Source organism: Pseudonocardia halophobica, assembly GCF_050948485.1.
In the GTDB taxonomy this organism is placed as follows: Bacteria; Actinomycetota; Actinomycetes; order Mycobacteriales; family Pseudonocardiaceae; genus Pseudonocardia; species Pseudonocardia halophobica.
In genome coordinates this window covers 5162913-5390960 of record NZ_CP192046.1, presented here as the reverse complement: position 1 = coordinate 5390960, position 228048 = coordinate 5162913, and the positions used below count along the sequence as shown (strand labels likewise).

At 71.0% G+C, this 228048-nt stretch carries 207 protein-coding genes and 9 pseudogenes (2 of these 216 running past the window's edge); 111 read left to right on the top strand and 105 right to left on the bottom strand.

Going from position 1 to position 228048, the window contains the following annotated elements:
• The 3 genes in view from ACQP04_RS25565 to ACQP04_RS25555 are tightly spaced (at most 24 nt apart) and all read right to left on the bottom strand, a layout consistent with a single transcriptional unit that may run on beyond the window.
• Positions 1 to 211, bottom strand: partial view of a CaiB/BaiF CoA transferase family protein gene (locus ACQP04_RS25565; protein WP_433503106.1) — the beginning only. The gene continues 929 nt to the left of window position 1, outside the view; only the first 211 of its 1140 coding nucleotides appear in the window; it begins with the start codon at positions 209 to 211; its stop codon lies beyond the left edge, outside the window.
• A 24-nt stretch (positions 212 to 235) separates the two neighbouring features.
• A complete protein-coding gene (locus tag ACQP04_RS25560) occupies positions 236 to 430 on the bottom strand; it encodes a ferredoxin (protein WP_433503105.1) in 195 nt (64 codons plus the stop codon).
• On the bottom strand, positions 427 to 1692 hold the full coding sequence (locus tag ACQP04_RS25555; protein ID WP_433503104.1) for a cytochrome P450: 1266 nt from the start codon (positions 1690 to 1692) through the stop codon (positions 427 to 429). Before ACQP04_RS25555 ends, ACQP04_RS25560 begins: the two co-directional genes overlap by 4 nt.
• A gap of 162 nt (positions 1693 to 1854) precedes the next feature.
• Between ACQP04_RS25555 and ACQP04_RS25550 the strand changes: the two genes are divergently transcribed.
• Both ACQP04_RS25550 and ACQP04_RS25545 read left to right on the top strand, forming a co-directional pair.
• Positions 1855 to 3039 (top strand): LLM class flavin-dependent oxidoreductase, encoded by a 1185-nt coding sequence (locus ACQP04_RS25550; protein WP_433503103.1) that lies wholly within the window; start codon positions 1855 to 1857, stop codon positions 3037 to 3039.
• A gap of 40 nt (positions 3040 to 3079) precedes the next feature.
• Positions 3080 to 3937, top strand: a complete 858-nt coding sequence (locus tag ACQP04_RS25545) for a TetR family transcriptional regulator (protein WP_433503102.1) — start codon at positions 3080 to 3082, stop codon at positions 3935 to 3937.
• A gap of 28 nt (positions 3938 to 3965) precedes the next feature.
• On the opposite strand, the gene ACQP04_RS25540 is transcribed toward ACQP04_RS25545, so the two are convergent.
• Positions 3966 to 5051 carry an IS110 family transposase gene (locus ACQP04_RS25540; protein WP_433503101.1) on the bottom strand — a complete coding sequence of 362 codons (1086 nt, stop codon included), beginning with the start codon at positions 5049 to 5051 and terminating at the stop codon, positions 3966 to 3968.
• Between the two features lie 234 nt (positions 5052 to 5285).
• Positions 5286 to 6206, bottom strand: a complete 921-nt coding sequence (gene surE / locus ACQP04_RS25535; protein WP_433503100.1) for a 5'/3'-nucleotidase SurE — start codon at positions 6204 to 6206, stop codon at positions 5286 to 5288.
• A gap of 331 nt (positions 6207 to 6537) precedes the next feature.
• Between surE and ACQP04_RS25530 the strand changes: the two genes are divergently transcribed.
• A complete protein-coding gene (locus ACQP04_RS25530) occupies positions 6538 to 7908 on the top strand; it encodes an SLC13 family permease (protein WP_433503099.1) in 1371 nt (456 codons plus the stop codon).
• A gap of 10 nt (positions 7909 to 7918) precedes the next feature.
• Here ACQP04_RS25530 and ACQP04_RS25525 read toward each other — a convergent pair whose 3' ends face one another.
• From ACQP04_RS25525 to ACQP04_RS25510, 4 genes are read right to left on the bottom strand one after another with little or no spacing between them, the layout of a single operon-like run.
• On the bottom strand, positions 7919 to 9478 hold the full coding sequence (locus ACQP04_RS25525; protein WP_433503098.1) for a long-chain-fatty-acid--CoA ligase: 1560 nt from the start codon (positions 9476 to 9478) through the stop codon (positions 7919 to 7921).
• Between the two features lie 42 nt (positions 9479 to 9520).
• On the bottom strand, positions 9521 to 10306 hold the full coding sequence (locus tag ACQP04_RS25520) for an enoyl-CoA hydratase/isomerase family protein (protein WP_433503097.1): 786 nt from the start codon (positions 10304 to 10306) through the stop codon (positions 9521 to 9523).
• On the bottom strand, positions 10299 to 11447 hold the full coding sequence (locus ACQP04_RS25515; RefSeq protein WP_433503096.1) for an acyl-CoA dehydrogenase family protein: 1149 nt from the start codon (positions 11445 to 11447) through the stop codon (positions 10299 to 10301). The genes ACQP04_RS25520 and ACQP04_RS25515 overlap by 8 nt, the downstream gene beginning before the upstream one ends.
• A 5-nt stretch (positions 11448 to 11452) precedes the next feature.
• Positions 11453 to 13111, bottom strand: coding sequence for an AMP-binding protein (locus tag ACQP04_RS25510; protein ID WP_433503095.1), 1659 nt, complete (start codon positions 13109 to 13111; stop codon positions 11453 to 11455).
• A 106-nt stretch (positions 13112 to 13217) separates the two neighbouring features.
• Here ACQP04_RS25510 and ACQP04_RS25505 point away from each other — a divergent pair, with 106 nt between their 5' ends.
• On the top strand, positions 13218 to 14732 hold the full coding sequence (locus ACQP04_RS25505; RefSeq protein WP_433503094.1) for an AMP-binding protein: 1515 nt from the start codon (positions 13218 to 13220) through the stop codon (positions 14730 to 14732).
• Here the strand turns inward: ACQP04_RS25505 and ACQP04_RS25500 are convergent.
• From ACQP04_RS25500 to ACQP04_RS25475, 6 genes are all read right to left on the bottom strand, one after another.
• Positions 14681 to 15091, bottom strand: a complete 411-nt coding sequence (locus ACQP04_RS25500) for a limonene-1,2-epoxide hydrolase family protein (protein WP_433503093.1) — start codon at positions 15089 to 15091, stop codon at positions 14681 to 14683. The two genes, ACQP04_RS25505 and ACQP04_RS25500, sit on opposite strands and share 52 nt — an antisense overlap.
• A 95-nt stretch (positions 15092 to 15186) precedes the next feature.
• The gene (locus tag ACQP04_RS25495) at positions 15187 to 15762 is read right to left on the bottom strand and encodes a TetR/AcrR family transcriptional regulator (RefSeq protein ID WP_433503092.1); all 576 of its coding nucleotides are present in this window, start codon (positions 15760 to 15762) and stop codon (positions 15187 to 15189) included.
• Between the two features lie 48 nt (positions 15763 to 15810).
• On the bottom strand, positions 15811 to 16272 hold the full coding sequence (locus ACQP04_RS25490; RefSeq protein WP_433503091.1) for a MaoC/PaaZ C-terminal domain-containing protein: 462 nt from the start codon (positions 16270 to 16272) through the stop codon (positions 15811 to 15813).
• Positions 16269 to 16715 (bottom strand): FAS1-like dehydratase domain-containing protein, encoded by a 447-nt coding sequence (locus tag ACQP04_RS25485; RefSeq protein ID WP_433503090.1) that lies wholly within the window; start codon positions 16713 to 16715, stop codon positions 16269 to 16271. The genes ACQP04_RS25490 and ACQP04_RS25485 overlap by 4 nt, the downstream gene beginning before the upstream one ends.
• Positions 16712 to 18316, bottom strand: a complete 1605-nt coding sequence (locus ACQP04_RS25480) for a PEP/pyruvate-binding domain-containing protein (protein WP_433503089.1) — start codon at positions 18314 to 18316, stop codon at positions 16712 to 16714. Before ACQP04_RS25480 ends, ACQP04_RS25485 begins: the two co-directional genes overlap by 4 nt.
• Before the next feature lie 33 nt (positions 18317 to 18349).
• Positions 18350 to 20023, bottom strand: a complete 1674-nt coding sequence (locus ACQP04_RS25475) for an AMP-binding protein (protein ID WP_433503088.1) — start codon at positions 20021 to 20023, stop codon at positions 18350 to 18352.
• A 113-nt stretch (positions 20024 to 20136) separates the two neighbouring features.
• On the opposite strand from ACQP04_RS25475, the gene ACQP04_RS25470 reads away from it, so the two are divergent.
• Entirely contained in the window at positions 20137 to 20973 is an 837-nt protein-coding gene (locus tag ACQP04_RS25470) for a tyrosine-protein phosphatase (protein ID WP_433503087.1), read from the top strand.
• Here the strand turns inward: ACQP04_RS25470 and ACQP04_RS25465 are convergent.
• The gene (locus tag ACQP04_RS25465; RefSeq protein ID WP_433503086.1) at positions 20960 to 22039 is read right to left on the bottom strand and encodes an alcohol dehydrogenase catalytic domain-containing protein; all 1080 of its coding nucleotides are present in this window, start codon (positions 22037 to 22039) and stop codon (positions 20960 to 20962) included. The two genes, ACQP04_RS25470 and ACQP04_RS25465, sit on opposite strands and share 14 nt — an antisense overlap.
• Before the next feature lie 34 nt (positions 22040 to 22073).
• Positions 22074 to 23519, bottom strand: coding sequence for an aldehyde dehydrogenase family protein (locus ACQP04_RS25460; protein ID WP_433503085.1), 1446 nt, complete (start codon positions 23517 to 23519; stop codon positions 22074 to 22076).
• A 99-nt stretch (positions 23520 to 23618) separates the two neighbouring features.
• On the opposite strand from ACQP04_RS25460, the gene ACQP04_RS25455 reads away from it, so the two are divergent.
• The 10 genes from ACQP04_RS25455 (at position 23619) to ACQP04_RS25410 (ending at position 34078) form a co-directional block, all read left to right on the top strand.
• On the top strand, positions 23619 to 24020 hold the full coding sequence (locus ACQP04_RS25455) for a PEP-utilizing enzyme (RefSeq protein WP_433503084.1): 402 nt from the start codon (positions 23619 to 23621) through the stop codon (positions 24018 to 24020).
• 10 nt (positions 24021 to 24030) lie between these two features.
• Positions 24031 to 25347 (top strand): hypothetical protein, encoded by a 1317-nt coding sequence (locus ACQP04_RS25450; protein ID WP_433503083.1) that lies wholly within the window; start codon positions 24031 to 24033, stop codon positions 25345 to 25347.
• A complete protein-coding gene (locus ACQP04_RS25445) occupies positions 25344 to 26552 on the top strand; it encodes a cytochrome P450 (RefSeq protein WP_433503082.1) in 1209 nt (402 codons plus the stop codon). Before ACQP04_RS25450 ends, ACQP04_RS25445 begins: the two co-directional genes overlap by 4 nt.
• Positions 26549 to 26737 (top strand): ferredoxin, encoded by a 189-nt coding sequence (locus ACQP04_RS25440; protein WP_433503081.1) that lies wholly within the window; start codon positions 26549 to 26551, stop codon positions 26735 to 26737. The genes ACQP04_RS25445 and ACQP04_RS25440 overlap by 4 nt, the downstream gene beginning before the upstream one ends.
• Positions 26738 to 26774: 37 nt before the next feature.
• Entirely contained in the window at positions 26775 to 28085 is a 1311-nt protein-coding gene (locus tag ACQP04_RS25435; protein ID WP_433503080.1) for a hypothetical protein, read from the top strand.
• Between the two features lie 103 nt (positions 28086 to 28188).
• The gene (locus tag ACQP04_RS25430; protein WP_433503079.1) at positions 28189 to 29130 is read left to right on the top strand and encodes a DUF7064 domain-containing protein; all 942 of its coding nucleotides are present in this window, start codon (positions 28189 to 28191) and stop codon (positions 29128 to 29130) included.
• Between the two features lie 7 nt (positions 29131 to 29137).
• Positions 29138 to 30127, top strand: coding sequence for a DUF7064 domain-containing protein (locus tag ACQP04_RS25425; RefSeq protein ID WP_433503078.1), 990 nt, complete (start codon positions 29138 to 29140; stop codon positions 30125 to 30127).
• Positions 30128 to 30167: 40 nt separating this feature from the next.
• On the top strand, positions 30168 to 30791 hold the full coding sequence (locus ACQP04_RS25420; protein ID WP_433503077.1) for a MarR family transcriptional regulator: 624 nt from the start codon (positions 30168 to 30170) through the stop codon (positions 30789 to 30791).
• Positions 30792 to 30932: 141 nt separating this feature from the next.
• Positions 30933 to 32114 (top strand): acyl-CoA dehydrogenase family protein, encoded by a 1182-nt coding sequence (locus ACQP04_RS25415; protein WP_433503076.1) that lies wholly within the window; start codon positions 30933 to 30935, stop codon positions 32112 to 32114.
• A gap of 2 nt (positions 32115 to 32116) precedes the next feature.
• Entirely contained in the window at positions 32117 to 34078 is a 1962-nt protein-coding gene (locus ACQP04_RS25410) for an AMP-binding protein (RefSeq protein ID WP_433503075.1), read from the top strand.
• Between the two features lie 32 nt (positions 34079 to 34110).
• On the opposite strand, the gene ACQP04_RS25405 is transcribed toward ACQP04_RS25410, so the two are convergent.
• Entirely contained in the window at positions 34111 to 34863 is a 753-nt protein-coding gene (locus ACQP04_RS25405) for a FadR/GntR family transcriptional regulator (protein WP_433503074.1), read from the bottom strand.
• A gap of 100 nt (positions 34864 to 34963) precedes the next feature.
• On the opposite strand from ACQP04_RS25405, the gene ACQP04_RS25400 reads away from it, so the two are divergent.
• From ACQP04_RS25400 to ACQP04_RS25330, 15 genes are all read left to right on the top strand, one after another.
• Positions 34964 to 36049, top strand: coding sequence for an acyl-CoA dehydrogenase family protein (locus ACQP04_RS25400; protein ID WP_433503073.1), 1086 nt, complete (start codon positions 34964 to 34966; stop codon positions 36047 to 36049).
• A gap of 6 nt (positions 36050 to 36055) precedes the next feature.
• Positions 36056 to 36652, top strand: a complete 597-nt coding sequence (locus tag ACQP04_RS25395) for a histidine phosphatase family protein (RefSeq protein WP_433503072.1) — start codon at positions 36056 to 36058, stop codon at positions 36650 to 36652.
• Between the two features lie 107 nt (positions 36653 to 36759).
• Positions 36760 to 37926: an acyl-CoA dehydrogenase family protein gene (locus ACQP04_RS25390; protein ID WP_433503071.1), complete on the top strand. Its 1167-nt coding sequence runs from the start codon at positions 36760 to 36762 to the stop codon at positions 37924 to 37926.
• Between the two features lies 1 nt (position 37927).
• Positions 37928 to 38692 carry an SDR family NAD(P)-dependent oxidoreductase gene (locus ACQP04_RS25385; protein ID WP_433503070.1) on the top strand — a complete coding sequence of 255 codons (765 nt, stop codon included), beginning with the start codon at positions 37928 to 37930 and terminating at the stop codon, positions 38690 to 38692.
• Between the two features lies 1 nt (position 38693).
• Positions 38694 to 39866, top strand: a complete 1173-nt coding sequence (locus ACQP04_RS25380; RefSeq protein WP_433503069.1) for a thiolase family protein — start codon at positions 38694 to 38696, stop codon at positions 39864 to 39866.
• A 2-nt stretch (positions 39867 to 39868) separates the two neighbouring features.
• The gene (locus ACQP04_RS25375) at positions 39869 to 41083 is read left to right on the top strand and encodes an acetyl-CoA hydrolase/transferase family protein (protein WP_433503068.1); all 1215 of its coding nucleotides are present in this window, start codon (positions 39869 to 39871) and stop codon (positions 41081 to 41083) included.
• Complete coding sequence (locus ACQP04_RS25370) at positions 41080 to 41994, top strand: hydroxymethylglutaryl-CoA lyase (protein ID WP_433503067.1); 915 nt, start codon at positions 41080 to 41082, stop codon at positions 41992 to 41994. The genes ACQP04_RS25375 and ACQP04_RS25370 overlap by 4 nt, the downstream gene beginning before the upstream one ends.
• Positions 41995 to 42032: 38 nt before the next feature.
• Positions 42033 to 42791 (top strand): SDR family NAD(P)-dependent oxidoreductase, encoded by a 759-nt coding sequence (locus ACQP04_RS25365; RefSeq protein WP_433503066.1) that lies wholly within the window; start codon positions 42033 to 42035, stop codon positions 42789 to 42791.
• Complete coding sequence (gene menB, locus ACQP04_RS25360) at positions 42791 to 43645, top strand: 1,4-dihydroxy-2-naphthoyl-CoA synthase (protein WP_433503065.1); 855 nt, start codon at positions 42791 to 42793, stop codon at positions 43643 to 43645. The genes ACQP04_RS25365 and menB overlap by 1 nt, the downstream gene beginning before the upstream one ends.
• A gap of 14 nt (positions 43646 to 43659) precedes the next feature.
• Complete coding sequence (locus ACQP04_RS25355) at positions 43660 to 44430, top strand: enoyl-CoA hydratase-related protein (protein ID WP_433503064.1); 771 nt, start codon at positions 43660 to 43662, stop codon at positions 44428 to 44430.
• Between the two features lie 22 nt (positions 44431 to 44452).
• Positions 44453 to 45511 carry an LLM class flavin-dependent oxidoreductase gene (locus tag ACQP04_RS25350; RefSeq protein WP_433503063.1) on the top strand — a complete coding sequence of 353 codons (1059 nt, stop codon included), beginning with the start codon at positions 44453 to 44455 and terminating at the stop codon, positions 45509 to 45511.
• 44 nt (positions 45512 to 45555) lie between these two features.
• Positions 45556 to 46371 carry an enoyl-CoA hydratase/isomerase family protein gene (locus ACQP04_RS25345; RefSeq protein WP_433503062.1) on the top strand — a complete coding sequence of 272 codons (816 nt, stop codon included), beginning with the start codon at positions 45556 to 45558 and terminating at the stop codon, positions 46369 to 46371.
• Positions 46371 to 47195: an enoyl-CoA hydratase/isomerase family protein gene (locus ACQP04_RS25340; RefSeq protein ID WP_433503061.1), complete on the top strand. Its 825-nt coding sequence runs from the start codon at positions 46371 to 46373 to the stop codon at positions 47193 to 47195. The genes ACQP04_RS25345 and ACQP04_RS25340 overlap by 1 nt, the downstream gene beginning before the upstream one ends.
• 2 nt (positions 47196 to 47197) lie before the next feature.
• Complete coding sequence (locus ACQP04_RS25335) at positions 47198 to 48154, top strand: DUF7064 domain-containing protein (RefSeq protein ID WP_433503060.1); 957 nt, start codon at positions 47198 to 47200, stop codon at positions 48152 to 48154.
• A complete protein-coding gene (locus tag ACQP04_RS25330) occupies positions 48141 to 49148 on the top strand; it encodes a phosphotransferase family protein (RefSeq protein ID WP_433503059.1) in 1008 nt (335 codons plus the stop codon). The genes ACQP04_RS25335 and ACQP04_RS25330 overlap by 14 nt, the downstream gene beginning before the upstream one ends.
• Here the strand turns inward: ACQP04_RS25330 and ACQP04_RS25325 are convergent.
• Genes ACQP04_RS25325 through ACQP04_RS25310 form a run of 4 tightly spaced genes read right to left on the bottom strand, consistent with a single transcriptional unit; the run spans position 49138 to position 53750 of the window.
• The gene (locus tag ACQP04_RS25325; protein WP_433503058.1) at positions 49138 to 50871 is read right to left on the bottom strand and encodes a hypothetical protein; all 1734 of its coding nucleotides are present in this window, start codon (positions 50869 to 50871) and stop codon (positions 49138 to 49140) included. The two genes, ACQP04_RS25330 and ACQP04_RS25325, sit on opposite strands and share 11 nt — an antisense overlap.
• A 25-nt stretch (positions 50872 to 50896) precedes the next feature.
• Positions 50897 to 51799, bottom strand: a complete 903-nt coding sequence (locus ACQP04_RS25320) for an SDR family oxidoreductase (RefSeq protein WP_433503057.1) — start codon at positions 51797 to 51799, stop codon at positions 50897 to 50899.
• 12 nt (positions 51800 to 51811) lie between these two features.
• Positions 51812 to 52948 (bottom strand): acyl-CoA dehydrogenase family protein, encoded by a 1137-nt coding sequence (locus tag ACQP04_RS25315; RefSeq protein WP_433503056.1) that lies wholly within the window; start codon positions 52946 to 52948, stop codon positions 51812 to 51814.
• Position 52949: 1 nt separating this feature from the next.
• Entirely contained in the window at positions 52950 to 53750 is an 801-nt protein-coding gene (locus ACQP04_RS25310) for an enoyl-CoA hydratase-related protein (RefSeq protein ID WP_433503055.1), read from the bottom strand.
• Positions 53751 to 53972: 222 nt separating this feature from the next.
• Here ACQP04_RS25310 and ACQP04_RS25305 point away from each other — a divergent pair, with 222 nt between their 5' ends.
• Positions 53973 to 54962: a PDR/VanB family oxidoreductase gene (locus ACQP04_RS25305; protein ID WP_433503054.1), complete on the top strand. Its 990-nt coding sequence runs from the start codon at positions 53973 to 53975 to the stop codon at positions 54960 to 54962.
• The gene (locus ACQP04_RS25300) at positions 54959 to 55750 is read left to right on the top strand and encodes an enoyl-CoA hydratase/isomerase family protein (protein WP_433503053.1); all 792 of its coding nucleotides are present in this window, start codon (positions 54959 to 54961) and stop codon (positions 55748 to 55750) included. The genes ACQP04_RS25305 and ACQP04_RS25300 overlap by 4 nt, the downstream gene beginning before the upstream one ends.
• A gap of 48 nt (positions 55751 to 55798) precedes the next feature.
• On the opposite strand, the gene ACQP04_RS25295 is transcribed toward ACQP04_RS25300, so the two are convergent.
• Positions 55799 to 57088, bottom strand: coding sequence for an MFS transporter (locus tag ACQP04_RS25295; RefSeq protein WP_433503052.1), 1290 nt, complete (start codon positions 57086 to 57088; stop codon positions 55799 to 55801).
• 213 nt (positions 57089 to 57301) lie between these two features.
• Here ACQP04_RS25295 and ACQP04_RS25290 point away from each other — a divergent pair, with 213 nt between their 5' ends.
• Positions 57302 to 58615, top strand: coding sequence for an MFS transporter (locus tag ACQP04_RS25290; protein ID WP_433503051.1), 1314 nt, complete (start codon positions 57302 to 57304; stop codon positions 58613 to 58615).
• A gap of 65 nt (positions 58616 to 58680) precedes the next feature.
• Here the strand turns inward: ACQP04_RS25290 and ACQP04_RS25285 are convergent, their stop codons facing one another.
• Genes ACQP04_RS25285 through ACQP04_RS25270 form a run of 4 tightly spaced genes read right to left on the bottom strand, consistent with a single transcriptional unit; the run spans position 58681 to position 62885 of the window.
• Positions 58681 to 60045, bottom strand: coding sequence for an MFS transporter (locus ACQP04_RS25285; protein WP_433503050.1), 1365 nt, complete (start codon positions 60043 to 60045; stop codon positions 58681 to 58683).
• 38 nt (positions 60046 to 60083) lie between these two features.
• Positions 60084 to 60650 carry a hypothetical protein gene (locus ACQP04_RS25280; protein WP_433503049.1) on the bottom strand — a complete coding sequence of 189 codons (567 nt, stop codon included), beginning with the start codon at positions 60648 to 60650 and terminating at the stop codon, positions 60084 to 60086.
• 1 nt (position 60651) lies between these two features.
• Entirely contained in the window at positions 60652 to 61875 is a 1224-nt protein-coding gene (locus ACQP04_RS25275) for a phosphotransferase family protein (protein WP_433503048.1), read from the bottom strand.
• A 14-nt stretch (positions 61876 to 61889) separates the two neighbouring features.
• Complete coding sequence (locus ACQP04_RS25270; RefSeq protein WP_433503047.1) at positions 61890 to 62885, bottom strand: DUF7064 domain-containing protein; 996 nt, start codon at positions 62883 to 62885, stop codon at positions 61890 to 61892.
• A 121-nt stretch (positions 62886 to 63006) separates the two neighbouring features.
• Between ACQP04_RS25270 and ACQP04_RS25265 the strand changes: the two genes are divergently transcribed.
• Entirely contained in the window at positions 63007 to 64041 is a 1035-nt protein-coding gene (locus ACQP04_RS25265; protein ID WP_433503046.1) for an Lrp/AsnC family transcriptional regulator, read from the top strand.
• Positions 64042 to 64059: 18 nt separating this feature from the next.
• On the opposite strand, the gene ACQP04_RS25260 is transcribed toward ACQP04_RS25265, so the two are convergent.
• The 9 genes from ACQP04_RS25260 to ACQP04_RS25220 form a co-directional block, all read right to left on the bottom strand.
• Entirely contained in the window at positions 64060 to 64707 is a 648-nt protein-coding gene (locus ACQP04_RS25260) for a TetR/AcrR family transcriptional regulator (protein ID WP_433503045.1), read from the bottom strand.
• A 6-nt stretch (positions 64708 to 64713) separates the two neighbouring features.
• Positions 64714 to 65247: a TRAP transporter small permease gene (locus ACQP04_RS25255; RefSeq protein WP_433503044.1), complete on the bottom strand. Its 534-nt coding sequence runs from the start codon at positions 65245 to 65247 to the stop codon at positions 64714 to 64716.
• Positions 65244 to 66209 (bottom strand): zinc-dependent alcohol dehydrogenase, encoded by a 966-nt coding sequence (locus tag ACQP04_RS25250; RefSeq protein WP_433503043.1) that lies wholly within the window; start codon positions 66207 to 66209, stop codon positions 65244 to 65246. Before ACQP04_RS25250 ends, ACQP04_RS25255 begins: the two co-directional genes overlap by 4 nt.
• Before the next feature lie 62 nt (positions 66210 to 66271).
• Positions 66272 to 67486, bottom strand: a complete 1215-nt coding sequence (locus ACQP04_RS25245; RefSeq protein WP_433503042.1) for a CaiB/BaiF CoA transferase family protein — start codon at positions 67484 to 67486, stop codon at positions 66272 to 66274.
• 17 nt (positions 67487 to 67503) lie between these two features.
• Positions 67504 to 68919: a TRAP transporter large permease gene (locus ACQP04_RS25240; protein WP_433503041.1), complete on the bottom strand. Its 1416-nt coding sequence runs from the start codon at positions 68917 to 68919 to the stop codon at positions 67504 to 67506.
• Entirely contained in the window at positions 68916 to 70049 is a 1134-nt protein-coding gene (gene dctP / locus ACQP04_RS25235) for a TRAP transporter substrate-binding protein DctP (RefSeq protein WP_433503040.1), read from the bottom strand. Before dctP ends, ACQP04_RS25240 begins: the two co-directional genes overlap by 4 nt.
• A gap of 34 nt (positions 70050 to 70083) precedes the next feature.
• Complete coding sequence (locus ACQP04_RS25230; protein WP_433503039.1) at positions 70084 to 70917, bottom strand: phytanoyl-CoA dioxygenase family protein; 834 nt, start codon at positions 70915 to 70917, stop codon at positions 70084 to 70086.
• Between the two features lie 35 nt (positions 70918 to 70952).
• The gene (locus ACQP04_RS25225) at positions 70953 to 72128 is read right to left on the bottom strand and encodes an LLM class flavin-dependent oxidoreductase (protein ID WP_433503038.1); all 1176 of its coding nucleotides are present in this window, start codon (positions 72126 to 72128) and stop codon (positions 70953 to 70955) included.
• A gap of 40 nt (positions 72129 to 72168) precedes the next feature.
• Entirely contained in the window at positions 72169 to 72939 is a 771-nt protein-coding gene (locus tag ACQP04_RS25220) for a TetR/AcrR family transcriptional regulator (RefSeq protein WP_433503037.1), read from the bottom strand.
• A gap of 193 nt (positions 72940 to 73132) precedes the next feature.
• On the opposite strand from ACQP04_RS25220, the gene ACQP04_RS25215 reads away from it, so the two are divergent.
• From ACQP04_RS25215 to ACQP04_RS25205, 3 genes are read left to right on the top strand one after another with little or no spacing between them, the layout of a single operon-like run.
• On the top strand, positions 73133 to 74944 hold the full coding sequence (locus ACQP04_RS25215) for an acyclic terpene utilization AtuA family protein (protein WP_433503036.1): 1812 nt from the start codon (positions 73133 to 73135) through the stop codon (positions 74942 to 74944).
• Positions 74941 to 75705, top strand: a complete 765-nt coding sequence (locus ACQP04_RS25210) for an enoyl-CoA hydratase/isomerase family protein (protein WP_433503035.1) — start codon at positions 74941 to 74943, stop codon at positions 75703 to 75705. The genes ACQP04_RS25215 and ACQP04_RS25210 overlap by 4 nt, the downstream gene beginning before the upstream one ends.
• Before the next feature lie 50 nt (positions 75706 to 75755).
• Entirely contained in the window at positions 75756 to 76553 is a 798-nt protein-coding gene (locus tag ACQP04_RS25205; protein ID WP_433503034.1) for an enoyl-CoA hydratase/isomerase family protein, read from the top strand.
• 9 nt (positions 76554 to 76562) lie between these two features.
• Here the strand turns inward: ACQP04_RS25205 and ACQP04_RS25200 are convergent, their stop codons facing one another.
• The 10 genes from ACQP04_RS25200 to ACQP04_RS25155 all read right to left on the bottom strand — a co-directional run bounded on the left by ACQP04_RS25200 (position 76563) and on the right by ACQP04_RS25155 (position 87831).
• Positions 76563 to 77417, bottom strand: coding sequence for an MBL fold metallo-hydrolase (locus ACQP04_RS25200; RefSeq protein WP_433503033.1), 855 nt, complete (start codon positions 77415 to 77417; stop codon positions 76563 to 76565).
• Positions 77418 to 77436: 19 nt separating this feature from the next.
• The gene (locus ACQP04_RS25195) at positions 77437 to 78750 is read right to left on the bottom strand and encodes a CitMHS family transporter (RefSeq protein ID WP_433503032.1); all 1314 of its coding nucleotides are present in this window, start codon (positions 78748 to 78750) and stop codon (positions 77437 to 77439) included.
• Entirely contained in the window at positions 78747 to 79613 is an 867-nt protein-coding gene (locus ACQP04_RS25190) for an HpcH/HpaI aldolase/citrate lyase family protein (RefSeq protein ID WP_433503031.1), read from the bottom strand. The genes ACQP04_RS25195 and ACQP04_RS25190 overlap by 4 nt, the downstream gene beginning before the upstream one ends.
• Positions 79610 to 81535: an acetoacetate--CoA ligase gene (locus ACQP04_RS25185; protein WP_433503030.1), complete on the bottom strand. Its 1926-nt coding sequence runs from the start codon at positions 81533 to 81535 to the stop codon at positions 79610 to 79612. Before ACQP04_RS25185 ends, ACQP04_RS25190 begins: the two co-directional genes overlap by 4 nt.
• Positions 81535 to 82749, bottom strand: coding sequence for a CaiB/BaiF CoA transferase family protein (locus ACQP04_RS25180; protein WP_433503029.1), 1215 nt, complete (start codon positions 82747 to 82749; stop codon positions 81535 to 81537). Before ACQP04_RS25180 ends, ACQP04_RS25185 begins: the two co-directional genes overlap by 1 nt.
• Before the next feature lie 70 nt (positions 82750 to 82819).
• On the bottom strand, positions 82820 to 83536 hold the full coding sequence (locus ACQP04_RS25175) for an SDR family NAD(P)-dependent oxidoreductase (RefSeq protein WP_433503028.1): 717 nt from the start codon (positions 83534 to 83536) through the stop codon (positions 82820 to 82822).
• Between the two features lie 2 nt (positions 83537 to 83538).
• Positions 83539 to 84417: an alpha/beta hydrolase gene (locus tag ACQP04_RS25170; protein WP_433503027.1), complete on the bottom strand. Its 879-nt coding sequence runs from the start codon at positions 84415 to 84417 to the stop codon at positions 83539 to 83541.
• A gap of 76 nt (positions 84418 to 84493) precedes the next feature.
• Positions 84494 to 86131, bottom strand: a complete 1638-nt coding sequence (locus ACQP04_RS25165) for a flavin-containing monooxygenase (RefSeq protein WP_433503026.1) — start codon at positions 86129 to 86131, stop codon at positions 84494 to 84496.
• A 60-nt stretch (positions 86132 to 86191) separates the two neighbouring features.
• Positions 86192 to 86935, bottom strand: coding sequence for an SDR family NAD(P)-dependent oxidoreductase (locus tag ACQP04_RS25160; protein WP_433503025.1), 744 nt, complete (start codon positions 86933 to 86935; stop codon positions 86192 to 86194).
• Positions 86936 to 86988: 53 nt separating this feature from the next.
• Positions 86989 to 87831 (bottom strand): mycofactocin-coupled SDR family oxidoreductase, encoded by an 843-nt coding sequence (locus tag ACQP04_RS25155; protein WP_433503024.1) that lies wholly within the window; start codon positions 87829 to 87831, stop codon positions 86989 to 86991.
• Positions 87832 to 88040: 209 nt separating this feature from the next.
• On the opposite strand from ACQP04_RS25155, the gene ACQP04_RS25150 reads away from it, so the two are divergent.
• From ACQP04_RS25150 to ACQP04_RS25140, 3 genes are read left to right on the top strand one after another with little or no spacing between them, the layout of a single operon-like run.
• Positions 88041 to 89165, top strand: coding sequence for a sugar ABC transporter substrate-binding protein (locus ACQP04_RS25150; RefSeq protein ID WP_433503023.1), 1125 nt, complete (start codon positions 88041 to 88043; stop codon positions 89163 to 89165).
• The gene (locus tag ACQP04_RS25145; RefSeq protein ID WP_433503022.1) at positions 89162 to 90601 is read left to right on the top strand and encodes an ATP-binding cassette domain-containing protein; all 1440 of its coding nucleotides are present in this window, start codon (positions 89162 to 89164) and stop codon (positions 90599 to 90601) included. The genes ACQP04_RS25150 and ACQP04_RS25145 overlap by 4 nt, the downstream gene beginning before the upstream one ends.
• Positions 90598 to 91827 (top strand): ABC transporter permease, encoded by a 1230-nt coding sequence (locus ACQP04_RS25140; protein WP_433503021.1) that lies wholly within the window; start codon positions 90598 to 90600, stop codon positions 91825 to 91827. Before ACQP04_RS25145 ends, ACQP04_RS25140 begins: the two co-directional genes overlap by 4 nt.
• 117 nt (positions 91828 to 91944) lie before the next feature.
• Here the strand turns inward: ACQP04_RS25140 and ACQP04_RS25135 are convergent, their stop codons facing one another.
• The 4 genes from ACQP04_RS25135 to ACQP04_RS25120 are packed head-to-tail and all read right to left on the bottom strand — an operon-like array spanning position 91945 to position 97320.
• The gene (locus tag ACQP04_RS25135) at positions 91945 to 93078 is read right to left on the bottom strand and encodes an LLM class flavin-dependent oxidoreductase (protein WP_433503020.1); all 1134 of its coding nucleotides are present in this window, start codon (positions 93076 to 93078) and stop codon (positions 91945 to 91947) included.
• Positions 93079 to 93101: 23 nt separating this feature from the next.
• Positions 93102 to 94712, bottom strand: coding sequence for a flavin-containing monooxygenase (locus tag ACQP04_RS25130; RefSeq protein ID WP_433503019.1), 1611 nt, complete (start codon positions 94710 to 94712; stop codon positions 93102 to 93104).
• Complete coding sequence (locus ACQP04_RS25125) at positions 94709 to 95821, bottom strand: zinc-binding dehydrogenase (RefSeq protein WP_433503018.1); 1113 nt, start codon at positions 95819 to 95821, stop codon at positions 94709 to 94711. Before ACQP04_RS25125 ends, ACQP04_RS25130 begins: the two co-directional genes overlap by 4 nt.
• 2 nt (positions 95822 to 95823) lie before the next feature.
• Positions 95824 to 97320: an aldehyde dehydrogenase gene (locus ACQP04_RS25120; protein WP_433503017.1), complete on the bottom strand. Its 1497-nt coding sequence runs from the start codon at positions 97318 to 97320 to the stop codon at positions 95824 to 95826.
• A 134-nt stretch (positions 97321 to 97454) separates the two neighbouring features.
• Between ACQP04_RS25120 and ACQP04_RS25115 the strand changes: the two genes are divergently transcribed.
• The 6 genes from ACQP04_RS25115 to ACQP04_RS25090 all read left to right on the top strand — a co-directional run bounded on the left by ACQP04_RS25115 (position 97455) and on the right by ACQP04_RS25090 (position 103438).
• Positions 97455 to 98108 carry a response regulator transcription factor gene (locus ACQP04_RS25115; protein WP_433503016.1) on the top strand — a complete coding sequence of 218 codons (654 nt, stop codon included), beginning with the start codon at positions 97455 to 97457 and terminating at the stop codon, positions 98106 to 98108.
• A 3-nt stretch (positions 98109 to 98111) separates the two neighbouring features.
• Complete coding sequence (locus ACQP04_RS25110; RefSeq protein WP_433503015.1) at positions 98112 to 99953, top strand: GAF domain-containing sensor histidine kinase; 1842 nt, start codon at positions 98112 to 98114, stop codon at positions 99951 to 99953.
• Positions 99954 to 100057: 104 nt separating this feature from the next.
• Positions 100058 to 100435: a nuclear transport factor 2 family protein gene (locus tag ACQP04_RS25105; RefSeq protein WP_433503014.1), complete on the top strand. Its 378-nt coding sequence runs from the start codon at positions 100058 to 100060 to the stop codon at positions 100433 to 100435.
• A 148-nt stretch (positions 100436 to 100583) separates the two neighbouring features.
• Complete coding sequence (locus tag ACQP04_RS25100) at positions 100584 to 101729, top strand: LLM class flavin-dependent oxidoreductase (protein WP_433503013.1); 1146 nt, start codon at positions 100584 to 100586, stop codon at positions 101727 to 101729.
• Positions 101726 to 102580, top strand: a complete 855-nt coding sequence (locus tag ACQP04_RS25095; protein WP_433503012.1) for a mycofactocin-coupled SDR family oxidoreductase — start codon at positions 101726 to 101728, stop codon at positions 102578 to 102580. Before ACQP04_RS25100 ends, ACQP04_RS25095 begins: the two co-directional genes overlap by 4 nt.
• Positions 102581 to 102589: 9 nt before the next feature.
• Positions 102590 to 103438 (top strand): SDR family NAD(P)-dependent oxidoreductase, encoded by an 849-nt coding sequence (locus tag ACQP04_RS25090; protein WP_433503011.1) that lies wholly within the window; start codon positions 102590 to 102592, stop codon positions 103436 to 103438.
• A gap of 51 nt (positions 103439 to 103489) precedes the next feature.
• Here ACQP04_RS25090 and ACQP04_RS25085 read toward each other — a convergent pair whose 3' ends face one another.
• Complete coding sequence (locus ACQP04_RS25085) at positions 103490 to 103885, bottom strand: nuclear transport factor 2 family protein (RefSeq protein ID WP_433503010.1); 396 nt, start codon at positions 103883 to 103885, stop codon at positions 103490 to 103492.
• Between the two features lie 142 nt (positions 103886 to 104027).
• Here ACQP04_RS25085 and ACQP04_RS25080 point away from each other — a divergent pair, with 142 nt between their 5' ends.
• The 9 genes from ACQP04_RS25080 to ACQP04_RS25040 all read left to right on the top strand — a co-directional run bounded on the left by ACQP04_RS25080 (position 104028) and on the right by ACQP04_RS25040 (position 117500).
• A complete protein-coding gene (locus ACQP04_RS25080; RefSeq protein ID WP_433503009.1) occupies positions 104028 to 104702 on the top strand; it encodes a response regulator transcription factor in 675 nt (224 codons plus the stop codon).
• A gap of 55 nt (positions 104703 to 104757) precedes the next feature.
• On the top strand, positions 104758 to 106605 hold the full coding sequence (locus ACQP04_RS25075) for a GAF domain-containing sensor histidine kinase (RefSeq protein ID WP_433503008.1): 1848 nt from the start codon (positions 104758 to 104760) through the stop codon (positions 106603 to 106605).
• A gap of 102 nt (positions 106606 to 106707) precedes the next feature.
• The gene (locus ACQP04_RS25070) at positions 106708 to 107676 is read left to right on the top strand and encodes an alpha/beta hydrolase (protein WP_433503007.1); all 969 of its coding nucleotides are present in this window, start codon (positions 106708 to 106710) and stop codon (positions 107674 to 107676) included.
• Positions 107677 to 107725: 49 nt separating this feature from the next.
• The gene (locus ACQP04_RS25065; protein WP_433503006.1) at positions 107726 to 109225 is read left to right on the top strand and encodes an aldehyde dehydrogenase; all 1500 of its coding nucleotides are present in this window, start codon (positions 107726 to 107728) and stop codon (positions 109223 to 109225) included.
• 2 nt (positions 109226 to 109227) lie between these two features.
• The gene (locus tag ACQP04_RS25060; RefSeq protein ID WP_433503005.1) at positions 109228 to 110847 is read left to right on the top strand and encodes a flavin-containing monooxygenase; all 1620 of its coding nucleotides are present in this window, start codon (positions 109228 to 109230) and stop codon (positions 110845 to 110847) included.
• A 913-nt stretch (positions 110848 to 111760) separates the two neighbouring features.
• A complete protein-coding gene (locus ACQP04_RS25055; RefSeq protein ID WP_433503004.1) occupies positions 111761 to 112933 on the top strand; it encodes an ABC transporter substrate-binding protein in 1173 nt (390 codons plus the stop codon).
• Between the two features lie 15 nt (positions 112934 to 112948).
• Entirely contained in the window at positions 112949 to 113803 is an 855-nt protein-coding gene (locus ACQP04_RS25050; protein WP_433503003.1) for a branched-chain amino acid ABC transporter permease, read from the top strand.
• On the top strand, positions 113796 to 116333 hold the full coding sequence (locus ACQP04_RS25045) for a branched-chain amino acid ABC transporter ATP-binding protein/permease (protein WP_433503002.1): 2538 nt from the start codon (positions 113796 to 113798) through the stop codon (positions 116331 to 116333). Before ACQP04_RS25050 ends, ACQP04_RS25045 begins: the two co-directional genes overlap by 8 nt.
• A 51-nt stretch (positions 116334 to 116384) precedes the next feature.
• Positions 116385 to 117500 (top strand): NDMA-dependent alcohol dehydrogenase, encoded by a 1116-nt coding sequence (locus tag ACQP04_RS25040; protein WP_433503001.1) that lies wholly within the window; start codon positions 116385 to 116387, stop codon positions 117498 to 117500.
• Here the strand turns inward: ACQP04_RS25040 and ACQP04_RS25035 are convergent.
• Positions 117488 to 119353 carry a helix-turn-helix domain-containing protein gene (locus ACQP04_RS25035; protein ID WP_433503000.1) on the bottom strand — a complete coding sequence of 622 codons (1866 nt, stop codon included), beginning with the start codon at positions 119351 to 119353 and terminating at the stop codon, positions 117488 to 117490. The two genes, ACQP04_RS25040 and ACQP04_RS25035, sit on opposite strands and share 13 nt — an antisense overlap.
• A 121-nt stretch (positions 119354 to 119474) precedes the next feature.
• Between ACQP04_RS25035 and ACQP04_RS25030 the strand changes: the two genes are divergently transcribed.
• Positions 119475 to 120527: a hypothetical protein gene (locus ACQP04_RS25030; protein WP_433502999.1), complete on the top strand. Its 1053-nt coding sequence runs from the start codon at positions 119475 to 119477 to the stop codon at positions 120525 to 120527.
• 164 nt (positions 120528 to 120691) lie between these two features.
• On the opposite strand, the gene ACQP04_RS25025 is transcribed toward ACQP04_RS25030, so the two are convergent.
• A complete protein-coding gene (locus ACQP04_RS25025; protein WP_433502998.1) occupies positions 120692 to 121057 on the bottom strand; it encodes a hypothetical protein in 366 nt (121 codons plus the stop codon).
• A gap of 763 nt (positions 121058 to 121820) precedes the next feature.
• Here ACQP04_RS25025 and ACQP04_RS25020 point away from each other — a divergent pair.
• Positions 121821 to 122405 (top strand): amidohydrolase family protein, encoded by a 585-nt coding sequence (locus tag ACQP04_RS25020; protein ID WP_433508434.1) that lies wholly within the window; start codon positions 121821 to 121823, stop codon positions 122403 to 122405.
• An 18-nt stretch (positions 122406 to 122423) separates the two neighbouring features.
• On the top strand, positions 122424 to 123413 hold the full coding sequence (locus tag ACQP04_RS25015; protein ID WP_433502997.1) for an amidohydrolase family protein: 990 nt from the start codon (positions 122424 to 122426) through the stop codon (positions 123411 to 123413).
• A gap of 367 nt (positions 123414 to 123780) precedes the next feature.
• On the opposite strand, the gene ACQP04_RS25010 is transcribed toward ACQP04_RS25015, so the two are convergent.
• From ACQP04_RS25010 to ACQP04_RS25000, 3 genes are all read right to left on the bottom strand, one after another.
• Positions 123781 to 124998 carry a cytochrome P450 gene (locus ACQP04_RS25010; RefSeq protein WP_433502996.1) on the bottom strand — a complete coding sequence of 406 codons (1218 nt, stop codon included), beginning with the start codon at positions 124996 to 124998 and terminating at the stop codon, positions 123781 to 123783.
• A 67-nt stretch (positions 124999 to 125065) separates the two neighbouring features.
• A complete protein-coding gene (locus ACQP04_RS25005; protein ID WP_433502995.1) occupies positions 125066 to 125821 on the bottom strand; it encodes an SDR family NAD(P)-dependent oxidoreductase in 756 nt (251 codons plus the stop codon).
• A 41-nt stretch (positions 125822 to 125862) separates the two neighbouring features.
• Positions 125863 to 126735 carry an SDR family NAD(P)-dependent oxidoreductase gene (locus tag ACQP04_RS25000; RefSeq protein ID WP_433502994.1) on the bottom strand — a complete coding sequence of 291 codons (873 nt, stop codon included), beginning with the start codon at positions 126733 to 126735 and terminating at the stop codon, positions 125863 to 125865.
• A 224-nt stretch (positions 126736 to 126959) separates the two neighbouring features.
• Between ACQP04_RS25000 and ACQP04_RS24995 the strand changes: the two genes are divergently transcribed.
• The 6 genes from ACQP04_RS24995 to ACQP04_RS24970 all read left to right on the top strand — a co-directional run bounded on the left by ACQP04_RS24995 (position 126960) and on the right by ACQP04_RS24970 (position 130557).
• Positions 126960 to 127151: a hypothetical protein gene (locus ACQP04_RS24995; protein WP_433502993.1), complete on the top strand. Its 192-nt coding sequence runs from the start codon at positions 126960 to 126962 to the stop codon at positions 127149 to 127151.
• Between the two features lie 8 nt (positions 127152 to 127159).
• Positions 127160 to 127771 (top strand): hypothetical protein, encoded by a 612-nt coding sequence (locus ACQP04_RS24990; protein WP_433502992.1) that lies wholly within the window; start codon positions 127160 to 127162, stop codon positions 127769 to 127771.
• A 5-nt stretch (positions 127772 to 127776) separates the two neighbouring features.
• Positions 127777 to 127926, top strand: coding sequence for a hypothetical protein (locus tag ACQP04_RS24985; RefSeq protein WP_433502991.1), 150 nt, complete (start codon positions 127777 to 127779; stop codon positions 127924 to 127926).
• A gap of 6 nt (positions 127927 to 127932) precedes the next feature.
• Entirely contained in the window at positions 127933 to 128088 is a 156-nt protein-coding gene (locus ACQP04_RS24980) for a hypothetical protein (protein WP_433502990.1), read from the top strand.
• Positions 128089 to 128141: 53 nt separating this feature from the next.
• Positions 128142 to 129590 (top strand): aldehyde dehydrogenase family protein, encoded by a 1449-nt coding sequence (locus ACQP04_RS24975; RefSeq protein ID WP_433502989.1) that lies wholly within the window; start codon positions 128142 to 128144, stop codon positions 129588 to 129590.
• A 91-nt stretch (positions 129591 to 129681) separates the two neighbouring features.
• Positions 129682 to 130557 (top strand): MBL fold metallo-hydrolase, encoded by an 876-nt coding sequence (locus ACQP04_RS24970; RefSeq protein WP_433502988.1) that lies wholly within the window; start codon positions 129682 to 129684, stop codon positions 130555 to 130557.
• Between the two features lie 48 nt (positions 130558 to 130605).
• On the opposite strand, the gene ACQP04_RS24965 is transcribed toward ACQP04_RS24970, so the two are convergent.
• Complete coding sequence (locus ACQP04_RS24965; RefSeq protein WP_433502987.1) at positions 130606 to 131361, bottom strand: SDR family NAD(P)-dependent oxidoreductase; 756 nt, start codon at positions 131359 to 131361, stop codon at positions 130606 to 130608.
• A 213-nt stretch (positions 131362 to 131574) separates the two neighbouring features.
• Here ACQP04_RS24965 and ACQP04_RS24960 point away from each other — a divergent pair, with 213 nt between their 5' ends.
• The 5 genes from ACQP04_RS24960 to ACQP04_RS24940 all read left to right on the top strand — a co-directional run bounded on the left by ACQP04_RS24960 (position 131575) and on the right by ACQP04_RS24940 (position 136379).
• A complete protein-coding gene (locus tag ACQP04_RS24960) occupies positions 131575 to 132657 on the top strand; it encodes a zinc-dependent alcohol dehydrogenase (protein ID WP_433502986.1) in 1083 nt (360 codons plus the stop codon).
• Positions 132658 to 133071: 414 nt separating this feature from the next.
• Positions 133072 to 133674: an SDR family oxidoreductase gene (locus ACQP04_RS24955; protein ID WP_433502985.1), complete on the top strand. Its 603-nt coding sequence runs from the start codon at positions 133072 to 133074 to the stop codon at positions 133672 to 133674.
• Between the two features lie 362 nt (positions 133675 to 134036).
• Positions 134037 to 135290 carry a cytochrome P450 gene (locus tag ACQP04_RS24950; RefSeq protein ID WP_433502984.1) on the top strand — a complete coding sequence of 418 codons (1254 nt, stop codon included), beginning with the start codon at positions 134037 to 134039 and terminating at the stop codon, positions 135288 to 135290.
• 165 nt (positions 135291 to 135455) lie between these two features.
• On the top strand, positions 135456 to 135863 hold the full coding sequence (locus ACQP04_RS24945; RefSeq protein ID WP_433502983.1) for a Dabb family protein: 408 nt from the start codon (positions 135456 to 135458) through the stop codon (positions 135861 to 135863).
• Between the two features lie 33 nt (positions 135864 to 135896).
• Entirely contained in the window at positions 135897 to 136379 is a 483-nt protein-coding gene (locus ACQP04_RS24940) for a nuclear transport factor 2 family protein (protein WP_433502982.1), read from the top strand.
• 65 nt (positions 136380 to 136444) lie between these two features.
• On the opposite strand, the gene ACQP04_RS24935 is transcribed toward ACQP04_RS24940, so the two are convergent.
• On the bottom strand, positions 136445 to 137251 hold the full coding sequence (locus tag ACQP04_RS24935; protein WP_433502981.1) for a glutaredoxin family protein: 807 nt from the start codon (positions 137249 to 137251) through the stop codon (positions 136445 to 136447).
• Between the two features lie 302 nt (positions 137252 to 137553).
• Here ACQP04_RS24935 and trxB point away from each other — a divergent pair.
• A pseudogene (gene trxB, locus ACQP04_RS24930) lies at positions 137554 to 138536 on the top strand (thioredoxin-disulfide reductase).
• Positions 138537 to 138594: 58 nt separating this feature from the next.
• Here the strand turns inward: trxB and ACQP04_RS24925 are convergent.
• Positions 138595 to 139989, bottom strand: coding sequence for an MmgE/PrpD family protein (locus tag ACQP04_RS24925; RefSeq protein WP_433502980.1), 1395 nt, complete (start codon positions 139987 to 139989; stop codon positions 138595 to 138597).
• Positions 139990 to 140245: 256 nt separating this feature from the next.
• On the opposite strand from ACQP04_RS24925, the gene ACQP04_RS24920 reads away from it, so the two are divergent.
• The 3 genes from ACQP04_RS24920 (at position 140246) to ACQP04_RS24910 (ending at position 144259) form a co-directional block, all read left to right on the top strand.
• Positions 140246 to 141418: a sugar ABC transporter substrate-binding protein gene (locus ACQP04_RS24920; RefSeq protein WP_433502979.1), complete on the top strand. Its 1173-nt coding sequence runs from the start codon at positions 140246 to 140248 to the stop codon at positions 141416 to 141418.
• Positions 141419 to 141557: 139 nt separating this feature from the next.
• Positions 141558 to 143222, top strand: a complete 1665-nt coding sequence (locus ACQP04_RS24915) for a sugar ABC transporter ATP-binding protein (protein ID WP_433502978.1) — start codon at positions 141558 to 141560, stop codon at positions 143220 to 143222.
• Positions 143222 to 144259: an ABC transporter permease gene (locus tag ACQP04_RS24910; protein WP_433502977.1), complete on the top strand. Its 1038-nt coding sequence runs from the start codon at positions 143222 to 143224 to the stop codon at positions 144257 to 144259. Before ACQP04_RS24915 ends, ACQP04_RS24910 begins: the two co-directional genes overlap by 1 nt.
• A 619-nt stretch (positions 144260 to 144878) precedes the next feature.
• Here the strand turns inward: ACQP04_RS24910 and ACQP04_RS24905 are convergent.
• The 6 genes from ACQP04_RS24905 to ACQP04_RS24880 form a co-directional block, all read right to left on the bottom strand.
• Entirely contained in the window at positions 144879 to 145976 is a 1098-nt protein-coding gene (locus ACQP04_RS24905; RefSeq protein ID WP_433502976.1) for an ABC transporter substrate-binding protein, read from the bottom strand.
• A 212-nt stretch (positions 145977 to 146188) separates the two neighbouring features.
• Positions 146189 to 147064: a VOC family protein gene (locus ACQP04_RS24900; protein WP_433502975.1), complete on the bottom strand. Its 876-nt coding sequence runs from the start codon at positions 147062 to 147064 to the stop codon at positions 146189 to 146191.
• Positions 147065 to 147101: 37 nt separating this feature from the next.
• On the bottom strand, positions 147102 to 148070 hold the full coding sequence (locus ACQP04_RS24895) for a PDR/VanB family oxidoreductase (protein ID WP_433502974.1): 969 nt from the start codon (positions 148068 to 148070) through the stop codon (positions 147102 to 147104).
• Positions 148071 to 148137: 67 nt separating this feature from the next.
• Complete coding sequence (locus tag ACQP04_RS24890; protein WP_433502973.1) at positions 148138 to 148911, bottom strand: ABC transporter permease; 774 nt, start codon at positions 148909 to 148911, stop codon at positions 148138 to 148140.
• On the bottom strand, positions 148896 to 149738 hold the full coding sequence (locus ACQP04_RS24885; protein ID WP_433502972.1) for an ABC transporter permease: 843 nt from the start codon (positions 149736 to 149738) through the stop codon (positions 148896 to 148898). Before ACQP04_RS24885 ends, ACQP04_RS24890 begins: the two co-directional genes overlap by 16 nt.
• Complete coding sequence (locus ACQP04_RS24880) at positions 149728 to 150576, bottom strand: ABC transporter ATP-binding protein (protein ID WP_433502971.1); 849 nt, start codon at positions 150574 to 150576, stop codon at positions 149728 to 149730. The genes ACQP04_RS24885 and ACQP04_RS24880 overlap by 11 nt, the downstream gene beginning before the upstream one ends.
• Before the next feature lie 591 nt (positions 150577 to 151167).
• On the opposite strand from ACQP04_RS24880, the gene ACQP04_RS24875 reads away from it, so the two are divergent.
• Positions 151168 to 152406: a cytochrome P450 gene (locus ACQP04_RS24875; RefSeq protein WP_433502970.1), complete on the top strand. Its 1239-nt coding sequence runs from the start codon at positions 151168 to 151170 to the stop codon at positions 152404 to 152406.
• Between the two features lie 418 nt (positions 152407 to 152824).
• On the opposite strand, the gene ACQP04_RS24870 is transcribed toward ACQP04_RS24875, so the two are convergent.
• From ACQP04_RS24870 to ACQP04_RS24860, 3 genes and pseudogenes are all read right to left on the bottom strand, one after another.
• Positions 152825 to 153628: an NAD(P)-dependent oxidoreductase gene (locus ACQP04_RS24870; protein WP_433502969.1), complete on the bottom strand. Its 804-nt coding sequence runs from the start codon at positions 153626 to 153628 to the stop codon at positions 152825 to 152827.
• Positions 153629 to 153668: 40 nt separating this feature from the next.
• Positions 153669 to 154724, bottom strand: a complete 1056-nt coding sequence (locus tag ACQP04_RS24865; protein ID WP_433502968.1) for an alpha/beta fold hydrolase — start codon at positions 154722 to 154724, stop codon at positions 153669 to 153671.
• Positions 154725 to 154744: 20 nt separating this feature from the next.
• Positions 154745 to 155598, bottom strand: a pseudogene (locus ACQP04_RS24860) (SDR family NAD(P)-dependent oxidoreductase).
• Between the two features lie 370 nt (positions 155599 to 155968).
• Between ACQP04_RS24860 and ACQP04_RS24855 the strand changes: the two are divergent.
• The 5 genes and pseudogenes from ACQP04_RS24855 to ACQP04_RS24835 all read left to right on the top strand — a co-directional run.
• Positions 155969 to 156589: pseudogene (locus tag ACQP04_RS24855) on the top strand (SDR family NAD(P)-dependent oxidoreductase); the annotation flags it as partial.
• A 200-nt stretch (positions 156590 to 156789) separates the two neighbouring features.
• Positions 156790 to 158069: pseudogene (locus ACQP04_RS24850) on the top strand (carboxylesterase family protein).
• On the top strand, positions 158066 to 158209 hold the full coding sequence (locus ACQP04_RS24845; RefSeq protein ID WP_433502967.1) for a hypothetical protein: 144 nt from the start codon (positions 158066 to 158068) through the stop codon (positions 158207 to 158209). The pseudogene ACQP04_RS24850 and the gene ACQP04_RS24845 overlap by 4 nt, the downstream one beginning before the upstream one ends.
• Positions 158210 to 158349: 140 nt before the next feature.
• Positions 158350 to 158971, top strand: a pseudogene (locus ACQP04_RS24840) (MmgE/PrpD family protein); the annotation flags it as partial.
• Positions 158972 to 159064: 93 nt separating this feature from the next.
• Positions 159065 to 159643, top strand: a complete 579-nt coding sequence (locus ACQP04_RS24835) for a hypothetical protein (RefSeq protein ID WP_433508433.1) — start codon at positions 159065 to 159067, stop codon at positions 159641 to 159643.
• Here ACQP04_RS24835 and ACQP04_RS24830 read toward each other — a convergent pair.
• Positions 159612 to 160313, bottom strand: a complete 702-nt coding sequence (locus ACQP04_RS24830) for a TetR family transcriptional regulator (protein WP_433502966.1) — start codon at positions 160311 to 160313, stop codon at positions 159612 to 159614. The two genes, ACQP04_RS24835 and ACQP04_RS24830, sit on opposite strands and share 32 nt — an antisense overlap.
• 106 nt (positions 160314 to 160419) lie before the next feature.
• On the opposite strand from ACQP04_RS24830, the gene ACQP04_RS24825 reads away from it, so the two are divergent.
• Positions 160420 to 161244, top strand: coding sequence for an SDR family NAD(P)-dependent oxidoreductase (locus ACQP04_RS24825; RefSeq protein WP_433502965.1), 825 nt, complete (start codon positions 160420 to 160422; stop codon positions 161242 to 161244).
• 99 nt (positions 161245 to 161343) lie between these two features.
• Here ACQP04_RS24825 and ACQP04_RS24820 read toward each other — a convergent pair whose 3' ends face one another.
• From ACQP04_RS24820 to ACQP04_RS24805, 4 genes are all read right to left on the bottom strand, one after another.
• Positions 161344 to 162825: an MmgE/PrpD family protein gene (locus ACQP04_RS24820; RefSeq protein WP_433502964.1), complete on the bottom strand. Its 1482-nt coding sequence runs from the start codon at positions 162823 to 162825 to the stop codon at positions 161344 to 161346.
• Positions 162782 to 163582 (bottom strand): SDR family NAD(P)-dependent oxidoreductase, encoded by an 801-nt coding sequence (locus ACQP04_RS24815; protein WP_433502963.1) that lies wholly within the window; start codon positions 163580 to 163582, stop codon positions 162782 to 162784. The genes ACQP04_RS24820 and ACQP04_RS24815 overlap by 44 nt, the downstream gene beginning before the upstream one ends.
• A 138-nt stretch (positions 163583 to 163720) precedes the next feature.
• Positions 163721 to 164260, bottom strand: coding sequence for a MarR family transcriptional regulator (locus tag ACQP04_RS24810; RefSeq protein ID WP_433502962.1), 540 nt, complete (start codon positions 164258 to 164260; stop codon positions 163721 to 163723).
• Complete coding sequence (locus ACQP04_RS24805) at positions 164257 to 165084, bottom strand: TauD/TfdA dioxygenase family protein (RefSeq protein ID WP_433502906.1); 828 nt, start codon at positions 165082 to 165084, stop codon at positions 164257 to 164259. The genes ACQP04_RS24810 and ACQP04_RS24805 overlap by 4 nt, the downstream gene beginning before the upstream one ends.
• A 282-nt stretch (positions 165085 to 165366) precedes the next feature.
• Here ACQP04_RS24805 and ACQP04_RS24800 point away from each other — a divergent pair, with 282 nt between their 5' ends.
• From ACQP04_RS24800 to rutA, 10 genes are all read left to right on the top strand, one after another.
• Entirely contained in the window at positions 165367 to 166509 is a 1143-nt protein-coding gene (locus ACQP04_RS24800; RefSeq protein WP_433502961.1) for an acyl-CoA dehydrogenase family protein, read from the top strand.
• Between the two features lie 56 nt (positions 166510 to 166565).
• On the top strand, positions 166566 to 167471 hold the full coding sequence (locus tag ACQP04_RS24795) for an alpha/beta fold hydrolase (RefSeq protein ID WP_433502960.1): 906 nt from the start codon (positions 166566 to 166568) through the stop codon (positions 167469 to 167471).
• A complete protein-coding gene (locus ACQP04_RS24790) occupies positions 167471 to 167791 on the top strand; it encodes a Dabb family protein (protein WP_433502959.1) in 321 nt (106 codons plus the stop codon). The genes ACQP04_RS24795 and ACQP04_RS24790 overlap by 1 nt, the downstream gene beginning before the upstream one ends.
• Positions 167788 to 169245: an aldehyde dehydrogenase family protein gene (locus ACQP04_RS24785; protein ID WP_433502958.1), complete on the top strand. Its 1458-nt coding sequence runs from the start codon at positions 167788 to 167790 to the stop codon at positions 169243 to 169245. Before ACQP04_RS24790 ends, ACQP04_RS24785 begins: the two co-directional genes overlap by 4 nt.
• A 17-nt stretch (positions 169246 to 169262) precedes the next feature.
• A complete protein-coding gene (locus tag ACQP04_RS24780) occupies positions 169263 to 169760 on the top strand; it encodes a VOC family protein (protein ID WP_433502957.1) in 498 nt (165 codons plus the stop codon).
• On the top strand, positions 169757 to 170227 hold the full coding sequence (locus tag ACQP04_RS24775) for a VOC family protein (RefSeq protein WP_433502956.1): 471 nt from the start codon (positions 169757 to 169759) through the stop codon (positions 170225 to 170227). The genes ACQP04_RS24780 and ACQP04_RS24775 overlap by 4 nt, the downstream gene beginning before the upstream one ends.
• 203 nt (positions 170228 to 170430) lie before the next feature.
• Entirely contained in the window at positions 170431 to 171591 is a 1161-nt protein-coding gene (locus ACQP04_RS24770; protein ID WP_433502955.1) for a sugar ABC transporter substrate-binding protein, read from the top strand.
• A 40-nt stretch (positions 171592 to 171631) separates the two neighbouring features.
• A complete protein-coding gene (locus ACQP04_RS24765) occupies positions 171632 to 172756 on the top strand; it encodes an LLM class flavin-dependent oxidoreductase (protein WP_433502954.1) in 1125 nt (374 codons plus the stop codon).
• A 25-nt stretch (positions 172757 to 172781) separates the two neighbouring features.
• A complete protein-coding gene (locus ACQP04_RS24760; protein WP_433502953.1) occupies positions 172782 to 173177 on the top strand; it encodes a nuclear transport factor 2 family protein in 396 nt (131 codons plus the stop codon).
• 24 nt (positions 173178 to 173201) lie between these two features.
• Positions 173202 to 174428: a pyrimidine utilization protein A gene (gene rutA, locus ACQP04_RS24755; RefSeq protein ID WP_433502952.1), complete on the top strand. Its 1227-nt coding sequence runs from the start codon at positions 173202 to 173204 to the stop codon at positions 174426 to 174428.
• On the opposite strand, the gene ACQP04_RS24750 is transcribed toward rutA, so the two are convergent.
• The 3 genes from ACQP04_RS24750 to ACQP04_RS24740 form a co-directional block, all read right to left on the bottom strand.
• The gene (locus tag ACQP04_RS24750; protein WP_433502951.1) at positions 174311 to 174988 is read right to left on the bottom strand and encodes a cysteine hydrolase family protein; all 678 of its coding nucleotides are present in this window, start codon (positions 174986 to 174988) and stop codon (positions 174311 to 174313) included. The two genes, rutA and ACQP04_RS24750, sit on opposite strands and share 118 nt — an antisense overlap.
• On the bottom strand, positions 174985 to 176571 hold the full coding sequence (locus ACQP04_RS24745; protein WP_433502950.1) for a GMC family oxidoreductase: 1587 nt from the start codon (positions 176569 to 176571) through the stop codon (positions 174985 to 174987). Before ACQP04_RS24745 ends, ACQP04_RS24750 begins: the two co-directional genes overlap by 4 nt.
• Positions 176572 to 176655: 84 nt before the next feature.
• The gene (locus ACQP04_RS24740; RefSeq protein ID WP_433502949.1) at positions 176656 to 177738 is read right to left on the bottom strand and encodes an ABC transporter substrate-binding protein; all 1083 of its coding nucleotides are present in this window, start codon (positions 177736 to 177738) and stop codon (positions 176656 to 176658) included.
• A 533-nt stretch (positions 177739 to 178271) separates the two neighbouring features.
• Here ACQP04_RS24740 and ACQP04_RS24735 point away from each other — a divergent pair.
• On the top strand, positions 178272 to 179099 hold the full coding sequence (locus ACQP04_RS24735) for a TauD/TfdA dioxygenase family protein (protein ID WP_433502906.1): 828 nt from the start codon (positions 178272 to 178274) through the stop codon (positions 179097 to 179099).
• Positions 179100 to 179286: 187 nt separating this feature from the next.
• Entirely contained in the window at positions 179287 to 180024 is a 738-nt protein-coding gene (locus ACQP04_RS24730; RefSeq protein ID WP_433502948.1) for a FadR/GntR family transcriptional regulator, read from the top strand.
• A gap of 27 nt (positions 180025 to 180051) precedes the next feature.
• On the opposite strand, the gene ACQP04_RS24725 is transcribed toward ACQP04_RS24730, so the two are convergent.
• The 10 genes from ACQP04_RS24725 to ACQP04_RS24680 form a co-directional block, all read right to left on the bottom strand.
• A complete protein-coding gene (locus tag ACQP04_RS24725) occupies positions 180052 to 180540 on the bottom strand; it encodes a FadR/GntR family transcriptional regulator (protein ID WP_433502947.1) in 489 nt (162 codons plus the stop codon).
• A gap of 411 nt (positions 180541 to 180951) precedes the next feature.
• Entirely contained in the window at positions 180952 to 181737 is a 786-nt protein-coding gene (locus ACQP04_RS24720) for an SDR family NAD(P)-dependent oxidoreductase (RefSeq protein WP_433502946.1), read from the bottom strand.
• 40 nt (positions 181738 to 181777) lie between these two features.
• Positions 181778 to 182920: a CaiB/BaiF CoA transferase family protein gene (locus tag ACQP04_RS24715; protein WP_433502945.1), complete on the bottom strand. Its 1143-nt coding sequence runs from the start codon at positions 182918 to 182920 to the stop codon at positions 181778 to 181780.
• Between the two features lie 34 nt (positions 182921 to 182954).
• Positions 182955 to 183830 carry a VOC family protein gene (locus ACQP04_RS24710; RefSeq protein WP_433502944.1) on the bottom strand — a complete coding sequence of 292 codons (876 nt, stop codon included), beginning with the start codon at positions 183828 to 183830 and terminating at the stop codon, positions 182955 to 182957.
• A 59-nt stretch (positions 183831 to 183889) separates the two neighbouring features.
• Positions 183890 to 184855, bottom strand: coding sequence for a hypothetical protein (locus ACQP04_RS24705; protein ID WP_433502943.1), 966 nt, complete (start codon positions 184853 to 184855; stop codon positions 183890 to 183892).
• A gap of 112 nt (positions 184856 to 184967) precedes the next feature.
• Complete coding sequence (locus ACQP04_RS24700) at positions 184968 to 186215, bottom strand: cytochrome P450 (RefSeq protein ID WP_433502942.1); 1248 nt, start codon at positions 186213 to 186215, stop codon at positions 184968 to 184970.
• Between the two features lie 44 nt (positions 186216 to 186259).
• Positions 186260 to 187042: an SDR family NAD(P)-dependent oxidoreductase gene (locus ACQP04_RS24695; protein WP_433502941.1), complete on the bottom strand. Its 783-nt coding sequence runs from the start codon at positions 187040 to 187042 to the stop codon at positions 186260 to 186262.
• A gap of 29 nt (positions 187043 to 187071) precedes the next feature.
• Positions 187072 to 188040 (bottom strand): PDR/VanB family oxidoreductase, encoded by a 969-nt coding sequence (locus ACQP04_RS24690; protein WP_433502940.1) that lies wholly within the window; start codon positions 188038 to 188040, stop codon positions 187072 to 187074.
• Between the two features lie 141 nt (positions 188041 to 188181).
• A complete protein-coding gene (locus ACQP04_RS24685) occupies positions 188182 to 189357 on the bottom strand; it encodes a CapA family protein (RefSeq protein ID WP_433502939.1) in 1176 nt (391 codons plus the stop codon).
• A gap of 302 nt (positions 189358 to 189659) precedes the next feature.
• Positions 189660 to 190763 (bottom strand): ABC transporter substrate-binding protein, encoded by a 1104-nt coding sequence (locus ACQP04_RS24680; protein ID WP_433502938.1) that lies wholly within the window; start codon positions 190761 to 190763, stop codon positions 189660 to 189662.
• A 116-nt stretch (positions 190764 to 190879) separates the two neighbouring features.
• Between ACQP04_RS24680 and ACQP04_RS24675 the strand changes: the two genes are divergently transcribed.
• Positions 190880 to 193180 (top strand): xanthine dehydrogenase family protein molybdopterin-binding subunit, encoded by a 2301-nt coding sequence (locus ACQP04_RS24675; RefSeq protein WP_433502937.1) that lies wholly within the window; start codon positions 190880 to 190882, stop codon positions 193178 to 193180.
• Positions 193181 to 193241: 61 nt separating this feature from the next.
• Here the strand turns inward: ACQP04_RS24675 and ACQP04_RS24670 are convergent, their stop codons facing one another.
• Positions 193242 to 194342, bottom strand: a complete 1101-nt coding sequence (locus ACQP04_RS24670; RefSeq protein ID WP_433502936.1) for an ABC transporter substrate-binding protein — start codon at positions 194340 to 194342, stop codon at positions 193242 to 193244.
• A 438-nt stretch (positions 194343 to 194780) separates the two neighbouring features.
• A pseudogene (locus ACQP04_RS24665) lies at positions 194781 to 195725 on the bottom strand (NAD(P)-dependent oxidoreductase); the annotation flags it as partial.
• Positions 195726 to 195961: 236 nt separating this feature from the next.
• Here ACQP04_RS24665 and ACQP04_RS24660 point away from each other — a divergent pair.
• On the top strand, positions 195962 to 196789 hold the full coding sequence (locus ACQP04_RS24660) for a TauD/TfdA dioxygenase family protein (RefSeq protein WP_433502935.1): 828 nt from the start codon (positions 195962 to 195964) through the stop codon (positions 196787 to 196789).
• A 133-nt stretch (positions 196790 to 196922) separates the two neighbouring features.
• Positions 196923 to 197480, top strand: coding sequence for a cysteine hydrolase family protein (locus ACQP04_RS24655; protein WP_433502934.1), 558 nt, complete (start codon positions 196923 to 196925; stop codon positions 197478 to 197480).
• Positions 197481 to 197548: 68 nt separating this feature from the next.
• Here the strand turns inward: ACQP04_RS24655 and ACQP04_RS24650 are convergent, their stop codons facing one another.
• Positions 197549 to 198451 carry an SDR family NAD(P)-dependent oxidoreductase gene (locus ACQP04_RS24650; RefSeq protein WP_433502933.1) on the bottom strand — a complete coding sequence of 301 codons (903 nt, stop codon included), beginning with the start codon at positions 198449 to 198451 and terminating at the stop codon, positions 197549 to 197551.
• A gap of 381 nt (positions 198452 to 198832) precedes the next feature.
• Here ACQP04_RS24650 and ACQP04_RS24645 point away from each other — a divergent pair, with 381 nt between their 5' ends.
• Positions 198833 to 199000 (top strand): hypothetical protein, encoded by a 168-nt coding sequence (locus ACQP04_RS24645; RefSeq protein WP_433502932.1) that lies wholly within the window; start codon positions 198833 to 198835, stop codon positions 198998 to 199000.
• Between the two features lie 4 nt (positions 199001 to 199004).
• Here ACQP04_RS24645 and ACQP04_RS24640 read toward each other — a convergent pair whose 3' ends face one another.
• The 3 genes and pseudogenes from ACQP04_RS24640 to ACQP04_RS24630 form a co-directional block, all read right to left on the bottom strand.
• Positions 199005 to 200405 (bottom strand): MFS transporter, encoded by a 1401-nt coding sequence (locus ACQP04_RS24640; protein WP_433502931.1) that lies wholly within the window; start codon positions 200403 to 200405, stop codon positions 199005 to 199007.
• Between the two features lie 210 nt (positions 200406 to 200615).
• On the bottom strand, positions 200616 to 201293 hold the full coding sequence (locus tag ACQP04_RS24635) for an LLM class flavin-dependent oxidoreductase (RefSeq protein ID WP_433508432.1): 678 nt from the start codon (positions 201291 to 201293) through the stop codon (positions 200616 to 200618).
• A pseudogene (locus tag ACQP04_RS24630) lies at positions 201272 to 201577 on the bottom strand (LLM class flavin-dependent oxidoreductase); the annotation flags it as partial. The pseudogene ACQP04_RS24630 and the gene ACQP04_RS24635, both read right to left, overlap by 22 nt.
• 334 nt (positions 201578 to 201911) lie before the next feature.
• Here ACQP04_RS24630 and ACQP04_RS24625 point away from each other — a divergent pair.
• From ACQP04_RS24625 to ACQP04_RS24615, 3 genes are all read left to right on the top strand, one after another.
• Positions 201912 to 202535 carry an alcohol dehydrogenase catalytic domain-containing protein gene (locus ACQP04_RS24625; protein ID WP_433502930.1) on the top strand — a complete coding sequence of 208 codons (624 nt, stop codon included), beginning with the start codon at positions 201912 to 201914 and terminating at the stop codon, positions 202533 to 202535.
• Positions 202484 to 203032 carry a zinc-binding dehydrogenase gene (locus ACQP04_RS24620; protein WP_433502929.1) on the top strand — a complete coding sequence of 183 codons (549 nt, stop codon included), beginning with the start codon at positions 202484 to 202486 and terminating at the stop codon, positions 203030 to 203032. The genes ACQP04_RS24625 and ACQP04_RS24620 overlap by 52 nt, the downstream gene beginning before the upstream one ends.
• Before the next feature lie 121 nt (positions 203033 to 203153).
• Positions 203154 to 203468 carry a Dabb family protein gene (locus ACQP04_RS24615; protein WP_433502928.1) on the top strand — a complete coding sequence of 105 codons (315 nt, stop codon included), beginning with the start codon at positions 203154 to 203156 and terminating at the stop codon, positions 203466 to 203468.
• 172 nt (positions 203469 to 203640) lie between these two features.
• Here ACQP04_RS24615 and ACQP04_RS24610 read toward each other — a convergent pair whose 3' ends face one another.
• Complete coding sequence (locus ACQP04_RS24610; protein ID WP_433502927.1) at positions 203641 to 204456, bottom strand: mycofactocin-coupled SDR family oxidoreductase; 816 nt, start codon at positions 204454 to 204456, stop codon at positions 203641 to 203643.
• Between the two features lie 227 nt (positions 204457 to 204683).
• Here ACQP04_RS24610 and ACQP04_RS24605 point away from each other — a divergent pair, with 227 nt between their 5' ends.
• Positions 204684 to 205130 carry a nuclear transport factor 2 family protein gene (locus ACQP04_RS24605; RefSeq protein ID WP_433502926.1) on the top strand — a complete coding sequence of 149 codons (447 nt, stop codon included), beginning with the start codon at positions 204684 to 204686 and terminating at the stop codon, positions 205128 to 205130.
• A 202-nt stretch (positions 205131 to 205332) separates the two neighbouring features.
• Complete coding sequence (locus ACQP04_RS24600) at positions 205333 to 206202, top strand: MaoC/PaaZ C-terminal domain-containing protein (protein WP_433502925.1); 870 nt, start codon at positions 205333 to 205335, stop codon at positions 206200 to 206202.
• Positions 206203 to 206662: 460 nt separating this feature from the next.
• On the opposite strand, the gene ACQP04_RS24595 is transcribed toward ACQP04_RS24600, so the two are convergent.
• The 3 genes and pseudogenes from ACQP04_RS24595 to ACQP04_RS24585 all read right to left on the bottom strand — a co-directional run bounded on the left by ACQP04_RS24595 (position 206663) and on the right by ACQP04_RS24585 (position 207668).
• The gene (locus ACQP04_RS24595) at positions 206663 to 206869 is read right to left on the bottom strand and encodes a hypothetical protein (RefSeq protein ID WP_433508520.1); all 207 of its coding nucleotides are present in this window, start codon (positions 206867 to 206869) and stop codon (positions 206663 to 206665) included.
• Positions 206870 to 206952: 83 nt separating this feature from the next.
• A pseudogene (locus tag ACQP04_RS24590) lies at positions 206953 to 207465 on the bottom strand (DUF6282 family protein); the annotation flags it as partial.
• A gap of 23 nt (positions 207466 to 207488) precedes the next feature.
• Positions 207489 to 207668, bottom strand: coding sequence for a hypothetical protein (locus ACQP04_RS24585; RefSeq protein ID WP_433502924.1), 180 nt, complete (start codon positions 207666 to 207668; stop codon positions 207489 to 207491).
• Between the two features lie 103 nt (positions 207669 to 207771).
• On the opposite strand from ACQP04_RS24585, the gene ACQP04_RS24580 reads away from it, so the two are divergent.
• Positions 207772 to 208536 carry an SDR family NAD(P)-dependent oxidoreductase gene (locus tag ACQP04_RS24580; protein ID WP_433502923.1) on the top strand — a complete coding sequence of 255 codons (765 nt, stop codon included), beginning with the start codon at positions 207772 to 207774 and terminating at the stop codon, positions 208534 to 208536.
• A gap of 244 nt (positions 208537 to 208780) precedes the next feature.
• On the opposite strand, the pseudogene ACQP04_RS24575 reads toward ACQP04_RS24580, so the two are convergent.
• Positions 208781 to 209140: pseudogene (locus ACQP04_RS24575) on the bottom strand (transposase); the annotation flags it as partial.
• Between the two features lie 601 nt (positions 209141 to 209741).
• On the opposite strand from ACQP04_RS24575, the gene ACQP04_RS24570 reads away from it, so the two are divergent.
• The gene (locus tag ACQP04_RS24570) at positions 209742 to 210245 is read left to right on the top strand and encodes a nuclear transport factor 2 family protein (protein ID WP_433502922.1); all 504 of its coding nucleotides are present in this window, start codon (positions 209742 to 209744) and stop codon (positions 210243 to 210245) included.
• Positions 210246 to 210483: 238 nt separating this feature from the next.
• Here ACQP04_RS24570 and ACQP04_RS24565 read toward each other — a convergent pair whose 3' ends face one another.
• The 5 genes from ACQP04_RS24565 to ACQP04_RS24545 form a co-directional block, all read right to left on the bottom strand.
• Positions 210484 to 211311 carry an FAD binding domain-containing protein gene (locus tag ACQP04_RS24565; protein ID WP_433502921.1) on the bottom strand — a complete coding sequence of 276 codons (828 nt, stop codon included), beginning with the start codon at positions 211309 to 211311 and terminating at the stop codon, positions 210484 to 210486.
• On the bottom strand, positions 211308 to 211835 hold the full coding sequence (locus tag ACQP04_RS24560) for a (2Fe-2S)-binding protein (RefSeq protein ID WP_433502920.1): 528 nt from the start codon (positions 211833 to 211835) through the stop codon (positions 211308 to 211310). Before ACQP04_RS24560 ends, ACQP04_RS24565 begins: the two co-directional genes overlap by 4 nt.
• A gap of 3 nt (positions 211836 to 211838) precedes the next feature.
• A complete protein-coding gene (locus tag ACQP04_RS24555; RefSeq protein ID WP_433502919.1) occupies positions 211839 to 214154 on the bottom strand; it encodes a xanthine dehydrogenase family protein molybdopterin-binding subunit in 2316 nt (771 codons plus the stop codon).
• Between the two features lie 121 nt (positions 214155 to 214275).
• On the bottom strand, positions 214276 to 215658 hold the full coding sequence (locus ACQP04_RS24550) for an MmgE/PrpD family protein (protein WP_433502918.1): 1383 nt from the start codon (positions 215656 to 215658) through the stop codon (positions 214276 to 214278).
• Positions 215659 to 215803: 145 nt separating this feature from the next.
• Entirely contained in the window at positions 215804 to 216805 is a 1002-nt protein-coding gene (locus tag ACQP04_RS24545) for an LLM class flavin-dependent oxidoreductase (protein ID WP_433502917.1), read from the bottom strand.
• A 130-nt stretch (positions 216806 to 216935) separates the two neighbouring features.
• On the opposite strand from ACQP04_RS24545, the gene ACQP04_RS24540 reads away from it, so the two are divergent.
• Positions 216936 to 217739 (top strand): SDR family NAD(P)-dependent oxidoreductase, encoded by an 804-nt coding sequence (locus tag ACQP04_RS24540; protein ID WP_433502916.1) that lies wholly within the window; start codon positions 216936 to 216938, stop codon positions 217737 to 217739.
• 52 nt (positions 217740 to 217791) lie between these two features.
• Here the strand turns inward: ACQP04_RS24540 and ACQP04_RS24535 are convergent, their stop codons facing one another.
• A complete protein-coding gene (locus ACQP04_RS24535; protein WP_433502915.1) occupies positions 217792 to 218541 on the bottom strand; it encodes an IclR family transcriptional regulator in 750 nt (249 codons plus the stop codon).
• Between the two features lie 64 nt (positions 218542 to 218605).
• On the opposite strand from ACQP04_RS24535, the gene ACQP04_RS24530 reads away from it, so the two are divergent.
• The 3 genes from ACQP04_RS24530 to ACQP04_RS24520 are packed head-to-tail and all read left to right on the top strand — an operon-like array spanning position 218606 to position 221374.
• A complete protein-coding gene (locus ACQP04_RS24530) occupies positions 218606 to 219535 on the top strand; it encodes an acetaldehyde dehydrogenase (acetylating) (RefSeq protein ID WP_433502914.1) in 930 nt (309 codons plus the stop codon).
• Positions 219532 to 220566: a 4-hydroxy-2-oxovalerate aldolase gene (gene dmpG, locus ACQP04_RS24525; RefSeq protein WP_433502913.1), complete on the top strand. Its 1035-nt coding sequence runs from the start codon at positions 219532 to 219534 to the stop codon at positions 220564 to 220566. Before ACQP04_RS24530 ends, dmpG begins: the two co-directional genes overlap by 4 nt.
• Positions 220559 to 221374 (top strand): 2-keto-4-pentenoate hydratase, encoded by an 816-nt coding sequence (locus ACQP04_RS24520; protein WP_433502912.1) that lies wholly within the window; start codon positions 220559 to 220561, stop codon positions 221372 to 221374. The genes dmpG and ACQP04_RS24520 overlap by 8 nt, the downstream gene beginning before the upstream one ends.
• A gap of 67 nt (positions 221375 to 221441) precedes the next feature.
• On the opposite strand, the gene ACQP04_RS24515 is transcribed toward ACQP04_RS24520, so the two are convergent.
• Complete coding sequence (locus ACQP04_RS24515) at positions 221442 to 222899, bottom strand: MFS transporter (RefSeq protein WP_433502911.1); 1458 nt, start codon at positions 222897 to 222899, stop codon at positions 221442 to 221444.
• 184 nt (positions 222900 to 223083) lie between these two features.
• Here ACQP04_RS24515 and ACQP04_RS24510 point away from each other — a divergent pair, with 184 nt between their 5' ends.
• The 3 genes from ACQP04_RS24510 to ACQP04_RS24500 all read left to right on the top strand — a co-directional run bounded on the left by ACQP04_RS24510 (position 223084) and on the right by ACQP04_RS24500 (position 226357).
• The gene (locus tag ACQP04_RS24510; RefSeq protein ID WP_433502910.1) at positions 223084 to 223569 is read left to right on the top strand and encodes a MarR family winged helix-turn-helix transcriptional regulator; all 486 of its coding nucleotides are present in this window, start codon (positions 223084 to 223086) and stop codon (positions 223567 to 223569) included.
• Between the two features lie 20 nt (positions 223570 to 223589).
• Positions 223590 to 225056 (top strand): MFS transporter, encoded by a 1467-nt coding sequence (locus ACQP04_RS24505; protein WP_433502909.1) that lies wholly within the window; start codon positions 223590 to 223592, stop codon positions 225054 to 225056.
• A gap of 104 nt (positions 225057 to 225160) precedes the next feature.
• A complete protein-coding gene (locus ACQP04_RS24500; RefSeq protein ID WP_433502908.1) occupies positions 225161 to 226357 on the top strand; it encodes a cytochrome P450 in 1197 nt (398 codons plus the stop codon).
• Positions 226358 to 226462: 105 nt separating this feature from the next.
• Here ACQP04_RS24500 and ACQP04_RS24495 read toward each other — a convergent pair whose 3' ends face one another.
• Positions 226463 to 226930, bottom strand: a complete 468-nt coding sequence (locus ACQP04_RS24495) for a MarR family winged helix-turn-helix transcriptional regulator (protein WP_433502907.1) — start codon at positions 226928 to 226930, stop codon at positions 226463 to 226465.
• 831 nt (positions 226931 to 227761) lie between these two features.
• Here ACQP04_RS24495 and ACQP04_RS24490 point away from each other — a divergent pair.
• A protein-coding gene (locus tag ACQP04_RS24490) for a TauD/TfdA dioxygenase family protein (protein ID WP_433502906.1) crosses the window boundary here: on the top strand, positions 227762 to 228048 show its start. It continues 541 nt past the right edge of the window; 287 of the gene's 828 nt are visible here — the first part of the coding sequence; it begins with the start codon at positions 227762 to 227764; its stop codon lies off the right edge, out of view.

The window sequence follows — 228048 nt, the reverse complement described above, 5'->3', positions numbered from 1 at the left end:
CCGCGACGGACCGCTTGCCGCGGTCGTAGGCGATCCGGTGTGACCGCCGCCGGGGCGACCCGTCGTCCTCCCGGGAGGACTCGATCTTCACCACGTCCGCCCCGAGATCGGCCAGGATCGCCCCGGCGAACGCACCCGCGCGCCCGGTACCGATCTCGACCACGTGCACGCCCGCCAATGGCGCGGGCGTCCCGGTTCCGCTCGACCTCACTCTGTCGACCTCACTCTGTCGTCCTCACGTGGTCTGGATCGCGCCGTCCGGGCAGGAGCCGGCGCCGCGGAGCGCATCGGCCTCGAGCCCCGGTGGGACCTCGGCCTCCGCGCCCAGGATCGTGTTGTAGCCCTCGTCGTCCAGGGTGTAGACCCTGGGCGCGACTGCGGCGCACAGCCCGTGTCCGCAGCACAGAGCTGGGTCGACGACGAACCTCACTCCGCCGCCACCTCGCGCTCGCCGGGGGTGAAGACCAGCGGCAGGGTGTCCATGTTGCGTGCGACCCCGCTGTTGCTGAAGGTCGGCGCCTCGCCGGGGGCCACCCGTAGGTCCGGCATCCGGCGCAGCACCTCGGTCAGCGCGCAGCGCATCACCAGCCGTGCCACGTGTGCCCCGACGCAGCGGTGCGGCCCGTAGGAGAACGCCAGGTTCACCGGCACCCGCCGATCCAGGTCGACCACGGCCGGGTTGTCGGTGACCCGCGGGTCCCGGCACGCCGCGGCCTCCGACAGCATCACCAGGTCGCCCGCCGCGATCTTCTGACCGGCGATCTCGGTGTCCTTCGTCGCCGTGCGGCCCAGCGCGGTGACCGGCGCGTAGATCCGGATGACCTCCTCGACGACGTTCGCGTGCAGGTCCGGCTCGGCGGCGAGCCGCCGCACGTGGTCGGGGTGCGTCGCCAGGTGGTGGGCCAGGGAGGCCAGCGTGTGCGAGGTCGTGCCGATCCCGCCCGCCAGGAAGTCGATCATGGTGAACAGCTTGTGCTCGTACGGCGCGGGCTCGCTCTCGTCCGTCTCGACGCCCGCGAGCACGGCGTCCACGAAGTCGTTCTGTTCGGGGCCCTCGGCCCGCTCCTTGAGGTAGGCGTCGAGGAACCCGCCGATGACGCCCCAGGCCTCCCCGCGCCCCTCGCCGGGGCCGCGGATCGCGTCGTCCGTCGCCTTCTGGACCGGCGGGATCTGGTCGAACGGCACCCGCAGGAACGACCCGAAGAAGACCCGCGCGGGCAGCTGCGCCGCGAACTCGGCGACGAAGTCGCAGCTCCCGCGCTCGATGAACGAGTCGATCAGGAAGTTCGCGTGCTCGCGGATGCCCTCCTCGAGCGGGGCGATCGCCTTCGTGGAGAAGTACGGACCCAGCGCCTTGCGCCAGCGGGTGTGGTACGGCGGGTCGATCTGCAGCGGGTACAGCTTCATCCCGCCATCGCCCTCATTGCCGTGGGCGGGCTCGAACCCGCGGGTGGAGGTGAAGGTCTCGTGGTCGACCGCGCACCGCTTGAAGTCCTCGGCGCGGTTCACGACCCAGTACCCGCCGAACGCCTCGCTCCGCGCGACCGGGCACTTGTCCAGCACCGCCTCGAGCACCTCGTCGTAGTGCTCGGTGAACTCCGGGGAGTCCAGGTCGTAGTCGGTGAAGTGGTTGCGGCCGCCGATGACCCCCGGCGCGTCGTCCAGTGCTTGAACGTCCTGCTGCTGCGTCACTGCAGCCTCCTGAGGGATCCGAAAACCGTGCGAGCGCTCGCCCGCTCTGAGTGATCCAGAGACTTGCATCACCCACATGACCATGTCAAGGTCTGCGCTACACGAGCGGCGGTCTCGTGGTGTTCAGGATTTACGAACAACCTACTTCCCGTGGAGAAGTCAATGTCGTCACTCCGCTTCGGCACGTTCCTCGCCCCGCTGCATGCCACCGGCGAACACCCCGCGGTCGCCCTGCAGCGCGACCTCGAGCTCGTCGAGCACCTGGACCGCCTCGGCTACGACGAGGTCTGGATCGGGGAGCACCACTCGGCGGGCCACGAGATCGTGGGCACCCCCGAGATCTTCATCGCGGCCGCGGCCGAGCGGACGCGGCGGATCAGGCTGGGCACCGGCGTCACGTCCGTGCCCTACCACAACCCGCTGTGGGTGGCGGAGCGCATGGTGCTCCTCGACCACCTGACCCGCGGTCGGACCATGTTCGGCGCCGGGCCCGGATCCTTGCCGACCGACGGGGCGATGCTCGGGCTGACCCCGACCGACACCCGCGAGCTCCTCGAGGTGAACCTCGACATCATCCTGCGCCTGCTCGCCGGGGAGTCGGTCACCGAGCGCACCGCGACCCACAACCTGGTCGACGCGCGCCTGCAGTACGGACCCTTCACCCAGCCGTGCTTCGACATCACCGTGGCCGCGGTCGCGTCACCCACCGGTCCGCGCCTCGCCGGTCGGCACGGGGTCGGCCTCATGTCGATCGGTGCCACGTTGACCAAGGACGGGTTCGACGCGCTCGCCCACCACTGGAACGTCGTCGAGGAGCGCGCGGCGGCGCACGGACGGCCCGCACCGTCGCGCTCGTCGTGGCGGCTCGTCGGCGCGATGCACATCGCCGAGACCCGCGAGCAGGCGATCCGGGACGTCGAGTTCGGGATCGAGGAGTGGTTCCGCTACTTCCAGAAGGTCGCGGCGTTCCCGCAGATGGTGGTCGAGGGCGGGAACGTGCGCGAGATGATCGACTTCATCAACGAGGGTGGGTTCGGTGTGATCGGCACGCCGGAGGACGCCTGCCGCCAGGTCGAGCGGCTGGTCGCCCAGTCCGGCGGGTTCGGCGCGATGCTCCTGCAGGCGCACGACTGGGCCAACCCCGCGGCGACGCTGCGTTCCTACGAGCTGCTCGCGCAGCGGGTGTTCCCCCACTTCCAGGGCGGGCCCGCCACGTTCGCCGCGGCCACGACCGCAGCGAAGGAGCGGGCGATGGGCTCGCGCGACGAGCACTTCACCAAGCATGCGGACGCCATCGCGCACATGACCGAGAAGTACCAGAAGGAGGTCGTGGAGACCGGGGCCTGACGGCATCGCCACGGCGTGGCGTTCGGATATCGTGAACACCATGCCGCTGGACGTCGAGGACGCCGAGGTCGGCGGGCGGGTGCGGGCGGCCCGCTCGGCCGCGGGGATGAGCCTGCGCACGCTCGCGAAGGCCCTCGGGGTCAGCGTGGGGACGATGAGCCAGCTGGAGACCGGGCGCACCACGCTCTCGGTCGTCCGGCTCAACCGCATCGCGTCGCTGCTCGGGCGCACCGTGGACGACATCCTGTCGGGTCGGACCGCCGACCCGGTGCCCCCGCCGTACACCTCGGCCGCCTCCACGGACCGGGCCTGGCGCCGGTACGCCCCGCTGGACCTCGACCCCGTGCTGCGCGCCGCGATGACGGTGTTCCAACAGACGGGCTACCACGGGGCGACCGTCCGGGACGTGGCGCGCGAGTCCGGACTGTCCGTCTCGGGCATCTACCACTACCACGCCAGTAAGCAGGAGATGCTCCAGCGCATCCTCGACCTCGGCATGGAGGACCTGCTCTGGCGCTGCCGGGCGGCCGTGGACGCGGGCGCCGACGAGGTCGAACGGTTCGCGCTGCTCGTCGAGACGATGGCGCTGTTCCACACCCATCGCCGCGAGGTCGGCTTCCTCGCGGCGAGCGAGATGCGCAGTCTCGACGAGTCCGCCCGCGCGGACATGACCGTCCGCCGGGCCCTCCAGCAGCGGCTGGTCGACACCCAGGTGGCGGCCGGCGTGGAGAGCGGTCGCTTCGAGACCCCGTTCCCGCGCGAGGTCTCCCGGGCCGTCGTGACGATGTGCAAGTCCATCGCCGAGTGGTTCAACCCGGCGGGGGACCTGCGACCCGACGAGGTCGCCGCCCGGTACGTCCACTTTGGCCTAGAGATGGTGCGCTACACGGACCGCTGACCGGCGCTCCCGGATGCTCCTATGGATGTCAAGCGACGGCTGGGGCGTCGTGGGATGTGAGTAGTTCTTGGTAGATCTCTCGGGCGATGTAGCGCTTGAGGCAGCGGATGATCTCTTTCTTGGACATGCCCTCGGTGGTGCGGCGGTCGCGGTAGGCGCGGGTGCGTGGGTCCCACCGCAGTCGGCAGAGCACGATCCGGTAGAGCGCGGCGTTGGCTTGCCGGTCCCCGCCACGGTTGAGCCGGTGGCGGTGGGTGCGTCCGGAGGAGGCGGGCAGTGGTGCTGCCCCGCAGAGCATGGCGAACGCCGCCTCGGAGTCGAGCCGTTCGGGGTCCTCTCCTGCGGTGACCAGCAGCTGTCCGGCGACCTCGGTGCCGACCCCGTTCAACGCGACCAGGCCCGGGTTGATCGCGGCGACCAGCGGGCCCAGCAGTGCGTCGAGTTCGGCGATCTCGGCGGTGAGGCGTTGGTGGCGCTGAGCGAGGCTGCGCAGCGCGATCAGGGTCGCGGTGGCGGGGTCCTTGGCCCGGCTGTGGTCAGGGCGGCGAGTCGCGCAGTGGGTGATCAACCGACGGGTGGTCAGTCCGCGCAGTTCGGTGCGCAGTGTCTCCGGAGCCGTCACGACCAGCGATTTCATCTGGGTCTGTGCTTCGGCTCGGTTGCTGATGGCGCTGCGTCGAGCGACTCGCAGCGCGCGTAGTGCTTCCACCTGTCCGTCGCGGTGTTTCGGGGTGCCGGTAGCGCGTCCGGACAGCGCGGCGCGAGCGGCGGCCTCGGCGTCGACCGGGTCGGACTTGCCCTGCCAGCGGCGGGTCTTGCGGTCGGGGCGGTCGACCTCGACCACCTCGATCCCGGCGGCGTGCAGGTGGCGTGCCAGGCCTGCGCCGTAGACACCGGTGCCCTCGACCCCGACCCGTAGTAGCAGTCCGAAGCCCTGCAACCAGGCCAGCAGACTCCGATAGCCGCACGGCGTGGTCGGGAACTGGCGGTGGCCCAGTAGCCGACCCGCGGAGTCCAGCACCGCAGCGGTGTGGGTGTCTTTATGAGTGTCGATCCCACCGGTGACCTGCAGCTCCTGGGCGGAGCCCATCACAGAACGGGTGGGCTGTGTCATCGTGGTCACTGTCGTCCTGTCCTTTGAGCGTGCAGGGCGGCACGCACCAGCCGGGCTGGCGGACAAGACAGTGATGGGTGCCTGCTGGCACAGGCTCCTATGAGGTCACGACGCCGTCCGGTGCGTGCAAGCGAGTCCCGCAGTCAGCCGAACGACAGATCCAGTTCAGGACCCGAGGTCAGTCAGGGCTTGGGTCAGAACGACCGGCTGCGGGGCTCGCCTACATCCTCACTGTCAGGGCTGGACGCTGCCCGCGAGGCGGTCGGCCACGCCGAAGTCCGGGGACGGGGGCTCGGGGTCGGTGGCGAGGTCGGTGAGGGCGACCGACCCGGCGGCGACGGCGCCCGCGTCGTCGTCTGGGTCCGTGGAGGTGCCCTGGACGAGGGTGGGGGTGAGGACGCCTTTGGGGCCCGCGGTGTAGGACAGGTCGATCAGTGGCGTGTCCGACGTCGGCACCGACCGCACCTCGGCGGCCACGGCGCCCGCCGCGACCTTCGGGTAGTTGACGTTGAGGACCATCTCGTCCGGGAGGAGGGGGCCCTGGCCGCGGTCGGCGGCCAGCCGCCCGACGAGGCGCGCGGTGTAGTCCGCGGCGGCGGCGAACTGGGCGGGGTCGGCGTTCCCGCCCGTCGACGGCCCGCTGACCGCGATCGCCGGGACCCCGAACTCGACGGCGGTCATCGCGGCACCCACGGTGCCGGAGTGGATCGCCGACTCGCTCACGTTGTGGCCGCTGTTGATGCCGGAGACCACGAGGTCCGGTGGTGCGCTCGCCATCACCGAGCGCAGCCCGACGGCGGCCGCGTCGGCGGGCCTGCCGCCGACCGCCCACACGTCCTGGCCGTGGGCCGTCAGCGACAGCGTGCCCTTCAGGGTCAACGAGGCACCGGTGCCGCTCTGGTCGTCCGCGGGTGCGACCTCCACAACGGTGTGCCCGGCGCGCCGCAGTGCCTTGCGCACGGCCACGACCCCGGGTGCCGACCAGCCGTCGTCGTTGGTGAGGAGGATGCGCAGCGGGGCGGCCTGCTGCGTCACCGCCTGCGCGGCCGCAGGGCTCGTCGGCGAGGCGACCGGGCCCCCGCCCGCACCGCCGGCACACCCCGTCAGGCCCAGCACGAGCACCCCACCCACCGCCAGCAGACCGTTCCGGCCCATGATCGCCACCCTTCGCTCGGTCCGATGATCGGACCAGAACAAGGTGGCGTGGAGGTGAGGAACAGGTGGACCGTTGACGTCGAAGCCGGCCGGGGGCAGTGAGTGCGCACCGGCCTCGACCGAGCAATCGCTCGTCTGGTCCGCTGTCCAGACCCTTGCCTGGCCTGCTGTGACCATGTCAAAGTGGGAACGCGTGATGCACCTCCCCGGATCTGTTCAGCTCTGCTGAACACCGGGACGGAGGGTTCAAGTCGCAGATCTCGAAGGAGAGACATGGTCGACGAGTGCTCTGTGCCCCAGCGGCCCCGTCCGTTCGGGAGGGGCTGAGCGCATGACCTCCGTACACCTCGCCGCCGTCGGCACGTTGGTCCTGCTCATCGTCGTGGCCACCCTGTGGTCGGTGAACATGGGGGCGCTCGCCTTTCTCGCCGCCTTCGGGCTCGGCACCTTCGTGCTGGGCCTCGACGCCGGGGAGATCCTCGTCGGGTTCCCGGCGGAGCTGTTCGTGGTCCTGGTCGGGGTCACCTACCTGTTCTGCACGGCGCAGCGCAACGGCACGGTCGACTGGTTTCTGCACCATGTGGTCCGGGTGGTCGGTGGTCGCGCGGGCGCCATCCCGTGGGTCTTCTTCCTGCTGACGGCGGCGTTGTGCGTCTTCGGTGCCGCGGGTGCCGCGGTGGTGGCGATCCTGATGCCGATGGCCATGAGCTTCGCGACGACCTACCGGATCCGACCCCTGCTCATGGGGATCATGCTGGGGCTCGGCAACTCCGCGGGTGCCTTCTCCCCGATCGGGATCTTCGGGGTCATTGTGGGCGGGGTGGCCGAGCGGAACGCGATCGGCAACGACGAGTGGCTGCTGTTCGGCGCGGCGTTCGCGGCGAGTGCCGCGGCGGCGGTCGCCGCCTACGTGGCCCTCGGTGGCACCGAGCTGGCCTGGTCCGACGCATCGGCGGAGGGCGGCGAGGCCGTGCCGATCGGGCACCGGGGCGAACCGCGGGGCGGAGACGTGCCGGGCCCGGCGGGAGCGCCGTCGGCCGGCTCGCCCGCGGCCACGGGCTCCACCGCGACGCCCACCGCCGACCGCGCGACGGCCCACCCGACGTTCGGCCGTGAGCAGGCGTGCACGGTCGGCGGGTTCGGCGTCGTGCTCGTCGGCGCCCTCCTCCTCGGGCTCGACGTGGGTTTCCTCGCGCTGTCCGTGGCCGTCCTGCTGACCCTGCTGTTCCCGCGGACCGGTCGCTCGGCCGAGTCGGGGATCGCGTGGTCGGTCGTGTTCCTGATCGCCGGGGTGTCGACCTACGTGGGTCTGCTGTCGGAGGCGGGGACGATCTCCTGGCTCGGCGACACGGTCGCGTCGACGGGCTCGGCGCTGGTCGCGGCGCTGCTGGTGTGCGTGATCGGGGCGATCGTGTCGGCCTTCGCCTCGACGACGGGCATCCTGGGCGCACTGCTGCCGCTGGCCGTCCCGCTCATCGCCACGGGAGAGGTGGCCGCGGTGGGCCTGGTCGTCGCGCTGGCGATCTCCTCGTCGCTGGTCGATGTGTCGCCGTTCTCCACTGGCGGCGCGCTGGCGATCGCGAACACCCCGGAGCCCCAGCGCGCCGGGGTCTACCGGGGGCTCCTCCTGTTCGCGATCACGATGATGGTGGTCGGACCGCTGGTGACGTGGCTGGTGCTGGTGGTGCCCGGGGTCGGGTGACCCCGAGCCGTCAGATGCGGGTCTGCCGGCTGCGCCAGTGCGGCTCCCGCAGGACGTTCTTGCGGATCTTGCCGACGGGTGTGGTCGGCAGCGGCTCGGTACGGAACTCCACGCTGCGGGGGCACTTGTAGCCGCCGATCAGGCCGCGGCAGTGCCGGACGAGGTCCTCCTCGGTCGCCTCCGCACTGTCCTTGAGCACGACGACGGCGTGGACGGCCTCGCCCCACCGCTCGCTGGGGATGCCGATGACGGCGCACTCGCGGACGGCGGGATGCTCGTAGAGCGCCCGTTCGACGTCCGCGGAGTACACGTTCTCCCCGCCGCTGATGATCATGTCCTTGACCCGGTCGGCGACGTGCAGGTACCCGCGCTCGTCGAAGAAGCCCGCGTCCCCGCTGCGCAGCCAGCCCGCCCGCAGGACGTCGGCGTCGGCCTCGGGGTTGTCGAAGTAGCCGGTCATCACGTTGTCGCCGCGCAGCACGATCTCGCCGACCTCGCCGACGCCGGACTCGGTCCCGTCGGGCCGCAGGGTGCGGATATCCATGCCCGGGATCGCTCGGCCCGCCGAGCGCAGGGTGCCGTCCTCGCGGGCCAGCCCGTCCAGGTGGTCCTGCCAAGTGAGGGCGGTGGCGTAGCCCGCCGTCTCGGTCATCCCGTAGATCTGGTGGAACCGACAGCCCGGCACGAGCTCCATCGCGCGGCGCAGCACCGCCTCCGGCATCGGGGACCCGCCGTACACGCAGGTGTGCCAGGTCGACAGGTCGTACTCGGCCAGCTCGGGCTGGTGCAGCAGCATGTTGATCATCGTCGGCACGAGCACGCTGTTGGTGATCCGGTGTTCGGCGATCCCGCCGAGGAAGGCGAGCGGCTCGAACTTCGGGAGCACCACGTGGGTGCCCGCGGCGAGGGTGATGTACCAGGTCGGTCCGGCGCCCGCGAGGTGGAACATGCCGCCCACGTGTAGGAACCGCAGGTCGCGGGTGCTGGGCAGAATGGCGTGGAAGCACACCGACACCGACACGGCGTTGCGGTGGGACAGCGCGACGCCCTTGGACTGGGCCGTGGTGCCGGAGGTGTAGAAGACGACGTAGGTGTCGTCGCCGCGCCGGTCGGCGTCCGCCACGGGCTCGTGCGCGGCGACGAGCTCCTCGTAGGGGACCGTGCCGAGCGGGGTCGGGTCGTCGCCGATGTGGATGATCGTGGTGATCTCGGGGACGAGCTTCTGCAGCGCCCGGGCCTGCTCGAGGAAGTCGTCGTCCGCGAGGAGCACCGTGACCTTCGCCGCGCGCAGCGCGAAGGCGTTCTCCTCGGTGGCCCAGCGGATGTTCAGCGGGGCGAAGACCGCACCGGCCCACGGGATCGCGTAGAAGAGCTCGAAGAACCGGTCCGAGTTCATCGCCAGGGCGGCGACCCGGTCCCCGTTCCCGACGCCGAGCGCGCGGAGCGCTCCCGCGAAACGCGCGACCCGGTCCTCGGTCTCGCGCCAGGTGTGCCTGCGGTCGCCGCAGACCGTGGCGTCTCCGTCCGGGTTGATCCGGGCGGCGTGGCGGAGCATCTGGGTGGCTTGCACGACGTCCTCCGATTGGTCGGTTCGTGGCTGCTCGGTGGCCGCTCAGTGGCCGCGGAACTCGGGTGTGCGCCGGGCCGCGACCTCGGTGACGCCGGTCCAGGCGTCGTCGGTGCGGCACACCCGCGCCATCGCGCGCGCCTCCAGCTCCATCTGGGCCTCGATCGGCTGCTCCCAGGTGGACAGGAGGAGGTTCTTGATCTCGCCGAACGACGCGGTCGGGCCCGCGGCGAGCTCGACGGCCAGGTCCCGGGCCCGGGCGGTCAGGTCCTCGTCCGCCACGACCTCGGTGACGAGGCCGTGCGCGAGGGCCTCGTCGGCGCTCCAGGTCTGGTTGCGCATGAGGAACTCGGCCGTGCGGCGGACGCCGACCCGGCGGGGGAGGAAGGTCGACCCGCCGCCGTCGCAGAGCAGCCCGATGCCGGTGTAGGCGGCGTAGAACCGTGCGGACCGGGCGGCGAGGCAGAAGTCCGCGGCCGCGGACAGCGCGACCCCGCCGCCGACGACCAGCGCGTGCGCGGCGAGCACCATGGGCGCCCGCATCCGCGCGAACCGCGAGATCGCCGAGTGCAGCCCGACCGTCGCGTCCTTGATGAAGCGGGGGAGGGCCTCCCGGTCCCGGGTCATCGTCTTCAGGTCGGCGCCGACGGTGAAGTAGCGGCCCCGGGCGGTGATCAGGACCGCGCGGACCGCGGTGTTCTCGTCGCATTCCGTGGCCACCCGGCTCAGCGTGGTGCAGAAGTCCAAGTCGAAGGGGTTTCCGCGCTCGGGCTGGTCCAGCGTGACGTGCGCGATCCCGTCCGCGATGTCCAGCGCCACCGGCTCACCCATGTTCGGCCACCTTCTGTCGCGCGATGATCAGCTTCATGATCTGGGCCGTGCCGTCCCCGATCTGCAGTCCGAGCAGGTCCCGCAGCCGTTGCTCGAAGGGCAGGTCCGTGCGGGAGTAGGCGCCGTGCCCGTGGGTCAGCAGGCAGGAGCCCACGATGTCGTAGGCCAGCTTCGGCCCCCACCACTTGCACATCGCCGCCTCGGCGGTGTGCGGCAGCCCGCGGTCCTTGAGCCACAGCGTCTGCAGACACAGCAGCCGGGCCCCGGCGAGCTGGGTCTCTGCCTCGGCGAGTGGGAAGGACACCCCCTGGTGCTGCCACAGCGGACTGCCCATGCTGTGCCGCTCGGTGGTGTAGGCCCAGGTCTCGGCGAGCGACTTCCCGGCCACCGCGAGGCAGAGCAGCCCGAGCAGCGCCCGGCTGTAGTCGAAGCCCTGCATCACCTGGGCGAACCCCGCCCCCTCGGCGCCGAGCAGGTGGTCGGCGGGGATGCGGACGTCGTCGAAGTGCAGCGACCCGCGCCCGACGCTGCGGCCCCCGAGGTCGTCGAAGGCCGTGCGGGTCAGTCCCGCGGTGTCCAGCGGGACGAGGAAGGTGCTGATCCCGCGGGCGCGCGAGTCCGGGGTGCCCGTGCGCGCGAAGACGACGGAGAACGCCGCCTGGGTGGCGAAGCTGATCGAGGTCTTCTCGCCGTTGAGCACGTACTCGTCGCCGTCCCGACGGGCGCGCAGGGTCAGCGCCGCGGCGTCCGACCCGCCGCCCGGCTCCGTGAGCGCGATCGAGGGCAGGATCTCGCCACGCAGCAGCCGCTCGATCCACGGCTCGACGACGGACGGGCGGCCGTGCTCGCTCAGGATCTGGCAGATCAGCGACGCGTTGATCGTGACGTAGCCGATGTTCATGTCCTCGGCGCAGAGCGCCTCGACGACGAGGCCCGCGGTCAGGCAGTCCTGGCCGAGGCCGCCTAGCCGCTCGGGGAACTCGACGCCGAGGAAGCCGAGCTTGCCCATCTCGGCGAGGGTGGCGGGGTCGAGCGCGCCCTCGCGGTCGCGCCGGCGGTAGTGCGGCCCCAGGCGTTCCGCGGAATAGGTCCGGGCGGCCTCGACGAGGTCCCGCTGATGGTCAGTGAGTGCGAACTCCACCGGCGTCAGCTCTTCCGGGCCAGGTCACGGAGCAGGAACTTCTGCACCTTGCCGGTCGCCGTCATGGGCAACTCGTCGACGAGCAGGAGCCTCTCGGGCAGCTTTTGCATCGAGATGTCGCGTCCCTTGAGGAACGAGGTGATGTCCTCCAATGTCGGCTGCTCGCCGGGCTTGGGGACGACGACCGCGCAGGCCTTCTCGCCCAGCCGCTCGTCCGGGTAGGCGACCACTGCAACCTGGGCCACCGCGGGGTGCGCTGCGACGTATCCCTCGATCTCGGCGGCACTCAGGTTCGTGCCGCCGCGGATGATGATGTCCTTGAGCCGGCCGGAGACGCGCAGGTAGCCCTGGGGGTCGAACCGGCCGAGGTCGCCGGTGTGGTGCCAGCCTTCGCTGTCGATCGTGGCGGCGGTCCGCTCCGGGTCGCGCCAGTAGCCCAGGATGGCTCCGGGGCCCCAGTAGCAGATCTCGCCCTCCTCCCCGGTCGCGACCTCCCCGCCGTCCGCACCGACGAGCTTGATGCGGACCCCGTCGAGGGCCGGCGAGCCGTCGGAGCCGGCGCGACGTTCGAGCGGGTCGCCGGGGTGGCAGCAGGCGCCGGCCATGATCTCCGAGCAGCCGTAGAGGGGCATCAGGACGCCACCGTCGAAGGCCTTGTCGAACTCGAGGGCGAGGGCCTCGGGGATCGGTGCGCCGGCGCAGAGCCAGAACCGCATCGACGACAGGTCTCGCTGTGCGGTCCGCTGGGCGTCGAGAGCCATCCGGACGAAAGGAGTGGCGGTGGCGCTGGCGGTGCACCGGTACTGCTCTATGCGGCGCAACCCCTCGTTCGGCTCCCAGATGTCGAGCAGGTGCGTCTCGGCGCCGACGGCGAGCGGGCCGAGCACACCGACCACCAGTCCGGTCGCGTGCGCGACCGGTGACGGCATGAACATCACGTCCTCGGGCGTGGTCTGGAACACGTCGTGGGCGAGGCCGCGGGCCGAGTAGTCGAGGGTGTTCCAGGTGTGCACGCAGCCCTTGGCCGTGGACTCGGTGCCCGAGGTGTAGACGATCACGTGCGGGAGGTCGGGATCAGGGTGCGGTCCGAGCTCGGTCTGGTCGGTCGTGGTGGCGCAGGCCGCGTCGAACGCCAGTTCGCCCTCCTCGGCCGCAGCACGGGCGATCACGAGGGTGCCCAGCGCCGGGATCTCCTTCTGCAGGCTGCGGAACATTCCCGCGTGGTCGAACCCACGGAACTCGCCCGTGGTGATCGCTGCGACCGCGCCGGAGTTGCGGAGCACGTGTCCGACCTCGGTCTGGCGGTACACCGTCATGATCGGCACCAGGACCGCGCCGATCCGGGCGATCGCGAGGTACCCGACCACGAACTCGGCCCAGTTCGGCAACTGCATCGCGACCCGGTCACCGGGCCGCACGCCACGGCGCAACAGCGCCGCTGCCAGACCGTGCGCCCGCTCGCGCACGGTCGCGTAGTCGAGCTCGATGGTGCCGTCGGAGACGAAGCGCCGGGTCGGCATCGCGTCGGCCCAGCGGTCGAGCAGCGCCGCGGCCGAGCCGTCCTGCCACCATCCGCGCCCCCGGAAGAGCTGGATGGACTCGTCGTCGTAGCGGTCGTGGACCGTCAGGGTGGCGTGCTGGGCCTCGAGCTCGGGGCTGGCCATTGAATTCTCCGCTTCGTCACGAAACGTCCGCTGTGATCGGGGACACGAGCCTATACGGATCTGATCGGCCTTATCAATGGTCAGTCCAAAGAAGTACGGTGTCGGCGTGTACCCACCGATCCACGCGGCGTCGTCGCCGCACCGGCCGGCCTTCGTCATGGCGGACACCGGTGCGCAGGTGACATGGGCCGAGGTCGACCGGCGCAGCGCCGCCCTGGCCGGCTGGTTCCGCGACAGCGGGCTCCGGCGGGGGGACGTGGTCCTGGTGGCCATAGCCAACGACGTGCGGTGGGCCGAGATCATGTGGGCCTGCTGGCGCAGCGGGCTCGTCGTCGCGCCGGTCAACCCGCGGCTGGGCGCCGGCGAACTGCGGCCGATGATCGAGGACGCGGCACCGAAGGCCGTCATCGCCGGAGCCGGCACGGTCGAGGCCGTCCGGGCTGCGGGCGCCTCCGCCCTCACCCTCGTGGTGGAGGAGGACTACGACGGGGTCGCCGAAGCGCCGGCCCCCGGCGATCTGACCGAGACCATGGGTGGGCGTCTGCTGTTCAGCTCCGGCACCACCGGGCGGCCGAAGCCCTTCCGGGAGGAACCGCCCGGTGTCCATCCCGTGGACGTGCCGCTCCGGTACGCGGCGATGATGACCGACCTACGAGTGGTGCCCGGTCCAGGCCAGGCGCCGCCGATCCTGTTCAGCCCGGGGCCGGCCTACCACTCCGCGCCGATGGCCTTCCTGCAGGCGGTGCACCAGCTCGGCGGCACCGTCGTCACCACGACCCGCTTCGACGCCGAGGGCTCGCTCGCCGCGATAGAGCGGCACGGCATCACGCACAGTCTGTGGGTCCCGACGATGTTCGTGCGGATGCTGCGGCTGCCGGTGGAGGTCCGCGAGCGCTACGACCTCGCGACCCACCGGGTCGCGATCCACGGCGCCGCGCCCTGTCCGCCCGAGGTGAAGCGGGCCATGCTCGACTGGTGGGGACCGATCGTTCACGAGTACTACGGCTCCTCCGAGGGCTACGGCCGGACGTCGATCGGGCCGGAGGAGTGGCTCGCCCACCCGGGCTCGGTCGGCCTGCCCAAGGGTGGGACGGTGCGGATCACCGACGCCGAAGGGAAGGTCCTGCCTGCCGGGAGGACCGGACACGTGTGGCTCGGCCGCCCCGATGCCGTCGAACCCGAGCGCATCACCTCGGCGAGCCCCGGCTGGGGCTCGGCGGGCGACCTCGGACAGGTCGACGCCGACGGGTACCTGTACCTCACAGGCAGGCTCGGTCAGACCATCATCACCGGCGGCGTCAACGTGTACCCGCGGGAGGTCGAGGACCTGCTCGCGCTGCACCCCGCCGTCGCGGACGTCGCGGTCTACGGAGTGCCCGACGCGGAGTTCGGCGAGCAGGTCCGCGCCGCGGTCGCCCCGCTGGGTACCCCCACACCCGGCCTCGCCGAGGAGCTCGTCGCGTACTGCCGGGCCCGGCTGGCGCACTACAAGTGCCCCCGCCGCGTCGAGCTGGTGGACCGGGTCCCGCGGAGCGACGCGGGCAAGATCCTGCTCTGCGAGCTGCGCGCTCAGCCGAAGGACAGCCCGGTGCCGCGCTCCACGCTGCCGAGGTCGAAGTAGTCCCGCCAGGCGGTGATGAGCCCGTTCTCGTCGAACTCCATCGCGCCGGTGACCGGGAGGTCGAAGGTCCGGCCGTCCTGCAGCTTGAGGATGTCGAGCCGCTCGGACAGGACCAGCCGACCGGTGGTGGCGATGGCCGTGGTGATGATGTCCAGGCCCACGGCCTGGAAGTAGGGCCGCAGGAAGCCCTCGATCGCCTGCTTCCCGTGCAGGGGGGCGAGCGGGACGTTGTGGTAGACCGCGTCGTCGGCGAAGTAGCCCAGCAGCTCGTCGGCGTCGGAGTTCGACCAGGCCGCGAAGAACTTCAGGGACCGCTTCTCGAGGTCGTTGGCCGGGGTGACCGTCGTCTCGGTGCTCATCGTCGTGCTCCATTCGGGGCCGGTCGTCGGTGCCGCCCGAGTAGACCAGTGGGCTGCCCCGGACGCCCCTCACCAATGTGCCAGTCCGAAGTGGACTATCCGTGCAGCTCGACGCCCAACAGGCCCGCGCCGCGCAGCACGTACTCCTCGGCGGCCTCGACGGCGTCCGGGGCGCCGACGAGCCGGGGCGTCCAGTAGGCGAGCGAGAAGATGGTGGCGAGGCAGCACCGGGTCGTGGCGGCGACCGCGGCGGGCTCCGCACCAGGGGCGGCGCGGGCCACCGCCGCCTCCCAGCGCTGCACGTAGCGGCGGCGCCTGCGGCCGAACTCCGCGCGCCAGGGCTCCACGAGGGCGCGGTCCTCGCGCTGGTACACGGTGACGAGGGCCCGGTGGCCCACCGTGAACCCCACGTGGTGGCGGACGAGCCTGCGCAGGTCGTCCACCGGGTCGGGGAGCAGCGCCGCCGTGGCGCCGACCAGCTCGTCGAGCGCCTCGGTGAACAGGGCGGCGAGGATCTCGTTCTTGCCGGCGAAGTGCCGGTAGAGCGCGGGACCGCTCAGCCCGGCCCGGGTGCCGAGCTCGTCCATGCCCGCGCGGTGGAAGCCCTTGTCGCGGAACAGCTCGGCGGCGGTCGTGAGGATGAGCCGCTCCCGGTCGTCGGCGCCGTCCACCCGGCGGACGCTAGCAGAGGACATGAAACGCGGTTCCGACCCCGCGGGTCACCGCAGACTCTCGTCCGGGGAGTGCGCGGAACGACCGTTCACGCCGCCGCGGGCGACGACCGCCGTCGCCCGCGCCACCTCGGCGGTGTCCACGGCGGCGCGCAACGCGAGCTCCGCGACCGGCTCGCCGTTCAGCTCGGCCGCACCGGTCACCTCGCCGGTGAACCGCAGCACGGCGCCGAGCCGCACCGGGGCGAGGAACCGGACGTCGAGCTCGCGCAGGTGCTCGATCCCGCACCAGTCGGTGAGCCAGGCGGCCAGCATCCCCGCCTGCATCTGGCCCATCGCGATGACGGTGTCGAACCCGGCCTTCTCCGCGAACGCCGGGTCGTGGTGCAGCGGGTTGAAGTCCCCGCCCGCGCCGGCGAAGCGCACGATGTCGGTCTGGGTGACGGGGCCGATCTCCCGCTCGGGCACCGGGTCCCCGACGCCGACGGCCCGCGCCTCCCGGGCCGTCACCGGCCACGCTCCAGCACGGTCTCGCGCCACTCCACGACGACCCGCCCCTCGGCGTCGACGAACGCGGTCTCCAGGGTGAGTCTGCGCATCGGGGTGCGCCCGGAGCGCCCTCCGACCTGCTCGTCCCCGACCAGCCTGCGGGTCCCCCGCAGCCGGTCCCCGACGACGAGCGGACGGCGGTACCGCCACCGCACCCCGCCGACCATCACCCGCTCCAGGGCCAGCCCGAGCCGCTCGACCATCGCCCGCTGGTCCCGGTGGTGCCCGCTGACCACGATGTGCGTGGCGGTGGCGGGCTGCGCGGGGAACCCGGCGGCCGCCGCCGCCTCGGGGTCGGTGTGCACCGGGTCGAGGGCGGCGGTGGCCCGGGCGAACTCCCGGACCTTGCCCTCCTCCACGGTGAACGCGACCTCGTCCACGACGTCCCCGACCGTCAGGCTCATCCCCACGACTCCAGCACGGCCAGCTCGGGCAGGTGCTCGGCGAGAACCGCCACGTCGTCCAGCCGGGCACCGCCCGCCTCCGCGGGGTCGCCGCCCAGCCAGATCTCGCCGGTGGTGCCGTCGAGGGTCACCAGGTCGCCCGGGGCGATGGTGTGGAGGCCGTCGGCGGTGCGGGCGCCGGCGGCGTCGATCAGCAGCGACTCGACGCCGACGACGGCGGGCAGCCCCCACCCCCGTGCGACGACGGCGGCGTGGCTGACCAGGCCGCCGGTGCCGGTGACGACGCCGACCGACACGGCCATCCCGGGCACGTCCTCGGGGCTGGTCTCGGGCCGGATGAGCACGAGGTCCTCGTCGTCACCCGCGTCCGCGGCCTCGTCCGAGCTGAACACGGCCCTGCCCGTGACGCGCCCGGGCGAGGCCCCGAGACCCTTCGCGATGGCATCCCCGCGCTGCTGGGTGGCCGCGGCGGCGAGCACGGCCTGGCGGGCGGCGTCCCGGACCTCTCGGCCGACGCGCGCGACCGCCTGCTCACGGGTCAACGGGGTGTCCGGCCCCTCGGCCATCTGCACCGCGGCCCGTACCGCGGCGACCGCGCTGCGCTTGCCGACCCGGGTCTGCAGGACCCAGAGCCTGCCCTGCTCCACCGTGAACTCGACGTCGCAGATGTCGGCGTAGTGCTGCTCCAGTCGGCCGAGCACACCCTCGAGCTGCTCCCAGACTGCGGGCAGCTCGTCACCGAGGGTGTCGATCGTCTGGGTGCGGGCGGTGCCGGACACGACGTCCTCGCCCTGCGCGCACGGGAGGTAGTCGCCGTAGCGGCGCGCCTCGCCGGTGGCGGGGTCACGGGTGAACACGACGCCCGTACCGGACTCGCCGCCGCGGTTGCCGAACACCATCGCCTGCACGTTGACGGCGGTCGCGAGTGAGCCGGTGAGCTTCTCGCGCTGCGCGTAGGCGCGGGCGCGCTCGCTGCCGCAGGAGCGGAACACGGCCTCGATCGCTGCGCGGAGCTGGGCGAACGGGTCCTGCGGGATGTCCACGACCTCCCGCACGCGCGCGATCTCCGCCCGCATGGCCGCCACGTCGTCCGCCGGGGCTTCCGCGCCGAGCGCCTCGGGGGAGGTGCCGAGCACGGTCGTGGCGTACATGCGGACGAAGCGGCGGTAGCAGTCCCAGGCGAAGCGCTCGTCGTCCGCGGCGCGGGCCAGACCCTCGACGGTCTCGTCGTTCAGCCCGAGGTTGAGCACCGTGTCGAGCATGCCCGGCATGGAGCGCGGCGCCCCACTGCGCACCGCCAGGAGCAGCGGGTCGGCGGCGTCGCCGAAGCGGCGCCCCAGCGCCGTGCCGAGACTCTTCGTGTGCTCGGCCACCAGGCCGTCGAGCTCCGCGGGCCAGCCCTCGTCGAGGTACCGGCGGCAGGTCTCGACCGTGATGGTGAAACCGGGCGGGACCGGGAGCCCGAGTGCGGTGGTCATCTCGGCCAGCCCGGCGCCCTTGCCGCCGAGCAGCTCGGCGAGGGTCCGGGCCGGGACGCCGTGGTCGTGATGGAAGGCGAAGACGGCGGCACACGTGTCCGTGGTCGCGGTCGGGGAGGGCATCGTTGCGGTCCTCTGCGGGTCGGGACGGTCGGATCAGGCCGGGATGTGGTCGCTCGAGGCGGCGACCTTGTGGGCGATGTCCTGCCGCAGCAGGTGCTTCTGGATCTTGCCCGTCGCCGTCGTCGGCAGTTCGGTCACCAGCTCCACGCGCTCCGGGGTCTTCTGGACCGCGAGACCACGCTCGTGCAGGAAGGTCTTGATCGACTCGAGCGTGGGGGGGTTCGCCGGGTCGGCCGCCACGACGTAGCAGCACACCCGCTCACCGAGCCGGACGTCCGGCATCCCGACGACGGCCGCGGCCCGGATGCCGTGGTGTTCGGCGAGGAGGTCCTCGACCTCCCGGACGCTGATGTTCATCCCGCCGCGGATCACGATGTCCTTGGTGCGCCCGGTGACCCTGATGTAGCCGTCGGCGTCGCTGCGGCCGAGGTCGCCGGAGCGGGAGAACCCGGCGGGGGTGTACAGCTCCTGCGTCTCCTGCGGGCGGCCCAGATAGCCCAGCATGTGGCTGGGGCCCTTGTAGGCGATGTCGCCCTCGGCGCCGACCGGCACCTCGTTCCCGGCCTCGTCGACGACCTGGACGGCGGCGTGCGGCAGGGCCGCTCCATCCGAGGTCAGCGACTTCTCCGGGTCGTCCTCGACGGTGCAGGTGGTGGTGCAGAGGTTCTCGCTGCGGCCGTAGAGGGAGAGGATCTTGGCCTCGGGGAACGCGGTGCGGGCGCGCTCCACCACCGACCTCGGGATCGGCGCACCGGCGGACACCCACACGCGCAGGCTCGACGCGTCGTGCTGGGCGGGGTCGAACACGTCGAGTGCCATCTGAATGAAGGTCGTAGCGGTGACCGTGACCGAGCAGCGGTACTCGGCGATCTCCGTGAGTCCGCGGCGCGGCTCCCACTCCGCCATCACATGGGTCGACCCGCCCGCGAGCAGCGGGATCAGGACCCCGGTGACCAGACCGGTGGTGTGGGTGATGGGGGAGGGGCTGAAGCCGACGTCGTCCGAGGTGAAGGCGAAGGCTGTATTCAGGGCCCGGGCGCCGGAGGCATAGGTGTTGAACGTGTGCACGCAGCCCTTGGGGCGGGCGGTGGTGCCCGAGGTGTAGACGATGACGTACGGGTCGTCCGCGGTGACCGGTGTACCGATCATCGCCGCAGCCTCAGCGGGGTCGACCTCCGGGGTCACCGCGGCGAGCGTGGTCAGCACTCCATCGGGCGCCACGTCGGCCCGCACGGCGACGATCGTGTGGACGGTCGGGCGCGTGGCCGCGAGGTCGCGGTACATCCCCAGGTAGTCGAAGCCCTTGAACGTCGCGGGCGTGACGACCGCGGAGACCTGTGCGTCGTCGAGCACATGGCCGACCTCGTCGCGGCGGTAGATGGGCATGATCGGCACCATGATCGCGCCGAGCCGCGCGACCGCGGTCGCGACGACCACGAACTCCGACCAGTTGGGCAGCTGCACCGCCACTCGGTCGCCCGCGGCGACACCGCGCTCGCGCAGGCCGACGGCCAGCCTCGCCGACTGGTCGCGCAGCTCGGTGTAGGTGAACGACGTCGACCCGTCGGTCACGAAGGTCTTGTCTCCCCACGCCTCGGCCTGGCGGATGATCAACTCACCGAACGTCTCCGTGCTCCAGCAGCCGGAGTCGTAGTACTCCTTCACCTCGACCGCCGTATAGCGGTCGCTGACGGTGGGAATCTCCATCGATTTCCGTCCTGGGGTTGTTCGGTCCGGCTCCCGCCGGAGGGTCACGCTATTTCGGTCCGAAGTTACAATGGTCTGGCCGAAATCTCAACGACGAGGGCAGACTGTAGGGCATGCCTGCACGAAAGTGGAACAGCGAAACGACGTCTCCGTGGGACGTCCGATCGACCCACCGCCCCGTCGGGGCCACGGCCAACCTGCGCGACCTCGGCGGAACTCCCACCGCGGACGGCCGCACCATCACCCCCGGGCGCGTCTACCGAGCCGAGGCCCTGGTGACACGGGGCGCGAACCCGCTGTGCACCCCCTGGGAGCCCGACCACACGGAGGCCTACCGGGCCCTCGGCGTGCGGACGGTGATCGACCTGCGCTCGAAGGGCGAGATGGACCGCGCCGCGTCGGCCTGGCCCGAGGCGACCGGGGCCGCGTGCGTCCTGCTGCCGATCGAGGAGGGCGGGGAGGGCGACACGAACTACGTGCAGGAGATCCGGACCGGGGCGCGGACCAGCTTCACCGCCGCCGACATGGCCGAGTACTACGCCCTGACCCTGCGCCGCCGCGGGCCGGAGTTCGGTGGAGCCCTGCGCATCCTGGCCGACCCCGCGCGCACGCCCGTGCTCGTGCACTGCGCCGCGGGCAAGGACCGGACGGGACTGCTGGTCGCGCTGCTCCTGGAGGCGCTCGGCGTGCCGCGCGAGGTCGTGGTCGCCGACTACGCGCTGACCGGCGTGCTGCGGCCGAACCGCGTCCAGGCCTACGCCCACCTGTTCGAGGGCGTGGACTTGGACGCGATCGCGCTGCTGTTCGACTCCCCGGCCACCGCGATGGACGAGGCCCTCGCGAGCCTCGACGCCGAGTTCGGCTCGGTGACCGGGTTCCTCGCCGCGCAGTGTGACGTCACCCCGCACCACGTCGACGCGCTCCGGGCGGGACTGCTCAGTCCATCGTGAGGACGGTGCGGACCACCGAGCCGTCCCGCTGGGCCGCCACCACCTCGTTGATGTCCTTCAGGTCGGCCGTGCCGCTGATCAGCTTCTCGATCGGCAGCCTGCCGGACCTCCAGAGGTCCACCATCATCCCGATGTCGCGGCGCATGCTGATGCCGCCGTGGAAGCTGCCGGTCAGCTTCTTGTCGTCGTGGAACAGCTCGTAGGCCGAGAGCGGCACGGTGTCGCCGGGGCGCCCGGCCCCGACCACGGTCACCGTGCCGCCCCGGCGGACCGCCTTCCACGCGGCGAGCACGGTGGGCGGCTGGCCCACGGCGTCGACGACGACGTCCAGGTCCTTCGCCTGCTCGGCGAACTCGTCGGGCGAGAGCGCCTCGGTGGCGCCGAGGCCCAGCGCGGCCTCCCGGCGGCGCTCGGTCGGGTCCACCGCGACGAGCCGGGACGCACCCGCGACGACGGCCCCGAGGATCGCGTTCAGTCCGACGGCGCCCGCGCCGATCACCGCGACCGTGTCGCCGGGGGTGACGTGCGCACTGCGGAGGGAGGCGCCGACGCCGGTAGGGACCGCACAGCCGAGCATGGCCGCGACGGGGAAGGGCACGTCGTCCGGGATGGGCAGGACAGCCCGCCTGCGCAGGACCGTTCGCTCGGCGAAGGTCGCCGTGTTCATGCCCTGGTGGACGGGCTTCCCGTCGATCGACAGGCGATGGGTGGCGGTGTGCTCCTTGCCCGCCCGGGCGTCCGCGGTCGAGGTTCGCCGAGCGCAGAGGTACTCGTCACCGCGGAGACAGGGTGCGCAGTCCCCGCAGGAGGGCACCCACAGCACGAGGACGTGCTGCCCGATCTCGAGGTCGGTCACCCCGTCGCCGAGTTCGTCGACCACCCCGACGCCCTCGTGCCCCAGCACCACCGGGGTGGGCTGCCCGAACACGGTGGTCAGGGAAAGGTCGGAGGCGCACACCCCCGCGGCGTGGAGCCGCACCCCGACCTCGCCGGGGCCCGCCGGGGCGAGGGTGACGTCGCCGATCTCGAAGGGGCCGCCGGAGGTCCACTGGACTGCTGCTCGCATCGTTGCTGCTCCTGTCGGTGGGGAGGGGGTGTGACTAGCCGCGGGGGAGACGGTGGACGGAGGTGAGGGCGAGGTACTCCTCGATGCCCTCGAGGCCGAACTCGACGCCCAGACCGCTGTCCTTGTGCCCCGCGAAGGGCGCGGCGGCGTTCGAGCCGTAGTGGTTGATGCCGATGGTGCCCGCCTCGATGCGGTCGGCGACCGCCGCCGCGCGCTCGTCGTCTCGGGAGAACACCGTGGCGGCCAGTCCGTACGGGGTGTCGTTGGCGATGGCCACGCCCTCGTCCACAGTGTCGTAGCCCAGGACGGACAGCACAGGCCCGAAGATCTCCTCGCGGGCGATCCTCATCGAGGGGGTGACCTCGTCGAACACGGTGGGCTCTACGAAGTAGCCGCGGTCCCGGTCCGCCGGGGTCCCGCCGCCGACCACGGCCTTGGCGCCCTCGGCGTGGCCGCTCTCGAGGTAGCCCACCACGCGGTCCCGCTGCCGGGCCGAGACGAGCGGGCCGAAGAACGTCGCCGGGTCGAACGGGTCGCCGAGCGGTGCCGACGACACGACGTCCGCCACGAGGTCGACGATCTCCTTGCGCCTGCCGTTCGGGACGATGAGCCGGGTGCAGGCCTTGCAGGTCTGGCCCGTGTTGCGCATCGAGACCTTGAGGATGCTGCGGGCGATGACCTCGGGGTCGGCGTCGTCGAGCACCAGCGCCGGGGACTTGCCGCCGAGCTCGAGCACCACCGGACGCAGCATCCTGCCGCACGTCTCACCGATGCCCCGGCCGACGGCCGTCGAGCCGGTGAAGGAGATCTTGCGGACGAGCGGGTGGTCCACCAGTGCCTGCCCGGTCGCCCCGTCGCCGGTGACCAGGTTGACCACGCCCGGGGGGAAGCCGGCGGCCTCGACCGCCTCCATCAGCATCCGGGCGGCCAGCGGGGTCTCGGCGGCGGGCTTGATCACGACCGGACATCCGGCGACCAATGCCGGGCCGAGCTTCACCACGATGAGGCTCAGCGGGTAGTTCCACGGGGTGATCAGTCCGGCGACGCCGACCGGGCGACGCTGCACCATAGTGTCGCCGGGCGCCATCGGGTTGGGGCGCAGGTCCTCGGCGAAGACCGAAGGGGCGACGTCGGCGCAGTGTCGGAGATGGGCCGCGGCGGTTTGCGGGGCATGGGTCGACTCGGCGACCGGGGTCCCGTTCTCACGCGTGATCGTCTCCGAGAGGACCGCCGCGCGACGGTCGAGCTGGTCGGCCAGCTCGGCGACCAGACGACACCGTTCGGCGACGGAGGTGCGGGCCCAGTCCCGTGCGGCCTCGTGCGCCGCGCGGACCGCCGCGTCGACGTCCGCGGCATCAGCGCTGACCACTCTGGCCAGCACTTCCTCGGTGGTGGGGTTGGTGACGAGGGTGTGCCGGTCGGAGCGGGAGGTCCGCCGGCGGCCGGCGACGTATACGTCACCGATCTGGTCTACGGGCATCGAGGCGTCCTTGACACGAAGTGAGTGGGCCCACATCATACCCACGTTCGGACTGACCATTTAAACGGTCGACCGCAGCCAAGCCTCTTGGAGGAGAAGTTGTCAACGGAGACGCTCATCGGTACCGGCATCAACGTCTTCACGTCGGAGGTGCATGCCGTCGGGAAGATCCGCTTCCTGGACTCCCCTGAGGAGGTTCTGGACTTCATCGACGGTCCCGACGTGGACCAGACGGTCGTGATCTCCCGTGGGGGCACGACCACCTTCATGTCCCCTGCGCTCATGGCGGGCGTCGCGGGCCTGATCACCCTGCAGGGAGCCCCCGAGAGCCACCTGGGGATCCTCTCGCGCGAGTTCTCGATCCCGTGCGTGATGTCGACGGCCTTCACCGAGGGCATCCAGACCTCGCGCGGCGAGACCATCCCGGCCGACGGCACCACCGTGCGGCTCGACATCACTGGGGACAAGGGCCAGGTCTTCCTGGTCGCCGACTCGGAGTGACGGACACCCCATGAGCGACGAGATCGACGTCCAGCTGCTGCTGCAGAAGTACAAGGGCAAGTACCCACAGGGGCTCGCCGGGGACGAGCAGGTCCGTTCGAACCTGCCGCTGCCGTTCATCGAGACCACGGATGCGGACGTGCGCGCCTCCGGCCTCTCGGACGACCAGGTGAACAGCTGGCTGGAGTACGCGGGCTGGAACCTCTGGGACTTCATCCTGGGCCGTGCGTCCGAAGGTGAGTCCGGTCTGATCCCGCGCCAGGAGTACGAGACCGTCTCGTTCGTCCAGCAGTGGGCCAACTACCCGAAGTTCATCCGAATCCTCACCGAGGAGCTCGGCGTCGACGGGCTGCTGGAGCTGGCGAAGACCTCGCGCCGCGAGGTGGGCACGAAGGTCAACGTCACCCGGAACTGGGCCGCCTCGGTGTGTCCGATCCTGGGCCGCGGCATCTCGGTGGATCTCGGCTTCCACGGCGCGAACGACCGCCGTGAGGACCTCGAGGACTTCATCCAGTTCGGCCGGAGGCTGCAGCACGGCACGTGGGGCGGGGGGCCGGGCTTCGTCTCGGCCCGCGGCTTCCAGGTCCCCGTGCTCGACGACGACGTGCTCGCGACTCTGGTCGCCCAGACCAAGCCGCTCGAGGGTCCGACGCGGGACGCGTTCCGCAAGTTCAACGCGAAGACCGAGCTCTTCGGCTTCATGCTGCACTACGACTGCCGGGCGGGCATGGGCGACACCGGCCCGTACCCGTTGCCGGACGGGCGCTTCGCGATCGTGCGGGACCACTTCCTCAACGAGACCGCGTACCCGTGGTCCGGGGTGGCGGAGGGCCTGCCCTACTGCGTCACCGAGGTGCTGGTCTTCCCGTCGGACAAGGTGACCGCCACCGTCAACGAAATCATGACGACGTTCACCAAGCCGACGAACTACCTCGACTACCTCGTCGAGGGCGTGGCGTTCGCCCGGGACCGGATCGACACCCCGATGTCGCAGCTGCGCGTCCTCGACGACGCGGAGATGGAGTCCATCGCTCAGAAGTGCCAGAAGGGAACGATGGACATGTACAAGACCCTGGCCAAGAAGTCGCGGGACGAGAAGATCCGTGACGGGATCATGGTCTACACCCGCGAGTTCCTGCAGAGCCACGCGCTCAAGGTGGACCTGTGGGACCGGTTCGTGGCCGAGGGCTTCGACACCATGACCGCCGACGCCGAGAAGGCCTGGCCCGTCCTCACCAGCGGGAAGGCGGCCGAGGTGCTCACGCCCGTGCTGCTGTTCGGCAAGGGCTTCCCGAACGTCACCAGCAAGGAGACTCAGCAAGCATGACCACCGCGACCCACGGCGCCGCGCAGGTCGACCTCAGCGATCTCACCCCCTTCATCGAGGGGCGCGAACACGACCTGTTCCGCGAGATCCGCGAGCACGACCCGCTCCACTGGAACACCGAGCCGAACGACGGGCCCGGGTACTGGTCGTTGACGAGGTACGCGGACCTGATCACGGCGATCGAGGACCCCGAGACCTTCGTCAACGGGCAGGGGACGCAGATCCCCAGCCGTCGGGTCGAGGGGCACACGCCCACGGTGCACAACACGGACCCGCCGCGGCACACCGAGCTGCGTAAGGTCTCCACCCCGCACCTGCGGGCGGTGAAGATCAAGGAGTGGCAGGACGTCATCGAGACCTCGGTGACGACGATCCTGGACGACATCAGCGCGAAGGGCGAGGTCGAGCTGGTCGCCTCGGCCTCGGCCCTGCTGCCCATCCAGGTCCTGGGGCAGGTTCTCGGCGTGCCCGCTGAGGACTGCCCGCTCCTTGCGGGCTGGACCGACCGGGTCATCTCCGACGACCCGGAGTTCATGCGCAGCCCGGACGAGAAGGAGCGGGCCCGCGAGGAGCTGTTCGACTACTTCCGCGGGCTCACCGAGCAGCGTCGCGCGGAGCCGCGCAACGACATCGTCTCGAAGCTCGTGGCGGCCCGGATCGACGGCGAGCCCCTCTCCTGGGAGGACCTCGCGGCTTACTACTTCGTCCTGGTGGGCGCGGGCAACGAGACGACCCGCAACCTCCTCACCGGCTCGGTGCTGGCGTTCGCCCGGTTCCCGGGCGAGTGGGAGCGGCTCCGCGCCGACCGCGCGCTGCTGCGTCCGGCGATCGAGGAGCTGCTGCGCTTCATCACGCCCATCCGGGCAATGCGGCGCACAGCCACAAAGGACGTCGAGTGGCACGACCGTCTCATCAGGAAGGGTGACAAGGTCGTCCTGTGGTTCCAGGCGGCCAACCGGGACCCGGAGGTCTTCGCCGACCCCGACACACTGAAGATCGACCGAACCCCGAACCAGCACCTCGGGTTCGGCTGGGGCATCCACACCTGCCTGGGGTCACACCTGGCTCGTGCGGAGGTCTCCACCTTCCTGCGGCAGCTGCTCGAGCGTGACCTGCGCATCGTGCCGCTGGCGGAGCCGGACCGCCTGCACACCAACCAGTTCCACGCCTTCAAGCGCCTCAGGGTGCGGGTGGAGCAGGCGTGAGGGTGACGGTGGACCGGGACGTCTGTGTCGCGCACGGCCAGTGCGAGTACAACGACCCGGACCACTTCCAGATCAACGACGACGGCGAGCTCGAGCTGGACGAGAACCCGTCGGACGACTCGCGGGAGAGTGTGCTCCGCGCGGTGTCGGCGTGTCCCGTCAGAGCGCTCTCAGTCGAGTCCTGAGCAGCCGTAGCCATCTTTCACCGTCGAAGGAGCAGCGATGTCCGAAGCCGATGACTTCATGAAGTTCGTCGAGAAGTACATGGCGGAGGTGCCCGGCGGTCCCGCCGGGGACCAGGAGATGCGCCGTCGAGACCCATCCCCCTTCGTCGATACGACAGCGGAGGACATCCGTCCGGACAAGCTGACCGACGAGCAGATCCAGAGCTGGTTCGACTACATGTCGTGGAACCTCTGGGAGCTCATCGCCACCCGGTCGACCGAGGGTGAGTCGGGCCTGATCCCGCGACAGGAGTACGAGACCCTGTCGTTCGTCCAGCAGTGGAGCGTCAACCCCGACGCGATGCGGCTGATCACCGACAAGGTGGGCGTCGACGGCCTGATCGAGCTCGGGCGCGTCCCGCGCCGCGAGATCGGCACGAAGGTCAACCACATCCGCAACTACGCGAGCGCGCTCATGGCGATGCTCGGCCGCGGCGTCTGCGTGTCGCTCGAGCAGCTCGACCCGACCGTCCGCCGGGACGACATCCAGGACTGCATCCAGTTCGCGCGTCGTACATGGCATGGGACGTGGGGCGACGGGCCTGGCCTGGCCTCGGGCCGCGGGTTCGCGCTGCCCGTACTCGAGGACGACGTGCTGCAGCCGCTGCTGGAGGCTGCGAAGCCCTTCGAGGACGACGAGGAGCGGAAGTTCTTCCGCCGCTTCAACGGCACCACGGAGCTCTTCGGCTTCCTGATGCACTACGACACCCGCCTGGGCATGGGCGACACGGGGCCCTACCCGCTGCCGGACGGCGGCTTCGCGCTGGTCCGGGACCACTTCCTCTACGAGACCGGCTTCGAGTGGTCCCACATCGGCGAGGGCATGCCCTACGCCCTGACCGAGGTGCTCTGCTTCCGCCCGGATCCGATCGACATCAAGATCAACGACATCGGGACGACCTTCACCAAGCCGCAGGACTACCTGAAGAGCCTGGACCGGGTCGCCGTCTTCGCTCGGGACACGATCGACACCCCGATGTCCGAGATCCGCCAGGTCGGGCACGACGAGATGAAGCGGATCATCGACACCTGCCAGGCGGGTGTGCTGAAGATGTACAAGATCCTGGCGACGCTGAGCCGGGACGAGAAGATCCGCAACGGCGTGCGCATGTACTCGCACGAGTTCATGCGGCCGCTCGCCTACCGCGCCGGCGCGTGGAACGACATCCTGGCGAACGGCTTCGACGACCTCAGCGAGGCCACCGAACGTGCCTGGCCGATCCTGACGGGCGGCCGAGCGGCCGAGATCCTGGCCCCCGTCTTCTTGATGGGCAAGGGCTTCCCGCCCCTGCGGAACCCTTCGGCCTGATTCCGGGTCGAGACACACCTGCACGGTGGGCCGGCCCCATCCCCGGGGCCGGCCCCGCCGCGGCGTCCCGCACGGCGCCGCGGCCATACGGAGAGGACACGAGATGCTGACCGCAGCGGACGACCGCAGGCACATCCTGGCCCCCGGGCCGCTGGCCCGGGAGAGCCTGATCTTCCTGCTGTTCCTGCCCGAGGAGAACCTCGGCATGATCGCCTACACCTGGGTGGACGGCGAGGGAGTGGCGAGCTCGATGATCACCGTCTTCGGTGAGGACGACGAGCGCCTCGTCCACCACGTCACCAGCGGCGTCGCGATGGACCCGAAGGCCGACTTCACCGACTGGCAGGTCGGGCCGATGCGCGTGCAGCACGGCGAGCCGCACAAGGACGCCCGTGTCACCTTCGAGCAGGACGGCGTCTCGCTCGACTACCACTTCGAGGCCATCAATGAGGCCTTCAGCTACCACGACAACGCCGACGGCTGCCCGGGCTTCCTCGCCGACGACCGCCTCGAGCAGTGCGGCCGCGTCCGCGGCTCGCTGACGATCGGTGACCGACGGGTCGACTTCGACACCACCGGCCACAGGGACCACTCGTGGGGCACCCGCGACTGGACGGCGTTCCACCACTACAAGTGGGTCAACGTCCAGTCGGACGCCGGCGACGTCGCGGTCAACTTCATGCACGGCCTCGCGATGGACGCCGAGTGGGAGCTCGGCTACGTGCACCGCGACGGCGAGCAGTCGCCGGTGGTGTCGATCGAGCACGACGTGCAGCGTGACGACGAGTTCTACGCCTACACGTCGGCCCGCTTCGTGCTGACCGACGAGAAGGGCCGCTCCACCGAGATCGAGACGGGCAACCGGACCTCGCTCATCGTGTGGCCCGCCGGCGGGCTCGTGTCGAGGGACGCGGCGAGCCGCTGCACCGTCGCGGGCAAGCCCGGCCTCATCCACATCGAGGAGGGCTGGGTGCCGGAGTTCGTCCAGCACCGCCTGGAGTCCGCCGCGCAGCGCAAGACCGACCAGACCGCGATCGGAGAATAAGTCCGGCATGCCCTTCATCCCACTGGAGCACGGTGGCGAGGACCGCCACATCTTCTACTCCGACACCGCGAACGAGAACGTCCGCGAGTCGCTGGCCTACCTGCTGCCGTTGCCGGAGCTCGGGCTCGGCATCATCGTCTACACCTGGGTCCATGCCGCGGGCAAGGACGGCAAGGGGCGAGCCGGCTCGATGGCCGTCGTCTACGGCCCGGGCGTCGAGCAGACCGTGTCCGAGGCCTCGGACGGCATCCTCGTGCCGGACTCCATGGGCTTCGAGGACTGGCGCGTCGGCAAGATCACGCTGAACGCAACGCGCGACGCCATGTCGACCCACCTCAAGTTCGCCGGCGAGCGGATCTCGCTGGAGTACGAGTTCAGGGGCATCAACCCGCCGTTCGCGTTCGTGCGGCACCCCGGCGGCTGCCCGTCGTGGCTCGCGGACGACCGCAGCGAGCAAGGCGGGCGGGTCGTCGGCTCGCTCGTCCTCGACGGTGTGCGCCACGAGTTCGACACCTTCGGCCACCGCGACCACTCCTGGGGCACCCGCGACTGGGGCGGACCCACGCACTGGAAGTGGTGGAACATCATGGCGCCGGACGCGTCGATCCACCTCATGGAGTTGCAGTACTTCGGCAAGACCACGCTGCACGGCTATGTCCACCGCGACGGGCTGACCTCGGTGATCACCGACTACGACATCGACGTGGAGTTCGACGGCCAGGTCATGCAGCAGAAACTGGACGGCACGATCACCGACGAGGACGGCCGGACCACCCGAATCCGCACCTGGCATGGCGCCGACCTGCACTGGCCCGTAAGCCCGCACCTCACGCTGCACGAGGCGTCCATGCACGGCGAGATCGACGGTGTGGCCGGCGCCGCCTACATCGAGATGGCGTGGCCGCCCGCCTACCTCGCCCACCACAGCGAGACCGAGGAGGCCGACGCCAGCCAGCTGACCGTCGACCGCGAGGTCGAGCTGTCCGCCCAGTCCTGACCGGGCCGGGATCGACACCTGTCCTGAGAGGAGGCCGACGATGGCCGACACCGAGCGATTCCTCGTGGTGCACACGCTGAAGGTGAAGGGCCTCGCCAGCGCCGACGACCTCGCCGAGATCACCGGACGTTCCGACCTTGCCCCGGTGCTCGACGAGCTGACCGCCGAGGAGCTCGTCAAGCTCCGCACCGGTCGGGTTGGCGGCTACGCCCTGACCAAGGAGGGTCGCGAGGCCCACCCGGCGCTGGTCGCCTCCGCCGTCACCGACGAGGAGCGGACCGGCATCAGTGCCGCCTACGACGCCTTCCTCCCGGTCAACGTGCGGTTCAAGGAGGTCTGCACGCGCTGGCAGGTCCGCACCGGGCCGGGCGGTGACCAGCAGCCGAACGACCACTCCGACGAAGCCTACGACGCATCGGTCGTGACCGAGCTGGTCGAGGTCCACGAGGCTGCGGTCGCGGCGCTGGCGCCCGCGGTGTCGGTCTCGCCGCGGTTCGCCCGCTACGGGGAGCGGTTCGCCGCGGCCCTGGAGCGGGTCCGCGATGGCGACCAGGCCGCGTTCGCGCGGCCGATGAGCCACTCCTACCACGACGTGTGGATGGAGCTGCACGAGGACCTGCTGCTGACCCTGGGTCGGGAGCGGGACGCCGCAGACGGTCACTGAGGCGCTCCCGGCGTACGCATTCGGGCCCGCGATCGTCTGGTCGCGGGCCCGAGCCGTCCTCAAACACGTGTGATCCGACTATCCTGGATTTTGGTCTGACCGATAGCATATTATCGGGGTGCGACCGAAGAAGGAGCTTCCATGGACCTCGCAGACTCCCCGGAGGAGGCGGACTTCCGCGCCCGGGTGCGGGCCTGGCTCGCCGAGTCTCTGCCGCACCTCCCGTGGCCCGAGCCGGTCGAGTTGGCCGACAAGCTGCCGTTCTGGCGGCAGTGGCAGCGGATGCTGTTCGACGGCGGGTACGCCGGGATGTCTTGGCCGCAGGAGTACGGAGGCCAGGGGGCCGACGCCAAGATCCGTGCGGTGTTCACCGACGAGGCGGACCGTGCCGGTGCGCCCGAGCGGCTCAATACAGTCGGCGAGGACTTCGCGGGGCCCACGATCATCGCGTTCGGCACCCCCGAGCAGAAGGAGCGGTACCTGCGGCCGATCCTGACCGGCGACGAGCTGTGGTGCCAGCTGTTCTCGGAGCCGGAGTCCGGCTCGGACTTGGCCTCCCTGCGCACCAAGGCGATCAAGATCGACGGCGGGTGGCGGATCACCGGCCAGAAGATCTGGACGAGCCGGGCGCACCTGGCGAGTAATGCGATCCTACTCGCCCGCACCGGCGGCTCGGACCTCCCGCGGCACAAGGGCATCACGTACTTCCTGCTGCCGCTGCAGAGCCAGGGCGTGACCGTTCGCCCGCTCGCGCACATGCTCGGCGAGGCCGAGTTCAACGAGGTGTTCCTCGACGACGTCTTCGTCCCGGACGAGGCAGTCCTCGGCGAGGTCAACGGGGGCTGGAAGGTCACCATGGCCACGCTCGCGTTCGAGCGGGTCGGCATCGCGACTGGCCGGGTCAACACCAAGCGGGCCGTGGACGACATCGTCGACCAGATCCGCGGCATGACCGACGCCACGGGCTCGGCGCTGGGCGCTGACCCCACCATCCGGCGCAGGGTCGCGGACCTATACGGACGGGCGCTCGTGCACCAGGCCATCGGACAACGGGTGCTGACCATCGCCGCGGACGGCGGCCCCCCCGGCCCCGTCACCTCGATCGGCAAGCTGTTCTTCTGCCCGCTGGTGGAGGACCTCGCGGACTTCCGCCAGTCCCTCTCGCCGCTGGGCGGCCAGCTCGCGCCGGAGGAGCAGACGCCCGCGGAGAGCCGGTGGCAGCGGCTCGCCTACCAGGCCCGTGGCACGGCGATCGCCGGCGGGTCGACCTTCATCCAGCGCAACATCGTGGCCGAGCGGATGCTCGGCCTGCCAAGGAGCTGACGATGCCCTCGGTGTCCACCCCCGGCGCCTACGTCTGGCAACCCGGACCGAAGTACCTGGCCGAGGCCCGGGTGGCCCGGTTCGCCCGCACGCACGGCATCGACGGCATCGAGGATCTGCGCACGCGGTCCACCGCCGACGTCACCTGGTACTGGGACGCCGTGGTCGCCGACCTCGGTCTGCGGTTCTTCCGCAGCTACCACCAGGTGCTCGACGTGTCGCGCGGCGCGGAGGACCCGGACTGGTTCGTCGGCGGGGAGCTGAACGTCGCCGACGCCGCGCTGGCGCGGTGGGCCGAGGACCCGGCCTCCCGGGACCGGACTGCCGTCGTGCACGAAGCGGAGGACGGGTCGGTCGACTCGCTGACCTTCGCCGAGCTCGACGAGCGCGTCCGGCGCGTCAGCGCGGGTCTACGAGGGCTCGGGATCGGTCGCGGGGACGCGGTGGCGCTGTACCTGCCCATGGTCTCCGAGGCGGTGGTCGCCTTCTACGCGGCCGCGCGCATCGGGGCCGTACTGGTGCCGCTGTTCTCCGGATTCGCCCCTGGTGCCATCGCCTCCCGGCTCGCCGACGCAGAGGTCCGCGCGGTCGTCGTGGCGGAGTCGACGGTGCGGCGCGCCCGCACGGTCGCCATGCTGCCCGCTATCCGCGAGGCCGTGGGGCAGAGCCCGTCGGTCGAGCACGTGGTCGTCGTCGGTACCCCTGGGGACGGGGAGACGGCGTGGACCACCCTGCTCGAGCGCGAGCCGGAGTCCGGCCCGGCCGAGCCCATGGCCGCCACGGACACCCTCCTACTGGCGTACACGTCCGGCACCACCGGCAAGCCCAAGGGCGCCGTGCACACGCACGCCGGCTTCCTGGTCAAGACCGCCAGCGAGGTGGCGTACTCCTTCGACGTCGGTCCCGGCGGGGTGTTCTGCTGGATAACCGACATGGGCTGGATCATGGGCCCGCTGTCCATTGTGGGCACGCACGCCAACGGCGCCGCGCTGGTGCTCTACGAGGGCTCGCCGGACGTGCCGGACCTGAGTAGGCTCTGGCGGCTTGCGGAGCGGCACCGGGTCACCATGCTCGGGGTCTCGCCCACGCTGATCCGCACCATCCGCACCATCGACGCCGCCCAGCTGGGCGAGTTCGACCTGTCGTCGGTGCACACGCTGGGATCGACGGGCGAGCCGTGGGACCCGGAGTCCTACGACTGGCTGGCCAGCGACGTCTTCGGCGGCCGGGTCCCGATCATCAACTTCTCCGGCGGCACCGAGGTCGGCGGCTCGTTCCTCGCGCCCTACCCCGTCGAGCCGATCGCGAGCTGCTCGCTGGGCGGGCCGTCGCTGGGCATGGACGTCGACGTCGTGAACGCGGCGGGAGAGCCCGTGCGGGGCGAGGTCGGCGAGCTGGTCTGCAGGCAGCCCTGGCCCGCCATGACCCGCGGGATCTGGCGGGACCGGGAGCGCTACCTCGAGGCCTACTGGTCGACGTTCCCCGGGCTGTGGCGCCACGGCGACCACGCGGTGATCGACGCGGACGGACAGTGGTTCCTGCGCGGCCGCTCCGACGACGTCATGAACGTGGCGGGCAAGCGGCTGGCGCCCGCCGAGGTCGAGGCCGTGCTGATTGCGCACCCTGCGGTCGCCGAGGCCGCCGTCGTCGGTGTGCCGGACCCGAAGAAGGGCGAGGCGGTGTGGGCGTTCTGGGTCCCGCGCGCCGGCGTCGCCCAGGCTGAGGCGGACCGCGCCGAGGAGGTCGGCGAGGAGCTGCGCCGCCGGGTGGGGGAGGAACTGGGCAAGCCCTTCGCCCCGAGCCTGCTCCGCCAGGTGCCCGAGCTGCCCAAGACCCGTTCGGCGAAGATCATGCGCCGCGCCGTGCGGGCGGCGGCGCTGGGGGAGGACCCGGGGGACCTGTCCGGGGCGGAGAACCCTCAGGCCCTGCATGTGATCCGACTGGCTGTGGGGCGATCCGGGTGACCGTCTCCCCCGGGGCGGCCGTCGCCCGGACGCTAGTCCTCCTCGGGAACCGAGACGGTCGTCCGGTCCTCGACCTCGAGGGCGGCAGTGGCGTAGGAGTGCACGTGGCGGGCCATCCGGCGGACCGCGGCCTCGGCGTCGCGCTCCTTGATCGCGCGGGTGACCGAGCGGTGCGCACGCACGGTGATGTCGCGGACCTCGTCGTTCACGAAACCCTCGTTGTTCGTCACCGTGTAGATGGCTCGGGACAGGGCCATCATGATGCCGGTGAGGATCTCGTTGTGGCTGGCCGTGGCCACGGCGACGTGCCAGTCCACGTTGGCGCGCAGGAAGTCCTCGAGATCGACGCTCACCGCGATGGCCTCGTTGGTGGACTCCAGGCGGGCGAGGTCACCGGTCGTCCGGTTCAGGGCGGCGAGCCGCGCGCAGGAGGGCTCGATGGCCTCGCGGGTCTGGTGCACCGAGGCCAGGCGGAGCTGTCTGCCGCGGATGAGCAGCTCCAGGGAACTGGCCACGGACTCCTCGCCGGGCTTCTGCACGAAGGCGCCACCGGCGCGGCCCGCCTTGATCCGGATCAGGCCTTGGACCTCGAGGATTCGCAGGGCCTCCCGGACGGTCGTGCGGCTCATCCGCGTCTGCACGACGAGTTCGCGCTCGGGTGGGAGCGGGGTGCCCTCGGGGTACTCACCGGACAGGATTCGCTCGCGCAACTCGTTCGCCAGGACATCGGAGGCCTTGGGGACCTCCATGGGGGAGAGCCGGATGGCCGATCGGTCGGTGGACACGAGGCCCTCCTTTCGTGGTCTAAAGGTCTGACCCAATCTAGCATCGCGAAGGTGGGTGCAGCACCGATGCCGCGCCCGCGAGTCGAGTAGGAGCACTGGAATGCGCTGGGAACTCTCCGAGGAGCAGGCCGACTTCCGCACCGTCCTGGCCGACTGGTTGGGCGAGACGTGCACGAGCGAAACGCTCCGCGGCTGGTTGGACAGCGGCGAGCTCACCGCCTTCGAGGAGCGGTTCGTCGGCGACGGCTGGTTCGGCGTGGGGTCGCCGGAGGACCTCGGCGGCGAGGGCGGCGGGCTGGTCGAACTCGCCCTCGCAGCGGAGGAGCTTGGGCGCCGGTCGGCGCCCGCGGGCGCGTGGCTTGGCTCGATGCTGGCCCTGCCCACCCTCGCCGGGACACCGGAGGCGGCGAAGGCGCTGCTCGCGGACGGCGTCACCACCGTCCTCGGCGTCCCCGCCGACGCCGTGCCGGGAATCGCCACCGGAGTCGGCGTGCACGAGGGCCGGCTTGTCGGCCGGATCTCCGCCGTGCTGGCGGCCGACCGGGCGCGGCGCCTGGTCGTCCCCGTTGCCAGGGGTCACGGAGTCGTGCTGCAGCTGGTGGAGGTGGACCAGCCCGGGGTCGTGCTCCTCGGCCGGGCGCTGACCGACCGCAGCCGCACGGTGGCGGACGTCGAGCTCGACGGCGCTGTCGGGACCGCGATCCCGACGGACGACGTGCCAGCCGTTCTGGACGCCGCGGCGCTGCGCGCTGCCGTTCTGGTGTCAGCGGACTCGTTGGGCGTCATGGAGCAGATGCTCGACACCACCGTGGAGTACGTGCAGCAGCGCAAGCAGTTCGGCGTGCCGATCGGGTCCTTCCAGGCCGTCAAGCACGCCGCGGCCGAGATGCTGGTCAAGGTCGAGGCCGGCCGCTCCATCGTCTACCTCGCCGCCGCTTCGGTGGAGTCGGGGCACAGGGACGCGGCGCTGCACGCGGCGGCGGCGAAGGCCCAGGTGTCCGCGGCCGCCGCTGCGGCCGCGGACACCGCACTGACCCTGCATGGTGCGATCGGTTACACGTGGGAGCATGACCTGCAGATCTTCTACAAGCGGGCGAAGCTCGACGCGGAGCTCTTCGGGTCGCCCGGTGTGTGGAACGACCGGATCGCCGACGGTCTGGCGCTGCTGCCTGCCACGCAGGGCTGAGCGCCGATGGAGCTGCTGCTTGTTCGACACGCCCAGCCCGAACATGTCCACGGCGGTACGGAGCCCGCCGACCCGCCGCTGACCGCGGGCGGGGAGGAGCAGGCCCGGTCGTTGGCCAAGGCCGTCGCGGCTGGCACCTTCGGGCTGGTCGACGCGGTGGTGTCGAGCACCATGCGCCGGGCTCGGCAGACCGCCGAGCCCGTCGTGCAGGCGCTGGGTCTGGATCTGCGGACGGACGTGCGCCTGTGTGAGCTCGACCTGGGGTGGACGACGTACGGCACAGGGGTCGAGGACTTCCCGAGGCGACGTGATGCGTACGCGGAGATGAACGCAGGCCGATGGGGAACCAATCGGTATGACCCGGCTGCGTTCTCCGAGCGGGTGCGGGCAGGTGTGGAGGAAGTCGCCACGACGGCGGTCGACCGGGCTGCCATCGTCTGTCACGGGGGCGTGATCAGCGCATATCTCGCTCATGTGCTGAGGACGGCGGGCCCGATGTTCCTGACCCCCGATCACTGTTCGGTCACCCGGGTCCTCGTGGAACCGGATGGCTATCGCGAGGTGCTCAGCGTGAATGAGTCCTTGCACATGCGGCAGGGCTGAGCCTGCTTTCGGTATGACCTTTCACACGGGCCATGCTGGCGGTACTTTTGGTCAGTCCTTTGTTACGATCGACCGCGACGAGACGACGTGGTCCGAGGAGGTGTGCGGTGGACTTCGAGCTCACCGAGGACCAGGTGACGATCCGGGACGCGGTTCGTGACCTGGCAGGCAAGTTCGACGATCAGTACTGGATGGAACACGACAGGGACAAGGTCTTCCCGACGGAGTTCTACGACGCGCTGGCGACGGGCGGCTGGCTCGGCATCACCACGCCCGAGGAGTACGGCGGGCACGGCTTCGGCATCACCGAGGCGTCCATCCTGATCGAGGAGGTCGCCAAGTCCGGCGGCGGGATGAACGCGGCCAGCGCCATCCACCTGTCGATCTTCGGGATGCACCCGGTGATCAAGCACGGATCTGAAGAGCTCAAGAAGCGCACCTTGCCGCGGATCGTCGACGGCTCGCTCCACGTCTGCTTCGGCGTGACCGAGCCGGGCGCGGGGTTGGACACGACCCGGATCACCACGTTCGCCAAGCGCGAGGGTGATCACTACCGCGTCAACGGGCGAAAAGTGTGGATCTCCAAGGCCGTCGAGTCGGAGAAGGTCCTGCTGCTGACACGCACCCAGAAGGTGGACGAGGTCGCCAAGAAGACGGACGGCATGACGCTGTTCCTCACCGACCTGGATCGCTCCAAGATCGACATTCGGCCGATCCCGAAGATGGGCCGCAACGCCGTCACGTCGAACGAGCTCTTCATCGACGACCTGATGGTCCCCGTCGAGGACCGCGTCGGCGAGGAGGGCAAGGGCTTCAAGTACATCCTCGACGGTCTTAACCCCGAGCGGATGCTCGTGGCCGCCGAGGCGCTGGGCCTGGGTCGGGTCGCGCTGGACCGCGCGGTGACCTACGGCAACCAGCGCGAGGTGTTCGGGCGCCCGATCGGGATGAACCAGGGGCTGCAGTTCCCGCTCGCGGACTCGCTCGCCCGCCTCGACGCGGCGGAGCTCGTGTTGCGCAAGGCGACGTGGGCATACGACAAGGGCCTCCCGTGCGGTCGCGAGGCCAACACGGCGAAGTACCTGTGTGCCGACGCCGGGTTCCAGGCCGCGGACCGCGCGCTGCAGACGCACGGTGGCATGGGCTACTCCGAGGAGTACAACGTCGCCCGGTACTTCCGCGAGGCCCGCCTGCTCAAGATCGCACCGCTCTCGCAGGAGATGGTGCTCAACTACCTGGGCTCGCACGTGCTGGGCCTGCCGAGGAGCTACTGACATGCCGGCGTTGGACGTCTTCTCGTTGGACGGGCGGTCCGCCGTCGTCACCGGCGCCGGTGGCGGGATCGGCGCGGCGGTGGCGAAGGCGTTCGCGAAGGCCGGGGCCGCGGTCCTGGTCACGGACGTGAACGAGGACGCCGCCCGCGTCGTCGCCAAGCAGATCGTCGAGGCCGGGGGCACGGCGGACAGCCAGGTGCTCGACGTGCGGGACCGGGCCGCCGCGGACACGGCCGCGGCGAAGGCCGCCGACCTCGCGGGGGGCACCCTGCACATCGTCGTGAACAACGCCGGGGCCATCGCGCCCGCGATGTTCCCGAAGCTCACCGAGGACGCCTTCCGGCGGATCGTCGAGATCCACCTGATGGGCTCGTTCACCGTCTCCCAGGCGGTGCTGCCCTTCCTGGCGACGGACGGCTCGGGTCGCATCCTCAACGTCACCTCCGCCGCGGGGCTGGTCGGCACGATCGGCCAGGCGAACTACGGCGCGGCGAAGGCCGGGATCATCGGCCTGACCAAGTCGCTGGCCAGGGAGCTGGCCCGCAAGCAGGTCACGGTGAACGCGCTGGCCCCGCTGGCGGCCACCGCCATGACCGAGAACATCCGAAGCAACGAGAAGCTCGCGCAGAAGACGCTCGAGCGGATCCCGTTGCAGCGCTGGGCCTTCCCGGACGAGATCGCGGCGAGCTTCGTGTTCCTCGCCTCGGCCGCGGCGGGCTACATCACCGGCCAGGTGCTCCCGGTCGACGGCGGGACGGTGATCTGAGATGCCACTCCACGGTAGGGACGTCTTCCTCGTCGAGGGTGCGCGCACCCCGTTCGGCAAGTCGCACCCGGAGAAGGGCTGGTTCCGCGACACCCACCCCAACGATCTCCTCGGTGCGGTCTACCGCGACCTGCTGGGCCGCGCCGAGATCGCACCGGGTGTCGTCGAGGACTTGGTGGTCGGCTGCACGGCGCCCTTCGGCGAGCAGTCCCGCAACATCGGGCGCAACGCCTGGCTGCAGGAGGGCTACCCGCCCGAGGTGCCCGCCGTCGTGCTGGACCGCCGGTGTGGCTCCGCGCAGACCGCGAGCGAGATGGCGGCCTCGCTGGTCGCCTCCGGCGTGCACGACGTCGTCATCGCGGCCGGGGTCGAGCACATGGGCCACGTGCCGATGAACTCGCCCGCGAAGATCTCCGAGTTCTACGGCGACCCGTGGACCGCGCGGATGTGGGAGCAGTACGACTTCGTGCCCCAGGGCGAGAGCGCAGAGCTGATCGCCGAGCGCTGGGACCTCTCCCGCGAGGAGATGGACGAGTTCGCCGCACGCTCCCACGCGCTCGCGGCCACGGCGATCGAGGCCGGCCGGTTCGACGCCGAGCTGATCGACTGGGAGCTCGACGGGGAGGTCCGCCATAGCGACCAGACCGTTCGGCCCGGCACGACCGCCGAGACCCTGGGCGGGCTGAAGACGGTGTTCCGCAAGGAGAACGGCCGGATCACCGCGGGCACGTCCTCCCCGATCTGCGACGGCGCCGCCGGTGTGCTGGTCGCCTCGCGCGAGGCCGTGGACACCCACGGGCTGACCCCGCGCGCCAAGATCCTCGACCAGACCACCGTGGGCGTGGACCCGGTGATCATGTTGACCGGTCCCATCCCCGCCACGCACAAGATCCTGGAGCGCAACGGGCTGTCCATCGGCGACATCGACCTGTTCGAGGTCAACGAGGCGTTCTCGTCCGTGGTGCTGGCGTGGCAGCGCGAGCTGAAGCCGGACATGGACCGGGTGAACGTCAACGGTGGTGCCATCGCCCTCGGCCACCCCGTCGGCGCGACCGGCGGGCGGCTGCTGGCCACGATCGTCGCCGAGATGGAGCGCCGCGACGTCGAGCTCGGCCTGGTCACCATGTGCTGCGGTGGCGGTCTCGGCACGGCGACCCTGGTGCAGCGAGTCTGATCGTGATCGACCTCCGTGCGCACGTCCGAGCCGGCAGTGGCGTCTGGTGGAGCCAGGCCGGTGCCGAGGCGACTCCGCTGGTCGACGCGCTGCTCGACCAGGTCGCCGAGATCGGGCCGATCCGCGCGTTCAGCGGGCTGAGCTTCAACCGGCGGCTGCGAGCGGTCCCACCGGAGGTCACCCTCGTCTCGTACGGGGCGATGGGGGAGCTACGCAAGGCCCGCGGGCTGCAGGTGGTACCGGCTCACTACTCCGTTCTCCCGCGCTTGTTCGCCGAGCGGGTGCTGCCCGGAGACGTAGGCCTGGTCCAGGTCTCGCCGCCCGGGACGGACGGCGTCTGCTCGCTGGGTATCGGTGTGGACTACGCCGGTGACGCCGTACGGCACAGCCGAGTGCTGATCGGCGAGATCAACCACCGGATGCCCGCGACCACGGGTACACCCGGCATCCCCCTGGACCGCTTCGCGGCGACGATCGAGACGGACAGGCCTGTGCCGCCGGCCCCGGACCGGGCGCCGGACTCCGTCGACGAGGCGATCGCCGCCCGCGTCGCCGAGCTGGTGCAGGACGGGGACACCGTGCAGATGGGCGTCGGCGCCCTGCCCACGGCGATCATGGACGGGCTCGCGGGCCACCGGGATCTCGGCTTCCACTCCGGCATGCTCACGGACGGCGTGCTGCGGCTGGTGGAGAAGGGCGTGCTCACGGGGCGGCGCAAGGAGATCGACGAGGGCCTGCTCGTCACCGGCACCGCCATCGGGTCGGCGGAGCTCTACGCCCGGCTCGGGCAGCTTCCGGTGGTGTTCCGCCCCGCGAGCTACACCCACGACCCCGGTGTGCTCGCCCGGCTGCGCAGCCTCGTCGCGATCAACTCGGCCATCGAGGTGGACCTCTCCGGGCAGGTCAACGGCGAGGCGATCGGAGGACGCTACCTCGGTGGGATCGGCGGCCAGGCAGACTTCTCCGGCGCCGCCGCTCGTACCGGCGCACTGTCGATCATCGCGCTGCGGGCCACCGCCGGCGGCTCCTCGACCATCGTTCCCCGGCTGCACGGGCCGGTGAGCACCGGGCGGGCGGACGTCGACGTCGTCGTCACGGAGCATGGCAAGGCATGGCTGCGCGGCTGCCCGCACGACGAGTACGGCGCGCGGCTCGTCGCCGTCGCCGCCCCCGAGCACCGAGACGCCCTCACCAGAGCACTTCAGGAGGTGTCATGACCAGGGTCCACATCCGCGAGGTCGGGCCGCGCGACGGCTTCCAGAACGAGCCCGAGCGCATCGCGACCGACGACAAGATCCGGCTGATCGAGGCGCTGGCCCGAGCAGGCTTCGAGCGCATCGAGGTGGCCAGCTTCGTCCGGCCCGACGTCATCCCACAGCTGGCGGACGGCGTCGAGGTGCTCAGCCGGATCGACGTGCCCGACCACGTGAAGCTGATGGTGCTGATCCCCAACAGCCGCGGGCTGGACAACGCTCTGAAGGTGCGGGACCGGTTCCACGAGGCGGCCATCTTCGTGTCGGCCTCGGAGACGCACAACAAGAAGAACGTCAACCGCACCGTCGACGAGACGATGGCGGACAACGACGCGATGGCGAAGCGGATCCGGGCCGAGGGCCTGAACTGCGCGGCCGTGGTGGCCACCTCGTTCGGCTGCCCGTACGAGGGGAAGGTCGAGCTCGGCCGGGTGCTGGACCTCGCCGAGCGCTTCGCCGAGGCGGGCGCCACCGAGATCGGCTTCGGGGACACCACCGGGATGTGCAACCCGGCCTACGCCCGCGAGTTCTTCGCCGCGGCCCTCGAACGGCTCCCCGGCGTCGAGGTCACCGCGCACTTCCACAACACCCGCGGCCAGGGCCTCGCCAACGCCTACGCCGCGCTCGAGGCGGGGTGTACCAGCTTCGAGTCCAGCTTCGGCGAGCTCGGCGGCTGCCCGGTGCCCAAGGGCTCCACCGGCAACATCGCCACCGAGGACCTGGTGAGCATGTTCCACGAGATGGGCGTGGAGACCGGGGTCGACCTGCCGAAGGTCATCGAGGCCGCTCGCGAGGCCCAGCGGGTGCTGGGGCGCACGCTGACCAGCCACTCGCTGGTCGCCGGGCCCATCGAGTGGCACCTGCAGGACGCCTGACCACCCCCGCCGTCTGACATCCCCGAGGAAGAGGACCAATGAGCAACCGCACCGCGTTCGTCACCGGCGGCGCCCAGGGCATCGGCCAGGGCATCGCCACCACCCTGGGTGGGCACGGCTTCAAGGTCGCCGTCGTCGACCTGAACCTGGAGGTCGCCCAGGCGACAGCGAAGTCCATCGTCGACACGGGCGGCACCGCGGTCGCCGTGCAGGCCGACGTGACCGACACCGGCGCCGTGCAGGCCGCCGTCAAGACGGTGACCGACGAGCTCGGCCCCATCGAGATCGCGGTGAACAACGCGGGCTGGGACGACTTCATGCCGTTCCTGAAGACCACCGAGGACTTCTGGGACCGCATCCTCGACATCAACTTCAAGGGCATGCTCCGCGTGACCCACGCCGTGGTGCCGGGCATGGTCGAGCGCGGCTTCGGCCGCGTGATCAACATCGGGTCGGACGCCGGCCGGGTCGGCTCCTCGCTGGAGGCCGTCTACTCCGGCGCCAAGGGCGGCACGATCGCGTTCACCAAGACCCTGGCCCGTGAGGTCGCGACGAAGGGCGTCACCGCGAACACGGTGTGCCCCGGCCCGACCGACACCCCGGCGCTGCGCAAGTTCGCGGACGCCTCGGGCCAGGAGGCGGACAAGGTCATCGGCGGGATGACCCGCGCGGTCCCGATGAAGCGCCTCGCCCGGCCCGAGGACGTGGCGGCCGCGGTCGCCTTCTTCGCCTCGGACGCCGCCGGCTACATCACGGGCCAGACGCTGTCCGTCAGCGGCGGCCTGACGATGGCCTGATGCGCGTCAGTGGGCCGCGCCTGCCCGTCGAGTGGGCGGATGTCGGGAAGTCCCTGGGCTACACCGACATCCGGCTCGACCACTCCGGCGACGGCATCGCCAAGATCACGATCTGCAGGCCGGAGGTGCGCAACGCCTTCCGCCCGCAGACCTTGATAGAGATCTCCGACGCCCTGACCCGATCCCGCGAGGACGGGTCGATCGGCGTGATCGTGCTGACGGGGGAGGGGCCGGACGCGTTCTGCTCCGGCGGTGACCAGCGGGTCCGCGGCGACACCGGGTACCTCGAAGAGCCCGGCGGCGTCGGCCGCTTTCACGTCACGGACCTGCAGGTGCAGATCCGCAGGCTCCCCAAGCCCGTGGTCGCCATGGTGGCCGGCTACGCCATCGGCGGCGGGCACGTGCTGCACCTGACCTGCGACCTGACCATCGCCGCGGACAACGCGCGCTTCGGCCAGGTCGGGCCCAAGGTCGGCTCGTTCGACGGCGGCTTCGGCGCCGGGCTCCTGGCCCAACAGGTCGGTCAGAAGCGCGCCAAGGAGTTCTGGCTGCTCTGCGAGCAGTACGACGCCGCCGAGGCCGAGGAGATGGGCCTGGTCAACACCGTCGTCCCGCTCGCCGAGCTGGAGACCGAGACGGTCGCGTGGGCGCGCCGGATGCTCCAGCTCTCCCCGATGGCGCTACGGCTGTGCAAGGCGAGCTTCCACGCCGCAGAGGACGGTCTCGCCGGCATCCAGCAGCTCGCCCACGACACCAACCTGCTCTTCTACGCCACCGAGGAGGCGCAGGAGGGCCGCGAGGCGTACAAGGCCAAGCGCACCCCCGACTTCAGCACGTTCCCGCGCCGGGCTTGAGAGGATTTCGAACCATGAGCTCAGTCGTGAGCTGGGAGGACGCCGGGACGGGTGTCCTCGTCGCGAGGATCGACCGCAAGCCGGCCAACGCGCTCGGCCCGCCCATCATCGACGGGCTGAACGCGCTGCTGGACGAGGCGGAGCGCCGAGACAGCCGGGTGCTGGTGCTGACCTCCGCCATCACCGGCTTCTTCGCCGCGGGCGCGGACATCAAGCACATGGGCACCGTGGACGCGCAGTCCTTCACCGAGTACGGGGACCGGCTGCGGGGCGCCGTCGAGCGGCTCGCGTCGGCGAACCTGATCAGCATCGCCGCCGTCGAGGGCGTTGCTCTGGGTGGCGGTCTGGAGCTGGCCATGGCGTGCACCATGCGTGTGTCCGGGGCCGACGCGAAGTACGGTCTGCCCGAGGTCCGGCTGGGCCTCATCCCGGGCGCGGCCGGCACGCAGCGGCTCCCGCGGCTGGTCGGGCGTGGCCGGGCCATCGACATCATGGCCACCGCGCGCCAGGTGCCCGCGGACGAGGCGGCCTCGATCGGGCTCGTCGACCGGCTCGTGCCCGCCGGTGAGGCCGAGGAGGCCGCGCTCGCGCTCGCCGGGCAGCTCAGCGGCCTGTCGCGGCCCGCGCTCGCCGCCGTGGTCCGCACGGTCGACGCCGCGTTCGACCGCCCCTTCGACGAGGGCAAGCGCTACGAGGTGGAGCAGATCCAGGAGCTCTTCGAGACCGGGGAGGCCCGCGAGGGCATCACCGCCTTCCTGGAGAAGCGCGCCCCGAAGTTCGCCTGATCGACCGGAGGGACGAGCGACGATGCTGGACACCGGGTACGGGCTGACCGTCTTCACGGCGGGACATGGGCCGGACCGCTTCCGCCGCGCGGGCGACCTCGCGCGCGCGGCCGAGGCCGCGGGCTTCTCGGCGGTCTGGGTCAGTGAGCTGTACAACCGCTCCGCGACCGTGCCGATGGCGACACTCGCCCTGGCCACGGAGCGGGTCCGGATCGGGTCCAACATCGCCTACGGCGCCGCGCGGTCACCGATGATCCTGGCCGCCGAGGCCCGTGACCTCGACGAGCTCAGCGGTGGTCGGCTCGTGCTCGGCCTTGGCAACGGGACCGCCGGGATGATGCAGAGCTGGATGGGGGTGGACGGCTCCGCGCCCGCGGTGCGGATGGAGGAGCTCGTCGAGGTCCTGCGCAAGCTCTGGCGCCTGCACGAGGGACCGGTGACCCACGAGGGCCGCTTCTACTCCCTCGCGATCAAGCCGACCATCCCCATCGCCGCGCCGGTGCAGGACCCGCTGCCGATCTGGACCGCGGGCGTCAACCCGCGCATGGTCCGCGCCGCGGGCAAGGTCGCCGACGGGCTCGTCGGCCACCCGATGACGACCGCGGAGTACGTCGAGGAGATCCTGCGCCCCGAGCTCGCCCGCGGGGCCGCCGAGGCGGGCCGGGACGTGCGGGTCGCCGTGTCCGGCACCCGGATCTGCTCGGTGGACGAGGACGAGGAGGCCGCCCGGTCGCGGGCCGCCTTCGCGATCGCCCAGTACGCCGCCGCCCGTGTCTACGACCGTCTGTTCGCCCTGCACGGCTGGTCGGCCGCGCAGGAGACGATCCGCGCCGCGGCCAAGGCGCGGGACGTCGCGGCCATGACCGCCGCCGTCACCGACGACATGGTCGACGCCATGGCCATCGCCTGCAGGCCCGCCGACCTGGTGGGCCTGGCGGCGCGGCACGCCGCACCGTTCGACCACCTGAACCTCACCGCACCACCCTGGGGACTGCAGCCGGAGGAGATCGAGGACGCCACGCGCCGGATCGTCGAGCTGGTGGCAGAGCCGGTCCCCGCCGCAGGCGGGGCTCCGCGCTGAGCGTTCCGCCTACCCCTGCCCGAGCCCGATCGAGAGGACTTCCGATGTCAGCCCCCACGGCACAGACGCCGACCACCTTCCGGCTGGAGCGACCGCGCGAGGGCGTGGTCCTGCTGACCCTCGACCGGCCGGAGAAGTACAACGCGATGACCGCGACGATGTTCGCGGAGCTCGAGACCGCGGCACGGGAGCTGGATCGCGAGGAAGGCCTGCGAGTCGTCATCGTGACCGGTGCGGGCAAGGCGTTCTGCGCGGGATACGACCTCGCGGACGCCGAGAAGCTCGCCGGGCTGGGCGCGCTGGGCATGCTCGACCTGCAGGAGAGCGCCGCCCGTGCGCTGACCGGGATCCGGAGTCTCCGGGTGCCCGTGATCGCCGCGGTCAACGGCGCCGCGGCAGGCGGCGGGCTGGCGCTCGCCCTTGCCGCGGACATCCGGCTGGCCTCGCCGCGGGCGAAGTTCAACGCGGCCTTCGTCAAGATCGGTCTCTCGGCGGGCGACCTGGGCACGTCGTGGCTGCTGCCCCGGCTGGTGGGGCCCGCCGCGGCGGCCGAGTTCGCCTACACCGCCGGGATGTGGGACGCCGCGAGGGCGGAGGAGACCGGGCTGGTGAACCGGGTCGTCCCCGAGGACGAGCTGCTGCCCGCGGCGCTGGCCATGGCCGAGCAGATCTGCGCCAACTCGCCGGGCGGGGTGCAGCTGTCGAAGCGGGCGCTGCACGCGAACATGGAGGTCACGTCCTACGCCGCGGCCCTGGAGCTGGAGAACCGGGGGCAGGCGCTGCTGACCCGCACCAGCGACATGTCGGAGGCGCTGGAGGCGTTCCGCGCCGGTCGCGCCCCGTCCTTCCGGGGGAACTGATGACCGCCACGCTCTCCCAGCCGCTCGTCGAGCTGGAGACCCTGGTCGTCGAGCTCCGCGAGGACGGGGTCGCCGTGCTCACGGTGAACCGGCCCGAGCGGGCGAACTCGCAGACCGTGACGATGTTCCACGAGTTCAACGACGCCGCCCTGGCCCTGCGGGACTGCGGGGCCCGGGCGCTGATCCTGCGCGGAGCGGGGGAGAAGGCCTTCTGCTCGGGCTTCGACCTCGCGGAGGTCGGCGGCATCCAGAAGATGCCGACCCTGGACTTCCTGCGCTTCCAGGAGACCGCCACGGGCGGGCTCGCGGCGATCGCGCAGCTCCCGTTCCCCGTCATCGCCGCGATCCACGGGCCCGCCGTCGGCGGCGGGCTCGCGCTCGCGCTGACCGCGGACATCCGGCTGGCCGCGCCCTCGGCCAAGCTCTCCTGCGCGTTCGTCCGCGTCGGGCTGTCGTGCGGCGAGCTGGGCACCTCCTACGTCCTGACCCGGCTGCTGGGCTACGGCCGCGCGGCCGAGCTCGGCTTCACCGGCCGGATCGTGGAGGCCGCGGAGGCGGCACGGATCGGCCTGGTCAACCGCGTGGTGCCCGCCGAGGAGCTCTTCGCGGAGGCGGACGCGCTCGCCACGGCGATCTCGGGCAACTCGCCCGGAGGCATCCGCATGTCCAAGCGGGCGCTGTTGCGCAACCGAGAGATCTCGTCCTACGCGGCGGCGATCGAGCTGGAGAACCGCGGTCAGTCACTGCTGACCCGCGCCGATGACATGCCCGAGGCGTTGGCGGCCTTCAAGGCGGGCCGCGCGCCCCGCTTCACAGGGAAGTAGCCATGACACTCGCCGACGTGCACATCCCCGACCCGGGCTTCGGCCCGCGGGACGACCTGCGGCACTGGCCCGCTGAGCCCGGCGGCCGGATGCGGGACTCGCTGTTCTACGAGATGATCATGCCCGACGAGCGGCTCGGGCTGCAGGTCTACCTGTTCCTGACCGCGCATGGCAAGGCCGGCTTCAACGTGTCGGTCTGGGGTCCGGACAGCGAGCCCCTGGCGCTGGACCTCGGCGGCGGCCGGGTGCCCGAGGACATGGACCTCGACGACTTCCGCCTCGAGGGCTTGACGATCCGCCAGCCCGAGCTGCGGCGCACCGCCGAGGTGACCTACGAGAGCGAGGACGTCCGGCTGGAGTACCGCTTCGAGGCGGTCCAGGACGCGTTCAGCTACCGCTCCAACCCGGACGGGCTGCCCGAGTGGTTCGCCGCGAACCGGCTCGAGCAGACCGGCCGCGTGTCCGGCTTCCTCGAGGTGGCGGGCCGGCGCGTCGAGTGGGACCGGCGGATGGGACACCGTGACCACTCCTGGGGCAACCGGGACTGGGGCGTGCCGCACCACTGGAAGTGGTTCGTGGCCTACACCGACTCCGGCCGCGCGATCAACGGCTGGATCTGGATCGCGGGCGGCGAATGGGGCTTCGCGGGCTCGGTGCTGAAGGACGGCGTGACGATCCCCGTCTCACACATCGAGCAGAAGGCCGCCTACCACGACGACATGTCGCAGAAGCGGCTCGAGGTCACCCTCGTCGACACCGCCGGAGGTCGGACCGAGGTGGTCTTCGAGCGCTTCGGCCTGGTCAAGCTGCCCACCGGGGACAAGATGGGCACCGAGATCTGGGAGTCCGCCTGCGACGCCACGATCGACGGCGAGCCCGGAGCGGGGCAGTGGGAGACGCACTGGCCGCAGGAGTACCTGGGCCATCTCGTGGAGAGCAGGCGGCGTGGCATCTTCTGACGGCTGGCCGGCGGGAGTCCTGGAGCGGTTCCTCGCCGGGATCGTCGACGGGCCGCTCACCGTGCGCCCGATCGGGGACGGCCACTCCAACCTGACCTACCTGGTCAGCGGGAGCCGGTCGGTCGTCGTCCGGCGCCCGCCCCCGCCGCCCCTGCCGCCGGGCGCCCACGACGTGCTGCGCGAGGCCCGGCTGCTCCGCGGCCTCGCCGGCACGGGCGTGCCGGTGCCCGAGGTGCTGGCAACGGCCGAGGCCGGAGAGGTGATCGACAGCCCGCTGTACGTGATGAGCCACGTCGAGGGCTCGGTGGTCACCACCCGTACGCCGGACCCGTTGGCGACCCCCGCCCAGCGCCGCGCAATCGGCGAGAGCCTCGTCGAGGCGTTGGCCCGGGTGCACGCGGTGGACTGGCGCACCGCCGGGCTCGAGGACATGGGGCGGCCGGAGGGGTTCAACCTGCGCCACCTCAAGCGAATGCGCCGCCTGGTTGCCTATGCCGACGGCGCGCTGCCCGAGGCCTTCGCGGAGGTCGACGCCTGGCTCGAGCGGAACGCTCCGCCGGAGTCGGGGGAGTCACTGGTGCACAACGACTTCCGCCTCGGCAATGTGATCCTCGGACCGGACGCCCCCGGCCGCGTGGTCGCCGTGCTGGACTGGGAGCTCGCCACGCTGGGCGACCCGCTCTTCGACGTCGGCTACTTCCTGGCCTCGTGGCCGGTGCCGGGCGAGCGCCCGACGCCCACGGGCGCGTTCGCCACCGCGGTCCTCGAGGAGGGCTACCCCACCCGGGAGGAGCTCGCCGAGCGGTACGCGGCGGTCACCGGCCGCGACCTGTCCCAGCTGCGCTGGTACACCACGATGGCGCTCTGGAAGCTCGCAGTGCTCTATGAGTACAGCCATTGCCGTGCCCTCCACAGCGGCGGCGACCCATACTACGCCGACCCCACCCTCGTCACGGCCTTCCTCGATGCGGCGAAGAAGACGATCAGCCGGTAGCTCCGTCAGACTCAGCCAGCGAAATCTCGACGCGGACGTCCGCCCCCGATCCGGCGGGACTGAGGATCAACTGCTCCCTACCCGCAACGGCGCCGATCCGTGCCTCGACATCGACGAAGCGATAGAGGACGTTCGGAATGGTGATGAGGCCGTTCGCAACCTCCGATTTGAACTCCGCCACCATATCGAACGCCCCATGCTCGGTGACGTGATCCACGATCTCGTGGAGGTCAGAGCCTTCCAGCTCCAGCCCTATCATCGGCGACCGCTGCCCGAGTATGTGGCCGCGAAGGAGCGATGCGATGCGGAGAGCGTGGTTGACGGGTGCAGGATCACCATCTTCCGGTGCGGTCAGGCGCAGGGCCACGTCGGCGTAGTCCTGGAGCTCATCCAGCGCCTCCGCATAGTGCTGGAGCCAGAGCCCGACAGGAGGTTCGTCGATGTCGCTGAGATCCGCCACGTCGGTGTAGGGTCCACTGAACTCCTGCGCCATCACGAGCTTGCGGGGGCGAGCCAGCGCTCGGAGGAACCGAATCTCGTCCAACGCCCGGGCCGCGATGACACCTTTCCAGGCGAATCTGAGGTTGAAACCGCCGCCGTAGATGTCGGGGCCTTTCCCTTCAGCGGGCTCGCCTCGCTGGTTCAGGGTGATCAGACCGGAGTCGCTCTCGAGGTCGGCTGAGAATCCTTGCCCGGACACGCCTTTGCTGAAACGCCGGACAGTGAAGAAAGCCGTGGCGACCCGCTCTCCGGACTGCTCGGCGGCGATGAACCGAATTCGATTCCCCTGCGCGATGGCAGGCGTCCAGATGTTGACGTGCATCGGCTGTTTCTCGATCTTCCCCGACAGCGGGTCGTCGATGGACACCGAGGCGAACTCCGCGGTCACCGAGATGTCCTCCCCGTACAGCCTGAACCGATCCACGGATTCCCGGACAGCGTCGTTCCCCTCCGGCACGCGAAAGCTGACGGTCGTCGTGATCGGACGGTCTTCCACCGCCTGCGCGTACCGTGCGCGGACGTCGATGCGTAGAGCCGGTCCGCCGTCCCTGCCAACGAACTCGCTCATGACCGCCGACGGAGGCGCCGTCGTGAAGTCCGGCTCGCCGCTCAGGACGGCGAAATCGTACAGATAGTGAGGGTCCGCCGAGTTCAGCCTCTCGAACACCGGCAAGATGTTCCTGTACACCCCTTCAGGGGACAGGCCGGCGGCTCCGTCCCCGAGATCAGCAGGTCGGAGACTCAGTGCCGTGCGGACGAGTTCGTGAATCCGTTCTTGGCCACCGAGAACGTAGTAGTCGACGACGTCGCGATACTTCGCGCAGAGCCCGTCGAGGAACTCCCTCCCCTTCCAGCGCACGGCGACGTCGGTTCCGGCGAACAGCCCGACAAGCCAATCGTGGTCGCCCTCGGAAGGGTTCACCGGCAGCGTCAGGTGCCATTTGCGGACACGCAGATCATCGTTGTCGATCTTGGCGCGAAGTCGTTCCGCCGACTTCTTGATCTTGCTCTTCTGGTCGGACTTCAGCGGCTCGAAGTACTTCTTGATCTGGTAAACCTCATAAATCGCCGGGTTGTCCGACACGGGCACGATGACGTCGATTCCACCGTCCCCCTGTGTGGTACGTCGACGTACGCCGTCCGGGAATTCGCGGAGCAGCATGACCGACACGAACTTCTCGGTGCGGTCGCCGTCGAAGTCGTGCCATGGGACCGGGATCACGACTAGATCGTATCTCGGAGCCTCATCAGGAACGCTGCGCCTTGCTGGCCGCGCTCGCGGCCTTGCTCTTCTCCTTGGCCGCGGCCCAGTCCTCCGCGGTCATCGAGGTGAGTCCGGCGAAGGTGCCGGGGCCGGCGAGCATCTGGCCGCCGTCCATGGCGATGGTCTGGCCGGTCAGGTAGTCACAGGCATCGGAGAGCAGGAAGATGGTGAGGTTCGCCAGCTCCTCGATGGTTCCGGTGCGGCCCATGGGGATCGCGTCCGCCTGGGTGGCCCCGACGGAGCTCTTCTCGGTGGGGTTGAGCATCTCCCAGGCGTAGTCGGTGGGGATCGGGCCGGGGGCCAGCGCGTTGAGCCGGATCCCGTACCGCGCCCACTCGACGGCCAGCGACATCGTCATCGAGTGCACGGCGGCCTTGGCCATCGCCGAGGGCGTGACGAACGCGGAGCCCGTCCACACCCAGGTGGTGAGCGTGGAGAGCACGCTGCCGGGCAGGCCCGCGGCGATCCAGCGCCTGCCCGCCGAGTTGGTGGTGTGGAAGGAGCCCTTCATCACCGTGCTGCTCACCGCGTCGAACGCCCGGGGGCTCAACGACTCGGTGGGGGCGATGAAGTTGGCGGCGGCGTTGTTGATGACGCTGGTCAGGGGGCCGTGCTCCTGCCAGAGCGCCTCCATGACGGCGTCGACGCCGTCCCCGTCGCGAACGTCGACGGTCTGCACGTGCACGCTGCCAGGGCGGGACACGGAGGCCTCGGCGGCCGCCTCCTCCAGCACGGCCTGCCTGCGGCCCCAGAGGTGCACGGTGGCGCCGTGGTCGACGAGGTGCCGCGCCACGCCGCGGCCCAGCCCCGTCCCGCCGCCAGTGATCAGGACGCTCTTGCCCGCCAGCACGTCCGGGGCGAACGGGCTCTTCTTCGAGGTGCTCATGCTGGTCTCCTCCTACAGCCCGAGGCTGCGGCTGATGATCTCGCGTTGGATCTCGTTGGTGCCGCCGTAGATGGGCGGGGCCAGTGCTTTGCGGACCTGGGCCTCCATCCCGTACTCGCGGGCGTAGCCGTACCCGCCCATGAGCTGCACGGCCTCGAGCGCGGTCTGCTTGGCGGCCTCGGTGCACCGGATCTTGGCGGTGGAGCTGTCCCGCGACAGGTCGGCCTCGTCGCCCGCGTCGAGCCGGTCCGCGACGTCGTAGAGGAACGAGCGGCACAGGGCGATCTCGGTCGCGAGGTCCGCGATGCGGTGCCGCACCGCCTGGAAGCTGCCGATGGTGCGGCCGAACTGCTCGCGCTGGGTGACGTAGCCGAGCAGGTCGTCGAACGAGCGCTCGGCCGCGCCGAGGCTCGACGCAGCGATGATCAACCGCTCCACGCCGAGCCCGCGGTTGAGCTGGCGCCAGGCGCCCCCGACGGTCCCGACGACGGCCTCGACCGGCACCCGGACGTCGGTGAAGTACACGTCGTTGACGGTGTGGCCGTACATCGTGTCGATGGGCCGGACGTCGATCCCGGCAGTGTCGGCGGGGACCATCAGCAGCGTCAGGCCGTCGTGCTTGCGCTCCGAGGCGTCCGTGCGGACGAGGACGAGGACGTGGCGGGCGAGGTGCGCCGCCGTGGTCCAGGTCTTCTGCCCGTCCAGGACGAAGTGGTCGCCGTCGCGCACCGCGGGCATCCGGGCCGACGCGAGGTCGGACCCGGCGCCGGGCTCGCTCAGCGCGATCGACTCGAAGTTCCCTGCGCAGATGGACGCGACGATGGTCCGCTTCTGCTCGTCGGTGCCCCAGTGCAGGTAGGTCTGCGCGGCCGTAAGGCCGGTGCCGTAGGCCGTCGCGGGCGCAAGCCCGCGGCCGGTCTCCTCCAGGAAGAGGCACTCGTCGACGAACGAGCCGCCCTGGCCGCCGTGCTCGGCGGGCAGGGAGATCCCCAGCCAGCCGAGCTCGGCGAACCTGCGGAGCAGCGCGGGGCTGTCCGCCAGCGTGCCGCCCTCGGTGAGGGCGGCACGCTGCTCGGGTGAGCCGCACTCCTTCGCGCAGAACGCCCGGACGGCGTCGGCGAAGCCGCGCTGCTCCGCGGAGAAGCGCATCTCAGTGGGTGCGGTAGCTGCCGAAGTTCGGCGGGCGCTTCTCGTTGAAGGCGGTGATGCCCTCCTTGGCCTCCTCGGTCTCGCCGAAGAGCTTCAGGGTGGTGTACGCCATGTTGCCGATGCTGATCAGGTGCTCGGTGTCGGTGTTGAAGGACTGCTTGAGCACCTTCAGCGCGGTGGGGGAGTAGGAGTTCATGGTGTCCGCCCACTCGCGGACCGCGCTGCGCAGCTCGGCGGCCGGGACGACCCGGTTGACCAGGCCCCACTCCAGGGCCTCCTGCGCCGAGAGCCTGCGCAGCATGAACCAGATCTCGCGCGCGCGCTTCTCGCCGACGACGCGGGCGAGGTAGCCCGAGCCGAGACCGGCGTCGAACGAGCCGACCTTGGGGCCGTTCTGGCCGAAGGTGGCGGTGTCCGCTGCGATCGTGAGGTCGGCCAGCACGTGGAGCACGTGGCCGCCGCCGATGGCGATGCCGTTGACCGCCGCGACGACCGGCTTCGGCACGTCCCGGATGACCCGGTGCAGCGCCTCGACCTCGAACAGGCCGGACTCCGAGGGGCCGTAGTCCCCGGACTCCATCCGCTGCTTCTGGTCCCCGCCGGAGCAGAAGGCCTTCTCGCCCGCTCCGGTCAGGGCGATCACGCCCACCTCGTCGTCCGCCCAGGCGAACTTGAAGGCGAGCACCAGCTCGTCCACCGTCCGTGCCCGGAAGGCGTTGTACCGGTCGGGGCGGTTGATGGTGATCCACGCGAGGCCGTTGTCGACCTCGTAGGTGATGTCGGTGAACTCCTCGGGCTTCATGCTGGCCCCTTCCTCGGCGATGAGTGAGCGTCGGGCCGGACGCTGGCGGCTGTGAACCGCCGTTATCGACGTCCGGTTTCTTCCCTACCTGGGCGCGGGCACGCCGCAGAACGACGGTTCGCACCCGGCGGTTGAGTTTTGGCCAGACCTTTATATCATCGAGCCGAACAACCGGGAACGGCCTGTGCCGGGAACCGGGTCACACGACATCCGGTGGGCGGGATGACGAACACGACAGCGCGGTCGGGCGGCAACACGGACCTGACCCTCGAGGAGGCGCACTTCCGCGCCCGGGTCGCGCAGCGCCGCGAGCTCGCGGACGGAGTGGTCGGTCTGACCCTCGTCGCCGAGCACGGCGGTCTGCTGCCCCCGTGGCGCCCGGGCGCCCACATCGACTTGGTGCTCGACGAGGGTCTGGTCCGCCAGTACTCCCTGTGCGGCGACCCCGGGGACCGGACCTCCTACGAGGTAGGTGTCCTCCTCGAGCCGGAGGGCCGCGGCGGGTCCCGCTGGATCCACGAAAAGCTGCACCCCGACGTGGTCGTCGACGTGCGCGGCCCGCGGAACCACTTCCGCCTCGAGGACGCGCAGTCCTACGTCTTCGTGGCGGGCGGCATCGGGATCACCCCGATCCTGGCGATGGTCGGGGAGGCGGAGCGGGCGGGCCGCCCGTGGACGCTCTTCTACGGCGGGCGCACGCGCTCCTCGATGGCGTACGCCGACCGGCTCGAGGTCCACGGTCCGGCGGTGCGGCTGTGGCCGCAGGACGAGCACGGGCTGATCGACCTGCCCACGGTGCTCGCCGACCCCGCGCCCGGCGCCGCCGTCTACACCTGCGGGCCGGAACCGCTCCTGCGCGCAGTCGAGGAGCAGTGCGCGGCGCACTGGCCCGCGGGCAGCCTCCACCTCGAGCGCTTCTCCGCCAAGGAGGTGGACAAGACCGGCGACACGCCCTTCGAGATCGAGCTGACCGACGGGCGGGTGCTAGAGGTCCCGGCCGACCGTTCGGCGCTCGAGGTGTTGGAGGACGCCGGGTTCGACATCCTCTCCTCCTGCCGCGAGGGCACCTGCGGCACCTGTGAGGTGGAGATCGTCGAGGGCGAGGCCGACCACCGCGACACCGTCCTGACCGCGGACGAGCAGGCGGAGAACACGTGCATGATGGTGTGCGTCTCGCGCGCCGCGTGCGCCCGACTGAAGCTCGACCTGTGAACGCGCCGGTCCGCTACGAGGCGGACGAGCACGGCGTCGCCACCCTGACGCTCGACCGACCCGAGTCCCGCAACGCTCTGAGCGACGAGATGCTCGACGCGCTCCTCGAGGCGCTGCACCGCGCCCGCGCGGACGACGCGGTGCGGGTCGTGGTGCTGGCCTCCGCCCACGACCGGGTCTTCTCAGCGGGCGGCGACCTCAAGGCCTTCGCCTCGGACGTCCCGACCGTGACCAAGTACGCGGGCCTCGACCGCTTCCCGCGGCTCTACACGGCGCTCGGCGAGCTGGGCAAGCCGGTGATCTGCGCCGCGGGCGGGGATGTGCTGGCGGGTGCTTTCGGCCTCGCCCTGGCTTGTGACCTGGTGATCGCCCGGCGCGGGGTGCGGTTCGGCTGCCCCGAGATCAACGTGGGCGTCTTCCCGTTCATGATCTCCGCGCTCATCTACCGCTCGGTCGACCGGATGAAGGCCAACGAGCTGATGATGCTCGGCGACCCGGTCGACCCGGTCGACGCGGACGAAGCGGCCCGGCTGGGGTTCGTGAACGTCGTCGTGGAGGCCGAGGACTTCGAGGCCACGGTGCAGGACTGGGCACACCGGGTCTCCGCGAAGTCCCCGCTGCTCATGCGGCTGGGCAAGGACGCGATTGCCGCGACCCGCGACATGGCCCTCCCCGAGGCCCTCGACGCGTTGCGCTCGCGGCTCGCGCTCGCCTTCACCACCGAGGACATCCAGGAGGGCGTCGCGGCGTTCCGGGGGAAGCGCGACCCCGTTTGGCGGATGCGGTAGGCGGGCCCGTGACCCGGCCGGACGGTCCCGTTCGGCCGGGTCACGCGGTCAGCGCGCGGGCTCGGCGGCGCCGATCTCCTGGTGGTCGAGCGTGTAGCGGTAGCGGCCCATGACCAGTAGGCAGGCGATGCTCACCGCGACCATCGCGATGAGCGGGACCGCACCCGCGGCGTACGAGCCCGTGGCGGCGTACACCTGGCCGAGCAGGAAGATTCCGAACGCGGATCCCATCGCGTAGAGGAAGTACACGAACCCGAGCACCCGCCCGTAGGAGTGCTTCGGGAAGTAGCGGCTGACCATGTAGGCGGCGACGTCGCCTTCGGCGCCCAGGCCGAGCCCGACGAGTGCCGCGCCGAGCAGGAGCAGCGGCACCTGCGTGGACCCGATCAGCAGGAAGACCCCGACGGCCGTCAGGACGAAGATCGAGGCGCCGACCAGCCGCGCGTGGAACCGGTCCAGCAGCGTGCCGACGATGAGCCTCGCGACCAGGGAGGACAGGCTCACTGCGGACAGCACCGTGACGGCGGTGGCCTGGGCGATCCCCTTGTCCGTCGTCATCGGGACGACCTGGGCCATCAGTCCGAAGGTCGCCGACGAGACGAGGAAGATCGACACCGACAGCAGCCAGAACTGGCGGGTCGACCGCGCGATCGACCACAGGGACTCGCCTGCGACCCGGCCCGCGCTGCGGGCGGCCAGCCGCTCGTGCTCGTGCTCGGCGGGCATGCGGGTGACGAACAGGTACACCGACGCCGGGATGGCGGTGCACAGCGCCCCGACGACCAGGAATGCGACCCGCCAGCCCGCCAGGCCCAGCACCCAGTTCGCCAGGAACGGCATGAGCACGCCGCAGGCGCCCATGCCGGCCATGAGCACGCCGAGCGCGATCCCGCGGCGGTCCTGGAACCACGCGCTGACCACGGTGGAGTGCGCCACCGGGTTGACCGCGCCCGCCCCGGCGCCGATCAGGACGCACAGCGCGAAGAACACCACCTGGCTGCTCGGCAGCGCGCTCATCAGCATCAGGCCGCCGCCGAAAGCGAGGACCATCGGCACCGAGGGGACGCGGGGCCCGAAGCGGTCGACCAGGAACCCGAGCACCACGATGCTGATCCCGATCAGGACCGTCTGCACGGAGAGGCCGTTCGTGATGACGCTGCGCTCCCAGCCCAGGTCGGCCGCCATCGGTGCGCCGAGGACGTTGAACAGCACGTTCACTGTGCTCGAGCCGAACAACAGGGTGAGGAAGCCGGTGATCGGGAACCACCACCGGTGCAGGACGCCCCGCCCGGGGCCGCTCGTGTCCCTCGTGCTCGCGGTCGAACTCCCAGCCGTCATGCCCGTGTCTCCGTCCGCAGGCGCTCGCGCGCTCGTCCACCACGTTGTGACGCCGGATGTCCGCGTCGTCCGAAACGACACCATCCGGGGCTGACTCATGTCAATGGTATGGCCAAAGTACGGGCGACTGCGCAAAGTGTGAGTAGTGGGCGTTCCCGCCGCGACCGAGGGTGTACAGCGCTGGACACCCGACACGGAGAGGTTCGTGAGCAGATGACGCAGGACGCCACGTCCGCAGCGGAGGCGCCGGACAACGGCGGCGCGACCGCACTGCGCCGACCCCGCAGGGCCGCGGTGGCGGGAGGTGTGGGTTGCCTGGTCGAGGGCTACGACTTCAGCGCCTACGGGTACCTGTCGGTCTTCCTCGCCCCCCTGTTCTTCCCGAGCGACAGCGAGGTGGGCTCGCTGCTCCTGGCCCTGGTGGTGTTCGGCACCGCCTACCTCGCCCGCCCGCTCGGTGGCATCGCCTTCGGCCTGGTCGGCGACCGCGTCGACCGCGGCAAGGTCCTCGTCGCGACGATCCTGCTGATGGGTCTGGCCACCACACTCATCGGTGTGCTGCCCACGCACGACACGATCGGCGTGACCGCCACGGTCCTGCTGATCGTGCTCCGGCTCGCGCAGGGCTTCTCGGTCGGCGCCGAGGTCGCGGGCGCCACCACCTTCGTCTCCGAGGCCGCGCCCGACCGGTACAAGAGCCGGTTCGGCGCGTTCAACTCGGCCGGTGCGACCTTCGGCTTCGGGCTGGCCGCCGCGGTCTCCGGGCTCTGCTCGCTGCTCACCACCCCGGAGCAGATGGCCGAGTGGGGCTGGCGGATCCCGTTCCTCATCTCGCTGCCGCTGACCGTCCTGTGCTTCCTCATCCGCAGGCGGATCACCGGGGAGGCCGAGCCGGTGGAGCACGGCGGGCCGCGCATCTCGCTGCTCGACGTCGTCCGCCGCGGGTGGCGGCCGATCCTGAAGGGGGCGGGCCTGGCCGCCGCCGTGAACGGGACCGCCTACTTCGGGCTGACCTACGTCAGCATCCACCTCATCCAACAGCTGGCGTACCCGAAGACCGGGGTGTACTGGGTGACCACGCTCGTCGTCCTGCTCACGGGTGCGCTGATGCTGCCCGTCGGGCGGCTGGGGGACTGCGTCGACCTGCCCCGGCTGGGGATGATCGGCGCGGCCGGGTTCCTCGCCGTGACCTGGTTCGGCATGTGGGTGATGGACCAGGGCAACCTGCTCCTCGCCGGGGCGGCGTTCATGCTGATTATGGTCAACAACGCGTTCCTGCAGGTCACCGGTTACGCGCTCTCGCCCGAGATCTTCCCCAAGGAGATCCGCTTCACCGGCATGTCCCTCGGCTGGAACATCGGGGTGATCATCGCGGGCGGCACCGCGCCCGCCCTGTGCCTCTGGCTGGTCGAGACCACGGGGAACACCACGGCCCCGTCGTTCTTCGTGATGGCCACGGCCGTGGTCGGCCTGGTCGCCCTGGTGGCGATCGCCCGCGGCCCGCGGCCGGGCCGCGTCGGATCCTGAACGCTCCGTGCATGTCCTCGGGTCGTCGGCGGCATCCAGGGGTCGGCCGCCGACGACCCGCGACCTCAGTCGGCGGTGGTCGGGGCGGACACGGTGGACACGAACCGCTCGCGCTCGGAGCTCGGTGCCTCCCGCCACGCGGCGACGGCGGCGACGGTGAGCAGGCAGCCGAGCAGCATGTACGCGCTGACCGACAACGAGGTCCCGGACCGTTCCAGGAGCCACGTCGCGATCATGGGGGCGAAGGCGCCGCCGACGACGGCGCCGAGGGCGTAGGCCAGGGACGAGCCGCTGTAGCGGACCTCCGGCGGGAACAACTCGGCGTACGCCGCCGCCTGGGGTCCGTAGGTCAGGCCGAGGCCGACGGTCAGGCCGCACACCGCGAGGAGCATCGGGCCGAGGGCGCCGGTGTCGAGCAGCAGGAACATCGGGAAGGTCCAGACCGCCCTCGCGAGGGCCCCAACGAGGTAGGTGCGACGCCGGCCGAGCCGGTCCGACCACCGCGCCCCGATCGCGGTGAACAGCGCCCAGGACAGGGCACCGACGACGCCGACCAGCAGCATCGAGGACCGCGAGGCCCCCAGCACGCCGGTCCCATACGAGCCGACGAAGGCGATCATGATGTAGCCGCACAGGTTGACCCCGACGAACAGCCCGCTCGCCACCACCAGCGCCCGGCGGTGCTCACGCAGCAGGACCACGAGCGGCGCCCGGCGTCGGACGTTGCGGCGGCGCACCTCCTCGAACACCGGGCTCTCGCCGACCCCGGCCCGCACGGCGAACCCGATCCCGATCAGGATCACGCTGACCAGGAACGGGATCCGCCAGCCCCAGGCCACGAACTGGTCCGACGTCGTGAGGGCGGCCGCCGCGAGCAGGGCCAGGTTGGCAAGCACCAGGCCGAACGCCGCGCCCAGCTGCGGGAACGCGCCGAAGAGCCCACGTCGGCCCGGAGGGGCGTACTCGACGGCGAGCATCGCCGCGCCGCCCCACTCGCCACCGGCGGAGAGACCCTGCAGGAACCGGAGGACCACCAGCAGGACCGGTGCCGCGACGCCGATCGCGCCGTAGCCCGGCAGCAGTCCGATCGCGGTGGTGGACCCGCCCATCACCACGAGGGTGGCCACCAGCATCGCCTTGCGGCCCAGCCGGTCACCGAGGTGGCCGGCGATGATGCCGCCGAGCGGCCGGGCGAAGAAGCTCACGCCGATGGTCGCGAAGGACGCGAGCAGTGCGGAGGAGGGTTCCAGGACCGGGAAGAACAGCGGCCCGAAGACCAGTCCGGCCGCGGCGGCGAAGATCAGGAAGTCGTACCACTCGATGGTCGTGCCGACGAGGCTCGCCCACGCCACCCGGCGTACCTGGGCGGGGTCGGCGGGCGGGTGTGCGGCGGTCGGGTCGGCCGAGGGCCTGCCGGGCGCGTGGGTCATCGTCGATCCTCTCGGGGTGTGGGCGGGGATGGGTGGGCTCAGCCCGGGGTCGGGGCGGGCGAGCGGTCGGCGGCTCGCCGTTCGCGGTCCAGCACCTCGGCCAGCGGCTCGACCTCGGACGGGTACGGGTCGAAACCGAGGGGCAGGTACCAGGCGCGGTGTCGTGCGGCCGCCGCGGCGCTGTCGTCGAGGACGAGCCGGGCGAGCCTGCGGCGGGGACCGGCTGCGGCCTGCGCGGAGGCTCGGACTGCGTCGCGCAGCGCGGCGTGGACCCCCGCGGTGGCGGACTCGAGGCCGCCGGTCGGGGTGGCGGCGTCGGACAGGGCGAGGGCGGCGTCCACGACCGCGTCGGCGAGCGCGGCGGACAGCTCCCGATCGACCTCGGCGACGTCGCGGGCCGCCGCGCGGCCCAGGCGATGGGCCTCGACGAGCTCGAGGCGGGCCCGGGTGTGCAGGTGTGGCAGCCGGGCGGCGAGGAAGTCGAGGAAGTCGACCACGAGCCCCAGCTGCTGGACCGCGAGCGGGTCGGCCGGGTCGACCGCCGGGGCCACGGCGTCGGTGAGGGCCTTGCGGGCGGCGGCGAGGCCGGTCATCGAGTGGTCCATGTCAGATCCTGTCCATGAGCAGGTCGCGCAGCTCGCCGAGGACGACGGGCACCACGCCCTCCACCCTGGCCAGCACGATGTCCTGGTGGGACCGGCCGAGGCGGGCGACCCGCTGGGCGGACGCGAGCGCGGAGACCACCAGCGCGTAGGCGTTCAGCACGCGGTGGAAGACGAGCCGCTCGGCGTCGACCCGCAGGCCGGACAGCCGCTCGTAGGTGTCGTAGAACTCGTCCTCCGGGACGAGTCCACAGACGAGGAAGCGCCCGTCCTCGCCGAGGTGGCCGAAGGTCCGTTGGGTCATCCAGGCGAGGTCGCGGTGCCGGTCGCCCAGGTGGCCGCGTTCCCAGTCCAGCCAGGCGGTGATCCGCCCGGACTCCTCATCGAACAGGAAGTTGCCCGCGCGGAAGTCCCCGTGCACCACGCCCGCCCGGTCGAGGATCGGCAGGTTGTCCGCGAGCCAGTTCGCGGCGACCTCCATGAGCAGCAGGTCCTCCGCGCGGTCCTCCTCCCACGTGCGCCGCGCCTGGTTGAGCAGCCACGAGGCCGCCTGCGTCGTCCCCGCCTCGGGGACCTCCAGGGACGTGAAGTGCCACTCGCCGAGGTCGAGGGTGTGCAGCCGGGCGAGGTGCTCCATGAACTGCGGGGCCAGCAGCGCGCGGTGGTGGGGGCCGAAGTCCGTGCCGATGCCGCTGACCGCCCCGGTCGTGGCGACCGACGGACGGGTGACGCCCTCGGCGAAGGCGTAGACCAACGCCGGGCGCGGGAACCAGCGCGCCTCGGCGTCGACCCAGAACACCTCCGGCACCGGCAGCACCCCGTTCGCCAGGCGGAGCAGCTCGAACTCCCGGCTGCGGCTGGTCGCGTTCGACCCCTCGACCGGGTCCATCCGCAGGACCAGCCGGTCCTCGCGTCGGCGACCGTCGGCGGGGTCGCGGCGAGTCAGCGTGAACGTGATCTGGATCTTCGAGACGCCGCCGGTGGACCACCGCAGCGGGCCGACCTCGAAGGGCCCCTCCAGGGTGTGCGCAAAGAAGGCGTCGAGCCGCTCGCGCATCTCGGCCGGGTCGGGCCTGCGGTACGCGGGGCCGCCACGGGCGCGCATCTTGGCGGTGAGCATCCGGTCCACCTCCGCCTCGGTGGGGAAGCGGCGGCGGAGGTCCTCGACGAACCACTCCGGGGGGTCCTCGCCGATCGTGAGGTCCGGCAGACCTCGTCGTGCTGCCATGTCGTCCTCCGGTGTCAGACGTAGACGGCGGCGGTGGGCTCGTCGTGGAACCGGCCGCGCCGCGCGTTGAGGTAGGGGAGGCTGTAGTTCTTCAGCACCCGGCCGTAGCCGGGGCGGCCGTCGACGGTGAAGCGCATCAACGCGTTGTGCGTCATGGCGCTGGGGCCCGCGATCCACGGCGCACCGATGTCCGGTACCGCGTGCAGGTCGTACCGGCGGCCGTGCACGTCGTGTACCTCCATGTCCAGGCCGGTGCAGAGCATTCCGTGGTGCCGGGCCTCGATCCGCGCCTTCTCGACGAGCCCGCGGACCTCGCCGCCGTCGTAGACGAAGCCGTGCATGAGCCGGATGGCGTCGGTCCCCGCGAGGTCCGGCTCCCACGGGCAGATCATGTGGAAGGCCAGGTCGGGCTCTGCCGCCACGGAGACGATGAACATGTTCCGGGTCTTCATCGGGTGCCGCGGCCCCCAGCTGCGGTCCATCCGGTCCAGGCTGTAGACCTCGTGGGTGCGGCCCCGGACGGTGAGGGTGCCGGTGACCCGCCCCGTCATGTCGACGTGCCCGGTCCCGCCGCGCACGTCGGAGTGCAGATCGTCCGCGATGCCCGCCTGGGGGCTCTGTGCCGGGTCGTGGATGTCGAACGGGTCCATCAGGCCCGTCCAGTCCACGTGGATCTCGGTGCCGTCCGGGTGGGCGTAGTCGATGCGGAACTCGCGGGGCGCGTCCAGCGCCCGGATGCGCAGCCCGAGCGGCGAGTCGATCGCGAGGAAGTCCGCGGGTGCGGGCAGGAAGTGGTTCTCGTTGTAGTGCAACAGGTCCGAGCGGCTCTCGGTGAGAGTGCCGCAGACCATGACCTGGTTCCACATCACGCCCAGCGTCGGACGGACGTTGATGTAGCAGAGGGCGTAGAGGTGCGCCTCCGGCACCACGACCGGGAACTGGAGGGACTCCAGCCAGGTGTGGTCGGCGTCGGCCGTGTGCTGGAACCCGTAGTGCTCGGCGCTGATCACGAGAGCCCTTCCTCTGGGAGATCATCCCTGCAGGTTTCTGCGGGATGGACGCGAGAACTGTCACCTCAGTAGCGTTTTGGCGCCAAGGGAATGCAGACATCAACCGGAATCGGTGGCTCTGATGCAGGTCTCGGCTCTCTCAGACAAGGAGCTGCAGCTCGTGCACGCCCTCCAGGTCTGGCCGCGCGCCCCGTGGTCCCGGCTAGGCCCCGTGCTCGACGTCGACCCGGTGACCCTGGCCCGCCGGTGGTCGGACCTCGTCCGCCGCGGGGCGGCCTGGATCACCTGCCAGCCCGCCCAGCGCGCCTTCCGCCACGGGGCGGTCGTCGAGGTGGAGTGCCTGGCCGGTGCGGCGGAGGACGTGGTCGGTGAGGTGAGCCGGGACCGGGCCTGCCTCTCCGTCGAGGTCGTCTCCGGGGCCCGCACCCTGATGCTGACGGTCAGCTGCGCCGACGCGGCCGAGCTCAGCGCCTACCTGATCAGGCGGCTGGACCGGATCCCGGGAGTGCGGGCGGTGCGCGCGAACCCGGTGCTCTCCACCATCAAGGCGGGGGAGGAGTGGCGGCTGACGGCGCTGTCACCCGCGCAGGTCGGTGCCGTGGAGGAGGCCCGCCGGGCGACTCCCGCGCCCGCCGAGGCCGTTCGCGGCCTGGGGCCGGACGAGCTCCGCACGCTCGTCGCGATCCTGTGCCGAGACGGCCGGGCCACCAGCAAGACGATCGCGGACGGGCTCGGAGTACCGCACCGCCGCGCCCGCAGCTACGTGCAGGCGGCGGTGGCGGGCGGGGCCATGGAGTTCCGGACGGACGTGGCCCAGCGGCTCTCCGGCCGCCCCGTCAGCGCCTGGTTCTTCCTGCGGGTGCCCGCCATCGGCCTGCGGGAGGTCGGCACACGGCTGCGCGCACTCCGCCCGGTGTGGTCGATCCTGTCCGTGGCGGGCCCGTCCAACCTGCTCGTCCACGTGCGGGTGCAGTCCGCCGGGGAGATCGAGGGCCTCGAGATCGCCCTGCACCAGGCGCTGCCGTCGCTGGTCATCGCGGACCGCTCCCTGGTGCTGGCCGTCCGCAAACGGATCGGCCGCACGTTCGACCAGGACGAGGCGCCGAGCGGCGTGGTGCCCTGGGAGCCGCTCCTGCCCCGCGCGGGCCAGGACTGACTCGGCAGCGCGCGGATCTCAGCCTGGCCCGGGCTGCTGGGAGTGACCCGCGCCGGGCTGGGGGCAGCCCTTCTCGTGTGCGCTCTCGTCGTAGGCGAGAAGCCCAAGCGCGAACTCGGTCAGTACACGGGAGACGGACTGGGCGGTGTCCGGTCCCCCGCGGACGAACCAGCGGTTCGTACCGATGCCCATCCACAGGATGGCGGGAGTGGCGAGGCGTCCGTGCTCGGTGCGAAACATCCGCAGCTCCACGCCTTCCTCGATCGCTGACGCGAAGTGTTCCTGGTACTCGGCCTGAGACGCCTTGGCGACCCGCCGATGGACCGCGGACAGGTGCTGGACCTGCTGGGCGAGGACACGGGCCCGCCAGGGGTTGCGTACATGGAACTCGACGTGAGCGCCGACGAGCACCGACAGCCGGTCCACCGGACAGACACGTCCCGCGAGCACTCGCTGAGCCACTCCGGTCAGCATGTCCGTCGACTCACGGATCAGGTTCCAGAGGAGCTCTTCCTTGGACTCCGCGTAGTTGTAGATGTTCGCGGTGCTGACTCCTGCAGTGGCGGCGATGTCGCGCATCGACGTGCCCGTGTAGCCGCCCTCGGAGAAGAGCTTGAGCGCAGTGTTGCGAATGACAGCGACATTGCTAGTCGTCCTGGGCGGCACGCGAAGTCAACTTCCTGCAGAGTGCTTTTCCGACGCCATTCTCCACAGTTTCTCCACGACGACCAGCAGCAGGGCGGCGAAGCCGATCGCCACAACGATCCGCGCTGGGTAGAGGGGCCAGTGGATGAGGCCGAAGCGGTACTCGTGGCTCGCGGTCGACTCGACCGCCCTGCCGATGCTCGCCCAGGTCAGCCAGGCTACGACGACGAGCACGGCCAGCATGCTGCCGATCCGCAGCGTGAAGGCGATCCCCGGTGGGCAGCGGTCGGTGAGGACGGAGGTGCGGATCTGCTGGCCGGTGCGTTCGCCGTAGGCCAGCCCGAGGTAGGTCATGACGACGAGCATTGTCTCGGCGACGTCGACCATCCCGGGCAGGCTGCCGCCGGTGGCCGTGCGGGTGGCGACGTCGGCGACCACGGCGATCATGAGCACCACGCCCGATGCCGCAGCGAGGACCGCAGCGATCAGCGAGATGCGGCCCACGAGGCGCCCGTAGACGTGCAGGGGGGAACGGGTGGTGAGGGCGTGCTCCGTGGTCACGGCTCTCCTCCGATTGTGAGCAGGGGTTTCACGGTGCGGCCGGACCGGGCATCGGCGAGCGCCCGCTCACAGTCGAGGAACGCGTAGTCGTGCACGAGACGGCGGACGTCGGCCGGCCGGTCGCTCAGCAGGGCGGCCGCCGCGCGGTAGTCCTCCGGTCCGGAGGCCATGCTGAACAGGACCGACAGCTCGCGCCGCGTGGCCGAGGCGAGATCCTTGCCCAGGGGCCGGTCGCCCAGCCCGACGCTGCACAGCACACCGCCGGCGGCGAGCGAGTCCAGTGCCGTGCCGAGGGCGGCGGCGGAGCCGGACGCCTCGAGCCACAGTCCCGCTCCCGCGGTCGGGGGGCCCGTGTAGCCCGCGGGCCCGACGATCCCGGTGGCTAGACCGGCGGCTGCCGCGGCGGCGAGCCTGGTGTCGACGTCCTGCTCGGTCCCGACGACGACCACGTCGTAGCCGCGGTCGCGCAGCAGCAGCGCGGAGAAGAGCCCGATCGCTCCGGGACCACTGACGACAGCCCGGCCCCGTGGAAGTCGCCGTCCGGACTCAGCGCGCTCGACTGCGTGCACGGCGACGCTGACCGGCTCGATCAGAGCGGCCAGGTCGAGGCCCAGCTCGCCAGGGACGGAGACGGTGTGGTGCGCCGGCAGTGTGACGAACTCGGCGAAGCCGCCGTCGTACGTGATCCCGGGGACCTCCCGGTCCGGGCAGAGGTTCACCAGCCCCGCGGCGCACCCGCGGCAGGTGCCACAGCTCTGGATCACCCGGGCGAGTACGCGCTCGCCCGCTCGCCCGGAGGACACACCCTCGCCTGTGGCGATGACGACGCCGGAGAACTCGTGGCCCAGGACAAGGGGCGTGGGCAGCCCCCGGTAGTCGCCCTCGGAGTGGTAAGCGTGGAGGTCGGTGCCGCAGATGCCGGCAAAGGCGACGCGGAGCAGGACCTCGCACGGCCCCGGCATGGGGTCGGGCACGGTGGCCAGACCGCACTCGCCCGGCTCCACACCCGTCCGTAGTAGGGCCCTCACACCACACCGGTCCGGCGGAGCTCGGCTATCCGCTCGGCCGTCAGCCCGCACACCCGGCCCAGCACCTCGTCGGTGTCCTGGCCGAGGTCGGGGCCGGCCCACCGGACCTCTCCGGGCGTCTCCGAGAAGCGGGGGACGACACCGGGCATGGTGAGCGGACCGATCCTCGGGTCCTCGATCTCGACGATGTTCTCCCTGGCCGCGTACTGAGGGTCCTTCATGATCTCGTCCGGGCGCAGCACCGGCCCGCAGACGACCCCGGCGGCCGAGAGCCGGTCGAGCACCCGCTCGGCGGGCTGGCCCGCACACCACGCCTCGACCTCCTCGGTCAGCGCCGCCGCGGACGCCGTCGTCGCGGCACCGGCCGCGACGGGGCCGCCCGACTCGGCCGCGAGGAACTCGGCGAGGCGCTCGATGGTGGCGGCGGTGGCCGCGGAGACCACGACGTACCCGCCGTCCGAGGTGCGGCAGATCGTCGTCACGAACGCGGCGTCGAAGGGGAACTTGGGACCGCTGCGAGTGATCGGCACGTCGCCGGTGACGGTCACCGGGAGCTGCCAGTCGATCAGGCGGAACGCCGGCTCGTAGAGGCCCAGGTCGATGACCTGCCCCGACGCGACACCGCTGTCCTTCGCTCGGAGTGCGGCAAGGACCGCGAACGCGCCCATCAGGCCACAGGTGGCGTCGCCGAGCGAGTAGCCGGGGTGGACCGGGGGCTGCGTCGGGTCGCCGGTCAGGTTGGTCGCGCCGCTGAACGCCTCCGCGATCTTGCCGAAGCCGCCGCGCGCCGCGTAGGGCCCGGTCTGCCCGAAGCCCGAGATGCGGAGCAGCACGAGATCGGGGTTGAGCGTCTGAAGATCCGCCCAGCCGAGCCCGAGCCGCTCCATGACGCCGGGCCGGAAGTTCTCGACGACCACGTCCGACCTGCCGATGATCTCCCGGGCGAGCGCGAGGCCCTCCGGTCGGTGCAGGTCCACGGTGACGGACCTCTTATTGCGTCCCGCGACGGTCCACCACAGGCCGACGTCGCCCTTGCGCGGGCCCATCCCGCGCAGGCTGTCCCCGACGCCGGGGCGTTCGATCTTGACGACCTCGGCGCCGAGGTCGGCCAGCATGACCGTCGCGAAGGGCCCCGCGACGGCGTGGCCGAACTCCACCACGCGCAGTCCCTGCAGGGGCCCCGCCGGCGGGGTGTCCTCTGGATGTTGCACGGAACGAGCCTCCTGAGTCATGTCACGTGGGCCGGGAGCCAGGTGACCAGCCCTGGAACGGCGAACAGTCCCGCGACCACGACGAGATCGATGACGACGAACGGCATGACGCCCTTGAACACGTCCACCACGTTCAGCTCGCGGACGGCCCCGGCGACGACGAACGAGATGATCCCGACGGGTGGTGTGATCATCCCGAGGGCGACGACCTTGACGATGAGGATCCCGACCCACACGGGGTCGAGCCCGAACTCGAGGAGCACGGGGTGCAGGAACGGGACGACGATGGTGAGGATCGACAGCGTCTCCAGGAACATCCCGAGCGGGATGAGCAGGAGCAGCACGATGCCGAGCAGGAGCGGGCCGGGGACGTCGAGGTGCGACATCCACGCGGCCAGCCGCTGCGGCACCTTGGACACGACGAGCATCGAGGAGAAGATCGCCGCGCCGAAGATGATCGCGACGACCATGCTGGTCGTCGCGGCCGCCTCGCTCAGCGAGCGCTTCATGACGTCGCCGAACGCGCGACCTCCGCGACCGCGGAAGTCGATGATCAGCATGACCAGCGCTGCGGCGGCACCGATGGCGCCGGACTCGGTCGGGGTGAACACCCCCGTGTAGATGCCGCCGATGACGATGCCGAACAGGATGGTGGCCTTGACCAGCCCGGTCGCCATGTACCCGGGGGTGGGTCGCTGCGGGCTCTCGAACGCGGGCGGGTCCGCAGGGTCCTCGGCGGCCGCCGGAGGGGCCGGCGGGGTGGGCACCCCGCCGGCCGCGACGAGCTCACCCGCGGGCCGTTCGACGGCGCCGGTGACCTTCGTGGACGCCCGCCAGGCCCGCACCATGATGTAGAGGCTGTAGGCGACGGCGGACAGGATCCCGGGAACGATGCCCGCCACCAGCATCGCCGCCGTCGACTGCTGGGTGAGTACTGCGTAGATCACCAGGACGATCGAGGGCGGGATGATGCAGTCGAGCGTGCCGCCGATGGCGGCGATCCCGCCCGCCAGCCGCCGGGAGTACCCGGCGGCGAGCATCCGCGGCACCGTGAGCCTGCCGATCGTGACCGCGGCGGCGGCGGTCGAGCCGGAGACGGCCCCGAACACCGCCGACGCTCCGACCGTCGCCACCCCCAGCCCGCCCGGTGCCCTGCGCAGGAGCCGGGCGGCGAAGGCGAAGATCTGGTCGGCGAACCTGCCGTGCAGCGCGAACGCCCCCAGCAGGATGTACATCGGGATCACCGTGAGCCCGTAGCTCGCCGTCGAGGTGAACGGCAGCGAGGCCAGGTTGGCCGTCGTGACGTCGATGCTGCGCAGCAGGACGAGCCCGAGCCCACCCGCGAAGATCATGGCGAACGCGATCGGCATCTCGGCGGCGATCAGGACCATCAGCGCCGCGAACGCGATCAGCACGATCGCCGTCGCCGTCATGCGCCACCTCGCTCCTGCGCGAACCGCTTCGCGCAGGTCACCTCGGCATCCTCGACGGGGTTCTGCACAGCGCGCAGTTCGGCGGACCAGGCATCCCAGAGCCCGTCGACGTCCGCGACCCCGGCCTCGCCAGCCGTCGCCTTCCAGCCCGCCTCCAGCTCCGGAAGCATACGGTCGCGCCACTCGGCGGTCGCGGCCTCGGACCACACCGTGTAGGACTCGAGGTCCGTCTTGAGAACCTGGTCGCAGATGCCGGAGATGGTCTGGTTCAGCGAACGTACCGCCTCACCGGTGGACAGCTCGCGGCTGACCTGGTCGATGATCTGCTTGGCTTCGTCGTCCATGGACTCGTAGGTGCCCTGGCTGATGACGAGATTGATGGGGGAGAAGCCGCCGACGTTCGGGTCGCTGAGGTGGTCGACCTGCTCGTAGAGGTTGTAGTTGATGTTCGAGGCGAGGTCGAGGCCGTATCCGCTGATCACGCCACGCTGCAGGGACTCGTACACCTCGTTCACGGTCAGCGTGACCGGGTTCCCTCCCGCCTCCCGAATCGACTTGATCATGGCGTCGCCCGTCGCGCGCAGGCTCTTGCCCTGGATGTCCGCCATGGAGTCGATCGGCTGTTGGGAGCCCAGCACTAGGCGGACGCTCCACAGCCCGAGCAGGCGCATACCTGACGACTCGTACTCCTGCTGGAGAGCGGGTTGCTTCTGGTAGAGCTCGTAGAATGCCTGTGCCTTCTCGTCGGTGGAGTTGGCGACAAACGGGACCGCTGAGATCAGGGTGATGGGCAACTTCTGCGGCTCGTACGTCGGCGAGCTGAAGACGACGTCCGCACGGCCGTCGTTCACGCACTGGTACAGCTCGGCGGCCGGACAGCCCGCCTCGAGCCAGTTGCGGGTGAAGGTGATCCGTCCGCCGGAACGTTCCTCCACTTGGGACATGAACCATTCGCTGACCCGGGCGCTGGGGTTGGTCTCGGGGGCGAAGGAGCTGAACGAGAGGTCGTAGGTCTCTGCGCTCCCCGCTCCGCCCCCCGAACCCGACGCACAGCCGGTGGCCAACAGTCCGGCGGCGAGCCCGGCCGCGAGGAGGGCCGGGATCCGGCCGCCGAATCGCGTCTTTCGCATCTCTGCTCCTTTGCAGGATCTGCGCGTCGACGAGTCAGACGCTGGGGATGATCGGGAACAGCGTGGTGTCGAAGGTGGAGTTCAGGGTCAGTGGCATGCCTTCGGTGACCGCGGACGGCGCTCCGGTGAACAGGCAGCGGCTGTCCATGTAGAGCGTCGCGAGACCGAGCCGGGTGTCCGACGAGGCGTTGACCCCGGCGCCGTGCACGGTCAGGTCGTGGTGGATGGTCGCGTCGCCCGCCCGCAGCGACGGGGCGGGGCTGAGCTTCCACTCGAGCTTCCGCTCCATCTCGGTGACCCGGTCGTAGCCTTTGATGAACGTGCGATCGCGACCCAACGACCCCTCGCGGTGGGTGCCGGGGACGAACTGCAGGGTCCCGGTCTCGGCGGGAAGGTCGCCCAGCGCGATCCAGATGGTGAGCGACCCGCTGCGGTCGACCGGGATGTAGGGGTAATCCTGGTGCAGGGTCGTGACCCCGCCCCCGCCGGACTCGGGCTTCTTCTCGAAGAGGCTGGTGCGGAACAGCTGGACCTCGGGGACGTCGAGCAGCTGGCGGACCACCGACCCGACTCGCCGGCATCGAGTGACCCGGGTGAACTCCTCGGTGAGGCTGTTCTCCCGGTGGATGAGGTGCTGCTTCCGGTACTCGGGGTCAGAAGTGTAGTTCTGCTTCTCGATGTCGAGGGCCTCGAGCTCGGCAGCCTTGTCCTCCGGCTCCAGAGCGAGGAACCGCTCGCGCAGCAGGAGTGCGACCTCGCGGGGGATGACCTGGTCCACGCGGGTCCAGCCGTGCTCGTGGTAATGCGCGATGGTGTCCGGGGCGAGCGTGAGGGTCTCGTCCAGGCCGGTCATCAGGGTGGGCGTCATCGTCGTCGTCCTCTCAGGTGGGGGATGGGGTGAGATCAGGTTGTGGCGGCTGCGTCCCGCTCGCGGTCCCATTGCGCGGTCGCCGCGACCCGCGCCGCGGCGGTGGCCGCCCGGTTCGAGTCGGACTCCGACACCACGCGGTCGTAGGAGGTCGCGACCGGGGCGAGGGTGCCGTCGAAATGCGGCATGACCTCATCGGCGAACAGCTCATAGCTGCGGAGGGTCGCGGCCCAGTCCGCGAAGTCGGCGCCCTGGAAGAGGTAGGTGCCGAAGCCGCCGGAGCGGTCCAGCAACCTGCGGATCTGCGCTACCGCCATCTCCGGTGTGCCGATCACCCCGCGCCCGGTGTCGTTGATCAGGTGTGCGAGCTCGGTAGTGGTGTCCGGGACCGAGATCGCGGAGGGTGAGATGTGGGAGAAGTATCCGTACTGCCAGCGCAGGCCGTACTCACAGTCCGCGACGGCCTGGGCCGTCGTCCGGGCTAGGTGCATCGGGCCCATCAGCCGCCACGCGGAGCGGTCGACGGTATGGCCCGTGCGGGCCGCCTCCTCCCGCACGATCTCCCAATGCACGGGGAGCTGATCGTTGCCCGTCGGGTCGGTCGCGGCAAGAGAGAGCAGGCCGAGCCCGTGTCGGCCGGCGAGCTTCGGGCCCGACGGCGAGACGGTGCCGACGACGGAGACGTCGAGCTCGCCGCCGAAGGGGGCGAGCTGAAGGACGGCGTCCTGCAGGGTCAGCCAGTCCGCCTTGTGGCTGACCGTCTCGCCCGCGAGCAGGCGCAGGATGATGTCCAGCGACTCCTCCATGCGCGGCCGCAGCTGGGTGGCCTCGAGGCCGAACATCGCGGCGTCGGTGGGGAGCTGGCCGGGACCCGCACCGAACATGACCCGGCCACGGGTCATGTGCGTGAGCTGCACGATGCGGGCCGCGACCTGGAACGGGTGGTGGTAGGGCAGCGAGACGACACCGGTGCCGAGCCGGATCCGCTGCGTGCGCTCGGCGGCGGCGGCGATCATCAACTCCGGGGAGGCGACGATCTCGGAGCCGCCGGAATGGTGCTCGCCGAACCAGATCTCGTCGAAGCCGAGCCGGTCCAGGTGGACGGCGAGCTCGATCGCCCGCCGGATCGCGACAGTCGGGTTCAGCCCGACGACGTTCTGGGGCGGCACGAACACGCCGAACTTCAGCGGCCGGTCCTGCGTCGTTGCCATGGGGATGCTCCTGGGGTGGATGGGCGGTCGATCCGGCCGTTCATCGGGCGTGTGTCGGATCCGGGCAGTTCAGGTCGTGGCTCACGGGATCGAACGCGACCATCCGCAACGCGAGCCGTCCGTACACCTCGCCGATCTCCGCGACGGAGAGCTCGCCTCCGGCTCGGAACCAGACCCCGACCCCGAAACCCATCTCCAATATCGAGAACGCCGCGTAGCGCTCCAGTTCGAGGTCGAAGAAGCCAAGCCGTCCCCCCTCGTCGATGACGTCCCGGAAGGCCCGCTCGTAGCGGTCCTTCAGACCGGCCACCTCGTGGCGGTGCGGGAGTGAGAGGTGCTGGAGCTCGGTGTTGCCGATGCGGGCGGGGCGAGGGTGGAGCGCATGGTGGCGAGCGTGGGCGCCCGCCACCGCGGCGAGCTGGGCGGCAGGGCACGGCGAGCCGGCCAAGGCCGCCTCGGCGTCGGCGAGCAGGCTGCGGAGCGTGGTCGCGGTGACCCGCCAGAGCAGCTCCTCCTTCGAGGTCGTGTAGTTGTACAGCCCGGCCGAGCTGACACCGGCACTGCGTGCGAGGTCGCGCATTGAGGTCCCGGCGAAACCCTGGGTCGCGAAGAGCTGGCGGGCGGCGTTCTCGATGGCGCCGCTCGCACCTTCGTTGGTGCGGGCGATGGCGGGCCTCCTCGATGGGACCGAGCCGGAGCGGAATGTGTCGGTGGTCTGTCGGACGGGCCGGGTCGGCGGGTCCTGTGCGGTGCGCGCCCCGGGACGCTGGAGCCTCCAGTTCGAACACGAACGTCCGTAATCTAACAGCACGTTTCCCAGGTGTCCAGGACCACTCGTGTCGCGGTTGCATCGCTTTGACCTGCGATGATGGAGGAGTCTTGACGCTCAGAACGAGAAGCCCGTAGGTTCTACGAACGATCGTTCAGAGTTTTTTTTCGGTACGGCCCGCCGGTTTGAGAAATCTCCCGGGGTCCGTATCCGCCCAGAGCGAAGGAGCTCTCCCATGACTGGATCGGCAGGACCCGCGCTGCGCGTCGGGTCGTTCGCCGCCTTCTACGGCGACCGGCGCGGCGCTCTCGCCCGGTTCCGTGAGGAGGCGGTCGACGTGCTGGTCGGCGACTACCTCGCCGAACTGACGATGCTGGTGCTCAAGAAGAACGTGCTGCGCGGCAAGCCCGGGTACGCCACCGGGTTCGTCGACCAGCTCGGCCCGGAGCTCGGCTGGATCGCCGAACGCGGGATCAAGGTCGTCGTGAACGCGGGGGGGCTCGATCCCGTCGGGTGCGCCGCGGACGTCGAGGAGCTCTGTCGCGAGCAGGGCCTGTCCCTGCGGGTCGCGGCGGTGACCGGGGACGACGTCACCGGTGCGCTCGCCGCGCTCCGCGAGGCGGGCGAGACGTTCGCGAACATCGACACCGGACGGTCGCTGGGCATCGGGACCGACCAGGTGCTGACGGCGAACGCCTACCTCGGGTGCCTGCCACTCGTCGCGGCGCTGCGGGCCGGGGCGGACATCGTGATCGCCCCCCGGGTCACCGACGCGGCACTGGTCATGGCGCCCCCCGCCTGGCGGTTCGGCTGGTCGGAGACGGACTACGACCGGCTCGCCGGCGCTCTGGCGGCCGGCCACGCCATCGAGTGCGGCGCCCAGGCGACCGGCGGGAACTTCTGCTTCTTCGCTGAGCACGAAGACCTCGGCATTCCGGGCATGCCGATCGCGGAGATCCGTGCGGACGGATCGTCGGTGATCACCAAGACGGCGGGGTCGGGGGGCCTGGTCACGGTCGACACGGTCACCGCCCAGATGCTGTACGAGGTGAGCGGCCCGGATTACCACAACCCCGACGTCGTGGTGGACTGGCGGACCGTCCGGCTGGAGCAGCAGGCCGCCGACCGCGTGCTGCTGCACGGGGTGGAGGGACGCGCACCGACCACGGCCACCAAGCTGTCGCTCTCCTACGAGGGCGGTTACCGCAACAGCATGACCGTGGGGCTCACGGGCCCGGACAAGCCCGCCAAGATCGCCTGGATCGAACGGCAGTTCCGGGAGTACGTGGCCGACCCGGCGGCCTTCGACGAGCTGCGCTTCTCCGTGGTCGGGTCCCTGGCGGCGGACACGACGAGCTACGAGGCCGCGAGCGCGTGGCTGACCATCGCCGCGCGGGACGCGGACCGGGCGCGGGTGAGCCGCGCGAACTTCTCCGACCGCGTCGTCGAGCTGGGGGTCTCCAGCATCCCGGGCTGCTACTTCACCACCCCGCCCGCCGCCGAGCGGCTCGTCGGGGTGCAGTGGCCGTGCCTGGTCCCCAAGAGCGCGGTGCGTGCCGCGGTGGTGCTCGACGGCCGGACCGAGGAGGTGCCGTGGGGCCCGGTCGTCCCGGCCGAGCCGCTGCCGATCCGCCACGAGCCCGCCGACCGGCACCGCACTCCCGTCGAGGACGGCGGTGCCCTCGTGCCGATCGCCCTCGGGGAGGTCCTCGGCGCGCGCTCGGGTGACAAGGCGGGGGCGGCAAACCTCGGGGTGTGGGTCCGCGACCCCGCCGCCTATGGAGCGCTGCGGGACTGGCTCACCGTGGATCGTCTGTGCGCGCTGCTGCCCGAGCTGGCGGAGCTCGAGGTCGTCCGCCACGAGTTCCCCCTGCTCCACGGGCTCAACTTCATGGTGTTCGGGTTCCTCGGCCAGGGGGTGTCGGCCTGCCTGCGGATCGACCCGCAGGCGAAGGGCCTGGGGGAGTACCTGCGCGCGAAGCAGGTGCGAGTGCCCGCGGAGCTGGTCTCCGGTGCGCGGACCCTGCAGGCGGGGGGTGTGGCATGAGCGACGAGATCGTCGTGACCGTGAACGGTCCGGTCCACGAGATCCGGATCAACCGCCCCGAGAAGCGCAACGCGCTCAACCGGGCGGCGCGCGAGGCGCTGTTCACCGCGTTCCACGCGGCCCAGGCGGACGCGACCTGCCGCGCCGTGATCGTGACCGGCACCGGGGACGTCAGCTTCTGCGCGGGGGCCGACCTGGTGGAGATGTCGCAGACGGGGCTGACCGTGCCTCCCAGGGACTTCACGCCTCGGCTCGGGACGAACGTGCAGCTCGACAAGCCGGTCATCGCCGCGGTCAACGGGGCGGCGTACGCGGGCGGCTTCCTGCTGGCCCAGATGGCCGACCTCTGTGTCGCCTCGGAGAAGGCCACCTTCGCGATCACCGAGGCGAAGTGGGGCCGGGGCGCGCCGTGGGCGATCCCGCTCGCCGACATGATTCCGCGGCGGGCCCTGAACGAGCTCCTGCTGACCGCGCTGCCGATCGCCGCCGAGCGGGCGGAGCGGCTGGGCCTGGTCAACGACGTCGTCCCCGCGGACGAGCTGCTGCCGCGGGCCCGCGAGCTGGCCCTGGCGATCTGCCGCAACGCGCCGCTCACGGTCGCGGCCCATCTGCGGATGGTCAAGCTCAGCGGCGACATGGGCCGCACCGCGGCCGAGGCGGTGGCGGACGAGCTGTTCCGCGGCGTCTACGAGAGCGCGGACGCCCAGGAGGGCCCCGCGGCCTTCCGCGAGCGCCGTGAGCCGGTCTGGCAGGGCCGATGACCCGCACGACGAACGCACCGCGGCCCACCGACACGCGAGGGACACCCCAGATGACGACCAACGGCACCACCCCCGGCGGCATGGTGGAGGAGCGCTTCGACCACGTCGTCCGGCTGCGCTTCGACAACCCGGCACGCCGCAACCCGCTCAGCTTCGCGCTCGTCGAGGACCTCGTCGAGCGGTTCGCCCGCCTCGACGCCGACCCGGAGGTGCGCGCGGTGATCCTCACCGGCACCGGGCCTGCCTTCTGCGTGGGCGGGGACCAGGCGGACTTCGCCAAGGCCCTGGGTAAGCCGATGAGCGAGCTGCTCGAGAGCTACCCGCCGGTGGAGCTCTTCCGGCTGGCCCGCTCGCTGCGCACCCCGCTGATCGCGGCGGTCAACGGGACGGCGATGGGCGGCGGGATGGGGCTGACCTGCATGGCGCACTTCGCGATCGCCGCCGACCACGCGACCTTCGGGATCCCCGAGATCAAGCTCGGGATCTTTCCGCTCACTATCCTGCCCCTCGTCCGGCCGGTTCTCGGCGACCGCCGGACAATGGAGCTTGCCCTCACCGGGCGCAGCCTCGACGCCGCCGAGGCGCTCGCCGTCGGGGTCGTGCAGCGGGTCGTGCCTGGGACGGAGCTGCAGGACGAGGCGCTGGCGGTCGCGAAGCGCATCGCCTCGTTCAGCCCGCTGGCGGTCCGCCTCGGGATCACCGCCTTCAACGAGTCGACCGACATGCCCTTCGACAACGCGCTCGACCATCTGAACATGGTGCGGGCCGTGGCCTTCGCCAGCGAGGACCTCAACGAGGGGTCTACTGCCTTCCTCGAGAAACGGGACCCTGTCTGGAAGGGTCGCTGACGGGTCGCTCTACACGGGGATGTCCACCCAGGTGCGGCGGCCGCGGTCGAGCTCGATCCGGGCCCAGCGCAGGCCGGCGAAGTGTGCGGCGGCGAACGGGATCCGCTCGTCGGCGACCCGGCGCCGGATCCGCTCGACGGCGGCGTTCGCGGCCTCCTGGTCGTGGTTGTTGAGGAAGCACCACTTCTCGACCGGCTGGTCGTCGATCAGCTCGGGCTGGGCGTGCACGACGTCGCCCAGCAGCAGACCCTTCTCCCCGGCCGAGACGATCTCCACCGCGGTCTCGCCGGGGGTGTGGCCCGCGACCTCGAGGGCGTTGAGGCCCGGCAGGATCTCTTGCTCGCCGACGAAGAACTCGATTCGGTCCTCGACAGGGGCGAGCCGCCGCTTCGGCGCGTCCTTCTCCGGGTCGCAGTAGCTCGCCTCCAGCTCGGTCATCTCGAAGTCCGGTGCGCAGTAGTAGTCCCAGTCCCGGCGATCCAGGCGGTAGGTGGCCTCCGGGAAGAAGGGCCTGCCGTCGACCGACGCCCAGCCGAGGTGGTCGAAGTGCAGGTGGGTGAGGATCACGTCGGTCACCTCGGCCCTGGCCACGCCCAGCGCCGAGAGCGCGGAGCGGAACCCGCCACCGACGAAGGGCGGCGTGGGCGAGGGTCCGATGCCGCAGTCGACGACCACGACCCGGTCCGCCCAGCGCAGCAGGTAGCCGCCCAGGGTGTTGAGGTGCGTGGCCTCGTGGAAGACCGGCTCCAGGAACCGGTCGTACGCGAGCCAGTCCGCCTCCGTGGTGCCCTGGTAGAAGGTGCTCCCCGGGACGACGAGCTCGCCGTCGATGAGAGGGTCGATCCGCACATCGCCGATCCTCATGTGTTCCTCCTCGAGCTGCTCAGACTGACAGGGCACCGGTGGCGACGGCAGCCACGGTCATCACGACCGTCGTGCCGAAGGCCCACCCGAACACATGGCGCTGGTGGCGCTGGAGCTCGACGTCGCTGAGCCCCAGCAGGATGAACGTCGCCGCGGCGAGCGGGCTCACCGGGAACCCGGTCGTGCCGTTGCCCAGCAGCCCGGCGCGGCCGATCTCGGCGGGGTCGCCGCCGAACGACGCGGCGGTCTCGGCCAGCACCGGGACGACGCCGAAGTAGTACGCGTCCGCGGTCATGACCAGGGACAGCGGCATGGACGTCAGGGCGGTGAGGACCGGCAGCGCCGACGCCGCCGAGTCCGGGACCCACGACACGAGGGTCTCGGCGATGGCGGTGATCATGCCCGTGCCGGAGAGGATGCCGGTGAGCACGCCCGCGGCCAGCACCATCATCACGACCATGATCACGTTACCGCCGTGGCGCTTCATCAGTTCCTGCTGGTCGGCCCACTGCGGCAGGTTCACGACCAGCGCCAGGGCGAACGCCACGGCGAAGGCGACCTGCAGCGGCACGAGCTGCAGCAGGAGGATCACGAGCAGGACCAGGGTGAGCACCACGTTGAACGCCCGAACCACCGGCCGGACCACCACGACCGGGGGTGCCTCCGTCGCGACGCGACCGTCGGTGCCCGACGCGGCGGGGTCATCGAGCGACAGCGTGCCGATCCGCCGCGCCTCGCGCCGGCCGAGCAACCAGGCGACCGCGACCACCCAGACGGCACCTGCCGCCATCGGCACCAGCAGCGGGATGAACAGGTCGGCGCTGGTCATCTGCAGCGCCGCCATCGCTCGTGCGGTGGGTCCGCCCCACGGGATGATGTTCATCATCCCGGCGGCGAGGGCGATGATGCCCGTCATCACCACGGGCCGCATGCCGATCCGGCGGTAGATCGGCAGCAGCGCGGTCACGGTGATGAGGAAGGTCGAGGTCCCGTCGCCGTCCAGCGCCACGAGCAGGGTGATCACCGCAGTGCCGACGGCGACCTTCGTCGGGCTCCCGCCCGCCCACTGCAGCACGCGGCGGATCACCGGGTCGAAGAGCCCGACGTCGACCATCAGGCTGAAGTACATGACGGCGAAGGCGATCATGATCGCCACCGGGGCGACCTTCAGCAGACCGTCGGCGATCATGCCGCCGACGTCGCCCGCCCAGCCGCCCGCCACCGCGAACACCACCGGCACCAGGATGAGCGCGACCGGGACGGACACTCGGCGGACGAACATCGTCAGCGCCAGGAAGGTCAGGATCGTGGCGAAGCCCAGTGCGGCGGTCATCGGCGATAGCGCGCCAGCCGACGCCGCGCCGTGGCGGCCATCGCCTCGTCGATCATGTCGCCGTCGTGGACCACGGCGCCGCGGCCCTGGGCGGCCGCGGACTCCATGGCCTCGACCAGCGCGGCGTCCCGGTCCAGCTCGGTCTCCGATGGGGTGAAGGTCTCGTTGATGACCTCGACGTGCGACGGGTGGATCGCCAACATGCCCTCGTAGCCGAGGCCGCGGCTCTGGGCCGCGAAGGCGCGCAGGCCGTCGAGGTCCTTGACGTCCGCCCAGAGCCCGGTGACCGGATTGGGCACACCGGCGGCGCGGACGTCGAGCAGGACCTGGCTGCGCAGGGCGAGGGTCTCGGTGCCGTCAGGGGTCCAGCGATAGCCCAGCGAGCGCTCGACGTCCCCGCCCTTGACCCCGAGCCCGCCCATGTAGACCGCGCGCGGTGTGGCCCGCGCGAGGTCGTAGGCCTGCCGGATGCCCGCGGCGGTCTCCAGCACCGGCACCAGCCCGACGCCGCCGGGTTCCATCCCGGTGTCCGCCTCCAACCAGCCGAGCAGCCGGTCGACGACGTGGACGTCCGCCACCGACTCGATCTTCGGGACCATCACCGCGGTGAGCCCGGGTCGGACCACGGCGGCGAGATCGTCGAGCGCGCCGCGATCGTGCAACCCGTTGACGCGCACCACGACCGGCAGGGGCGGGCCGTCGGCGAGCAGGTCCGCGACCTCGGCGCGGGCCGCGACCTTGTCGGCCGCCGCCACGGCGTCCTCGAGGTCGAGGACCACCGCGTCGGCGCCCGCCGCCGCGGCCTTGGGCACCCACGCGGTCCGGTTGCCGGGGATGAACAACAACGAGCGCGCGGGGATCATGTGCGCACCTGCCCGGCGTACCACTCCAGCAGCTCCGGCTCGGCGACCGCGCCGGGGTCGACGATGTCGGCGCCCGCGCCCTGCAGCATGCGCTTGACCGGCACCTCGAGCTTCTTGCCGGTGCGGGTGTGCGGGATGCCGGGGGCGACCCGCACCTCGTCCGGCACGTGCCGCGGGGAGGCCTTCTCCCGGATGGCGAGCCGGATCCGGTCGACGAGCGCCTCGTCGAGCTCCGCGCCCTCGGCCAGCACCACGAACAGCGGCATCCAGTAGCCGCCGCCGGGCTGCTCCACGCCGAGCACCATCGAGTCCAGCACCTCCGGCACGCCCTCGAGCGCCCGGTAGATCTCGGCGCTGCCCATCCGGATCCCGTTGCGGTTCAACGTGGAGTCCGAGCGGCCGTGCACGATCACCGAGCCGTGGTCGGTGACGGTGATCCAGTCCCCGTGCCGCCACACGCCGGGGATGTCGTCGAAGTAGGCGGCCCGGTAGCGGGCGCCGTCGGCGTCGTCCCAGAAGGACAGCGGCATGGACGGGGTGGGGGCCGTGACCACCAGCTCGCCCACCTGCCCGACGACGGGGCGGTGCTGCTCGTCGTACGCGGCGAGCGCCACCCCCAGGCTGCGGACCGAGATCTCGCCCGGCCACACCGGGACGGTTGCGGCGCCGCCCGCGAAGGCACTGCAGACGTCTGTGCCGCCGGAGGTGGAGGCGACCATGACCGAGGCGCCGACGTGGTCGTGGACCCAGTGGTAGGCCTCCGGGGGCAGCACCGAGCCGGTGGACCCGAGCACGCGCAGCGCGGACAGGTCCTGCTCCTTCGCCGGCTCCACGCCCTTGGTCTCGCAGGCGCGCAGGTAGGCCGGGCTGGCGCCGAGCACCGTCACCCGCTGCTCCGCGGCGACGCGCCAGAGGTCACCGGGGGTGGGGTAGCCGGGGTTGCCGTCGTGGCAGACGATCGTGGCGCCGAGCAGCAGGCCGCCGACCTGCATGTTCCACATCGTCCAGCTCGGCGAGGTGAACCAGAGGAAGGTGTCCTCGGCCCCGACGTCCAGGTGCAGGGCGTGGTTCTTGACGTGCTCGAGCACGATCCCGCCGTGCCCGTGCACGATGCCCTTGGGCGCCCCGGTGGTGCCGGAGGAGAACAGCACCCACAGCGGATGGTCGAACGGGACCGGCTCGGTGCGCAGCGCGTGCTCGCCCGCCGTCGCGTCCTCCCAGGCCACGGAGTCGGGGAGGCCGACGCCCAGTCGGGTCACCCCGATCACGGTGCGCAGGCTCGGCAGCCCCCTGCGCAGCACGGCGACGGCCTCGCGGCGGTCGTACTCCCGACCGGAGTGCCGGTACCCGTCCGCGGCGACGAGCACGACGGGGTCGAGCTGGCCGAGCCGGTCGACCGCGGCGTCGGCCGGGTACTCCTGCCCGCAGCTCGCCCACGTCGCGCCGAGGCTCGCGGCGGCCAGGAACGCCACCACCGCCTCCACGATGTCCGGCGTGTACGACACCACCCGGTCCGACCGGCCCACTCCGGCCTCGCGCAGGGTGTGGGCCAGGGCGGCGACCTGGCGGCGCAGCTCCGGCCAGCTCAGCGTGACGGTGTCGACGTCGTCACCGACGCCGATCACCGCGGTGCCGGTGCCGCGGTCGTGGCCGAGCACCTGGTCCACGTAGTTCAGGGTGGCGCCGGGGAACCAGCGCGCGCCCGGCATCGACGCGTCCGGCAGCACCTCTCCCGCCCCGGCGACCGGTACCGCGAAGTACTCGGCCACGTCCGCCCAGAACTCCGCGGGCCGCTCGACCGACCAGGCCCACAGCCGGTCGTAGACCGTGCCGTCGATCCCGCGGCGCTCCGCGACCCAGCGGCCGAAGCGCGCCAGGTGGGAGTCCGCGTTCGGGGCCGGGGTCCAGACCGGCCCGCTCATCAGATGACCCCCCGCTCGCGGAGCGCGGCGACGCGGTCCGCGCCCAGGCCGAGCCAGTCCGCGTACACCAGGTCGTTGTCCTCGCCGAGGGCGGCACCGGTGCGCCACACCGAGCCGGGGTCGGTGCGGAAGTGGGGGAGCGCGGCCTGCATGCGCACCTCCCCGAGGTCGCGGTCCGGCACCGTGACGATGTCGCCGCGCTCGGCGTAGATCGGGTCCGTGGCGATGTCGGCCATGTCGTAGACCCGGGAGGCGACGACGTCCGCGGCGACGAGGGCCGCGACGGCCTCGTCCGCCGGACGGGCCGCGATCCACTTCTCCAGCGTGGAGTCGATCTCCGCGCGGGCCGCCGTCTGTGCGGCGGTGTCGGCGAGGGCATCGGTGTCCATGCCCAGCAGCCGGACGATGTTGACCACCGACCGCGGGGTGCCGGAGGTGACGGTGACCCACGCGTCGTCCACCGTGCGGTAGCAGCCGATCACCGCCGCGGGTGCGACCGCGAGCGCGTTGCCCGAGCGCTGGGGCACGGTGTCCAGCTGGTCGTGCAGGATCACCTGCCACTCCACCAGCCGGAACAGCGGCTCGAACAGCGCCAGGTCGATCCACTCGCCCTGCCGCTCCGGGTGGTTGGCGCGGCGCACCAGCGCGGCGGACACGGCGAAGGCCGCCATCAGCCCCGTCACGGCGTCCCCGTGGGAGAAGCCGGTGTGGACCGGCGGGCCGTCCGGGAAGCCGGTGAGGTGAACCAGCCCACTGCGGGCCTCGCCCATCTTGCCGAAGCCCGGGCTGTCCCGCAGCGAGGTGTTCTCCCCGTAGCCGGAGATCTGCAGCAGCACCGCGGACGGGTTGATCGCGTGCACCGATTCCCAGTCCAGGCCGAACCGCTCCACGGTCTTGGCCCGGAAGGTCACGATCACCACGTCCGCCCACTCGACCAGGCCGCGCACGAGCTCCGCCGCCGAGTCGGACCGCATGTCCAGCGTGGCCGAGCGCTTGTTCCGGCCCAGCACCTTCCACCAGAGATGGTGGCCGTCCTTGGCCGGACCCATCCGGCGGGCGCTGTCGCCGGTGCCCGGCGGCTCGACGTGCACCACGTCGGCGCCCATGTCGGCCATCAGCGTGCCGCACAAGGGGCCCGCGATCACCTGCGCGAACTCCACGACCCTGATGCCGGCGAGCGGGCCACCGCTGGGCCCCTGTGCTGCGGAAGTCACTACCTCAGTCCCTCTCCGTGCGGCGTCACGACGATCTCACCAGGGCGGGCGGCTCCGCGAACCTGCGATTTCAGGCAGTCCGTGCCCCGTCGACCGTGAGCGTCGTCCCACTCACGAACCCGGCGTCGGGCGAGAGGAGGAAGCACACCGCCCCCGCCACCTCCTCGACGGTGGCATAGCGGCCGCCGTCGAAGGCGCCCGGAGTGCTCCCCGCCCGACCTCGGCCCGAGTCGAGCGAGGCCATCATCCGACCCTCCACGGGTCCGGGGCAGACCGCGCACACCCGCACCCCGCGGTCGGCCTGCTCGAGCGCCGCGGTCCGGGTGAGTCCCAGGACGGCGTGCTTGGACGCGATGTAGGCGCCGACGCCGGGAGCGCCGCGCAACGACGCGACGCTCCCGGCGTTGACCACGACACCGCCGCGGACCATGCGGGGCAGGACGTGCTTCAGCCCGAGGAACACCCCGCGCACGTTGACCGCCTGGACCCGGTCGAAGTCCTCGACCGCGAGGTCCTCCAGCCGGGCGACGGTGCCCTCGATGCCGGCGTTGTTGACGAACAGGTCGATCGTCCCGCCGCCGAGCGCGGCACCCGCCTCGGCGTAGCCGGCGACGGCCGCCGGGTCGGTGACGTCCGCGACGTGCGGGTGGACCCCGGGCGCCGGGGGGACGACGACCCGGTCGACGGCGAGGACCGCAGCGCCCTCGGCCACCAGCCGGTCGACGACGGCCCGCCCGATCTCCCCGCCGGCCCCTGTCACGACCGCGGTGCGGCCCGTGAAGCGCACGGTCAGATCCGCTCCTTGACGAACGCGCCCGCGGCCGCGAGCGCCTCGGCGGACTCGGGCAGGAACGGGAAGATCGTGAAGATGTGCGGCACGTGGTCGATGAGCAGCAGCTCCGCGTCCCCGCCCGCGGCCTTCGCCTGCTCGACGATCCGCACGGAGTCGTCGCGGAGCGCCTCGTGCGCTCCCGCCACGGCGAAGATCGGCGGGAGGTTCGCGAACTCGCCGCTGACCGGGGACGCGTAGGGCACGGTGTGCGGGTCCGCCCCGGACAGGTAGAGCTCGCAGTTGGCCAGCGCGAACGGCCGGCTGACCACCGGGTCCTCGGGGAACTCGTCGTAGGAGGCGCCCTCGGCGGCCAGGTCGGCCCAGGGGGAGAACAGCGCGATCGCCCCCGCCGTCGGCTCCGAGTTGTCGCGCAACGACATCTGCAGGGCCAGCGCGAGCCCGCCGCCCGCCGAGTCACCGGCGCTGACGATCCGCGCCGGCTCCACCTGCGTGGCCAGCCACCGGAACGCGGCCTGGGCGTCCTCCAGCGCGGCCGGATAGAGGAACTCCGGCGCGAGCCGGAAGTCCACGACCAGGACCCGGGCGTCGAGCGCGGCCGAGAGCCGGTAGGCGAACTCGCGGTAGTTGTGGGCGGATCCCATCACGTAGCCGCCGCTGTGGAAGTGGATCGCCGCCCGGTCCCGCGCCGCCCCCGGCGCCGACACCCACAGGCACGGCACGCCGTCGGCGTCGACGGCGGTGATCTCCGCGTCGTCGGGCACCGGGTACTGCGCGTGCATCGTCGTGACGGCCTCGCGCCACTCCAGGTGCCCGGGCTCGCCGGGCGGGTAGGCGTCCCGCCACGCCTGGTTGGCCTGCTCCACGAACTCGCTCATCGCTGCCTCACCCTCGAGTCGATGCTGACGTCATGAGTCTCACCCGCCGCCGTGCGCGGTGGCACTGCACGAAGCGTCAGTCTCGGCGCGACGTGAGCTCCCAGCCCGGGTAGCCCTGCGCGGCGACCTCGTCGCACACGTCGAAGTAGACGTTCGCTCCACCGAACCAGACTCCGACCGAGAACGGCTTGCCCTCGATGTTGGCCCCGAGGAACCAGGTGTTGACCGACTCGCCCCGAGGTAGCAGGGTCGCGAATGCGGCGTCGTGGACGCGCCTGCCCCAGTCCGCCGCCGCCTCCTCGGTGGCCTCGACGGAGTCGATGCCCTCCCGGTCGACGTGGTCCAGCAGATCACCGATCCATTCCACGTTCTTCTCCAGGCAGACCGGGATGTTGGCGAACGGGCTGCCAGGCCCGCTGATCGCGAGCAGGTTGGGGAACCCGTGGACCCCGAACCCCAGGAAACCGGTGGGGCCAGCCGCCCACTCCTCGCGCAGGGTCCGTCCGTTCCGACCACGCACGTCGATCTCGTCCATGCCGCCCGTGATGGCGTCGAAGCCGGTGGCGAGCACCAGGACGTCGAGGGCATGCTCCCGGCCGTCGGCGGTCCGTAGGCCTGCCGGCGTGACTGACTCGATCGGGGTGCCCCGGCGGCTCACGTCCACGAGCTCGACGGTGTCGCGGTTGAACGCCTCGTAGTAGTGGTGTCCGACCGGGGGGCGCTTCCCACCGTACGGGTAGCCCTTGGGGCAGAGCAGCTCCGCCGTCTCCGGGTCCTCGACGATCTCGCGGATCTTGGACCGGATGAACTCGGCGGCGGACTCGTTCGCCTCCTCGTCGACGGTGATGTCGTCGAAGGTCTCGAAGAGGAAGTGGAAGCCGCCGGTCGCCCAGCCCTCCTCGTAGATCCGGTTGCGCTCCTCGGCGGTGAAGTCGGCGGTCAGCCCGTGGCCCGGCTCGAACGGCATCGCGAAGGAGTGGGCGCGCGCCTTGTCGCGGATCTCGAGGTAGCGGCGCTTGAGATCGGCCACGTCGGCGGCGTCGAGAGCGCGGTTGTGGGCGGGCACGACGTAGTTCGGAGTTCGCTGGAAGACCGTGACGCTGCGGGCTGTCTCCGCTGCGATCGGCACCACCTGCACACCGGTGGAACCTGTGCCGACGACCCCGACCCGCTTCCCCGCGAGGTCGGCCCCGTCCGGCCACCGGCTGGTGATCAGGAGCTCTCCCGCGAAGTCCGCCAGCCCCGGGAAGTCCGGGACGTTCGGTTTGGTCAGGAGTCCGATCGCAGTCACCACGAACCGGCTGCGAACCTGCTCACCGGAGTCGGTCGTCACCGTCCAGACGGCCGCCTGCTCGTCGTAGACCAGTGACGTCACGCGGCTGTCGAAGGTGATGTCCCGACGCAGGTCGAACCGGTCGGCGACGAACTCCAGGTAGCGCCGCACCTCCGGCTGGCTCGCGTACCGTTCCGACCACGACCACTCGTCCACCAGCTCCTTCGAGAAGGACAAGCAGTAGTAGTGGGACTCGCTGTCGGTGCGTGCTCCGGGGTAGCGGTTCCAGTACCAGGCCCCGCCGACGTCCCCACCCGCCTCGAACACGCGGGTCGTCAGTCCGGACCGGCGGGCTCGGTGGAGCATCGCGAGACCGGAGAACCCGGCACCGATGACGACGAGGTCGAGGTCGGCTGCGGACAGCCGTGTCCGTTCGGTCATGGCGTCGACGCTAGGTCCGCGCAGGCGTCGCCGGGCACTCTCGAAAGCGTCAGACTCGGGTCAGCGGGCCAGGTAGCCGCCGTCGACCGGGAGGTACGCGCCGGTGGTGAACGACGAGACCGGCGAGAGCAGCAGCACGATGGAGCGGGCGATCTCCTCCACGGTGGCCAGGCGGTTCATCGGGTGCAGTCGGGCCATGGCCGCGCGGGCCTCCGGCGTGTTGTGGTCCAGCAGCGGGGTGTCGACGAAGCCGGGGCCGATCGCGTTCACCCGCACCCCGCGCTCGGCGTACTCGAGCGCGGCCGTCCGCGTCAGGCCGACGACGCCGTGCTTGGCCGCCACGTACGGCGACGCACCTGCCGAGGCGGAGTCGGCCATGATGCTGGCGACGTTGACGATCGCGCCGCCGTGGGGGAGCAGCGCCGGAAGCTCGGCGCGCATGCTGAGGAAGACGCCGTCGAGGTCGATGCCGACGATCCGGCGCCAGGCCTCCACGTCGGTCTCGGCGACGTCGCGCTTCTGCGGGACGCCCACGCCCGCCGCGTTGACGGCCAGGTCGAGCCGGCCGAACCGCTCCTGCGCGGTCGCGACCATCCGGCGGGTGTCCTCGACCGACCGGACGTCCACGGCGACGGACACCGCCACCTCCCCGAGCCCGGCGGCGAGCTCCGCCACCCGCTCGTCGTCCGCGTCCGCGAGGACCAGCTGGGCCCCCTCCGCGGCCAGCAGCCGCGCGCTCGCCGCACCGATTCCCGAGGCCGCCCCCGTGACGAGGGCGACCCTCCCGCCGATTCCGAGATCCACGACCCGACGCTAGGGGGAACGGGTCGCCGCGGACACTGGCGACAGCGCCAGTGCTACTTGACCATCAGCCCCGCGTCGATCGCGAGCGTCTGCCCGGTGATCAACCGCGAGTCGTCCGAGGCGAGGAAGACGACCGACCGGCTGATGTCGACCGGCTCGGCCCACGGCACCGGCAGGGCATGCATGCTCGTGGTGGCCGGGATGAAGTCCTCGAGCGTGGGGTTCTCCAGGTCGGGGCGGAAGATCTTGTAGGTCGCGTCGTTGAGCAGCATCGGCGTCTCCACCTGGGTGGGGTGCACGCTGTTGACGCGGATCGAGTGCTGGGCCAGCTCCGCGGCCAGTACCCGCATGAGCCCGACGACGCCGTGCTTCGCCGAGGTGTACGCGCCGATGCCCTGATAGCCGCGCAGGCCCGCCATCGAGCTGGTGAGGATCATCGAGCCACCGCGGCCACCCGCGACCAGGTGCGGCACCGCGACCTTGCAGGTCTTCCACACGCCGGTGAGGTTGATCGAGAGCATCTGCTCCCACGCCTCGTCGGTGATCTCGTGGGTCGGGACCTTGTTGGCGGCGATCCCCGCGTTCGCGGCGACGATGTCGAGGCGGCCCAGCTCGGTGACGCCGGTGGCGAGGGCGGCGGCGAGGGCGTCGCCGTCGCGCACGTCGACCTCCGCCGTGACGACCCGGCGGTCCAGCTTCTCGACCTCGGCGGCGGTCTCGGCGAGGTCCTCCGAGCTGGCGAGGGAGTACCCGAGACCGAGCTCCGGAAGGTCGTGCGCGATGTCGACCGCGATGATGTCGGCACCCTCGCGCGCCAGTTCGATCGCGTGGCTGCGGCCCTGGCCGCGGGCCGCACCGGTCACGAAGGCGACCTTGCCCTCGAGTGACGTGCTCATGGGACTCTCCGTTCGTCGGTACCGAGTCCATCGTGGCCCCGTGCGGTACGGCGGTGGAACCTGACACGAGTGCCAGTCCCGGGTCGTGCAGGTTGCGCCGAACAGCCCAGTGAACTGGGGCGATGCCGTGTCGCTAGCGCAAACGTCAGTGCCTCGCGCGGGTGACGCTCCTTACCTTCCTCCCACACCCGCGCTTCGAAGGAGAGGCAATGACCAGGATCGGACGGCTGTCGGCCGTGGTGATGTCGGGAGCCCTGCTCGTGCTCGCAGGCTGTGCGCAGAGCGGTGGCGGTGGTGGGGCGCCCGCCACCACTCTGCCGGACTCCGAGCTGATCTCCACCGCCCAGGAACGCGTCGCGACCGCGACCCGGCTCGACCCGACCTTCCCGATGCCCACCGAGGGGTTCGCGGCGGGCAGCGGGCAGATCGGGATCGTCGTCGGCGGTTTCCAGGCACCGGTGCACGCCGAACAGGCGACGGTGATGCAGGAAGCGGTCTCTGCGCTCGGGTGGACCCCGCTCGGCCCATTCGACGGGCAGTTCTCGCCCGCAGTGCAGGGCGGGTTCGTGGACCAGGCGGTCCAGCAGAAGGCCGACGCGGTCCTGCTGTACGCGATCGACGTCACCACGATCAAGGCGTCGGTCGACCGGGCACTGGCCGCTGGTCTGACCGTCGCGTGCGCGATGTGCACCTCGGGCGACGAGGCGCGAGCCGCCGGGGTGATCGACGTGACCTCGGACTTCGAGGCGCAGGGCGAGGCGCTCGGTTGGTACATCGTCGATCGCACGCAGGGTAAGGCGAAGGTCGCGATCACCGTCGAGCCCGCGTCGACCGGTGTCGTCGCGCGGACCGAGGGCCTGGAGAAGGTTCTCGACCAGTGCGCGGGCTGCAGCTACGACGAGATCACCATTCCGGCGGCGGACTCCACCCTGCCCGGCCCGCCGCAGTGGACGGCCTTCCTGTCCGGCGGGGGCGCCGGATACACCGACGCCGTCGCCTACTACGACGGGCTCGTCACCCCGATGACCACCACGCTGCGGCAGACCGGTCGCACCGACCCGACGATCAGCAGCTACGACGCCGATCCCGCGGTCGTCGCGATGTTGCAGGAGCGCGACCCCGCACTCGGCGCGGACGCCGCCTCGCCCATCGACTTCGCCTCCTGGGCGGCCGTCGACATGATCGCCAGGACCAGGGCAGGCAAGCCCGGCTGGGCCGTCACCGAGCTTCCGATCGCGGTTCTGACCAGCGCCAATGCCGGCGATTACCAGCCGCCGCTGCAGCCGACCGGCGACTGGAAGGGCGAGTTCCGGAAGCTGTGGACCGCACCGTGACCGCGCCCGCGCTGGAGGTCGCAGGCCTCGACAAGGCCTTCGGCCGAGTGCGGGTCCTGCGGGGGATCGACCTCGCGGTCGACGAGGGCGAGTTCGTGGGCCTGATGGGGCCGAACGGTGCGGGCAAGTCCACGCTGATCAAGGTGCTCGCCGGGGTCCACCCGGCGAGCGCCGGTCGGATCGCGCTGCACGGGGAGCACGTCGCCTCCCTCGACGGACAGCCCGAGGTCGGGTTCATCCACCAGGATCTCGGCCTGGTCGACGCGCTGCCCGTCGTGGACAACCTCCGGCTGGGGCAGGCGCCCCTGCGCCTCGTGGGCCCGCTGCTGAACCGGCGGGCGGAACGCGCCGCGGCGGAGCGGGCGCTCGCCGCGGTGGGCCTGGACGTGGACGTGCGCACCGCGGTCGCCGACCTGGCGCCGGGGGAGAAGGCCCTGGTGGCGATCGCCCGGGTGCTGGCCCGCGGTGCTCGGCTGATCTTCGTCGACGAGGCCACCTCGACCCTCCCCCCGGACGAGGCGCGCCGGGTAACCGACGCGCTCACCGTGCTCGCCCGGCAGGGGGCGACAGTGATCATGGTGTCGCACAAGCTGTCCGAGATCCTGGACTGCACGGACCGGATCGTGCTGCTGCTCGACGGCGAGGTGGCCGCCGACCGGCCGACGACCGGGCTCGGCCGCGAGGAGCTCGTCCGGCTGCTCGCCCGCCACGAGAAGAGCGTCGCCGATCCGGCAGCGGTGCGGACCGTGCGCACGCCCGGGCGGGAGCTGCTCCGCCTGGACGCGGTTCGAGGCGGCCGGGCGGGCCCGGTGGACCTCACCGTGCGGGCGGGGGAGGTCGTGGGGCTGACCGGTACGCCCGGCTCGGGCCTGCACGACGTGGGCTTCCTCGCCCACGGCGCGCTGCGCCCCACGGCCGGACGCCGGGTCGTGGCGCCGGGCGTGCGCACCGCGCTGGTCCCGCCGCACCGGGAGACCCAGGGCGGGTTCGCCGCGCTCGACGTCCGGTCCAACCTCACGGTGTCCGCGCTGCGGCGCTGGCGCCGGCTGGGGTTCCTCGACCGGGCCCGCGAGCGCCGGGACTGCGCGGCGCTGGTGGCCGAGCTGGAGGTCCACCCGGCGGACGTCGACGTCGACTTCGGGGCCCTGTCCGGCGGGAACAAGCAGAAGGTCGTCTTCGGGCGGGCCCTGCTGCGGGAGGCGGACGTCTACGTCTTGTGCGAGCCGACCCGCGGCGTGGACGTCGCGGCCCGCGAGGAGATCTACGAGATCGTCCGGCGGCTGCCGGACGAGCGGACGGGAGTCCTGGTGATCACATCCGACGCGGAGGACCTGCTGGCGCTGTGCGACCGGCTGGCCACCGTGGCCGAGGGCACGGTCGACGGGTTCCGCCCCGTCGCCGGACTGAGCGACGAGCAGCTGGAGGCGGTGCTGTGAGCGTGTCGACCGAACCGACGAGCCCGCCGGACCGCGCCGAGCGGGACGACCGCCCGGCCGGCCCCGGACTGCGCGCCGTCCTGCACGGGCGGGCCTTCGGCTCGTCGCTGACCGTGCTCGCCTTCCTGGTCGTGTTCGCCGTGTACTCGGTGTGGCTGGGGGACCGGTTCGTCGACCTCGGCGCCCGGCTGCTCAACATCCACCAGAACGTCCCGGTGCTGCTGATCGGGCTCGCCGCGATGGTCACCCTGGTGGCGGGCAAGTTCGACCTCTCGGTGTCCTCGACCGCCTCGCTCACGGCGTTCCTCGCCGTCGGCCTGCGCACCGAGCAGGGCATGCCGTTCTGGCTGGTCCTCGTCTCCTGCCTCGCCGTCGGGCTGCTCGTGGGGCTGGTGAACGGGTTCCTGGTCGAGTACCTGTCGATCAACGCGTTCATCGCGACGCTCGGCACCGGCGGCGTGGTGCTCGGGCTGTCGAGCGTCTACTCCGGCGGCGGCGCGCTGATCCCTGCGCGCGGGGACTTCGACCTCCCTGCGTGGTTCGGGGACATGGGCTCGTTCACCAACCGGCCGCCGACGGTGGTCGTGGTCGTCGTGGGGCTCCTCGCGGGTGCCGCCACCGTGCACGGCCTGGCCGCGGTGCGGCCCCGGCGGGTACCCGCGGGCGCCTGGCACGCGTTCCGTGGCGCGGCGGGGGTGCTGGTCGCCGCGCTCGTGGTGTGGGGGCTGCTCGCGGCCGGGTCCAGCGCGACCTCCGGCGGGCTGTCCTGGCTGATCGTGCTGCTGGTCGGGGTCGCGCTGGTGATGTGGCTGCTGCTCGAGCTGACCACTTTCGGCCGCGGGCTCAAAGCCACCGGGTCCAACGCCGAGGCGGCCCGGCTGGCGGGCATCCGCACCCGGCGGCACGTCGTCGGCGCGTTCGTGATCGGTGGGGTGCTCTCCGCCCTCGCCGGGGTGACGCTCGCGGCGACCCAGGGCACCGTCGCCCCGGACATCGCCGGGGCCTTCCTGCTCCCCGCCTTCGCCGCGGCCTTCCTCTCCACCGTGGTGTTCTCGTCCGGCCCGTTCACGGTCTGGGGCACGATCGCGGGCGGGGTGTTCGTAGTCTGGGTGGGACAGGGCCTGATCACCGGCGGCCTGCCCGCCACCTGGACCGACGTCGTCAACGGCGCCGTCCTGCTGGTCGCGGTCGCCCTGTCCACCGTGGTGCGGATGGCGCGCCGGTAGCACGACGGGCGGGGCTCATCGTGCGCTCCCGCCCGTCGTCCGTCCCCACCGCCGACGGCAGAAGGCCGCGAACGGCCCCCGACCTGCATCCGGGTCGGGGGCCGTGACGTCGGCGGGTCAGGCGCGGGAGGACTCGTAGTCCTTGATCGCCTTCTGCTGGGCCGCGGCGAGGCGGTCGGCGTTCTGGCCGAAGTCGATCGAGTGCTGGACCGCGCGCAGGCGCTGGGTGCGCTGGCCGCTGAAGTGCGGCATGACGTGGCGGGCGAACATCTCGTAGGACTTGCGCATCTTCTCCGGCTCGGCCGCCTCGAGGTGGCCGATGATGAAGGTGCCGACCCCGCCGGAGCGCTTGAGGATGTCCTCGATCCGGGCGATCGCCATGTCCGGGGTGCCGATGAGCATCGGGCCCGCGTTGAGCATCTCGACCATGTGGTCGTGGTCGCGGGGCTGCTCGGGGAACAGCGGCGTGGTGCGGCCCAGGCTCTCGATCACGTTCGGCAGGTTCCACCGCACGTCGGCGCGGGCCTGCTCCTCGGTCTCGGCGAGGTAGACGTGCTGCAGCACGCTCCAGCGGTCGCGACTGACCTCCTTGCCGTGCTCGGCGGCCGTCTCCTCCATGATCCGCCAGGTGTTCGCCAGCGCGTCCTCCCCGGGCACGCCGAACTGGAACAGGCCGAGGCCGTGTCGCCCGGCGAGCCGCGGGCCGGACGGCGAGATCATCGCCGCCACCCGGATCTCGATGTCGTCGCTGTAGGGCCGCAGCTGCAGCGCCGCGTCCTGCAGGGTGAACCAGTCGGTCGTGCGGGTCACCGGCTCGTCGTAGGCGAGCAGCGCCATGATCGCCTCGACGCCCTCCTCGCTCATCCGGCGCAGCTCCTGGGTGTCCAGGCCCATCATCGAGGCGTCCTGGGCGACCGAGCCGGTGCCCATGCCCCAGATGACCCGCCCGCGGGTGAGGTGGTCGAGCTGCAGCACCCGGTCCACCAGCATCAGCGGGTGGTGGTAGGGGATCGAGGTGACGCCCAGGCCGAGCCGGATGTGCTTGGTCCGCTCGGCGGCGGCCATGGCGAACAGCTCGGGGGAGGCGATGGACTCCCAGCCGGTGGAGTGGTGCTCGCCGCACCACGCCTCGTCGAAGCCCAACCTGTCGAGGTGCTCGACGAGCTGGAGGTCCTCCTCGAACTGGAGCGTCGGATTGTGGACGGGGTTGTGGTACGGGAAGATCTGGACGCCGAAGCGGAGTCTGCGCACGGTGTTCTCCTCGGAACGAGTGGTCAGCTGAAGCGGAAGCCCGCGTAGCCGCGGGCGGCGACGTCGTCGCAGATCTCGCGGAACCGGCCCACGCCGCCGGCGTAGGGCAGCAGCTGCCGGGGCTTGCCCGGGATGTTGGCGCCCGTGTACCAGGAGGCGTTGCGCGCCATCAGGGTCTGGTCCGCGATCTCGGCGCACTGCCGCGACCAGTCGTCCTCGCCCTCGCGGGTGGCCTCGACGGTCGTCGCGCCGCGCTCGCGGGCGTGCCGCAGGCAGTCGACGATCCACTCGACGTGCTGCTCGATGGAGGCGACGACGTTCCCGAGCACCGACGGGCTGCCCGGGCCGGTGACGGTGAACAGGTTCGGGAACCCGGCCACGGCCAGGCCGAGCATCGTGCGCGGTCCGTCCGCCCAGTGCGCGGCGACTGTGTCCCCGCCCCGGCCACGGACGTCGATGCGGGTCAGGGCGCCGGTGAGCGCGTCGAACCCGGTGGCGAACACCACGACGTCGAGCCCGATCTCCTCGGTGGTGGTGCGGATGCCGTTCTCGGTGAACTCGACCAGCGGGGTCTTCCGCAGGTCGACGAGCGTCACGTCGGACCGGTTGAACGTCGCGTAGTAGTCGGTGTCCACGCAGAGCCGCTTGGTGCCGATCGGGAACCCGGTGGGGCACAGGCTCTCCGCGGTCTCCGGGTCCGCCACGGTCTCGCGGATCTTGGACCTCACGAACTCGGCCGCGGTGGCGTTGGCCGCCTCGTCCGTGGCCAGGTCGGTGAAGGTGCGCAGGAAGGGCGGCCCGCCGCCGTAGGCCCAGCGCCACTCGAAGATCCGGGTGCGCTCGTCGGGGTCGACGGCGAGCGCGGAGCCCTCGGCGGGGATCTCCTTCATCCCCGCGCGGGAGGCCCGCATCTCGGCCCGGCGCTCGTCATAGCTCGCCTTCTCCCGAGCCACCTCGTCCGGCAGCACCGGGCGGTTGCGGGCGGGCACCGAGAAGTTGGCGGTGCGCTGCAGCACGTACAGGTGCTCGGTCTGCGGCGCCAGCTTCGGGACCAGCTGCACGCCGCTGGAACCGGTGCCGATCACCGCGACCCGCTTGCCGGAGAGGTCGACGCCCTCGTGCGGCCAGCGCGCGGTGTGCAGCCGGGTGCCGCGGAAGCGGTCGAGCCCGGGGAAGTCGAGGTCCTTGAGCGACGACAGCACGCCGGCCGCCATGATCACGTAGCGGGCCCGGACGGTCTCCGCGGTCGAGGTGCTCAGCGACCACGTCGCCGACGGCTCGTCGTAGACCGCGGAGGTGACCTCCGTGCCGAAGCGGATCAGCGGGCGCAGCGCGAAGCGGTCCGCGACGTGGTTCAGGTAGCGCAGGATCTCCGGCTGGGTGGCGTAGCGCTCGCTCCAGGTCCAGTCCTGCTGGAGGTCCTTGTCGAAGGAGTAGGAGTAGTCGAGGCTCTCGGTGTCGCAGCGGGCGCCGGGGTAGCGGTTCCAGAACCAGGTGCCGCCCACGTCGTGCCCGGTCTCGAAGCCGAGGACCGACATCCCCTCGCCGCGCAACGCGTGCAGGGCGTAGAGCCCGGCGAACCCGGCACCGACGACCACCGCGTCGTACTCGGGAGTGCTCAGGGGAGTGCTCACGACAGCCCCGGCACGAGGACGGGCTTGATCTCGGCCATGCCGCGCATCGCGTTCATCGCGGTGTCCAGCTCGTGCAGGCCGTACTCCCGGCCCAACATCAGGTCCCAGTCGAAGCGGTCGGAGAACCGCTCGAGGGTGTCCAGGGCGACGTGGTAGTCCCCGATGTCGCCGCTCATCGAGCCGCGGATGGTCAGGCCCTTGTGGACGATGCGCGCGGCGTCCACCGACTGGCGCTCACCGCCCAGGGTGCCCATCACGACGTAACGCCCGTTCGGGCCGGTCATGTCCACTCCTTCGGCGATCGCTCCGGGGGCGCCCGCCAGTTCGAAGGCGACGGAGGGTCCGCCGCCGGTCAGCTCGCGCACCGCCTCGACCCGCCCGGCGGCCTCCGGGAAGTCCTCGATGGACACGACGTCCGTGGCGCCCCAGTCCTTCGCCAGAACGAGCCGGTCCGCGGGGCCCCCCACGACCACGAGCTGTCGGGGCGAGCGCAGCGACAGCAGCGCCGTGGCGAACAGGCCCAGTGGACCCGCCCCCTGCACGACGACGCGGTCCTGCGGGGTGATCGAGCCCGCGACCGCGAGCGCGCGGACGACCGTGCGCAGCGCGCAGCTGCCCGCCGCGGCCCACGAGCTCTTCACCTTCTCGGGCACCACGAGCCGGCCCGCCCGCGGGATGACGTACCCGACCTCGGCGAACGTGCCGGTGAAGTGCGGGGGCTTGCTGCAGTCGTTCAGGTAGCCGATGTACCGGGCCGCGCACTGGGTGGGCTCGCGCTCCACGGTGCACTGGTAGCAGTGCCCGCAGGGCGTGTGGGCCCAGACGACCCGGTCGCCGACGCGGACGGGTCTGCCCAGGCTGTCCACCTCGGCGCCCGCGCCGACCGCGGTGACGGTGCCCGCCATCTCGTGTCCCAGGATCAGCGGCGGGGAGATCGGCAGCCGCCCGGCCATGTGGCCGAGCCAGACGTGCACGTCCGAGCCGCAGACCGTGGCGGCGTCGATGTCGACGACCAGCGCGCCCGGCTCGGGCTCGGGCCGCGGAAAGCTCTCCACGGTGAACGGTGCGCCGTACTCGCGGAGCACGGCGGCGCGTGCCTCTGTCCTCATGCTCATCCCATCACGAACGGGTCGCGGGTCTGCCCGGACAGCTCGACCCAGACCGACTTGACCTCGGTGACCTCGTGCAGCGCCTCGTCACCGTTCTCGCGGCCGAAACCGCTGGCCTTGGTGCCGCCGAAGGGCACGGCGGCGTCCTGCACGCGGTAGGCGTTGAGCCACAGGGTCCCGGCCCGCACCGCCCGTGCCATCCGCAGCCCGCGCTGCAGATCGCGGGTCCAGATGCCGCCCGCGAGCCCGTACTCGGTGTCGTTGGCCAGCCGGATCGCCTCCTCCTCGGTGTCGAAGGGGAACACCGCGGCGACCGGGCCGAAGACCTCCTCCCGAGACAGCCGCATCGCACTCGTCACCCCGGTGAAGACGGTCGGCTCCACGAAGAAGCCGTCGCCCTCCGGGGACCGGCCGCCGCAGACCAGCGCGGCGCCCTCCTCCCGGGCGGCGGCGATCATGTCCAGCACCCGGTCGCGCTGCTCGCGGGTGGCCAGCGGGCCCATCTCGCTCTCGGCGTCGAACGGGCTGCCCAGCTTGATCGTGCGGGCGCGCGCGGCGACCTTCTCCAACAGGGCGTCGTGCACCGAGCGCTCGACGACGACCCGGCCGCCGGCGATGCACATCTGGCCTGCCGCGGCGAAGACCCCGGCGATCACACCGTTGGCGGCGGCATCGAGGTCGGCGTCGGCGAAGACGATGTTGGCCGATTTGCCGCCCAGCTCCAGGGTGACCGGGGCGAGGTGGGTGGCGGCGTCCTGCATGACCTGGACGCCCGCCCGCGTCGAGCCGGTGAAGGAGACCTTGTCGACCCCCGGGTGCCGCACCAACGCCCGCCCGGTCGTCTGCCCCTCGCCGGTGATGATGTTGAGGACGCCGTCGGGGAGCCCGGCCTCCTTGGTGAGCTTGGCGAGCTCCAGCGCCGAGGCGGTGGTCTGCTCCGCGGTCTTCACGACGACCGTGCAGCCCGCGGCCAGCGCGGGCGCGATCTTCATGGTGAGCAGGATCAGCGGGGCGTTCCACGGCACGACGGCCGCGACCACCCCCACCGGCTCGCGCGTGGTGTAGACGAAGTAGTTCGGGTTGGCCGCGGGAGCGGTGGTCCCGGTCAGCCGGTCCGCGGCGCCGGCGAACCAGTGGAACCAGCGCGGCAGGTTTCCCACCACCCCCATCGTCTCGCGCAGCAGCTTGCCGTTGTCCCGGCTCTCCACGCGCGCGAGGTGCTCGCGGTCGCGTTCCACCAGGTCGGCGATGCGGCGCAGGATCTTCGCGCGCTCCGCGCCCGGCATCGCCCGCCACGGCCCCTCGAACGCCGCGCGCGCCGCGGCCACCGCCCGGTCGACGTCCGACTCCGTCGCGTTGGGCACGGTGGCCCACGCCCGCCCGGTGTAGGGGTCCACCGAGGGGATCCGCTCGGTCCCGTCGCTCTCCCGGATCGCACCGTCGATCCAGAGCCCCAGTGGCTCCAGCGCCGTCTCGGGCGCCGTCTGCTGCACCGTCACGCGGTACCTCCCGTTCGCACTCGACCTCTCGCCGACCACTGTCGAGCCGGAGGGGACGCGGCGGCACTGGCAGGAGTGCCAGTCGGTCGGCGGACCCCGGCCCGGCTAGCCTCGACGGCGAGGAGGAACCCGCCATGAGGCTGTGCATCGTCGACGACCACGAGGTCGTCCGAGAGGGTCTGCGGACCGCGCTCGGCAAGGACCCGTCGATCGACGTGGTGGCCGAGGCTGGCTCGGCCGAGCAGGCATTGGGCGAGGTCCGGCGCTACAGGCCGGACATCGTGCTCACCGACTTCCGGTTGCCGGACATGCCCGGCGACGAGCTGTGCCGTCGCATCCGCGCTGCGCACGCGGCCACCGCCGTCGTCGTGCTCACGACGTACCTGTCCGAGGAGGTCGTGCGGGCCGCGATCGACGCCGGGGCCGCGGCGTTCGTGACGAAGGGTGCCGGGCTGCAGGAGCTGCGGGCCGCACTGGCCGATGTCGCGGCTGGCGGGACCTCGCTGCGAGGGGGGAGCGGCGCGCTCGTGGAGCGGCTGCACCGGCAGGCCCGGGCCCAAGCGCCGGAGTCGCGCAGCCTCACCCCGCGGCAGGAGAGGGTGTTGGAGCTGGCCGCCGAGGGCCTGACGTACCGGGAGATCGCCACGCAGCTGTCCATCTCCACGTCCACGGTGCGCTTCCACATCCAGGGCCTGAAGGACCGCCTCGGTGCCCGGACGATGTCCGAGCTGGTGGCGATCGCCATCCGGTCCGCGCTGATCACGCCCGCGCCCGAGTTCCCGGGCTGACCCGTGTCCCCCGACGCAGCCTGGTTCGCCACCCGGACGCGCGAGCTGTTCGGAGCCCGCGAGGTGGCCCTGACCGGACCGGACGAGCACCGGGAGGGCTGGGTCGCCGAGCCCGTCCGGGACCGGGCCGGGGAGGTCCTCGGCCTGCTGCAGCTGCGGCCAGGGCCTCGATGGAACAGTGAGGAGTCCGCCGCCGCACTGCGGATCACGGCAGCCTCGGCGGTGTCCGTGCTCGCGGGCAGCCCGGAGGACGGGGATTCCGCGCTCGGCGCGGCCCTCGCCATGACCGAGGTTGCGCTCACCTCCCGGGACTACGCGACCATGGTCAACGGGATCGGCGCGGCGATAGCCCCGGTCACCGACACCGCACGGCTCGGCGTGGCCCTGTGGAACTCTGCGCGCGGGTATCTCCAGTCGCTGCCCCGCTCGTTCGGCGCAGACGACGCGATGGCCGCCTCGTCGCAGGTCGACCCGCAGGACTCGCGCAGCGGCGCCGCTCGGGTGTGGCGCACCGGACGCACGGTCTGGTCGAACGACCCCGCGCAGACCCTGCCCGCCCAACGGGACTGGATCCGGGCCTTCGGGATCCGCCAGCTGCTCAGCACTCCGCTGGTGGTGGGTGGCCAGGCATTCGGTGTGCTGCACCTGGCCAACCACCGCGAGCAACTCGACGAGCACGTCGCGCGGGCTGCGGAGTCGGTCGCGCCCTTCGTCGCGGGCTGCGTCTCCATCGTCCGCCAGCGCACGGAGCTGCACCGCAACGAGGCGATCAGCGACGCAGTGGCCGCCGCGACCACGGCGATCGCGATGGGCCGACCACTGGAGCGGGTGGCCGACGAGACGTTCCTCGAGTTCTGTCGCACCGCCGAGGTCCGACGGCTCGCCGTGACCTTCGCCGGCGAGCGGGCCCCACGGATCCTGGTGTCCCAGGACGAGTCCGGGCCGGCCGTCGCGGCCTGGTTGGAGCGGAGCTTCCGGGACGATGCCCGCCGCCACGCTCCGGAGCGCGAGAGCAGGCTCCACCGACCAGAGGCCGCGGGTGACGCCGGCTGGTCGGCGGTCCACCACCCGGTGCTCGCCGCCGGCACCGCGGTGGCCACCCTCTCCGTCCTCCGTGTGCCCGGCACACCGTTCTCCGCGGAGGAGGAGGCGGCCTTGGGACGGCTGGCGAACGTGGTGTCGCTGGCGGTACTCACCGAGCGCTATGAGCAGGAGCGAGCCGACCGCGAGCGCATCCAGGAGCGCCAGCGCATCGCCGACGACCTGCACGACCGCGTGGCGCAGGCGATGTTCGCAGGCGAGGTGGTTCTGCAGTCGGCACTCGAGGACCTGGAGCCGGAGAGCGCCGTGCACGCCGCCGTGGCCCACGCCCGCTCGCTGCTGGTCCGCAGCGAGACCTCGCTCCGCGACGCGATCCATCAGCTCTCCGCGCCCGAGAGCCGCGTGGACCTGGCCACACGGCTGCGTGGCACCGTCCTCGACGTCGGCCACGAGTTCGGCATCCCCATCGACCTGACGGTCGGCCGGTCTGCCGAGGAGCGTGCCCGCGACCTTGCCGCCGACACCGCGGAGACGGTGTTGCGGGCCGCGCGGGAGATCATGGTCAACGCCGCCAAACACGGCGGACCGGACCGGATCGATGTCGCACTGCGAGTGCAGGGCGACCGGCTGCTCGTCGCGGTGGACGACGACGGCGTCGGGTTTTCGGACGGCGGCCACGAGGGCTACGGGCTGCGGTCCGCACGGCGCTCCCTCCACGAGGTGCGCGGACTGTTGCGGATCGCCCGCAGGCGACCGGCACGGGTGCTGATCAGCGTTCCCCTGCCCACCACTGGCTCGGCCTGACGGAACCGCCAGTCCTCGCCCGATCCACTCCCTCCGCCCGGTACGGCTCCCTAGGGTCCGATACGCCGGGGCGGCACGGGGCCGCCCGACGTCGAGGAGGACGGATGAGCGAGGACGCGGCCAAGGTCGTCGAGCAGTACGTCGACGCGTACAACGCCCAGGACTTCGAGGGCATGGAGGCGGTCCTGTCTCCCGAGCTCGACTTCCAGCACTACAATCGGGGCTTCTCCTTCTCCAGCGCCGCGGAGCTCGTCGCGACCCTGCGGGCGTTCGCGTCGGACTACCTGCCCGACCGGAAGCTGGGCCCTTCGCTGCGGACCAACGTCATCGGCGACACGGTCTACCGGGAGCAGCGGTGGGGCGGCACCCTCGCCGTCGACCTGCCGGGGTTCGGGAACAAGGGAGACGTGCTCGACGACCGGCTGCTCACCGTGTACACGGTGCGGGACGGGAAGATCACCGAGTACTACGACTACGGCTGAACCCCGGCCGACGCTGACGCATCAGTCAGTGTGCACGGCGGGCCGTGCCGGTTAGCGTCCGGACCGGTCAGAGGTCGCCCGGTGGAGGGGCGACCGCCGCGCCGGCCGGTCCCCGGCCGGCCTGCCGTGACGGTCGAAGGAGTCCCCCATGCGCTTCGGCGTGCAGATCTTCCCATATCACAAGCCGTGGATCGATCCGAGCGTCCAGTTCGAGGACGATCTGCGGTTGATCGAGCACCTGGACCGCCTGGGCTACGACGAGGTGTGGGTCGGCGAGCACCACTCCACGGGCTGGCAGAACGTCGCCGCCCCCGAGCTGTTCCTGGCCGCCGCCGCGCAGCGGACGCAGACGATCAAGCTGGGTACGGGGGTGAGCTCGCTGCCCTACCATCACCCGTTCATGCTTGTCGACAGGATCGTGCAGCTGAGCCACATGCTCAAGGGCCGGCTGCTGTGGGGCATCGGGGCGGGTTCGCTCGCCCAGGACGCGCAGACGATCGGCGTCGAGCCGCTCGAGCAGCGGCGGATGACCGAGGAGGCCCTGGAGGCGATCCTTGCGCTGCTGCGCTTCGACGGGCCGGTCACACGCAAGACGGATTGGTTCGAGATCAACGACGGGCAGCTGCATCTGCGCCCGTACGCCGGCGAGTTGGACATCCGGGTGGCGTCGCAGCTGTCGCCCTCGGGCCCGCGGTTGGCGGGCAAGTTCGGCACGGGGCTGTTCCAGTTCGGCGTGCTGGGGACCACCGAGGACAACCCGATCGCCCAGACCTGGGGGATCGCGGAGGAGTCCGCGCAGGCGCACGGCCAGACGGTGAGCCGCGACCGGTGGAGCGCGCTGCACATGATGCACATCGCCGAGACCGAGGAGGAGGCCCGCGCCCAGGCGCGCTGGGGCCTGCAGGACTGGGTGCGCTACATGGTCAGCATCCTGCCGCTGGTCAAGAGCGACCCCGAGGACTTCGACGCCGTGGTGGAGGAGCTCAACGACTCCATCTTCGTCATCGGCACGCCGGAGATGGCCCGGGAGCGCATCGCGACGATCGTCGAGAAGTCCGGTGGGCTCGGCTCCATTGTGATCGGCAACTGCGAGATTGCGTCGCCCAAGCACCAGTTCGACTCCTTCGAGCTGCTGGCGCGCGAGGTGTTCCCGCACTTCACCGGCCAGATCGCGCCGCGGCTGGAGGGGGTGGAGTCGATGGCCAGGTTCGGAGCGACGGGCGAGAAGCTCGCCGCCGCACAGGAGAAGGCCCGCCGCGAGTACGCGGCGGAGAAGGAGGCCCGGTCGGCATGAGCAGCACGGAGATCACCCGGCCCGGTCGGGTCGAGGGCAAGGTGGCGTTCATCAGCGGTGCGGGCCGCGGGCAAGGCCGCAGCCACGCGCTGCGGCTGGCGCAGGAGGGCGCCGACATCATCGCCTTCGACATCTGTGCCCCGGTGGACTCGGTGTCCTACGCGATGTCGTCGAAGGCGGACCTTGAGGAGACCGCGCGGCTGGTCGAGCAGCTCGACCGCCGGGTGGTCACCGCCCAGGCGGACGTGCGCAACGCCGCCGAGGTCGAGGCCGCGCTGCGCCAGGGCGTCGACGAGCTGGGACACGTGGACATCGTCGTGGCCAACGCGGGCATCGCGAGTTACGCGCCGGTCGACGAGATCTCCGAGGCGGCGTGGAAGGAGATGCTGGACATCAACCTCACCGGTGTCTGGCAGACCGTCAAGGCCGCCATCCCGTACTTCAAGGCGCAGGGCTCCGGGTCCATCGTGATCATCAGCTCCGGCGCGGGGCTGATCGCGCCGCAGAACCTGGCGCACTACGTCTCGGCCAAGCACGGCACCGTCGGCCTGATGCGTGCCCTGTCGAACGAGCTCGCCCCGCTGGGTATCCGCGCCAACAGCATCCATCCCACCCAGGTGGACACCCCGATGATCATGCATGACGAGATCTACAAGATGTTCCGGCCGGACCTGGAGCACCCGACGAAGGAGGACATCGTCGAGGTCTCCACCGCGATGAACTCCCTCCCGGTGCCGTGGGTGGAGCCGGTGGACGTGTCCAACGCGGTGCTGTTCCTCGCCTCGGACGAGGCGCGCTACGTCACCGGCGCCACGCTCCCGGTCGACGCCGGGATCTGCATCAAGGTCTGAGGGGCTGCCATGACCAGGACTCTGGAGGGCCGCGTCGCGATCGTCACCGGCGCCGGCTCCTTCCACGGGGACGAGGAGCTGCCGAAGCCGGGCCAGGGCAGCGCGGTCGCCGTGAAGCTGGCGTCGCTGGGCGCCTCGGTCGTGCTGGCGGACCGGCACGGCGACGCCGCGGAGCGCCGCGCGAAGGCGATCCGCGAGGACGGCGGAAAGGCACTCGCCGTCCAGGTCGACGTCGGCGACGAGGACGACGTCCGACGAATGGTGGCGACCGCGGTCGGCGAGTTCGGCAGGCTGGACGTCCTGCACAACAACGCCGCCGACCTCGAAGCGCTGTTCGACCCCGGGGACCCCGAGATCACCCGGATGGAGACCGGGACCTGGCACCTGGTCTTTCGGACGCTCGTGCTCGGGACCATGCTCGGCTGCAAGCATGCGATCCCGGCCATGATCGAGACCGGAGGGGGCAGCATCATCTGCACCTCGTCGACGTCGGGTGAGATGGGCGAGCTGAACCTGACCGTCTACGGCGCGGCCAAGGCGGCGGTCAACCAGGTCGTCCGGTCCGTGTCGACGCAGTACGGCAAGCAGGGCATCCGCGCGAACGCGATCGCGCCGGGGCTCATCCTCAGCCCGCCGAGCCTCGCGATCGGTGAGGAGCTCATCACCGAGTACGCCCGGCACTGCGACACCCCGTACGTCGGGGAGCCGTCGGACATCGCCGAGGTCGTCGCCTTCCTGGCGTCCGACGCCGCGCGCTTCATCAGCGGGCAGGTCATCCGGGTCGACGGCGGCTTCGCCCAGCAGTCGCCCCTGGCCGCGGACTCTCGCCTGTCCGGGCACGTCGCCGGCTCCAACTGAAGAGACGACGAGGGGTTGGGTCCCCGCGGACCCGGCCCCTCGTCGGCACGTCTACTTCATCTTGATGCCGAGACCCTCCTCGGCGGTGGCGAGGTCGAGGTACTCCCGCCACTGGTCGATCTTGCCGTCCTTCATCTCCATCACCCCTGCGACGGGCAGCGCCACCTCGGGCTTGCCCTCGGCGCCGAGATAGTCGATGCGCTCGGTGAAGACCAGGTCCCCCGCGGACGCGATCTTCAGCGTCTCGATGCGAACGGAGAAGCCGCCGAACACGGCCTCGATGTAGGCCTTGATCTCGTCGATCCCGTGCCGCGGGGGTAGCGGGGTGTCGATGTAGGAGCCGGTCGGGGTGAAGAAGGGGAGCAGCAGGGACACGTCCCGCTTCTCCCAGAGCCCGAGGAACTCCAGGACGATCCGCTCGTTCTCGGTGCTGGGCGTGGCTGCCACTGTGGACACTCCTTCGTCGTCGAGGGGGGTCCGACGGTCCCGGCCGTGCAGCGGCGCGTCAACGTCCTGCGGCCGGAACGGACGGAAGTGTCAGGGTCGAACCGGTCGGGCCGGCATAAGGTCGGTGCGAGGAGGTGCTCGGATGCGCGTGGGGATCGTCGACGACCACGAGGTCGTGCGGGAGGGCCTTCGACTGGCGCTCACCGGCACCCCGGAGCTCGCAGTCGAGGTCGTCGCCGAGGCGGGCTCGGGTCAGGAGGCGCGGGACCTGGTCCGCCGGCACGGGATGGACGTGCTGCTGCTGGACTACCGCCTGCCGGACGCCACCGGAGATGCACTCTGCGCGGATCTCCTCGGTCTCCGGCCCTCGCTCCGGATCGTCATGCTCACCAGCTACCTGAGTGAGGACGTCGTGCAGCGGTGCCGCAGCGCCGGGGCCGCGGGGTTCGTCACGAAGGCCGCCGGCCTGGACGAGCTGCGCAGCGTCCTGGGCCGGATCGCGGCCGGTGAGGACGGCGGTGTCGTGCGCAGCACGTCCGCCACCGTGCAGCGGCTCTACGCCGCGGCCAAGCCGGGCGACGCGGGGGCGGACGCCCGACGGGTGCTGACCCCGCAGCAGGAACGGGTGCTGGAGCTCGCAGCGGAGGGGTACACGTACGCGGAGATCGGGGCCCGGCTGCATCTGTCCGTGTCGACCGTTCGGTTCCACATCCGCGGGGTGAAGGAGCGGCTCGGGGTGAGGACCCGGTCCCAGCTCATCGCGACGGCGATCCGCGAGGCACTCATCGCGCCCGGGTCCGATGCGACCGGACGGTGAGCCCGCCCCGGCGGCGTTCGCCCGCCGCGCGGGCCAGGTGCTGGGAGCAGACTCGGTGGTCCTGCGGACCGAGGACCTCTCGGCGGTGGTGGCGCAGTGGGGCAGGACCTCGGAGGGCGCCGTCCCGGAGCTGATCCTCGCCGAGGAACAGGCGGGTCCGTTGTGTGCGGAGCTGCCCCACGTGCGGGACGCGCAGGGACGCGCACGGTCGGTCGTCGCTGCGGTCGGGGACGGGGCGGTACGCGCCTGGATGGACGTTGCCTGGCCCGCCGAGGTGGTCCCGGACCCGCGCCGAGGAGTGATGACCAGGGTCCTCGCCCGGTTCGCGGGCGCGGTGGTGTCCGGTCGACCCGAGGCCCTGCTGGTCGGCGCCGAGACGCTGACCGAGCTCGCGCTCACCGCAGAAACCTTCGACCAGCTGCTCGGCGGCGTGGCCGCGGTCGTCGCGCCGTCGGTGGACGCCGCCCTCGTCGGGATCGCCGTGATGAACGACCGCGGGTACCTGCAGGCGCTGCCGGGGTCCTTCGGCGCCGCCCCGGATCTCGTCGCCTCCTCTCAGGTCAGCCACACGGAGGTGACCACCGCCGCCGCCGCCGTGTTCCGCAGTGGGCGGCCGATGCTCGCCAACGACCCGCGGACGGACATCCCTCGGTTCTTCGACTGGGTCGAGGGCTTCGGGATCCGCAGGCTGATGACTCTGCCGATCGTCGTCGGGGAGACGCCCCTCGGGGTGCTGCACGTCGCGAACAAGGCCGTGCCGTTCACCGAGGAGGACGCCGCCACCGTGGGCCGACTGACCTCCTTCGTCGCAGGCGCCGTCGGGCAGGTCCACCAACGGATCGAGATGCGCCATCGCGAGGGAGTCTCGGCGGTCGTGGGGCGGGCCGCGACCGCGATGGCGTCGGGAGTGCGGCTGAGCGGGTTCGGCCCGTTCCTGGCGGAGCTGCGCGAGGTCCTGGGCTGTCGGACCGTAGTGCTGCGGGTGCCCGGGACCGAACCCCTGGTGGCCACCGCCGACGAGTCCGTCGTCGGCCGGGACGTCGAGTTCCTGGTCCGCTCGGACGACGGGGCGGCGAGCGTGCGATCGGCGATGTCGCGGCCGCTCGTCGTCGGTGAGCCGGGCTGGGTCACCCTGCACGTCCCGGTGCTGGTCGACGGGCGCCCCCGCGCGAGCCTGGGCCTGCTCCGGATCCCGGGGGAGCCGTTCCGCGAACCGGAGCAGGCAGCCGTGCGGCGCATGGCGGGGATCGTCGCGCTCGGCTGGACCACCGACCGCTTCCTCGCCGAGCAGGCGGAGACGGCGCGGGTGCGCGAGCGGGAGCGCATCGCGGACGGCATCCACGACCGGGCGGTGCAGCTGTTGTTCAGCGGGAAGCTGACCCTGCAGCGGCTACTCGAGCAGCTCGACGGCTCGGAGCGGGACACCGCGGCCCGGGCGTTGTCCCTGCTGGTCCGCAGCGAGGACGCCATCCGTGAGGTGATCCACCACCTCGCCCCTTTCACGGGCGCGGCGGAGCCACTCGGCAGGCGGCTCGTCGGGGTCGCCGACGAGGTGCACCGCGAGTTCGGGGTGGACGTCGAGGTCACACAGGCGGCCGCGGCGTGCGCCGTCGACCCCGGTGCGCAGGCGGGGACGGCGCTGCTGGCCGCCGCCCGCGAGGCCATGGTCAACGCCGCCAAACACGCCGGCCCGTGCCACGTGCGCGTCGACCTGGGGACGGAAGCCCCCGACGCGCTCGAGCTGGCTGTGCGAGACGACGGGACAGGGCTCGCGCCGGGTGCGAGGCCCGGCTACGGCACCGAGGCCGTTCGGCGACGGCTGGCCGAGCACGGCGGGGAGCTGCTCCTCCGCTCGGACCCGGGCTCGGGCACCGAGGTCCTCGTTCGAGTCCGTGTGACCTGAGTACTGACGCTACCGACAGTGGGAGCGGCAGTGCCGGGTTGCGCACGATGGAGCCCACGCGGGCCGGGGTCCGGTTCGCGCGAGGTGAGGGGAGCGCGACTGATGGTCGCTGACTGCGTGCCCGCGGACCCGCCGGACCGCCAGCTGCGGGCGCTGCTCGCAGCGATGCGGGAACGGTCGGCGGTGCCGATGCGCGAGGCCGGCGCGACCGCCGCCCGCGCCCGGGCCGCGGCGCTGCGGGCCGGAGCACCCGCCGGTCCGCGGATGGAGCGGATCGAGCAGGTCGAGATCCCGGTGCGCAACGGCGTGGTGCCCGCGCGCCGGTACCTCGCGCGGGCGGGACGTCCCGCGGGTGTCGTCGTCTACCTTCACGGTGGCGGCTGGGTCCTCGGCGGGCTGGAGGAGTCCGACCTGTTCTGCCGCACCCTCGCGGTGCACACCGGGTGTGAGATCGTCAGCGTCGGGTACCGGCTGGCGCCGGAGCACCGGTTCCCCGCGGCGGTGAACGACGCGGACGACGTCGTGTCCTGGATCGCGGCGGGCCTGCCCGCGGATACCCGCCTGGTGGTGATGGGTGACAGCGCCGGGGGCAATCTCGCCGCCGTCGTCGCGCGTCGGGCCCGGGACCGCGGGGCGCCGCGAATCGACCAGCAGGTCCTGGTGTATCCGGTGACCGACCACCGGATGTCCACGCCGTCCTACGCCGAGCACGGCCACCAGATGTTGATCAGTGCGGACGACATGGACTGGTTCTGGGCGCAGTACGTTCCCGCGGAGGCGGACCGGGCCTCCGCCGACGCGTCGCCGGGGCTGGTCGAGGACCTGTCCGGGCTGCCGCCCGCGGTCGTCGTCGTGGCCGAGTACGACCCGCTGCGAGACGAGGCCCTCGCCTATGCCCGGCGGCTGGCCGACGCCGGCGTCGAAACCACTCTCTACCGCTACGACTCGATGGCCCACGGCTTCTTCGCCCTGGTGGGCGCGCTGGACACCGCAGTCGACGCGGTGCGCTCGGTCAGCGCCGCGATCGTCGAGGCGTGCGGGCGTCGCGAGGCTCCCGCCCTGCCGGACTGACGCTTGCGGCAGGTCCGGAGGGCACGGCGGTCGACCTACGGTGGAGGGCATGGTGCCGGTTCTCGACGTCCCCGGGCGGATGTACGTCGGCGGGGATTGGGTCGACGCGCTCGACGGCGGACGGCTCGGCTCGGTGGACCCGTATCGCGCCGAGGAATGGATCGAGGTGCCCGCGGCGGGGCCCGCGGACGTCGACCGGGCCGTGAATGCGGCCACCGCGGCGCTCGCGGGGGAATGGGGCACCTTGTCCGGTACCGCGCGCGGGCGGCTGCTGTACCGGCTGGCCGACCTGGTCGAGCGCGACGCCGATCGGCTCGCCGCGGTCGAGACGCGCGACAACGGCAAGCTGATCCGGGAGACCGCCGTAGTGATGCGGCAGGTCCCGGTCTGGCTTCGCTACTACGCGGGCGCCGCGGACAAGCTCGCGGGAGAGACCCTTCCGGTCGACGACCCGAACCTCCTCGTCTACACCCTGCGCGAGCCGGTGGGCGTGGTCGGCGCGATCGTGCCCTTCAACAACCCGGTCATGATCATGGTCATGAAGGTGGCGCCCGCGCTGGCGGCCGGTTGCCCGGTCGTCGTGAAGGCCGCGGACCAGACGCCCGCCTCGAGCCTGCTGTTCGCCTCGCTCGTCGAGGAGGCGGGTTTCCCGCCGGGCGCGTTCAACGTGCTGACCGGCAGCGGCGCGAGCGCGGGGGCCGCGCTGGCCCGCCACCCCGGCGTCGCGCGGGTGACCTTCACCGGTTCCACGGCGGTCGGGACCGCGGTGATGCAGGCCGCGGCCGAACACGTCGCGCCGGTGACCCTGGAGCTCGGCGGCAAGTCGCCGAACATCGTGTTCGCCGACGCCGACCTCGAGGCCGCGGTCAACGGGATCGTCGGCGGCATCTTCGCCTCCAGCGGGCAGATGTGCATCGCGGGCGGGCGGCTGCTCGTCGAGGAGGCCGCGCACGACGAGCTCGTCGAGCGGCTCAGGGAGCGCACCGAGCGCATCGTGCTCGGGGACCCGTCCGATCCGGCGACCGAGATGGGCCCGCTGGTCAGCGACGTACAGCTCGGGCGGGTGCTGGACCTGGTGTACTCCGCGAAGGCGGAGGGGGCCCGACTCGTCACCGGCGGGCACCGGCTCGACCAGCGCGGTTACTTCGTGGCGCCAGCGGTGTTCGCCGGGGTCACGCCGCAGATGCGGCTGGCGCGCGAGGAGGTCTTCGGCCCGGTGCTGGCTGTGCTGCCCTTCCAGGACGAGGCGCACGCCCTGGAGCTGGCCAACGACACGCCGTTCGGGCTGGCATCGGGCGTGTGGACTCGGGACGTGCAGCGGGCGCACCGGATGGCCCGATCGATCCGCAGTGGTGTGGTGTGGGTGAACTGCTACCGCAACACCTCGCCGCACGTGCCGTTCGGGGGCGTCAAGCAGAGCGGCTTCGGCCGCGAGAACGGCCACGCGGCCGTGCTGGAGTACACCCAGACCAAGTCGGTCTGGCTGGAGCTGTCCGGGAGCACGCGGGACCCGTTCACGGTCCCCGGCGCCGCGACAAGGAAGGGGTAGACGTGGCGGACGTGGATCTGGCCGTGGTCGGCGCGGGGTTCTCGGGGCTCTACCTGGCGCACCGGGCCACGCAGGCCGGGCTATCGGTTCGGGTCCTCGAGGCGGGCTCGGGCGTCGGCGGCACCTGGTTCTGGAACCGCTACCCCGGTGCGCGTTGCGACGTGGAGAGCATCGACTATTCCTATTCCTTCTCCGAGGAACTCCAGCAGGAGTGGCAGTGGTCGGAGCGCTACGCCTCCCAGCCGGAGATCCTGCGCTACCTCGAGCACGTCGCCGACCGCTTCGACCTTCGCAGGCACATCTCGCTGGACACCCGGGTGACTGCGGCCCGGTTCGACGAGTCCGCCGACACGTGGACGGTGACGACGGAGCGGGGCGAGGAGATCACGGCCTCGTTCGTCGTGATGGCCACCGGCGGTCTGTCCGCGCCGAAGCGGCCGGACTTCCCCGGCCTGGAGGACTTCCGCGGGGACTGGTACCACACGGCGCGGTGGCCGGACGGCGGTGTGGACTTCACCGGCAAGCGGGTCGCCGTCGTCGGGACGGGGTCGACGGGCATCCAGGCCATTCCGCAGATCGCCGCCCAGGCCGAGCATCTCGTCGTTCTGCAGCGCACCCCGAACTTCAGTGTGCCCGCCCGGAACCGCCCGCTCGAGGCGGAGGAGATCGCCGCGGTCAAGGCGGACTACGCCGGTCGGCGGGCCCGCGGACGGGTCGCGCCGTCCGGGGTCCCGAGCGACACCCAGCCCCAGCCCGGGGCCGGGACGAGCCTCGAGGAGCGGAGCGCGCACTACGAGGCCGGCTGGGCCAAGGGCGGCGCACCGGGGCTGCTGCGCTCCTACTCGGACCTGCTGCTCGACGAGGAGGTCAACGCCTCCCTCCAAGACTTCGTCCGGGAGAAGATCACCGAGATCGTTGACGATCCGCAGACTGCGGCCACCCTGTCGCCCTACGGGTACCCGATCGGTGCGAAGCGGCTCTGTGTGGACACCGACTACTACGCAACCTACAACCGGCCCAACGTTGAGCTCGTGGACGTGCGCAAGACGCCCATCACCGGGATCACCGAGGCGGGCATCCGCACCGGCGACACGGTGCACGAGGTGGACGTCCTCGTGTTCGCCATCGGCTTCGACGCCATCTCCGGTGCGGTCCGCGAGATCGACGTCCGCGGGCGGGGCGGCCGGTCGCTGAGCGATGCGTGGTCGGACGGCGCCGAGGCGACTCTTGGGCTAACCGTCGGGGGGTTCCCGAACCTGTTCCTGGTCAACGGGCCGGGCAGTCCCGCGGTGCTCGGCAACGTCGTTGCCTTCCTGGAACACCACGTCGAGTGGATCACCGATTGCGTGGAGTATCTGCGCCGCAACGGAATCTGCACGATCGAGTCCACCCCCGAGTCCGACGCGGCGTGGGCCCGTCGGGTAGACGAGGTCGCGGCCACCACCCTGTACCCGAAGGCGGACTCGTGGTTCGTCGGGGCCAACATTCCCGGCAAGCCGCGGCGCTTCCTTCCTTACGCGGGCGGCCTGCACACCTATCGCGAGCGCTGCGCCCGGGCCGCGGAGAAGGGCTACGCGGAGGACTTCGTGCTCGACGCGGGACGGGACGGCTCGTCGGCCTGACAGTCCTGCAGCGCGTAAATTCACCGGCGCGCATGACGGTCGGCGACCCGGCGTTCGACCGCGTCCCGATGCTGGCCAAGGTCCGGGACATCCTCGCCTTGTTCACCCCGAGGAACCTCGGCTCGACCTGCGCGCCATCCGGACGCGCAGTGGGATGCAGGTGGGCACCTGCCGGCGGCTGCTGCAGAACGTGGAGTGGACGAACCTTCTGGACCAGCGCGCCAGCGTCTACCGGATCGGTCTGGCGACGGTGCGCTGGGCAGCGCTGACCTCGACAGGGCCTCGGCCTGGTCAAGGTGGCCGGCCCGGAGCTGCGCCGCATCCGGGATGCCGTCGGCGAGACCACCGGGTTGTTGTGCGCACCGGGCGGCTACGGGTCTGTGTGGCACCGCCGAGGGCTCCGAGGTCGTCGGCTGCAGGCTCGCGTCGGACACGTCGCGCCGCTGCACGCCGACGCGCGGGCGAGGCCATCCTCGCCCATGACCCCGACGCCATGCTCACCCTGCAGGGGAGCCGGTCGAGCGGTTCACGGCCCGCACCCGCACGCTCGGGACCTACCCGCCGAACCCTGCGAGATCCGGGTCCGCGGCTGCGCGGTGAGCCTCGGGGAGTGGAGCGAGCAGGTCGGCGGGGTCGCGGCCGTGGCGCGAGACGGTGAGGGCACCGTCGCCGCTAGGTGTGTCCTTCCCGATCGCGCGGGCCACCCCGGACGGTGTCCCGGCCTCGGTTGGACGCTGGCCTCCGCCGTGGCTCGTCTCACGGTCGCGCTGGGGGGCGGACCCACCCTGTCGGTTCCGTCAGTTATGGCCGGTTGACCGCATTTCCTACGGTCACTTCACCCGGTGGTGCGATGCCGCGCCGGGACGATCCGCTGCCGGCTCGGCCGGACGGCGCCGGCCTCCTGGAGACCGCAGTGACACGACGTTGTGCCCTGTTCGCCACGCTCGCCGCCGCGGCGATGCTGGTCCTCGCCGCCTGTGGCGGCTCCGCCGGATCCGGCGGGGGTAACTCGGACCCGATCAAGGTCGGTGCCTGGATCCCGCTCAGCGGCGCCATCGCCGCGACCGGCGAGCCGGTCCGCACCGGCACCGACGTCTTCTTCAAGCAGCTCGCCGCGAACGGCGGGATCGACGGGCGCACGGTCGAGTGGATCGCCCAGGACAACGCCTACGACCCGCAGCAGACGGTCCGAGTGGCCCGCGAGCTGGTCGGTCGGGACGGGGTCGTCGCGATCCTCGGCTCGCTCGGCACCGCCCAGACCGAGGCGGCCTTCCCCTACGTCCTCGAGCAGCAGAAGGTCCCCGTCGTCGGGAACTACGGCGGCACGGCGGCCTGGTACGACCCGCCGCGGCCGGGCCTGTTCGGTTTCCAGACCCCTTACGAGGAGCAGGCCGCCGTCCTCGGCCGCTGGGCCGCGGAGGACGGCGCGGGCTCGGTCCTCGTGGTTCACAGTGACCCCGCGGCGTACGCCAACGTCGCGAACTCGGTCGCGAAGGGGGCGCCGACCGGGACGACCGTGGACACCCTGCCGGTCCGGATCGGGACCACCGACTACGCCCCGGTGCTCGCGGAGGTGAAGAAGCGCGCGCCCGCTGCCGTCGTGCTGATCATGCCGGTCGACGAGGCCTCCGCGTACCTCAAGGAGCGGGCGCTGCAGAACGTCATTGCGCCCACCTACGGCTACTCGGTGCACGCCGCGAACGCCCTGCTCGACCTCGCGGGTCCCGCCGCCGAGGGCTACCACACGCTGTCCTGGGTCCGGCCGCCGACCTCGGACGACCCGGCCGTCGTCGAGTACCGCACGGCGCTGGAGACCTACGCCCCCGGGCAGAAGCCGGACTTCCCGTCGCTGCTGATGTACGGCGCGGCCAAGGCGTTCGGCCAGATCGTCGGCACCATCGACGGGCCGGTGACCGCCGAGTCCGTCACCGCCGCCTACGAGCGGGCGTCCGCGGTCGAGACCGGGATCCTGCCCCCACTGACCTTCGGCCCGCAGCAGCACCTCGGCACCCACGAGGTCCTGCGTCTCATCGTGCGGGGTGGGGAGTTCGCCACCCAGGGCGACTTCGTCTCGGCGCAGGGCTGACGCGTGGGAGACCTGGTGGTCGTCGTCCTAAGCGGGATCGCAAGCGGCGCCGTGTACGGCCTGGTCGGGCTCGGCATCGTGATCGTGTACCGCGCGACGGGCGTCGTGAACTTCGCCTCGGCGGCGCTGGCCGCCATGGGCATGTACGTGGTGGTGAGCGTCGCGGGCGCGATCGGGGTCTGGGCCGCGCTCGCGGTCGGCGTCGCTGCGGCCGTGCTCGTCGGGCTCGTGGTGCGCGAGGGCGTGATCCGCCCGCTGGGGCCGGGGCGGCCCTTCCCGGCGCTGGTGGTCGCCATCGGGGTCTCCCTCGTGGTGGAGGACGTCGTCGGACGGGTGTGGGGCTTCCAGCCCCGGCCCTTCCCGGAGCTGGTCGGCGGGTCCCTCCCCGTCGGGTCCGGGTTCCTGCGGACGCAGGACCTGCTGACCATCGCGGTGGCGGCGGTCGCGATGGCCGTCGTCGCCTGGGTCGTGCAGCGCACGACGCTCGGTGCCGCCATGCGCGCGGTCGCCGAATCGCCGCGCACCGCGACGATGCTGGGCGTCGACCCCCAGCGCATCGCGCGGCTGGCCTGGGCGATCGGCGTGGGCCTCGCCGCGGTCGGCGGGGCGCTCGCCGTCACAGCCACCGGGCTGACCCCGACGATCCTCACCGCGGTGCTGTTCCGCGCGGTGGCCGGGATCTTCCTCGGCGGGCTGACCAGCATGGTCGGCGCGGTCGTCGGTGGCCTCGCCATCGGCGTGCTGGACAACCTGGCCGCCACCTACGTCGCCGCGGGATGGCGGGACACCGTGGTGTTCGGGGTCGCCGTGCTGGTGCTGCTCATCCGTCCCGAGGGCCTGTTCGGCAAGAGGAGCCTGCAGCGTGTCTGACACGATCGGGCCGCTCGTCCGCGCCTCCCGACGGCCGGGTCCCCGGCTCGTCCTCTGCCTCGCGACGACGGCGGTCGGCGCCCTCGTCGCGCTCCTGATCACCGAGTACTCCGCCTTCGCCCTCGGGCTCGCGGCCGTCTACGGCATGCTCGTACTGGCGGTGTCGCTGCTCGCGGGTTGGGCCGGGGTGTGGTCGTTCGGGCACCCGGCTCTGCTCGCGGTCGGCGCCTACGCCGCGGCGTTCGGCAGCACCCACGGCTGGCCGCTCGAGCTCACCCTGCTCGCCGCCGTCGGCCTCGCGGCCGGGGCCGGTGCGCTGCTGGGGTTCGTCGGCGCGCGGTTCTCCCACCTGTACGTCGCGCTGCTGACGTTGGCTTTCGGGCTGGTGGTGGTGGAGGTCGTCAACCGCTGGACCTCGGTGACCGGCGGCGACGAGGGCGCCCTGGTCGGCGACCTCGTCAGCGTGACGGGACTCGAGCTCCCGGCGGCCGGGCGGGGCGCGGTGGTCGGTGCGGTGATCGCGTTCGGGGTGTGTCTCGCGCTCGCCGTCGCGGCCCGGTCAAGCGCCCTGCGCACCCGCATGGTGGCGGCGAAGTCCCATCCGGTCGTCGCGCGGACCGTCGGGATCGCGCCCGAGGCGCAGAGCGCGCTGGCGTTCGCGGCGAGCGGGGCGGTCACCGGCCTGGCCGGCGTGTTCTTCGCGCTGCTCAGCGGGTTCGTGGGGGCGGAGAGCTTTGGCCTGCACCTGTCCGTGTTGCTGCTGGCGGCGACCGTGCTCGGCGGGGTGGGGAGCATCGCGGGCTGCGTGGTGGGGGCGGCGTTCATCGCGGTGCTGCCGAGCGTCGCCGCCGGGGTGTCGGTCAGCCAGCCGATCCTGCAGGGCGCGGTGCTCGTGGTCATGCTGATCTTCCTGCCCGCCGGTGTGGTGCCCGCTCTCGGCTGGCTCCTGGCCCGGCGGGTCCCACGGGGGCCAATGGCCCCCGTAGCGGACGAGGCGGTCACCCCGGCCACCGAGCCGGCGCGACAGCCCGGGGAGACGCTGCTCGAGGTGTCCGGCCTCGGTGTCCGCTTCGGGGGGCTGACGGCGGTCCGCAACGTGGAGCTGCGGGTGGCGGCGGGGGAGGTGCTGGGCATCGTCGGCCCCAACGGCGCCGGCAAGACGACCCTGCTCAACGCACTGTCCGGGGTGGTCGGCATGGGCAGGCTCACCGGGTCGGCGCAACTCGCGGGCCACTCCCTGCTCCGGGTTCGGGCGACGCGCAGGCGCGTGCTGGGCCTCGGGCGGACCTTCCAGCACGCGGAAACCTTCGACGAGCTGACGGTGCGCGAGAACCTGCTGTGCACCGACCGGACCGCGCGGGCCCACGCCCGTGCCGAGGCCGACCGGGCGCTGGTCGCCGTCGGGCTGGTGGGCCGTGGCGAGGACGCGCCCGCGGAGCTGAGCTTCGGCGAACGCAAGCGGCTCGACCTCGCCCGGGCGTTGACCGAGCACCCGCGGGTCCTGCTCCTCGACGAGCCCTTCGGTGGGCTCGACGTCGAGGAGCGGGCGGTGATGGCGGCGCAGATCCGCAGGCTGGCCGCGGCGGGGACCGCCGTCGTGGTGATCGACCACGTGCTCGACGAGCTGTTCGGCGTGGCCGACCGGCTCGCGGCGTTCGACTTCGGCGTCCCGCTGGCCTCGGGACCCGCCGAGGAGGTGATGGCGGACGAGCGGGTCCGCGCCGCGTACCTCGGGACCGCGGCCGAGGCCGTCGACCGGCGGCCCCCGGTCGGCACCGAGCCGGCCCTGGAGCTGCGCGGGATCTCCCACCGCTACGAGGGTGTCTCGGCACTGCGGGACGTGGGCCTGACCCTCGCGCGCGGGGAGATCGTCGCCGTCGCCGGGGCGAACGGTGCCGGGAAGAGCACGCTCGCGCGGATCGTGCACGGCGACCTGGTGCCCGGGTCGGGTGTCCGGAAGGCGCACTCCGGGACTGTGCGGTCCGCGCTCGTGCCCGAGGGGCGCGGGCTGTTCGGCACGCTCTCGCTGCGCGAGAACCTCGAGGTGGCGGGCTACGGCGCCGGTGTGACCGGCGCAGCGTTGCGGCGGCGGAGCGCGGAGGTCGTCGCGCGGTTGCCCGAGCGCCTGCGGACCCGGCTGGACGCGTCCGCCGCGGCGTTGAGCGGCGGCGAGCAGCAGATGCTGGCGATCGGACGCGCGCTCATGGCGGACCCCGGGCTCCTGGTCGTGGACGAGCCCGCGCTCGGTCTCGCGCCGCGGCTCGTCGACGAGGTGTACGCGTGGATTCGGGAGCTCGCCGACACCGGGGTGGCCGTCCTGGTGCTGGAGCAGTCGCTACACCGGGCGATGCAGGTCGCGGACCGGGTGGTGGTCCTGCGGGACGGACGGGTGCGGGCCGAGGGCTCGCCTGCCGATCCGGGGTTCGCGGCCACGGCCGAGCCCGCCTACTTCGGTACTGGAGGAACAGCACAGCAGATGGGCGAAGAAATGGGTCGGTCGACCATCCCCGAGGTCGGTCGTCGTTCCTAGGCTCGGTCCGACCCCGGGACATCGCCGTTCCCGGGATGAAGGAGTGAGCGAGTGCGTACCGAGGCCGCGGTCCTGTGGGAGACCGGAGCGGAGTGGAAGGTTCAGGAGGTGGACCTCGGAGCGCCGGTGGCGGGGGAAGTTCTCGTCGAGTTGTCGGCGTCGGGCATCTGCCACACCGACGACCACATGGTCACCGGCGCCCTCCCACAGCCGCTGCCCGCGATCGGCGGGCACGAGGGCGCGGGTCGGGTCGTTGAGGTCGGGCCGGGGGTCACCGACCTCGCGCCCGGCGACCCGGTTGTGTTGATCTACATCCCCGCCTGTGGCAAGTGCCCGTCCTGCGCGGACGGCCACCAGAACCTGTGCGACCGAGGCGCCGGCCGCCGCGAGGGCCGGGCGCTGGCCGACGGCACTCTGCGATTCAGCTCCGGCGGCACCGGCATCACGACTATGTGCCTGCTCGGGACCTTCGCCCGGCACACCGTCGTGCACGAGTCCCAGGTCCTGAAGGTGCCGGGCGACGTGCCGCTGGTGCCGGCCGCGCTGGTCGGGTGCGGGGTCACGGCGGGCATCGGGGCCGCACTGAACACCGCTTCGGTCCGGGCCGGTGACGTCGTCGTGGTCGCCGGGGTCGGCGGCCTCGGCGCCGCTGCGATCCAGGGCGCGGCCATCGCGGGCGCCCGGTTCGTGGTCGCGATCGAGCCGGTCGAGGCCAAGCACGCCACGGCGCTCGCGCTGGGCGCGACCCACGTGGTATCGACCTTCGCGGAGGCTCAGGAGCTGGTCCGCGACATCAGCTGGGGGCGGATGGCGAACGCGGCGATCCTGACCACCGACCTCGCCGAGGGCGAGTACATCGCCCCGACGATGGAGCTCGTCGGCAAGAAGGGACGGGTCGCGGTCGTCGCGGTCGCGCCCCCGGACCAGCGCAACGCGAGTCTGAGCCTGCTCGACCTCACCCTCTACGAGAAGGAGATCAAGGGCGCGCTCTACGGCTCGCGCAGCCCCCGCGCCGCCATTCCTGCCGCGCTGGACCTCCATCGGGCGGGCAAGCTGAAGCTGGAGGAGATGATCACCTCTCGGTACCGGTTGGACGAGATCAACCGGGGCTTCGTCGATCTGCGTGCGGCACGCAACGTCCGCGGCGTGCTCGTCTACGAGGACTGACCGCTCCTCGCCAGCTCCGCCAGGCGAGTGGCGACGGTGAGACGGAAGAACGGGTCCGGGTCCCGCCAGTCGTCGCCGAGCAGCGCGGAGATCCTCTCCAAGCGCAGGATCACGGTGTTGACGTGCACCCCGAGGACTCTCGCCGTGCGGGCGGGGCTGGCGTACGAGCGTACGTAGGCGCCGAGCGTCTCGACGAGGTCCGTGCCGCGCTCGGCGTCCCACCGGAGCAGCGGGCCGAGGGTGAGGTCCACGAAGGACCGGACCCGTTCCGGTGCGTGGGCGAAGAGGGCGGTGTAGGGCAGGTACTCGTCCGCGGCGACAGCCGCGCTCACGCCTAGGGCCCGCAGGACCATCGCACAGTCCCGGGCCTCGGAGTGCCGGCGGTGGAGCTCGTCGAGAGAGGCGGTGGGACCGGCGCCGGCCGCGACCACCGGCAGGCCGAGGGTGGCACGGATTCGGTCGCCGAGGAGGCGCGCGGCGTCCTGCGGGTCGGTGGAGTCCAGCAGCGCGACGACGGCGCCGCCGGCGTCCGTGGCGACGGCGGCCACCAGGCCCGCCGCCGCCACCGCCTCGCTGCGCGCGGCGGCGTCCACGGTCGCGACCACGACGGTGCGCAGTCGCTCTGCGTACAGGCCGTGCGCGCGCAGCCGCTTGCCGATGCCGTGGCGCCGCGCGGGGTCCGGGCTGAGCAGGTCCGAGACGAGGTCGTCGCGGGCTCGGGTGGCGGCTTGGGCCACCGCGGTCTCGTGCAGCGCCAGCAACGCCACGATCTGGCCACCCCGCTCCAGGGTCCGGCTCTCGACGGGGTCGAGCGCGACCGGGCCCGTGCCGACGGTCAGTGCCACCGGTGTCGTCTCCCCGGCGCGCACCACGACAACGGCCTCGGGGCCGTCGTCGCCGTCGACCTGAGTGACCCGACCCGTGTCGGCGCCGACCCGCAGCGCGTCCAGCACGGCGGCGTCCTCGATCGGAGCGTCGTCGACCCAGGCGCCGCCGACCGAGCGCAGCACGGACACGGGCCTGCCCAGCTCGGCCGCCAGGCCCGCGGCGACCTCGGCGGTGCCCGCGCCACGCAGCACGGCCGCCGTCAGTTCCTCGTGCACCCGGCTCGCCCGTTCCATGCCCGCGACCTGCGCCGCGAGGGCTTGCCTGGCCTCCTCGGCCTGCCGGGCCGCGGCCTGCTCGTGATCGAGCAGCCGGGCGGACTGCAGGACGACGGCGACCGCGTCGGCGAACGCCGCAAGGAGGGCGACGTCGTCCCGGGAGAACTCTCGCTCGTAGCGGTCGGCGGCGAAGAGCACGCCCAGCACCCGCTGGTCTGCGACGAGGGGAACGCCGAGCAACGCCACGATCCCTTCCGCGCGGACCGCGGCGTCGAGCCCCGGATCCCGGGGGAAGGCCTCATCCGTGGTGTAGGAGGAGGTCCACAAGGGAGTTCTCGACTCCGCCACCCTCCCTGCGAGGCCCGAGTACGGCGGCACCTGGACACCACCGAACGCGCCGCTGACCAGGCCCGCGCTGGCCCGCACCGCCAGGCCGTGGGTGCGCTCGTCGAACTCGGAGAGGTGGGTGATGTCCGAGCCCATCAGATCGTGGGCCCGCTCCACCACGCGCGCAAGCAACGCATCGAGGTCACGCAGCTCGGCGAGCTCTCGCACCGTCGAGGACAGCGCCGCGAACTGGAGCTCGCGGGTCCGGGCGCGGGCGGCACCGGCGCCGATCCGCTGCACCGCCTCGCGCACCCTGGGAAGCACCTCGGCCGGAACCAGGGCGTCGAGCTGCTCATCGGTCGTGTGACCATCCGCCACCCGCTCCAGCAGGCCCACCACGTCCGGGACGACGGGCTCGGACATGTGAACTCCCCACAGTTGTCGTTGATCGTCCTGGGGTGAATCTACATGCTCTGCCGGCCCTTCCTTCTTACTCTCGGCCGGACGACGGCCCGACGGAGCGGTCGCGAAGGGGAGGGCAGCGGTGCCAGGGAACGACGCCGAGGCCCCGCGGGCCGAGGTCTGGGGTGACGTCGTGTATCTCCGCCGCCTGCGCCAGTCGGTGGTGCTGGGCGCGACGAGCGGACTGGCCTGCTTCCTGCTGGGCACTGTGCTGTTCGGCGCGGTCGTCGCGCAGCCGACCCTCGCCCGGACCTACGCCCTGCTCGTCGGCCTGGTGGTGCCTGCTCGCCGGGGTGGTCCGCCGCTGCGCAGGGTGCTCGACGACGAGGACGGCGCCGACACCCGGGTCGACGCCCTGCTCGGGTATGCGGCGGGCGGTCTCGGCTCGGATGCCGACATCCACGCGCGGCCCGGACCGAGATGCGCCGCTACGGGATCGACGCGGTGTATCGCGGGGCCGACGAGCGCGGCGAGTGAGCGGCTGGTCCTGGATCTCGTCGTCGGTCTGGGCATGGGACTGCTCGGTGCCGTGGTCTTCGCGGCGATCGGCCTGGTCTCCGGGACGGACGAGACAGCGGTGATCGCTCCGCTGACCCTGCTCGTCGCGCTGCTCAGGGTTCCGCCGGTCGGGGTTCTCACCTTCCTCCTCGCCGGAGTCATGGCGCATGACCCACGCCGTGCCGACCACGCTGCTCGGGATCCCGGGCGACACCCCTCGCCGTCCCGCTGCTGGCGGAGGTGGGGATGCTCCGCCGCCTCGGGGTCCAGCACGTCGCGCTGCATAAGGCCCTGTCCGGCGCAGTCCTGGCGGCCTTCCAGCGGTGCCGATCGCCGTCGGTTCGTATCGCTCCTCACCCCGTTCGCCGCGCGGATCACCGCGGCGGCGCCGTTCGTCTTCCCGGTCGCGGCAGTGCAAATCGCCTGGTTCTCCCGAGGCCGGTGGGGAGCGTGCTCGGGCTCGTGCCGCTCGTCGTGCTGTTCACCGCGCTCCAGCGCTTCGTCACCGAGCAGCACGGGTCCGCCCTGCATCGCGGCGCGCGTCCTTCTCGATCGCCTCGAGGGCACTGACCGCCGGCACCCGCTACTGGATGCCGTTCCGATCATCCGCAGCTCGACTGCGACGGCTAGTGCCTAGACGCCGGCCATCCGGATCCGGCGACCCGGATGGATTGGATCGACGTTCTCGCGCAGCCGGTGAGCGAAGGCTGTCGAGCCGGGGCAGCACAGCGACTTGACGGACAACGACAGCTGAGGCCGCAGGCGGCCGCCGCGACCTCAGCGGCACGAGGCGGGGCCGGCTCAGGAGCCGATCTGCCGCAGTCCGACGACGTTGAGCGTGAACTCGGTGGACTCGTGGGCAACCTGCTCAGGGCCGATGGGCCCGTCGTCATGATGCCAGCGGGCGATGCTCACGTACATCTCGCGGATGGCGAATGACGCCAGGACAGGGGAGTCGACGGCGAACCGATCAATGACTCCGTCGCTGATGATCGCACGCAGTGCGTTCTCGTGCTCCCGCCGAAACGCCTGCATCTGCGAAAGGAACGGCTCCTCGAGGCTCGAGCTCTGCCGGTTGACGACGAATGCCTCTCGCCTGTGCGTGGCGTGCCGGCGGGCATAGACCAGGAGTGGATGATTGAGACAAGGCCCCTGACCCAGCGTCATGCCCAGAGCGACGTACTCCTCGCGGCGGAGCCGCGGACCGGCGGTCGACGGCTGTCGTGGTCGGTTCCTCATCCTGAGTGGCTTCTTCGTGACACCACTCGTGACACGAAATGCCGTTCAGCAGCGCTGCCCGAGGGGCTGGAGATGGAGTTCGCGGGGGCGTTGCCGCAGGTAGGAGACCTGAGGGGGAGGTTGTGCGCGCTTTACACCCGAGCGGTCGTAGGTTCGATCCCTACCGCGCCCACCCTTTGACCAGGTAAAACGCCGACTGGACACGCTCAACTCGAGTGTGTCATGACACGGGCATGACACGAAATGGCGTCGAACGGCGTCGTCGTGAGGGGCCGGAGAGGGATCTCCTGTCTGCGCTGCCGCTTTCAGGCGGCCAGGGAGGGGAGTAGTGCGCGTGTACCGCCCTGCACTTCCCGCTGACGGACGTCGCAACCTGCACGTGATGTCGGGATGCGTCCTTAGCTCGCTCCGAAGCGATGAGCGGACCGTCGCAGACGATCTCCACCATCCGATGGGACGTCATTCGTTCATGCACGCCAGAGCGGGAAAGTCGGGGAGCCAGTCCCGAGCGCCGCGACCGGCGCCCGGGGATCCGCTGGCGGAGACGACCCAGGTCGGCCCGCTGATCTCCGCGCGGCAGCGGGACCGGGTTGAGGGCTACACCCGCAACCCACATCATCACCGACGGCGGGGCGAACATGCTGATGTCGTCGGCCGGGCAGGACCCGCTCGCAGGCAGCGCTAGTGGCCGATCTTCGAGGCGTGCGAGCACTTCGACATCCCGCTGGGCTTCCATGTGCCGGGCATGGGCCGCCAGCCGACCGGCGCGGGTCGGCAGAACTTCTCCGCCGAGGTGCACCCGGCGTTCGCGGTCCTGCCGATCTCGATGGTGGCCAGTCTGATCATCGCCGGCGTGTTCGAGCGCTTCCCGAGGCTGAGGATCGCGCTGCTGGAGTGGGGCTGGGACTGGGCCGTGCCATTCTCGTGGCGGCTCGATGCGACCTTCGGGAAGCTGCGCGACGAGCTCCCGCACTTGACCCGAAAGCTGTCGGAGTGCCCGTCTCGTGGCGCGCTGCGACGTCATGCGACGACCTTCCCAGCGCGGACAAACCCGCCCCGCCTGGCAACCGTCACACCGCATCGGCCGGTGCTCGGCAATCTCCTCGAACAGCGTGATGGCCCCCCGGCGGCAGCGAGGGCTGCATCCGCGAGGCCGCGGATGCAGGAGAGGAGGGTCCGGGCACATCGGCGGTCCACCCGCCTTGCCCCCTGCTCAGCAGTGGGCTACGGGTCGAGCACTACTGTGGACCACTGCGTCGCCCGTGCAACGGTCTAGTGCCCCGAGGAGCGCCTGTTGTCCAGTACGACCGACCGGAAGAGGGTCGACGTCCACGCCCACTTCCTGCCGCGTGGGTTGCAGCCGTCCGCCGAGAGCCCGTTGCCGCGCCTCGAACTGGACACGGAGGACGCCGGGCGGATCATGCTCGGGGACTCGACGTTCCGGCGCGTGCGTCGCCCGCTGTGGGATGTCGAGGCCCGGGTGGCCCGGCTCGACGAGGCCGGCGTCGGCGTGCAGGTGGTGTCGCCGGTGCCGGTCACTTTGACCGTGCAGGACGCCGGGTACCTACACGAACAGAACCTCCTTCTTGCCGATGAGGTGGCCCGAAGCGACGGGCGGCTGCTGGCGTTCGGGGCGGTTCCGCTGTGGGACACGGCCGCCGCGGTCGCCGAGATCGAGGTGCTGGCGGCGACCCCCGGCATCGTCGGGATCGAGACCGGAACGACGACCGCCGGTGGGCTGGAGTTGGACGCTCCCGAGCTGGAGCCCGTCCTCGCCGCGGCCCAGGAGCACGACCTGCCGCTGTTCGTGCACCCGACCGGGCAGGACGCGGCGATCCGGCGCCGGGGTGCCCCCTACACCTTCGGGATCGGGATGCACACCGACACCGCCCTGGTAGGCGCCGCGCTGGTGTTCGGGGGTGTCCTGGAGAAGCTGCCCCGGCTGCGGGTCGCCCTCTCGCACGGCTGTGGATCGCTGCCCTGGACCTTCCCGCGGATGACCTACCTGCTCGACGCCGCCGCCACCGCGCAGGCCGACGCGCTGCTGCGCAGGCTCTGGTGCGACACCCTGGTGTTTGAGCCGACCCATCTCGCCGTTCTCGCCCGGTCCTTCGGTGCCGAGCACCTGCTGCTCGGCACCGACGACCCGTTCTACCCCAGTCCGCTCGCCGAGCTCCTCGGCATCACGGAAGAGGCGGTGGCCGTTGGCGCACTGAGCCCGCAGGAGGCCGCCGCCGTCGAGACCACCAACGCCTGGGAGTTCCTCGGGATCGACCAGGGCTGACGCGCGCCCGTGCGCGACCGACGCAGGAACGGGCGCGACCCTCGGATGCCGGTCCACCATTCCTACCCGCGGCGGGCGTCGGCGGTTCCGACTGCCGCCGCGGCGTCGTGAATCGCGCGTGCGGGGTTAACTCCGGCTCGACCACCCTCGTTGTCGCCGCACTCGTGCTGGTCGCGGCGACCAACGCCGAGGTGATCCCGGCGACTCGGGGTACGGCACCGTCGGTGGACCAGTAGCCCGACGGTGCTCGCTCGTGCGCTGGTCGTGGCACGCTTGCGGCGGTCAGCACCGCTTCCCTGCGGTGCGACCGGGGCGGGGCGCGTGGTTGGGGGACGCGGACACGGTCCCGTGGCCGGGACCCACGACCTCAACGGAGCACCGCCGTCAGCCGCCTCCACGGGTGGTTGAGGAGAAAGGAGGTTTCGTCCAGCTCGGACTTCTCGGCCACCACCTCGACCTCTCCGAACCGCGCCGCGAACTCCTCGACGACCACCCGCACGACGGTGCGGGTGAGCACCGCGCCGATGCAGGCGTGCTGGCCGTAGCCGAAGGACATAGCGGGTTTGGCGAACTCACGGCCGACGTCGAAGGCGTCGGGGTTCGGGAAGACCTCGGGATCCCGGTTGGCGGCCATGTAGAGGTTGAGCAGGCTCTGCCCGCGTGTCATCGGCACCCCGAACATTTCGGTGTCTTCGACGATCGTGCGGCCAAAGGCGCGGATGGGGCTCAGCCAGCGCAGCAGCTCCTCCGCGGCGTTGCGAGCGCGGCCCGGGTCCTCATGCACCCGGGCCAGCTGCTCCGGGTTCTCCGCGAACGCCACCATGGCACCGTTGACGGTGCTGACCGTGTTGCCGTTGCCCGCGGTCATCACACCGGTGACGAACATGTGCGCCGTCTCGATCGAGATCCGCCCGTCCTGGACGGCGGCGGCGACCGCACCGATCACGTCGTCAGACGGGTTCGCGAACCGCTCCTCGAGCTGGGCCTGGAAGTAGGCGCCCATGGGGCCGAGATCACCCGCGGCCGCGATGAGTTCGTCGGCGGAGATCGCCTCCGACATCCGGTTGACCAGCTTGGCCCACTCCGCGACCTTCGCCCGGTCCTCGAACGGCACCCCCAGCAGCGCACAGAACAGCTGCACGGTCAGGAACTCGGCGACCCGGCCGGACCAGTCGACCGTGGTCCCGCGCTCGAGCCCGTCGAACACGGCGACGCAACGGGCCCGGATCTCGTCCTCGATCGCCTTCACCCGGCGGGCGGAGAAGGACGGGACGAGGATTCGCCGCAGGTCATCGTGCCGCGGCGGATCAGCGAGGGCGAAGTTCTCGGCGCCCTCGGGGAAGAACTGGGCGGTGACGTTGCCGAAGCGGAAGTCGTTCAGCACCAGACCGTGGGTGTTGGAGAAGATCGCGGGGTTCTTCCCGACCCGCTGGATGTGTTCATACTTCGTGAGAATCCACATCGACAGTGGCTCGTAGAAGTACGCCGGCTCCTCGGCGTGCAGCCGGGCGATCGCGGCATAGGCGTCGTGGTTGTACCAGTTCGGATCCTCGATCCGGACCTCGGCGGTGAGGCTCGACGTCATCGCGTCTCCTGTGGTGGGGGTGAGCGAAACCATAATTATGTTTTCGATCACGCGTCAACGCACCCGTTCAAGGACGCAACAGGAAGCCCCCGTCGACCACGACCTCCTGGCCGGTGATGTACGCGGCCTGGTCCGACAGCAGGAACGCAGCGGCCTGCGCCATCTCGTGGGGCTCGGCGACCCGCTTCATCGGCACCTCGCCCGCGATCATGTCGGCGGTTGCTCCGCCCGCCCGCATCATCGGCGTGTCGGTGATGCCGGGCGAGACGGCGTTGACCCGGATGTCGCGGTCTGCGTAGTCCTTGGCCACCGTCTTGGTCAGGCCGATCAGCCCGAACTTCGACGACGTGTACGCCGCCCGCCGCCCGAGCGGGTTGGTGGCCTGCACCGAGGCGATGTTGACGATCCGCCCGGAACGCCCGCCCGCGAGGATGGCGCCGATCTCGGCGCGCAGGGCGTGGAAGACGCCGAACAGGTTCACCCGCAGCACGCGGTCCCAGTCCTCGACGGACTGCTCGTGCAGCAGCGACTCCACGCCGGCGATGCCCGCTGCGTTGACGGCGAGGTCGAGGCCGCCGAACTCGGCGACGGTCCGGTCCACGGCCTCCTGCACCTGTGCGGCGTCGGCGACATCCGCGGCGACGGCGATCGCGGCGCCGCCGTCCTTAGCGATGCGGTCGGCGACGTCCTGCAGCGGGTCCGTCGTCAGCCCGACGACGGCGACGCGGGCCCCGCGCTCCGCCACCAGTTCGGCGGCCGCCGCCCCGATCCCGGTGCCCGCGCCGGTCACCAGGCACACCTTGCCGTCGAAGGAGGAGGTCATCGTCGATCCATTCACGTCGGGCCGCGCCGTCGCGGCCCGGTCTAGTCGGACAGCCCGCCGCCGACACTCACGGCGGTCCCGCTCACGTACGCACCCGCTTCGCCGGCCAGGAAGGCGACCATGTTGGCCACCTCCTCGGGCAGGGAGAAGCGGCCCGCGTTCAGCCGCTCGTAGGACTCCTCCAACGCGGAGATCGATGCCCGTGACCCCTCACCCGCGAGACGGGCCAGCGCGTGCGGCCCCACCATCACGCCCGGGCAGACGGCGACCGTGCTGACCTGGGTGTTCCGCAGCTCGTGGGCCAGGTTGCGGGTGAAACCGATCGCCGCGGACTTGCAGGAGTTGTAGACGGTGATGCCGTCGACCCGGCTCTTGCCGCCCTCGGAGGCGATCGTGATGATCCGGCCGCGGTCCTGCGGGATCATGTGGTCGAGGGCCGCACGGCTGGAGAACAGGACCCCGAAGAGGTTGAGGTCGACGATCCGCCTCATGTCCTCGGGGCGGATGTCGAGGAACGGGCCGTGCAGCTTGAGCCCGCCGCCCGCGTTGTTCACCATGACGTCGAGGCCGCCCATCCGCTCGGCCGCTCCCGCCACGGCCGCGTGGACGTCGTCCCAGTCCGTGACGTCGGCGTGGACGGCGAACACGTCCGCGCCCCAGTTCTTGCTCGCCTCCTCGGCGACCGCCCGAGCGCTGTCGAGGTCGAGGTCGAGCGCCGCGACCCGGGCCCCGAGCGCCGCGAACCGGTGCACGATCGCCTGGCCAAGGTCGGCGCCGCCACCCCCGGTCACCACGACCCGGGCGCCGTGCAGCCGCATCAGCTCGTCCGGGGCGGTGGCCGCCTGGTGGAAGGGCAGCCGATCCAGGTGGAACCGGTCGATCACCTCGGGTGAGATGCCGTCCAGCTTCGACACAAGCCGTCTCCTCATCGTGACGGGGCACACTCGGGCAGAGCGCCATGAATGTGCACATCGTTATGAGGCACGATCGCGCTGTCAACCCTCCTCGAAGGTTGGCGAACATGCCGTTGAACCTGCGAAATCATCTTTAAGAAAACTCTGGTCAGAGTAGTCGCCCAGCCCTACGCTGTTGCGGATCGTTTCCCGAAGCGCCGACGCACTGGAAAGGCAGAGCTGCCATGAGCCAGGTCGACCACCAGGTCGCTCCCGTCGTCATCCGGCCCGCCCGCGCCCGTCCGGGGACGACGATCCAGCTCGCGGAGCTGCTTCGCACCTTTGCGGACCTGGCGGTCGCCGGTGAGCAGGTGCGGGTCGACTCCCCTATGGAGTACGGCTCGCGGAAGCTGCCGCTTGCGTTCGAGGCACGCTGAGAGGACCCATGAGCTGCGGAACGGTGAAGTACCTCGCCCTCGGCCGGGCGGACGGCGCCGACGAGGCCTGGCAGGAGCGATTCGACGCGCTGTCGGCTCGCCTCGGCGACTCCGTCACGCACGGGGTCGGCGTGCGGGCCACCCCCGAGGAGGAGGCAGCTCCGTCGCTCGGGCTGTTGATTTGGGCGCCCGCCGCGGTCGAGGTGCCCGCCGACGTGCTCGCCGCCGCGGTGCCGGGGGAGTCCTGGCGCCCCTTCCTGCGGCTCGACGAGCGCGTGGTCCGGGACACCGACTACGCCGACGGGTCGGTGCTGCGGCTCGGCCTGGTGCGCAGGCTCCCCGAGCTGTCCCGCGCGGACTTCGCGCGGCACTGGATGGAGTCCCACGTGCCCACGGTCATGGTGGCGGGCCCGCTGTTCGACCGGTACGTCGTGAACATCGTCGAGGGCGGGGACTCGATCGACGGGGTGGTCGAGCAGCAGTTCCCCGACGAGGCGACGTGTCGGGAGCACGATCGGCTCGCCATGCAGGAGAAACCGCAGGTCCGCGCGGACATGCAGAAGTTCATCGGCGGGGCCGAGCAGTTCGTCGGCCGCGTCGCGTACCGCTGGAAGGCGTAAGAAGAGTGATCATTCAGCCCGGCATCAAGCACCTCGCCGTCTCCTGGCTCAAGGAGGGCGTCGACCCCGAGAAGATCAAGGAGCTGGCCTCCGGCCTCGCCAAGATCCCGCAGGTCCTCGACCTGATCATCGGTGGTCCGGTCGACCACGACTAGCCGGCGATGAAGGTCGACAAGAGCTGGGACTTCGGCATGGTCGTCAGCTTCAAGACGATCGACGACTGCCGCGCCTACTTCCACGACGAGCGCCACCAGCGTATCGCCAAGGAGATGACGAGCCACGCCGAGCGCATGTTCGCGCTCTATCTCGAGTACTGAACCTCCACTGCACCCCACCCGAGGGCAGGCGCCCTCCCAGGAAGGACACATCCGTGACGACGACCTACGGCATGTACATCGGCGGCGAGTGGGTGCCGGCTGCGTCCGGCGAGACGCTGGAGTCGGTGGAGCCGTACACCGGCGAGGTGTGGGCGACGTTCCCGAAGGGTGACGCCCGGGACGTCGACGCCGCGGTCTCCGCGGCCTACACGGTGCACAAGGACGGCACGTGGGCCCGCGACCCGAAGGTCCGGGCGCGCCTGCTCAACGCCCTGGCGGACCGGATCGAGGCCGAGTCGGAGAAGCTCGCCGCGGTCGAGAGCCGGGACAACGGTAAGACCATCCGCGAGGAGCTCGGCGCGAACAAGGGCGCGGCGACCTGGTACCGGTACGCCGCCGCGCTGGCCGAGACCGTCAACGGCGAGTCGCCGGTCGGCAACGACCCGAACGTCCTGAGCCTCACCCAGCGCGAGCCGTACGGGGTCATCGGGATCCAGACGCCGTGGAACACCCCGAGCGTGCTGCTCGCCCAGACCGCCAGCATGGCGCTCGCGGGCGGCAACGCGATCGTCGTGAAGCCCTCCGAGCTGGCGCCCTGCTCCATCCTCGAGCTGGGCAAGCTGGTCGAGGAGGTCGGCTTCCCGGCCGGGGTGTTCAACATCGTGACCGGGCTCGGCCCGGTCGTCGGGGAGGCGCTGGGCACCCACCCGCGCGTCGCCAAGCTGGCGCTGACCGGTGGCCCGGAGGCGGGCAGGCTCGTCGCCTCCCAGGCCGCGGCGCGCCTGGTCCCGACCATGATGGAGCTGGGCGGCAAGTCGGCGAACATCGTCTTCGCCGACGTGGACCTCGACGAGGTCGCGCCCGAGCTGGTGCTCGGCTTCACCGGAGCGGGCGGCCAGAGCTGCGTGGCCGGGACGCGGGTCCTGGTCCACCGCTCGCTGCACGACGAGCTGCTGGAGCGGATGACCGCGCTGGTGGAGGACCTGACCCTCGGCGACCCGTCGGACATGGCCACCGACATGGGCCCGATGGCCACCCCGTCGCAGGTCGAACGGGTCCGCGATTACGTCGCTCGCGGCGAGGCCGAGGGCGCGCGCGTCGTGGTCGGCGGGCCGAAGGCCGAGTACGAGGGCACGCTGTTCTTCCCGCCGACGATCTTCGGTGACGTGAAGCCGGACATGACGATCGCGCGCGAGGAGATCTTCGGCCCGGTGCTGGCCGTGCTGCCGTTCGACACCGAGGCCGAGGCGGTCGACATCGCCAACGACACCGAGTACGGCCTCGCCGCCGGCGTCTGGACGAACGACCTCGACCGCGCGCACCGGGTCTCCCGGGCGCTCGAGGCCGGGACGGTCTGGGTCAACCAGTACCGCCGCGGCGACGTCGCGTTCCCGTTCGGCGGCTACGGCGCCAGCGGCTACGGGCGTGTGAACGGCATGGACGGCTACCGGGAGATGACCCGGGTCAAGAGCATTCAGATCAGGCTGCGCCCCGAGCGCTGACCCTCCGACCCCGGGTGGCGGCCGGCTCCGGCCGCCACCCGGTGCACCACCCCTTCCCCCGCACGTGACCGTCGAAGAAGAAGAGGTCATCATGACGACGAGCGCACCGCTGCATTCGCTGCAGGTCGGCGACGCGAAGCTGACCTGGATTCCGGACGGAATCCACCACGTCCGCGCGCTGGAGCACTACCCCAAGAGCACCCCCGAGTTCTGGGAGGTGCACTCGCAGTACATCGACGAGAACGACTGGCTCATCATGAGCATCGGCGGCCTGCTCGTCCAGACCGGCGGCAAGAACATCGTCATCGACACCGGCTTCGGCCCGCGCTCGGTCGACGACATCAGCGTGATGTCCGGCGGGTCGCACCACGGCGACATGTTCGGCGGTGAGCTGCTGCAGAGCCTCGCGTCCGCCGGGGTCCCCGCGGAGAATGTCGACATGGTCGTCCTGTCGCACCTGCACCCGGACCACATCGGCTGGGCGTCCACGGTCGACGACCAGGGCAACCACACCCCGACGTTCGTGAACGCGGACTACCTCGTCGGCGACGTCGAGTGGGACTTCTGGTCCAACGGGCCGGTCGCGGGCAAGCCCGGGGCGCCCACCAAGGCGGAGCTCGACTCGATGGCCGCCCGGCTGACCCTGCTCGACGGGGCGTCGACGCCGGCGCCGGGCCTCACGGTCATGCCGACCCCGGGCCACACCCCGGGCCACCTGAGCTTCGTCGTCTCCTCCGGCGAGGAGCGGGTGATCATCCTGGGCGACGCCGTGCACTGCCCGGCCGAGATCAGCGACACCGAGATGGACTTCGTCTTCGACATCGACTACGACCTCGCCCGCCGCAGCAAGGAGGCGCTGATCCGGGAGCTCGAGCAGCCCGGCACGCACATGGCGGGCGGGCACTTCCCGGACGCGGTCTTCGGCCGCCTCCTGGAGGGCACGGTCACCCGCAAGCTGTTCATCTGACCCGGCTCCCGTCCCGGCCGCGGGGGGCCGGGACGGGTCGAGGGTCGCTCAGGCGCTGGACCAGCCGCCGTCGGCGGAGACGATCGCGCCGTTGACGTGCGAGGCCTCGTCGCTACCGATCCAGGAGACGACGGCGGCGATCTCGTCCGCGTGCGCCTTCGGAGCCATCGTGGCCTTGGCGAGGCCGGCGCGCTCGAAGGCCCAGCCGCTGCGGTTCGACTTGGTGTGCATCTCGGAGTGCACGCCGCCGGGCAGCACCGCGTTGGAGCGGATCTGCTGCGGGCCGTAGTAGTACGCGATGCTCTTGACCAGGCCGAGGAGGCCGTGCTTGGTCGTGGCGTAGGCGAGGCCCGCGGGCCCGGCGCCGAGCGAGGCACGCGAGCCGACGGTGACCATCGCGCCGCCGCCGTTCTCCAGCATCGTCGGCAGGACCGCGCGGCAGACCCGCATGAGGCCGGTCAGGTTCACGTCGACGACGCGGTGCCAGGTGTCGTCGTCGAGGTCGCCGAGGGGGAGGTAGTTGTCCATCGCCCCGGCCACGTTGGCGAGCAGGTCGATCCGCGGGCCCGCCTCGGCGACGAGCGCGTCGACCTCCTCCTGGACGGTGATGTCGCAGCGGACGAGCTTGACGTCGACCTTCTCGGCGGCGAAGAACTCCTCCGCCTTCGCCCGCGAGCCCTCGCTGACGTTGCAGCCGATCACCTTCGCACCCTCGCGGGCGAGCCGGAGGGCGAGCGCCCGGCCGATCCCGTTGGCCGCTCCCGTGACGACGGCGACCTTGCCGGCGTGCCGTTGGGTGTCCATCAGCGTGGCTCCTGTCCTCTTGGCCTGCGAGCCGCGCACCGCCGGTCGGGGATGCGTGGACGCCGACGACCTGGGGACCGGTTCCGGGCACGCGTCGGCGGGGCTCTAGGGCCTTCACTGGTTATCGTAGGCAGAGTAACGTCTGCGGCGCCCTCGTACAGAGTGTCGAGGGTCGCCGTGGCGTCGACGAGGTCCCGAAAGAGGAGCGCAACGATGGGGCAGGAGATCGCCAGGGTCGCCGTCGGCACCGGGGGCGGAGGACTCGACATCGTCGAGATGCCCCTCCCCGAGATCGGGGAGGACGACGGGCTGCTGCTCGTCGAGACCAACGGGGTCTGCGGCTCCGACCTCGAGCTCCTGCACGGCGAGGTCGACGGCTACGAGATGCCCATGGTGCTGGGGCACGAGCCGACCGGGCGCATCCTCAAGCTGGGCCCCGTCGCCGCGCAGCGCTGGGGGGTCGCCGAGGGCGACCGGGTCGCCGTCAGCTCCCAGCTGCGCTGCGGGACCTGCGACGGCTGCCGCGGCGGCGGCCGCTGCACCACCTACCCGGGCACCTACGGGACCATGCCGCGTCGGGTGGAGCCCGGCCTGTGGGGCGGCTTCGCCACCCACATGTACCTCGCCCCCGCGACGTCGATGGTCAAGGTCGAGGAGTCGGTGACGACCGAGCAGCTCGCCTTCCACAACCCGCTGGCCAACGGCTTCCAGTGGGCCGTCGAGGCGGGCGGCGCCTCCCCGGACACGGATGTGCTGATCCTCGGCTGCGGCCCGCGCGGCATCGCCTGCGCCATGGCCGCGCTCTACGTCGGCGCCCGCAGCGTCACGGTCACCGGGCTGGCGCACGACCAGTCCCGCCTCGACCTCGCCCAGGCCCTGGGCGTGCACCGGACCGTCGTGGTGAAGAGCGCGGAGACCGACGAGCTGCGTGACACCGTCGGCCCGCACCAGGTCGTCATCGACACGACCCCGGTCTCGGCGGTCGCGACCCGGCAGGGGATCGCCGCGGCCACCACCGGCGCGCGGATCGTGTTGTGCGGCATCAAGGGCAAGGGCGTGCAGCTCGACGTCGACATCGACGACCTCGTGTACCGCAGGCTGACGCTCACGGCGCCGCCGAGCAAGACGCCGGCCTCCTTCCGGCAGGCCTGCGAGGCGCTCAACAGCGGCCGGATCTCGTTGGGCCCCATGATCACCGCCAGTTTCCCGCTGGACCGGACCCTCGACGCGATCGACACCCTGACCTCCAAGGACCCGAACCGCGCCTTCCACGCCCGGGTGGATCCGCAGACCTGACCGGTGTTGCACTCGGCGGCCGTGGCCGCCTCCCCGCCCAGGCTCCCGGCTCCCGCTGCCCGCCCGGGCTGGTGGGCATGGCTGGCGGGCCTGTTCGTGCGGGCGCGGGAGTCGCTGTTCCCGCCGCTGCCCCCGGCCTTCGTGGTGACGCCGCCTGCGCCCATCGAGCAGGCGGCGCAGCCCGCCGCTCCGCCGGACTCGGCCGCTCCGCCGGAGCCGACCGCCTTGCCCGAGCCCGCGCCAGTCGGCAGGCCTGTACCGACCGCTCCGCTCGCGCCCGCTGCACCGTGTGAGCCGACCGCTCCGGCCGAGGCCCTGGCGGCCGTTCCCGCCGTGTCCGGCTCGTCCACCGCAGCCGAGCCGGCTGCAGCTCAGACCGACGCTCCACCGACTTCCGTTCGCTCCGCCCTCGTCGTGGCCCACCGGCTCCGCGGCCGGATCGCGCTCGTGGTAGAGGCGGACGCCGACCTCGCCGCGGCGTTCGCGGCGGATGGGGCGTGCGTGCTGCTCGGTGGGGGTGTTGGAGAGGTGCACGGCCCGTCGGCGGCGATCGTGGCCCTCGACCCGACCGATCCCGACGCCTGGCGGGCCGCGGTGCGGACCTGCGTCGACCGGTTCGGCGCTCCGCCGGACCTCCTGGTCACCGCCGCGCCGCCCACGCCCGCGAGCCCGCCGACCGTCGAGGCGCTGCGCACCGCCTACGACGGGGGAGTGGTCGCTCTGCTGAACGGCCTGCAGGCGGTCGCCCCGGGCATGCGCGCGGCGGACCGCGGCGCCGTCGTCGCGATCACCGGCTCGGTGAGCGGCCCCTGCCCGGCCCGTGTCGCCGCCGCCGCGACAGTCGCGCTCGTCAAATGTGCCGCGCTGGACCTCGGCCGAACCCACATCCGGGTCAACGCCGTCGAGCCGGGCTCGGCCCCGCCCGAGTCCGTCGTCCGCACCGCTCTCTTCCTCGCCTCCGACGAGAGCTCCTGGATCACGGGCACCGCCGTCTCGGCGGGTCACGCCCGTGACTGAACGTGTTCGGTGGCCCCGGAGCGGACCCGTACCGTTCCCGAGCACGAATCGTCGGAACGGAAGTATTGTCATAGTTACCAGGGCAACGTAGGTTGTCCGGTGCCCCCGGTCACACGGCCCGCCCGTGCACGGCCACGGGTCACCGGCCACTTCCGGCACCGCCACTCGGGAGTCAACGATGATGAAGAGTCCGCCCGTCGCGATCCGCGCGACCGGTGCCACCCCCGTGGGCGGGCACCTCCTCACCGGCCCCGCGAGCGTCGAACGCTCACCGGCACCTCACGTCCAGGCGTCCACCACCCGCTGAGTTCCGCTCGCCGCGGCGACGTCGCTGTGGCGAGCCCGATTTCCCGGAGGCTGTCGTGACCAGCGTCACCACCCCGTTCGTCCCGATCGAAGACCCGCAGTTCTACCTGAACGATCCGTGGACGACGTTCGCGCGGATGCGGGAGAACGACCCGTTCTACTACTACGAGCCGCTCGACACCTTCGTCATCACCCGCCACGCGCACATCAAGGACATCGCAGCGCGGCCGAGGGAGTTCGTGAGCTCTCGCGGGATCTTCCTCAACGACTGGAAGTACGCGGCGATGCAGGCCGCGAGCGGCGCCGAGGACGACGGCGAGAACCTCACCGACATGTTCTTCCCGAAGGGCGGCGAGCAGGTCGGCACGACGGACCCGCCGCGGCACACCGACCTGCGCAAGGTCATCGCCCCGGCGTTCGCGCCGCGGGCGCTGCGTCGGATCCAGAACGAGCTCACCTCGTCGATCGACGATCTCCTCGGGCGGATCACCCCCGGCGAGGTCGTCGACTGGATGGAGATCGCTGGCCTGGTCCCGATCAAGGCGGCGACGACCCTGCTCGGCCTGCCGGACACCGACATCAAGAAGGTCCAGTTCTGGAGCGACGAGCTCGAGAAGCTCGGCGGCGACCTCACGATGGAGCAGCTCGAGGCCGCCGCGCGCGAGTTCCAGAGCCTGCAGAAGTTCATCGTCGAGAAGGCCCACGAGAAGCGGAAGAGCCCCGGCGGGGTCGACCTGCTGTCGGTGCTGCTCGAGTCGGAGCTGGACAACGACAAGCTCTCCGAGGCCAACGTCATCATGTTCGCGATGACAGTGATGGCGGCCGGCAGCGACACGACCCGCGCCCTGCTCGCCGGGTTCACCCACCTCTTCGCGAAGTACCCGGAGCAGTGGGACCTGCTGCGCAACGACCGGTCGTTGGTGCCGCTGGCGGTCGAGGAGGTCATGCGCTGGGTCACCCCGGCGCGTGCCTTCGGGCGCACCGCCGTCGTCGACGCGGTCGTCGACGGGCACGAGATCAAGGCCGGTCAGCGCGTCTACTTGATGTACATGGCGGCGAACCGGGACGAGGCGGTCTTCCCGAACGCCGACACGTTCGACATCACCCGCAAGGAGAGCGCGTTCCAGCTGGCGATGGCGACCGGCGCGCACGTCTGTGCGGGCGCAGCGCTCGTCCGGCTCGAGGCGCCGATGCTGCTCAACGCGATGCTCGACCGGTTCTCCGGCATCGAGGCCGCCGGTGAGGCGAAGCCGGTGGTGCACGTGATCCGCAACAGCTGGTCGACCATGCCGGTGCGCTTCCGCGCCTGACCCGCGCCCGAGCGGTCGACCCCCGTCACGAGGCGGCCCCCGAATGGGTGCCGCCTCGTCGTCGCCCCGGGCCGCTCGCCGCGAGGTCTCGGTCCGACGCCGAAATCTAGTTAGGATATGTAGACAACGCGGTCGTTGACCGCGCGCAGTGTGAGGAGTTGGTTGGTGGCGACGCAGTCCCTGTCCGGGTGTTTCGAGGTCGCGGAGCGGCTCGACGAGCGGCCCGAGACATCGGCTGGGGCGCATCCTGGCCGAATCCAGCACGTGGCGCTGAGCTGGCTGAAGGAGCCCGGCAACCCCGCGCACGTGGACGAGTGGGTGCGGGCCGCTCGCGCCCTCGGCGCCATCCCGGGCGTGGAGTCGATGGTCATCGGGCCCGCGGCCCCGGTCAGCTGGAGCGACCCTGATCAGAGTTTCGACTTCGCCATGACCATCGTTTTCGAAAATCGGGACGCGATGGAGGCCTACCAGCCCCATCCCACGCACCACGCGGCCATCGCCGTGAGCAACCGGATCATGAAGCGGGTCTACGCGTACTACGTCGAGCTCCACGCCTACGCCGAGTCGCGCTGACCCCCCACCCCCATTGACCAACGGAGGTCCGTGATGGCAGTCGACCGTGAGTACACCGCCGCCGAGGTCGCCTCGAGGCTGGCGATCGAGCAGGTGATCGCGCGCTACGTGCACGCGATCGACGACCGGGACTACGACACGTTGGACGACGTGTTCACCCCGGACGCGAAGTTCGACCTCTCCGCGGCGGGGGGGATCAGCGGATCCTGGGCCGCGGACATCAAGCCCTGGTACGCCGAGAACCTCGGCGTGTTCGAGAACTACTTCCACACGTTCATGAACATCCGCGTGACCCTCGACGAGGACGGTGCGGGGGCCTCGACGAAGTCGAAGGTCATCAACCCGTGCGGCATCCGCGGCGAGGACGGGGAGCTGCACCACTTCGAGATCGTCGGGTCCTACGACGACCGATGGCGCAAGACCACCGACGGCTGGCGGATCAGCGAGCGCACCTGGAACCACGGCTGGATCTGGGGCGACTACCCGCAGGCCGGGCTTCCCGCCGGCGACTTCTGAGTCCCCGACACGACTGCGCCCCGCCGGTCGAACCGGCGGGGCGCAGACGGTGCGTGCGGGGAGGGTCAGACCTCGTCCCAGAGCGCGGTCGGCAGGTTGAGGTTCTGCAGGTCGGTCTCGCTCAGCTTCGCGGCGGGCTCGTAGCCGAGGAACGTGACGACGGCCTGGAGCTGACGGGTGTGCTGGACGATCGAGTACGCGTTGCTCTCGATGATCTGCGACAGCGGCACGGTGCCGTAGTAGATCTCGACCGGGCGGCTCGCATCCTCGCCGGTCGCCAGCCACGCCTTCGCGCGGGCGGTGAGGTCGCGGCAGCGCTCGGCCACGTCCTCCGGGGTGCGGTTCGGCTCGGGGATGTCCTCGGTCCCGGACTGGTACCCGGCCTGGGCGTAGTCCTCGACGTTCGCCCAGCTCTTGCCCGGGTTCTCGGCGACCAGCACGAGCCGGCGCAGGTGGCCGACGATGTGGTTCGCGAGCCCGCCGTAAGTGCGCAACGGACGCCCGGGCAGGCCGTCCTCGGCCCGCTCCTTCGGCACCTGGAAGCCCAGCTCGACCGCCTTGGCCGCTACCGAGGTGGCGCGTTCGACGAGCTCGGCCACGGTGAGGGCCTGCCGCTCGGTCTCGATGCCGAGGATCTCGTCGACCATCGCGAGATCCATGCCGAAGACGTACCGGTCACCCCGGGTGAGCACTGGCAGTCCCTTGGCTCCGAGCTTCTCGAGCACCTCGAAGCCGGTGGGATCCGCCGCGACATTGACCGGGGTGAACTCGAACCCGCGCTTGGACACGTACTCCTTGAGCCGGACGCAGTTGGAGCATCCTGGCTTCCAGTAGACCCGAATCTCCTCGTCCTGCACCGTGGTGGTGGTCATCCAGCGACTCCTCTGTCGATCAGGCGGGCCGGTCGGCCGGCTCGAGTCGCACCCCGCGTGAGCGAGCCGACCGAAACCGTAGTCATCATTATGAGCAGAGCATTCGCGCTGTCAAGGGCGAATGAGGTCGGACGTACGCTTGAGAAGCAGGTAGGCGTCTAGCAAGACAGGTGTCGCCTGCAGATAAGTCTAATCAGAGTTGCCCTCACATGAGTGTTGACGCGTGATCGCGGGCGCTTCTACCTTAACTATGAGCAGGGTAGGGCGTGTCCGTCGCTGTCGTCGAAGGGGAAGACATCGTGGTGGGTCCCGAGCGGGTCGAGCAGCTGATCATCGTGGGGTCCGGGCCCGCCGGGTACACCGCGGCGGTCTACGCCGCGCGGGCGCAGCTCGCGCCCGTGGTGTTCGAGGGGTCCGAGTTCGGTGGGGCCCTGATGACCACCACCGAGGTGGAGAACTTCCCCGGGTTCACCGAACCCGTCATGGGGCCGGAGCAGATGGAGCAGATGCGCGGTCAGGCCGCGCGGTTCGGGGCGGACCTGCGCGGCGAGGACGTGACCGCCCTGCGGCTCGACGGGGCGGTCAAAGAGGTGGTGGCCGGCGGGGTCACCCACCGGGCTCGCGCGGTCGTCCTGGCGATGGGGTCGCGGCTCGCGACCTCGGTGTGCCGGGGGAGCAGGAGCTGCTCGGCCGCGGCGTCTCCGCGTGCGCCACGTGCGACGGGTTCTTCTTCCGGGACCAGGACATCGCCGTGATCGGCGGTGGTGACTCCGCAATGGAGGAGGCGCTGTTCCTCACCCACTTCGGCCGGTCGGTGACGATCGTGCACCGGCGCGAGGGGTTCCGCGCCTCGCGGATCATGCTGGAGCGGGCGAAGGCCGAGCCGACGATCCGCTGGGCGGTGAACACCGGGGTCGTCGGGGTGCTCGGCGAGGACGCCGTGACCGGGTTGCGGGTGCGGGACGCGCGCAGTGGCGAGGAGTCGACGCTCGACGTCACCGGCGTCTTCGTGGCGATCGGCCACGACCCCCGCAGCGACCTGGTCCGCGGGCAGGTCACGACCGACGCCGAGGGGTACGTGGTGATCGCCTCGCCCCCCACCCGGACGAACCTCCCGGGCGTCTTCGCCTGCGGCGACCTGGTCGACCACACCTACCGGCAGGCGATCACCGCCGCCGGCTCCGGGTGCTCGGCCGCGATCGACGCTGAGCGATGGTTGGCCGAGCAGCCCACCGCCGCCACCGCGGACGGCACGGACACGGCGGAGACCGCGGTCCCCGCCTGATCCTCGACGGTCACGACCCGGGCCGGGCCCGCCTCGCGGCGGGCCCGGCCCGTCGTCGTCAGGTACCCGTCACCTCGATCTCGGCGAGCAGCCGGGCGAGCTCGGTGACGTCCGCCATGGCCTCCACGCCGAGCAGCGCGTCGAGCACTTCACCGGTAGCGGACTCGCCGATGACCGGCTCAGACTGGCGGCGGAACTTGTGGAACAGCTCCTCGTCGGTGGCTGGGTTGTCCGGGTGGCCCTTCGGGAAGACGCTGCGGATCGAGCGGTGCTCACCGGAGGTGAGCACGATGTCGATCTGGTGCGCGGGCTCCTTGTCCCAGTTCGCGGTGATGTCGTCGTCGACCACGACCTCGATCCGGTTCATCAGCGGGCGCAGCGCCGGGTCCAGGATGCGCTCCGGGAGGTAGCTGTCCCGGACGATGTCGCCGTCGGTCAGGGTCACGACGATCATGTACGGCATCGAGTGGTCCGCGGTCTCCTTGTTCTGCGGGTCCCACTTGACGTCGTGGTCGTCCTGGCCGCCGCCGATCTCGCTCCACGCCACCTCGTAGGTGCCGACCCGGATCGACTCGATGTCCACGGGCCGGATGCCCTCGCGGTGCAGGTCCGCGAACACCCCGACCGGGCCCTGCGCGTTGAACTCGGCGACGAACAGCTTGTAGCTGGACCGGACCGCGGCGGTGCGGCCGTCCTGGGACACGCCGAGCGCCTCGAGTGTGAACGGACCGGTGGCCAGCTGCTTGAGGCCGCGGTGACCGTCGAACACGTGGGGCGGGCCGGTCAGCCCGGCCGCCGCGAGCTGCCCGGTGAAGACCGCGTTCATCGCGGTGAACGGCGAGGCGAGGCCCTTCCAGTTCGCGAGCGGGCCGACGCGAGTGATGCCCAGCGCGAGGCTGGGGGTCACGGTCATCGACAGCGCGTTCGCTGTCTGCTCGGCGGTCAGGCCCATCGCGCGGGCGACGCCGGCGGAGGCCGCGTAGCCGAGGAAGGTCGGGTAGTCCCAGCCCGCGTCCCGCAGCCGGACGGCGTCGGCGAAGGCGGCGAAGACCTCGTAACCCACATGCAGGGCGTCGAGGAACTGACGGCCGGACAGGTGCCGCTGCTCAGCGACCGCCAGCACCGCGGGGATGAGGTCGCTCGTGTGACCGCCGCCGTTGCGCAGGTAGTTGTCGTTGAAATCCAGGTACCGGACCATCGTCGCGTTGGCGAAGGTGGCGTACTCGGGCGAGGTCTTCGCCCGCTGCCCGATGACCGACGCACCGCCCTCGGCGGTCGCGGTGGCGGCGATGGCGCGAGTGGCGCCCGCGACAGGGTGGGTGTAGGACCCCAGGGCGCACCCGATGGAGTCGAGGTTGTGGCGCACCAGGGCCGCCGTGTCCTCGGGGCTGTCGGGCGACACCTCGGTCACCCAGCGGGCGAGGTGACGGAGTGTCTCGTCGAACTCATCCATACGATCTCCTCGTCGAGTGGGTGTCTCGGCCTGCCACGCGCTGCCACCACGGCCGGGGGCTGTCCAGGACGTCGCCGAATGTCCGCATCCGAACCGTCGGCGCGGGGGTCCTGTGGCTGTCGCCACAGATTATCCGGACAAACTCTGGTTTCGATAGTCATCGTTCTTTATGGTTGCCGCGGACGTGTGGACGGACGTCGGGGGCGATCCGAGTCCGCGCGACCTCCAGCCCGGTATCTCGATGAGGAGAACGCCAGTGAGACTCCAGCCGTTGCGGTGGGGCGGACGGGTCGCCGTCGGTCTCGCTGTGAGCAGCGCCCTCGTGCTGTCGGCCTGTGGCGGTTCGGGTGGTGGGAGCGACTCGTCCGCCTCAGGCCTGTCGCCCGAGCAGACCCAGGCCTGCATGGACAAGGCGAACGCCGGGCTGGCGGACTACGCCCAGTTCGCGACCACGCTCCCGGCCTCGCCGCCCGCCCGCTACACCACGCTCGACCAGCGCCCGCCCGCGGGCAAGCGGATCATCATGGTCCGCCAGAATTTCCCGGCGACGGCGAGTGCGTTCGCCGCCGTCCAGGAGGCCACGGCCTCGCTCGGCTGGACGGCCGAGGCCATCGTCTACGACACGACGGTCCCGGACTTCGTCGCCAAGATGGACCAGGCGATTGCGAGCAAGCCGGACTTCATCGTGGAGATGGGCCTGCCGGTCGGCTCGTTCCAGAAGCAGGTGGACGCGGCGAAGGCCGCGGGCATCACGGTGCTGACCGCGTCGACCTCGGACTCCCCGGCCTCGATCCCCGGCTACGGGGGCTCGGCCGACGGCGCGGAGACGGCCAAGCTGATCGGTCGGCTCCAGGCCTACAAGACGATGCAGGACTCCAACTGCACCGGGAACACGGCCGTGTTCAGCATGGACTACCCCGTGCTGGAGCTCAGTGAGGAGTCCTACACCGCCACCGTCGCCGAGCTGTGCCCCACCTGTCGGGTGGACGTGCAGAAGCTGCAGCCGAAAGACCTCGGCACCCCGGCGGCCTCGGCCCAGATGGTGTCGAAGTTGCAGAGCGACCCGTCGATCGGCTACGCGTACACGATCATTGGTGACATCGGCTCCGGGCTCGCCCAGGCTCTCAAGCCCGCGGGCCTGGAGAACGTGAAGATCTTCGGCCAAGTGCCGAACGAGACCTCCATCGCCGACCTGCGCAACGGGACCAACGCCTGGTGGATCAACCAGTCCTCGACCATCGAGGGCTACGAGCTGGTGGACATGGCGGCCCGGATCTCGGTGACCGGGCAGCTGCAGAGCGACCCCGGCGGCTTCCCGCTCGCGATCCTCACCCCACAGAACGTCCCCCCAGGCCAGAGCGTGCCGGTCGTCCCGGCCAACATCCTGGACCTGTACAAGGCGACCTGGAAGGTCGGTTCGTCGAGCTGACCTCGTCCCCGGGCCGGTACGCACACCGGGCCGGGGTCCTCCCGACGCGCCGCTCCGCCGACCGGCGGGGTCCTCACCCCTCCTCTGATCCCGAGGTGTCTCATGACCTCTGACCGCCATGTCCACGTCTGATCGCACGATGACCGAGGGTGCTCTGCCGGGCCCTCGGCACGCCGCCGTCGAGCCGGCCGTCCCGGCGGGTGACCCGGTGCTGGAGATCCGCAACCTGTCGAAGACCTTCCCCGGCGTCCGTGCCCTCGTCGACGCGAGCGTGTCGATCGCGGCGGGGGAGATCCACTCCCTCGTCGGCCAGAACGGGTCCGGCAAGTCGACCCTGATCAAGATCCTGGCGGGGGTCTACGAGCCGGACTCCGGCGCCACGGCGTCGGTGCGGGGTGAGTCGCTGGCCCTCGGTGACGGCAAGGCCGCCCACGAGCTGGGCGTCCGGTTCGTGCACCAGGACCTCGGTCTGGTGGACAACCTGACCGCGGTCGACAACCTGGCGCTCGGGTTCGGGTACCCGACGTCGGCCGGCCGGATCAGGTGGCGAGCGCAGCGCGAGCGGGCCGTCACGGCGTTGGGCTACGTCGTCGACGACTTCCCGGTGGACCGCCCGGCGGGCACATTGACGGTCTTCCAGCGGACGGCGCTGGCGATCGCCCGCGCCCTGCAGGACTTCGGCGACAACGGCTCGCTGCTGGTGCTCGACGAGCCGACCGCGACGATGCCGCGCGACCAGGTGGAACACCTGTTCACGCTGCTGCGCCGGATCCGCGAGCGCGGGACCCCGGTGCTGCTGGTGACGCATCACATGGAGGAGGTCTTCGCCGTCTCCGACCGGGTCACGGTCCTGCGGGACGGCTTGATCGTGTCCGTCGAGCAGACCGCCGACCTGGACACACCGCGGCTGGTCTCATTGATGACCGGCGGTGTGCACCGCAAGCTCGAGCGCGGTGCGGGCCCCGACCCGGAGCAGGTTGCGCTGTCCGTGCGCGGGCTGACCGGCGACACGCTCAAGGGACTGGACCTGGACGTGCACCGCGGCGAGATCGTCGGGGTCGCCGGCCTGGGCGGCTCGGGTCGCGAGGAGATCTGCCCGCTGCTGTTCGGCGCCGAGAAGCGCCCCGGCGGCGAGGTCACCGTCGTCGGCAAGGCCCTGCCGCCGAGCAGCCCAGGGGAGGCGGTGGCCCGGCAGATCGGCATGGTCCCCGCCCACCGCCACACCCAAGGCCTCGTCCTGAGCGAGTCGGTCCGACGGAACATGACGCTGGCGACGCTGACGGACTTCGTGAAGGGCGGTCGGGTCCAGCGCAGGCAGGAGTCAGCGGCCGTGGCCGAGCACATCAAGGCGTTCGGCGTGAAGACGGCGTCGGCCGAGGTGCCGGTCAACACGCTCTCGGGCGGCAACCAGCAGAAGGTTGTGCTGGCCAAGTGGCTGCGGCTGAAGCCCACGGTGCTGCTGCTCGACGAGCCGACCCAGGGTGTCGACATCGCCGCACAGGCCGACCTGCACCAACTGATCTTCGAGGCGGCCACCGCGGGCACCGCGGTGCTGGTCTGCAGCTCTGACGAGATGGAGCTGGCCCGGATCTCCGACCGCGTCCTGGTCGTCCGGGACGGCACGGTGCACTCCGAGCTCGACTCGGAGCGCGCCACCCCGCACAACATCTTCGCCGCGACCCTGGGGGCCACCCCGGACGACGGCACCGCCGGGCCCCCCGGCGCCGACCTGCCCGACGCCGTGATCGCAATCTCGGCGTCGCTGTCCTCCTCTGGCAACTCTGACACTGTGGATGGTGAGTGATGACGGCTCCGTCTACCGCGGCGGCCCCGTCGAAGGGGTCCGGCTCGGTCTCAGGGGGGTCGGGCCCGTCCGCGGGCTCACGGATCCTCCAGAAGCTGGCGATCGACCGGTTCTCCGGGGTGTACATCATCGTCGTGCTGGTGGTGATCTTCTGCCTGTGGATCCCGCAGACCTTCGCCACGCAGGCCAACCTGCGGGTGCTGCTGGCGAGCCAGGCGATCACCGGCATCATCGCGCTCGCCGCGACGGTGTGTCTGATCTCCGGGGTGTTCGACCTGTCCATCGGCGGGACGATGTCGCTGTCGATCTCCATGGTCGGCGTCCTGCAAGCCACCGGCGGGGTCAACCCCGTCGTCGCGGTGGTGATCTCGCTCGCCGCCGGGGCGGTCGTGGGCTGCATCAACGCGGTGGTCGTCACGCGCTTCGGCATCGACCCCGTGATCGGCACGCTGGCCATGTCGGCGGTGTTGGCCGCGGTCTCCTGGTGGGTCGCCCACGGCGAGACGGTGCTCTACGGGCTGTCGCCCACCTTCGTGTCCTTCGGTGACATCGTTCTGGGGATCCCCGCGCCGATCATCTACCTGGCGGTGATCGCCGTGGTCGCCTGGTACATCCTCGAGCACACACCAGCCGGCCGCTATCTCTACGCCGCGGGCGCCAACCCGGTCGCCGCACGGCTGAGCGGTGTCAACGTCACCAAGCTGACGTGGGGCGCGCTCATCTCCTCCGGCGTGCTCGCCTCAGCGGCGGGCATCGCGCTGACCCTCCAGCTGGGTACCGCCCCCTTCGCGGGCGGCGTGTCCTACCTGCTGCCCGCCTACGCTGCGGCGTTCCTGGGCTCGACCCAGATCGAGCCGGGCCGGTTCAACGTGGCGGGCACCGTGGTGTCGATGTTCATCGTCGCCGTCGCCGTGCGCGGCCTGCAGCTGCGGCTGCCGGACGCACCGTGGATCGCCGACCTCGTCCAGGGCGTCATCCTGCTGCTGGCCGTCGGCTTCGCCGTCTGGGCCCGACGGCGCCGCATCGCCCGCGGTTGACCCTGCTCCGACGCCACCACCGCCCGGTCCCCGTTCGTCGGGGACCGGGCGGTGGTGTGTCAGCGGCGCATGCCTCGTAGCCCGCCGGCAGAAGGACACGACCTGGTCGGCCGGCATGCCCGGCCGCGAACTTCTCGTCCGCCCGAATCCGCGCGTGGCGACGGCGTAGGCCGGATACCGCGGCCGGCGCGGGGATCTGGAACCGGAACCAGCGCGAGGTCTGCGGGCACCCGCGTACCGCCGCGGTGTCGCGCGTGTGCCCCGACGAGGGCCAGTAACCATTATAAACATGCGCATGATCTATTCGAGCCGGAGAAGGGCGGCCGCTCCGTGACCACACGGGGCGCCGCGCCGCGCCGCGCATCATCTGGCACGCCGGCTTCATCGACGACATCGAGAAGGCGACGGGTTCGGGCTGAGCTGGGTTCATCCGCACGGCATCGAGGGTCAGAGACCGCAGGGGCCGAACGAACAGTCGTGGACCCCTGTTGGAGGCCACGAACGCGCTCACCTCGCGTCCGGGCCTGGAGGCCTTCTCCCCACGGGGCCGATGACGGAGGACGCCGCGCCGCCCCGGAGGGTGCGACGCGGCGTCCGTGTGTCGGGTGTCGGGTCCGGCTCAGCCGGACTGGCGCGGGATGTTCAGCTCCTTGTACGCGGCGTCGACGTAGCTGTTGTCGAAGAGCCCCTTGATCTGCGGCGACTGCTGCTGCTCGGGGGTGAGCTCAGTGGTCTTGAGGGTGTCGGCGATCGCCTGGGGGCTGTAGCTGCCGTCGGTGATCGCGAAGGCCGGCTGGCAGAGCGCCCACTCGTTGGCGAACTGGGCGTCGTTGGGGTGGGCCTTCTGATACTCCGGCGGCATCATTGCATAAGCTGCGTTCGGGTCGGTCACGTTCTTGACCTTGTTCAGCCCTGAGATGAACGCCGTGACCACGGCCTGGGTGAACTCGGGGTACTGGTTCCGGAACTCGTCGGTCACGACGATCGAGTTGCCGAGGATGGTGCCGCTGACCGGCTCGAAGACCTTGGCGTCGTTCGTGTTGAGCACCGGATAGCCGTTGCCGTTCGCAATGGCCTTGGCCGCCGACGTCGGGTCCATGGCCACGATGTCGGCCCGGCCGCTCTGCAGGGCGGGCTCGAACGCGGCGACCGAGCCGAGGGCGACACCCTTCTGGTCGGCCCAGCTCAGCCCGGCGTGCTCGGCGATCGCGACGGACGCGACCATGCTCGACGAGCCCTCGGCGGTGTAGCCCCAGGCTCCCCCGCCGTACTTCGCGATGTCCGTGCCGCGCTCCGCCTCGTACTTCTTCGCCCCGACCAGGACGACACCGCCGCCGGTGAACATGTTGGCCGCGGCGACCAGGGGCTGTGCCTTGGCCGCCGCCTCGGCGGTGTCCGACGAGCTGGTGCCCGCGTTGACCTGGGCCGATCCGCCGAGCAGGGCGGTCTGCGCGTCTCCGCCCTTGCCGAACGGGGTGAAGCTGATCTTCGTGCCGTACTTCTCGGCCACCTTGTCCAGATCGGGCTTCGCGGCCCAGAGCGGCGCGAAGATGGTGATGTAGGTGCCTGAGGTCGCAATGGCGACCGACGGCGGCGCCTTCGGTCCGGAGGCGGTGCCCCCGGACCCGGACGATGCACCGCCGCCGCACCCGGCGAGCGCGACGGCGCCGACGGCGACCGAAGCCAGGATCTTGATGATGGACGACTTGCGATACACGGCGGCTCCTGGGGCCTTCGACGGTGAAGGGATGGTTGGTCGGTCCGTGACGTGACGACGGCGACGAGCCCTGTCAGAGCTGTGACGGGCCGACAGCCCGGTGATCAGGTGTGACTACCCTGCGCAGAATTTCCCGCAGAGACTGGCACGGCTTCGGGTTCCGGTCAACCACTCGATCCGCCCGACGGCGGCGAAGCGGCCCGAGACCGTCCTCAGTAGTCGGAAGGGGGCTGCCACACGTCCTTGGCCTGCGGGACGCGCGCGAAGCGGCCGGCCTTGTGGTCCGGTTCCACGACGGCGTGGCCGTGGCAGAACTCGATGCCGAGACCCTCTGGGAGGCCTTCGAAGTAGAACCCGACGGAGCCCGACGGCGCGTGCTTGAGCAGGTCGTCCCGCAGCTCGTACCCGGAGCCCTTGACGATCGCGCGGGCGCGCATCACGTCGTCGAACGTCTCGGTCTGGAAGCAGAGGTGGTCCACCCGCGGCGGACCCGGCCTCGACTGCAACACCAGCGAGTGGTGATAGCGGTCGGTGGCGTGCAGGAAGACCGAGGTCTCCTCGATCCAGTCCGACTCCCGCAGGCCGAGCACCGCGCTGTAGAAGTGCAGCGACTTCTTGAAGTCGCCGACCGCGATGGCGGTGTGCAACACACGTTCGAGCTGCACCCACCTCGGCGCGCGGGGCCACGGGGCGGCGAGCATGCCGCGGAACAGTTCGACGGTGGTGCCGTCCGGGTCCGCGAGCCGCAGCAGCTGCCCGACCCGGTCCTCGGCGACGGGGGCCCCACTGCGCTGGTGCGCGACGCCCGCTGCGTCGAGAACCGCCTCGGCCTCCTCGAACGAGACGGTCTCGTCGAGCTCGAAGCCGATGGTCCGCAGGCCGCGGGCCACGCCCTCGTCCGAACGGAGCACCACCCAGTGGTGGTCCGCGCCGCTACCCAGGTACACGGCCTCGTCGGTCTTCTCGTTGACCTGGAGCTGTACCTCGCGGGCGAACATGTCCGTGGCGACCCGCAGGTCGTCGACCTGCAGGACCACGTACCCGAGGCGGTGGACCAACCTCGGGGTGGTGTCGATCGAGTCGGGCATGGCCGGTCCTCGCTCCCTGTCTGAGCTGCCGACCCTGTCAGAGGTCGAGCACGAGTTTGGGTGAGCAGGAGCGGCCGACGCAGATCAGCATGGTGCCGTCCTCGTCGTGCTCCTCGGGGGTCATCATGGTTCCGCGGTGGTCGGGCTGTCCTTCGAGGACGCGGCTCTCGCAGGAGCCGCAGTAGCCCTCCTGGCAGGAGAAGTCGATGTCGGGACGGACACCGCGGACGACGTGGAGCAGGGTTTGGTCGGCGCCGACGGTGAGGGTGACACCGGACTGGCGGAGCTCGACCTCGAAGGGCTTCTCGCCGTCCTCGGGTGGGGCCACGGCCTCGCCGGCGGCGAAGCGCTCGATGTGCAGCCGGTCGGCGATGCCGACGGCCGCACAGGCGCTGCCCGCGGCGTCGAGCAGGCCCTCGGGTCCGCAGCAGTACACCTGCGTGTCGTCCGGGAGCTCGGCGACGGCGACGACGACGTCGATCAGGCCCTCGACGTCCTGCGGGATGAGCTGCACCTTCTCGGGATGCCGCTCGCCGAGCTCCGGTCCGTACACCATGGAGCTCGCCGTGCGGCCGCCGTAGAGCAGGGACCACTCGGCGCCCCGGCGCTCGGCCTCGTCGATCATGGCCTTGATGGGCGTGATCCCGATGCCGCCCGCGAGGAAGAGGTAGCTCGGTGCGGAGCGCAGCGCGAAGTGGTTGCGCGGCCCGACGATCTCGAGCTCGCCGCCCACCTTCACGGTGTCGTGGATCTCCGCCGAGCCGCCCCGGCCGTTCGGCTCGCGGAGCACGCAGATCGTGTAGCTGGAGGTGTCCGTGGAGTCCCCGCAGAGCGAGTACTGCCGCGACAGCCCGGACGGCAGATGCAGGTCGACGTGTGCGCCCGCCTGCCAGGCGGGGAGGTCACCGCCGTCGGAAGCGACCAGGGTCAGCCGGAGGACGTCGCTCGTGACGTTCTCCGCCTCGCTCACGCGCACTTCGGTGTGGCGGAAGTCGTTCTCGTCCATGCGGTCTCCTTCGACCAGTCACTGCCGTCGATCCACCCGAGCCGGTGTCTTGCGGACGGCTGTCGCGCTACCTGTTGGTGGGCATCCAGCGGAGGAGTCTGCGGTCGGCGGCGGAGACGAGTCCGTCGAGGGCCCAGGCGATGAGGATGACGGCGATGAGGGCGGCCCAGATCTCGTTGACGTTGAGGCTCTCCTGGCCGAGGACGGTGAGGTAGCCGAGGCCGACGGAGGCGCCGACGAACTCGGCAGCGATGGCGGCTTGGAAGGCGTAACCGATGGTGACACGGGCGGTGGAGATGACCCAGATGGCCAGGGACGGGGCGTACACGTCGCGGATCAGCTGGGGGGTGCGGGCGCCGAAGAGGGTGACGTTGTCGATGAGGTTGGGGTCGACCTCCCGGAAGCCCGACGACACGGTCAGGATCACCGGCACGGAGATGACCAACGCGACCATGACGACCTTGGAGGTGAGGTCGAAACCGAGCCAGATCGCCAGGAAGGGGTAGAGGATCAGCCGCGGCATGCCGTTGAAGAAGGCGAGGTAGGGGCCTGCGACCCGGTTCGCGAACGAGCTCAGGCCCAGGACGGTGCCGATGACGATGCCGGCGACCATGCCGATGACCCACCCGATGACGAGCACCTGCAACGTGGACAGGGCGGACTCGAGCAGGGTGCCGTCGGTGAGCCAGGTCCAGAGCTGTTCGCCGGTGTCGGCGGGGGAGCCGAAGGAGAAGTCGTCGAGCCAACCCGAGGTGGAGCCCCAGGCCCAGATCGCGACGAGTGCGATCACCAGCCCGATCTGGGCCAGCGGCATGCGGACGACGCTCAGAACACGCGCCATTGGGTGTACCTCCTTTCGACCAGCACGAGGAGGCGGTCGACGATGACGGCGAGGACGGCAACGGCGATGATCCCGGCGATCACCGCGGAGGGGTCGAGGGTCTGCTGGGCCAGCGCGATGCGGTAGCCGACGCCGGCGTTGGAGCCCAGGTACTCGCTGACGACGGCACCGGTGAGGGCCCAGGCCGACGACAGGCGCAGGGACGAGACGAGCCAGCCGACGATCGACGGCAGGTACACGTCGGTGATGATCTTCCCGCGGGTCGCTCCGAGGACGCGTGCGTTGTCGAGCAGGACGTGGTCGATGGAGCGCACGCCGGAGTAGACGCCGTAGAAGATGAGGAAGAAGATCCCGGCGGCGACGAAGAGGACCTTCGAGGTGATCGAGAAGCCGAGCCATAGGATGAACAGCGGGGCGAGGACGATCTTGGGGAGGGCGTTGGCCATCGCGATGAACGGGGCGAAGAACCGGTCTAGCGCCTTGACCGGGACGATGACCGCGACGAGGACGACGGCGATCAGGACGCCGAGGCCGTAGCCCAGCACGGCTTCGAGGCTGGTGAGGCCGATGTCGGACCAGAACTCGGGATCGGCGAACCAGTCCCCGAGCTGGGAGACGACGCCGGCGGGGGAGCCGACGAGGTTGACCCAGACCTCGTCGGTGGCCAGGTAGGCCCATCCGCCCAGCAGTGCGGCGAGCAGGACGAGCTGGGTGACCACGACCGCGGTGGTGGAGCGTCGCTTGGCGCGGCGGGCGTGCTGGACCCGGTCGACCGCCGGGGCGGATGTCGAGGAGTCGGTGGACGGCGGGGACAGGTCAGTCGACACGGGCGGCCACCACCTCGGTGCGCAGCTGCTCCCAGAGCGTCTCGTGGGTCTCGGTGAACTTGGGGTCGAACTTGATCTCGAGGAGGTCCCGGGGGCGTTCGAGGGGGACGGTGTGGTCGCCGACGACGTGGCCGGGGGATGCGGACATGACCACCACGCGATCGGAGAGTCCGACGGCCTCCTCGAGGTCGTGAGTGATGAACAGGACCGCGGGCCGGTACGTGGCCCACAGCTTCAGCAGGTCGTCCTCCATCAACGTCCTCGTCTGGACGTCGAGGGCGGAGAAGGGCTCGTCCATCAGGATGATCCGCGGCTGGTAGGCCAGGGTCGCGGCGATCGCGACGCGTTTGCGCATGCCGCCGGAGAGCTGGTGGGGGTAGGAGTCGGCGAACTTCGCCAGCCCGACCCGGTCGAGCCATTCGCGGGCGACCTGCAGGGCGGCGGTCTTGTTCTGCCCGCGATAACGCAGCGGCAGCGCCACGTTCTGCAGCGCGGTGCGCCACGGCAGCAGGGCGTCCCGCTGGAAGATGAACCCGACGTCCTTGTTGACACCCTTGACCTGCTGACCGAACGTCCGCACCGTACCCGCGTCGGGCTTGGCCAGCCCGGCCAACAGGTTGAGCATCGTCGACTTGCCGCACCCGGACGGGCCGACCACGGACAGGAACTCACCCTGCGCCACGGAAAGGTTCACGTCCCGGATCGCGGTGAACGGCACCCCGCCCCGGGTGAACACCCGGTCCACCCCCGAGATCTCGATCGCCGGCACGTCCGAGGTGATCGTCGAGGTGGGGCTGTCTTCGCTGTCACTGCGGATGTCGGCGGTGGCAGACGCCATGGACTTCTCCTGTCCGAGGGTCGGATCGGCGGTCACGTGCGGGCCATTCGTCGGACGGCGGCGGTCGCGAGGACCGACACGCGCGTCTCGGTGGCGGGTGCGCTCAGCGTTCCTGCACACGGGGCCTGGGGCAGCGCAGGGCGGACCGCGAGAGGCGGTGCGGCGAGTCGTCGTTGAAACATGAGCCCCCCATTGGGCCTGTGCCGGTGTGCCGGTGGTGATCGACTTCGTTCGGGAACCGAACCGGGCGGACGTCGTCCGCTCGATGAAGTATGCACATTGTTGTCAGCACATCTGACGTAGTCAAGGGGTGGGTGACGATTCGTCGGGCGCGCCGAAGGGTACCTCGTGCAGGTGATTTTCCCGATGACCGCGAGCTCGCCAGGATGCCTGCCGAGGCTGCCTGATTATTTCGTCTCAGTCGGGGGAAGCGCTCCGGGACGCCCCTAGCCCGACAAGCATGAGCACGGATTCGGATACCTCCGCCGCCGGTCCTGCGCGAGCGTCCGCATCCGGCCGGGTCGGCGGAGTCGTCGACCCTCGACGACTTCGCCGGACCACGGCATCGTCGTAAGACCAGGAGGTGGAGAGATGACGCAGTCGACGACGACACAGGGTTCGCAGACGCTGATCGAGCTCACGGACTACCGGGAGCTCGAGGAGGCGCTGAAGCGGGGCCGCGAGCTCGTCCTCGAGGGCACCAAGGCGGAGTCGGACGAGTTCGTCCACGGCACTCTGATCGCGGTCGACGGTCGCGAGCACCTGAACCGGCGCCGGGCGCTGATGCGGATGATCAACCCGAGTCAGCCCTGGGGTGCCGAGGGCAAGCTGATCGACGAGGTCTTCGCGGACAACCTCCAGCGAGTCCTGGAGACGGTGGAGCCGGTCGACGGCGTCCGCCGCTTCGACCTGGTGGACTTCCTGCGCCGGATCATCTGGCGCTTCACGGCCAAGTTCGTGGGCATCGACGGCATCGACGACGACGAGCAGACCGGCCGCTTCGTGAAGCTCGCCGTGCCGGTGGTCTCGGGGCTGTCCATCGAGTACCTCCCCGAGGACAAGCGCGCCGAGGTGCTGGAGATCGCGCGCAACGCCCGCAAGGCCATCCGCGAGGAGCTGTTCGACCCAAGCCTCGAGCGCCGCCGCGCGTTGATCGCCGCCGGTGCGGGCGAGGACGAGCTGCCGGCCGACCTGCTGACCAGCCTGCTGCAGGCGGACACCCCGAGCAGCGACGACATGATCTTCAAGGAGGCCATCCAGCTGCTGGCGGCCTCGGTGAACAACCCGGTCCTGCAGCTCACGCTGTCGTTGGACGACGTGACCACCTGGCTGGACGAGCACCCTGAGGACTGCGCCAGGATCAGCGACCGTGAGTTCGTCAACGCCGCGGTGAAGGAGACCCTGCGCCTGCACCGGGCGTCGCGGCCCTACCTCGTGCGGCGTGCGGTCAAGGAGATCACGCTCGAGACCACCGGCCGGGTCATCCCCGAGGGCGCCTGGGTCGCCGGCTACCTGATGGAGGCCGACCACGACGAGTCGGTGTTCGGCGCGAACCCCGAGGCCTACGACCCGTACCGGGTGCTGAACGACCCGAAGGTCCCGCATTTCGGACTGGCCTTCGGCGCCGGGCCGCACGTCTGCATCGGCCGCCCGATGCTGCTCTGGGAGCAGGGCAACCCCGAGAGCCAGGGCGTGCAGACGAAGGTGCTGCGATTCCTGCTCGAGAACGGCGTCCGCCGGGACGCGGACGGCGTCCAGTCTCTCGAGAGCGAGCGCGGCAGCCACCGTTTCACCCACTACGACGTGATCGTGCCGGAGAAGACCGCCTGAGCCGTCGCCGAGTAGTCCTCAACGGCCCGTTCGCGTATCCGCGGGCGGGCCGTCGCGCGTCTCGTTCCCAGATCGTGATCAGGTTATCGCAAGTTGCCTGACTGATTGTCTATCGATCCGCGCAGGTCGTGGCCCTCATGTGGGCGATCCGGGTCCGGCTCTCCTCGTGGTCTCCTGAGGTTGTTCGCAATGGATCTAGTTTCGATGTGCCCGAGTCGCCGAGGATCATCGGGTTCGCATGATCGACATGGCGGCCCGGGCCAGCGTCACCGGCCAGGTCCAGAGCGACCCGGGCGGCTACCCGCTCGCGCCGTGCTCGACCTGTACAGGCAGACCTGGGGAGTGGGCTCCACCCCCTAATTGTGTCCCGACACGGGGTTCCCCGGCCTACGCGGCCAGGGGACCCCCGCGCGGTGGTTCAGCCGCGGAGCTCGCCGAGGGCGGCCGCGGTGACCGGGAGGGTGAAGCCCGCCTGCTCGGCCAGGGCCAGTGCGGCGACCAGGTCCTTGCGCGCCAACGCCCGCCTGCGGGAGTCGCCAGGCTCGGTGTAGAGCGAGGCGCGCGTCGGCCAGGTCGAGAGGGCGTGGCTGTTGCCGCTGCCCAGCGCCGCGAGCTCGCGCATCCGGTCGGTGCTGATGTCGTAGGCCGCGGCGAGCCGGAACGCCTCGGCGAGGATCGCCGTGTTGGCCAGCGACATGACGTTGTTCGCGATCTTGGCGACCTGCCCGGCCCCGACGGTCCCCACCTCGGCGACCTCGTGGCAGTAGGTGAGCAGCACGGCGCGCAGCTCGGGATCGAGCGGGGCCTCGGTGCCGAGGAAGGCAGTGAACGTCGGCGGGTCCGAGCGCCGGACCGACACCGGCGCGTCGACGAAGGTGACCCCGCCGGGGCGCTCCTTCGCGATGGCTAGGGAGGTGGCCGGGTCGATCGTGGCGTGCAGGACGACCGTGCCCTCGGTCATCGTCGCGAAGACGCCGTCGGGGCCAGCGATGGTGGCGGTCGACTGGTCCGCGGTCGCGACGGTGACGATCACCAGGTCGCAGGCGGCGCCGAGGGCGGCGGGGGACTCCGCGGCCTCGACGCCCAGCTCCGCCATGCGCTCGACCGCAGCCGGGCTCGGGTCGTAGCCGATCGCCTGCCGCCCGTCGCCCCGCAGGGCGTTCGCGACAACGGTGCCCAGCTCGCCGACGCCGACGATGCCGATGGGGCGTGGGGTGCTCATGCGGTGGTGCTCCGGTTCTTCTCGTGAGGGGGTGCGGTGGTCAACGGTCGAGCAGGGCCAGGAGCTCGGCATTGACCAGGTCCGGGACCTCCTCGGGGACGTAGTGCCCGCAGTCGGCCTGCACGGCCCGCAGGTCGGGGAAGTAGCGGACGTACTGGTCGACGAAGGGGTGGCCGCTGGGCTTCGGCAGCTCCGCCAGCTCCGGGAACCGGGCGACCTGCTGGTTGCCGAACACGAACAGCGCCGGGCGGTCGTAGACCTTCTGGCGGTCCTCGGGGCCGATGTCGTGCGCTTCCGAGGCGAACGGATGCTGCTCGAAGCCGTCCGGATGCAGCCACATCGACGCGATCTCGCGCTCGGACAGCGGCACGTAGCGCTCGCCGCTCGGTGCCGCCGGGTCGGCGACGATCCGATGGATCGGCATCGCGTAGCGGTAGTACTGGATCGCGGCCTGCTGGGACGCCTCGTCGAAGGAGTCCGCGTAGTGGGCGAGGTCCGCCTCGGTGAGGTGGGCGGGCAGCGGTCGGGTCCCCGTCTTGACCGCCCAGGGGTTGCCCGGGCGGCCGCCGAGGATCGTGCCGTCCCTGCCGCCCAGCCGGACCTCGACCATGTCCCGGGCGTGCGCGGCGAGGAACGCCTCGGGCAGCGGCTCCACCTTGAACCAGTACGGGTGGGTGATGTCCGGGGTGATCACCGTGGTGTTGCTGTCCAGCAGGGCGAGCCGGGTGAACAGGTCGGGCCGGTCGATCGCCGCCTTGAACGCGATCAGCCCGCCCCAGTCGTGCCCGACGAGCAGCACGTCCGCCAAACCGAGGGCCTGGCAGAACGCGACGACGTCCGCCGCGAGCATCGCCCGGCTCACCCGGGTGCCGGGCTTCTCCGTGCGGCCGTACCCCCGGGTGTCCATGGCGTAGGCCGGGTGGCCCTCCGCGGCCAGGACCGGCAGCTGGTGGCGGAAGCAGTGCGAGGTCTGCGGGAACCCGTGGAGCAGGACAACCGGCGTCCCCGGCCGGTCCGTCCTCGCGGCCAACGCGTGGATGCGCAGGCCCGGCGTGTCGACGAAGACGGACTCGATGGACGGGGTCGTTGTGCTCACTGCTGCCTCTCGCGGTCGGGTCAGCCCAGGATCGGGCCGGTGTTCATGCCGCCGTCGATCACGAACTTCGTGCCCGTGACCCAGCTGCTCTCCTCGCTCGCGAAGAAGAGCGAGGTTCGCGCGATGTCACGGGGCTGTCACTCCCGCGGAATGGGCGTCTTGTCGAAGAAGCCCTCCGGAGTGGCGCCCGCGGCCCGCGACATGGGGGTTGTCGATCTGGCCCGGGGGATCGCGTTGACCCTGATGCCCGAGTGACCGAGCTCCAGCGCGGCGCACTGCACGACGGCCGCGGCGGCGGCCTTGCTCGCACAGTACGGGGTCATCCCCGCGACGTCGTACGCCACGCCGCCCATCGAGGCGATCACCACGATGCTGCCGGACCCGTTGGCGCGCATGCCCGGCGTCACGGCCTGGATCCCGTTGACCACGCCCTGGACGTGACGTCGTAGGCGAAGCGCATGTCCGCCTCGGCGGCGGACTCCGTCGCGCCGCCGACCATCACGCCCGCGGCGTTGACCAGGGCGTCCGGCGGGGCGCCGAAATGGTTGCGGGACGCCTCGACGGCGGCGGACCAGTCGTCCGTGCTGCGCACGTCGAGCACCGCGTGCTCGGCGGCCGCGCCCAGGCTGTCCGAGACCTCCTCGGCATTCGACTCGACCACGTCGGCGACGACGACGAAGGCGCCCTCGGCCACGAACAACTGGGCGATGGCGCGCCCGCAGCCCCCGCCCCCGCCGGTGACCAGGGCGGTCCGCCCCGCGAGCCGCCCCGCGGTCCCGATCGGCGCCGCGTATGCCTGTGCTGTCCCCGTCACGGCCGTTCCCGTTCCTGTGCGCCCGGCTCCGTCGCCGGAGGTGGCGGGTCTGGCGTGCATCGTGATCATCGTGAGGTTTTCGATCGGCTCGGGGTGGACGACTGCCGGACCGAGACCTCACGTTCCCGCGCCACGGGACCGAGCACCACGGTGACCATCATCCTCATTAGAGTATATACAGTAATTAGTCTTAAAGGGCAACGGTGATGGCGGTCGCAGCGCACGTCAACGGCCGTCCGAGGCGCCGTGCACCGGCCGTGATCTCGACACGGAGCCGCTTCTGCGGCCGGACCCACGGCGCACGGGCGCCAAGCCCCCTGGTCGAGTCCCGTCCTACCCTGATCAGGTTTGATCCGCTGGTAATCTTCGAAGGAGACCCAGGCAATGCGCTACGAGGGAAGACCGTGCTGGTGACCGGTGGCGCCCGGGGATCGGGCTCGCCATCGTGGAGCGGCTCCGGGAGGAGGGCGCCGAGGTGCACGTCGCCGACCTGCTGGCGGACACCCCGCTCGACATCACCGACGCCGCCGCCGTCACCGCGTTCGTCGACTCGCTGCCGACCTGCCCGCGCTTCGCGGTCAACGCCGTCGGCAACGCCAACCTGCAGCTGATCCTGGACCAGGACGTCGAGGACTTCCGGCGGATCGTGGACCTCGAGCTCGCCGGGTCCTACAACGTGCTGCGGGCCGCCGCGCGCCGGATGGTGCGGGACTCGGCCGCCGGGTCCATCGTGAACATCTCCTCCGAGAACGAGGAGTACCCCAGCCGCGGGCTCTCCGGGCACTGCGCCGCGAAGGCAGGCCTCGCGATGCTGACCAAGGTCGCCGCCGTCGAGCTCAGGACGCACGGGATCCGGGTCAACGCCGTCGCCCCCGGCACCACGGCCACCCCGCTGACGGCGGCGCTCGCCGAGGTGCCCAGCTACGCCGAGGGCCAGCGGGTGACCACCCCGCTGGGCGGCCGGATGGGCGAGCCGGAGGAGATCGCCGCGGCCGTGGCGTTCCTCGGCTCGGACGACGCCCGGTGGATCACCGGCCGCTCGCTGCGGGTCGACGGCGGCCAGTCCCTGGTCTACGTCCCGGACCCGCTCGACGCGGTCGCCGCGGCGGGCGAGGCGTTCGCGGCCCCCGGCCTTCGCCACCGGGTGAGCGCCGTGGGTGAGCGGCGCGACGACGCACCGGCCCCCGTTGTCCGGACCACCGCGGGGGCCGTCCGCGGCCGGGCGCTCGGTGCGGGCACCTCTACGCCGGGATCCCGTTCGCGGCGCCGCCGGTCAGGGAGCGGCGGTTCCTGCCGCCCGCGCCCCCGGAGCCGTGGGAGGGGGTGCGCGAGGCGACAGTCCCCGCGAGCTCCTGCCCCCAGCCGACGACCGGCGGGGACGCCTTCTCACGCTGGGCCCGGCCCGCCGCGCTGCACTCGCCGAAGGACGAGGACTGCCTGTACCTCAACGTCGTCACCCCCGGGGTTGGTGCGGGGGAGCGGCGTCCGGTCATGGTGTGGCTGCACGGCGGCGGCCTGCCGACCGGCTCCGGGGACGGCTGGCCGTTCCTGGAGGGCACCTTCCTGCCGGACGACGTCGTGCTGGTGACCGTCAACTACCGGCTCAACGTCTTCGGGTTCCTCCACCTCGACGAGGACTTCGCGGGCGTCGAGGGCAGAGGCAGCCTCGGCCATCTCGACCAGTCGCGGCACTGGCGTGGGTGGCGGAGAACATCGCGGCGTTCGGGGGCGACCCCGCCCAGGTCACGGTGTTCGGCGAGTCCGTGGGCGGCTGGAGCGTCGGCCACCTGCTCGCCATGCCGGCAGCGCGGGGGCTGTTCCGCTCCGCGATCGTGCAGTCCGGCGGGGTGGACATGGTCGCGGACGTCGAGACCGCGCGGCGGACCGCTCTCGGCGTGCTCGAGGCGCTCGACATGAAGCCGGGGGACTGGGACGCGCTGCGCGCGGTGCCGACCGAGCTGCTCCTGGCCCAGACCGCGCCGGGTGCGCACGCGGGGGAGCCGCGTGGGTTCGCCGCCTTCCGCACCACCGTGGGGAACGGCGTGAACCCGGCCGACCCCCTCGCCGAGCTGGCGGCCGGGGCCGCGGCCGGGATCGGCGTGATCGTCGGCGCCACCCGGGACGAGTGGTCGGGCATGCGGGTCGCCCTGCCGCCGGGCGTGGTCCCCCGCCCGGACTACGCGACCGCCGCCCGTCAGGCGGGGACGGGGGTCGACCTGGCGAGCCACTACGCCCTCGGGGCGGCGGACGAACAGGCGGCCGGCGCCGCGTTCGAGACGGACTGGCTGTTCACGCTGCCGACCGCGAAGCTGGCCGACGCGCTCGCGCTCGGCGGGGCCGCGTGTGGCGCTACCGGTTCGACTGGCGGTCCCCGGTGGCGGACGGTCGGCTGGGTGCGTTCCACGCCCTCGACCTGCCGTTCGTGTTCGCCACGGCGGACGAGCCGTCGATGGTCGGCCCCGAGCCGCCGCACGCGCTCGCCGCGGCCGTGCATGCGGCCTGGGTCGAGCTGGCCTGCACCGGCGGGGTGACGAGGCTCGGGTCCGTTCCCTGGGAGCACTACGCCGCACCGAGCCGGTCGGTCCTGGCGATCGACTGCGAGCCCGCGGTCCTGCGGGACCCGGACGGCGAGCTCGGCGAGGCGTGGGGCCGGGTGCTGCGGTTCCGCTGAGCGTTGCCCCCGCAACGCTGTTCACAGTACGACGTGTTCGTGTCCAGACCGGTGGAGGTCGTCCATGCAGGAGTCTGCCCACCTCGGGCCCACCATGTCGCGATGGCTCGCCGAGAAGGCGTTGGACCTGCGCATCGAGAATGTCCCCGCCGACGTCGTCGAGCTGGCGAAGACCCTGCTGGTCGACCAGCTGGGGCCTGCAGGTGGAGGGGTCCACGCTGGCGAACACCCGTCCGGAGCGGCTGCTCGTCGAGCAGCTGGGAGCGCGGCCGGAGGCCACCGTCACCAACACCGCGCTGCGGTCGACGGCGGCGCAGGCGGCGTACCTCAACGCCACGTTCGGCCACAGCATGGAGTTCGACGACTGCCACACCGCCAACTGGCACGCCGGTTCCGTCGTGGGGCCCGCGGCCCTGGCGGTCGCGGAGCGGGAGGGCCGGTCCGGCCGGGACGTCCTGGCCGCGATCGTCGCCCGCCACCAGGTGATGTCCGTGCTGGGCGCCGACCGGGTGGACCCCATGATGGCGCGCGGCTGGCACGGACCGAAGGTGCTGGGCGGGTTCGCCGCGGCGGGCGTCCCGGCTCACCGGCTCGTCGGTCGAGACCCTGCAGAACGCGTTCGGCATCGCGGGCAGCGACGCGTCCGGGATCATGGAGTACGACCAGAGCGACGGCGAGGTGAAACGGCTGCACGCCGGCTCCGGAGCCCGCTCCGGGATCGAGGCCCTGGAGCTGGCGCGCTACGGGCTCACCGGCCCTCCGACGGTGTTCGAGGGCAAGCGCGGCATCCTGCGGATCCTCGGGGGGCGCGCCCGGTTCGAGGAGCTGTGGGGGACCTGGCACCTGCGGGACACCATGTTCCGGATGATCCCAGGAGTCGGCACGATTATCGCCGCGGTGGACATCGTCGGCGATCTGCAGGCCGAGCACCGGCTGGACTGGCGGGAGATCACGGCGGTGAACGTGGGGCTGCGGCCCTACGCCGTCGGCCACGGCGTGGAGATCACCCATACCACCGACGCGGTGACTGCGGACTTCAGCCTGGCGTTCTCGGTGGCGCTGCGGCTGACCACCGGCGCGTCGGCGCCCGAGCATGACGTCGAGCCCGCGACGTGGGCGGACCCGGACGTGCTGGCGGCCACCGAGCTCGTCAAGGCGTACCCGCACGAGTTCGGCGACGACGCCCCGCTGCTCTGCGCCCGGGTCGAGATCGAGACGAAGGACGGGAGGGTGCTCTCCGGCGCACAGCCCAGCTTCCAGGGTTCGCCGCAGGTCCCGACCTCGCCGGAGCGGATCGTGCGGAAGTTCCGGTCCAATGTGGCCGGTCAGCTCCCCGATGCGGACGCCGACGCGCTGCTGGCCGTGGTCGACCGGCTGGAGACCGTCGCCCACATCGGCGAGCTCACCCGGCTGCTCGCGGCGAGGGCCGGGTAGGCCCCCGGCTCGGCCGAGCCAGCACCCCGGCGGCCAACACCGCGACGAGGTCCTCGACCGTCGCGGCGAAGTCCAGCTTGAGCAGGGTGAGCTCGGGGTGCTGCTCGTAGGCGGTGAGCATCGCTGCCGACGGGTGGGCGTGGTTCCACACCGCCCCCGCGGTGAGCATGATCGCCGCAGCGAGCCGCTGCGCGTCCGCCTCGCCGAGCTCCGGCAGGTGACGCGACAGGACGGCCGCCAGCCCCGCCAGGTCCTCCTGCGCGGTGCGCTTGAAGGTGGCCGCGACCTCCGGGGAGACGTTGCGCTCGAGCACCGCGGCCTGCGCGCTGAGCAGGTCGCACAGGGTGGGCCGCGCGCTCAGCGTGGTGGCCAGCAGGTGCGCCGACGCCCCGACGCGCACGGCGACTGGCGCGGTGTCCGGCTCGGTCGGCTCTGGGAGGTTCGCGAGCCAGTCCGCCCACTTGGTGTGCAGCAGCTCGAGCAGGATCGCCTCGCGGGAGTCGAAGTAGCGCAGCACGTTGGACTTCGCGAGCCCGACCCGCCTGCTCAGCTCGTTCAGCGAGACCTGGGAGACGGGACTCTCCGCCAACATCGCGTCCGCGGTGTCAAGGATGGCCTGGCGACGGAGCCTGCGCTGCTCCTCGTTGCGCGCGCGCTGGAAGGTCGTCATGTCCACCAGATTACAGACCGCTGGTGTGTTGACAAGGAACCGATGGTCTCTTAGTGTGGGCGGCACAGCAGACCGCAGGTCTCTTATCTCGGATCAGGAGTGCGTGATGGCGAAGGTGTGGTTCGTGACCGGCAGCTCGCGAGGGCTGGGGCGGGCGATCGTCGAGGGCGCGCTGGAGGCGGGTGACCAGGTGGTCGCCACGGCCCGGCGCCCCGAGGCGCTGCAGGACCTGGGGGAGAGGTACGGCGACGCGCTGTACCTGCTCGCCCTGGATGTGACGGACGCGGCGGCCGTCGAGGAGACCGTCGCTAAGGCGGTCGAGCGGTTCGGCAGGCTGGACGTGGTGGTGAACAACGCCGGCTACGGGGACCTGGCGTCGGTGGAGGACGTGACCCTGGAGGACTTCCGGGCGCAGATCGACACCAACTTCTACGGCGTGGTGTACGTGAGCAAGGCCGTGACCCCGATCCTGCGCCGGCAGGGCTCCGGGCACATCTTCCAGGTGTCGTCGCTCGGCGGACGCATCGGCTCGGTGGGTCTTACCGCGTACCAGAGCGCGAAGTGGGCCGTCGGCGGGTTCTCCGTCGGGCTGGCGCAGGAGGTCGCGCCGTTCGGTGTGCAGGTCACGGTGTTGGAGCCGGGAGGCATGGCCACCGACTGGGCCGGGTCGTCGATGACGATCCCGCCGATCAGTGAGCCCTACGAGCAGACCGTCGGGGAGTTCGCGAAGATGCTCCGCGTCGCGTCGGGCAGCGAGCCGTCGAAGACCCCGCGGGTCGCGAAGGTCGTGCGTGACCTGGCCAACCGCCCGGACGCCCCGGTCCGGCTGCTGATCGGCAAGGACGCGGTGCAGTACGCCGCCGCCGGCGCCGCCGCGCAATCCGAGTCGGACGAGAAGTGGCGCAGCGTCTCGGAGTCCACCGCGGACTGACGCACCGTTCGTCGGGCGGGCTCCGTGCGAACTCCGGGGCCCGCCCCGACCCCACGACCCCGGCACCCGCCCCCGCTCCCCGGGGCGGGATCCGCGGCGTCAGCCGAGCTTGGTGCGGATGCCGCGCAGGTCCGTGAAGAACGGGGCCAGATCGGCCTGCGCGTCGAGCGTCACCAGCACGTCGAGCAGGTGGTCGAGCCGGGACTCCGGCACCACGCCGTGGCACTGGTGGTGGAACTTGCCCAGCAGGTCGTCCTTGCTCGGCGGGTTCAGGTGGTGGCCGCGGGGGTAGTCGGTGCGGATCTCGCGGGTCTGTCCGTTGCGGAGCTTCACCGACAGCACGTTGGTGGGCTTCTCCACCCACTGCTCGGTGATCTCCTCGTCCGCCTCGACCGAGATCTTGGCCATGATCGGGCGGAGCGCGGGATCGAGGAAACGATCGTCGGTGTAGCTCGAGGTCTGTACGAAGCCGTCGAGCAGCGCCACCGAGGCGACGTGGGGGATGCTGTGGTCGGCGGTCTCGCGGGTCTGCGGGTCCCACTTCTGGTCGTGGTCGTTCTGCCCGCCGCCGCACTCGCTCCACGCCACCCACGGCACGCGGATGTGCACCGACTCGATGTCGCCCGGCGTCAGCCCCTCGCGGTGCAGGCCGATGAACTCCTGCCCGATGATCTGCGTGGTGAAGTCCGAGACGTGCAGCTTGTACGCCGAGCGCTCCGGCCCGCCGTAGCCGTCCTTCGGCTTCCCCAGCCGGTCCATCGAGAACTCGCCGGTGACCAGGGCCCACATGCCGCGGTGCGCCTCGATCGTGCGCGACGGGCCGGTGACCCCGCGCTGGGCGAGCCGCGCGGCGGTGAACCCGGCGGCGCAGGCGTGCGAGGAGGCCAGCGCCTTCCAGTTGCCCAGCGACCCGACCCGGGTGACTCCGAGCGGGGTGGTCGCGCTGGTGTCGGTCATCGCGATCGCGTGCGCGGTCTGGTCCGGGGTCAGCCCGAGGATCTTCGAGACCGCGGTCGTGGCGGCGACCGAGATGAAGGCAGGGTAGTCCCACCCGCGGTCACGCAGATTGACCTGGTCCGCGAGCGCCATGTGCGTCTCGTAGCCGACGTACATGCCCTCGATCAGCCGGGCGCTGTCCGCGCCGACCAGCTCGGCCGCCGCCCAGCAGGCTGGGATGATGTCGCTGGTGTGCCCGCCGCCCATGCGGAAGTAGTTGTCGTTGAAGTCCAGGTAGCGGACCGCAGCGGTGTTGGCGTAGACCGCCAACTCGGGCGAGACCAGCGAGTCGACCGTCAGCGCCGAGGCGCCGCGCTCGGTCGCGGTCTCCGCCGCGAGCTCGAGGGTCGCCTTCACGGGCGCCGCGTAGAGCGCGCCGACCGCGCAGCCCGCGGTGTCGAGGTGGTGCCAGGTCAGCGCCTGCACCGCCGAGTCCGGGGTGTCGTCCCGGCGGACCGCCTGGGTCCAGGCGGCGAGGGTGGCCGTGGTGTCGTCGTGGAACCGGTCTCGTTCGTCATCGAATCTCCAGTGGACGTCGGCATCAGGAGCTGCCGAGTGCGCTCTCGTTGATCCGCGACGCGGCATGGGACCCGCCGTCGACCAACAGCTCGGCGCCGTTGACGTAGGAGCTGCGGTCCGAGAGGAGCCACACGATGGCCTCGGCGAGCTCCGAGGGCGCACCGATCCGGCCCATGGGGAGCGTCGCGGCGATCTCGTCGAGCTTCTCGTCCGTGAAGTTCCGCTCGAGCATCTTCGTGCGGGTCTTTCCGGGCAGCACCGAGTTGATCCGAACGCCCGCCCGGCCGTACTCGCCCGCCACGGCCTTGGTCATCGTCACCACCGCGGACTTCGTCGCGGCGTACGGCGCGAGCCTGGGCGGCGGCTCGACGTGGGCACCCGAGGCGATGTTGACGATCGAGCCGGAGCCGCCGTCCCGCATGGCCCGCGTCTCGGCGCGAAGGCAGAAGAACAGCCCGTCGAGGTTGATGGCGATGACATGGCGCCACTCCTCGTCGGTGTACTCCTCGATCCGCTTCCGCGGGCCGGACGTACCGGCGGCGTTGACCGCGCAGTCCAGCCTGCCCTGCTCGGCCACGATCCGGTCGACGAGCGCGTCGACCTCGGCGCCGTGCACGACGTCGAGGGCGACAGCGACCGCGATCTTCGCCCCGACGTCCGAGTTGATCTGATTGCTGGTCGCGGTCGCCGTCTCACCGTCCCGATCGGCGACGTACACGGCCTTCGCCGCCTCCTCGGCGCAGAGCCGCGCCGTGGCGGCGCCGATCCCCGAACCTCCGCCGGTGACGAGAACGATCTTTCCCGCGACGAGTGGTGATGCCATCGTTGGAACGCCTCCTGGAGTCCACGGATCCCGACGAGCGTCACCGACCCTGATTACTGTTGTCAATATTGCGTGCGAATGCACGAACGCCCGGTCCGAAGAGGGGACCGGGCGTTCGGGTCGGGGAGCGGGCGGCTCTCAGCTCGCCGGCCGCGGCCGGCTCGCCAGGCTGGAGTCGGCCAACCTGACGAGCAGGCCGAGCGCGTCGGTCAGGATCTCGAGCTCCTCGACGGTGAAGTCCTCCGCCAGGACCGTGACGAGCCACTGGTCGCGGGTGCGTCGGTCCTCCACCAGCTCCTGATGACCGAGCTCCGTGAGGCGGGCCCGAACCCGCCTGCGGTCGTCGGCGGCGCGTTCCCGGACGACGAGTCCGCGCTCCTCCATGGTCTCGAGGCTGGCCCACACGGTCTGCACCCGCAGGCCCTGGTCGTCCGCGAGCTCGCTCGCGGTCGCCTTGCCCCGTCGGTACAGCTCGCTGAGCAGTGCGCTCTGCGACCACGTCAGCGGACTCCCGCTCTCGTAGCGGACCCGCCGGATCACCATGCCCGCGGCCTCGCGCACCGCGGCGGCGAGGGCCGGTAAGTCGTCGGAGTCGCTCAGCGGCCCCCACGATCCCGGCTCGCCCGGGAGGAACGGCGACGACGTGCCTCCCGGACGGGCCCGGCGGGCCGCGGTCACCAGTTGAGGGATTCGAGGACCAGTCGTCGCAGGGTGCGCGGGTTGTGGTCGATCTGGCCGGTGCGGGCGTGCTGGACGGCCCAGTTGTTGAACAGCACCAGGTCGTCGTTGGCGTAGTGGTGGGTGTAGACGTTGTCCTCGGCGTAGGCGTAGGAGAACAGGGTCTGGATGAGCTCCTCGCCGCGCTGCGAGTCCACGCCGTACTCCACGATGTGGCTGGTGTTGAACTCGTTGACGAACAGCGCCTTCTCCCCGGTGTGCGGCACCGTGATCACCAGCGGGTGCTCGTAGGACTGGATGCCGGACAGGTCCGCACCCTCGGGGTAGTCCGCGAGGCGCACCCGCTTCTGCTCGGCCTCGGTCTCGTACATGTCGAAGGCGTTGCAGGCGTGCAGGTTCTCGATCTCGTCCTTGATCTCCTGCGGCAGGTTCTTGTACGCCCGCACGGTGTTGGCGAACGCGGTCGGCGGCGAGGTCGGCGAGACGTCCTGGGCGTAGAGACAGGTGCCCGAGGCCACCTTCTCCCGGTAGGCGCCGTCGTTGTGGAACAACAGCCGCCGCGACCCGGCCAGCGACGGGTTGTCCTTGATGACGTTGGACAGGTACTCGACCTGGGTGCCCCACCGGAAGGTGTGCAGCTCACCCAGGGTCTTCACGAACCGGTCCTGGTCCTCGTCGCGCAGCTTCTGCCCGCGGACCAACACGACACCGCCCCTGTCGAACGCCTCCCGCAGCACCCCGACCTCGTCGGTGTCGAACGGCTTCGACATGTCCAGGTCCCGCAGCTCGACACCGAGGCTGTCGGTGATGGGAACGGCCTTCATTGGAATCTCCCGTCCTGGGGTCCGGCCGCTGCGCCGGACCGTCCTGAGTGCTGAGGTTCAGTGTCACTGACGTTCAGTATTGCTGAGCGATGGAGCGACTGTAGTGCGACGGAGCGGTAGGCGCAAGCATCACAGGAAGGCTGTGTAGGGCGCCTGTGTATAGGGTTGGGGTCGAGTTAGGCGGGGCCATTGCCCGTGACCTCAACCGTAGTTAGTATGCGCAGATATTCGACCCCGCTCCGGGTGGGTGTCGATGGCCGACGAAGCCCAGAAGGAGTCCACATGCTGTCTGCCACCGAGGCGGCGGACCTCGTAGCCATGGTCACGAGCTTCGCCCAGGACGTCGTGGCACCTCGAGTGGCCGAGTACGACGCCGTCGAGCACCTTCCGACGGACGTCCTCGAGCAGATGCGCGATCTGGGGCTGTTCGGCGGGACGGTGCCGGAGGACCTGGGCGGTGCGGGCCTCGACCATGTGACCTACGCGGCGATCATCGAGGCGATGTCCACGGTCGACCACTGTCTGGGCGTGCTGATGAGCATGCCGTCGGCTCTGGTCGGGTCGGGGCTGCTCGCCTACGGCACCCCGGAGCAGCAGAAGACCTGGCTGGCGCCGTTGGCGGCGGGTGAGATCTTCGGAGCGGCCGGAGTCACCGAGCCGCAGTCCGGCAGCAACGTCGCCGCGATGGAGACGACCTACCGCCGCGACGGCGGGGGTTTCGTGATCAACGGGGCGAAGACCTGGATCACCAACATCGACATCGCGAGCTTCATCATCACCTTCGCCACCTCGGACCGGTCGCTCGGCCGGAAGGGCGTGAGTGCGTTCGTCATCCCGATCGACACCCCGGGCCTCACCAGAACCCCCTTCAAGAACAAGCTGGGTTTCCGTCCCCTGTGCAGCGGCGAGGTGTCGCTGAGCGAGGTGCGGGTCGGGTCGGAGGCCTTGCTGGGCACCGAGGGGGACGGGTACCGGATCGCGATGGGCGCCGTGGAGCGCGGCCGGCTGTCGGTCGCCTCCCGGGCGGTCGGCCTCGCGCAGGGCTGCCTGGACGACTGCGTGCGCTACGCGCAGGAGCGGGTCATCGGTGGCACCGCGATCGCTGATCACCAGATGACGCAGGCAAAGCTTGCGCAGATGGCCGTCGAGATCCAGGCGGCCCGGCTGCTCGTCCGGGACTGCGCCCGGGCGATGGACGGCGGCTCGCGCGCCCGCACCGAGGCGAGCATGGCCAAGATGTATGCCGCCGACGTCGCCCAGCGTGTCGCGACCGAGGCGGTGCAGATCCATGGGGCCTACGGTGTGTCCCCGGAGTTCCGGGTCGGGCGCGCCTACCGGGACGCCAAGGTCTTCCAGCTCGTCGAGGGGACGAACGAGATCCACCGCTTGCTGATCGCCCGTTCCCTGCTCGGCCCCCGTCGCTGACGTCCGCGCTTGATCCACGGGCCGACGCCGGCCCGCGGCAACGGAAGGAACTCGTTATGGCACCACGCGACACAGTGTGGCTCGACCTGCTCGACCAGCCCTTCGAGCAGAAGTTCTACGACGTCAACGGCGTCCGGACCCGCACTATCGAGGCGGGCGAGGGGCCGGCCATCGTCTTCCTGCACGGCGGCGGCGGGCACGCGGAGACCTGGGTGCGCAACCTGGGCCCGCACGCCCCCTACCGCCGGTCGTACGCGATCGACATGCTCGGGCACGGCTTCACCGACGCGCCCGAGAACCTGCACTACACGACCGACGACATCATCGACCACGTCGTCCGCTTCCTCGACGCCGCGGGCATCGACAAGGCGGACTTCTGCGGCGAGAGCTTCGGCGGTCGGGTCTCGGGCTGGATGGCCATCCGCTACCCGGACCGGGTGAACAAGCTGATCCTCAACACCTCCGGCGGGCTGCCCGCGACCGGCGACCGCCACCAGGGCGACGTCAAGGACCTGCTGGCCCGCAGCACCGCCTCGCTGCGCACCGGCGAGTACGAGGCCGTGAAATCCCGAATGGGATGGCTGTTCGCGGACCCGACCCAGGTGCCCGAGGAGTTCATCCACATCCGCCAGGCCATCTACAAGCGCCCTGGCATCCAGAACTCGCTGACCAAGCTGTTCAGCCAGCTCTTCGACCCGGAGGAGGCCAAGAAGTACTGGCTGACCCCGGAGCGCCTCGCCGGGATCAAGGCGCAGTCCCTGGTGATCTGGAGCGACCACAACCCGATCCACTCGTGGCAGGACGCGCGCGAGGGCTTCTCACACATCCCGGACGTGAAGTTCCACCTGATCAAGGATGCGGCGCACTGGCCCCAGTTCGAGCAGCCGGAGGAGTACAACAAGGTGCAGGTCGACTTCCTCAACGGGATCGACAGCACCGTCGACCCGGGGCTGGGCGCCTGATGGCCGAGATCTTCCGCCACGTCGCGCTCCAGAAGTACAAGGCGCCGGTCGACGACGTCACGGCCAAGCGCATCAAGGAGGTCCACGACGACCTTGGTGCGCAGGCCCCGACCGTGCGGGCGATCAGCCACGGCCCGGACCTCGGTGTTCGGCCGAACGGCTACGACTACGGCCTCGTCGCCGACTTCGACGACGCCGAGGGCTGGAAGGCCTACAGCGCGCACCCCGCGCACGACGTCGTCCGCTCGGTCATGAAGGACATTGTCGAGAGCGCGGTCGTCTGCCAGTTCACCGTCACCGTCCCGGACGCCGAGAAGTGAGCGCGGTCGACCGGGCCGGGAAGCAGTTCATCGGCGGCGAGTGGATCGCCTCGACCTCCGCCGACCTCCTCGACGTCGAGAACCCGACGACGACCGAGGTGCTGGCGCGGGTCCCGCGGGGCAGCGCCGAGGACGCGGAGGCCGCGGTCACCGCGGCGGCCGCGGCGTTCGAGGCGTGGTCGACCACGCCGGTCGCCGAGCGGGCCGCGATCATCTGGTGCGCCGCCGACATCCTGAAGGCGCGGGCGGACGACATCGCCCGCACCATCACCCTCGAGGTCGGCATGCCGCTGGCCATGTCGAAGGCCGTCCAGGTCGGGCGCCCGATCGAGGTCCTGACCTCGCTGGCCGACGCAACCGAGCGGCTGGAGTGGGCCGAGCAGATCGACACCACCCTGGTGGTGCGCGAGCCGCTGGGTGTCGTCGTCGCGATCACGCCGTGGAACGTCCCGCTGCACCAGACGATCGCCAAGGTCGGCGCGGCGCTGCTGGCCGGCTGCACGGTCGTGCACAAGCCGTCCGAGGTGGCGCCGCTGAGCGCCTACGAGCTGGCTGACGTGTTCGCCGAGGCGGGCCTGCCCGCCGGCGTCTACAACGTCGTCACCGGGGTGGGGGAGACCGTCGGGGAGGCCCTGATCGGGCACCCGAAGGTCGACGGCATCTCGTTCACCGGGTCCACCGCCGTCGGGCGGCACATCGGTGCGGTGGCGGCGCAGACGGTCAAGAAGGTCGCCCTGGAGCTGGGCGGCAAGGGCCCGGCTGTGGTCCTCCCGGGCGCGGACGTCGCGAAGGCGGCCCAGGCCGCCGCGGCCCGCTGCTTCACCAACTCCGGGCAGGTCTGCGCGGCGCTGTCGCGGCTGATCGTGCCCCGCGAGGAGCTGGCCACGGCCGAGCAGGCACTGGTCGACTACGTGAACGAGCAGGTCCTCGGCGACCCACTCGACGAGGCCACCACGCTCGGCCCGCTCGTGTCCGAGACCCAGCGAAGCCGCGTGCTGAAGCTGGTCGAGGCCGGAGCCGCTGAGGGGGCCAAGGTCGTCGTCGGCGGGCCGGGTGCCGCAGCGCCGGACAAGGGCTACTTCGTGGCCCCGACCGTCTTCTCGGACGTCGAGACGAGCATGACGATCGCCCAGGCCGAGGTCTTCGGGCCGGTCCTGTGCATCCTCCCGTACGACACCGTTGAGGAGGCCGTCGCGATCGCCAACGACAGCGAGTACGGCCTGGTCGGCGCGGTCTTCGGCACGGACGACGAGGAGTCGACGAAGGTCGCCTCGAAGATCCGGGTCGGGATGATCGGCGTCAACGGCGGCCGGATCAACGTCAAGGCCCCGTTCGGGGGGTACCGCCAGTCCGGCAACGGCCGCGAGTTCGGGACCTACGGCCTGGAGGAGTTCCTCGAGGTCAAGTCGATGAACTTCCCGGGTGCCGAGCGCGTCGTCCGCCCCGCCGTCTGAAGCAGGAAGGAATCCCCATGACCACCCCCGAGGCGGGGATCGACATCACCGCCCCCAAGATCATCTGGCACGCCGGGTTCATCGTCGAGGACCTCGAGAAGGCCATGGACGAGCTCACCCGGGGCATCGGCCTGAGCTGGAACGAGCCGCACCACCTCGACGGGCAGAAGCTGCAGGGCCCGAACGACCAGTCGTGGACGCTGGCGGGCTCGGTGGTCTTCTCCACCGACCTGCCGCTGGCGCTGGAGCTCATCCAGCCCACCCCCGGCACGCCCAACGAGCGCATCGGCGACTCGGCGTTCCACCACCTCGGCTACTGGGACACGAACCTGGAGGCGGAGCAGGAGCGCCTCGAGGGACTCGGCTACGGCTGCGTGATGTTCAGACAGGACCCGGAGACGCTGCTGCGCCGGATCATGGTCAACGACGGCCCGTTCGGCGTGCTGCTCGAGGCCACCAACGCCCTGACCAAGCGCCCCGGCCTGGAGGGCTTCTACCCGGAGGGACTCCGATGATCTGGCACATCGCCTTCGCCGTTCCGAACCTCGAGGAGGGGATGGACCAGTTCGGCAAGGCACTGAACCTGACCTGGAACCCGATCAAGAGCTTCGAGGGCGAGAACGCGCACGCGGGCGGCGAGCCCTTCACGCTGCGCACCCGGCTGGTGTTCGCCACCGCGGGGCCGTGCGCGCTGGAGCTGTTCGAGTCGGTCCCGGACACTCCGAACGAGCCCGCGAAGGGCACGGTCTTCCACCACATGGGGTACTGGACCGACAACGTCGTGACCGAGCAGCAGCGGCTCGAACAGTGCGGCTGGTTCCACGCGGGCGGTCCGGTCAGCGACGACTCGCGGGCGGCGTTCTTCTCGTCGAGCCTCGGGATCTTCTTCGAGGCGTGCAACGTGTCGGCGCAGCGTAAGGGCCTGGAGAAGTACTACCCCGGCGTCGCCCCGGGGATGAAGCAGCCCGACAAGCTGGGCTGATTCCGCTCGGTAGCGGTTCGCGAACGCCGCGTCACGCCCCCGGGGTGCGTGGCGCGGCGTCGCCGTCGCCCGGCTCGGCGGGCACCGCAGGCCATTGACCCCTGTCGATACCATGATTATGGTAGACATCACTGTGTGCGACGCGCATGTCGAACAGCTCCGCCGATCGCGTTCGCCCCACCTCAAGGAAGAGGTCTGCGCGCATGTCCCGTTCCCGTCTGACCCGCTGGTCCGCGGCCTCCGTGGCCGCGATCGCAGCCCTCGTTCTCGCCGGTTGCGGCGGCGGATCGTCCGGAGGTGACGCGGCCGCCCCCGCCGCGTCCGACGCGGAACGCGCCGCCTGCGTCGACGCGGCGAACCGGTTCCTCGCGGACTGGGGCGCGCTGCCCACCGCGCTGCCCGCCTCCCCGCCCGCCCGCTACACGAACGTCACCGCGCCAGTACCGCCCGGAAAGAAGATCGCCTACCTGTCGCAGGGCTACCCCGCGGACAAGACCACGTCCGAGGCCATCGCCGCCGCGGTGGCGAAGGTGGGATGGACCTCGCAGACCTACATCTACGACTCCACCGTTCCGGACCTGCAGGCCAAGTTCCAGACGGCGCTTGAGACCAAGCCTGACTACATCGGGCTCTCCGGGTTCCCGGCCGCGGCCATCCAAAAGCAGATCGACGCGGCGAAGGAGGCGGGCATCGGCGTCATCCTCGCGTCGGTCACCGACCAGCCGGCCGGCCCCACCGGCCTCGCCGCGACCGTCAACGGGACCGACACGGCCCAGCTGATCGGGCGGATCCACGCGAACAAGGTCCTCTCTGACTCCGGGTGCAACGCCAAGGTCGCGCTGTTCACGATGGACTACCCGATCCTCAAGGTCACCGACGACGCCTTCCAGGCGGCGCTCACCGAGAAGTGCCCGGCCTGCACGGTCAAGGTCACCGCGCTGCAGCCCCAGGACCTCGGGACGCCGAAGGCGACCGCCCAGATGATGGCCCAGCTCCAGGCCGACCCGTCGCTCAAGTACGCCTACACCGAGATCGGCAACATCGCGAACGGCCTGGCCCAGGCGCTGAAGACCGGCGGCCTGGAGGATGTCCGGATCTTCGGTGAGGTCCCGGACGAGGCGAGCTACGCCGCGCTGCGCAACAACACCAACGCCTGGTGGGTCGACCAGTCGTCACTCACCAACGGCTACGACATCGTCGACGCCGCCGTGCGGATCGCCGCGACCGGGCAGCCGCAGACCGACGCCGGCGGCTACCCGCTGGCCCTGCTGACCCCGGAGAACGTGCCCGGCGGCACCGGCATCCCGACGATCCCCGCCAACCTGCTGGACCTGTACTCCGCCACCTGGCGCCCGGCCTCGTGACCGTCCCCTACCTCGCCCGACACCGTCCGGAGGCACACCCGTGACCGACGCAGCCAGCCTCTCCTCGCCGATCTTCACCCGCTCCGACCGGCTCAAGCTCGGCGTCTTCCACATGAACTGCACCGGCGGGGCCACGCCGTCGACCGCCGAGGGCGGGATCAACCCGCTCGAGTGGAGCCAGCAGGTCCGGATCGCGCAGCTCGCCGACCGGGCTGGTTTCGACGCGTTCATCCCGATCGCCCGCTGGCGCGGCTACGGTGGCCCGTCGAAGTTCAACGACGAGCAGTACGAGGCGATCCCGTGGGCCGCGGCGATCAGCGCCCTGACCGAGCGGATCGCGGTGTTCGCCACCGCGCACGTCCCGCTAATCCACCCGGTCCGGCTTGCCAAGGAGGTCGCGACGCTCGACCACATCTCGGGCGGCCGCTTCTGCCTCAACGTGGTGGCCGGCTGGAACCAGCGTGAGCTGGACATGTTCGGCGTCGAGCTCATCCCGCACGACGAGCGCTACACCGTGGCGGGGGAGTGGATCCGGTTCCTGGAGAAGCTCTGGGTCGAGACTGAGGAGTTCGACTTCGACGGCACGTACTTCCGGTCGAAGGGCGCGCTGAGCGACCCGAAGCCGATCCAGCGCCCTCGGGTGCCGATCATGAGCGCCGGGTCGAGCCCGGCCGGTGTCGCGTTCGCGGCGGAGTACGCGGACATCTGCTTCGCGGTGGCGGACTCGCCGGAGACCCTGCAGCCGCTGGTTGCGCGGATCAAGGACGCCGCCGCCGAGCGCGGGCGGACCGTCGAGGTGTGGACCCAGGTCGGCGTGATCTGCGGCGATACCGAGGACGATGTCACCCGCCGGTACGACCACATCGTCCGCGAGCACGGCGACGTCGAGGCCGTCACCAACCAGATGACCATGCTGATGGGCGGCGGCGGGAAGACGCTGGACTACAAGCTCGACCCCGCCATGCTCGAGCGCATGATGGCGATGCAGCACTCCTACCAGCTGTTCGGCACGCCGGAGCAGATCGTCAAGAAGATGCAGCAGCTGGCGGACATCGGCGTCGACGGCATGAGCATGATCTGGCCGGACTACGAGACGGGCATCGCGAGGTTCCGCGATGCGGTGATCCCGCTGGCCGTGCAGGCCGGCCTGCGCTCCGCGGGCTGACGGCTCCCCACCGAAAGGCAGTGCGATGACGCAGACCTCCACCGAGATCGTCGAGGGCTTCTTCGCCGACGTGAACGCCGGCGAGTTCGAGTCCGCCTTCGGCCGGATGGCCGCGGATGCCGAGTTCTGGATCGCCGGCCGCGAATGGTCGGTCGGTGGCACCTACGACCGGGACGGCGTGATGGCGGTCACCACCGGGAAGATCGCGCCGGCGCTGGCTGGCCCGCTGAAGATCACCATCATCGGCATCACCGCCCAGGGCGAGCGGGTCGCCGTCGAGACCGAGACGACGGCGCCGACGACGTCCGGCGTGCCGTACAACAACCAGTACCACTTCCTGTTCGTGGTGCGGGACGGTGCGATCGTGCAGGTCAAGGAGTACCAGGACACCCTGCACGCCAGCCGCGTCATCGGCCCGTAAGACCCAGCGAGAGGACCGTGTCCCGTGGAGTTCGGTGTCTTCATCCCGTCGGCCAACAACGGCTGGCTGGTTTCGGAGAGCGCCCCGCAGTACCTGCCCACCTTCGCGCACAACAAGGAGATCGTGCTGCTCGCCGAGCGGCACGGCCTCGAGTTCGCGCTGTCGATGGTCAAGATGCGGGGCTACGGCGGGCCCACGCGGTACTGGGACTACAGCCTCGACTCGTTCACACTGATGGCTGCACTCGCCGCCGTCACGGAGCGGATCCGGCTGTTCGCCTCGGCGCCGATCCTCGCGCTCGAACCGGCCGTCGCCGCCCGGATGGCGACCACGATCGACTCGGTCGCCCCCGGGCGGTTCGGGATCAACATCGTCACCGGGTGGCAGGCCGCCGAGTTCGAGCAGATGGGCGTGTGGCCGGGGGCGGAGCACTACCGCCGCCGGTACGACTACGCGGGTGAGTACGTGACCATTCTGCGGCAGCTGTTCGAGACCGGGATGTCGGATTTCAAGGGCGAGTTCTTCACCTACGACGACTGTCGGCTGCTGCCCGCGCCGAGCGCGCCGATCACCGTGGTCGGCGCGGGGCAGAGCGACCGGGGCATCCGGTTCTGCGCCGAGCACGGGGACGTCAACTTCGTGGCGGCGGAAGGGCGCAACACCCCCACGGCGTTCGCGGCCACCGCAGAACGGGTCCTGGCCGCGGCGGCGCAGACCGGACGCGAGGTCGGTGTCTACGTCCTCGTCATGATCATCGCCGCGGAGGCGGACGACGAGGCGTGGGCGCGTTGGCACGGCTACGAGGACGGGGTCGACGTCGAGGCGCTGACCTGGATGACCAGCCAGTCCTCGTTGGACACCGTGCACCGCGACGCCGACCGGTCGTCGGTGCAACTGATGACCAAGCTGGCCGCGACCAAGGCGGTCAACCAGGGCCTCGGCGCGCTGATCGGCTCCTACGCCTCGGTGGCCGGGATGCTCGACGAGATGGCGGCGGTCCCCGGTGTCACCGGGATCATGCTGGTCTGCGACGACTTCGTGCGCGGGATCGGCGACTTCGGCGAGCGCATCCAGCCGCTGCTGGCCTGCCGGGCCGACCGGGTCAGGCGTAGACCCGGGCGGCCCGACAGTGCTCAGGTGCGCGGCAGCCCGGCCAGGTACTCGAGGGTCTCGGCCAGGGAGACCACGTCCGCGTACCGGTCGGCGAGGTCCCAGAGCGCGGCCTCGCGCGAGAAGGTGCGCGGATCGTAGGAGCAGTCCTCGACCAGCACCGCCCGGTACTGGTACGCCGAGGCGTCGACCGCGGTGGCCCGCACGCACCCGCTCAGCGACGTCCCCGTGATCAGCACGGTGTTCACGCCCAGCTCGGTGAGCCGCTCGTGGAGGCCGGTGCGGAAGAACGCCGACGCGTGCGGCTTGTCGATCACCGTCTCGCCGGGCTCGGTCGTGATCCGGTCGTCGATCTCGGCGGCCGGGGAGCCCGGCAGGAACTGCGACAGGTCCTGGGTGGCGCCCCAGCGCACGTCCGCTTCCTCGGGCGACGGCACGAACGTGCGGGTGTAGACGACCGGGGCGCCCGCCGCCCTCACGGCGGCGAGCAGGGCGGCGTTGGCCTCGAGGACGGGGGCCGCGCGCCGCTCGTCGGACAGGGTGAACGCCTGCTGCAGGTCGACGACGACGAGCGCGGGCCGGGTCCCGAAGCCCAGCCGGGTTCGGGTCCGGCGCAACTCGCGGAGACGGTCCACCTCGGCGTTGAGATCGACGTCGTCCGGCACCTCGCCGCCGCCGAACAGCGACGCCGGGGTGCTCATGCCGACACCACCGCGGCCGGGGCGGTCGCGCGGGCCGCGAGCAGGAGGTCCGCCGCCTTCTCGCCGACCATGATCGTGGGCGCGTTGGTATTGGAGCGCGTGACGCTCGGCAGGACCGACGCGTCCGCGACCCGCAGCCCCTCGATGCCGTAGACCCGCAGCTCGGGGTCGACGACCTCGCCGATGGCGCACGTGCCGCACGGATGGTGCGTGGTCACCCCGGTCTGCCGGACGAACCGCAGGATCGACGGGTCGTCGTAGCCCTCGGGCCCCAGCAGCAGCCGTCCGGTGCTCACGGCCTTGAACGCCGGCTGCTCGGTGATCTCGCGCATTCGGCGCATCCCGTCGCAGGTGGTCCGGCGGTCGTAGCCGGTCATCAGGTAGTTGTGCACGATCCGCGGCGGCGTGGACGGGTCGGTGTCGCGCAGCTCGAGGTAGCCGCAGCTGGTCGGCTTCGACGGCCAGCCGATGACCGACACTCCGTCGCCCGCGATCCCGATCATCCCGCCGATCATCGCCGGGACCCCGTTGACGTGCCAGTTCGGCTCGGCGACCGCCGGGCTCGACCGGATGAATCCCGCGGTCTCACCGACGTTGGAGCTGATCGGGCCGCGGCCCTCGGCCTCGTACAGCGCCAGCGCCTCGTCGGTCAGCGAGCGCTGCAGCGAGGGCAGGGTGGACTCGTAGCAGAGCCCGCTGCGCAGGTGGTCCTGCAGGTTGAGCCCGACGGGCAGGTCCGCCCGCACCGGCACGCCCAGCGCGGTGAGGTGGGTGGCCGGGCCGATGCCCGCCAGCATCAGCATCTGCGGCGAGCCGTACGCGCCCGCGCAGACCACGATCTCGGCGTCCGCGCGGTAGTCGGTGGGCCCGCCGTCCCGGTCGACCCGCACGCCGACCGCCCGCGAGCCCTCGAAGAGCAGGTCGGACACGGGCGAGTCGGTGAGCACGGTGAGGTTCGGCCTGCCGCGGTTCGGGCGAAGGTAGCCGGTGGCGGTGCTCCACCGGCGCCCGTCCCGCTGGGTGACCTGGGTGAAGCCGACGCCCTCCTGTGTGGCGCCGTTCATGTCCTCGTTCAGCGGGTAGCCGGCCTGCTGCGCCGCCTCCAGGAAGGCCGCGGACAGCGGGTGCCGCGAGCGGCCGTCGGACACCGCGAGGGGGCCGCCCGCGCCGTGGAAGTCGTCCGCGCCGCGATCGTTGTCCTCGCACCGGCGGAAATAGGGGAGGACCTCCGCGTAGCTCCACCCGGTCGCCCCCGCCGCGGCCCACTCGTCGTAGTCCGCGGCGGCGCCCCGCAGGTAGACCATCGAGTTGATCGACGACGAGCCGCCGAGCACCCGTCCGTGGTTGAGCGTCATGACCCGCCCGCCGAGTCCGGGCTCGGGCTCGGAGCGGAAGTCCCAGTCGTACGCACTGCCCAGGAAGCTCGGCGCCTTCACTGGGACCGTGAGGTCCGGTGAGTTGTCCGTGGAGCCCGCCTCCAGCAGCAGCACCGACACCGCCGGGTCCGCCGAGAGCCGGGCCGCGACGACGCAGCCCGCGCTCCCGGCCCCGACGATGACGTAGTCGTACCGGCCCTCGGTCATGATCACCTTTCAGGGTTCGACGCGGCCCGGCGACCCGGGACCGCGGCACTGCGGTCGGTCGGCCCGTGCGCGAGGCGCGGGGGATCAGATGGTGGGGCGCGGCACCCCGAGTTCCTTGTACGCCGCCTCCACGTAGGAGTCGTCGAACGTCGCCGTGACCAGCGGTGACTGCGCCTGCTCGGGGGTGAGCTCGGCGAACTTGGTGGTCGCCGCGATCGCCTCCGCGGAGAACGAGCCATCGGCTGCCAGGAAGGCGGGCTTGCTCAGCGCCCAGTCCTCGGCCAGCAGCGCGTCGTTCGGGTGGGCCTGCTGGAACTCCGGCGGCATGAGCGCGTAGAAGGCGTTCACGTCCGCGGCGTCCCGCACCTTGAGCAGACCCTGTACGTAGGCGGTGACGACGGCCTGGGTGAGCTCCGGGTACTGCTTCCGGAAGTCGTCGGTGACGGCGACGGTGTTGCCCAGCAGCGGCCCGACGACTGGCCCGTAGGCGTCCAGGTCGTTCGAGTTGAACACGACATAGCCGGTCCCGCTGGTCAGGGCCTTGGCCGCCGACGTCGGGTCCATCGCGACGATGTCGGCCCGGCCGGACTGCAGGGCGGGCTCGAACGCGGCGATCGCGCCCAACGCGACCCCCTTCTGGTCGGCCCAGCTCAGCCCGGCGTGCTCGACGATGGCCTTGCTGCCGCGCTGGCTGCCGGAGCCCTCGGAGGCGTAGCCCCAGGTGGCGCCCGCGTACTTCGCGACGTTCGTGCCGCGCTCGGCCTCGTACTTCTTCGCCCCGACGAGGACGATGCCGCCGCCCGTGAACATGTTGGCGGTCGACACGACCGCCTGGTCCTGCAGGGCCGCCTGGAGCGAGACCCCGGCCGAGGTCGCGGTGTTGACCTGCACGCCGCCGCTGAGCAGCGCCGTCTGCGCATCCGTGGCCTTGCCGAACTGCTGGAACGAGATCTCGGTGCCGAACTCCTGGGCCACCTTGTCGAACTCGGGCTGCGCCGCCCACAGCGGCGCCATGATCGTGAGGTAGCCGGCCGTGGCGATCGAGACCTTCTCTGGCGCCTTGGCGGGGGCGCGCGAGCCGGTGTTCTGGGCGCCGCCGCAGGCCGAGAGCGTCAGCGCGGCGGCGGCGACCGCGGCGACCGCCGCAAGTCGGGATGCGCGGAACATGGTGGGAACTCCTCCTGGGAGTCGCCCGCGGCCGGACCGACCGCGGACGACTGCCGTCTCCTCGTCGAGTGGGGGATGGGACCGGGGGGTCAGCTGGTCTGGCGCCGGCGGCGTGCACGCCGCTCGTTGGCTCGTCGCCGCGGGCGGGGAGGAGAGCGCGGTGGCGGAGGATCCTCCAACGGCTGGACGTGCGTCCACGGTTCGCTCCTGTCGGCCTTCAGCTCTGAAGGGGGCACCGCACTCGATACGGCCACACGGCATCGAAATGTTGCTATCCTGTGCAGAGATGGATGGGCGCAGAGTCGCACGACTGCGGAACGTCGGTCAATGACCTCCAGGCGAATCGGTCGGATCCGCCTCGGGCGCCGAGGTGTCGTTCCGGCATTGCGAAAACCTGATCATGATCAACCTCGTCGGTCGGGACCGCAGAGGCGTCGAGCGTCTTGTCGGTCACGGCAATGCGTCATATTCTGATCACCCTTACCCGGCTAGTGATCGCGGCCTGGCCGGTCCCACAGAAGGAAGAATTGGCGATGAAGGCCGTTCCCATCACCGACAGCCTCGGTGTCGAGCTGCGGGACCTGGACATGTCGAAGCCGTTCGACACCGACGAGGTCGGGGTGCTGCGGGAGGCGTTCGACAGGGGCGGTGTCGTGTTGGTCCGCGGGCAGAAGCTGCGCGACGAGGACCAGGACCGGTTCGTGAAGACCCTGGGTGAGCTGCACACCTTCCGGTGGGGCACCCAGGTCGAGTACCTGTCCAACGTCATCAAGGACAACCCGTCGCTGGCCGGGTCGCGGCGGCTGTTGTTCCACAACGACGGCGCCTACCGGGAGAAGGTGGCCTCGGGCACCTGTCTCTACGCCCAGGACGTCTCGCCGACCTCGCCGCCGACCGCGTTCGCCAACACCGTGCGGGCGTACAAGAACCTGCCGCAGGAGATCAAGGACGAGATCGAGAACCTGCACGCCTGCAACGCCTTCGACATGTACGAGACCGAGGCCGAGCAGAAGCGGGTGCGCCTCGCGGACTACCCCGAGGGTGCGGACCTGTCCGGCATCCAGTCCTACGAGCACCCGCTGGTGATCACGGTGCCGCACACCGGGGAGAAGGCGCTGTTCGTCAACGAGTTCAACACCAGCCACATCGTGGAGTACGGCGTGGACTCGCAGCGCGGCGAGGAGCTCATCCAGACCCTGTTCTCCTACGCCTACGCCGAGGACAACGTCTACACCCACCACTACGCCAACGACGACCTGGTGCTGTTCAACAACTGGGCCGTCCAGCACGCCCGCACCGGCCAGATCGACCACAACCCGCGCACCCTGCGACGACTCGTGCTGGAGTCGCTCAACTGGTGAACCGGTCCGCTGCGGGCGGCTCGACGACACGTGGCCGGCCCGCCGACGATCGAACGCACCACCTTGCCATCCATGCTGGTGGCTGACACATGGCCGGACGACTCCCGAGCGGGGACGCCGGAGAGCCCGCCGGTGGAGCGCCGGCGGTCGAGGGGATGAACCGATGTCGGGTCCGGCAGCTCGCGCGATGAAGCAGTCCGAGATCGTCGCCCGACAGATCGTGGCACAGATCCTGGGGGACGGCCTGGGAGAGGGCACCCGCCTGCCCACGGAACGGGCGATGCTCGAGGAGTACCAGGTGGGGCGCAGCACGCTGCGCGAGGCGCTGCGTCTGCTGGAGAGCCGCGGGATCCTCAGCATCCGCACCGGGCGGGACGGCGGCCCGGTCGTCCGGCGCCCACGCCCCTCGGACCTCGGCGAGGCCATGACGTTGATCCTGCAGTTCGAGGGGGTCGCGTTCTCCGAGGTGTTCGCGGCCAGACAGGCGCTCGAGCCCGTGCTCGCCGGCATGGCGGCGAAGAACGCCGACCAGGCGGCGCTCGACGGGCTGCGGGAGTGCGTGGACCGGATGACCCTGTTCATCGACGAGTCCTCGGTGTTCCACGGCGAGAACCTGCGGTTCCACGAGCTCGTGGCGAGCGCCGCGGGCAGCCCGGTGCTGGAGCTGCTCAGCAGCGCCGTGGAGTGGGTGGCGGACGGCATCGCCTTCGGCTCGGTGGATGCCGGGTTCTCCGACAGCCAGCGTCGGGTCGCGCTGACCTGGCACGAGCGCATCTTCAAGGCCGTTGCCTCCGGGGACGCCACGGCGGCCGAGGCGATGATGGAGGGCCACCTGCAGGACTCCCGCGAAGCGTGGATGTACCGGTACAACGACGTGACCCAGCCTCCCGTCCAGTGGACGCCGATCACGGAGGCCCCGGTATAGGGAGGCGATTGCGAGGGCGCGGGCCAGTCAGGCGGTGCGCGCGCTGAGGGCCCGCGTGGCGCCCCGCACGCCGCGGCGGTTGCCGCTCGCTCCTGGCACCATGAGGTCCACGAGCGCGACCGTCGCGGCACTCGCGGCGTCGCCGTCCTTGGCGACCAGCGCGTCCTGTAGCTTCCGGTGCAAGGCGTTCCACTCGACCCGGTCCGTCCGCGGGGACCGTCGGGCGTCCCCGACCGGCACGTCGTCCCGCAGCCCGTCGAGCACCGACTCCACCGCGGCGACCAGGATCGCGAGCACCGGGCTTTCCGCGCCGCGGGACAGCAGGTCGTGGAAGCGCCGTGCCTCGGCCTCGAAGACAGGGCCCTGGTCGATGTAGCGCTCCATGCGGTCGACGCACTCGTCCATCGCGGTCAGAATCCGTGGGGTCAGGCGTTCCGTAGCCCGCCGGACGAGCCGCGGCGCGAGCGCGCGTTGGGCGGCGAAGACCTGCTCCGGGGCGATCCCGTCGAAGCGCATCGCGAGACTGATGGCCTCACCGAGTCCGAGGGGCGTGGGTGTCGGACCACCGGACCGCCCTCGCGGCCGGTCTTGATGCTCAGTACTCCGCGGCTCTCCAGCAGCCGCAGCGCCTCACGCAGTGTCCCGCGGCCGACCTGGTACTCCTCGACCATGACCTTCTCCGGGCCAGCCGCGTGCCCTCGACCAGGCCGTCCGCGATGATCTGCCGTGAGATCTGCCGAGCGACGATGTCCGACTGCTTCATCGCCCGACGAGCGGGACCGTGCGAGCAGGACCTCCGGAAGCGACGTGGGACCACGGACCCCCGAGCCGTCGACGTCGCTCGCGAGGGGAGTGATTCCCGACAGTCTGCCAGTCGCGGGCCGGGCCGGGCCCATGCCGTCTGTCAGGTCTCCCTGGTAGTCCGCGTCATGCCCGCCGTCGTCGGAGCTGGTACAGGTCCGCGGCGTGGAGCTGCGGGGCCCGCGCGACCAGGTCCTCGAGGTCCTCGTCCGCGTCGATCCAGAGTCCGGCGAGCGCGTCCCCCCGGCCCTCGGCCAGGAACAGGGTGGCCGCGACGGCCTTCTCCGGCGTGCCCGGCCGCATCGCCGCGGCCTGCTCGCCCAGGTACTTCCGGGTGGCGGGCGAGGCAGCGAACCGAGCGACCATGTCGGTGGCGATCGTGCCCGGGCGCAGCGCGAACACGGCGATCCCGTGCTCGGCGACCTCGCCCGCGAGCGAGTCCGACAGCCGGACGACGGCGGCCTTCGCGCTCGCGTAGGCGCTGTTGTGCGGGGTGGCCCGACCCGCGGTGCCGGACACCATCGAGATGATCCGCCCGCCGCGGCGCTCGATCATCGACGGCAGGACGGCGGCCGCGCAGACGGCCGAACCCAGCAGGTTCACGCTGACGTCCCGCCACCATTCGCCCAGGTCCGCCTCGTGCAGGGGGCCCTGGGAGGTATTCAGGCCCGCGTTGTTCACCAGCACGTCGACCGGGCCGAGCCGCTCGGCGACGGCGGCGACGGCGGCGCGCACGGCGACCTCGTCGACCACGTCCGCCGCGACCCCGGCGACCTGCCCCCCGGCCTCGGTCAGCAGCTTCTCCGTCTCGTCCACGGCGGCGGCGTCCCGGCCGAGGAATGAGACCCGGGCCCCGCGCCCGACAGCACCCTCGACGATCGCCCGTCCGATGCCGCGGGTCCCGCCGGTCACCAGAACGTGGCGACCGGCGAGCGGGGCCCGCCCGGGCACGTCAGGACTCGCCGAGGACGACGTCGGTGTGCTGGCCCAGCGTCGGGGCGGGGGAGGGGTCGGCGAGCATGCACCCGTCGATCAGGAACGGGGCGCGGACGCGTCGGACCCGGCCTTCGGTGGGGTGGTCCTCGACGACGATCGCGCCGGACTTCTCCAGGTGTGGGTCCTCGAGCAGGTCGTGGAAGGAGTGCACCCGGCTGGCCGGGACGTCGAGCTCCTCCATGATGTCGAGCCACTCGTCCGTGGTGCGGGCCTTGAGCTCCTTGGCGAGGAAGCCGTACGCCTCGTCGATGTGCAGCGAGCGCCCGGAGACGCTGGTGTAGTTCGGGTCGGCGGCGAGGTCGTCCCGCCCTAGCCACGTCAGGAACGACACCCAGTGCTTGTCCGTGTAGAGCATGACGCCGAGGTAGCCGTCCGCCGTGGCGAAGGGCCGCCGGGAGGGCGACATGGTCCGCGGGTAGAGCGGAGGGCCCTCCGGCGGGTCGAAGGTCAGCCCGCCCAGCTGCTCGACCACGGTGTAGGCGACCATCGTCTCGAACATCGGGATCCGGACCGTGGCGGAGTCGTTGCCCTTCTCCCGGCCCAGCAGCGCGGCGCAGATCCCCAGCGCCGCGTACAGGCCCGCCGTCTTGTCCGCGACGGCGGCCCGGACGTACTCGGGCTGCTCGCCGCGGCCCTGCACCCACGCCATGCCGGAGATGGACTGGGTGGTGTCGTCGTAGGCCGGGCGGTCCTCGTAGGGGCCCGGCCCGTAGCCCACGATCTCGCAGAGCAGCGCGGAGGACCCGGCCTCGGCCAGGCCCTCCTCGGTGAGCCCGATCCGTCCCGCCGCGGCGGGCCGCATGTTGTGCACGACGGCGTCGTAGCGGGGGAGCAGGGCGGTGAACCGCTTCCGGTCCTCGGGATCCTTGAGGTTCAGCAGCACACTGCGCTTGCCGACGTTCAGGCCGAGGAAGATCGGCGTCATGGCCTCGTTCCGGCCGCGCATCAACGAGCGCGTGATGTCGCCCGCGGGTGGCTCCACCTTGTCGACCGTGGCACCCAGCTGCGCGAGCAGCAGGGTGCAGTACGGACCGGACATGGTGCCGGTGAGGTCCAGGATGCGCAGCCCCGTGAGGGGCCCGGAGGCGGTCTCGCTCATCAGTTCCTGCTCAGTTCGGGGTTCTGGGGCCGGGTCAGTAGCCGGCCGGGGGCTGCCAGACGTCCTTGGCCTGCAGGACGCGCGCGAAGCGGCCGGCCTTGTGGTCCGGCTCCACGATTGCGTGGCCGTGGCAGAACTCGATGCCCAGACCCTCGGGGATGCCGTGGAAGTAGAACCCGATCGAGCCCGACGGCGCGTGCTTGAGCAGGTCGTCCCGCAGCTCGAAGCCCGACCGCTGGACGATGGCGCGGGCGCGCATCACGTCGTCGAAGGTGTCGGTCTGGAAGCAGAGGTGGTCGACCCGGGGCGGGCCGGGACGCTGCTGAAGGACCAGTGAGTGGTGGTAGCGGTCGGTGGCGTGCAGGAAGACCGAGGTCTCCTCGATCCAGTCCGACTCCCGCAGGCCGAGCACCGCGGTGTAGAAGTGCAGCGACTTCTTGAAGTCGCCCACCGCGATCGCGGTGTGCAGGATGCGCTCGAGCTTGACCCACCTGGGCGCGTTCGGCCACGGGACGGACAGCATGCCGCGGAACAGCTCGATGGTGGTGCCGTCCGGGTCCGCCAGGCGCAGCAGCTCGCCGACGCGGTCCTGGGCGACGGGGTCGGTGCTGCGCTCGTAGGGCACGCCCGCCTCGTCGAGCACGGCCTCGGCCTGCTCGAAGGAGACCGACTCGTCGAGCTCGAAGCCGATGGTCCGCAGGCCGCGGGCCACGCCCTCGTCGGAGCGGAGCACGACCCAGTGGTGGTCGTTCCCGCTCCCGAGATAGACGGCCTCGTCGGTCTTCTCGTTGACCTGGAGCTGGACCTCGTTGACGAACATGTCGGTGGCGACCTTCAGGTCGTCCACCTGCAGGACCACGTAGCCGAGCCGGTGGGCCAGCCTCGGGGTGGTCTCGGTGAAGTCGGGCATGGCCGGTCCTCGTTCCGTGTCACGCCGGGTCGGTGGTGGGCCGCCCCGGTGAGTCGATGTCAGATGCGTGCGAAGTACTCGTCGATCGGGAGGTCCTCCCAGAGCAGGCCCTGGGAGCTCATGTAGCGCTGGAGTGCGGTCAGCGTGGGGAGGTTCGCCTCGATCCCGTAGGGCCAGGGGTCGCCGCCGAACACCGCGACCTGTTCCTCGGCCGCGGCGGCCGTCCACGGCAGCGTGACGTACGAGACGGCAGGCTGCAGCAGCTTCTCCACCGCGGTCCGCTTGGCCTGCTCGAGCGCGGTGTACAGTCCTGCGACGTCCTCCGGGCGGGACTCGACGAACTCCCGCCGCAGGACGAACACGTGCATGATCGGGAAGATCCCGGTGCGCCGGTAGTAGTCCTTCTCGACGGCCACGTGGTCGGCGAACAGCCGCCGGATGCCCGGCGGCCGCGGCACCAGCCCGGCCGAGGTGATCACCGCGTCCAGGTCGCCGGTGGGTAGCTGGTTCAGCAGGGGCCTCGAGCGGTCCGCCTTGGTGATCTCGACGCCCGCGGGCAGCCGGACCATGTCCTCGGTCAGCGACGCGGGGTCTCGGCCGGTGAACCACCGGATGTCCGAGGCCTTGAGCCCGGCGTCGTCCTCGAACGTGCCGCGCAGCCAGACGGCCTGGGTCATGCCGTACTCGGCGAGCCCGACCCGCGTGCCCGCCAGGTCCGCAACGGAGTGCAGGTCCGAGTCCTCGGCGACCCACACGTTGCCGTGTCGGAACGTCCGCGAGATCCAGACGGGCAGCGCCACGAGGTCGCTTCGCTCCTTCAGCTGCGAGCGGCGGGTCATGTAGAAGGAGATCGACATCTCACCGCCGTCGGCCGCAGAGTCGTGCGACAGGGCCTCGAAGGCCGCCTTCGGCCCATCGAGGTACTCGGGGACGATGTCGAGTCCGACTTCCCGACCGGCGGCGGGAAGACCCAGCACGCGGTCGTACTGGCCGCCGAACAGCAGCTTCACCGGTCGAGCCGTCATCGGATCTAGTTCCCTTTACCCTTGCAACGATGTGGAGAGAAGAGGGTGTCCCGACCTGCGGAACGACCCGGCCCACGGACAGCCTAGCATCAAATATGCACAGGCTTAAAGGTCACGCGCCCGGTGCGGGCATGACCACGTCGTAGCGGTCGTGGCGGCGGCCGCCCTCGGGCCCGCCCTCGTGCTGCTCACCCTCCGGGTCCGGCCGCACGCCTGCGGTCAGCAGGAAGCGCAACAGCTTCACGAGCAGGCCCTGGGCATCCTCGTCGCCTTGGTCCCACAGCAGCAGCGGACGCCCGAGGCAGACGTGGGCGCCGCCGCCGAGGCCGATCCCGAAGGGCTGCACCGACGGGTCGAGCGGGGTGCGGAACGGGTCGAACTCGTTCGCGTCCTCGCCGAAGACTGTCGTGTCCCGGTTGGCGGCCTGCAGCCACAGCGACACCCAGGTGCCCTGCGGCACCTCGCGGCCGGTCGTCTCGAGCACGGTGTCCTTCACGGCGATCCGCACGACGTGCGGCCGCGAGGACCTGTGCAGGCGCATGGTCTCCTTGACCATGTGGCCGAGGAACTCCTTCTCGGTGATCCGGTCCCGGTACTCCGGGTGCGCATCGAGCCAGGGGGTCGCGTCGTCGAGCGCCCACGCCATCTGCGAGACGGGGTTGTTCACGGCGGCCGCGAGCAGCGCGACCATCTCGCGGAAGATCAGCTCGATGTCAGGCTCGTCGCTCTGGCCGAGCATGCTGGTGATCAGGTCACCGGGCAGGTCGTCCGCGCTCGCCTCGCCCGCGCGGACCTTCTCGACGAGCGCCCGACGGCGCGCGAGGCTCGGGTCGAACATCTCCTCGCGGATCAGCGCCCGGTTCTCGCGGGCGGCGACGAGGATCTCCGCGTGCCGCTCCTCGGGCTGGTACTCCAGCGTGAGGCCTTCGAGGACGGGCTCGACGAGGCCCATGAAGCGCTCGACCTGCGCGGGGTCGTCGATGTTGTCGAGGCCGACGAACGCCGCGGTCAGCCGCCAGATGATCCGCCGGCCGACCGGGATCAGGTCGAAATGCACCCTGCCGTCCCGTGGCTCGACGGACTCGACGACCTCGGCGAGGTAGCGGGCGAACACATCGTCGATCAGCGTGCCCTCGGCGCCCCATGGCTGGTCCGAGCTGATCATCTTCATCAGCGCGCGGCGCCGGCCCATGTGCTCGCGGCCGTCGAGGGCGACCAACGTCCCGTGCACGAACTCGTCCGATCCGGCCTTTGTCCCGCCGATGACGAAGTCACGGCTGCGGCGGAAGACCTCCTCCACCTCCCGGTAGCCGCTGAGGTGCACGAAGGTGTCCCGGTCCCATGCGGTGCTCTGCGTCATTGCTGATCCCATCGTCGTCGACAGTTCGGGTGTGGCCCCGGTGGCTAGTGCGCGGCGCCCGCCCCGCCGTCCACCCACAGGGTCGTGCCGGTGATGTAGGTGGCGCCGTCGCTCAGCAGGAAGCGGATCGACTCGGCGATCTCCTCCGGCTGCGCGAGGCGCTCGATCAGCTGCGAGCCGCGGACGGCCTCGGCGAGGATCTGCTCCCCCTCCGGGCCCGCGGGCAGCAGCGTGCGCGGCATGGCGGTGTCGACCGCGCCCGGCGCGACGGCGACGACCCGGATGCCCCGCGGCGCGAGCTCCTGGGCGAGCGCGCGGGTCAGGTACACCAGCGCGGCCTTGCTGGCCCCGTAGAGGCCCATGCCGGGGGTGATCTGGGCTGCGCTGCTGGAGCTGATGTTGACGATGACGCCGCCGCGCCCCAGGTGGGGGAGCACCGCGCGGGTCATCACCAGCCCGGCACCGACGTTGATCCGGAAGATCCGGTCGACGTCGGCCATCTCGGTGTCGGCCAACGGCTTGCCGAGCATCACCCCGGCCACGTTGACCAGCCCGTCGAACGGGCCCTTCAGCAGGCGCGCGCCGCGGGTCACGACCTCGGCGGCCGCGTCGCCGTCGGTCGAGTCGAGGGCCTCGCAGACCACCGATGCGTCGTCCGGTGCCTTGGCCGCGAGGACCTCGGCGGTCTCCTTGAGGCCCTCCGCCCCGACGTCGGTGCACAGCAGCGACGCCCCCTCCAGAGTGAGGGCCAGCGCGGTCGCGCGGCCGATCCCGCCGCCGGCACCGGTGACGACGTATCTCCTGCCGGTCAACGATGAGCCGGACATGGGCACCTCCAGGGGAGACGTGCGGACTGTCAGAGGTCGAGCACGAGTTTGGGTGAGCAGGAGCGGCCGACGCAGATCAGCATGGTGCCGTCCTCGTCGTGCTCCTCGGGGGTCATCATGGTTCCGCGGTGGTCGGGCTGTCCTTCGAGGACGCGGCTCTCGCAGGAGCCGCAGTAGCCCTCCTGGCAGGAGAAGTCGATGTCGGGACGGACACCGCGGACGACGTGGAGCAGGGTTTGGTCGGCGCCGACGGTGAGGGTGACACCGGACTGGCGGAGCTCGACCTCGAAGGGCTTCTCGCCGTCCTCGGGTGGGGCCACGGCCTCGCCGGCGGCGAAGCGCTCGATGTGCAGCCGGTCGGCGATGCCGACGGCCTCGCATGCCTTGGTCGTGGCGTCGAGCAGGCCCTCGGGGCCGCACGTGTAGATCTGGGTCGACTCGTCCACGTCGGCCAGGGCGACGACGACGTCGATCAGGCCCTCGACGTCCTGCGGGACGAGCTGCACCCGCTCGGGGTGCTTCGCCAGGAGCTCGGAGCCGTAGACCATCGACTCGGCGGTCCGGCCGCCGTAGAGCAGCTTCCAGTCCGCGCCGCGGTTCTCCACCTCCTCGATCATGGCCTTGATCGGGGTGATGCCGATGCCGCCCGCGAGGAAGAGATAGCTCGGGGCCGGGACCAGCGCGAAGTGGTTGCGCGGACCCGAGATCGGCAACTCGGTCCCCACGGTGACCGTGTCGTGGATCTCGGTCGAGCCGCCGCGGCCGTTCGGCTCGCGGAGCACGCAGACCGTGTAGCTGGTGGTGTCCGAGGCGTCGCTGCACAGGGAGTACTGCCGGGACAGGCCCGAGGGGAGGTGCAGGTCGATGTGGGCACCGGCCTCCCAGTCGGGGAGTTTGTCGCCCTCGACGGGGGTGAGGACGAGCCGCAGCACGTCAGGTGTGACGTGCTCGGCCTCGGCGACACGGACGGTGGTGCGACGGAAGTCGTTCTGGTCCATACGGGCTCCTTCGACCGGGGTGTCGTGCAAGCGGCCCGAACTGCGCAGCAGCGGCATGAGCCTGTTTACCATGATGAGAGTTTGCGCCCAGCAACACAAGCGTTCGTGGAAACGGCGGTCCTCACGGGGTGCGGGCGTCGGTCAGGACGACATCGCTCCCGCGGCCACCGTCGCGTCGAGCGGGACGACGACCCAGTCGCCGTCCCTCCGCGTGGGTACCTCGAAGCCCGCCCTCGCCGAGATCTCGGCGATGTGCTCGACGATCTCGACCGAGGCCGGGTCGTCCGCTGTGAGTGGGGCGGGCTGCCCCTGGGTGTTGATCAGGCAGGGCAGGTAGCCGACCTCGGTGACCCGTCCGTCCTCGATGCGCGCGCGGGCGATCATCGTACGCCGCGCGACCGGGTGGAAGGGGTAGGTCGGGTAGGCCGGATCCCTGCCGATGGCGTAGCCGTCGAAGAGCGCGTTCATCTCCTGGATGCCCGGGCTGTCCAGGTTCGGCGGCGTCGGCACGTCGAGCACGAAGTTGCCCAGGCCGTGGAAGATCGCCTTGCCCTTGTACAGCTGGATCGGCTTGACGACGTGCTGATGGCAGCCCAGCACGAGATCGGCGCCCGCGTCGATCGCGGCGTGGGCGATCTCGGTCTCGTACTCGGCGATCGTGGCCGGCACGAAGTGCAGGCCCCAGTGCGGGGCCAGCACCACGACGTCCGCGACATCCTTCGCGGCCCGCACGTCCGCCACCATCGCGGCGAGGTCCTCGGGGTACACCGTGGTGTGGATGTGGGCGGGGGAACCGGGCTGCTCCAGCTCGGCCTGCTCGTAGGTCGTGGTGACGCGCAGGGGGGTGGCGCCCGCGCTGTCGTCCGTCGCCTCATAGCCGGGCCAGAGGATCGAGGAGTAGGCGAGGAAGGCGACGCGCGTGCCGTTCGCCTCCACGATCGCCGGCCTGCGGGACTCGGTGAGGTTCGCGCCCGCGCCGCAGCTCGCGATGCCGAGCTTCGCCAATACCGTGAGCGTGTCGAAGAAGGCCTCCTCCCCGGCGTCGAGGTGGTGGTTGTTGGCGAAGGACATCACGTCGAAGCCGGCCTCGGAATAGGCCTCGGCGTTGCGCGGGTGGGCGCGCACCATGCCGCGCGAGTGGGGGTTGGGCTCGCCCCGCTCGGAGTAGGTCGACTCGCAGTTGCCGTAGGTGACGTCTCCGGCGCGCAGCTCGTCCGCCACCAGGGTCAGCGCCGAGTCGGGCTCGGCGCGGTTGACGGCGACGTCTCCCACGGCGCGCAGCTCGACGACGCGGGCGGGGCTGGCGGGCTCCGGCACTGGAGGCTCCTCACGGTGATGGGATGCTCCTCGGCGAGCCGAGGCGCATGCGCTGCGGTCGCCGAACTCAACTCGCCTAATCATAACTATGGTTACCGACCCCGACAAGTCTCTGGCCCGACGGCGAAAGGGCCGTGACCAGCGCCGAGAACGGCACCGAGCCGGGACGGAAGTCCGGCCCGGCTCGACGCGCTCGGTTACCTGGCCCTGGTCGGCGCGGGGTCGTGAGCATTCGGGAGGTGCGGCCCCGAGGTCCGGCGAGGCGGCGGACTCGGCGGCGAGGGCGGTTCGGGAGCGGGCGCTCAGGAGGCCGGGGCGGCCTGCAGCGTCGGCCGCGGGATCCCCAGCTGCTGGTAGGCCTTGTCCACCATCGAGTTGTCGACGAACGAGGTGGCGGCCGGCGAGCTGAGCTCGGCCTCGGTGAAGTCTCCACCCGCCGTCGTGTCCTTCACGGCCTGCTCCGAGGTGGACCCGTCCGTGGGCAGGAAGCTCGGCTGGGTGAAGGCCCACTCGACGTCGAACACCGCCGCGTCGGCGTGCGCCTCCTGGAAACCCTCCGGCATCATCGCGAGCAGCTTCGTCGGGTCGGTCTCGGCCCGGACCCGGTTCAGGCCCGCGACCACCGCGGTCACCAGGTCCTGCGACAGCGCGGGGTAGGTGTCCTGGAACTCCTTGGTCATGATCAGGCCGTTGCCGATGACCGTGCCGGTGACCGGGCCGAAGGCCGTGAGGTCGTTGGAGTTCAGGACCGGGTATCCGTCCCCGTCGTGCACGCTCTTGGCGGCCGACGCGACGTCCATCATCGCAATGTCGACGCGGCCGGACTGCAGCGCGGGCTGTGACGCGGCGATCGAGCCGGTGGCGATGCCCTTCTGGTTCGCCCAGTCGAGGCCCGCGTGCTCGGCGGCGGCGCGCAGGTTGATCTGGCTCAGCGAGCCCTCGGAGGTGTAGCCCCAGTTCCCGCCGTCGTACTTCGCCAGGTCGGTGCCGCGCTCGGCCTCGAACTTCTTGGCCCCGATGGCGACGGTGCCCGCGCCGTCGAACATGTTCACCACGTACCGGAGCTCGTCCTTGGCCAGCGCGGCCTTCAGTCCGGTGTTGTAGCTGCAGTTGCAGATCTGCGCGGCGCCGCCGAGGACGGCGGTGAGCGCGTCGTTGCCCTTGCCGAAGCTCGGGTAGGTGATCGTGGTGTCGTACTTCTTCTCGATCTCGGCCAGCTCGGGCGCCGCGGCCCAGAGCGGGGCGTAGGAGGTGACCCAGTTGCCGGTGACCGAGATGGCCAGCTCGGTGGGGGCGCCGTTGGGGCCCTCCGCCGAACGCTCGGCGTTGCCGCCACAGGCGGTCAGGGCCAGCAGGGCTGCGGTGCACACGGACAGCAGGGGTACGGCGAGACGACGCGAACGCATCAGCACTCCATGGGCGTTCCGACGGGTTACGGTCGGAGACGAGTCGAATCTCCGGCTGAAATGAGGATAAGTATGCATACAGTAAACAGATCTGCGTGCTGAGTCAAGATTTGCCCATGAACCCGTTCCTGCCCGGCATCGGATCGTCCTCGCCCCGCCTTGAGGACGAGGAGCTGCTGAAGGGCCGAGCTCGGTTCGCGGCCGATCTCGAGGTCGGAGGTGCACTGACCATGGTCTACGTGCGCTCTCCCGTCGCCCACGCCCGGATCGAGGGCATCGACGCGACCGAGGCCAGGGCGATGCCCGGCGTGCGCGCGGTGTTCACCGCGAGTGATCTCGAGGTCGGGCCGCTGCTGCTCTCCCCGATGACGGACATGATCCCCACGCCGTTCCACCGGCCGGCCCTGGCCTCCGACACGGTGCGCTTCGCGGGGGAGATCGTGGCGATCGTCGTTGCAGAGACCCCGATGCAGGCCGAGGACGCGGCGGGGGCGGTGGAGGTCGATCTCGACCCGTTGCCCGCAGTCGTCGACCCGACATGGGCGGCCTCGGCGGAGGCGCCACTGCTGTTCCCTGACACCGGTTCCAACGTGGCGCTGCGGATCCCCTTCAGCGGTGGCACGGCACCTGCGGAACACGCTCCGGTCACTATCCGTCACCAGGTGTTGAACCAGCGGATGGCCGTCGCACCGATGGAGGCGAACGCCGCCGTCGCCGTGCCGGAGCAGGACCACATCACGCTCTGGGCCTCCACCCAGTTCCCGCACCTGGTCCGGGACGTCATCGCGGAAAATCTCGGGATGCCGAAGGAGCGGCTGCGGGTGGCCTGCCCGGCCGTCGGCGGCGGGTTCGGCGGCAAGACGCCCCTGGAGGTCGACTACATCCTCGTGGTCGCGGTGGCGGCCGCACTGGGGGAGCCGATACGGGTCGTGCAGAGCCGCAGCGAGAACTTGACGACGATGCACGCCCGCGGCCAGCTGTTCGAGGTCACCCTGAGCGCGGAGCGGGACGGCCGGATCACCGCCCTCGAGGTCGAGACCCTGGTCGACGCCGGCGCCTACCCCGGCATCGGCTGCGGCATGCCGATGACCACGCGGCTGCTGGCCGGCGGGGCCTACGACATCCCGAGCGTGCGTTTCGACATCACCGCCGTGGCCACCTCCACCTCGCCGGTCGGGGCCTTCCGCGGCGCGGGCAGACCGGAGGCGATCTCGATGCTGGAGCGATCGGTCGACATGCTGGCGGCCGAGCTCGACATCGATCCGGCGGAGCTGCGCCGCCGCAACCTGCTGCGGCCCGAGCGGTTCCCACACACGACCCCCACGGGCGCGACCTACGACACCGGCGAGTACGAGCGCTGCCTCGACGCGGCCCTGGAGCGGGCCGGATATGCGGAGCTGCGCGCCGAGCAGAAGCGTCGCCGCGCGGCGGGGGACCGGGTCGTGCTGGGCGTAGGCCTGAGCTTCTACGTCGAGGTCTCGGCCAACAACACCGGCTACGGCAAGGAGTACGGCCGGCTGACCGTCGACGCCGACGGCGGCGCTACGCTCGACGTCGGGACCTCGGCGCACGGCCAGGGCCACGGGACCGTCTACGCCCAGATCGCCGCGCATGCCCTCGGCATCCCGATGGACCGGATCCGGCTCGCGCACGGCGACACCGACCGGGTGCCGTTCGGAATGGGCACGGGCGGCTCGCGCTCCACCCAGGTCGGCGGCAGCGCGGTCCTTCTGGCGGCGGAGGCGGTGCGGGACCAAGCTCTCACCCTCGCAGCGCACCTGCTCGAGGCGGATCTCGCCGACCTGGAGATCGTACCGGGGGAGGGGATCGGGGTCCGGGGCGTCGCCTCGCGAGTTCTCGACTGGCCCGCGCTGGCCGCCGCGGCGGCAGACCCGCAGCGCCGCCCGGAGGGGATGGCGGAGGGGCTGACCGCGGCCCCGGGGTTCGACCAGGGCGTGGATGGGACGGCTCCGTTCGGCTGCCACATCGCCGTCGTCGAGGTGGACACCGACACCGGCATGGTCGACCTGCGCCGGATCGTCGCGGTCGACGACTGCGGGGTGCAGGTCAACCCGATGCTGGTCGAGGGTCAGGTCCACGGTGGACTCGCCGCGGGCATCGGGCAGGCCTTGTTCGAGGCGATCACCTACGACGACGAAGGGAACCTGACCACCGCCTCGTTCGCGGACTACGGGATGCCTTCAGCGGCGGACCTGCCCCCCTTCGACACCGGGCACACCGTGACGCCGGCGCTGCGGAACCCGTTGGGCGCCAAGGGCGTCGGCGAGGCGGGTACCACCGGATCCACGGTCGCGGTGCAGAACGCCGTGATCGACGCGCTGGCCCATCTCGGCATTCGGCACCTCGACCTGCCGCTGACGCCCGAGCGGGTGTGGCGAGCCATTGTGGAGGCCTGAGACGACCGCGACCCCCGTTCACTGTGTTGAACGGCGGACGCGGGACCGGTCGGGGGCAGGGTCAGGACGCGGTCTGTACGCCGGGCCGCGGAATGCCCAGCTGCTCGTAGGCCTTGTCCACCATGGAGTTGTCGAGGAACGTGCCCGCCTCGGGCTTCGCGAGGTCGGCCTCGCTGAAGTCGCCGCCTCCGGTGGTGTCCTTCACGGCCTGCTCGGTGGTCGAGCCGTCCGTCGAGAGGAAGCCGGGCTGGGTGAAGGCCCACTCCGCCGCGAACAGCTGCGGGTCCGAGCGGGCGTCCCTGAAGCCCTGTGGCATGAGCTGCATGACCTTAGCCGGGTCGGTGACCGTGCGGACCCGGTTCAGCCCGGCGACGACCGCGTTCACCAGGTCCTGGGACAGCTCCGGGTACTGCTGGCGGAACTTCTCCGGCATGACCAGCCCGTTGCCGATCAGCGTGCCGCCGATCGGGCCGAAGACGCTAAGGTCGTTGGTGTTGAGGACCGGGTAGCCGATCCCGTCCTTCACGGCCTGTGCCGCGGAGGCAACGTCCATCATCGCGATGTCGATGCGCCCGGTCTGCAGGGCGGGGGCGAAGGCATTCATCGCACCCAGCGCGATGCCCTTCTGTTTCGCCCAGTCCAGGCCCGAGTGCTCGGCGGCCTCCTTGAGGCTGACCTGGCTGATGGAGCCCTCAGAGGTGTAGCCCCAGTTCCCGCCGTCGAACTTGGCCAGGTCGGTGCCGCGCTCGGCCTCGTACCTCTTGGCCGCGATCGCAACGGTGCCGGCGCCCTTGTTCATGTTCACGACGTAGTGCAGCTCGTCGGAGGCCAACGCGGCCTTCAGCGCGGTGTTGAAGCTGCAGTTGCAGATCTGCGCGGAGCCGCCGAGCATCGCGGTCAGCGCGTCGTTGCCCTTGCCGAAGCCGGGGTAGGAGATTTTCGTGTTGTACTTCTTCTCGATCTCGGCCATCTCCGGCGCGGCGGCCCAGAGCGGGGCGAACGTGGTGATCCACGTGCCGCTGGTCGAGATGGCGAGCTCCGACGGGGCGCCCGCACCGCCCTGTGCGGCGGTGTCGGAGCTCCCACCACCACAGGCGGACAGGGCCAGAACGGAGGCCGTACACAGTGCGGCCAGAGCGGCGAAGCGTCGTCGCTTGAGCATGAGCCCTCCATTGGGCTGGCGCCGGGGCGCCGGTCACGCGTACAGGGGTCACGGGGGTGGCGACGGACGCCGCGGGCCCTCGCAAGTGTGACTACTATTGACAGATGCAAAGATCGAGTCAAGACCCTGTCGCGGTCGTGCCCAGATCGAGACCGCGCCGTCGTCGTCCCCGCAGCGTGGCCGCCGTGACGAACGACGACGCGTCGTCGGCCAGGTAGAGCATCACCAGCACCGTGAAGTCGGCAGGGACCGCCGGGAGCGTCGCCGCCCGCCTCGTGGAATGGACGCGACGACCGCGTCGACCCTCTACTTGGAGCAGGCGACGACGACGAGCTTCGCGCCGCAGGCTATCCGCGCGGTGTCGGAGCCCGGCCCCCGCTGCCACCGGTGAGGATGACTCGGCCGTCGACGTTGAACAGCGGGCGGGGGTCCAGCGGGTCAGGCACGGGCGCACTCGGGGTGCTCGCCGGCCTCGCGGAAGGGCGGGATGAGCTCTTGGCCGCAGGTGGTGCATTGGGGGGTGTCGGGGCGCCCGCCGATGCTGTCGAGGTAGGTGTCGCGTTCTTCGACGCGGTTGACCAGGGTTTCGGCGGCGACGGCGGCGAGCGGGGAGACCAGTCCGGCGCGGCCTGCGGCGGTGGTGAACGAGCTGAGGTCTTTTTTCATGACCAGTTGGGCGGGGGTGGTGCCCGCGGGGACGCTGGCGCGCAGCCGGTCTTGTAGGCCCCAGGTGCGTACGGCGCGGGAGTCGGCGTTGCTGGTGGTGAGCACGCTGCTCAGCGCGTCCTCGGTGAGGCCGTAGGCGCGGGCGAAGTTCATCGCCTCGATCTGCAGCGCGTAGCCGGCGATGGTCATGAAGTTGACCGAGAGCTTGGCGGCCGAGCCGGCGCCGGGGGGGCCGACGTGGAAGATCTCGCGGCCGAACGCGTCGAACAGCGGGGCGAGTTTCGCGGCGTCGGTGTCGGTGCCGCCGACCATGACGGTCAGCTCGCCGGTGCGGGCGCGGGCGAGGCCGCCGGCCACGGGTGCGTCGAGCACGCCGATGCCCGCGGGGGCGAGGCTCTCGGCCAGGCCCTGGACGAAGGCGGGGGTGACGGTGCTGTGCACGATCAGGGTGCGCGGCAGGCCGACGGCGACGATCTCGTCGGCCACGCTCTGTACCTGCGGCTCGTTGAGCACGACGACGCCGATGACGTCGGCCGCCTCGGCGAGCTCCTTGACCGAGGTGGTGCCCTTGGCGCCCTGCTCGACCAGCTCCGCGATGGCCTCGGCGCGGAGGTCGTAGACGTAGGTCTCGAAGCCGGCGCGGACGACGGCGGCCGCGATGAGCTTGCCCATGTTCCCGAGCCCGACGATGCCGATCTTCATTGTTCTCCTTCGTCTGCTGGTGTGGCGCGGCCCTGCGCGACCGTCCCCGGGGTCTCGAGTACAGCCCCGCTAAAATGCTTACTCTTACTAGGATTGTCGCCTCGCGACAAGGTGCGAGAGCGCGGCGGGTCGCCTCCTCCTCAGGCAGCTTGCGCAGGCTGCCTGTTGACATCGTTCAAGGAGGCCTGCACACTGACAGCAACAACCACGTGCGGCGTGGCCGGCTGTCTCAAGGGAGAGGGTGCGTAGCCATGGAGATCGTTCCGCTCGAGGCTCCCGTCGGCGCCGAGGTGCGCGGGGTCGACCTGACGAAGCCGCTGTCCGAGGAGGACGTCGTGAGCGTGCGGCGGGCGTTCGCCGACCACCTGATGCTGGTGGTCAAGGGTCAGCAGCTCGAGGGCGAGGACCACGACCGCTTCATCAAGTACCTGGGCCCGCTCGAGACCTTCGACAACGGCGCCCAGGTGCAGTTCATGACGAACAAGAAGGTGGAGAACGCGGCGGAGGCGGGCAACGCCCGGCTGCTGTTCCACAACGACGGCGCCTACCGGCCCAACCCTCGCGCGGGCACCTCGCTCTACGCGCTGGAGGTCTCACCGACCTCGCCGCCCACCAGCTTCGCCAACGGCGTGCGCGCCTACGAGAGCCTGTCGCCGGAGCTGCAGGAGGAGATCGAGAAGCTCACCGCGTTCCACATGCTCGACCTGGAGGACCCCTACGGCGAGTCGAACCGGCAGCTCGTCACCGACCTCCGCCCGGGCCGCACGATCGACGACATCCGGAAGGCGACCCATCCGGTCGTCATCACGCTGCCGCACAGCGGCCGGAAGGCGCTGTTCGTCAGCGAGTTCTACACCAGCCACATCGTCGAGTTCGGCGAGAGCTCGGAGGAGGGCGAGGCGCTGCTGCAGAAGCTGTTCGCCGCGCTGTACACCGAGGACAACACCTACTCGCACCACTACAGCAACGGCGACCTGGTGGTCTGGGACAACCTCGCCGTCCAGCACGCGCGGTCCGGGTCGGTCGACGACAACCCGCGCCACCTGCGCCGGCTCGTCCTCAAGGCCGTCGACTGGTGACGGCGGGCCCGCCTTGTCGGTGACCCCGGACTCCTTGTAGCGTCCGAAGGTCTAACCATGCACAGAGTTGGCCGCGTCCGGCAATACCGGGCCGCCTACCGCCGTCTGTGCCCTGCACGATGAAGGAGTGGACATGAGTGCCCAGGCACTGCTCGTGATGGACTTCCAGCCGCCAAACGTGGGCGCCGTCGGGGGCGACGATGGGCCCGTCCTGGCCGCCGCCGTCTCGGCGGTCGACGCCGCCCGCAAGGCCGGTGTGCCGATCATCCACGTCCGCGTGGCGTTCCGGGACGGCTACCGCGAGGTCAACGCCGCCAACAAGAACATGTCCCCGCTGACCGGCTACGGCGACGTGTTCATCGAGACCTCGGCGACGTCGCAGATCCACCCGGCGATCACCGTGGCCCCCGAGGACTCGGTCGTGGTCAAGCGTCGCGTCAGCGCGTTCGCGAGCGACCTCGCGCCGCTGCTGAGCGGTCTCGGCGTCACCAAGCTGGTGCTCGCGGGCATCGTGACCAGCGGCGTGGTGCTCTCCACTGTGCGCCACGCGAGCGACGCAGACTTCGAGCTCACCGTTCTGTCGGACGCGTGTGGCGACCCGGACCCGGTCGTGCACCAGGTCCTGATCGAGAAGATCTTCCCGCAGCAGGCGGAGGTCGTCACCGTCAAGGAGTGGGCGGACACGCTCTGACCCAGCTGTCCGGCCGAAGGCCCCGGTCCCCTCGGCGGAACCGGGGCCTTCGCCGTGCCGGAAGGACCTCAGCCGAGGCCGGGGCCCGCGTCCATCCCGCCGTCGACCAGGAACTTCGTCCCCGTGATCCAGGAGCTCTCCTCGGAGGCGAGGAACAGCGCGGACTGGGCGATGTCGCGAGGTTGGCCCATGCGCGGCACCGGCATCTTCTCGAAGAACGAGTGCGGCGCGGATGTGGCCGAGGCACGCGACATCGGGGTGTCTACCTGGCCGGGGACGATCGCGTTGACCCGGATCCGTGAGGGGCCGAGATCGAGCGCGGCGCACTGGACGAGCGCCGTCGCGGCGGCCTTACTGGCGCAGTAGGCGGCGTTGCCCGGGACGCCGTAGGACACCCCGCCCATCGAGGTGACCGCGACGATGCTGCCCCGGCCGGAGGCCTTCATGCCCGGGGCCACGGCCTGGATGCCGTGCAGCACACCGACGACGTTGATGTCGAAGGCGAAGTGCATGTCCTCGACGGTGGCCTCCTCGACCCCACCGTTGATGTTGACGCCCGCCGACTGCACCAGTACGTCCGGCGGGGCGCCGAAGCGGTCTCGCGCGGCGTCGACCGCGGTGGCCCAGGCCTCGGGGTCGCGCACGTCGAGCACGACCGGCTCTGCGGCGGCCCCGAGGGCGTCGGCCACCTCCTTGACGCTCGACATCTCGAGGTCGGCCACCACGACGGAGGCGCCCTCGGACACGAACAGCTGGGCGATTGTGCGACCGATCCCGCCGCCACCGCCGGAGATCAGCGCGATCCGGCCCTCGAGCCTGCCGCCGCGCGCCACCTGCGGTTGCGCCGCGACGACCCCATTTCCCGCGGGGAGGACGTACTGGACCTTGGGGGTCGGGGCCGCGCTCGCGGGCACTTCTTGCACGGGGGACGGGGCGACGGCGCGCCGCACGGGATGGGGGACATTCGGCATGCCGTTCACGATGTGCCGCCCCGGCACTCGGCTCCGATCATCATCGACGTGGCCCTCCGCTCGTAACCTGCGTATTCTAAATATAGTTCGAGCCCACGTTAGGGATGGGGAAGCCCCAGGTCAATGGAGAGCAGGCCGCCCGTCGACCGGGAGCGACCTCACCGGGGGCACACCCGAGGACTGGGTCGCGACCTCGCTGGAGCGGGCTCTGCGCAAGGGCAAGCTCGCTTGGGCGGCGCGGCTGCTGGGCGGATCTCCGCCGCGGACAACCCTGGACGCGCTTGACGGCCGGACGCTGGCGCTCGAGGCTGTCGAGGACGAGGCCGGGCGTGATTGCGGCGCCCTCGCCCTCCCGCTCGCCGGCCTCGCCCCGGCGGGCGCATGCTGAAGGTCCAGGCGAGCCTGGCGAAGTCGGTCACCTTCCCGCAGCGTCTCATCGGGTGCGCCCGGCTCGCCATGCTCGCGGACTGCGACTACCTCAACGACGAAACCGTCCGGATGGACGGTGCCATCCGGACGGCGCACCGAGTCGGCGGGGACCCTGGGTAGAGCGTCAGGACCGGTCCCCACCCGCGGCGATGCGCTTCGGCAGGCTGCGGTCGGCCAGCACCATCACGAAGGTCACCGCAGTAACCACCAGCAGGATGTAGCCGATCGTCTGCACGCTGCCGCCGGTCACGCCGTTCGCGTAGACGATGCTGATCACCGCCGACGAGATGATCGCGCCGAGGTAGGTCGCGGTGCGCTGCAGGCCCGCGGCCGTGCCCACCTGGTCGGCCCTGGCCTGGGCGTAGAGCGCCGCCTGGTTGCCGATCCCGGCGATGCCGAGCGCCACGCCGAGCAGTGCGGTGAGTAGGACGATCAGGACGATTGGCGTCGACAGCGTCATGAACGACAGCCCGCCCGCCACCAGCAGCGCGAGGCCCGCGGCCAGCACCAGCGGGGAGCGGACCAGGTTGCGTTTGGCCACCGGCCGCGAGACCAGGGCCGCGATCGCCGTCATCGGCAGCAGGAGCAGGCCGGTCGTGGTCGCGCTCAGCCCGCGGGGCTCCTGGAGCCACTGCGTCACGCCGTACATCACGCAGTAGGAGACGAACAGGGTGGCGCCGGTGCGGACGTAGGTCCGGGTCAGCGCGTTGTCCGTGATCAGCGAGCGCACGTCGAAGAACGGGCCGGTGGCACGCCGCTCCCACAGCACCAGCGCGACGGCGAGGACCAGGGTGAGCGCGCCGACGTACCAGTTCGGGTCGAGGATCGACATCAGGAAAACCATCAACGCGCTCAGCGCGCCGCCGAACAGGACCATCCCGATCGCGTCGAGCCCGGCGAGGGCGCCGCGCACCTCGGATCGGCTCAGCCGCGGGTCACGTGGTAACCAGATCAGCGCGGTGACGATCGCGAGCAGGGCGAGCGGGACGTTGATCAGGAAGGTGGCGCGCCAGCCGAAGACGCCGACGAGCAGGCCGCCCAGCGGGAGCCCCATGACGACGGTGACGTTGGCGACGATCGACAGCCAGCCCAGAGCCGGGCCCGCGGGCCGGTCGCCCGCGTTCCGCCGGATCAGCAGGATCGCGGTGGGGTAGGCGGCCGCGGTGCCGATGCCGAGCAGTACACGCGAGACCAGCAGCAACCTCAGATCGGTGGCCAGCGCGCCGAGCGCCCCGGCGACGAGCACCAGCGCGGCGCCGACGACGAAGACGCGGCGCGGCCCGAAGGACTCGGCGATCCGGCCCATCGTGGGCTGGGCGACCGCGCTGGCCAGATAGAGGGCAGCGATGAGGACCGCGGTGTCCCCGCCGGTGACGCCGAAGGCCTGACCGATCGGGACCAGGGCGGTGGCGAGCAGCGAGGTGTTCAGCGGGTTGAGCGCCGAGCCGACGAGCAGTGGGGTGATGAACCGCCTGCCGAGCGGCTCGACCCGTGGCGCGACGGGGGTGTCCGCGGTGATGGTCACGCCGACGCCCCGCGAGGACACGACGGGCTGACGGGACCGGGGGAGACACAGACTGTCGGCATGTCGCAACGATAACAGATTCGACAGGCAGCCTGTGCAGGAACCCTGCCTGATGTGACGAGGGTCCCCCGCGAGCGTCCGGGCGGCGATGTCTACCGCCGTCCGAGTGAAGGAGGAACTAGTCCGTGCTGCGCAGGCCCGCCTCAATGGTCAGCGGGAGGATCTCGTCCCGCACTGCTCGATGCCGCGCTCGTAGTCCGGCCACACGATGTTGATGCCGTCGATGCCCGCCTCGGACAGCCGGGCCATCTCCTCGACGATCTGCGCCGGCGTGCCGTACGGCGGGTGCGAGTGCATCATGGCGACCATGCGCTCGAGCATCACCGGGTCGTGCTTGTAGTCCAGTGTCTTCCCGCCGCCGCCCATCAGCTTGGTGATCTGGTTGCCGACGGCCTCGTAGTCGCCGTGCTCGCGCACCCAGTGGTCGTACTGGCGCTGGACATTCGCCTGGTCCGGCCCGCACAGGATCCCTGCTTGTGTCCAGCCCCGGACCTCGCGGCCCTTCTCGGCGGCCCGGTCCTTGATCTTCTTCACGACCTCGGCCAGCGACTCGTTGGAGTCGGCCGCGGCGAAGCAGATGTCCGCGTTGCCCGCGGCGAAGTCCATGCCCTGCGGACTGGAGCCCGCGCTCATGATCGCCGGGGTGTGCTGGATCGGCTTCGGCGCGCTGATCGCGTTGCGCGCGGTGAACCATTTGCCCTCGAAGTCGAACTCCTTGTCCCGGTCCCAGAGCATCTTGACCAGCGTGGTCCACTCGGCCGCGATCTCGTACCGCTCGTCCCCGCCGACCGGCTCGACGCGAACATCTCCAGCTCGGACCTGTCCCAGCCGGCGACCACGTTGAGGCAGAAGCGCCCGTTCGAGATGTGGTCGATGGTCGCGGCCTCCTTGGCGAGGCGGACCGGGTGGATCAGCGGGACGTGGGCGGTGGCGAACACCGCGATCTTCTCGGTGACCGCCGCGATGGCTGCGGCGTAGGGGGCAGGCTCGTACTGCTCGTCGTTGAAGTGCGACGGGCCGCCGTAGCCCTTCCAGCGCCCGAACGGGACGATCGCGTCGAGCCCCGCCCGGTCCGCCAGCTGTGCGATCCGCACCTGCTGGGGCCAGTTCAGCTGCTCGATGCCGCCCTCGCCGAGGGACGCTGTGCCGCCCCGGGTGCAGTTGTGGTGGAAGACCCCATCTTGAGCCGGTGGCGGTCACTGAACAGGGGCGATCCGACGGTGCCGACTGCGGCGTCCACCATGAGTACTCCCTCGCTAAGCTTTAACTCTAGATATTGTTAACAGATTGTCTTCCGGTACGTCACGGGTGCCGGAGTACGAAACCCAGGGTTCTTCCGGTGAGAAAACCATTGCATCTATAGTCATGGCTCGCCTAGTGTCGCTTGCCACGCCCTGGATCGTGCCGCGGCGCTCTGGCTCACTGGCGACCGGAAGAAGGATCTCGATGACCGTCCCCACGAGCTGTCAGGCGGCGGTGCTGACCGAGCACGGCGCCCCGATGGAGCTTCTCGAGGTCCCCGTCCCGCAGGACCTGGAGGAGGGCGCGGTGCTGGTGCGCAACCGCGCCGCCACGATCTGCGCCACGGACGTCCACCTCGCCGAGGGGGACGTCTCGTCGAAGCAGGCAGCCTCCGGGCTGCCCGTGATCCTGGGCCACGAGATGGTCGGCGAGGTCGTCCGCACGAACCAGGCCGACGTCGACTCGATCGGGCAGCGGCTCGAGGAGGGAGACCGGGTCATCTGGACGCCCGGCTACTGCGGGCGGTGCGTCGAGTGCGTGCTCAACCACGCGCCGTCGCTGTGCCTCAACCGCCGCGGATACATGGCCAGCAACCCGGCCGACTACCCGCACCTCACCGGCGCGTTCGCCGAGTACGGCTACGTCTACCCGACGTCGGGCCTGGTCAAGGTGCCCGCGGTCCTGCCGACGCGGTGGCCGCCGCGGCCTCCTGCGCGCTGCGAACCACCGTCCACGCCTTCGACCGGCTCGGCACGCTCGACGAGCGGCAGACCGTCGTGGTCCAGGGCTCCGGCCCGCTCGGGCTCTTCGCCGTGGCCAAGGCCGTGACCATGGGCCCGCGCCGGGTGATCGTCGTCGGCGCGCCCGCGGACAGGCTCGCGCTGGCTCGCAGGTGGGGCGCCGCGGAGGCCATCGACATCACCGAGGTGCCCGACGCCGCGGACCGCACCGAGTGCGTCATGGGGCTGACCGGCGGCCTGGGTGCGGACGTCGTCGTCGAGATGTCCGGCGCGCCCGCGGCCTTCACCGAGGGCATGGCCATGCTCCGGCGCGGCGGCCGCTACCTGCTCGTCGGGCAGATCAGCCCGGCCCAGGTGACGTTCAACCCAGCGCTCGCGGTGATGAAGCAGGCGTCGATCGTCGGCGTCTTCTCCGGCGCGATCGAGCACTATGCGCGGGCGCTGCAGTTCATGGAGGCGCACCACGAGCGCTTCGACTGGACCGAGATGATCACCAGCTCGCGTCCGCTCACCGAGATCAACGACGCCATGGACGCCATGCGGGGGCACCGCGAGATCAAGCCCGCGCTGACGATGGTCGAGTGACTGCTCCGGACGGGACGTCTCGCGAGGCGGCCGCCCGGACACGGCGCGACGAGGGCCCGACCGCGTCATCGTCCGAGGACATACGCCACACGGGCCGTGCGAACCCTGACGGAGGAAGAACGTGATCATCGAGTCCGGAATCAAGCACGTCGCCTACTTCTGGTTCGCCGAGAAGGAGTCGAAGGACGAGGCGCTGAAGCTGGTTCAGGAGATGGCCGCCGCGATCCCGAACGTCGGGGACGTCCGGATCGGCGGCCCGGTCGACCACGACTGGCCCGCGTGGAAGATCGACAAGAGCTGGGACCTGGCGTTCATCGTCAGCTTCCGCACCGTCGACGAGTGCCGCGAGTACTTCCACCACCCGGTGCACCAACGCAACGCCAAGCGCCTCACTGAGCTGTCGGACAAGGTCTTCGCGAACTACATCCAGTACTGAACCGACCTCGAGAGCAGGACGCGACCACGGCGAGCCGGGCCCGGGCGTGCCGAGCCACCGGGGCGGAGGTGCGCATGTACTCGAGTCGCCTCCTCGTGCCGACCCCTGCGCGCGAAGTGCGACGCTGAGCAGAGCGGATTGCCGACGGAGGAGGCGAGTCGAGGAGCAGGGATCAGAACTCGGTGACGCCGGCGTCAGGGGCGAGCTCGTGGGCGGTCATCATCCGGGACTCGTCCGAGGCGAGGAACAGCACGGTGTCCGCCACGTCCTCGGGCTCGGTCGACTCCACCGGCAGCATGTTGATGAACATCGCGGCCGGACGGGGGTTCGACGAGGAGGCCTTCGCGATGGCGGCCTGCATGGCGTCGTCCGACATCGGGGTGTTCACGCCCGTGGGGTGCACGCTGTTGACACGGATGTGGTGCTGGGCCAGCTCAGCGGCGAAGGCCTTGGCCATGCCGCGCACGGCGAACTTGCTGGTCGTGTAGGGCACCATGTACGGCTGGACCTTGATCCCCGCCGCGGAGCTGATCAGAATGATGGAGCCACCGCCGGCCACCACCAGGTGCGGGGCCCCTGCCATGACCGTGTTCCACACGCCGGTGACGTTGGTCGACATGGTCGCCTCGAACACCTCGGGGCTGACCTCGTCCCACTGGGTAGGGATGCAGATGCCGGCGTTGGCCACCACGATGTCCAGCCGGCCGAGCTCGGCCACGGCGCCGTCGACGGCCGCCTTCAGCGCGGGGAGGTCCCGCACGTCGAGCGTGACGTCGACGATCCGGCGGTCGTGCTTCTCGACCAGGCGGACCGTCTCGGCCAGGTCCTCGGGCGTGGCCGAGGAGTACGCGACGTGCGGCAGCGGACCGGCGAGGTCCACCGCGATGATGTCCGCTCCTTCCTGTGCCAGCCGGACCGCGTGGGCTCGGCCCTGGCCCCGAGCCGCCCCGGTGATCAGTGCGACCTTTCCTGCGACTCTCCCGCTCACTGTCGTGCCGTCCTTCCGTGCCGGTGCGCGGCCGGATCGGCCGCCGGTCTTCAGTCTCCTCCGTCGACATCGGAGGGAGGGGTGATCGCCCTCACCGGGAGGCTCGTGGTGACCGACGGTCGAGGAGGCTGGTCGAGCGAAGAAAAATATGTTAACTCTATGAAGCCTTTTCCCGGGCGACGGGGCCGTCGCGTCGGGCGGCCTTCTCAACGCTGCAGGAGCCCGACATGAGCGACGACCTCGAGAAGCGGATCCAACGCCTGGAGGACATCGACGCGATCAAGACGCTGAAGCACAAGACCTGGCGCTACTACGACACCCAGAACATCGAGGAGCTGCGCAAGCTCTTCACCGACGACATCGTCATCTCCACCGCGCCGCCCGCCTCCAGCGAGTTCCGCGGCCTGGACCAGATGATGGAGAACACGAAGAAGGCCTTCGAGGTCTCCATCGCCAGCCACCAGGGCCACGGCGCGGTCATCGAGTTCACGAGCGAGACCACCGCGAAGGCCTACTGGAGCATCGACGAGTGGTTCTACTACTTCGACAGGGGCGAGGAGTGGCACGCCAAGGGCTATTACCTCGACGAGTATGTGAAGATCGACGGTGTCTGGAAGGTCAGCCGGCTCCAGACGAAGTTCAACTTCAAGGAGACCTTCACCCGCGGGCGCTGAACCGCCTCAGGGCGAGGGTCCGGCTCGGCACGGCGGCGACGCCCCGGTCGACGACGGCGCGGCCGCGGAGGCCCTGCGCGGTCGTCGGCACCGCGAACGGTGAGCTCGACCGACGGGCACCACTGGAACGGGCCCACCGTCCCGATCTTCGATCGCGTCTCGAACGTGACATAGCTCGGTGGACCGGATCGAAGGAGACCGCATGCCACTCGCCCCCGACCTGATCGGCACCCGCAGCGGGCCCGTCGAGTACTCGTGGACCCGGGACGACGTCCTGCTCTACGCCCTCGCCGTGGGTGCGGGCCAGGCGGACCCGACGGCCGAACTGGCGTTCACCACCGAGAACTCCGAGGGCGTGAGCACGGCGGTGCTGCCGACCTACGCGGCGATCATGACCCGGGTCGGGGCGGTACCGCTCGGCGACGTCGATCGCACGAAGCTCGTGCACGCTGAGCAGGCCGTGCGGCTGCACGGCCCGCTGCCGGTCGAGGGCCGGGTCCGGGTGACTGCCGAGGTCACCGGGGTGTTCGACAAGGGCAGCGGCGCGATCGTCGAGACGACGTGCGAGGCGGTCGACGCGGTCACCGACACCCCGCTCGCGACGACGGTCGGGTCGGTCTTCCTCCGCGGTGAGGGCGGGTTCGGTGGTCCCCGTGGCGGCTCGTCAGCACCGCCGGTTCCGGACACCGCGCCGGACGACGTGGTGCACTACGCCACCGCCCCCAACCAAGCCCTGCTGTACCGCTTGACCAACGACCGCAACCCGCTGCACAGCGACCCCGCCTTCGCGCGCCGGGGCGGCTACGACCGGCCGATCCTGCACGGCATGTGCACCTACGGCTTCACCGCCCGCGCCCTGCTGCACACCGTCTGCGGCGGCGACCCCGCCCGTTTCGGCGCCATGAGCGGCCGGTTCACCGCCCCGGTCCTCCCCGGGGACGCGCTGACCGTCTCCATCTGGCGGGACGGGGACGGCGCGAGCTTCCGCACGACCCGAGACGGCACCGTGGTGATCGACCGCGGTCGGCTGGCCGTCGCCGAGGGCTGGGAACCGTCATCCCGAGGCCCGTAGCAGGGGCCACGGCCGACCGGTCTGGGTGTCGCGGGCCTTCCGGCACGGCCCGCCGCCGCTCCGGCGTGTAGAGCGGTCCCGGGAGACCACCGAGACGCTGTACGCCGTCGCTCTGCGCCTTCTCGTAGGAGCCGAACCCGACGTCGCCCAGGGCGACGCGCGTCATCAGTGCAGAGGTGGTCGCTCCGCCTACCAGATCGAGGACAAGGTGGTGTTCCTGCACGCCTCGGGCGGGGCGCACCACACCCTGGTGCTGCAGGCCGCCCATGGTGCCGATACCTGGCGGACCTCGCGGGCATGCACCGGGCGTGGTCGATGTCCCGGTCCGGTCGACCTGGCCCACCCCCTACCGGCCGCCTCGTGACCGTTCCGCGAGGTCGCTGAGCCGACGGCACGGGGGACGGGGGCTCGTGCCGCCGTGCCCGACCGGCGGGCTCCAATCGGGGCCCGCCGAGCGTCGTTACTGGAGAAGCAGCTGCTGGGTGGTCCTGGTGGTGATCGCCGCGGCGTCCTTCGCCCCGGCCCGTTCCTCCAGCGACCGCATCCACTGCGGCACGATGTCCGCGGGCGCGGGGTGCCCGGCGTGCCCGAGGTCCCCGCCGAACACCAGCAGCGAGTGCGGGTAGACGTCGACCAGACGCAGCGACCCCTCGTCCGGTCCGCCCAACAGGTCCGGCAGGATCCCCAGCTCCAGGTGGGCGCGAGCTCGGCGAGCACCGCCCCGAGCGGGTCCGCCCAGTGCAGGAAGGCCATCATCGGGTGGTTGACCAGCAGCCGTCGGACGCCGCGTCTGGCGGCCTCGGCGAAGACCACGACGGTCTCCTCGACGCTCAGGTGCCCGCTGGCCAGGACGAGATCGTGACGGGCGACGGAGTCCAGCACGTCGTACCACTCCGGCCGCAGCCGACCATCCTCGACGACCTCGACCAGGCCCAGCTCGAACCCGCGGTACACCGCCATTTCCGGGGCGGTTGCGGCGGCCTTGTGGTTGCGGGAGGAGACCGTCGGCAGCCAGACGATTCGGCCCCCGAGCCGCGCCGCGACCTCCACCGCGTCGGGGTTCGCCCCGCCGACAGCACAGTTGAGGACGATCCCACCGTGCACGCCCTCGCCGGCCAGCGCGGCCCGCTCCACGGTGCTGCCCTCGTGTGCCTTGAGCACCACCGTGCCGAAGCCCTGCACGCGCTCGGCGGCAGCGGTTTCCGGGTCGGTGCTGTGCCGGGGGAGCAGGCTGGTGGAGGCGTGCACGTGCAGGTCGGTCATGTCGACCGCCCAGTCCGGCGCGCTTATGTCGTGATCCACTCGAGCATCCCGGTCTGGTCGAGCCTGCGGCGTCGCACCTTCCCGGCCTCCACGTCCCGGGGCAGCGCGTCGACCCGCGCGACGGCGAGGTCGCACGAAGCCGGGCAGCTCGCCGTGCCGGCGCGGGCGAGGAACGCCGCGTGGTTCGGGTCCTGCGCCAGCAAGGGTGCATCGGGCTCCTTGGTCGGGCGACGCTGCCTCCCACGGCTCTACCCAATAGTAGGCTTATAATAAGTACCAAGAGGCGACGACGGTGGAGGTCCGCGCATGGACGCGCTGGCTCGTTTCGCGCTCGACGGGCGCGCCGCACTGGTCACCGGTGGCTCCCGGGGGATCGGGCTCGCCACCGCCCGGCTGCTCGCCGCCGCGGGGGCGGCGGTCGCCGTCGTCGGACGGTCTCGGGACGCTCTCGCCACCGCCGCGCGGACGGTCGAGGAGGACGGCGGGCGGGCACTCGCGGTGGTCGGGGACGTGGCCGATCCCGGGCAGCACGGGCGGATCCTCGCGGAGACCGTCGACGCGTTCGGGCGGCTGGACGTGCTGGTCAACAACGCCGGGCTCAACCGCCGTTCATCGGCGTGCGAGCTGACGCCGGAGCTCTACGACGAGGTGCATGCCGTCAACGCGAAGGGCCCGATCCTGCTCAGCGCTGCGGCTCAGCCGCACCTGGCCGCGCACGGCGTCGGCAGCGTGGTGAACGTGCTGTCCATCGGGCTGTGGACGGGGGGTCCGGGATTGCTGCCCTACCGGACCGCGAAGTCCGCGCTGCACGCCGCGACGCTCGTGCTCGCGCAGGAGTGGGGCAGCGACGGCATCCGGGTCAACGCCGTGGTCCCGGGCATGATAGGCGATGCCATGGGAGGCCGCGCGGACGACGACGCCCGCCGCGCTGCCAAGGCCACTACCCCAATCGGCCGGGGCGGCGAGCCCGACGAGCTGGCCCACGCCGTGCTGTTCCTGGCGAGCGACGCGTCCTCCTACATGACCGGCTCGATGCTCAAGGTCGACGGCGGGGCCTACACCGGGGCCTGATCAGCGGGCGGGGCTGGCCTCAGCGAACCATCGTCCGGCCCCCGTCGACGACAAGGGTTTGGTCGGTGATGAAGCGCGTGCCGGGGCCCGCGAGGAAAACGAGGAACGGGACCAGGTCGCGGTCAGGATCGCCCAGCTTGCCGTCGATCGGAGTGTTCGCCGCCATCCGGATCCGCGCCTGCTTTGCTGTTCGGGGGATGCTCCTATGGATGTCGAGCGGCTTCGGTAGGTCGTGGGGTGTGAGTAGAGCCTGGTAGATCTCTCGAGCGATGTAGCGCTTGAGACAGCGGATGATCTCTTTCTTGGACATGCCCTCAGCGGCGCGGCGCTCGGCGTAGGCGCGGGTGCGTGGGTCCCAGCGCAAGCGGCAGAGCACGATTCGGTAGAGCGCGGCATTGGCTTGGCGGTCGCCGCCGCGGTTGAGCCGCTAGCGGTGTGTGCGCCCGGAGGAAGCCGGGAGCGGCGCGACTCCGCAGAGCATGGCGAACGCGGCCTCGGAGCGGAGCCGGTCGGGGTTCTCACCCGCGGTGACCAGTAGCTGTCCCGCGACGTCGGTGGCGACACCGTGCAACGCAACCAACGCCGGGTTGATCGCTGCCACCAGCGGGGTGGGCAGGGGACGATGCCGGGGCCGATGCCGCGCCCCGCCCCGGTCACGAGGGCGAGCCGCCCGGTCAGGTCGGCGAAGCGGGTGACACCGTCCGATGTGGTCATAGGAGGGACCGTATTCCCCACGAGTTCATGGCCGCGCTCCGCCCGGGTCGCCGACTGCCGTGCAGAACACCGAGGTCGGCACACCGCGCTCCTCGGTGTCCGACACGCTCGCATCGATCTGCTGCTCGCCTCGGCTGGCGGAGCATCCGCGACACGGCGGTCAGCTGATACGCGCCGCCGGGAGAACTCCCCCCGGGCTCTGGACGGGACCCGAGAACCCGCGAGTCGACGGAGAGAGTTCACCACCCGCGTAGGCCACGGTACGTAGGGACCCCCTCGATGAGTGACAACCGGCCATAATCTAGTTATGTTAAGCCTTGTTGTCTGGGGCGGGGTCAGTGATGACGCTGCCGCGGGTGTGGCCCGCGCATGACGGGACCCACTGTGGTCGTGGCATCCCGTCCCACGCGGGCTACGCCCGTCAGCGCAGCTGCCCGCGAGCCGCGGCGTCCAGCGCTCGCCGGTACAGCGGACGCCGATCAAGGAGGATCATGACGAACGACAGCCAGATCCAGTACCTGCTGGACCGCTTCGCCATTCAGGACGTGTTGGCGACGTACGCGAAGGGGCAGGACGACTTCCAGGGCAACCAGTACGAGGGCACCCTCGAGACGTGGGCCCGGATATTCACCGATGACGGCGAGGTGGACTACACGTCCGGTGGCGGTCCGCGAGGGCCCTGGCGCGAGATGCTCGCGTGGATGCGCGGAACACCCGAGGAGCCCGGTGTGATGACCGGGGCGTTCGGTCGTTGGCAGCACATGCTCGGGCTCCCGATCGTCACGATCGAGGGGGACACCGCGTCGGCGAGGCACGACCTGTTGGCAACGCACACAACAATCGACCAGGCCGACGGCGGCGTCCACTTCTACGACGCATGCACGTTCACCGACGAGTTGGTCCGGACGCCGGAGGGGTGGCGAATCCGTTTCCGGATGCTGGAGGTCCACTGGGCCGGGGCTCTGCAGACCGCAAAGAACTTCAGCCTCCAGTGAGCCTCCACCCCAGCCGGCCTTCCTCCTCGGATCGAGGACGGCCGATCACGAGAGCGAGCGCCTCAAGATCGAGGGCGGCTGGAAGGTCCAACGCCTGCTGAGGAAACTCGACTTCAGGGAGACCTTCCATCGCGTCCGCTGACGGTCCCACGGACGACGACAGCGGCCTCGCGCGTGGCGCGAGGCCGCTGTCCTCGTTCAGCCGGTGGCCTCCGGGGGGAGGCCGTCCGGAGGACGGTCAGGTCGTGGACCGACCGGCGAGAGCACGGCCGAGCAGCACGCGGGCGAGGTGCTGCCGGTACTCCGAGGATCCGGCTCCGTCGTCGACCGGGGAGGTGCCCTGGGCGGCCAGGGCCGCCACTTCGTCGTGGCTTGCGCCCGACCGCAGCGCAGCCTCCGACGCCGACGCGCGCAGGGTGGTGGGGCCCATGTTGACCAGACCGATGCCGCCGCCATCGGGCTCGGATTGGTAGGCGACGCCGACGATGGCCCAGTCGATGCCCCGGCGGCGGAACTTCTGGTAGCCCCAGGTGGCGTCGCCGACACGCGGCACGCGGAGCTCGACGACGATCTCGTCGGGCTCCAGGGCGGTTTCGAGGAAGCCGGTGTAGAAGTCGTCGACGGCGATGGTGCGGCGCCCGCCCGGGCCCTCGACGACGACGGTGCCGCGCAGGGCCATCAGCGAGGCGGGCAGGTCGGCCGACGGGTCGCCGTGGGCGACGCTGCCGCCCAGGGTGCCGCGGTGGCGGATCTGGCAGTCGCCGACGACGCTGGCGGTGTGGGCGAGCAGCGGGGCCTCGGCGCGCAGCACGTCGGACAGCTCGAGGTCGACGTGGCGGGCCAGGGCGCCGATGGCGATCTCGTCGCCTTCGACGCGGATGTGGTCGAGGTCGGAGATGCCGCCGAGGTCGATGAGGACCTCGGGCGCGGCGAAGCGCAGCTTCATGATCGGCAGCAGGGAGTGGCCGCCGGCGATGAGCTTGGCGTCGTCGCCGTGCTCGGTGAGCAGCCTGATCGCGTCGGCGACGTTGGTGGGGCGGTGGTAGGTGAACGGGGCGGGGGTCACTTGTCCGCCTCCATCTCGTCGGCGGCGGAGAGCACGGCGGCGACGATGTTGTGGTAGCCGGTGCAGCGGCACAGGTTGCCCTTGAGTGCGGCGCGGACGGTCTTCTCGTCGGTGGCGCGGCCCTCGTCGATCAGGGAGACCGAGGCCATGACCATGCCCGGGGTGCAGAACCCGCACTGCAGGCCGTGGCAGCGGCGGAAGGCTTCTTGGACGGGGTGGAGGGTGTCGCCGTCGGCGAGGCCCTCGATGGTGGTGATCTCCCGGCCCTGGGCCTGCACGGCGAGCATGGTGCAGGACTTGACCGAGCGGTCGTCGAGCAGCACGGTGCAGGCGCCACACGAGGTGGTCTCGCAGCCGACGTTGGTGCCGGTCAGCCCGAGCCGTTCCCGGATGACGTCGACGAGCAGCTCGCGCGGCTCGACGGTGGTGTCGTGGTCCTTGCCGTTGACCCGCAGGGTGAGCGGGACGGTCGCGGCCCCGGCGGTGCCGGTGGCGTGGGTGGTGGCGTCGGCGAGTTCGGTCATGGGTCAGGACTCCCTGTCCTGCAGGGCCTGCCAGACCCGCATCGGGGTCAGCGGCAGGTCGATGTGGTCGATTCCGTGGGGGCGCAGGGCGTCCATCACCGCGTTGTGCACGGCGGCGATGGAGCCGGTGGTGCCGGCCTCGCCGAGGCCTTTGGCGCCCAGCGGGTTGCGCGTGGTCGGGGTGACGGTGTGGGCGGTGTCGAAGGAGATCAGGTCCGCCGCGCTGGGCATCCCGTAGTCCGCGAACGACGTCGTGGTGGGGTTGCCCTCGTCGTCGAACGCGCTGTACTCGAACAGCACCTGACCGATGCCCGCGGCCAGCCCGCCGTGGACCTGGCCCTCGGCGAGCAGCGGGTTGACCACGACGCCGCAGTCGTCCACCGCGACGAAGCGCCGCAGCGTGGTCATCCCGGTCTGCAGGTCGACCTCGACGACCGCGATGTGGCAGCCGAACGGCGAGGTGCCCCCGCCCTGCTCGAAGCCGGGATCGGCGAACAACCGCGGCGCCAACTGCGGGGGGCGGCGGGCGTCGTCAGCGACGGCGGCCGCCAGCTCGCCCCACTCCAGGGTGCGGCCGGGGACACCGCGTACGGCGAGGCCGGTGCCGGGCACGACCTCGATGTCCTGGGGTGAGGCCTCGAACAGGTGGGCCGCGATCTCCTTGGCCTGCTCGACGACCTCGTCCGCGGCTTTGCGCACGGCGGTGCCACCGAGCTGCAAGGAGCGCGAGCCCGACGTGCCCATCCCGCGCGGCACCGTCGCGGTGTCGCTCTGGACGAACCGCACCTTCTCGGTAGGGATGCCCATCGTCTCCGAGATGATCTGCGCGTAGACGGTCCAGTGCCCCTGACCGTGAGCCGAGGTGCCGGAGACCACGGTGGCGTAGCCGTCCTCGCTGATCTCGACCGAGGCGTACTCGCCGGTCATTCCCGGGGTGCCCGCGGAGACCTCGACGTAGGTGCTGATGCCGATGCCGAGGGCAACCTCGTCGCCGGCTGCGCGGCGCTCGGCCTGCTCGGCCCGCAGGCCCTTGTAATCGGCCAGCCCGAGCGCCTCGTCGAGGGTCTTCTCGAAGTCGGCCGAGTCGTACTCGGTGCCCATGACGCTGATGTACGGGAACTTGTCGACCGGCACGAAGTTGCGCCGGCGGATCTCCGCGGGGTCGATGTCCAGCTCCGTGGCGAGCCGATCCATCGTGCGCTCCAGCGCGTGGATCGCCTCCGGGCGCCCGGCGCCCCGGAACGGCACGGTGGGGGAGGTGTTCGTGGCGACGCAGCGCACGACGTGGCTCGCGTGCGGGATGTCGTAGCAGCCCGTCATCAGACCGCGGGCCGTCATCGCCATGCCGATGCCCAGTCCGGGATATCCACCGACGTCGGTGAGCCCCTCGGACTGGATGCTCGTGACCTGCCCGTCCTGGGTCGCTTCGAGGGTGACGTCGAAGAGGTGGCCGCGGGCCTGCATGGTGAGGAGGTTCTCGCTGCGCGACTGGGTCCAGCGAACCGGGCTGCGGAGGTGGCGGGCGACGGCCGCGACGAGCACGTAGTCGGGCTCGGCCGGCGTCTTCCCGCCGAACCCGCCGCCGACCGACGGACACGCCACTCGCAGGTCGGCAGGGTCCATCTTGAGCCACAGCGCCATCAGACCCTGTGTCACGTGCGGCATCTGGGTCGAGCACCACAGCGTCAGCTGCTCGCCTTCGCCGGGGACGGCGGCGATGGCCAGGGGCTCCATGGGCGTGGCGGCCATCCGCGGGTGGGCGACGCGCTGGTGGACCCGCACAGGCGGCTCCGGGGCGCGGGTGCCGGCCTCGAACGGGATGTCCACAGCGACGTTAGTGCCGGTGCCGGGAAACAGCAGGGGAGCGTCGGGCGCGGTGGCAACGTCCGGGTCCACGACGACCTCCAACGCGTCGTAGTCGACCTCCACCAGCTCGGCCGCATCGTGGGCCTGGGTGATCGTCTCGGCGACCACGACCGCGACGACGTCGCCGACGAAGCGGACGGTCTCGGACGCTAGCGGGACACGATGGTACGCGTCGTCGATCAGCTCGCCGAACGTCGGGAAGAACACCCGGGGGACGTCCACGTCCTTGTGGGTGAGAACCGCGACCACACCGGGCGCGGTCATCGCCGCCGTCGTGTCGACCGACACGACACGAGCGTGCGCGACGGGCGAGCGCACGAACGCGGCGTGCAGTGCACCCGGGATGTCCAGGTCGGAGGTGAACCTGTCCCGGCCCGTCAGCAGGCCCGGATCCTCCAGACGCATCTGTCGCGCGCCGACCCCTGAGGGCGGGGCTGCGGTCGTCGACTCCACCGCTGACCTCCTTGAAAGCGTGGGTGCCGCCTGCCTCACAGGCGTTCACAACCAGATTAACAGTAGTCAGAGTATGCGGTGGGCTCGGCGTGGAGCGTCGTGAATGCGGCTGCGCATACGGTCACGCCTGGTAGGCGAGCCGGGTCAGCGCCATGATCTCACCCAGGCCACGGGCGTCCTCCAGGCTCCAGCACCGGTCCAGCAGGGCGTCCATCTGCTCGGCGCCCATGAGGGGTGCTGCCTGGTGGCGGAACTTCTCCTCCACCTCGGCGTCGGTCATCGGGTTCTTGGGGTGCCCCTTGGGGTAGCGGATCTCCGCGACGTGGTGTTCTCCTGTGCGAAGGGTCGCCTTGATGTGGAAGAACGTCGACTCGGAGTAGGCCTCGGTATAACGCGGGTTCTCGGTGATGGTCATCTTTGCCATCAGGGCACGCAGTTCCGGGTCGGCAATCCGCTCGGGGGTGAAGTCCTCGATTCCGACGTCACCACGGGTCAGGCCCAGGGCGACCAGGTAGGGGATGCTGTGGTCCGCGGTCTCCCGGGTCGTCGGGGCCCACTTGGCGGGCGTGTCCGCCGCGATCATGATCGCAACACCGTAGGTCTGGATCTCGATCTTGTCGATCTCGTCGAGGCGGCCGCCGATCGCCTTCCGCAGCTCGGCGGCCGGGTGCACCGACGTCTGGGCTTCGTAGTCGGCGGGGAAGTACTTGAGCTTCGACTCCTCGAGCTTAAAGGGGTGACCGTCCCCGCCGAACCGAGGCAGCTCAACGGGACCGCCCGCGCATTGGTTGAAGAAGCCGGAGTCGCCGAGGTACGGCTCCGCGGGACCGGTCATGCCCCGCCGCGCGAGCAGGGCAGCGAAGAGCCCGTTGCGGCACGCGTTGCCGCCTGCCGCGCCCTTCCACATCGACAGCGTCCCGCGCCGCGTCTGGTAGAGGCTGACGTTCGCGACGACCGCCAAGGCCACGGCATGGGCGATCTGCTCGCGCTGCAGGCCGAGCGCCTTGCTCGCCCCGTACGCCGATCCCATCGCGATCCACGTCGGGTAGTCCCAGCCCCTGCCGATGCTGATGTCGCACACGTCGGCGAGGCGGTCCGCGATCTCGTACGCCAGTACGAGCCCCGTAAGGAACCGGCGAGGATCGGCGTCGCCGTACTCCGCGGCCGCCAGCAGGGCGGCGAGCATGTCGCTCGGGTGTCCACCGCCATTCCTGGCCATGCTCATGTCGTTGAAGTCGAGGTACCGGAACATGACGCCGTTGGCGTAGGCCGCCGACTCCGCAGAACTCAGGTGCCCGGTGCCGAACACGGTAGCGCCAGGGTTCCCGGTCGACTCCGCCGCATGCGCCCGAGCTATCGTCGCGGGTTCGCTCGGGTACGCGCCGAGGGCGCATCCGAAGACGTCGATGAGGCGTCTCTTCGCCTCGTGGACCGCACCGGTCGACAGGTCGTCGAACGTGAGCCCGGCTGCGTAGTCGGCGAGGAAGGCGAGGGTCTCGTCCACTGCGTGATCCTTCGTCGTTGAGGGACGCGCTCCGAACCCATACTCGGCGACGGGGTTGCTGAGAAAGGGCTGTGCTCGGACTGGCAGAGCAGCGAGCGCGCCCAACTATGCACCTAGTACGACGGGTTGTGCAACGAGCCCGACGCTACGTCGGCTCGGTCACGAGGTGCTCGGCCCGGAGCGCGGGGAGGACCTCCTTCTCGAACAGCCGCAGGCCCGCCCAGCCGATCGCCGGGTCGCTGCCACCGACGAGCGGGTGGAACTCGATCTGACCCTCGGGGCCGAGTTCGCGGGCGATGGCGAGGCACTCCTCCGGTGTGACGATCCGGTAGGCCCCACCGGCGCGGAGTTCGTCGAGGTCCGCGACGGGCCGATACTGGGTGCCGGTGCCCGCTTCGGCGAGCCAGGCCCCGTACGAGCGCATCTCGTGCAGCAGGTGCGGCCCGAGCGCCTTCCAGGCGCCCTCGACGTCGTCGGTGACGTGCAGGAACTGTCCGCGCGGCATCGGAGGCGGTGGCGGTCCTGCGGGGCGGCCGAGCCGCGCGCACTCCTCGAGGTAGTCCTGGAAGAACGCGCGCTTCGTGGGCTCGAACCCGTCGGCCAGCCGGGCGGCGCGCAGGGCCGCCGCCCGCGACGAGCCGCCCAGCACCAGCGGCGGGTGCGGGCGCTGGACCGGGCGCAGCGCTACCCGGGCGGAGCGGCCACGGTAGGTGAAGGGTTCGCCGGTCCAGGCCTGGACGAGGGCGCGGATCCCGTCCTCCATCAGCGACGGGCGCTCGCGCAGGGTCCTGCCGAACATCGCGAACTCCGACGCGACATACCCGCCGGCGACGACCAGGTCCAGCCTGCCGCGGCTGATCACGTCGATCACGGCGACGTCCTCCGCGACCCGGACCGGGTCGTGCAGCGGCAGGATGAAGGCCCTGGCGCGCAGGCGGATCCGTTCGGTGCGGGCCGCCGCGGCCGCGGCGACCGCGAGCGGGGAGGGGCAGTAGCCGTCATCGCTGCCGTGGTGTTCCAGGAAGCGCACGGTGTCGAAGCCGGCCGCGTCCGCCCACGCGCACTGATCCAGGGCCGCCGCGTAGAGATCGGCGGGGGCGGTGCCGAAGGCGGGGGCACGGAGATCGAACTTCAGGCCGAGGCGCATGGCGTCATCGTGGCGGAGGTCGCCCCTGTTGAAAACAGACCAACGGTCTCTTAGTGTGGACAAGTATCAGACCGGCGGTCTCCTGCGCCGCCGGTCCGTGTGGAGCAGGGTGTCAGAAAGGAACGAGACGATGGAACTCGTCAGCACGACGGCGATCGTCACCGGTGGGTCCAAGGGGATCGGCTACGGGGTGGCCGATCTGCTCATGAGCCACGGCGCGAACGTCGTCATCAGCTCGCGCAAGCAGCACGAGGTCGAAGCGGCGGCGAGGACGCTGACCGAGGCCCACACCGCGGACGGCACGCGGGCCGTTGGGGTGGCCGGGGACGTGGGGAGCTCCGCGGACGTCGCGCGACTGTTCGCCACCGCGGTCGAGGAGTTCGGCCCGGTCGGCATCGTGGTGAACAACGCCGGGAACAGCACGCTGGACCTGATCACGGATCTCCCCGAGGAGGACTTCGACTCCGTGATCAGGACCCACCTCAAGGGCACGTTCCTCGGGACGAAGGCCGCGCTGAACCACATGAAGGAGACGGGCACCCGCGGTGCGATCGTCAATATCGGCTCCGTCGAGACCTTCGCGACCACGCGCGGCAACGCCCACTACTCGGCGGCCAAGGCGGGCATCGACAAGCTCACCGAGGTCGCGGCCCTGGAGGGCGGCCGGCTCGGGATCCGGGTGAACACCGTGGGCCCCGGCGCCGTGCAGACGCCGATGGGGGAAGAGGTCAGCACGCCGGAGTTCACCGCGGCCTGGCTCCGATCCTTCAGCGTCGACCGCTACGGCAGGCCAGACGACATTGCGAAGGCCGTGGTCTTCCTGGCCTCGGACTACGCGGAGTGGATCACCGGCATCAACCTGCTCGTCGACGGTGGCACGCACCTGTGCGGCCTGCCGGACTACGCCGACCACCTGCTGCCGAACGCGGGCTGACCGTCCGAGCCGGCCCGTCGCCACCCCGGCTCCCTGAGGTGGCGCCGGGTCGTCAGGGTCTCCGCCGGCCGGTGGTGCCGAGGGAGCGGGAGATGCCGAGGGCGGCCGTGCGGACGGCAGGCGCCAGCCGGGAGGTGTCGATCCGGTTGGCCCGACCGGTGATCGAGACGGCCGCGACCGCCTCCCCATTGTCGCCGATCACCGGCGACGCCACGCAGGATATCCCGGTCGAGGACTCCTCGTGCTCGACGGCGACACCGGTCTCGCGGATGCGTGTCAGCTCTCGTTCGAAGAGGCCGCGGGCGACCACCGTCCGGGGCGTACGCCGGCGCAGCCCCTTCTCCAGAACGGCCGCCAGCCGCTCGGGGGGTGCGTGGGCGAGCAGCGCCTTACCGACACCCGTGCAGTAGGCCGGCATCCGGCCGCCTACCCGGGATGCGGTCGGTGGTCCGTGCCGGCCCTCCAACTTCTGGACGTAGACCACGTCCGTGCCCTCGGCCACCGCCAGGTGCACCGTCTCGCCCGTCGCCTCGTACAGGTCGGCCAGGAACGGGGACGCGGCCGCGCGCAGGTCGACCGGGCGGGACGCCAGGAGTCCCAGTTCGAACAGACCCATCCCGACTCGGACGCCGTCGGCGGTCACCTCGACGGCGTTCCACTCCGCCATCTGGTGGAGGAGGCGATGGGCGGTCGGCTTGCTGATGCCTGTCCGGCGGGCCAGCTCGGAGATGCTGATCGTCCTGTCCTCGGGCCGGAACGCGGACAACAGGGAGAAGACGCGACCGACGACGGAATCCGGCACGCCGTCTCGCTGAATGGACCGCATTGCTCGATTGTGTGCGCGTCTCGATGGGACCGTCCAGCGCATGTCGAACAACGGAGCACGGGAGTCGGTGACCGCCGCCATCGTCGGTCCCGGGAACATCGGGACGGACCTACTGATCAAGCTGCAGCGCAGCTCGGTGATCGACGTCAGGTACGTGGTCGGGGTGGTGGAGTCGGATGGGCTCCAGCGCGCCCGCAAGCTAGGAGTGGAGGCCTCGGCGGAGGGCGTTGACTGGCTGCTCAAGCAGGACCAGCTGCCGCAGCTGGTCTTCGAGGCCACCTCGGCCAAGGCGCACATCGCCAACGCGCCCCGGTACCAGGAGGCGGGCATCCAGGCGGTGGACCTCACCCCCGCTCACCTGGGCCCGATGGTCTCCCCGCCGGTCAACGGCGCGGCCCACCTGGATTCGCCGAACGTCTCCATGATCACCTGTGGTGGCCAGGCCACTATCCCCATGGTGTACGCCGTGTCCCGGATCACCCCGGTGCCCTATGCCGAGATCGTCGCCTCGGTCGCGTCGAAGGGTGCTGGTCCGGGCACCCGGGCGAACATCGACGAGTTCACCGAGACCACTGCGCGGGCGGTCGAGGAGGTCGGCGGAGCGCAGCGTGGCAAGGCGATCATCATCCTCAACCCGGTCGAGCCGCCGATGATCATGCGCGACACCGTGTTCTGCGCGATCGGGCCGGACGCGGAGAAGGACGCGATCACCGCGTCGGTGCACGACATGGTCGCCGAGGTCCAGGAGTACGTCCCCGGCTACACGCTGCGCGCCGAGCCCCAGTTCGACGACCCGCAGGACAGCTGGGACGGCAACGGCCGCGTCGGCATCTTCCTCGAGGTCAAGGGCAACGCCGACTACCTGCCCTCCTACGCGGGCAACCTGGACATCATGACAGCCGCCGCCGCCCGTGTCGGCGAACTGATGGCCTCCACCAAGGCTGGTATCGACAAGGAGACCGTGGCATGAGCCGCCCCGCCCTGACCCGCGACGTCCGGATGATCGACACGACGCTGCGCGACGGCAGCCATGCGATGGCCCACCAGTTCACCGAGACGCAGGTCCGCGACACCGTACGTGCGCTCGACCAGGCCGGCGTCGAGGTCATCGAAGTCTCCCACGGGGACGGCGTCGGTGGCTCGTCGTTCAACTACGGCTTCTCCCGCACGGACGAGATGAAGCTGATCGCGGCCGCCCGCGAGGAGGCCCGCAACGCCAAGATCGCGGTGCTGCTCGTCCCGGGCATCGGCACCAACGAGGACCTCAAGCGCGCCCATGACGCGGGCGCCGAGATGGTGCGCGTGGCCACCCACTGCACCGAGGCGGACGTCTCGCCGCAGCACTTCGGCATGGCCCGAGACCTGGGCATGGAGACCGCCGGCTTCCTGATGATGGCTCACCGGACCGACCCGGAGAACCTGGCCAAGCAGGCCCGGATCATGGTCGACGCCGGATGCCAGGCCCCCTACGTCACCGACTCTGCCGGCGCGCTGCTGATGCACGAGGCGCGAGCGCGGTTCGAGGCCCTGATCGCCGAGGTCGGCGACGAGGCCTGGGTCGGCTACCACGGCCACCAGAACGTCAGCATGGGCGTGGCGAACTCGGTGATCGCCTACGAGGTCGGCGTCCGGTACATCGACGGCTCGCTCTGCGCGCTGGGGGCCGGCTCCGGCAACTCGCCGACCGAGGTGCTCGCCGCGGTGTTCGACCGGCTCGGCGTGAACACCGGCCTGGACGTCTCCGCGATGCTCGACGCGGCCGAGGACGTCGTGCGGCCCTACCTGCCGCGCTGGCCGAAGATGGACCGCAACGCGATCGTTCAGGGCTGGGCGGGTGTGTACTCCTCGTTCCTGCTGCACGCCGAGCGGGCCGGAGAGCGCTACAAGGTTCCCGCGCACGAGATCCTCAAGCGCTGTGGCGAGCTCGGCTATGTCGGCGGCCAGGAGGACATGATCATCGACGTCGCGATCCAGCTGGCAGCGGAGCGCGAGCGTGGCTGAGCAGTCCACGGCGACCGTCGTCGACCCGCAGGGGAAGGCGAAGGCGCTCTACGAGGCCCGGCGCACCCGCAGGCCGATCGCACCGTTCACCGACACCGAGCCGCACCTGACGATGGCGGACGGCTACGCCATCCAGGCCGAGTTGGTTCCGATGCTGTTGGCGGACGGTGACGAGATCGTCGGCTACAAGGTCGGGCTGACCTCACTGGCCATGCAGCGGTTGATCGGGGTGGACTCGCCGGACTTCGGTCCGGTGCTCGCGTCGACCCGCTACGCGAACGGTGGGGACGTGCCGATGGACCGCTTCATCTCGCCGAAGATGGAAGCCGAGATCACCTACGTGATGGGGGAGCGGCTGCAGGGTCCGGGCGTCACGCTCGAGGACGCCCGGCGGGCGGTCTCGGGGGCCGCCGCGTCGATGGAGATCGTCGACTCGCGCGTGGCGGACTGGCGCGTGAAGCTCGCCGACACCGTGGCCGACCTGGCCTCCAACGGCGCGATGGTGATCCCGGACGAGTTCGTCCCGGTCGACGCGTTCGACTCCCGGCTCGTCGGGATGGTCCTGTCCCGCAACGGGGAGGTCATCGACACCGGGGCCGGCGCGGCCGCCCTCGGGGACCCGCTCGAGGTCGTCGCCTGGCTGGCGAACGTCCTCGGCGAGCGCGGTCTCGCGCTCGAGCCGGGCCACCTGGTGATGACCGGCGCGCTGCACGCCGCGGTCCCACTCGCGGCGGGTGACCACTTCCTGGCCGAATTCGACCGGCTGGGCTCGGTGACCCTGAACGTGGTGGACAGCCTCGGAGGCTGACGACCCGCACGACGGAAGACCCGGCCGGTGCGCTGCACCGGCCGGGTCTTCGTCATCCGTCAGAAGGTCAGTGGGCTGCCGCCTCGTCGGCGTCCTGGCTCTTGCGCAGCTTGACGCCGACGGTGCAGAGCACGGCGATCACCGAGATCCCCGCGCCGACCCACCAGGCCGCGGTGAAGCTGCCCTCGGTCGGCAGCGCGGCCCCGCCGTCGAGCACGAGCACGTTCGCGGTGAGCACTGCGGTCACGCCCGCGGCGCCGAGACCGGTGCCCGCTGCACCCGCCAGGTGACCGATACCCGCGGCCGTGGCGGACTTGTGCAGCGGCAGCGACTGCATGAGCAGGATGTACGACGACCCGAGGGTCACCGACCAGCCGATGCCGAAGATCGCGGGCCACATCCACAGCTGCCAGGCCTGGTCGTGGAACAGGGCGAGGCCGACGAACGCCAGCAGGATGACCGAAAAACCGGCTCGCGCCACGACCTGCGGACGCTCCCAGCGCAGCTGCATGGAGATCGCACAGCCGACTGTCGCGATGACGAACAGCGGGATGATCACAAGACCGGCCATCAGTGGGTCGAAGCCGAACCCGAACCCGCTCGACGTCGGCGCGCCGGCGATCGACGGGACTGTGAAGTTCATGATCCACACCGAGGCGGCCGAGAGCAGGTAGACGACCCAGGTACGCGCGAAGTTGGGGTTGGCGAGGGCGGCCGGGTCGGCGAACGGGTCCTTCTGTCCTCGCGAGACCCGAACCCAGGCCACGACCGCGACGATCCCGAGGGCGAAGAGGATCAGCGTGGTGGCCGAGCCCCAGCCCCAGGTCGACCCGGCGGACAGCGGGATCAGCAGCAGCGTGATCGCCGCCGTGAGCAGGCTCGCGCCGAACCAGTCGATCCGGTGTCGGGTGTCGATGCGCTCGTTCGGCACGCTCGGGATCGCGCTCAGGATGCAGGCCAGCGCCAGCGCCGCCATCACCCCGAACACCACGCGCCAGTCCACGTGCAGCAGCTCGGTGATCAGGCCGCCGAGTAGCAGGCCGATCATCCCGCCGCCGAACTCGCCGACCGGGATCGCTCGCAGCGCCCGGGAGAGCTGAGCGCCGTTGACGTGGTTGCGCACGATGGACATCGCCAGCGAGCCGATCCCGAGCGACGGCGCGGCGATCGCGCGGCCGATGAGGTGGATCAGCATGTTCGGGGCGACGGCCGCGATGACCGACCCCACGACTAGGCCGCCCAGTAGCAGGATCACCAGGGTGCGTTCGCCCGTGCGCTCGGCGATCCGCGGGGCGAGCGCCGTGGCGACGGCACCCAGGACGACCGTGATGATCACGGTCCAGTTCAGGAGCGCGCCGGATGCCTGCAGGTCCGTGCCGATGCCCGGGAGCAGGGTGACCGGCACGATGGTGTTCATGTTGATCACTACCAGGCTGGCCCAGAGGCTGGTCAGCAGTGGCCACCGTGCCACGGGTCGCGGATCGCCGTCCAGGGTGCGCGAGGTGTCACTCAACGCCTTCGTCATGGAAATCTCCGTTCACCCGGTCGGCCCGGATGCTGTCGTCGTCGACCGAACAGCATTAGCTGTTCATAATACGCAGTAAACAGGGCCCTGCTTGCTTGGACAAGGAATGTCAGCACGCATCGGCGGGTCATCAGGCTCCCTGGTTAGCTTGCCTGTCAAGATGGCCTGACGTTAGGATGGCCGGATGGCACCGACGCGCGCCCGCACCGACGCTTCCGCCCTCGCCGTCCAGCTCGGCCTCGCCATGACACGGCTGCGTTCGAGGTTGCGCCTGGAGCAGGCGTCGGTCACCACCGGTCAGACGATGTCACAGCTGTCCGTCCTCGGCCGGATCGCCGACAGCGGTCCGATCACCGCGAGCGCCCTCGCGCAGGCCGAGCATGTCCGGGCGCAGTCCATCGCGGAGACGGTGGCCACCCTGAAGAAGCAGGGCCTGGTCGAGGCGAACCCCGACCCGACCGACGGGCGCAAGTCCCTCTTGTCGGTCACCGCGGCCGGACGACGGCTCGTCGACTCCATCGTGGACCTGCGTGGTGCGTGGCTGGCGCGCGCCATCGAGCAGGACGTCACCGCCGACGAGCGGGAGGTGCTCGCCCATGCGGCGGAGATCCTCTCGCGTGTGGCCGACTGCCGCCTCGAGCCGGCTTCCGACGAGGCGTGGCGCGTGTGACGGCGGCTCGCCACAACTCCGTGACCACTTCGAAGGCGTTCGGCTGGCAATTCTCCCTGACCCTGGTGCTGGCGGCCATGCTCAACCCGGTCAACAGCTCGATCGTGGCCACCGCGCTCGTGCCCATCGGGGAGGCCCTCGGCCTGCCGGTCGGCCGGGTCGCCCTCCTGGTGACCAGCCTCTACATCGCCAGTGCGGTGGCCCAGCCCGCCATGGGCCGGTTCGCCCAGCGGTTCGGGCCGCGCCGGGTCTTCCTGGCGGGCGCGTTCCTTGTGGCTGCGGGTGGAATCGTCGGCGCGTCCGCGCAGGACCTCGCCGCGTTGGCGGTGGCCCGGGTCCTGCTCGGCGTCGGTACCTCGGCCGGCTTCCCCAGCGCAATGCTGATGATCCGGCGCCGCGCGGAGGACACCGGGGAGCACCCGGGTGGGGTGATGGGTGCGCTCGTCGCCTCGAGCCAGGTCACGGTGCTGCTCGGGCTGCCGCTCGGCGGGCTGCTGGTGTCGGCAGCCGGATGGCGCGCGACCTTCTGGATCAACATCCCGCTGGCGGTGGCGCTGCTCGTGATGGCCTACTTCTGGCTGCCCGCCGACGGCCGCAGCTCGGCAGCGGGAGGGGCACGTCGGCTCCTCGGCGAGCTCGACGTGCTCGGGATCGCGTTGTTCGGGGCGGCCCTCACGCTGCTGGTGTCGTTCCTGGTGTCGCTGCCGGCGGCGCACTGGGTGCTGCTCGGTGGCGCGCTCGCGGCCGGCGCGCTGCTGGTGGTGTGGGAACTGCGAGCGTCCAACCCGCTGGTGGACATGCGTACGTTGCTGAAGAACCGCGCGCTGACCACGACGTACCTGCGCACCGGCGGCGGGATGCTGATGGCATACGCGGTGATGTATGGGCTGACGCAGTGGCTGCAGGAGACGCGGCAACTCTCGGCCACCGCCGCTGGCCTGCTCATCGTCCCGATGAGCGCCGCGGGGGCGCTCGTCACCCGGCCGATCTCCCGACGGGGGCTGGTGAGGACGCCGCTGATCGTCTCCGCGGTTCTCGCAGTGGCGATGGCGGTGGCGCTCGTCCTGCTGTCCAACACGACGCCGCTGGTGCTGGTCATCGCGATCACCGCGGTGGTCGGGGTGTCCGTGGGGCTCGCGACCGTCGGCAACCAGGCAGCGGTGTTCACCCAGGCCGACCGGGAGGACACCGGCATCGCGGCGGGCCTGATGCGGACCTCCGGCTACATCGGTGCGATCGCTTCCGGAAGCATCATCAGTGTCGTGTTCCGGGAAGGCCCGAGTGACGCGGGGCTGCACGGCATCGCCGACATCCTCATCCCGGTCACGGTGCTGGTGCTGCTGCTCGCCGTGTTCGACAAGCGGTTGCCCCGCCGGTTGGACACTCCACGCGCGATCGACGACGACGGCATCGCGCCGCCCACGGCGCTCGAACCGCTCACCGGCACGGACGGCCCACGGCGCAGCCGCAGGGCAGAAGATCACTGATCACCAGGCGGGCGACCGCCGACGACGTCGGACCGCGGCGTCGTCCGACGACCAGGAGGTGGAGAATGGCGGAATCGACCACGACAGAGGGTTCTCGTCCAGTCGTGGAGCTGACGGAGTACCGCGAGGTCGAGGAGATCCTGCGCCGCGGGAGGGACTTCCTCGCGGGCGGCACAGTGGCCGAGTCCTCGGAGTTCGCGCACGGCACGCTCGTGTCCATCGACGGGCGTGAGCACCTGTCGCGGCGCCGGGCCCTTATGCGGATGATCAACCCGAGTCGACCGTGGGGCGCGGACGGGACCCTGATGGACGAGGTGTTCGCGGACAACCTCGCTCACCTCGAGGCGACCGTGAAGCCGGTCGACGGGCTCCTCCACTTCGACCTCGTCGAGTTCCTGCGGGGAATCATCTGGCGCTTCACCGCGAGCTTCGTCGGCATCGACGGCGTGGACAGCCCGGAGCAGACCTCCAAGTTCGTGTCGCTGGCGGTCCCGCTGGTCGCGGGCATCACGATCCAGTACATGCCCGAGGACCAGCGAGCGACGGCCCTCGAGAAGTTCCGCGTGGCGCGCACGACGATCCGCGAGGAGCTGTTCGACCCCAGCCTGGAGCGCCGGCGCGCCCTCGTCGCCTCCGGCCTGTCGGACGACGAGCTGCCCGGTGACCTGCTGACGAGCCTGCTGAAGGCGGACCCGCCCGTCGCCGACGACCTGATCTTCACCGAGGCGGTGCAGCTGCTGGCGGCGTCGGTGAACAACCCCGTGCTGCAGGCCACCCTCGCGATCGACGACCTGCAGCGCTGGCTGGACGAGCACCCCGAGGACCGCGCGAAGACGGGGGAGCGGGCCTTCCTCAACGCGGCCGTCAAGGAGACGCTGCGGCTGCACCGCGCGACCCGCCCGTTCCTGTCACGGCGTGCGGCCTCGGATGTCACGCTCGAGTCGACCGGTCGCGTCATCCCGAAGGGCACGCTTGTCGCGGGGTACCTGATGGAGGCCGATCACGACAAGTCGATCTTCGGTGACGACGCGGAGTCCTACAATCCGCACCGCATCCCGTCGGACCCGAAGGTCGCGCACTTCGGGCTCGCCTTCGGCGCGGGCCCGCACGTCTGCATCGGGCGCCCGATGCTGCTGTGGGAGCAGGGGAACGACACGAGCCAGGGCGCGCAGACCAAGCTCCTCCGCTTCCTGCTCGCCCGCGGCGTCCGCAGGGACCCGAACGGCGAGCAGACCATGCAGCGCGAGCGGGGCAGCCACCGCTTCACCCGTTACGACGTGACGATCCCCGTCCCGTCCTGATGCCCGGGTGAGCGACCGTGGCGCGCGGGGTCTGCGCCCGCAGAGGGTACGGAACCGCCAGCCAGCCCTCGCGGGCCGGGCGGTCCGGTGAGGGGACGGACTGGCTCAGGCCGGGCCCGTGCGCCGCGGGCGGTTGCCGAGGTTCGACTCGGCCAGCCTGGTCAGAAGCCCGAGAGCGGCCGACAGGGTGGTGCGTTCGTCGGTGGTGAACTCGTCGGCCAGGACGCTGACGATCCAGGCGTCCCGGACCCTGCGGTCCGCCTCGAGCTCTTGTCGACCCAGGTCGGTCAGGCGGGTACGGACGTGCCTGCGGTCGTTCGCGTCCCGCTCCCGTGCCACGAGCCCGCGCTTCTCCAGCGTTTCGAGGTTGGCCCACACGGTCTGGGCACGCAGGCCCTGATCGTCGGCGAGTTGGCTGGCGGTGGCCTCGCCCCGCCGGGACAGGTCGCTGAGCAAGGCGCTCTGCGACCAGGTGAGCGAGCTTCCGCTCTCGTACCGGACCCTGCGGATGACGAGGCCCGCGGTCTCACGGACCGCAGCGGCCAGTCCGGCCAGGTCGTCGGCGTTCCTCATGGCTGTCCACCATGCCAGCACGACCGGGAGAGCGGACGACGTCCCTGCCGAACCGGCGTGGTGGGCCCCTCGGCATGCTTGCCAGGGCCCCTGGGAGCCAGGCTGTGTCTAGATAAGCCCCAGATCGCGGTCTTCGCGCCCATATCGCGCCTGGCGGCGTTGCCGCCCGCGGCCGAGTACGTCCGATCATCGCCGCAGAAACCGACGAGGAGGCCTGGACCTGGTGTCCAACGACGCGCTGGACCCACTACGAGATGACGAAGCTGGCCGCCACGAAGGCCATGAACCAGGGCCTCGGCGGTCCTGATCGGGTCCTCCACGTCCGGCGCCTCGATGCTCGACGAGATGGCAGCGGTGCCGCTGCGTCAAGGGAGACGGTTCGCGGTCTTGTCGGCGGCGAGGAACAGCTCGACGCAGGCGAGCCGGGTCCGATGCAGCGGGTCTCGGCCAGGGCGATCACGTGCAGGGCACAGTCTGTGGCTCAGCCGCCGCAGTCGAGCCCGCTCGGCAGTCCGCTCCACCCTTTACATGCGCAGTGTTACCTCGAGCTCGGTGTCGCGGGTGGAACATCGGGCCAACCCCGCCCCAGGGCTCTGTTCCTTTGGCCGTCGCGGAGTCGTTTCCGATCACACGCAGGTCAGAAACGATGCATGGGCAGGAGGCCCGCCAGCAAGGGTGTCCGGATCTGCAGATGTGGCCGCGCGGTGATCGCAGCCCGGCCGTCAAGACCGGCATCTTGTCGGAGGTGACGAAAAAGACATACTCTGTGCACTAATAACGCTCGGGACGACGAGCCGCCACCCCTTCCCGGGCTCGGAGAGGAGCATGAGGATGAAGGCCGTTCCCATCACCGACAGCCTCGGTGTCGAGCTGCGGGACCTGGACATGTCGAAGCCGTTCGACACCGACGAGGTCGGGGTGCTGCGGGAGGCGTTCGACAGGGGCGGTGTCGTGTTGGTCCGCGGGCAGAAGCTGCGCGACGAGGACCAGGACCGGTTCGTGAAGACCCTGGGTGAGCTGCACACCTTCCGGTGGGGCACCCAGGTCGAGTACCTGTCCAACGTCATCAAGGACAACCCGTCGCTGGCCGGGTCGCGGCGGCTGTTGTTCCACAACGA

Bases quoted from the DNA above. Each gene is read 5' to 3' on its own strand.
- ACQP04_RS25550 (WP_433503103.1), top strand. From the start codon at position 1,855: ATGTCGTCACTCCGCTTCGGCACGTTCCTCGCCCCGCTGCATGCCACC.
- ACQP04_RS25545 (WP_433503102.1), top strand. From the start codon at position 3,080: ATGCCGCTGGACGTCGAGGACGCCGAGGTCGGCGGGCGGGTGCGGGCG.
- ACQP04_RS25540 (WP_433503101.1), bottom strand. From the start codon at position 5,051: ATGACACAGCCCACCCGTTCTGTGATGGGCTCCGCCCAGGAGCTGCAG.
- surE (WP_433503100.1), bottom strand. From the start codon at position 6,206: ATGGGCCGGAACGGTCTGCTGGCGGTGGGTGGGGTGCTCGTGCTGGGC.
- ACQP04_RS25530 (WP_433503099.1), top strand. From the start codon at position 6,538: ATGACCTCCGTACACCTCGCCGCCGTCGGCACGTTGGTCCTGCTCATC.
- ACQP04_RS25520 (WP_433503097.1), bottom strand. From the start codon at position 10,306: ATGGGTGAGCCGGTGGCGCTGGACATCGCGGACGGGATCGCGCACGTC.
- ACQP04_RS25510 (WP_433503095.1), bottom strand. From the start codon at position 13,111: ATGGCCAGCCCCGAGCTCGAGGCCCAGCACGCCACCCTGACGGTCCAC.
- ACQP04_RS25500 (WP_433503093.1), bottom strand. From the start codon at position 15,091: ATGAGCACCGAGACGACGGTCACCCCGGCCAACGACCTCGAGAAGCGG.
- ACQP04_RS25485 (WP_433503090.1), bottom strand. From the start codon at position 16,715: ATGAGCCTGACGGTCGGGGACGTCGTGGACGAGGTCGCGTTCACCGTG.
- ACQP04_RS25480 (WP_433503089.1), bottom strand. From the start codon at position 18,316: ATGCCCTCCCCGACCGCGACCACGGACACGTGTGCCGCCGTCTTCGCC.
- ACQP04_RS25475 (WP_433503088.1), bottom strand. From the start codon at position 20,023: ATGGAGATTCCCACCGTCAGCGACCGCTATACGGCGGTCGAGGTGAAG.
- ACQP04_RS25470 (WP_433503087.1), top strand. From the start codon at position 20,137: ATGCCTGCACGAAAGTGGAACAGCGAAACGACGTCTCCGTGGGACGTC.
- ACQP04_RS25465 (WP_433503086.1), bottom strand. From the start codon at position 22,039: ATGCGAGCAGCAGTCCAGTGGACCTCCGGCGGCCCCTTCGAGATCGGC.
- ACQP04_RS25460 (WP_433503085.1), bottom strand. From the start codon at position 23,519: ATGCCCGTAGACCAGATCGGTGACGTATACGTCGCCGGCCGCCGGCGG.
- ACQP04_RS25450 (WP_433503083.1), top strand. From the start codon at position 24,031: ATGAGCGACGAGATCGACGTCCAGCTGCTGCTGCAGAAGTACAAGGGC.
- ACQP04_RS25445 (WP_433503082.1), top strand. From the start codon at position 25,344: ATGACCACCGCGACCCACGGCGCCGCGCAGGTCGACCTCAGCGATCTC.
- ACQP04_RS25435 (WP_433503080.1), top strand. From the start codon at position 26,775: ATGTCCGAAGCCGATGACTTCATGAAGTTCGTCGAGAAGTACATGGCG.
- ACQP04_RS25430 (WP_433503079.1), top strand. From the start codon at position 28,189: ATGCTGACCGCAGCGGACGACCGCAGGCACATCCTGGCCCCCGGGCCG.
- ACQP04_RS25425 (WP_433503078.1), top strand. From the start codon at position 29,138: ATGCCCTTCATCCCACTGGAGCACGGTGGCGAGGACCGCCACATCTTC.
- ACQP04_RS25420 (WP_433503077.1), top strand. From the start codon at position 30,168: ATGGCCGACACCGAGCGATTCCTCGTGGTGCACACGCTGAAGGTGAAG.
- ACQP04_RS25415 (WP_433503076.1), top strand. From the start codon at position 30,933: ATGGACCTCGCAGACTCCCCGGAGGAGGCGGACTTCCGCGCCCGGGTG.
- ACQP04_RS25410 (WP_433503075.1), top strand. From the start codon at position 32,117: ATGCCCTCGGTGTCCACCCCCGGCGCCTACGTCTGGCAACCCGGACCG.
- ACQP04_RS25400 (WP_433503073.1), top strand. From the start codon at position 34,964: ATGCGCTGGGAACTCTCCGAGGAGCAGGCCGACTTCCGCACCGTCCTG.
- ACQP04_RS25395 (WP_433503072.1), top strand. From the start codon at position 36,056: ATGGAGCTGCTGCTTGTTCGACACGCCCAGCCCGAACATGTCCACGGC.
- ACQP04_RS25385 (WP_433503070.1), top strand. From the start codon at position 37,928: ATGCCGGCGTTGGACGTCTTCTCGTTGGACGGGCGGTCCGCCGTCGTC.
- ACQP04_RS25380 (WP_433503069.1), top strand. From the start codon at position 38,694: ATGCCACTCCACGGTAGGGACGTCTTCCTCGTCGAGGGTGCGCGCACC.
- ACQP04_RS25370 (WP_433503067.1), top strand. From the start codon at position 41,080: ATGACCAGGGTCCACATCCGCGAGGTCGGGCCGCGCGACGGCTTCCAG.
- ACQP04_RS25365 (WP_433503066.1), top strand. From the start codon at position 42,033: ATGAGCAACCGCACCGCGTTCGTCACCGGCGGCGCCCAGGGCATCGGC.
- menB (WP_433503065.1), top strand. From the start codon at position 42,791: ATGCGCGTCAGTGGGCCGCGCCTGCCCGTCGAGTGGGCGGATGTCGGG.
- ACQP04_RS25355 (WP_433503064.1), top strand. From the start codon at position 43,660: ATGAGCTCAGTCGTGAGCTGGGAGGACGCCGGGACGGGTGTCCTCGTC.
- ACQP04_RS25350 (WP_433503063.1), top strand. From the start codon at position 44,453: ATGCTGGACACCGGGTACGGGCTGACCGTCTTCACGGCGGGACATGGG.
- ACQP04_RS25345 (WP_433503062.1), top strand. From the start codon at position 45,556: ATGTCAGCCCCCACGGCACAGACGCCGACCACCTTCCGGCTGGAGCGA.
- ACQP04_RS25340 (WP_433503061.1), top strand. From the start codon at position 46,371: ATGACCGCCACGCTCTCCCAGCCGCTCGTCGAGCTGGAGACCCTGGTC.
- ACQP04_RS25335 (WP_433503060.1), top strand. From the start codon at position 47,198: ATGACACTCGCCGACGTGCACATCCCCGACCCGGGCTTCGGCCCGCGG.
- ACQP04_RS25320 (WP_433503057.1), bottom strand. From the start codon at position 51,799: ATGAGCACCTCGAAGAAGAGCCCGTTCGCCCCGGACGTGCTGGCGGGC.
- ACQP04_RS25315 (WP_433503056.1), bottom strand. From the start codon at position 52,948: ATGCGCTTCTCCGCGGAGCAGCGCGGCTTCGCCGACGCCGTCCGGGCG.
- ACQP04_RS25310 (WP_433503055.1), bottom strand. From the start codon at position 53,750: ATGAAGCCCGAGGAGTTCACCGACATCACCTACGAGGTCGACAACGGC.
- ACQP04_RS25305 (WP_433503054.1), top strand. From the start codon at position 53,973: ATGACGAACACGACAGCGCGGTCGGGCGGCAACACGGACCTGACCCTC.
- ACQP04_RS25295 (WP_433503052.1), bottom strand. From the start codon at position 57,088: ATGACGGCTGGGAGTTCGACCGCGAGCACGAGGGACACGAGCGGCCCC.
- ACQP04_RS25290 (WP_433503051.1), top strand. From the start codon at position 57,302: ATGACGCAGGACGCCACGTCCGCAGCGGAGGCGCCGGACAACGGCGGC.
- ACQP04_RS25285 (WP_433503050.1), bottom strand. From the start codon at position 60,045: ATGACCCACGCGCCCGGCAGGCCCTCGGCCGACCCGACCGCCGCACAC.
- ACQP04_RS25280 (WP_433503049.1), bottom strand. From the start codon at position 60,650: ATGGACCACTCGATGACCGGCCTCGCCGCCGCCCGCAAGGCCCTCACC.
- ACQP04_RS25275 (WP_433503048.1), bottom strand. From the start codon at position 61,875: ATGGCAGCACGACGAGGTCTGCCGGACCTCACGATCGGCGAGGACCCC.
- ACQP04_RS25265 (WP_433503046.1), top strand. From the start codon at position 63,007: ATGCAGGTCTCGGCTCTCTCAGACAAGGAGCTGCAGCTCGTGCACGCC.
- ACQP04_RS25250 (WP_433503043.1), bottom strand. From the start codon at position 66,209: ATGCCGGGGCCGTGCGAGGTCCTGCTCCGCGTCGCCTTTGCCGGCATC.
- ACQP04_RS25240 (WP_433503041.1), bottom strand. From the start codon at position 68,919: ATGACGGCGACGGCGATCGTGCTGATCGCGTTCGCGGCGCTGATGGTC.
- dctP (WP_433503040.1), bottom strand. From the start codon at position 70,049: ATGCGAAAGACGCGATTCGGCGGCCGGATCCCGGCCCTCCTCGCGGCC.
- ACQP04_RS25230 (WP_433503039.1), bottom strand. From the start codon at position 70,917: ATGACGCCCACCCTGATGACCGGCCTGGACGAGACCCTCACGCTCGCC.
- ACQP04_RS25225 (WP_433503038.1), bottom strand. From the start codon at position 72,128: ATGGCAACGACGCAGGACCGGCCGCTGAAGTTCGGCGTGTTCGTGCCG.
- ACQP04_RS25215 (WP_433503036.1), top strand. From the start codon at position 73,133: ATGACTGGATCGGCAGGACCCGCGCTGCGCGTCGGGTCGTTCGCCGCC.
- ACQP04_RS25210 (WP_433503035.1), top strand. From the start codon at position 74,941: ATGAGCGACGAGATCGTCGTGACCGTGAACGGTCCGGTCCACGAGATC.
- ACQP04_RS25205 (WP_433503034.1), top strand. From the start codon at position 75,756: ATGACGACCAACGGCACCACCCCCGGCGGCATGGTGGAGGAGCGCTTC.
- ACQP04_RS25200 (WP_433503033.1), bottom strand. From the start codon at position 77,417: ATGAGGATCGGCGATGTGCGGATCGACCCTCTCATCGACGGCGAGCTC.
- ACQP04_RS25195 (WP_433503032.1), bottom strand. From the start codon at position 78,750: ATGACCGCCGCACTGGGCTTCGCCACGATCCTGACCTTCCTGGCGCTG.
- ACQP04_RS25190 (WP_433503031.1), bottom strand. From the start codon at position 79,613: ATGATCCCCGCGCGCTCGTTGTTGTTCATCCCCGGCAACCGGACCGCG.
- ACQP04_RS25185 (WP_433503030.1), bottom strand. From the start codon at position 81,535: ATGAGCGGGCCGGTCTGGACCCCGGCCCCGAACGCGGACTCCCACCTG.
- ACQP04_RS25170 (WP_433503027.1), bottom strand. From the start codon at position 84,417: ATGAGCGAGTTCGTGGAGCAGGCCAACCAGGCGTGGCGGGACGCCTAC.
- ACQP04_RS25165 (WP_433503026.1), bottom strand. From the start codon at position 86,131: ATGACCGAACGGACACGGCTGTCCGCAGCCGACCTCGACCTCGTCGTC.
- ACQP04_RS25155 (WP_433503024.1), bottom strand. From the start codon at position 87,831: ATGAGCACGTCACTCGAGGGCAAGGTCGCCTTCGTGACCGGTGCGGCC.
- ACQP04_RS25150 (WP_433503023.1), top strand. From the start codon at position 88,041: ATGACCAGGATCGGACGGCTGTCGGCCGTGGTGATGTCGGGAGCCCTG.
- ACQP04_RS25125 (WP_433503018.1), bottom strand. From the start codon at position 95,821: ATGAGGACAGAGGCACGCGCCGCCGTGCTCCGCGAGTACGGCGCACCG.
- ACQP04_RS25115 (WP_433503016.1), top strand. From the start codon at position 97,455: ATGAGGCTGTGCATCGTCGACGACCACGAGGTCGTCCGAGAGGGTCTG.
- ACQP04_RS25105 (WP_433503014.1), top strand. From the start codon at position 100,058: ATGAGCGAGGACGCGGCCAAGGTCGTCGAGCAGTACGTCGACGCGTAC.
- ACQP04_RS25100 (WP_433503013.1), top strand. From the start codon at position 100,584: ATGCGCTTCGGCGTGCAGATCTTCCCATATCACAAGCCGTGGATCGAT.
- ACQP04_RS25095 (WP_433503012.1), top strand. From the start codon at position 101,726: ATGAGCAGCACGGAGATCACCCGGCCCGGTCGGGTCGAGGGCAAGGTG.
- ACQP04_RS25090 (WP_433503011.1), top strand. From the start codon at position 102,590: ATGACCAGGACTCTGGAGGGCCGCGTCGCGATCGTCACCGGCGCCGGC.
- ACQP04_RS25080 (WP_433503009.1), top strand. From the start codon at position 104,028: ATGCGCGTGGGGATCGTCGACGACCACGAGGTCGTGCGGGAGGGCCTT.
- ACQP04_RS25070 (WP_433503007.1), top strand. From the start codon at position 106,708: ATGGTCGCTGACTGCGTGCCCGCGGACCCGCCGGACCGCCAGCTGCGG.
- ACQP04_RS25065 (WP_433503006.1), top strand. From the start codon at position 107,726: ATGGTGCCGGTTCTCGACGTCCCCGGGCGGATGTACGTCGGCGGGGAT.
- ACQP04_RS25035 (WP_433503000.1), bottom strand. From the start codon at position 119,353: ATGTCCGAGCCCGTCGTCCCGGACGTGGTGGGCCTGCTGGAGCGGGTG.
- ACQP04_RS25025 (WP_433502998.1), bottom strand. From the start codon at position 121,057: ATGACGCTGGGTCAGGGGCCTTGTCTCAATCATCCACTCCTGGTCTAT.
- ACQP04_RS25010 (WP_433502996.1), bottom strand. From the start codon at position 124,998: ATGACGTCGAGCCTCACCGCCGAGGTCCGGATCGAGGATCCGAACTGG.
- ACQP04_RS25005 (WP_433502995.1), bottom strand. From the start codon at position 125,821: ATGACCTCCTCCTTCGACGGCAAGGTGTGCCTGGTGACCGGCGCGGGC.
- ACQP04_RS24995 (WP_433502993.1), top strand. From the start codon at position 126,960: ATGAGCCAGGTCGACCACCAGGTCGCTCCCGTCGTCATCCGGCCCGCC.
- ACQP04_RS24990 (WP_433502992.1), top strand. From the start codon at position 127,160: ATGAGCTGCGGAACGGTGAAGTACCTCGCCCTCGGCCGGGCGGACGGC.
- ACQP04_RS24980 (WP_433502990.1), top strand. From the start codon at position 127,933: ATGAAGGTCGACAAGAGCTGGGACTTCGGCATGGTCGTCAGCTTCAAG.
- ACQP04_RS24970 (WP_433502988.1), top strand. From the start codon at position 129,682: ATGACGACGAGCGCACCGCTGCATTCGCTGCAGGTCGGCGACGCGAAG.
- ACQP04_RS24965 (WP_433502987.1), bottom strand. From the start codon at position 131,361: ATGGACACCCAACGGCACGCCGGCAAGGTCGCCGTCGTCACGGGAGCG.
- ACQP04_RS24960 (WP_433502986.1), top strand. From the start codon at position 131,575: ATGGGGCAGGAGATCGCCAGGGTCGCCGTCGGCACCGGGGGCGGAGGA.
- ACQP04_RS24940 (WP_433502982.1), top strand. From the start codon at position 135,897: ATGGCAGTCGACCGTGAGTACACCGCCGCCGAGGTCGCCTCGAGGCTG.
- ACQP04_RS24935 (WP_433502981.1), bottom strand. From the start codon at position 137,251: ATGACCACCACCACGGTGCAGGACGAGGAGATTCGGGTCTACTGGAAG.
- ACQP04_RS24925 (WP_433502980.1), bottom strand. From the start codon at position 139,989: ATGGATGAGTTCGACGAGACACTCCGTCACCTCGCCCGCTGGGTGACC.
- ACQP04_RS24915 (WP_433502978.1), top strand. From the start codon at position 141,558: ATGACCGAGGGTGCTCTGCCGGGCCCTCGGCACGCCGCCGTCGAGCCG.
- ACQP04_RS24910 (WP_433502977.1), top strand. From the start codon at position 143,222: ATGACGGCTCCGTCTACCGCGGCGGCCCCGTCGAAGGGGTCCGGCTCG.
- ACQP04_RS24900 (WP_433502975.1), bottom strand. From the start codon at position 147,064: ATGCCCGACTCGATCGACACCACCCCGAGGTTGGTCCACCGCCTCGGG.
- ACQP04_RS24895 (WP_433502974.1), bottom strand. From the start codon at position 148,070: ATGGACGAGAACGACTTCCGCCACACCGAAGTGCGCGTGAGCGAGGCG.
- ACQP04_RS24890 (WP_433502973.1), bottom strand. From the start codon at position 148,911: ATGGCGCGTGTTCTGAGCGTCGTCCGCATGCCGCTGGCCCAGATCGGG.
- ACQP04_RS24880 (WP_433502971.1), bottom strand. From the start codon at position 150,576: ATGGCGTCTGCCACCGCCGACATCCGCAGTGACAGCGAAGACAGCCCC.
- ACQP04_RS24875 (WP_433502970.1), top strand. From the start codon at position 151,168: ATGACGCAGTCGACGACGACACAGGGTTCGCAGACGCTGATCGAGCTC.
- ACQP04_RS24870 (WP_433502969.1), bottom strand. From the start codon at position 153,628: ATGAGCACCCCACGCCCCATCGGCATCGTCGGCGTCGGCGAGCTGGGC.
- ACQP04_RS24835 (WP_433508433.1), top strand. From the start codon at position 159,065: ATGTTCCGGATGATCCCAGGAGTCGGCACGATTATCGCCGCGGTGGAC.
- ACQP04_RS24830 (WP_433502966.1), bottom strand. From the start codon at position 160,313: ATGACGACCTTCCAGCGCGCGCGCAACGAGGAGCAGCGCAGGCTCCGT.
- ACQP04_RS24825 (WP_433502965.1), top strand. From the start codon at position 160,420: ATGGCGAAGGTGTGGTTCGTGACCGGCAGCTCGCGAGGGCTGGGGCGG.
- ACQP04_RS24820 (WP_433502964.1), bottom strand. From the start codon at position 162,825: ATGCCGCGTCGCGGATCAACGAGAGCGCACTCGGCAGCTCCTGATGCC.
- ACQP04_RS24815 (WP_433502963.1), bottom strand. From the start codon at position 163,582: ATGGCATCACCACTCGTCGCGGGAAAGATCGTTCTCGTCACCGGCGGA.
- ACQP04_RS24805 (WP_433502906.1), bottom strand. From the start codon at position 165,084: ATGAAGGCCGTTCCCATCACCGACAGCCTCGGTGTCGAGCTGCGGGAC.
- ACQP04_RS24800 (WP_433502961.1), top strand. From the start codon at position 165,367: ATGCTGTCTGCCACCGAGGCGGCGGACCTCGTAGCCATGGTCACGAGC.
- ACQP04_RS24795 (WP_433502960.1), top strand. From the start codon at position 166,566: ATGGCACCACGCGACACAGTGTGGCTCGACCTGCTCGACCAGCCCTTC.
- ACQP04_RS24790 (WP_433502959.1), top strand. From the start codon at position 167,471: ATGGCCGAGATCTTCCGCCACGTCGCGCTCCAGAAGTACAAGGCGCCG.
- ACQP04_RS24780 (WP_433502957.1), top strand. From the start codon at position 169,263: ATGACCACCCCCGAGGCGGGGATCGACATCACCGCCCCCAAGATCATC.
- ACQP04_RS24775 (WP_433502956.1), top strand. From the start codon at position 169,757: ATGATCTGGCACATCGCCTTCGCCGTTCCGAACCTCGAGGAGGGGATG.
- ACQP04_RS24770 (WP_433502955.1), top strand. From the start codon at position 170,431: ATGTCCCGTTCCCGTCTGACCCGCTGGTCCGCGGCCTCCGTGGCCGCG.
- ACQP04_RS24760 (WP_433502953.1), top strand. From the start codon at position 172,782: ATGACGCAGACCTCCACCGAGATCGTCGAGGGCTTCTTCGCCGACGTG.
- ACQP04_RS24750 (WP_433502951.1), bottom strand. From the start codon at position 174,988: ATGAGCACCCCGGCGTCGCTGTTCGGCGGCGGCGAGGTGCCGGACGAC.
- ACQP04_RS24745 (WP_433502950.1), bottom strand. From the start codon at position 176,571: ATGACCGAGGGCCGGTACGACTACGTCATCGTCGGGGCCGGGAGCGCG.
- ACQP04_RS24740 (WP_433502949.1), bottom strand. From the start codon at position 177,738: ATGTTCCGCGCATCCCGACTTGCGGCGGTCGCCGCGGTCGCCGCCGCC.
- ACQP04_RS24735 (WP_433502906.1), top strand. From the start codon at position 178,272: ATGAAGGCCGTTCCCATCACCGACAGCCTCGGTGTCGAGCTGCGGGAC.
- ACQP04_RS24730 (WP_433502948.1), top strand. From the start codon at position 179,287: ATGAAGCAGTCCGAGATCGTCGCCCGACAGATCGTGGCACAGATCCTG.
- ACQP04_RS24725 (WP_433502947.1), bottom strand. From the start codon at position 180,540: ATGCGCTTCGACGGGATCGCCCCGGAGCAGGTCTTCGCCGCCCAACGC.
- ACQP04_RS24715 (WP_433502945.1), bottom strand. From the start codon at position 182,920: ATGAGCGAGACCGCCTCCGGGCCCCTCACGGGGCTGCGCATCCTGGAC.
- ACQP04_RS24710 (WP_433502944.1), bottom strand. From the start codon at position 183,830: ATGCCCGACTTCACCGAGACCACCCCGAGGCTGGCCCACCGGCTCGGC.
- ACQP04_RS24705 (WP_433502943.1), bottom strand. From the start codon at position 184,855: ATGACGGCTCGACCGGTGAAGCTGCTGTTCGGCGGCCAGTACGACCGC.
- ACQP04_RS24700 (WP_433502942.1), bottom strand. From the start codon at position 186,215: ATGACGCAGAGCACCGCATGGGACCGGGACACCTTCGTGCACCTCAGC.
- ACQP04_RS24695 (WP_433502941.1), bottom strand. From the start codon at position 187,042: ATGTCCGGCTCATCGTTGACCGGCAGGAGATACGTCGTCACCGGTGCC.
- ACQP04_RS24690 (WP_433502940.1), bottom strand. From the start codon at position 188,040: ATGGACCAGAACGACTTCCGTCGCACCACCGTCCGTGTCGCCGAGGCC.
- ACQP04_RS24680 (WP_433502938.1), bottom strand. From the start codon at position 190,763: ATGCGTTCGCGTCGTCTCGCCGTACCCCTGCTGTCCGTGTGCACCGCA.
- ACQP04_RS24675 (WP_433502937.1), top strand. From the start codon at position 190,880: ATGAACCCGTTCCTGCCCGGCATCGGATCGTCCTCGCCCCGCCTTGAG.
- ACQP04_RS24670 (WP_433502936.1), bottom strand. From the start codon at position 194,342: ATGCTCAAGCGACGACGCTTCGCCGCTCTGGCCGCACTGTGTACGGCC.
- ACQP04_RS24660 (WP_433502935.1), top strand. From the start codon at position 195,962: ATGGAGATCGTTCCGCTCGAGGCTCCCGTCGGCGCCGAGGTGCGCGGG.
- ACQP04_RS24655 (WP_433502934.1), top strand. From the start codon at position 196,923: ATGAGTGCCCAGGCACTGCTCGTGATGGACTTCCAGCCGCCAAACGTG.
- ACQP04_RS24650 (WP_433502933.1), bottom strand. From the start codon at position 198,451: ATGCCGAATGTCCCCCATCCCGTGCGGCGCGCCGTCGCCCCGTCCCCC.
- ACQP04_RS24645 (WP_433502932.1), top strand. From the start codon at position 198,833: ATGCTGAAGGTCCAGGCGAGCCTGGCGAAGTCGGTCACCTTCCCGCAG.
- ACQP04_RS24625 (WP_433502930.1), top strand. From the start codon at position 201,912: ATGACCGTCCCCACGAGCTGTCAGGCGGCGGTGCTGACCGAGCACGGC.
- ACQP04_RS24605 (WP_433502926.1), top strand. From the start codon at position 204,684: ATGAGCGACGACCTCGAGAAGCGGATCCAACGCCTGGAGGACATCGAC.
- ACQP04_RS24600 (WP_433502925.1), top strand. From the start codon at position 205,333: ATGCCACTCGCCCCCGACCTGATCGGCACCCGCAGCGGGCCCGTCGAG.
- ACQP04_RS24580 (WP_433502923.1), top strand. From the start codon at position 207,772: ATGGACGCGCTGGCTCGTTTCGCGCTCGACGGGCGCGCCGCACTGGTC.
- ACQP04_RS24570 (WP_433502922.1), top strand. From the start codon at position 209,742: ATGACGAACGACAGCCAGATCCAGTACCTGCTGGACCGCTTCGCCATT.
- ACQP04_RS24560 (WP_433502920.1), bottom strand. From the start codon at position 211,835: ATGACCGAACTCGCCGACGCCACCACCCACGCCACCGGCACCGCCGGG.
- ACQP04_RS24545 (WP_433502917.1), bottom strand. From the start codon at position 216,805: ATGCGCCTCGGCCTGAAGTTCGATCTCCGTGCCCCCGCCTTCGGCACC.
- ACQP04_RS24540 (WP_433502916.1), top strand. From the start codon at position 216,936: ATGGAACTCGTCAGCACGACGGCGATCGTCACCGGTGGGTCCAAGGGG.
- ACQP04_RS24530 (WP_433502914.1), top strand. From the start codon at position 218,606: ATGTCGAACAACGGAGCACGGGAGTCGGTGACCGCCGCCATCGTCGGT.
- dmpG (WP_433502913.1), top strand. From the start codon at position 219,532: ATGAGCCGCCCCGCCCTGACCCGCGACGTCCGGATGATCGACACGACG.
- ACQP04_RS24515 (WP_433502911.1), bottom strand. From the start codon at position 222,899: ATGACGAAGGCGTTGAGTGACACCTCGCGCACCCTGGACGGCGATCCG.
- ACQP04_RS24510 (WP_433502910.1), top strand. From the start codon at position 223,084: ATGGCACCGACGCGCGCCCGCACCGACGCTTCCGCCCTCGCCGTCCAG.
- ACQP04_RS24495 (WP_433502907.1), bottom strand. From the start codon at position 226,930: ATGAGGAACGCCGACGACCTGGCCGGACTGGCCGCTGCGGTCCGTGAG.